The sequence below is a fragment of the Microbacterium sp. ABR10 genome, from assembly GCF_057812175.1.
On the sequence record NZ_CM173821.1, the window covers coordinates 2213774 to 2442587 of the forward strand.

A 228814-nucleotide genomic window follows, 5' to 3' on the forward strand; every position below is an offset into this window, starting at 1 on the left:
TCGTCACTGCGGGTCATCAGCAGCGCGCGGCCCGTCGCCGACAGCGCAGCGGGCAGACGGGACCCCAGGGGCGTTCCGAGGCGCACCGAACGCGATCCCTCGTAGCGCGCGAGGTAGAGGGCGTCGGTGTCGTCGAGCACGGCGACCTGTACGAGCTCTGTGGCGAGCACCGGCGAAGTCTCGCACACGGCGTAGAACTCGCGCACCTGGTTGAACTGCGCGGCGAAGGCGCCGCCGAGCTCCGCGGTACGGATGCCGAGGCGGTACCCCAGCGGGACGCGCTCGATCATGCGCCCCGCCTCCAGCGACAGGCACAGATTGGCCGTCGAGGACTTCGCCAGGCCCAGGCCCGCGGCGAGCTCCGTGAGTGTCAGCGCACGTCCCGCCTCGGCGAGCAGACCGAGGAGTCGGATGCCGCGCCCCACCGCCGGGGCAGGATCCCGGACGACGCCGCCCTCTTCGTCATCGCTCACCGCGACCTCCCCGTCGTGCGGGCGCCACCGCAGCGGCGCGTCAGTAGAACTCGACCGTATCGACAACGGCGCGCATCGGTTGCCCGTCGAGAAGGCGCGTGGCGTTCTCGGCGAAGCGGCGGGCGATGCGCTCCTCCTCTTTGCTGCTCAAGGCCGCCGTATGCGGGCTGACGAGCACGCGCGGATGCCGCCACAGCGGGGAGTCCTCGGGCAACGGCTCCACCTCGAAGACGTCGAGGGCGGCGAACGACACCCGCCCGTCATCGAGGGCCGCGAGGAGCGCAGCCTCGTCGATCACCGTTCCGCGACCGACACTGGCGAGGATGACCCCCGGCTTGACCGCCGCGAGCACGCGGTCGTCGATGAGATGGTGCGTCTGGTCGGTGCCGGGGAGGGTGACCACGATGGCATCCACATCTCCGACGGCACTGACCAGCTCCTCGAGCGGGACCAGGCGGTCGACCCCGTCGACGGGCGCGCCGGAGCGGGTGGTCCCCCACACCTGGGCGCCGAGGGCGTGGAAACGGCGGGCGCACTCGGCACCGATACCGCCGAGCCCGACGACGAGCACGGTCATCTCGTCGACCTGGCGCATCTCCCACCGGTCGGTCCACGCGCGTTCGGCCTGCTGTCGGGCGAGACGGGGCAGGTCTTTCGCACCGGCCATCACGCCGAATACGGCGAACTCCGCGAGAGGTCCGCCGTGCACGCCCGCACTGGTGGTGAACACGACACGCTCGAGCGCGTCGCGGTCGAGGCCGGCGGCCTTCACCTGGCCACCTCCGCCGGCGGCCGTGGTCATGACCCAGCGCAGGTGCGGATTCGCGGCGACCGTGCGGGCGAGGACCGTCGGATCGACGTCGGGGATGCCGAAGAGCACATCGGCCGAGTCGACCATGGCGTCGAACTCGTCCTGCTCCTTCGCCGAGCGCTCGTGGGCGGGGTCACCGGACCAGTCGGCGGGGCCGCGCATCGGATGCGTCAGCCGCGCGTCGCGCACGAGGTCCAGCCGCGGCTCCAGCCGCTCGATGAGACGGCAGTGCTCCTCTTTCAGGGGCACGGCCACCACGGCCCGTAGTCTGTCGTTGGTCGACATCGTCGTCTCTCCCTCCGCCGCGTCGGTGGGTGACCGCCACGGCTCGCGTGAATCCTCGTTCACCATACTGAACCCTGTTCAACCTGTTGTCCAGCCGATAGGATGCCGTCATGACGCAGCTCGACGAAGAGACGGCCACCCCCGCAGCGACCGACGTGCGACTGGGCGTGTGGGGCCTCGGCGCGATGGGCGAGCCTATGGCGCAACACCTCCTGGCCGCGCGCGGGGCACTCACGGTGCACGCCCGCCGTGAACGTCCCGCCCTGACCGACGCCGGCGCGCACTGGGCTCCCACTGCCCGCGAGCTCGGGGCCGCGACCGACGCCGTGCTGGTGATGCTGCCCGATCTGCCGCAGCTCGGGGAACATCTCCACGGGCCCGACGGCCTGCTGGCCGGCATCGGAGAGCGCGAGTTCCTGCTCCTGATCGGATCGACGTCGTCACCGGTCGGCGTGCGCGACCTGGCTGAGCGCTTGGCCCCCGGCATCCGAATCGTGGACTGCCCCGTCTCGGGCGGCGAGGATGGCGCGAAAGCCGGGACGCTGTCGATCATGCTCGGTGGCTCACCCGCCGACACCGACCTCGCCGCAGCCCTCCTGGCACCCTGCGGCACCCCGGTGCGCCTCGGCCCACTCGGCGCGGGAGAGGTCGCGAAGGCGTGCAATCAGATGGTCGTGGCGGCGACCATCCTGGCCCTCGGCGAAGCGACCGAGCTCGCGGCCCGCTCCGACGTCGACCCCGCCGCCCTCTGGGCGCTGCTCGGGGGCGGATACGCCGGCTCGAACCTGCTCCAGAGTCGCCGACAGAAGCTCGTCGACGGCGACGACTCCCCCAGCGGCATCGCCGGATACATGGTGAAGGACCTGGGCTTCGCGGCCGATGTCGCCGCGGCCACCGGTACCCGACCGGCGCTGCTCCCGGCCCTGCGCGACGCCTTCGACGAGATCGTCGAGCGCGGCCTCGGCGAGCGCGACATCGCCGTCACCCGCCGTTTCACAGCCGAGCGCAGCGAGACCGACGCGTCCGGCTGACGTCGGCGGATCCGCTCAGTCGTCGGAGGTTGCGGATGCCATGGCGTCGCCGGCCTCGCGCACGATCAGACTCATCGCCTGGGCGGCCTCGTCCGCACGGCCCGCGGTGACGGCGAACGCGACGTCCTGGTGCCAGCGGACGGCGTGCGGGTTGGCGTCGTGCGGCATGAGGTCGTGCAGGGTGCGCCCCACGAGCACCGACTCCACGACCGAGCCGAGAGCGGCGAACATCGCGTTGCCGGATGCCGCGAGCAGCGTCCGGTGGAACCGCACGTCGGCCGCGAGATACTCGGCGCCGTCCGCGTCGCGCTCGGTACGGGCCATCTCCATCACGGCGGAAACGAGGTCGCGGCGCTGCGCATCGGTGGCGGAAGCGGCGGCCGCCCGAGCGGCGAGCGGTTCGATCGCGCCTCGCAACGCGCTGAGCTCTCGCAGTTGGGCGCCGCGGCCGGGGCCCGCGAGCCGCCACGCGATGATCTCGGGCGCGTAGACGTTCCATTCCGTCGCCGGGAGCACCTCGACGCCGGTCTTGCGACGTACGCGCACGAGACCGAGCGACTGCAGCACGCGAACGGCCTCGCGGCCGGCGCCGCGAGATGACCCCGACGACAGCTCCGCCGTGATCAGGCGGGATCCGGCCGCCAGTTCGCCGTCGACGATGGCCGACCCGAGGCGATCGACGAGCGCGTCGTGCAGCGACACCGCCTCGTTGCGCTCCGTCGTCATTCCTCGATGATGCCAGACGTGACGTAAGACATTTTCAGTTTCATCGTGCGTGATTCGTCGTCATGTGGTTTTATGTACGACAAATAACAAGCGGCATTGCTGCCGCCCGCCGGAACAAGGACGCTCATGGCCCTCACCTCCCTCCCTGCACCCCTGGTGCTCGCCGCCGCCGACACCGCGACCGCCGCCCCGGCCGGACAGCTGATCACCGCCGCCCTGGTCGGCGTCGCCCTCATCGTGGTGCTGATCACGTGGGGCAAGCTCCACCCGTTCCTCGCCCTGACCATCGGCGCACTCACCACCGGCGTGGTCGCCGGCATGGCGATCCCCACCACCGTCACCAGCTTCACCGGCGGTTTCGGCTCGACGATGGGCGGGGTCGGCATCCTCGTCGCCCTCGGCGCGATCTACGGAAAGCTCCTGGCCGACTCTGGAGGCGCCGACCGCATCGTCGACACCCTCGTCGCGCGCGCGACACCCCGGAGCCTGCCGTGGGTGATGGGCCTCATCGGCGCGATCATCGGCCTGCCGATGTTCTTCGAGGTCGGTCTCGTCCTGCTGGTGCCGGTCATCATCCTCGTCGCCCGCCGGTCCGGCGTCGCGCTGATGAAGATCGCCATCCCCACCCTGGCCGGTCTGTCGGCGATGCACGGTCTCGTGCCCCCGCACCCCGGCCCCCTCGCCGCCATCGACGCGCTGGGCGCCAACCTGGGCCTGACCCTCTTCTTCGGCGTGATCGTTGCCATCCCCGCCGTCATCATCGCGGGCCCGCTCTTCGCGCCCATCGCCGCCCGGTGGGCACCGGTCCCCGTTCCCGAGCTGTTCCTCTCGGCGGAGGAGAAGGGCGACGCGCCCGCGCGCCGGCCCTCGTTCGCCGCGACCCTGGCCAGCATCCTGCTCCCCGTCTTCCTCATGTTGCTCAAGGCCGTCGCCGACATCGTCGCGCCCGGGTCGAACGACGCGTGGAAGGTCGTCATCGACTTCCTGGGCCTGCCGATCATCGCGCTGCTGCTCGCCGTGCTCGTCGGCTTCGTCGTGCTGGGCCGCGGGGCGGGCTTCGACCGCGCGAAGCTGACGAGCGTCGTCGGCTCCTCTCTCGGACCGATCGCCGGCATCCTGCTGATCGTGGGCGCCGGCGGCGGTTTCAAGCAGGTGCTCGTCGACACCGGGATCGGCAAGGTCATCGCCGACCTCGTCGCCGGGTCCAGCGTGTCGGTGCTGCTGCTCGCCTGGCTCGTGGCCGTCGTGATCCGCGTGGCGACGGGATCGGCCACCGTCGCCACCATCACCGCCGCCGGAATCCTGCAGCCTCTCACCGAAACCCTGGACGCCCCCATGACGGCCCTGCTCGTGCTGGCCATCGGTGCGGGATCGGTGTTCCTCAGCCACGTCAACGACGCCGGCTTCTGGCTCATCAAGGAGTACTTCGGTCTCGACATCCCCATGACCCTGAAAACATGGACGGTGCTGGAGTGCGTGATCTCGATCACGGGCCTGGCCGGCGTCCTCGTCATCAGCGCGTTCGTCTGACCGGAACGGAAAGAGAGCATCATGGCATCCCACCCCGTCCTCGTGTTCATGGGACCCGCCGGCACCGGCAAGTCCACCGTCGCGGGCATGCTCGCCGGCCGCCTCGGCTGGGACTTCCAGGAGGGCGACGACCTGCACCCCGAGGCCAACGTCGCCAAGATGGCGTCGGGGCACGCGCTGAACGACGACGACCGCTGGCCCTGGCTCGACCGGGTCGCCGCCTGGATCGACGGCCGGATCGCCGCGGACCGTCCGGGCATCATCACGTGCTCCGCGCTCAAGCGCAGCTACCGCGACGTCCTGCGTCGCGACGACCTGACCTTCGTGCTGCTGATGGGCGACCCCGCCCTCGTGCTCGAGCGACTCTTGCGCCGTCAGGGCCACTACATGCCCCCGTCGCTGCTCACCTCGCAGTTCGACACCCTCGAGATGCCGGATGCCGACGAGCAGGCGATCCGCGTCGACCTCGACCTCACCCCGCAGGAGCAGGTGCAGGAGGTCGTCGACCGTCTGCGCCTCTCCCCCGCCTGAAACACGGGGGACCCGAGCCGATAAAGTGGCATCGGCAACCCCACGTGCGCCCGATACCCCTTCTCGCAGCCGATTTACGGAGCAACGAATGACGTCGACCCCCTCCCCGACCGGACCCTCGATCGATCAGGATCAGGCCCCTCACCGGGCCGCACAGGTGCACGAGGGTGCGCCCGGCATCGAAGAGGTGGAACGCCCCACCGCCGAGGCCGACTCCCGCCCCGAGGGCACGGGCGACGGTCGCGCGAACATCGGCGTCGTGGGCCTGGCCGTCATGGGCTCGAACCTCGCGCGCAACCTCGCCAGCCGCGAGGGGAACACCGTCGCGGTATTCAACCGCAGCGCCGACAAGACCGAGCACGTGCTCGAGGCGCACCCCGAGGCGAACTTCGTCGCGTCGTACTCCTACGAAGACTTCGCCGCCTCGCTGTCGAAGCCGCGCACCGCGATCATCATGGTCAAGGCCGGCCGCCCCACCGACTTCGTCATCGACGAGCTGGTGAAGGTGTTCGAGCCGGGCGACATCATCGTCGACGGCGGCAACGCCCTGTTCACCGACACCATCCGCCGCGAGAAGGCCGTGCGCGACACGGGCATCAACTTCGTCGGCATGGGCGTCTCGGGCGGTGAGGAGGGCGCGCTCCTCGGCCCCTCGATCATGCCCGGCGGCTCCGACGAGGCCTGGGCCACGCTCGGCCCGATCCTGAAGTCGATCGCCGCGGTCGCCGAGGGCGAGCCCTGCGTCACGCACGTCGGCCACGACGGCGCCGGACACTTCGTCAAGATGGTTCACAACGGCATCGAGTACGCCGACATGCAGCTCATCGCCGAGGCCTACGACCTCATCCGCCAGGCCACGGGCAAGACCCCCGCCGAGATCGCCGACGTGTTCGCCGAGTGGAACCGCGGCGAGCTGGAGTCCTACCTCATCGAGATCACCGCCGAGGTGCTGCGTCAGGTGGATGCCGACACGAGCAAGCCCCTCGTCGACGTCATCCTCGACCAGGCCGGCGCCAAGGGCACCGGAGCCTGGACGGTGCAGACCGCCCTCGACCTGGGCGTGCCCGTCTCGGGAATCGCCGAGGCCACCTTCGCGCGGTCGCTGTCGAGCCACCCCGAGCAGCGCGAGGTCTCGCGCGAGCTCCCCGGGACCTCCGTCACCGAGCTGCTCTCGGGTGACGACGCCGACACCTTCATCGAGCAGGTGCGCCTGGCGCTGTACGCCTCGAAGATCGTCGCGTACAGCCAGGGCTTCGACGAGATCCGCGCCGGGGCCGCCCAGTACGACTGGAAAATCGACCTGGGCGCGGTGTCGAAGATCTTCCGCGGCGGCTGCATCATCCGCGCGCAGTTCCTCAACCGCATCGCCGAGGCGTACGACGCCGACCCGACGCTCCCGGTCCTGCTGACCGCGCCCTACTTCGTCGAGGCCCTCGGGCGTGCGCAGGACTCGTGGCGCAGCATCGTCGGGCAGGCCGCGGCCGCCGGCATCCCCGCTCCCGCGTTCAGCTCGTCGCTGGCCTACTACGACGGTCTGCGCGCCGAGCGTCTGCCCGCCGCCCTCATCCAGGGCCAGCGCGACTTCTTCGGCGCCCACACCTACCGCCGCATCGACAAGGAGGGCACCTTCCACACCCTCTGGTCGGGCGACCGCACCGAGATCGAGGCCGAGGACACCCACTGACCCGGCTGGTCACGAAGCGGCGACGGGCACTGCTCGTCGCCGCTTCGGCGTTGTACGCGTGGGGCCTGTGGTGGATGACGTTGCGCCCCACGCTCGTCGACCCGCAGGTGGAGAGCGTGATCTGGCGTGTGGTCCGGGTGCTGCAGTCGGCGCCGGGGCTGGGATGGGTCGCCTACGACGGAGTGGAGTTCGCGGCGAACGTCGCGATGTTCGTTCCCCTGGGGGCGCTCATCCTGGTCTGGCGCGGCCGCTGGTGGCACGGCATCCTGGGCGGACTCGTCCTCAGCGCCGGCATCGAGACGTGGCAGCTGCTTTTCCTGCCGACCCGCGTCGCCGACGTCCGCGACCTCGTCGCGAACACGCTCGGCGCCGCGATCGGGGTGGGGACGGTGGTGCTGTTCAGCCGGAGGCGTACTCGCTCACAGCAATCACATAACCCGCTCCATAGAAAGGTCATAGATTCCCCCGCAGAATGAGTGCATGACCGCGACCGCCGCCGCCCCCGCCTTCACCCGCCCCGACGGGAGCGCCCTGCGCGTGCTCGTCGTCGACGACGAGCAGATGCTCACCGACCTGCTGTCGATGGCGCTCCGCATGGAGGGCTGGGAGGTCAAGACCGCCGGCTCCGGATTCGATGCCCTGCAGTCCGCCCGCGAGTTCGAACCGGATGCCATGGTGCTCGACATCATGATGCCCGACCTCGACGGCATGGCCGTGCTGCAGCGCCTGCGTCACTCGGGCAACGACGTTCCCGTGCTCTTCCTCACCGCGAAGGATGCCGTGGCCGACCGCGTCGCGGGCCTCACCGCCGGCGGCGACGACTACGTCACCAAGCCCTTCAGCCTCGAGGAGGTGGTGGCGCGCCTGCGCGGTCTCATGCGCCGAGCCGGCACCGCGCTGACGCGCGACTCCGAACCGATCCTGCGCGTGGGCGATCTGTCGCTGAACGAGGACAGCCACGAGGTGGTCCGCGGCGGCAAGGAGATCGAGCTGACGGCGACGGAGTTCGAACTGCTGCGTTTCCTCATGCGCAATCAGCGGCGCGTGGTGTCGAAGGCGCAGATCCTCGATCGCGTCTGGAACTACGACTTCGGCGGTCGCTCGAGCGTCGTCGAGCTGTACATCTCGTACCTGCGGAAGAAGATCGATGCGGGGCACGAGCCGCTCATCCACACCGTGCGCGGCGTCGGCTATATGATCAAAGCCCCTCAGTGAGCCTCCCGCCCCGGCCCTCTCCCCCGCTCCCCGAAGAGCCCCCGCGCGAGAGTGTGATCACGCGGCTCCGCCACCCGTGGACGCTGCAAGCGCGGCTGATGACCGCGGTGATCGGCATGGTCGCGTTCATCCTCGTGATGATCGGCATCTCCACCAGCGCCATCCTCAGCCAGGTGCTGTACGTCAACCTCGGTGCGCAGGTCGACGAGGCGGCCTCGTCGGTGCAGTCGCGTACGGCCTTCTCGTCGAGCGCCGAGAGCGTGCTGGAGTCCGCACGGTCCCCCGACGGCACCCTGCTCGTCACGATCTCCGGGACCCGTCTCACGGGGGCCGTGGTCGACGACGAAGGTCCCCGTGAGCTGAGCGCCGACGACCTCAGTCAGATCGCAGACAGCCTGCAGTCCAGCGACACCCTGCAGTCGAGCGACCCCTACGCCCAGACGGTCGACCTCGCCAACCTCGGCGAGTACCTCGTGCGCATCTACCCCGCTCCCGGCGGTGGGGCGTTCCTCGTCGGGCTCCCCCTCTCGAGCGTCACGGGCACGATCGGTGCGATCCTCACAACCGTCGCCCTCGTGACCGCGGGCGGGCTGCTCCTGCTCGCGGTCATCATCGCCATCGTCATCCGCCTCGGTCTGCGCCCCCTGCGCGCCGTCGCCGACACCGCGACACGTGTCGCTTCCATGCGGATGGAAGAGGGCGACGTGTCCATCACCGAGCGCGTGCCCGCCGACCAGGTCGATCCGCACACCGAGATCGGGCAGGTGGGTACGGCGCTCAACACCCTCCTCGACCGCGTCGACGCCTCCCTCGGCGCGCGACAGCGCAACGAGGAGCTGATGCGCCGATTCGTGGCGGATGCCAGTCACGAACTGCGCACGCCCCTGGCATCCATCCGCGGGTTCAGTGAACTGTCGCTGCGGGCCATGCGACAGGCGCAGGACGACGAGAGCCGGCAGCGCGTCGCGCTGGCAGTGGAGACCACGGAACAGTCGCTCGAGCGCATCCAGGCGCAGTCGGTGCGCATGACCCGTCTGGTCGAGGACCTGCTGCTGCTGGCCCGCCTCGACGAGGGACAGGAGCTGGTGTACGGCTCGGTCGACCTGACCCGCCTCGCGGTGGAGGCCGTGGGCGACGCCCGTCCCGCCGGGCCCGACCACGCGTGGACGATCGACGTGCCCGACCGGCCCGTCGAGCTCGCCGGCGACGCCTCGCGCCTGCACCAGGTCGTCGCCAACCTCCTCGCCAACGCCCGGACGCACACTCCGGCCGGCAGCGAGATCGCCGTCTCCGTCACGCACGAAGGCGACGCGGCGGTACTGCGCGTGCACGACAACGGCCCCGGTATCGACCCCTCGGTCGCCGCGCACCTGTTCGAACGGTTCGCCCGGGCCGACAGCTCGCGCGACCGCAAGACCGGCGGCACGGGACTCGGCCTCTCGATCGCCCGCGCCATCGTCGAGGCGCACCACGGGACCATCTCGGTCCAGAGCACCCCCGGTGACACGACGTTCGAGGTGCGACTCCCCGCGAAGCCGGCCGACCCGGCGTGAGCCGCGGGCCGGTCCATCGGGCTGCGGGCGCAGGGCGTCGACATGGGTGCCGTCCGCGACCTGAGCGGTGTCATTTTCGCGTCGTTCAGCGACCCGAACGGCAACACGTGGGAGCTGCAGTCGCTCCGGGGGCTGGGCGGCCCTGACCGGCTCGGCGGGCGGGGGGCTCAGCCCCAGAGCGGCTTCACCGACGCGGCCAGTGCCCGCAGCTGCCCGCCGTCGACGATGACCCGTGACTCCCCGATGCCGAACGCAGGCCACTGCAGGACGAGCTCGAGGGGACCCTCGGGCGGGAGCGGCCAGAGCCACAGGCTCTCACGCATCAAGTACGTCGAACTCCCACCGCCTCCCCCACCGCGGATGACACGCAAGGTGTGTCCGTCGCTCGGATCCGCCGCCGGAGCGCCGAAGCTTCGGTCCTCGAAGATCCGCTCCCCGTCGTCCAGCGCCATCCCCCATCGCAGACGGTCGTCGCCGCTGGCACCTCCTGCGCCGTGACCGGAGAACTCCGTCTGCGCGGCCCGCCATTGCCGATGATCCCGAGAGCCCCGGCGCAGGTGCCGTTCGATCAGCAGTTCGACTCCGTCCGAGAACACGCGTGCGCCCGCGAGCGCGACGACCACATCGTCGCCCCGGCCGATGACTTCCGACACCGCGAAGGGCGCGGGGAGCTCGTCGCCCGGCGGCTCGGACCAGGGCCTGCGCTCGGGCTCCGGGGCGAACACGAGCTCGTCGTCGGGCGGAGGATCAGCCGGGAAGAAGTTCACTCCCCCACTCTTCCGACTGACTCCCCCCGCCGCCACCCCTGATTCAGTACCCCGCGAACGCGTCGGTCGTCAGCGACTTCGCCTTCCCCAGCGCGGGCGCGAGAGCCGCGATCAATCGCGGCGGCCCCGAGACGTACGCCGCGCGCTGCGCGATGTCGGGGACCGCGCGCACCAGCCCCTCGGCATCCACACGATCGGGTCCCGCCCACGTCCAGCCGGCGGGCAGGTCGGTCGGCTCATCGCGCGAGTACACCACGACGGGGATGCCGCTGGCGGCGATGTCGTCGCGGAACGCGAGCTCCGCCGCCTCCGACACCACGTACACCAGCACGGCGTCACGGTCCCGGCCGGTGGCGACGAGGTGACGCAATTGCGAGACGAAGGGTGTCACACCGATACCCGCGGCCACGAGCAGCACGGGCGCTGTCGGGCGGGACGGCAGCACGAAATCGCCCCACACACCGGTGACGGCGAGCGTGGAGCCCGACTCCACGGCTGCCAGAGCTTTCTTGTACGAGGACTGCGACCCGTCCTTGAACGCGATCCGCACCTCGGGAAGGTCTTCCGGCGCCGACGCGATCGAGAACTCCCGACGGGTGCCGCGGGCATCGGGACGTCGATGCGGCACGTCGAGCTCGAGGTACTGCCCCGGGTGGAACGAGAACGGCCGGGCGGCGTGGAACGTCAGCTCGCGCACTGTCGGCGTGAGCTCGCGCCGCCGCTCGACCCGCAGGCGCACGGCCGCCCGCAGACACAGCAGGAATGCGAGCAGGTTGCCGATCAGCAGGGCGCGCTCCTGACCGAGCGTGATGTCGCCGACAGGCACCGGCCAGCCGGCCAGAACGCCGACGACGATCGCGACGACATACTGCTGCGTGCGACGCGGGGGCAGGGTGAGGGGCTCGGACAGCATGAAGGCGCCGAGGAAGAGGAAGGGCGACGAGAACGCCACCTGCATCAGCACGGCGGGTACGTCGACGGGAAAACCCGCGGCCTGGAACTGCACCGTCGTGCGCGCGAACGCCACGATCATCGCCACGGCCCAGAACACCGCAACGATCGGCAGCTTGTCGGTGCGGAGCAGCAGCAGGACGCCGAGCACGAGCACGGGGGCGGCGAGCCAGGGCGAGCCCACCCACCAGGCCGAGGAGCCCAGGTCGGGCGCCCAGATGCTCACGATGGTCAGCACGCTCGCACCGGTCGCGGCGGGGTTGAAGATGTGGCGCCCGCGCCAGACGAGCAGGTACTTCGACGCGGATGCCACGACTCCCGCGAGGGCGAGACCCGCGAGCCCCAGCGGCTCGATCGACGGGCGCAGCACGAACAGCAGGATCAGGGCCGTGATCAGCGATGACTCCAGCCGTCGCGGCATCCGGAGCACGCTCTGGGCGACGAGGTCGGTGGCGGCGCAGGCGAGGGCGAGCACCACCGCGCTGACGACGAGCTCGAGCGGGGCGGGAACGACGAGGCCGACGAAAGACAGCACGAGGGCAAGCAACGCGAGCAGCCCGAGCGACGACAGCACGAGGCGGTACATCGAGACCCGGCCGATCAGGCCGAGCATGCGGGTCGAGCCCGCGGTGAGCGTGACGCTCATGAGAAGACCTCTCCAGTGAATCCGGGCGACCACTCCACGCGGCCGTCGGTGCGCATGCGCACCCAGTGCGCGTTCCAGGATGCCGCGAGCTCGGGGCCGCCGTCGAAGAACAGCGCCGTGGCGAGCGCGTCGGCCCGCATCGCCGTCTCGGCCAGCGCCCAGGTGGCGGCGAACGCCCGCACGGGCGCACCGGTGCGGGCATCGAGCACGTGATGCAGTCCGTCGCCCCACGCGCGGCGGTTGATGGCAGAGGCGCACAGCGCGCCGTCGGTCACGGTGACGACGCCGATGGCGAGGGTGGGGTCGTACGGGTGCTCGAGCGCGACGCGCACCGGAGCACCCCGCGCGGCGAGGTCGCCCGACGCGTCGACGACGACATCGCCGTCGACGTGCGCGCGCACCACGTCGAGCACGAGGTCGACGAGACGGCCCTTGCCCAGCGCGCCCACATCGATGATCGACGTCGTGGACACGCTCAGTCGACCGTGGCGCCACGATACGGCGTCGCGCCAGGTCGGCGCCGGCTCGGTCTCGGCCGAGGGAACGAGGGTCAGGCGCGCGTCGTAGCCCAGGCGGGCCAGCGCTTCGCCGACCAACGGGTTCACCGCTCCGGCGGTTGCGGCATCCAGTTCGTCGTAGAGCGAGAGCATGGCATCCGCGTCGAACGGTGCGGGGACGGATGCCGCCCGGCCCTGCGCGAGCGTCGACACCGTGGAGTCGTCACGGAAACGCGACCACTCCCGGTCGAAGCGCTCGACGAGGGCGGCGACCTCGTCGCGGGCAATCGACGACAGCGGGTCGGCCGTGTCGATCGCCCACGTCGTGCCGATCGCGTCGAAGACCCAGGTCGAGCCCGTCGCGGTCGGAGGGATCATGATGGTCAGGCCTGGGCCTCGGTCTTGATGGTCTCGACGGCGTTGTTGAAGCCGCCGCTGGTCAGCGACGAACCGGCCACCTTGCTCACCGAGATCTCGTCGAGCTTCTTGCCGACGACCTCTGCGGCGATGCCGCCGATGAACTCGCTCTGGTAGCGCCGGGATTCCGCGGCCTGCGGGTCGCCCGTCACGTTCACCTCGGTGATGGTGTCGCCGGCCAGGGTGAGGGTGACGTCGACGGTCTCGACGCTCTCGGGGGTGGCGTACTGACCGGTCGCCTCGTAGGTGCCGTCGGCGTAGGTGCCCGACGTCGTGGCGCTGCCCGTGGCGGCGCTCTCGCTGGGCGCCGAGGTGGCCGCCGGGGCGGCGGTCGTCGCGGCCGGTGCGGGGGCGGCGGCATCGCTGGTCGCTCCGCCGGCGCAGCCGGCGAGGGTGACGATGCCGGCGACTCCCAGCAGTGCGGTGCCGATGCGGACGGGACGGGGTACGGCTGTGGTGCGGATCATGAGGGTCCTCCTTCGGTCGTGCCGAGCTCGTGCGTTCGTGCTCACGGTAGGGACACGACCTTGACGGCAGCCCGGTTCATTCTTTTGCGCCGGCTGTGAGCGACTCCCTCGTCGGAGCGGGCTATCGCGGACGATCCGGGTGACACGCCGCACCCGCGGCATCCGGGACCCGGCCTGTCAGGGTCCGACGCCGCTCGACGGCGCAGCCGCGGCCGACCCTGACGAACTCAGCCACCTCCCCCGAAGGGCAGATGGCTGAGCGTCGAGGGTGCGGAACGCCTACGCGTCGCCGCCGAACATGCTCGTGACCGAGCCGTCCTCGAAGACCTCGTGGATCGCGCGGGCCAGCAGCGGGGCGATCGGCAGCACCGTCAGTCGGTCGAAGCGGCGCTCAGCGGGCAGCGGGACGGTGTCGGTGACGACGACCTCGTCGATCGCGGCATCCTGAAGCCGTTCGGTGGCCGGGTCGCTGAAGATCGCATGGGTCGCTGCGACGATGACCTTGCGCGCACCGCTGGCCTTCAGCGCCTGGGCGGCCTTCTGGATCGTGCCGCCGGTGTCGATCATGTCGTCGACGAGGAGGCAGGTGCGCCCCTTCACGTCACCGACGATCTCGTGCACCGAGACCTGGTTCGCGACCTTCGGATCGCGGCGCTTGTGGATGATCGCCAGCGGGGCACCCAGGCTGTCGGACCATGTGTCTGCGACGCGCACGCGGCCCATGTCGGGCGAGACCACCGTCAGGGTCTCGCGGTCTTCACCGGTGAGCTTCTGCTCGAAGTGCTCGAGCAGCACGGGCTTGGCGAAGAGGTGGTCGACGGGGCCGTCGAAGAAGCCCTGGATCTGCGCCGCGTGCAGGTCGACGCTCATGATGCGGTCGGCACCAGCGGTCTTGAGCAGGTCGGCCACGAGACGGGCGCTGATCGGTTCGCGACCGCGGCCCTTCTTGTCCTGCCGCGAATACGGGTAGTACGGGGCGACGACGGTGATGCGCTTGGCGGACGCGCGCTTGAGCGCATCGAGCATGATGAGCAGCTCCATGAGCCACTCGTTGACCGGCGGACCGAACGACTGGATGACGAACACGTCGCATCCACGGATCGATACCTCGAAACGGGTGTAGATCTCGCCGGAGGCGAAGGTGCGGTGCTCGGTCGGGGCGAGTTCGGTGCCGAGGTGGTGTGCGACCTGGGCAGCCACTTCGGGATGCGACCGACCCGAGGCGACGACCAGTCGCTTCTTCGTCTTGGCGACGAGCCCGGGGGCGATGCCGTTGTCGCGGTCGAGATCTACACGATTCTTCTTACGAGCCATCGGCCGCTTCCTGTTCAGCCCGAGCCCGAGCGGCCACGTCGGCTGCTGCGGTGCCCGGTCGGTTCTTCTCGACCCACCCCTCGATGTTGCGCTGGGGTGCCACGCTCAGTGCCAGAGCACCGGCCGGGACGTCCTTGCGGATGACCGCGCCGGCTCCCGTCTTGGCGCCATCCCCAATCGTAACCGGCGCGACGAAGACGTTGTGCGAACCGCTGTGCACCTCGTCGCCGATGACCGTGCGGTGCTTGGCGATGTCGTCGTAGTTGGCGGTGATGGCTCCGGCGCCCAGGTTGACGCCGCGTCCGATGTCGGTGTCGCCGATGTACGACAGGTGCGGGACCTTGCTGCCTTCGCCGATCGAAGAGTTCTTCACCTCGACGAAAGTACCGACCTTGCCCCGGACGCCCACGCGGGCATTGGCGCGGAGGTAGGCGAAGGGCCCGACGCTCGCCCCCGCCTCGACCACGGCGAGGGTGCCGTCGGTACGGGTGACGGTGGCGCCCTCGCCGACCTCGCAGTCGACCAGGCTCGTGTCGGGTCCGATCGTGGCGCCCGAGGCGATGACCGTCGCTCCGCGCACGTGCGTGTTGGGCAGGATCGTCACGTCGGGCGCGAGCGTCGCGGTCGTGTCGATCCAGGTGGTGGCGGGATCGACCACGGTGACGCCCTCGAGCTGCCACCGACGCACCGTCCGTGCGTTGAGCGTGCGGCCGGCCTCGGACAGCTGGACGCGGTCGTTCACACCCAGTGCGGCGGAGGCGTCGGAGGTGACGGATGCCGCGACCCCGAGCTGCGCCTCGCGCAGCAGGCCGATCACGTCGGTGAGGTACTTCTCGCCCTGCGCGTTGTCGGTGCCCACGAGCGCGAGCTGCGTGCGCAGCGGAGAGGACCGGAAGACGTAGACGCCGACGTTGATCTCGTTCACGGCGGCCTCGTCGGCCGTCGCGTCCTTCTGCTCCACGATGCGGCGGACGCCGTCGGCGTCGTCGCGCAGGATGCGGCCGTACCCGAACGGCTGGTCGACCCGCGCGCTCAGCAGCGTCACGGCCGTGCCGCCCGTGCGATGCGTCGCCAGCAGTTCGGTGAGCGTGCCGGTCTCGAGCAGCGGCACGTCGGCGCTGAGCACGAGCACGTCGCCCTCGAACCCCTCGAGCGCACCCAGGGCGGCCTCGACCGCGCGGCCCGTTCCGGGCACCTCGTCTTGATCGACGACGATCACCCCGGGGGCGAGCTCGGCCACGGTCTCGGCGACGAGCTCGCGCTCGTGCCGCACGACCACGACGATGCGGGCGGGGTCGAGGGATGCCGCGGTGTCGAGCACGTGGCCGACCAACGGCCTTCCGCCCACCGGATGCAGCACCTTGGGGGTGCGTGAGCGCATGCGGGTGCCTTGACCCGCGGCGAGGACGACGACGGCGAGCTCGGTCGTGGAAGTCATGCTCCGCCGCCAGGATTCGAACCTGGACCTAACAGCTCCAAAGGCTGTCGTGCTGCCGTTACACCACGGCGGACCGTGCCCGCGGGCACCGGTCAAGTCTGCCAGACGGCGCGCCTCCGCATCCGCGCCGCGACACCCGGGCCGCCATAATGAGACCGTGAGCCGGGACAGCGACGAGGTCGACCGCATCGTCGATGCGTGGGTCCGCCAGCGCCCCGACCTCGATTTCTCCCCGCTCGAGGTGCTCTCGCGCGTCGCGCGGCTGTCGCGGCACCTCGACATCGCCCGCAAAGAAGCGTTCCGCCGCAGCGACATCGAGTCGTGGGAGTGGGACGTCCTGTCGGCGCTCCGGCGGGCCGGCGAGCCCTACCAGCTCAGCCCCAAGCAGCTGCTGCAGCAGACCCTCGTCTCCAGCGGCACCATGACCAACCGCATCGACCGTCTCGTCGCCCGACGGTTCGTGCGGCGCGAGGCCGACCCGGGTGACGGACGGAGCATTCTGGTGACCATGACCGAAGACGGCCGCGTTCGCGTGGATGCCGCCATCACCCGCCTCGTCGACGCCGAGGCCCTGCTGCTCGAGGGCCTGTCGCGCGGCGACCGCGACCGGCTGGCGACACTGCTGCGCAAGCTCAGCATGGGATTCGACGCGTGAGCGCCGAGGTCGGCTCGCCGTCGCGGTGGGACGGTGTTCGCGCCTGGTTCGACGTGCGCTTCCGCTCCCCCGCCGCGATCTACGGCCTGATCGTGTTCGCGGCGTTCGTCACGATCGCCGACGACCATGCCGAGACGGTGGGCGAGGTGCTGCTGAGCGCCTCGAGCTCGCTCGTGGTGTTCTTCATCGCCCACGTGTTCGCGCACACCCTCACCCAGCACGCGGAGCATGGGCTGCGCCACGCCACCGCCGACGGCATCCGTCATGGCGCCGGCATGCTCTACGCGTCGGTGCCCTCCGTGCTCGTGCTGGTGTTCGCCGACGCCGCTGGCCTGTCGGTCGAGGATGCGTCCGAACTGTGCGGGTGGTCGACGTTCGTGGTGCTCGGGATCCTCGGTTACTTCGCGTACGCGCGGCGCAAGGCGAACCTGGTGATGCGTCTCCTCGGCGCTTTCGCCACCGCGTGCCTCGGGCTGTTCATCGTCATCCTGGAGTACGCCGTCCACTGAGGGGCTCGCACTCCCCCGTCTGGGGAGACCGCGCCGGGAGGAGAATCCGGGAGCGGAGGACGGATGCCGGGCCACTGGCCCTGCGCTCCCGGAATCCCCTCCGCTCCGCTTCGGCACCCTGCAACGGTGCGAGAACGCGCCGGGAGGAACTTCCGGCAAGGGAGGACGGATGCCGTGCGCCCGATCCTCCGCTCCCGGAATCTCCTCCGCCCCGTGCGGCGCGCCTGGGCCGGCGCGACGGGAGAGCCGCGTCCCGTCCGGGTCAGCCGATCGTCTCGGTGAGCTCGAACCACTGCATCTCGAGCTCGTCGCGCTCGGCCTCGAGCGTCGAGATCCGCTGCATCTCCTTGCCGAGACCGACGTAATCCGCCTGATCGTGCTCGGCGAGCGATGCCTTGGCCCGATCGATCTGCTGCTGCAGCTTCTCGATGCGCCGCTCGGTGGCTGATGCTTCCTTCTGAGCGGCCCGGAGTTCCGCGCCCTGCAGGCCGGACGCCGCGGGGACGCCGCCGGATGCCGCGGAGCGTGAGGGCTCGGCATCCTGGATCGCCCGCAGGCGCAGGTACTCGTCGACGCCTCCGGGGAGATGGCGGAGCCGGCCATCGAGGATCGCGTACTGCTGGTCGGTGACCCGCTCGAGGAAGTACCGGTCGTGCGAGACGACGATCAGCGTGCCCGACCACGAGTCGAGCAGATCTTCCATTGCGGCGAGCATGTCGGTGTCGAGGTCGTTGGTCGGCTCGTCGAGGATGAGCACGTTCGGCTGGTCGAGGATGACGAGCAGGAGCTGCAGGCGCCGCTTCTGACCACCCGAGAGGTCTTTCACGGGCGTCGAGAGCTGGGCGCTCGAGAAGCCGAGCCGCTCCAGCAGCTGACCGGGGGTGAGCTCCTGCGACTTCGATCCGGCGCCGAAGGCGTAGGTGGTGCGAAGGCTCGCGATCACCACGCGCACGGGGTCGTCCATGTGCTGCTCGAGCTCGTCGAGACGCTGAGTGAGGGTGGCGACCTTGACGGTCTTGCCGCGCTTCACGCGTCCGCTCGTGGGTTCGAGCGAGCCGGTCACCAGGTTCAGCAGCGTCGATTTACCCGCGCCGTTGACGCCCAGGATGCCGGTGCGCTCACCCGGCGCGATGCGCCATTCGATGTCCTTCAGCACGGTGTGATCGCCGTACGTCACGCCGGCGTCGAGCAGATCGACCACGTCTTTGCCCAGGCGCGCGACGGCGAGGGACTGCAGGGCGACCTTGTCGCGGATCTCGGGCACGTCGGCGATGAGCTCGTTCGCCGCATCGATGCGGAACTTCGGCTTCGCCGTGCGCGCCGGAGCGCCCCGGCGCAGCCACGCCAGCTCTTTCCGAGCGAGGTTCTGACGCCGCTGTTCGATGGTCGCCGCCTGACGGTCGCGCTCGACGCGCTGCAGGATGTACGCGGCGTAACCCCCCTCGAAGGGTTCGACGAGACGGTCATGCACCTCCCACGTGGCGGTGCAGATCTCGTCGAGGAACCACCGGTCGTGGGTCACGACGAGCAGGCCGCCCGCGCTGGGCGCCCATCGCTTCTTCAGGTGCATGGCGAGCCAGGTGATGGCTTCGACGTCGAGATGGTTGGTGGGCTCGTCGAGGAAGAGCACGTCCCAGTCGCCCGAGAGCAGTGTCGCCAGCGCGACGCGTCGACGCTGACCGCCGGACAGGTCGCCGAGGCGCGCGTCCCACGGCAGGTCGCCGAGAAGGCCCGCGATCACGTCGCGCGTACGGGCGTCGCCGGCCCACTCGTGCTCGGCGCGATCGCCGACGACCGCGTGGCCGATCGTCTCGTCGTCGTCGAGGGTGTCCTGCTGGTCGAGCACACCGACGGTCACGCCGCCGCGCACCGTCACGCGGCCGCCGTCGGGCTCGCGGATGCCGGCGAGCATGCCGAGCAGGCTCGACTTGCCGTCGCCGTTACGACCGACGATGCCGATGCGGTCGCCCTCGTTGACGCCGAGCGAGACGGAATCGAAGACGACCTTGGTCGGGTATTCCAGGTGCAGGGCTTCGCCCCCGAGCAGATGTGCCATATCCGTCCCAGGCTACGCGGTGCCCGGCGCGGTGCTGCGCGGTATCCGCGGCATCCCGGCGTGGCATCCGCGATTCCTCCGTCGAACGACACCACGCCGAGGAGAAGCGGTCTCACGGATGCCGCGGACCCGGCGCCCCGCAACCGAGAGAGCGGAGCCGTTCGGAGCCGCGAAATGCCCGCCCACGGAAACGACGCGGGGGCCGTCCGGCGAACCGGACGACCCCCGCGCAGGAAACGGACTGGTCAGACCAGGCCCGCCTCCTTGAGCCAGTCGGCGGCGGCGGTGGATGCCGATGCCTGCTCGCTCCCCTCGACGCGGTCGCGCAGGGCGATCAGGTCGTCGGTGGTCAGCTTGGCCGAGACGGCGTCGAGCGCCTCCTTCAGCTCCGGCGTGTCGATGGACGCGCTGAGCAGCGGGAGCACGTTCTGCGCCGCGATCAGGTTCTCAGGGTCTTCGAGCACGAGGAGGTTCTCGGCCACGAGCGCGGGCGAGGTCGTGTAGATGTCGGCCACCTGCACGGTGTTGTCGACGAGCGCACGCACGGTGTCGGGACCGCCGAAGTCCTCGTAGGGCACGAAGGTCACGTTGCTGACGCCGTACACCGAGGCCAGACCCGGGATGCCGTATCCCAGCTCCGCGAACTGCGGGTTGGCACCGAGGCTGAACGGCTGCACCTTCGCCAGGTCGGCGATGGAGGTCAGGCCGTTCGCCTCCGCGTACGCCTGAGTGACGACGTAGGCGTCCTTGTCTTCGGCCTCGGCCGACGAGTACACGACGAGGTCGTCCGCCGCCACGGCGTCGGTGAGCGCCGCGTCGACGTCTTCGGTCGTGCGCTGGGTGAACTCGGTGTCGTAGTACGCCAGCAGGTTGCCGTTGTACTCGGGGATCAGGTTGATCGAGCCGTCCTGCAGGGCCGGAATCGTCTGCTGACGTGGGCCGATGTTGAACTTGGTCTGGACGTCGAAGCCCTTCGCCTCGAGGGCCTGGGCGTAGATCTCGCCGAGGATCTCGCTCTCGGGGAACGCGAACGACCCGACGGTGATCTGGCTCGAGTCGCCGCTACCGGCATTACCGGTGTCGGGAGCGGTGGGATCCGCCTGCGAACACCCTGCCAGGGCCACGACGGCCCCGACCGCGATGACGCCCGCGGCGACCCGGCCTTTACTGAAAATGCTCATGCTGTGACATTCCTCTCGTGGGTTGGTGTTTCCACCACCGACTCGGGACGGGACGCCCCTCGACGGACTTTGTTTCCTCGGCCGCCGGCGCCGACTCCGGGGCCGCGGGTGAAGCGTTGGACGAGCGCGAACAGCGCGTCGACGACGAGGGCGAACACCGTCACGAGGATGGCGCCGCCCAGGATGCGGTCGTAGTCGTTGAGACCGATTCCGCTGCTGATGATGCGGCCCAGCCCGCCGAGGCCCGCGTAGGACGCGATGACCGCGGTGGCGATGACCTGCAGGGTGCCCGCGCGGAGTCCGCCGATGATCAGCGGCAGGGCCAGAGGGATCTCGACGCGCGTCAGGATCTGCATCTCGGTCATGCCGACCGCGCGGGCGGCGTCGATGACGGGCCGCGAGACCGACTCGAGACCCGCGTACGCCCCCGCCAGGATGGAGGGGATCGCGAGGATGACGAGGGCGACGATCGTGCCCCAGAAGATGCCGGACGCGCCCCTCACGACCGAACCGAGCACCATCGTCAGGAAGAACAGCACGCCCAGGGTGGGCAGGGCGCGCATGGCACCGGTGAATCCGATGACGAACTGGCGGCCCTTCCCGGTGTGACCGATGTAGAACCCCAACGGCAGGGCGATGAGCGCCGCGATCACGACGGCGAGGGCCGTATAGAGCAGGTGCTCGAGAAGGCGGTCCTGGATGGGCAAGGGGGATTGTCCCCCCGGCTGCCAGTTCTGGGGCGCGAAGATCCACGCGATCGCGTCGAGGAAGAGGTTCACTCGCGGCCCCCCGGGAGAACAGCGTTACCCGCGGCGATGGGCGCGGTGCCCCCCGATGCGAGGTGGGTGAGGGCGACGTCGCGCTTGGCGCGTCGGCGCGTGCCCCGGTCGACGCGGACCCACGGCATGAGGATGCGTCCCAGTGTCACCAGGATGAGATCGAACAGGAGGGCGATGAGGAGCGTGGCGATGATGCCCACGGCCACCTCTTCGAGGTTGTTGCGCTGCTTGCCGTTGGTGAACAGGTATCCGAGGTTCTCGGAACCGATGAGCACGCCGACCGAGACCAGGGCGATCGTCGACACCGACACCACGCGGAGTCCCGCGAGCATGACGGGTCCCGCGAGCGGGAACTCGACGCGCCAGAATCGACGCCAGGCCGAGAAGCCCATGGCGGTGGCCGCCTGCTTGGTGTCGGCCGACACCGAGAAGAAGGCGTCGGAGGTCGCGCGCACCATGATGGCGACGGCGTAGATCGTGAGGGCGACGATGAGGTTCGTGTCGCTCAGGACGCGCGTGCCGATAATGGCGGGCAGGATCACGAACAGCGGCAACGACGGGATCGTGTACAGCAGGCTCATCGCCGTGATCATCGTGGCGCGAGCGTACCGGCTGGTAAGAGTCAGGCGTCCCAGCGGCACGGCGATCACGAACCCGAGCACGATGGGGATGATGCTCAACCGGATGTGGTTGAGCGTGAGATCCAGCACGAGGGGGAAGTTTCCCCACAGCCAGGTCACGACAGCGGCTCGTCTCTCAGGGCGCCCTGCGTGCGTCCCTCGGCATCCACCACGACCGTTCCGGTCGGCGTCTGCTTGAGGTGGAGCGCGCGCTTACCCTTCACGGCGCCGATGAAGCTCGCCACGAAATCGGATGCCGGGTTCTCGACGATCTCGCTGGGGGTGCCGACCTGGGCGATCTTGGCCCCCTTTTCGAGGATGACGACCTGGTCGCCCAGAAGGAAGGCCTCGTCGATGTCGTGAGTGACGAAGACGATCGTCTTGCCGATGTCGCTCTGCAGGCGGATGAGCTCCTGCTGCAACTCATCGCGGACGATCGGGTCGACGGCGCCGAACGGCTCGTCCATCAGCAGGATGTTGGGATCGGCGGCGAGTCCGCGCGCGACGCCCACGCGCTGCTGCTGCCCGCCCGAGAGCTGGCTGGGGTAGCGGTCCGCCATCGCGGCATCGAGCCCGACGGTCTTCATCAGCTCGAGGGCTCGCGTGCGCGCGGCCTTGCGGTTCTGGCCCTGCAGCACCGGCACGGTGGCGATGTTGTCGGCGACGGTGAAGTGGGGAAGGAGTCCCGAATTCTGCATCACGTAGCCGACGCTGCGCCGCAGCTGCACGGCCGGCTTACCGCCGATGTCGTCGCCGTCGATCTCGATCGAGCCGGAAGACGGTTCGACCATGCGGTTGATCATCCGCAGCAGCGTGGTCTTGCCGCACCCGGACGATCCGACGAACACCGTCGTCTTACGTGAGGGGATCACCAGGTGAAAATCGTCGACGGCGCGGGTGCCGTCGGGGAAGACCTTTGAGACGGCCGAGAACTCGATCATGGGTGCGACCGACCTCAGTCGGAGACCACGACCTTGCGGTCGAAGGCGACGTAGCCGGCGAAGTCCTTGCCGACGCGGTCGACCGCGCCCGGGCGCAGGTCGGGGTAGGACCACGCGCCATCGGTGAGCTCGGCACCGTCGAGCGAGATGCTCCAGTACTGTGCTGCACCCTTCCAGGGGCACGTGTAGGGGGTGGGGCTCTGCTGCAGAGCACCGTCGCGGACGGCCTGCGGCGGGAAGTACCAGTTGCCCTCGATCGATGCCAGGTCGTCGCGGTCCGCTTCGGCGATAACGACGCCGTCGAGCACTGCCTTCATGGGATACCCCCTTCGTGGCGCCCCGCGGGCACGGCACCCAGCGGTGACGAACCACCTCGGACGAGGGTAGCGAGGTACGGATCGCACGATCTGAAGATTGCCCCGTATGTCCACCTGGGTTATGGTGCCGCGCCATCCGCCGCACGACCCCCTCTGCGACGCCCGCGTCCGCGAGGTCGCGGAGGGTCCCGGTGGCATCGATCGCCTCCGGCGACCTGCACCGGGAGGGATGTCCCTGACCCCGTCGAAGGGACCGGACCGCCGGCGTCAGACCACGCGGGCGCCGGGGACCGGGCCGTGCACGTGCAGCGCGACGAGGCCGGCGGCGCTCAGCGTCACCTGCAGGTCGATCGCGGATGCCTCGTCGGCCGCGAGGAAGGCGAGGGTGGGACCCGAGCCCGAGACGAGACCGGCGAGGGCCCCCGAACTCTCACCGCGTTCGAGCACGCGTGCCAGATCCGGACGCAGGTGCAACGCGGGGGCCTGCAGGTCGTTGCGCAGTGTCGCTGCGAGCATCTTCGCGTCTCCCTGCCGGAGCGCGTGCAGCACATCGGGGTCGACGGCGGGCACGCGCGGGGCGGGGCCGATGTCGACCGCGTGGCGCTCACGATGGGCGTCGAGCTCGCCGTAGACGACCGGCGTCGATATGCCGACGTCGTTGGGTACGAGTACCCAGTCGAACCGGCCGCGTGCCAGCGCCGGACTCAGTTCATCGCCGCGACCTGTGCCCACCGCCGTACCGCCCATCAACGCGAACGGCACGTCGGCACCGAGGCGCGCGGCCAGTCGCGAGAGCTCGCTCATCGGCATCCCCAGCCCCCACAATGCGTCGCACGCGACCAGCGCGGCGGCCGCGTCCGCCGACCCACCGCCCATTCCACCGGCCACCGGCACGGCCTTTCGGATCGACAGGTGAGCGCCGCGGTCCACTCCTGCGGTCTGCGCCAGCAATCGGGCGGCGCGGATGGCGAGGTTGCGATCGTCGGTGGGGACGCCGTCGATGTCGACGGGTCCGCGCGACGACACCTCGAGCGACATCTCGTCGGCGGGCGTCGCGGTCATCTCCTCGTAGAGCGACACCGCCTGGAAAGCAGTCGCGAGCTCGTGGTAACCGTCGTCTTGCACGTCGCCGACCTCGAGGAAGACGTTGATCTTGCCGGGCGCGCGTACGCGCACGGATGAGGGGGTGTGCGTGGTCATCGCCGTTCTCCCGCCCCCGCTCGTCCACCGCTGCCCGCGTGTGCGAGACTGAGGCTTCGGTCCGAGGCCCCCCGCCGCTCCCCAGTCGGTACGGGGAGGTCCGGTCCGGAGCGAGCGATCTGAGTCACTCTTCGACAGTAGCGCTCCGCTCCCCGACGTTCGCCGCCGCTGCCGAAACGTCTTCGAAACCCCGGAACCGTACGGTGACCGGATACCGTCCCCTACCCCCGAGGAGGCAGCATGCGCCCAATGGTCCCCCTGTCGATCGACGCCGATCCCTGGCGCGCGCTGCTATCCCGCTCCGACATCCGGATGCATGACGGCATCCTGCACATGGTCGACGACACCGCGACCCCGGCCGTCGCCGAACGGGAAGACCTGTTGACCGCCGCCGCCGCGATCGAGGCCGCGGGGATCCGCGTTCTGCTGGTGCGCGACGCGAACCGCCGCCCCAAGCTCGTCGTCGACACCGCCCACGCCGAAGCCGCAATCGAGGCGCTGCGCGACCCCGAACTCGGCCCGGTCTACATGAAGGCCCGCGGCGAGGACCCCGTGCCCGCGCACAGCGTGCACCCCACCGCCGGATCCGTACAGGCGTACGCGGTCTTCCGCCCGCGCACCTCGACGGAGGGCTCGTATCGCTACGGCGCATCGCTCGCCCCCCGCCTCGAGCTCTGGCGCTTCGGCGAGAAGACGATCGAAGCGCCCCGTCCGAACGCCCTCAGCCGCCGCCGGTTCGCCGCGACCGACCTCGACCTCGTCGAGGTGGAGCGCTACGGGCGCCGGTGGGAGACCATCTCGGGCATGTTCGACCCCCACCCGAACGAATTCACCGCCGATGTCGACATGGTCTTCTCGTGGGTCGACGGGTCGTCCAGCGAGTTCCAGCGGCAGCGCGCCGCGCGCATGAAGGGGTACGTCGTCGGCGACGGTGACGACAACGCCGCCCGCTACCGCCAGGTCGACGAGTTGCGTTACGCGCTCCGGAGCGTGCACATGTACGCCCCCTGGGTACGCCGCATCTTCATCGCCACCGACTCCCCCACGCCGGAATGGCTCGCCGATCACCCCAAGGTCACGATCGTGCGCAGCGAGGAGTTCTTCGCCGACCCCTCGGTGCTCCCCACGCACAACTCCCACGCGGTCGAGGCCCAGCTGCACCGCATCCCGGGTCTGGCGGAACACTTCCTCTACAGCAACGACGACATGTTCTTCGGGCGCCCCGTGACACCCGAGCTGTTCTTCAGCGGCGGCGGCGTGAGCCGCTTCGTCGAGAGTGGCGTGCGTATCGGCAGCGGTCCCTCGCACATCGACCGATCGGGCCACGACAACGGACTGCGTGTGAACCGCGCCCTGCTCAAAAAGCGCTTCGGCCGGGTCATCACGCTCGACCTCGAACACTGCGCCACCCCACTGCGTCGCTCGGTCGCGGCCGAATTGGAGCAGGAGTTCGCCGACGACTACGCCCGCACCGCCGCGAGCCGCTTCCGTTCGGCGACCGACATCTCGGTCACGAACAGCCTGTACCACTACTACGCGCTGGCGACCGGTCGCGCGATCGTGACGACCGAGCCCCGAACCCGCTACGTGCAGACCACCCAGCTCGACTCCCTGCGCACCATGGAGCGACTCGTCACACGTCGGGACACCGACATGTTCTGCCTCAACGACGGCAGCGTGCCCGAAATCCCCGAAGAAGTGCGCGTGCCGGCGCTCCGAGCATGCCTCGAACGGTACTTCCCGGTCGCAGCCCCCTGGGAGAAGCCCGCGGTCAGCGCAGGATCGGCAGCGGCGTCGTCGGCGGCGACACCGGTCCACTGAGCTCACGCGTGGCCGGGACGACGAGCCCGGCCTCGCGCAGGCGCCGCTGCGACTCGGCGGCATCGACGTACTGCAGCGCCTCGGCTGCCCCGAGCGGGACGACCGAGTGCACGACGGTCTCGTCGTATACGTGGACGATGTTGAAACCCTGGGCCGCGTCTTGCGGGCGCGTTCCCCCCACCGGAACCATGAGGTCCTGCGTGTAGCAGGTGGCGGATGCCACCGACACGGGGATACCGGCGAACGTGGCGAACGTCGAATAATGCAGGTGACCGGCGAGGATCGCGCGGACGTCACTCCCGCGCAGGACGGCGGCGAGGCTGCGCTGGTCGCGGAGTTCTACCGAGGCGGCCAGATCGAGGACGCTCGGCACGGGCGGGTGATGCATCGCGAGGATGGTTCCGAGAGGGGCGGGGGTGGCTAGCACATCGGCGAGCCACGTCAGCTGGTCGGCGCCGACCTCACCGTGGTGGGCGCCCGGCACCGAGGTGTCGAGGGTGATGATGCGGAGGCCGTCGAACTCGTCGACGCGGTCGACCGGCGCGGTCGGGTCGGCGCCGTCGCCGGGAAGCAGGCTCGCACGGAACGCGGTGCGGTCGTCGTGGTTGCCCATGACCCAGACCACGCGCGTGCCCAGGCGCTCGGCGAGCGGCTCCACCAGCGCGCGTACGCGCTCGTACGCATCGGCCTCGCCGAAATCGGCCAGGTCGCCCGTGAACACCAGGGCGTTCGGTCGCACGCCCGACGCGTCGATGGCCGCCACCGCGCGGGCGAGGTAGGCCTCGGAGTCGACGCTGTCGTACAACCGAGTGCCGCCGGCACGTAGGTGGGTGTCGCTGAGGTGCAGCAGCACACGTTCGGCACGGGGGTATTCGGAGTAGCGCATCTCGAGTTCCTCTCGGGCCGTCGGGTGCGGCCTCGTCACCGGCGTGATGCTCCCGGTGCCTCAAAATGTTACAGACATGTTTCGCGAACGCGTGATGAACACGTCGGTAATTCACCCTGACGCGGCTGTGCGCGTCGGCGACACCGCCGTCCAGCTCCTGGCATCCGGAACACGACGGCGGGCGCCGCACCCGACACGCCGCTAAAGACCCGGCGCCCTACGGCGTGTCGCCGAACGCCCCGCCGTTGTGCACCTACGCGCCGCACGCCGCGACCCCGACGGCGCCGCCGGAGCCGGCGCTCGCAGTGGCGGCGCGTCAGAGGGCGGCGACGCGGGCGTAGTCGTCGACCGTCAGCTGCTCGCCGCGCAGCGTCGGGTCGACGCCCGCCTGCTCGAGCATCGCCGACGCCTGGGCCGCCGTGCCACCCAGCACGCCCGCGAGCGCCTGCCGCAGCATCTTGCGGCGCTGCTGGAACGCGGCATCCACGATCTGGAAGGTGCGGCGCCGGTGCTCTTCGGTGCCGCGGGGCTCGGCATCCCGATCAAAACCGACGAGCACGCTGTCGACGTTCGGGACGGGCCAGAACACCTGCCGCGACACCGTCCCTGCCAGACGCCACGAGCCGTACCACGCAGCCTTGACGCTCGGGGCCCCGTAGATCTTCGAGCCCGGCGGGGCGGCGAGTCGCTCCCCCACCTCGGCCTGCACCATGACGACACCGCGCTGGAGATAGGGGAAGGTCTCGAGGAAGTGCAGCAGCACGGGAACGGAGACGTTGTACGGCAGGTTGGCCACGAGCACGCTCGGCTCGCCCGGCAGATCGTCGACGCGCAGGGCATCGGCGTCGATCACCGTGAGGCGGTCGGCCGGCACGTCGTGCGCCGACGCGGTCGCGGGCAGGCGCTCCGCGAGGCGGTGGTCGATCTCGACGGCGACGACCGAAGCGCCGGTCTCGAGGATCGCCAGGGTGAGGGAGCCCAGGCCCGGCCCGATCTCCACGACGCGATCGGATGCCGTGACCCGCGCGGCGTGCACGATCTTGCGCACCGTGTTGGCGTCGACGACGAAATTCTGCCCGAGCTTCTTGGTCGGGGTGACGTCGAGGTCGGCAGCGAGCCGACGGATCTCGGCGGCACCGAGCAGGGAAACGGGCATTGTTCCACTGTAGTCAGGGCGCCGCCAGAACCCCTCCGGCGCGAGAGCCGGGAGTAGCGTGGGCGGGTGAGTCAGACGCAGTCGATCCCCTCCAACGCCTTCACGCTCCGGAGCCCGTACGGGCGACGAGCGATCGGGCTGTCCCTCGCCGCCGCCGTGGGCGGGTTCCTTTTCGGGTTCGACTCCTCGGTCATCAACGGTGCGGTGGACGCCGTCGAGAGCAACTTCGAGCTCAGCCAGGTGCTCACCGGCTTCGTCGTGGCCGTCGCGCTTCTCGGCTGCGCCGTCGGCGCCGTGGTCGCCGGAGCACTGTCGGACCGCTGGGGCCGGCTGAAGGTCATGCTGCTGGGTGCCGTGCTGTTCTTCGTCTCGTCGATCGGCGCAGCCCTCACCTTCAGCGTCCCCGACCTCATCCTGTGGCGCGTCATGAGCGGTCTCGGCATCGGCATCGCCTCGGTCGTCGCCCCCGCCTACATCGCCGAGGTCGCACCCCGCCAGATCCGCGGTTCGCTGGCGTCGCTGCAGCAGCTCGCGATCACGCTCGGCATCTTCGGAGCGCTCCTCTCCGACGCAGTGCTCGCCAACAGCGCGGGCGGCGCCGCCAATGAGCTGTGGCTCGGGATGGAGGCCTGGCGGTGGATGTTCCTCGTCGGCGTCGTGCCGGCGGCGGTGTACGGCATCCTGTCGTTCACCGTTCCCGAATCCCCGCGGTTCCTGCTGGCCAAGGGCCGGGTCGACGAGGCCCGCTCGATCTTCGCCCGGCTCGTGCCGCCCGCGGACCTCGAGAAGACGATGAAAGACCTCACGCAGGCGATCGACACCGACCGCAAGAACGCGAATGTATCGCTGCGCGGACCGGTGCTCGGCCTTCAGCGCATCGTCTGGATCGGCATCATCCTGTCGGCATTCCAGCAGTTCGTCGGCATCAACGTGATCTTCTACTACTCCACGACCCTCTGGAAGGCGGTCGGATTCCAGGAGAGCGACTCGCTGCTCATCTCGGTGATCACCTCGGTCACCAACGTGCTGGTGACCCTGGTGGCGATCTTCCTCGTCGACCGCGTGGGGCGGAAGCCCATCCTCCTGACCGGTTCGGTGCTGATGACGGTATCGCTGGGCGCGATGGCCCTGGCGTTCACCTTCGCCCAGGGCAGGGGCGAGGACGTTTCGCTCCCGGCCCCGTGGGGCACGGTGGCGCTCGTCGCCGCCAACCTGTTCGTCGTCGGCTTCGGCGCCTCGTGGGGACCCCTGGTGTGGGTGCTGCTCGGCGAGATCTTCCCGAGCCGCATTCGCGGTCGAGCCCTCGGCGTGGCTGCCGGTGCGCAGTGGATCGCCAACTTCGCCATCACGGTGTCGTTCCCCGCGATGTCGAGCTGGTCGCTCCCGCTCACCTACGGCATGTACGCACTGTTCGCGGCGCTGTCGTTCTTCTACGTCGCCTTCCGCATCCCCGAGACCAAGGGCATGGAGCTCGAACAGGCTGAGACGTTGTTCGTCGACAAGCCGAAGACCAGAGCGAAGGCATAGCGGATGTCGGAGGGACGGCGCCCCGCGGGGTGCCGCCTCTCGTGCGCGTGGGGTCTGCCGCGGGCGTTACCTCAGCGATTCGCACAGACTCAGCGGCATCCGGGATGAAGCGGGTGAGGTCACGCACATCACTGAGGTTGTGCACATCGCTGCTCTGCGCTCGCCGCGCACAACCTCCACGATTCGCACAGAGTCAGCGGCATCCGGGAAGAAGCGGGTGAGGTCACGCACATCACTGAGGTTGTGCACATCGCTGCTCTGCGCGCGCCGCGCACAACCTCCGCGATTCGCACGAACTCAGCGGCATCCGCGACGAAGCGTGTGAGGTTACGCACATCACTGAGGTTGTGCGCCGCGCCGCGCGCCCTCCGGATCCGTCGGCCGGCGCGGTCGCGTGGATCGCGGTGCGCGCAACCTCCGCGATCTGCACGACCTCCATCGCATTCGGAGGCGCATAGCTGAGCGAGGGCTAACCGAGCGGGTTCGCGCAACCCCGACTACACCCCGAGTCGTAAGCGGGAGGGTGCGCGCACCGCGGGCGCTGGGCGCGGGTCAGTCCTCGAACGCGCCGTACACCTCGACGGTGTTCGCCGCGACCTGGGCGCCCAGTTCGTCGGCGTCGATGCCCAGCTCCGCCGCGAGGAAGCGCAGCGTGACCGGGATCAGGTACGGCGCGTTCGGGCGGCCCCGGTACGGTGCCGGCGTCAGGAAGGGCGCGTCGGTCTCGACGAGGATGCGATCGAGCGGCGTCACGGCGAGGGCGTCGCGCAGGTTCTGCGCGTTCTTGAACGTGACGTTGCCGGCGAACGACAGGTAATAGCCACGGTCGGCGGCGATGCGCGCCATGTCGGCGTCGCCCGAGAAGCAGTGGAACACGGTCTTGTCGGGCGCGACGACGCGCTCGAGGGTCTCGAGCACCGCGTCGTGCGCGTCGCGGTCGTGGATCTGCATGGCGATCCCGTGCTTCTTCGCCAGCGCGATATGCGCCTCGAATGAGCGCATCTGCGCCGGGATGCCATCGGCCCCGGTGCGGAAGAAGTCCAGGCCCGTCTCGCCGATCGCCCGCACGCGCGGCTCGGCGGCGAGCTCGTCGATCACGGCGATCGCGGCATCCAACTCGCCCGCCCGCTCGTACTCGGGAGCTTCGTTGGGGTGGATCGCGACGGCGGCGAGCACGCGCGGGTGCGAGCGCGCGGCCCACGCCGACCAGCGCGAGGAGTCGACGTCGCCGCCGGCCTGGACGACGCCGTGCACGCCGACGGTCAGCGCGCGCTCGAGTTGCTCGTCAAGGGACAGCCCGGTGTCGCCGTCCTCGATCTCGAGGTGGGTGTGGTTGTCGTAGACCGGGATGCCGAGCGGCTCGGGCGCGGGCGGATAGCTGACGTCGCGGCGGCCGTCGGCACTGCGCTCGCGCACGTACTGGCTGGGGTCACCCGCCTGGATCGTGCCGCGGGGGCGCTCGACGGAAGTCGATCCGGCGGCCGAACCCTTGGTCGGGCCGGGCCCCGCCGCACGGGAGCCCTGCTGCTCACCGTCAGCCGCGCCGGACGCCGGGGCCGGCTCCGGTGTCACGGGCGTCACGCCTGCTCGACGCGCGGGAACAACGGCGTGAGAACGGTGACCTTCGCCCCGGCACCCAGCGCGCCCCACTCCCCCGCCCGGCGGAGAGGCTGCTCGACGAGAAGCCCGAGGCCTTCGTCGGCGCCGAGGGCACTCCACAGCTTCTCGGTCGAGCTCGGCATGACCGGCGACAGCAGCACCGCGAGGGCGCGCAGACCCTCGGCCGCGGTGTAGAGCACCGTGCCGAGGCGCTCGCGCTGCGCCTCGTCTTTGGCGAGGGCCCACGGCTCGTTCTCGGTGATGTAGCCATTGAGAGCGTCGACGATGGTCCAGACGGCGGCGATGGCCTCGTCGATGCGGAAGCGCTCCACGGCGGAGTCGGCGGCTGCCGCGGCATCCGCCACGATCTTCTGGATCGCCAGGTCGCCCTCGGCATAGGCGCCGGCCGACGGCACGACCCCCTCGAAGTACTTCTCGATCATCGCGACGGTTCGCGACGCCAGGTTGCCGAAACCGTTGGCGAGCTCGGCCTGGTAGCGGGCCGACAGGTCTTCCCACGAGAAGGACCCGTCTTGCCCGAAGGCGATGGCGGAGAGGAAGTAGAAGCGGTACGCGTCGGAGCCGAACACGTCGGTGATCTCGGTGGGCGCGATGCCGGTGAGCTTCGACTTCGACATCTTCTCGCCGCCGACGAGCAGCCACCCGTGGGCGAAGACGCCGCGGGGCACGTCGAGACCGGCGGCCATGAGCATGGCCGGCCAGATGACGGCGTGGAAGCGCAGGATGTCTTTGCCGACCACGTGGAACGCCGGCCACCGGCGGGCGAACTGCTCGGGGTCGTTGCCGTAGCCGACGGCGGTGGCGTAGTTGAGCAGCGCGTCGACCCACACGTAGATGACATGCGAGGGGTCCCAGGGCACCGTGATGCCCCAGTCGAACGCCGAGCGCGAGATCGAGAGGTCTTTCAGACCGCTGCGGACGAACGAGACGACCTCGTTGCGCGCCGATTCGGGCCGCACGAAGTCGGGCTCGGTCTTGTACAGCTCGAGCAGCCTGTCTTGGAACTCGCTGAGCTTGAAGAAGTAGTTCTTCTCCTGCAGCAGTTCGAGGGGCTTGGAGTGGATCGCGCACACCTTGAGGCCCTCGAAGGGACCGGTGCCGTCGACGATCTCGGCCTCGGGCTTGAACTCCTCGCAGCCGACGCAGTACAGCGCCTCGTATTCGCCCGCGTAGATGTAGCCGCGGTCGAACAGCGCCTGCACGAACTGCTGCACGCGCTCCTCGTGTCGTGGCTGCGTCGTGCGGATGAAGTCGTCGTTGGCGACGTCGAGCGTCTCGAGGAGCGGGAACCACGACTCGGTGACGAGCTTGTCGACCCATTCCTGCGGCGTGACGTTGTTGGCGGCCGCGGCGCGCAGCATCTTCTGGCCGTGCTCGTCGGTGCCCGTCAGCATCCAGGTGTCATCGCCCGCCTGGCGGTGCCAGCGCGCGAGAGTGTCGACGGCGACGGTCGTGTACCCGTGCCCGATGTGGGGCAGATCGCTGGGGTAGTAGATCGGCGTCGTGATGTAGAAGGATCGGCCGGAAGTCACGTGAGGATTCTACGCAGGAGGCACCCACGCAGCCGACCGTGTGACGCCCCGACCGCGCCGCCGTCCGGTCGCGCAAGCAGGCGCGTGAGGGGTCGTCTTTGTCGCCGCGGGCGATACTCGGCGACACGTTCCGACCCCTCGCGCGCGGTGCGGGCCGAGGACGGGCGTCAGCGCTTGACGGCGAGTCCCGCCTGGTACAGCTCGCGCGAGGAGTGACCGGTCTGCGACGCGACCTCGGCGGCCGCCTCTTTGAGCCGCGTCCCACCGCGCACGAGCTCGAGCACCTGGGTGACGGCATCCGGGAACGCCACCTCGCGGGCTTCGGCTCCGCCCACGACGATCGCGATCTCCCCGCGCACGCCCTCCGCGGCCCACGCGGCGAGTTCGGCGAGGGTGCCCCGCTTGACCTCTTCGTAGAGCTTGGTCAGCTCGCGGCAGACGGCGGCGGGGCGATCGGCGCCGAACGCCGTGGCGAGGTCGTCGAGGGTGGATGCCAGTCGCGACGGCGACTCGAAGAACACGAGGGTCCGCTCCTCGGAGGCCAGCTGCGCGAAGGCTCTGCGGCGCTCCCCGGGCTTGCGGCGCGGAAACCCCTCGAACGCGAAGCGGTCGGTGGGGAGCCCCGCGACGGCGAGCGCGGTGACGACGGCGCTCGGGCCCGGGAGGGCGGTGACGGTGACACCGGCCGCGGCCGCCGCAGCGACGAGACCGTACCCGGGGTCGCTCACCGTCGGCATACCGGCGTCGCTGAGAACGAGCAGATCGTCTTCGCGGGCGAGCTCGACGAGCTCCGCCGCCCGCTCCTTCTCGTTGTGATCGTGCAGGGCGATCAGCCGCGGGCGGTTCTCGACGCCGAGGCCCGCCAGCAGGCGCTGGGTGGTGCGGGTGTCTTCGGCGGCGACCACACGAGCGTTCTCGAGCGCCTCGACGAGGCGCTTCGAGGCGTCACCGAGGTTGCCGATCGGCGTCGCCGCAAGGATGATCACCGCCCCACCTTATGCTGGGGCGCGTGAGCACCGCTGTCCCCTCTCTGCGTCCCGAGGTGGAGCGCACGCGCCTCGATCGATGGCGCGACGTGCTGCTGGGCGACCCCCGGGGGCTCCGACTGTGGCGTTGGCTGGCGCCGGCGCTCGTCACGATCGTCGCCGGGGTGCTGCGCCTGTTCGACGTCGGCACACCGCACGCGCTCGTGTTCGACGAGACGTACTACGTGAAGGACTCGTGGAGCCAGTGGGTGCTCGGCTACCCGTCGGCATGGCCCGAGAACGCCGATCCGAGCTTCGTCGCCGGCGACACCGACATCTTCACCGGCGTGGGCAGCTACGTGGTGCATCCGCCTCTCGGCCGCATCCTGATCGGCGCCGGAATGGCGCTGCTCGGTCCCGACTCGGCCACGGGATGGCGACTGTCGGCCGTGATCTTCGGCACAGCCACCGTGCTGCTGGTCTACCTGCTCGCGCACAACCTCACCCGCTCGATCACGTTCGCCACCGTGGCATCCGGTCTCATCGCGATCGACGGTCTGAGCATCGTGCTCAGCCGCACCTCGCTGCTCGACGTGTTCCTGACCTTCTTCGTCGTGCTGGCGTTCTGGTTCGTCGCGCTCGATCACAAACGCACCGGCGACCGTCTCGACGCCGCCATGGACAAACTCCCCGGCACCACCCACAACTGGGGACCGTTGCTGTGGGACCGCCCGTGGCTGCTGGCGGCGGGCGCCGCCGCCGGTGCCGCCACGGCGGTGAAGTGGTCGGGGCTGTACCTGATCGCCGCGATCGGCATCTACGTCGTCGTGACCGATGCGCTGGCGCGCCGCCGCGTCGGGATCGTGCAGTGGCCGATGGATGCCGTTCGCCAGGGCCTGATCTCGTTCGTGCTCATCGTGCCGGTGTCTCTCGTGGTGTACCTGACGAGCTGGTCGGGCTGGTTGTTCACGACCGGCGGCTACATGCGCAGCAGCGAAGCTCTGGGCACCGGTCTGCTGTCATTCCTTCCCGTGCCGCTGCAGAACCTCTGGGCCTACCACGAGTCGATGTACGGCTTCCACGTCGGACTCGTGACCCCGCACAGCTACGCAAGCCCCGCGTGGCAGTGGCCGCTGCTGATCCGTCCCACCTCGATGTATTGGCACCAGGACGACTTCGGCGTCAACGGCTGCGCGCTTCCGAACGGCTGCACCGAGGCGATCTCGAGCAACGCGAACCCGCTCATCTGGTGGGCGGGCATCGCGGCATCCGTGTATCTGCTCGTGCGCTTCGTCCTGGTGCGCGACTGGCGCCATGCGCTGGTGCTGACGGGCCTGGGCGCCACCTACCTCCCGTGGCTGCTGTACCCCGAGCGCACGATCTTCCAGTTCTACACGGTGGCGATGGTGCCCTTCCTCGTGCTCGCGGTGGCTTTCGCCCTGCAAGACGCCGTGCGGGGCGTCTGGCGGCTCTCCCGCGCCCACGCACAGGTGATCGCGGTGGTGTTCCTCGTCGTCTGCATCGGGATCTCGGCGTTCTGGTATCCGGTGTGGGCGGGCCTTCCCGTCTCGTACGAGTTCTGGCGCCTGCACAACTGGCTGCCCAGCTGGATCTGACGTGTCACGGGGCGACGACTGGCTGCACGACCCGCGGCCGATCCAGCGCGTCAAGGTGTTCCGCGACGCGCCCGTCGATGCGCGGGCGTGGCCGGCCGACATCCCCGCCGTCGCTCACTTCCTCGACGTCGCGAGGACCGACGGGTGGGAGTTCGGCGCGGGCGTGACCTTCCTCGTCGGCGAGAACGGCTCGGGCAAATCGACGCTGATCGAGGGCATCGCCGAGGCGTACGGCCTGCCCGCGGAGGGCGGGTCGACCAACGGCGGCGGTGAGACCCGCCGTACCGAGAGCCCGCTCGGCGAGTGGCTGCGCGTCGAACGCAGCCCGCGCGCCGCGCGGTGGGGCTTCTTCCTGCGCGCCGAGACGATGCACGGCTACTACTCGTGGCGCGACGACCTGCCCGACGCGCCGCCGAGCCTGCATCCGATGAGCCACGGCGAGTCGTTCAACGCCCTGCTCGACGAAGCGCTCGACCACCCCCGCTACGTCGCGGGGCTCGCGTGCCTCGACGAGCCCGAGGCAGCGCTGTCGTTCTCGTCGACGCTGCGGTGGTTGGCATCCCTCGATCGCATGCGCTCGCGCGGCACGCAGGTGATCTGCGCGACCCACTCCCCCGTACTGGCGGCGCTGCCGGGCGCGACGATCCTCGAGCTCGGCGAATGGGGCATCCGCGAAAGTGCGTGGGAAGACCTCGAGGTGGTGCGGTTGCAGCGCGGGTTCCTGGAAGCGCCGGGGCGGTTCTTGCGGCATCTGCTGGATTGAGGGCGGATCGGCGGGCGGCGACAACGGCGGAACGACCGCGGGCGCCACGATGCTCGCAGAATCACGCGCAACTCGCAGATGTGCGGGCGAATACCGCGAGAAAAGAGCTCGTCTGCGAGATTCGACAATGCGCTGACCGGCGCGAAGTATGCGTCGGCTCACTGGACCACCGTCATCTGCCGCGCCGGCCCCCATGCCGTCGTTGCCGAACCGAGGCGCCCGGCCGGACAAGCCTGCGGCCGCACACCCGATGACCCCGAACCACCCCCGGTGATCAACCATCCCCGCAATCTCGTCGTTCGAGGAGACTGAGCCGGTACGGCTGTGGGATAGCGACCTTGGGGTCCTACGGACGATCGAAGAGCAGTGAGTCGCGGGGAATATGGTGCAGAGCTGTGGCCTGACGCGTATCTGCCGCTCGATCCTGGTCATGACAGGGCATGAGGACGCTGGATAGGGTGGAACATGGCTGGTTCGCGCTTTCGGGGTATCGCACAGGTCAACGTCTGGGCTGAGGATGTGGCACGCGCCCGCGATTGGTATGCCGCGGTGTTCGGCATCGAGCCGTACTTCCAGCGGCCGGACGCGGACGCTCCGCTCTACGTGGAGTTCAGGCTCGGAGCGGACGAGGACGAGTTCGGGATCGTCTCCACAGATTTCGCGCCCGGCGCGCCCGTCCCTGCCGCCGGGTCGAGAGACGTCTGCCCGCGCGGTGTCATTGCGCGGTGGCACGTGGACGACCTCCGCTCCGTTGTCGCGGATCTGCTCGAGCGCGGCGCGAAAGAGTGGGAACCCGTCGTAGAACGGGAAGCCGACTTCATCACGGCATCGGTGGTCGACCCGTTCGGTAACGTTCTCGGACTGATCCAGAGCCCGCACTTCGTCTCTCGCGGTTCGTGAGGCCCACCGTCGACCGCGGACTGGGGCGAGCGAGTGGTCCGGGGTATCGGATCCGTCCAGCCCGCCGAGCCGGACCCGCGCTCGCGTCAGACGCACCCGGCCCCACGCGTCAGACCAGCGCCGCCGGATTCGTCGTCGGCAACGCGCACGTGAACGCGCGGCAGTCGTACGCCGTCGCCTCGCCGCGCAACGCGACCTTGGCCTCGAACAGCTCGAAGCCCGCCGCGGCGAACGCGACGGCCTGAGCGGGCGACACCACGGCGACCACGTCGGCGGCGACCCGACGCGCGGCGTCGGCGATCTCGGCATCGGGCTCCCCCACCACGACGACCTGACGCGGCGCGGATGCCAAACCCACCGCGACCTCGAGGATCGCTCCGTGCGCGAGGGGCGTCGACAGCGCGGCCTCGGCGGCGGCGCGCACGAGGGTCTCGGCGGCGGTGCGGTATCGCTCCCCCGCCCCCAGGCGCCAGAGGTCGAGCGCTGCCGCGGCGAACACCGACGGCCCCGAGGGCGACGCGCCGTCGCTGGGCACTCCGTGCGGCTGCATGCCCTGCGCGACGAGCACGGGATCGCCACCGCCGGGAGGATGGATGCCGTCGGCGCCGAGGCACTGGTCGACGAGGCCCCGCGCGCGCTCGGCGTACGCGACCTCGCCGGTCGCCCGCGCGAGGGCGAGAAGGCCCCGCGCGAGGCCGCCGTAATCCTCGAGTGTCGCGGGAGCGGCGGAACGGATCTCGTCGAGCGACGCGCGCCGGAGCGTGCCGTCGTCGGCGACGTTGCTCTCGAGTACCGCGTCGGCCGCCCAACGCGCGGCCTCGAGGAAGCGCGGGTCGGTGCGGGTTCCGGCGGCGGCGAGTGCGGCGATCGCGTGGCCGTTCCACCCCGTGACGACCTTGGCATCCAGAGCCGGGGGCTGCAGCGCCGACCGGTCGGTCACGCGGTAGTAGCCGCCCTCGTTGCGGACGCCGTCGATGATCGACTCCGAGTCTTGGGCTGCGGCGATCCCGCCCGACGGCAGCTGCAGCACGTCGACGAGGAAGCGCGCCGCATCGGTCGCGACGGACTCGTCGGACGCTGCGAGCGCGACCTCGATCAAACCCGCATTGTCGGTGAGCATGCGCTCGTAGTGCGGCACGCTCCAATCGCGGCGGGTGGCGTAGCGGAAGAAGCCGCCCTCGACGGTGTCGTGCAGGTCGGAGCCGGCCATGGCCGACAGGGCGCGGGATGCCACGTCCGCCGCCTCGGGGGCGTCCGAGGCGAGCGCGGGGTGCTGCAGGAAGCGGAGCACGGGCGTGTTCGGGAACTTCGGCGTCTCGAAGGCCGGTCCCGCGGCGAAACCGGCGTACTCGCGATCCTCGCGCGCGGCGACGGTGCGCGCGGCGGCGGCGAGCTGCAGGAGGGACGGGGGCGCATCGGCGGGGGCGGTCGCGGCGGCCGAGAGCGCGTCGCGCAACGAGGAGCCCGTGGCATCCACCTCGCTCCGGCGCTCGGTCCACGCCTCGCGGACCGCGGCGAGCACTTGGCGGAACGACGGCTGGGGCGGGCGCGGTGCGGGCGGGAAGTACGTGCCGGCGTAGAACACGCGGCCCTCGGGGGACGCGAAGACCGTCAGCGGCCACCCGAGGTGCGGGGTGAACGCGGACGCGGCGTCGAGGTAGGCGGCATCCACATCGGGATGCTCCTCGCGGTCGACCTTGACCGCGACGAAGCCGTCGTCGAGGATCGCGGCGATCTCGGGGTCTTGGAACGACTCGCGTGCCATCACGTGGCACCAGTGGCAGGTGCTGTAGCCGATCGAAATCATCACGGGGACGTCTCTCTCGGCCGCGAGCGCGAACGCCTCGGCCCCCCACGGGAACCACGCGACGGGATTGTCGGCGTGGGCCCGGAGGTAGGGGCTCGAGGCGTTCGCGAGGCGGTTCATGCGCGCCTTGTCAGATCACTCGACGTCGTCGGGGTGCGAGCCGACCCGGCCCGAACCGTCACCGGGGTCGACGGCGTCGATCGCGGCCATCTCGTCGGAGGTGAGCTCGAAGTCGAACAGGTCGAAGTTCTCTTCGAGGCGCTCGCGGCGCACCGACTTGGGGAACACGATGAAGCCGTGCTGGATGTGCCAGCGCAGAACGGCCTGCGCCGGGGACTTGCCGTGGGCCTCGGCGGCATCCTTCACCGCGGGAAGTTCGAACAGGTCGTACTTGCCCTGGCCGAGCGGGCCCCACGACTCGATGTGCATGTCGTGCTCCTGGCCCCAGGCGGCGATCTCGCGCTGGCTGAGGGCGGGGTGCAGCTCGATCTGATTGACCACGGGGGTGACCCCGGTCTCGGCCACGATGCGGTCGAGGTGCGGCACGAGGAAGTTCGAGACGCCGATGGAACGGGTCTTGCCCGCCTCGCGGATCTCGATGAGCTTCTGCCAGGCGTTGAGGTAGTTGTCGGCCTTGGGGGTCGGCCAGTGCACGAGGTACAGGTCGACGGCGTCGAGGCCGAGCTTCTCGAGGCTCTCGTCGATCGCGGCGTGCGGGTCGTCGCCATCGTGGCGCGCGTTCCACAGCTTCGTGGTGACGAAGAGGTCGTCGCGGGAGATGCCGCTGGAGGCGATAGCGCGGCCGACACCCTCTTCGTTCTTGTAGATCGCGGCGGTGTCGATGTGGCGGTAGCCGACCTCGAGGGCCTCGGACACGGCGCGCTCGGCGTCGTCGGCGGGCACGAGGAACACGCCGTAGCCGAGCTGGGGGATGGAGTTTCCGTCATTGAGCTGAACAGAAGGAACGGTCATGGCATCCACCCTAGGAGCCGCCTCCGACATCGGATCCGGGGGTTGACGGCCCCTACGACAGCGGAGGTGCGGATGCCGCTCGGGCGAGCGCGTCGGCCACCAGCCGCACATTCTCGGTGACCGATCCCGCCGTGACCCGCACCCGCTGCTGCGCGGAGGCGTCGGCCATGAACGGCCCGCCCGCGGCCACCGCGATGCCCTCCGCGGCGAGGTGGACGACGGCGGCGCGCTCGTCGCGGACGGGCAACCACAGGTTGATGCCGTCGGGTGCGCCCACGTCGATGCCCAGGCGGCGAAGGGCCGCCGCCATGCGGTCGAGCCGGTCGCGGTAGATGAGCCGGGCCGTGCGGACCGGCGCGACCGAGCGCGAGTCGGTGAGCAGTTCGAGGAGCACGCTCTGCAGCAGGCGCGACGTCCACCCCGGTCCCAGCATTCGGCGCCGCACGATGCGCTCGACGATACGGGCGGGTCCGCCGAGGGCGGCGATGCGCAGGTCGGGGCCGTGCGATTTCGAGAACCCCCGCACGTGCACGACCTGGCCGGGGAGCCACCGCGCGAGGGTGACCGCCGGAGCGGTGGCGATGAGGGCCGAGTGGTCGTCCTCGATCACCGTCACCTCTCGCCCGCCCGGAACGGTGAGCAGCACGTCGGCCAGACGTCTCGCCCGCTCGACCGACATCGACACTCCGGTGGGGTTCTGCGCCCGGGTCTGCAGCACCAGCGTCGACGGCCGCTGCGCGAGCGCACGCGCCAGGGAGGCGGGCAGGATGCCGTCGGCGTCGCTCTCGAGCGGCAGGACGACGCCCCCGGCGGCATCCACCAGATCGAAGATGTAGGGGAACCCCGGGGACTCCACCGCGACCCGGTCGCCGAAGCGCACGACCTGCTCGACCGCGCGGGAGATGCCGTCGAGCGCTCCGTCGACGACGGTGAGTGCCTCGACCGTCCGCACCGGCCAGTCGTCCACGAGGGCGTCGTGCAGCTCGGGGAGGACGGGAAGGTCGTGGTAACGGCCGGTGTCGGCGCGCGGACGGGCCCGGGAGAGCGCCCGCTCGAGCGAGGGCAGCATGGCAGGGTCGGGCGTGCCGAGCGAGAGATCGAGACGGATGCCGTGCGCGCCCCGCCCTCCGAGTCCGCTGGGAGCCGCGGCGGGTGGACCCTCGCCCGTGGACATCCCGCGCACCCGCGGACTCAGCCACTCACGCCGCTCCGAGCGGACGAAGGTGCCGGAGCGACCGCGGGAGGTGACGACACCCGCGTGGGCGAGGGCGCGCCACGCCGCCGCGATCGTTCCGGTGGACAGGCCGAGGTCGGCCGCCATCTGCCGCACGGTCGGAAGGCGCTCCCCCGGCACGAGCGTGCCGTCGGTGACCAGGCGGGCGATCTCCGCCGCCAGCCCCGCGGCGGAGCGGGATCCGAGGGCGCGGGGAGAGAGCATGCGGCTCCAATTAACGGCGAAGTCACCCGACGAAATCGTCGGGAAATGTTCAGGCGCGACAGTAACAGAACACCCCGTCAGAATGCGACCACCCGCATTCCCCCGCGGGGCAGAGATCGAGGAGGACCCATGACGACGGTGCGAGCGGCCATCACGCAGACCACGTGGACCGGTGACAAGGAATCGATGCTCGACAAGCACGAGCAGTTCGCCCGTGACGCGGCGGCGCGGGGAGCGGAGATCGTCTGCTTCCAGGAGCTGTTCTACGGCCCCTACTTCGGCATCACCCAGGACCAGAAGTACTACCGCTTCGCGGAGCCCGTCGACGGGCCGATCGTCCAGCGCTTCGCCGCCCTGGCGAAGGAGCTGGGCCTGGTCAGCGTGCTGCCCATCTACGAGGAGGCGCAGACCGGGGTGTACTACAACACCTCGGTGCTCGTCGACGCCGACGGCACCGTGCTCGGCAGCTACCGGAAGAACCACATCCCGCACCTCGACAAGTTCTGGGAGAAGTTCTACTTCCGCCCCGGCAACCTCGGCTACCCCGTCTTCGACACCGCGGTCGGCAAGGTGGGCATGTACATCTGCTACGACCGGCACTTCCCCGAGGGCTGGCGCGAGCTGGGCCTGAACGGCGCCCACATGGTGTTCAACCCGAACGCGACCAAGCCCGGCCTCTCGAACCGCCTGTGGGAGGTCGAGGGCCCGTGCGCCGCCGTCGCGAACGGCTACTTCGTGCTGCAGCCGAACCGCGTCGGCCGCGAGGACAACGAATACGGCGAGGACGCCGTCACCTTCTACGGAACGAGCCAGGTCATCGATCCGCGGGGCAACCATGTCGGCGCGGTGGGCTCGTCGGAGCACGAGGAGATCCTCATCCGCGACCTCGACATGGACCTCGTGCAGCAGATGCGCGACGACTGGCAGTTCTACCGCGACCGCCGCCCCGACACCTACGGCGAGATCGTGGAGGCCTGACATGGCCACCACCCTGCTCACGCGCGGCACCGTCGTGTCGGCGACGGGTCGCACCGCCGCCGATGTGCTCCTGGACGGCGAGAGCATCGCCGCCGTGCTCGCGCCCGGGTCGACCCTGCTCGGCCACGACCTCGCGGCATCCGTCGACACCGTCATCGACGCCACCGGCAAATACGTCATCCCGGGCGGGATCGACGCGCACACGCACATGCAGCTGCCCTTCGGCGGCACGAGTGCCTCGGACACGTTCGAGACCGGCACGCGCGCCGCCGCGTGGGGCGGCACGACCACGATCGTCGACTTCGCCGTGCAGCGCACCGGCGAGCGCGTGCAGGACGGCCTCGCCCACTGGCACGAGCTCGCCGCGGGCAACTGCGCGATCGACTACGGCTTCCACCAGATCGTCGGAGGGGTGGATGCCGACTCCCTCGCGGCTCTGCCGGGGCTCATCGACGAGGGCATCTCGAGCTTCAAGATGTTCATGGCCTACCCGGGCGTCTTCTACGCCGACGACGCGCAGATCCTGCGGGCGATGCAGGTGGCCGCCGACACGGGCCTGTTGACGATGATGCACGCCGAGAACGGTCCCGTCATCGACGTGCTCGCCGAGCAGCTGATCGAGAAGGGGAAGACCTCGCCGTACTTCCACGGCGTCGCCCGCGCGTGGCAGATGGAGGAGGAGGCCACCCACCGCGCGATCATGCTGTCGCACCTCACCGGCGCCCCGCTGTACGTCGTGCACGTCAGCGCGAAGCAGGCCGTCGAGCAGCTCGCCTGGGCGCGCGACAACGGCCAGAACGTGTTCGGCGAGACGTGCCCGCAGTACCTCTACCTCTCGCTGGAGGATCAGCTCGGCGCCACGAGCGAGGAGTGGGGCGACTTCGAGGGTGCGAAATGGGTGTGCTCCACGCCGCTCCGCTCGAAGCAGGAGGGCCACCAGCACCACATGTGGCAGGCCCTGCGCACCAACGACATCCAGATGGTGTCGACCGACCACTGCCCCTTCTGCATGAAGGACCAGAAGACCCTCGGCCAGGGCGACTTCCGCGCGATCCCCAACGGCATCGGCTCGGTCGAGCACCGCATGGACCTGATGTACCAGGGCGTCGTCACGGGGCAGATCACGCTCGAGCGGTGGGTGGAGCTGACCAGCACGACGCCGGCACGCATGTTCGGGATGTACGGCAAGAAGGGCGTGATCGCCCCCGGCGCCGACGCCGACCTCGTCGTCTACGACCCGGCCGGTCACACGTCCATCGGTGTGGGCAAGACCCACCACATGAACATGGACCACTCCGCGTGGGAGGGCTACGAGATCGACGGGCACGTCGACACCGTCATCTCGCGCGGCAAGGTCGTCGTCGACGACGGCGCCTACCTGGGCGCGCCGGGCGACGGCCGGTTCGTCAAGCGCGGCCTGAGCCAGTACCTGATCTGAGAGGAGACCCCATGGACTTCGGTGTCGTCCTGCAGACGAACCCCCCGGCCGCCCGCACGGTGCAGCTGTCGCAGCTGGCCGAGGCGCACGGCTTCAGCCACGTGTGGACCTTCGACTCGCACCTGCTGTGGCAGGAGCCGTACGTCATCCACTCCGCCATCCTCGCGGCCACCCGCCGGGTGACCGTCGGCCCGTTCGTGACCAACCCCGCGACCCGCGACTGGACCGTCACGGCATCCACGTTCGCCACGCTCAACGAGATGTACGGCAACCGCACGATCTGCGGCATCGGCCGCGGCGACTCCGCGGTGCGCGTCACCAACGGGCGCCCGACGACGCTGAAAGCGCTGCGCGAGTCGATCCACGTCATCCGCGAGCTCGGCAACTCCCGCGCCGTGGAGTACAACGGCGCGACGCTGCAGTTCCCGTGGAGTCGCGGGTCGGAACTCGACGTGTGGGTGGCCGCCTACGGTCCGCTCGCGCTGAAGCTCACCGGCGAGGTGGGCGACGGCTTCATCCTGCAGCTCGCCGACCTCGACATCGCCGAGTGGATGATCGCGACCGTCCGCAAGGCCGCGGAAGACGTGGGCCGAAACCCCGACGAGATCGCCTTCTGCGTCGCCGCCCCGATGTACATCGGCGAGGACACCCCCGAGGCGCGCGCCCACATGATCGAGCAGTGCCGCTGGTTCGGCGGGATGGTCGGCAACCACGTCGCCGACATCGTGACCAAATACGGCCCTTCGACAGGCTCAGGGACCGCCGAGAAGGTACCCGCGGCCCTCACCGACTACATCGCGGGGCGCACCGGATACGACTACAACTCGCACGGCAAGAGCAACAACGACCACGTCGACTTCGTGCCCGACGAGATCGTGGAGCGCTTCTGCGTGCTCGGCACCGCCGAGGAGCACATCGCCAAGCTCGAGAAGCTCCGTGCCCTGGGCGTCACCCAGTTCGCGGGCTACCTGCAGCACGACAACAAAGAGGAGACGATGCGGGTCTACGGCGAAACCGTCATCCCCGCGCTCACTCCCCCGGTGACGGCGAAGCGGTGACACGCTTGTGACCGACCAGGTGATCGCCCCCGGTACGGCGGCGCCCGTCGAGACGGCGGAAGAGGGACGGATGCCGCGGGACTCCGGCATCCGTTCCTCCCGCGCCCGCACCGCCGCGGTTCGAGCGGGATGGGGAATCGCCGGTATCGCGGTCGTCGTCACCGCGTGGGAGCTGTACAAGACGTTCGGCCCCGCCGACGGCCTCACGGTCGGCAGCGACGGATCGGCCGGTTCCGGCGTGATCCTGCTCCCGCGCACGAACGACCGCGCCATGCCGCACGTGTGGGACATGGTCACGCGCATGTTCGCACCGACGAGCGGCGGGGACACCCCGCCGCTGATCGTGTCCGTCGCGGGAGCGGCGGGGATGACGCTCGGCCTCGCCGCCCTCGGCTGGGTGATCGGCGTCGTGGTCGGCTCGCTCCTGGGCATCGCGATGCAACGGTGGCGTCTCGTCGAGGCGGGACTCCTGCCGTGGATCGTGGTGAGCCAGATCGTGCCGCTCATCGCCTTCGCACCGGTGGTCAACGCCATCGGCACCCAGGTGGACCGCTCGGGCTTCCCCTGGCCGCCGTGGTTGTCGGTGGCGCTCATCGCGTCGTACCTGGCCTTCTTCCCCGTCGCCGTCGGCATGCTGCGCGGCCTCTCGGCGCCCGACGCCCTGCACCTCGACCTTATGCGCGCGAACTCGGCCGGCTGGGGGCAGACGCTCGTGCGACTGCGCCTCCCGGCGGCCGTACCGTACCTGTTGCCCGCGCTTCGCCTCGCCGCCGCGTCCGCGGTCGTCGGCGCCGTCGTCGCCGAAGTCTCGATCGGCCTCCGTGGCGGCATCGGACGCATGCTCATCCAGCTCGCCGGCCAGGCCTCATCCGACCCGGCCGCCCCCTGGGCCCCCACCTTCGGCACCGTCGTGATGGGACTCGTCGCAGCCGGCGGCGTCGCGCTCGTCGGGGTCGCACTGCACCGTTTCCGTCGCGGGGAGGACACCGCATGACCACCCAGACCGTCACCGACCTCGCCGTCCGCGCCGCGGGCGTCGGCAAGGTGTTCCCCAGCGCCGGCGGCGAGGTGACCGCCCTCACCGGGGTCGACCTCACCGTCGCCGCGGGCGAGTTCGTCTCACTGATCGGGCCCTCCGGCTGCGGCAAGTCGACACTGCTCCGGCTCATCGCCGACCTCGACAGCCCCACCGGCGGCGAACTGACGCTGTACGGCAAGTCGGCGCGCCAGGCGCGCCTCGACCAGGACTACGGCATCGCCTTCCAGCAGGCGGCGCTGCTGCCGTGGCTGACGGTGGCCGCGAACATCGCTCTCCCTCTCGACCTGCACAAGTGGTCCCGCGCCCGCCGCGACGCCCGCGTGGCGGAGCTCGCCGAACTCGTCGGGCTGACCGACTTCATCGGCCGCTACCCCGACCAGCTCTCCGGCGGTATGCAGCAGCGCGTCGCCATCGCCCGCTCCCTCGCCGCACAGCCCCGGCTGCTGCTGATGGACGAGCCGTTCGGCGCGCTCGATGAGATGACCCGCGAGCGGCTCCAGTCCGAACTCGCGCGCATCGCCGCCGAGACCGGTGCCGCGGTGGTGTTCGTGACCCACTCCATCCCCGAGGCGGTGTTCCTCTCCGACCGCGTCGTCGTCATGAGCCCTCGGCCGGGGCGCATCACCGACGTGATCGACACCCGCCCCGGCCGCGAGCGCGACGACCACCTCCGCGAGTCGCCGGAGTTCTTCGCCCGCGTCACCGCCGTGCGCGAAGCGCTGCACGGAGCCCCCGTCCAGCGGGCGAACGAACGATGAACGGGGTCCGACGCGCGGCGCGCCAGCCGGTGGCATTCGGGATCCCCCGACGGACCACGGATGCCGTGACCCGGCGTGCCGTGGCATCCGTCACCGCCGGAGGTCGGCGATGAACGCCACGCCCCTGCCCGGCTGGGCGCGACTGGCCGCCCCCGTCGTCGTGGGGCTCGCGGGACTGCTCGCCTGGTACGCGTTCGTCGCCTCGGGCAGCGCGCCGCGGATGTTGCCCGATCCGATCACGGTCGCGACCGAGCTCGTCGAGCGCTTCCCCCTGGTGTGGGAGGCGGCCGGCATCACCGGCACGAACGCCCTCGTGGGGCTGCTCGCCGGAACCGTCGTCGCGGTGCTGCTCGCCGCCCTCGCCGCGACCTGGCGGCCGGTCGACGGCATGACCGCGCCGCTGGTCGCAGCCCTAGCGGTGGTGCCGATCGTCGCACTCACCCCGATCCTGAACACCATGTTCGGGGCGTCCAGTCAATTCGGACGCCAGGCCGTTGCCGGGATCGCGGCCTTCGTGCCCGTTTTCGTCAACACCCTCCGCGGACTCCGTCAGACGCGCCCGGTGCAACGCGACCTGTTCCGGGCCACCGCCGCCACCGGCGGACAGACGTTCCTGCGGCTGACCCTTCCCACCGCGCTGCCCTACCTGCTCACGGGCGTGCGGGTCGCGGCATCCCTCGCCGTCATCTCCGCCCTCGTCGCGGAGTACTTCGGGGGTCCGGCCGACGGCATCGGAACCGCCATCGCCACGTATGCCAAGTCGGGCCGCGCGGCCCTGGCCTGGGCGTTCGTGGGCGGGGGCATCGCGATCGGTCTCGTCTTCTTCGTCGTCACCGCCCTGCTCGAACGCGTCGTCGCGAAACGGCTCGGCGCCCTGCGCCCGTGACGCCGGCGACACCTGAAACCTGTACCACCCGACATCCGCTCCACCCGAACCGGAAGGACCTTCCATGAGACACAGCACCCGTCGCGCCCTCGGCGCGATCGCGGGGGTCGCGGCCGCGACCCTCGCCCTCTCGGCCTGCTCGGGAGGCGGCTCCGAGCCGTCGGCGGCCGATGGCGAATTCACCCCGCTGACCTCGGTGAAGCTGCAGCTGCAGTGGCTGCCGCAGGCCCAGTTCGCCGGCTACTACGTCGCCCTCGATCAGGGGTACTTCCAGGAGGAGGGCTTCGACGACGTCGAGGTGCTCCCCTCGGGCGGCGACATCGTGCCGCAGGACGCCCTCGTCGCGGGCGACGTCGACTTCGCCGTCGCGTGGGTTCCCAAGGTTCTCGGAACGCTGGAGAACCAGGGGGTCGAGCTCACCGACATCGCCCAGGTGTTCCAGAAGTCGGGCACCACCCAGGTGTCGTGGAAGGACTCCGGCATCACCGGCGTCGAGGACTTCGAGGGCAAGCGCATCGGCTCGTGGGGCTTCGGCAACGAGTGGGAGATCTTCGCCGCGATGGCCGACCAGGGCCTCGACGCCTCGACCGTGCAGATCACGACGCAGGACTTCTCGATGAACGCGCTGCTGGACCGCGACGTGGATGCCGCCCAGGCGATGACCTACAACGAGCTCGCGCAGCTGTTCGAAACGGTGAACCCCGCCACCGGGAATCTGTACACGATGGACGACGTCGACGTGATCTCGTACGAGGACACCGCCGGAGCCATGCTGCAGGATGCCATCTGGGCCGACACGCAGCGACTGGCCGACGATCCCGCCTACGCCGATGCCGCGAAGCGCTTCCTCAAGGCCGTCGTGAAGGGCTGGGTGTATGCCCGCGACAACCCCACCGAGGCAGCGGAGATCACCTACGCCGCGGCGACCGCGCCGGGTGTCGACGCCTTCCCCGTGGGTCCCACACACCAGCTGTGGCAGATGAACGAGGTCAACAAGCTCATCTGGACCGGCGGAGAGTTCGGCATGATCGACTCGGCCGCGTGGGACCAGACGGTCGAAGGCGCCCTGAAGGCCGTCAACCAGGACGGCCTCAATCTCATCACCGAGGAGCCGGGCGACTCGGCGTACTCGAACGACTACATCGAGGACGCGCTCTCCGAGCTGAAGGACGAGGGGATCACCGTCGACGGTGAGTACACGCCGATCGAGGTGACGCTGACCGAGGGCGGCAAGTAGTCCGGGTACACGGTGGGGCGGCTCTTCCCGGGGCCGTCCCACCGTCGTGTCCGCGCGCCGAGCCGCCCCCGGCCGACCGTGGTTGACTACCCCCATGTCCGTCACCCCTCCGGCCCATCACGCGCAGCGCAGCCCCGACTCGGGCGTGCGGCGCGGTCTGAAGCTGGCCGCGATCGCTCTGGCCGTCCTCGTGGTGGCATCCGTGGCTGTCGGCGGGTTCTACGCGTGGTCGCTCACGCAGCGCCTGCAGGAGGCCGCGGTGCCGCTTCCGGACGCGCCCTCCGAGCCCCCCGCCCTGAGCGCCTACACGGGTCCCTTCGCGGTGCTGGTGGTCGGAACCGACGAGTGCGACGACGTCGTCTCGGCGGCCTTCGGGCCACGGTGCTCGGACCCCGAGAACGACGGTGCGCGAAACGACGTCAACATGCTCGTGCATGTGTCGGCCAACCCCCGCCGTGTCACGGTGGTCTCGTTCCCGCGTGACCTCCAGGTCGAGATCCCCGAGTGCACGGCCGCCGACGGCAGCACCTTCGCCGGCGCCTTCAAAGCGTCGATCAACACGGCCTACGAAGCCGGTGGACTCACCTGCGTCGCCGAGACCGTGTCGGAGTTGAGCGGCCAGAGCATCCCCTTCGCCGGGAAGGTGAGCTTCGGGAACGTCGTCAACATCACCGACGCCATCGGCGGCGTCGAGGTCTGCATCGCGGGCGACGGCATCGACGACCCCGACGCCGGTATCGACTGGCCTGCGGGGCCACGGGTCGTGAAGGGCTTCGACGCCCTGGCGTTCCTCCGCACCCGGTACGGCGTCGGCGACGGCAGCGACCTGGCCCGCATCGGCAACCAGCAGCAGTACCTCTCGCGGCTGATCAACAAGCTCCGCAGCGACGAGGTGCTGTCGAACCCCGGCACGCTGCTGGGCCTGGCCAACACGGCCGTGAACAACATCACGCCGAGCGAGAGCCTCGCCGACCCGGTGCGCATCGCGCAGCTCGCCTACACGCTCAAGGACGTCCCCTTCAGCGACATCACCTTCGTGCAGTACCCGGTCGTCGACGACCCCGACGACAGCAACCGCGTCGTGCCCGACCTCGAGGCCGCCGACACGCTGTGGCAGGCCCTGGCCGACAACGCCCCCCTGGCGCTGACGGGCGGTCTCAGCGGCAACGACGGTGTCATCGCCGACCCGTCCGCCCCGACGGCGGAACCCACGGAACAGGCACCGGATGCCGCGACCTCGGCGCCCGACGCCGGCGCCACGCCCGGCGCGAGTGCGGCGCCCGATGTCGTCGAACTTCCGAGCAACATCAACGGGTCGAAGGCGAATCAGCCGACGTGCTCCGACGGAAACGGCTGATCCGGCGCGATCCGCCGGAGCCGTGGCATCCGGATCCTCCGCGATCCGCTTAACCTCAGCGCGTTCCACCGAATCCCAGCTGAGGTTGTGCGGATCGCTGAGGTTGCGCACGCCTCCGCGGGTCGCGGCGGCCAGCCACGCCGTCTGACGCCGTCAGCGCAGGTGCGTGTCGGCGTAGACGGTCATGGCGTCCCGGATCACGGCGGCGTTGCGCTCCCCGCCGTACACGGCGGCGAAGCGGGCGTCCGATACGTAGAGCTCGCCGAGACCGATGTAGGACTCGGCATCGGGGGTCCGGCCCCACTGGTCCGTGATCCAGCGATGATGCGTCTGGACGAGCGCCTGCAGTGCGGGGTCGTCGGGGGTTCGTCCCGTCGCGGCCGCGTCGCGCAGGGCGGCGTTGAGGTCACGACCGCGGTCGTCGTCGGCGCGACGCTGCTCGGGGCTGAGGGCGCGTCGGCGGGCGGCGCTGCGCTCCCACGCGTCGTCGCCCCACCGCTCGCGGACCTCGTTCTCGTAGCGGGAGTCGTCCACTCCCGCCAGGGCGTCGTCGATGCTCACGTCTCTTCCTTCCTCCAGGGCCGTCAGGGTGTCGCGCACCGCGGTGATGCGCTGCTCGAGGCCCGACCGCGTGCGTTCCAGCGCCGCGAGGTGCGCACGCACCGTGTCGGCGAAGGACTGCTCGTCGCCCAGCGCCCGCGCGATATCGGGCAGCGAGAGGTCGAGCGCGCGAAGCGACAGGATGCGGTAGAGGCGGGCGATCTCCGCGTCGCCGTAGAACCGGTATCCGTTCTCGGCGACCCGCGCCGGACGCAGCAGCCCCACGCTGTCGTAGTGCCGCAGCGTACGGCTGGTGACTCCGGCCGCACGGGCGACGTCGGCGATGGGCCATTCGTTCATGGCATCCACCCTGCCGATTGACGCCGCGGCAGAGTCAAGTGCCGGGATCGTTCAGGCCCATGAGCGACCATCGAGGGGTGAAGAGTCCCGCGCGTCCGACCGCCCTGCTGATGCTCGCGGCGCTGACCCTCACCGCGTGCGCCCCCGCCACGGCACCCACGGTGTCACCGACCACGACGATCGCGCCTACGCCGACGCGCACGCCCACCCCGACCCCCACGCCGACGCCCGACCCGCTCGCGGGCATGAGCGTCGCCGACAAGGTGGGGCAGATGTTCATGGTCGGAACCTCGGTCGACGGCGCTGACCCGACCACGCTCGCGGCCGTGGCCGACGACCACATCGGCGGCGTCTTCCTGCACGGACGATCGGATGCCGGTACGCAGCCGATCGCCGGCCTGGTGTCGCAGTTCACCGCCGCCGTCAGCGTCGACGACCCCGGACTGTGGGTCGCGACCGACCAGGAGGGCGGCACGGTGCAGGTGCTCTCGGGGCCGGGCTTCGACGGCATCCCGTCGGCCGTCGAGCAGGCGCAGCAGCCCGACGCGCAACTGCGGACGAACGCGTCGACGTGGGGCGCGCAGCTCGCCGCGGCGGGCGTGAACATGAACCTCGCGCCCGTCGCCGACATCGTCACCAGTCCGGAGTTCGCGGCATCCAATCCGCCGATCGGCGAGCTGGCACGCGAGTACGGCTACGACGGCGCGACGGTCGCCGCGAAGGCCGGTGCCTTCGCGGCGGGAATGCGCGACGGCGGCGTGCTGCCGACCTTCAAGCACTTCCCGGGGCTCGGTCACGTCGACGACAACACCGATTACTCCACCGGGGTCACCGACGAGGTGGTCACCGCCGACGGACCCGATGTCGGCGTCTACCGCACCGTCCTGTCGCAGGGCCCGGCGGTGGTCATGCTCTCGACGGCCGACTACGCCTTGATCGACCCGGGCGTCCCCGCGGCATTCTCCTCCCGCGTCGTCGGGGTGCTCCGTGACGGCGCGGGATTCGAGGGCGTCGTGACCTGCGACGACCTCTCCGCCGCCGATCAGGTGGGAGGCTACTCGCCGGCCGATCGCGCCACCCTCGCCGTCGAGGCGGGGGTCGACCTCCTGCTGGTGTCGGCCGACCCGTCGGTCTACCCCGAGATGCACCAGGCGGTACTCGCCCGCGCGCAGAGCGACCCCGCATTCGCGGCGAGAGTGGATGCCGCCGTCACCCGCATCCTGGCCCAGAAGGCGTCGATGCCCTGAGACCCGGCGCGGCGCGGGTCGAGGAGGCGCGGGTCGAGGAGGCGCGGGTCGAGGGGGCGCGGGTCGAGGAGGCGCGGGTCGAGGAGGCGCGGGTCGAGGAGGCGCGGGTCGAGGGGGCGCGGGTCGCTGCGGCGCAGGGCAGTGACAAACGCTCTCTGACGCGAGGCAAGGCGCGACGCGGCGTTTCTCGCACGCAGAAGCGTTTCTCGGGCGGCCGCGCGGCGCAGCAAGCGCGATCAGCGGCGGCGTGACGGCGCGGTGACGCGGCGACGTGACGGCGCGATACGCCCCCGGGCGCGACGCCGCGATAGGCTGGAAGGCTGTGTCTGTCGAACCCGTCATCGTCTACCCGCCCGAGCTGCCCGTCAGCGCCGCGCGGGAGGAGATCGCGCGCGCCATCCGCGACCACCAGGTCGTGATCGTCGCGGGCGCGACCGGCTCGGGCAAGACCACGCAGCTGCCGAAGATCTGCCTCGAGCTCGGCCGCACCTCCATCGCCCACACGCAGCCCCGCCGCATCGCCGCGCGCACGATCGCCGAGCGCATCGCCGACGAGATGAAGGTGCCGCTGGGCTCCACCGTCGGCTACAAGGTGCGCTTCACCGACAAGGTGTCGGCCGACACCCGTGTGGCGCTGGTGACCGACGGCATCCTGCTCAACGAGATCCACCGCGACCGGCTGCTGCGCCGCTACGACACGATAATCGTCGACGAGGCGCACGAGCGCTCGCTGAACATCGACTTCCTGCTCGGATACCTTCGCCGCATCCTGCCGAAGCGCCCCGATCTCAAGGTCATCGTCACCTCGGCCACGATCGACCCCGAGAGCTTCGCGCGGCATTTCGCTGCGCCGCCGACCGAACCCGGCGGTGAACCGGTTCCCGCGCCGGTGATCGAGGTGTCGGGGCGTACGTACCCGGTCGAGATCCGGTATCGGCCTCTCGACGGCGCGGACCAGACGCCGAACGACTCCGACGACGAGGCTCCGGATGCCGGCACCCCGGCGTCGGTGCCCCAGAAGCCCCGGAGTTCGGCACGGCCCGCCCCGAAGGCCGGCCGCCCCGACGACGACGTCGACGAAGTCGGGGCGGTCGTCGCCGCCCTCCGCGAGCTCGACCGGGAGTCCGCGGGCGACGTGCTCGTCTTCTTCCCCGGCGAGGCCGAGATCCGGGATGCCGCAGATGCCATCCGCGGGGCGTACCAGAAGGACGCCGCCCCCACCGAGGTGCTCCCCCTCTACGGCCGGCTCTCCGCCGCGGAGCAGCATCGCGTCTTCGAGCGCTCGAGCGTGGCGGGCGTCCGCCGTCGCGTCATCCTCGCCACCAACGTCGCTGAGACGAGCCTCACCGTCCCCGGGATCCGCTACGTCGTCGACACCGGCACCGCGCGCATCTCCCGCTACAGCAACCGCTCGAAGATCCAGCGGCTGCCGATCGAGGCCGTCTCGCAGGCGTCGGCGCAGCAGCGCTCCGGGCGCGCCGGCCGCACGTCGCCGGGTATCGCGATCCGGCTCTACTCCGAAGACGACTTCACGCGCCGCCCGGAGTACACCGAACCCGAGATCCTGCGTACGTCGCTGGCATCCGTCATCCTGCAGATGCTGTCCCTGGGCTTCGGCGACATCCAGGCGTTCCCGTTCCTGACCCCGCCCGACTCGCGGGGTGTGAAGGCGGCGTTCGACCTGCTCGTGGAGCTCGGCGCGGTGAAGCTTCCGGCGCCGGGGACGCGGGGCGGCGGCGAGTCAGCGCGGGAGCGCGACGTGCGCGGCGACGGCGACCCCTCGCGCCAGCGCTCGAGCCGCCGTGACGAGAGCGGCCCGCGCCTCACCGAGATCGGCCGCGAGATCGCGCGTCTGCCCATCGACCCGCGATTCGCCCGCATGCTCATCGAGGCGCGACGGAACGACGTGCAACCCGAGGTGCTCGCGATCGTCTCGGGCATGTCGATCCAGGACGTGCGCGAGCGCCCCGAGGAGCGCCGCGAGGAGGCCGACCGGTTCCACGCGCGTTTCACCGATCCCACCAGCGACTTCCTCTCGCTGCTGAACCTCTGGGACTACCTGCAGGAGAAGCAGGCCGAGCTCGGATCCAGCGCCTTCCGACGCCTCTGCCGCAGCGAGCACCTCAATTACGTGCGCGTGCGCGAGTGGGTCGATGTGCACCGGCAGCTCCGGTCTCTGGGCGGCGAGGGCGGGCGCAGCGAGGGTCGTTCGCAGAACCATGTCCCACAAACGGTGGGTTCGGGCCGCTCTCACCCGCACGATTCGGGACATGCACCGTCACAAGTGGGACGAGGTCCTTCCACCACCGGCCGGACGGGACGTCCTCCGGCGGAGGCGCGAGGAGGACGCGGCGACACCGCCCCCGAGGGACACGCCGCCGGCGACGCCATCCACCGCTCGATCCTCTCCGGACTGCTGTCGCACCTCGGCATCCTCGACGCGCGCACGATGGCCCAGACCAAGGACCGCAAGACCCCGGGCGACGCACGACCGGTCAAGGGCGAGTACATCGGGGCGCGCGGGGCGCGCTTCGCGATCTTCCCCGGCTCGGGGCTGAAGAAGAAGCGCCCGGCCGCCGTCATGGCCGCCGAACTCGTCGAGACCTCCCGCCTGTTCGCCCGCACGGTCGCCGCCGTCGACCCCGCCTGGGCGGAAGACCTCGCTCCCGACCTGGTGAAGCGCTCGCTCAGCGAGCCGCACTGGTCGAAGGATGCCGGCTCCGCCGCCGCCTACGAGAAGGTCACCCTCTTCGGGGTCGAGCTCGTCGGACGCCGCCGCGTGCAACTCGCGCGCTTCGACCGGCCGCTCGCGCGCGAGATGTTCGTGCGCCACGCGCTCGTCGAGGGCGAATGGGACCCCTCGGTGCTCGACAAGCGGCTCACGGCGTTCCTTCGCCGCAACGTCGAACAGCGCCGACTGCTCGAGAAGATCGAGGAGCGCGAGCGTCGCCGCGACATCCTCGTCGGCGACGAAGCGGTGTTCGCGTTCTACAACGCGCGCATTCCGGCCGACGTCACCGACGTGCGCTCGTTCGAGACGTGGTGGAAGGATGCCATCACCCGCACGCCCAACCTGCTCGACCTCCGCGAGTCCGACCTCACCGGTGATCGCGCGCAGGGTGACGACCGGGCGTTCCCCGCGCGCTGGCGTCAAGGCGACCAGACGCTGAACCTCGCCTACCGCTTCGAGCCCGGAGCTCCCGACGACGGTGTCACGGTGGTGGTGCCGCTCCCCCTCCTCGCCCAACTGCGCCCCGACGGCTTCGACTGGCAGGTGCCGGGCATGCGCGACGAACTGGTCACGGCACTGCTCCGGGCGTTGCCGAAGACCATCCGCCGCAACGTGGTGCCCGCCGCGGACTGGGCCGAGAAATTCAGCGCCGAACTCGCCGAGAAGGGGCCCGAGCACGCGAACGGTCTGCCGAGGACGACCCTCGTCGACGCGCTCGCCGCCCTCGTGCAGCGCGTGGCGAACCAGCGCGTGAGCGCCGCCGACTTCGAGCTCGAGCGGGTCCCTGGTCACCTGAGCCCGTCGTTCCGCGCAGTCGACGCGCGGGGGCGCGCGATCGGCAGCGACCGTGACCTGGGGGCGCTGCAGCGCCGCCTCGCCGACAGGGCCCGCTCCAGCGTCGAGTCGGCCATCACCCGCGAGCGCCCCGCCGCGCGTTCCGCCGCGGCGAAGGTCGCCGAGGCCTCCCCCGCGTTCGCCTCGCGAACGACGCTCACCGCGTGGGACTTCGACGAACTCACCGAAGTCGTCGACACTCCCGTCGCCGGCGGCGTCGTGCGCGGGTATCCGGCTCTCGTCGACGAGGGCGACAGCGTGGCTCTGCGCGTCGAGGCGACCCCCGAGGATGCGGCGCGGCTCACGCGCGCCGGCGTCCTGCGTCTGATGCTGCTCGCCGTCCCCTCCCCCGCCAGCTACGTGCTCGACCACCTCACCGCGAACGAGAAGCTCGCCCTGGCGGCATCCCCGTACCAGAACGCGAAGGCCCTGATCGAGGATGCGCGCGTCGCCCTGGCCGACGACCTGTTGGGGCGCGAGAACCCGAGCGGCGTCGTGCGGACGAAGGCGGATTTCGTGCGGGTGCGCGACGCGTTCTCGGCGGCATCCGTCGAACGCACGTTCCAGACCGTCTCGCTCGCGGCGAAGATCCTGCTCGCGCAGCGCGAGGTGGAGCGGGCGATGAAGGATGCGGCATCCATTACCCTCCTCGGCGCGCTCAACGACGTGCGGGGTCAGGTGAAGGGTCTGCTGTTCCCCGGCTTCCTCTCGCGGACCGGCCTCGCGCGCCTGCAGCACTATCCCCGCTACCTCACGGGCGCGCTCGAGCGCGTGAAGACCCTCACGGACAACCCGGGCCGTGATCGCCAGCGCATGACCGAGTTCGAGCGCGCCGCCGCGGGCTTCGTCGAGGCCGGCGGGACGGTGCCCCTCCCCTCCGGCGCCCCGGCGAACCTGGTGCAGACGCGGTGGCTGCTCGAGGAGCTGCGGGTGAGCCTGTTCGCCCAGCGCCTCGGCACCGCCGAGCAGGTGTCCCCACAACGCATTGCGAAGGCACTGAAGGGCTGAGCCCGGCTTCTCGCCGAGCCTTCGCACTCCCCGCGCCGCTTCCACTCGCGCAGCAGCGCCTCGAGGCTCCGGCGCTGAGTGGGGGCGAGCAGCGTCGGACCGCCGCGTGAGTCGCTGCACGCCCGCACCGACGTCCCGGCCTCGACCGGGCGCGGCCCGCGCGGGGGCCGGGCGCGAGGGTACCGGCGCCCGAATGTGGACATGACCACAAGTGGACGTTGCGCCCGAGGCGCGATGTCCGCCACGGTGAGAGCAGCGACCCCGGCGGTCGACCCGTTTCGAGGAATCGGACGATACCGTTCCCCTCGTTCCGCTCGTCTTGGCCGCCCTGCCCGCGGCATCCCGCGGCGGGCATTCGAGCCGGCTGGCGCCCGGCTCCCGACTCCGAAAGATCTCATGAAACGCATCACACAGCTCGTCACCCTGGTCGCCCTGACGACTCTTCTGGCTGTCGGTGGCGGCACCGCGGCCTCGGCCCGTGGCACGGCCTCCGTCACCGCCAGCCCCAGTACGGTCGCGGTCGACGAGACCACGACGATCACCGCCACCGGGCTCGGTGGGCTGGAGGACGCCTTCTTCGGCCTCGCCGGTTCACCGGGGGGTCTGCTCTCGACGCAGTCGGGTGGGGCCGGCTCCACCGACGTCAGCAGCCCGGCGAACGACGGCCAGGCCACGGCGTACTTCCGCGCGACGCAGGCGGGCACCTTCACCGTCGCCGTCGGAGACGGCGAGACCGTGCTGGGCACCGTGTCGGTGACGGTCAGCGGGTCGGCACCTCAGCCCACCGCGACGTCGCAGACCCCCATCATCGAGGTCGATTCCTCGCTGGTCGTCGGGCAGAAGACGCAGGTGGAGGCGAAGGTCAGCGGCCTCGAGACCGTCGGCTTCGGCCTGGACTCCACGGACGGCGGGTCCTTCAGCGACGGAAGCAGCAGCGGGCCGTCGATCACGACCGCCGTCACCGACGGCACGGCCACGGTCGAGTTCACGCCCGCGCGCGCCGGCTCCGTGACCATCGCCTTGTCGGACGGCGAGACGGTGCTCGCCTCCGCCGTCGTCCAGGTCGCGGCCGCACCGGTCACCCCGTCAGCGACGCCCACGCCCAGCGCGACGCCCTCCGCGAGCCCGACGCCCGCCCCGGTCGCGGACTCTGCTCCGGTGCTGCCCTGGATCCTGCTCGTCGTCGCGATCCTCGTCATCGCCGGACTGATCGTCTGGCTGGTGGTCTCCCGCCGTCGGGGCTCCGGCGCGCGTCGGAGCGGTCCGACCGCGGACTGACGGAGAACGCGTGAGGGGTCGCTTCCTGTCGCCGAACCGGAATCCGGGCGACAGAAGACGACCCCTCACGTGCGCCGTCAGGAGCGAAGCCTCACCGACCCCATCGTCGCGGTCACGTCGACCGTGGCCGTGGCCGACGGGCTCGTGCGCAGACCGTTGTCGACGGAACCGGCGCCGTCATCGACGCGGACGCGGTATTCGTCGTCGGGCAGCATGACGTCGGCGGAGCCGGCAGTCACCTCGACGTCGGTGCGGGTCGGGGTGACCCCGCTGAGTGTCGCCGTCAGCTCGCCCCCGGCCACCTCGAAGGCGGCTGTGTCAGCGTCGATGATCGCGGCCGTGGCCGATCCGCCCGTCACCGTCACGTCGATGTCGCGTGCTGCACCGTCGAGAGTGGCAACGCCTCCGGCGACCTCCACCGTCACGTCGCCGAAGCCGCCGGTCAGTTCCAGCGCACCGCCGGTGACCCGGATGTCGGCGGCGATCCCGGATCCGTCGAGATCCCAGGGCAGGGTGAGCGTGGCCCGCGCCGCGCGCCCCGCGTCGACGAACGAGCCGGAGGGCGAAGCGACGCGCAGGGAATCCCCGTCCTGGTCGAACGTCCACCCCTGTCGGCCGCGGCTGTCCGCATCGAGCTGGGGCGACTCGACATCGCCGTACTCGACCGTGAGTTCACCCCCGGCCAGGTCGATCTGCAGGTCGGTGAGCGACAGCGCCGAGCTTTCGGACGACACGTCGTACGACGACGTCTCGCCCCGCCAATCGGCCATGCCCGCCACGGCCGACACTCCGGTACCGGCGAGGGTGCCGACGGCGACGACCGCACCGACGACGATGGTGGCCACCGACACGGCGAAGGCGGCACCGCGACGACGGGGCGGCTCGGGGGCGGCGGGGGTGGGGAGGGGCGTCTGCGCGGTCATGAGGTGGCTCCGGTGTGATCGTGGCCGAGGTGGACGAGGGCGGCGATCACGCGGCGGTTGCCGGTCTCGTCCTGCTCCAGGCCCAGCTTGGTGAAGATGGCGGTGATGTACTTCTCGACGCTGGCCTCGCTCACGAAGAGCGCGCCGGCGATGGCCTGATTCGAGCGGCCCTCGGCGATCAGCGCGAGAACGCTCCGCTCGCGCTCGGTGAGACTCTGCAGACGCTCGTCGCGGCGTCGCCGCGTGAGCAGCTGCGCGACGACCTCGGGGTCGAGCACCGTCGCGCCGCCGGCGATGGATGCGACCGCGGCGAGGAAGTCGGCGACGTCGGCCACCCGGTCTTTCAACAGGTACCCCAACGCGCCCTGCCCGTCGGCGATGAGATCGCTCGCGTACCGTTCCTCGACGTACTGCGACAGCACGAGGACGGCGAGACCCGGATGCCGGGACCTCAGCGCGATCGCCGCACGGATGCCCTCGTCGGTCCAGGTCGGCGGGAGCCGTACGTCGAGGATGCACAGCTCCGGCGCCGTCTCGGCGACCGCGGCCTCGAGCCCCGCGGCATCCGGGAGGGCGGCGACGACCTCGTGGCCGTCGTCGGCGAGCAGGCGCACGAGTCCCTCTCGCAGCAGCACCGAGTCCTCGCAGATCAGGATGCGCACGGGACGTTCACCTCCACCGTGGTCGGGCCGCCCTGCGGGCTGTCGATGCGCGCCGTGCCGCCCGCGGCGGCGACGCGGTTGACGATGCCGTCCAGGCCGCCGCCGGGGACGATCCGCGCGCCCCCGAGCCCGTCGTCTTCGATGCGCGCCCAGAGCGAGCCGTCCTCACGCGCCCGCACGTCGACGCGACAGGCGGCGGCGCGGGAGTGCTTCGCGGCGTTGGTGAGCGTCTCAGCGATGGCGAAGTAGACGGCCTCCTCCGCCGCGCGACCGCATCGCCGCGGCAGACGCACGTCGAGCGTCACCGGGATGTGTGAGCGGGATGCCAGGGCCGACAGCGCGGCATCCAGTCCCCTGTCTTCGAGCACCGAGGCGTGGATGCCACGGGCGAGCTGACGCAGTTCGGTGATGGCCGACTTCGTCGAGGCGTGCGCCTCGGCGATCAACGCCTTCGCGGCCTCGGGGTCGTCGTCGATCTTCGTCTGAGCGAGGCCCAGCGTCATACCGATCGACACGAGGCGCGGCTGGACGCCGTCGTGCAGGTCGCGCTCGATGCGCGTGCGCTCCACCTCGGCGGCCCGGACGGCGCCGGCCCGACGGGTGTCGGAGGTGCGGGCCTGCTCGACCAACTGCGCCTCGCGGGAGGGGACGAAGATCGCCCGCACGATCACGCCGTGCAGGATCGCGAGGCCGACGATGACGCCGAGGGCGACGATGATCGCCGCGACTCCCGTCAGGGGCGCCGCGATCCCGGGGAGCGGCAGGATGCCGAGCAGGCGCGTGTCGGACCACCCGAAGATCGGGCTCGCCGTGAGACCGATCCCCCACGACACCACGCCGATCGCGGCGATCGTGGCGAGACCCAGAACAGTCGCGATGGCGAAGGATGCCACGGCGCGCCACTGCAGCGGGTCGATGGCCTGCAGCCAGATGGTGTGCAGCACCCCGAGGAAACCGGGCTTCGGACTGCGGCGCGGGCGGATCGGCGCGAGTCCGAGGCCGTAGAGGCCGTCGACGCGGGCACGCTCGAACCAGGCCACCGCGAAGAGCGCGTAGACGAAGACGACGAGCACCACGACGCCGATGAGCAGGGCGGGGAGCAGCCCGAATCCCGAGCCGAAGAGGCCGAACAGGGCGGTGAAGACGGCGGGGCCCACGACGCCGAGGGCGGCGAGGTGCGCGGCTGCGCCGGCGACGCGACCCGGCGAGGAGATACGCACCTTCGGCGGGACGGCGACGGCGGTCGACGCGGGCGGCGCGGTCGGAGCGGTGGCGTCGTGCGCGGAGGACGCGCCGGGGATCGGCGGCGGGGGCGGGAGAACGGATGCCGTGGTCATGGCATCCACGCTATGACTCCCTCCCTCGCGACACCTCCCGGTCAGCCCCCGGCTCGATTCGGGTTATCCCGAAGCCGGAGACGACGAACGCCCCGCCGCACGAGGCGACGGGGCGTTCCAGGAGGGCGTGGATCAACCGCGCGTGCGGTTCTTGTTCCACACGTCGAAGGCCACGGCCAACAGCAGCACGAGACCCTTGATGAACTGCTGCACGTCGGTCGAGATGCCCATGAGCGACATGCCGTTGTTCAGCACACCCATGACCAGACCACCGGCGATCGCGCCGACCACGCGGCCGACACCACCCTGGACGGCGGCTCCACCGATGAAGGATGCCGCGATGGCGTCCAGTTCGAAGAGGTTTCCGGCGCCGGGTCCGGCGGAGTTCAGTCGGCCCGTGAACACGATGCCGGCGAGGGCCGCGAGCACACCCATGTTCACGAACAGCATGAAGTCGACGCGGCGGGTGTTGATACCCGACAGCTTCGCGGCGGTGCGGTTTCCACCGATCGCGTAGATGTGGCGGCCGAAGACGCTGCGGCTCATCACGGTCGAGTACCCGATGATCAGCACCGCGAGCACGACGAGCACGATCGGCGTGCCGCGCGAACCGGGGGCCACACCGAGCAGGTAGGTGAGGTACACGATGAGTGCGCCGCCGCCGACGACCTTCACGAGGAAGGCGACCTGGGGCTCGTTCTGCAGCTCCAGCGCCGCACGCTTCGCCCGCTGGCGCACCTGCGACACCACGAAGAGCACCAGGGTCAGAACGCCCAGGGCGACGGTGATCCACTCCGCCGGCGACGAGGTGGCCGGGAACAGGTCGGGGAAGAGGTAGCCGCCGCCGAGCTGGCGGTACTCGGTCGGGAAGGGCGTGATCTGCGTGTTGCCCAGGGTCATCTGCGTCAGACCGCGGAACAGGAGCATGCCCGCCAGCGTCACGATGAAGGCCGGGATGCCGATGTAGGCCACCCAGAAGCCCTGCCACATGCCGACGACCGCGCCGATCAGGAGCGACAGCACGATGCCGAGCCACCAGGGCATGCCCCACTCGACGATGAACACACCCGAGACCGCACCGACGAAGGCGGCGACGGAGCCGACCGACAGGTCGATGTGGCCGGCGATGATGATCATCACCATGCCGATCGCGAGGATCAGGATGTAGCTGTTCTGGACGATGATGTTCGACACGTTGCCCGCGGTGAGCAGTCGCCCGCCGGTCAGCGCCTGGAACAGCAGCACGATGACGATGAGGGCAATGAAGATGCCGATCTCGCGCAGGCGCGAGGTGAAGAACTGCACGAGGCCACCGGCACCGCTGCCGGCGCCGCCGCCGACGGGTCCCTTCGGCGTGGCGGGACCCTTCGGGGTCACGGTGTTGTCAAGCGCTGACATGGTCGGCTTCCTTTTCCTTCGTCATGAGCACCATGAGTGCCTCGGGAGTTGCCTCTTCGATGGGCAGCTGGCCGGTGATGTGGCCTTCGCTGAGGGTGTAGATGCGGTCGCAGATGCCGAGGAGTTCGGGCAGCTCGGACGAGATGACCAGCACCCCCTTCCCCTGGGCCGCGAGGGCGTTGATGATCGTGTAGATCTCGTACTTCGCGCCCACGTCGATGCCGCGGGTCGGCTCGTCGAGGATCAGCACCTCCGGGTCGGAGAACAGCCACTGCGACAGCACGACCTTCTGCTGGTTGCCGCCCGAGAGCTTGCCGACGACCACGTCGACGCTGGGGGCCTTGATGTTCATCGACTTGCGGTAGCGGTTGGCGACCAGGTACTCCTCGTCGCCGTCGACGAAGCCGCCCTTGACGAGCTTGCGCATGCCCGCGAGCGAGATGTTGCGCTTGATCGTGTCGATCAGGTTGAGCCCTGCGCCCTTGCGGTCCTCGGTGACGTACGCGAGACCGCTGCGGATGGCGTTGGGCACTGTGGAGGTGTCGGCCTTCTTGCCGTTGATGTAGACGGTGCCCGAGATGCGCGAGCCGAAGCTCTTGCCGAACACGCTCATCGCCAGCTCTGTGCGGCCGGCGCCCATGAGACCGGCGATACCGACGACCTCACCGGCGCGGACGTTGAGGTTCGCCTGGTGGATGACGGTGCGCGCGGCATCCGTGGGGTGACTGACGTTCCAGTCCTCGATGCGCAGGACCTCGTCGCCGATCTCGACGTCGCGGTCGGGGTAGCGGTTCTCGAGCTCGCGGCCGACCATGCCGCGGATGATGCGGTCTTCGCTCGTGCCGCCGGTGGCCACGTCGAGCGTCTCGATCGTGCGACCGTCACGGATGATCGTGACCTCGTCGGCGATCGCGCGGATCTCGTTCAACTTGTGGCTGATGATGATGCAGGTGATGTTCTGACCGCGCAGGTGGCGGATCAGGTCGAGCAGGTGCTCGGAGTCGTCGTCGTTGAGGGCGGCGGTCGGCTCGTCGAGGATGAGGAGCTTGACGTCCTTCGACAGCGCCTTGGCGATCTCGACGAGCTGCTGCTTGCCGACGCCGATCTCGTTGACGGGCACGTCGGGGCTGTCGCCCAGGCCCACGCGGGCGAGGAGCTTTGCCGCCTCGCGGTTCGTGGCATCCCAGTCGATCAGGCCCCGGTGGGTGATCTCGTTGCCGAGGAAGATGTTCTCGGCGATCGACAGGTAGGGGCTGAGGGCCAGCTCCTGGTGGATGATGACGATGCCGGCCGCTTCGCTGTCGCGGATGTCCTTGAACTCGACGGTGTTGCCGTCGAAGACGATCTCACCGCGGTAGTCGCCCGCGGGGTACACACCGCTGAGCACCTTCATGAGGGTCGACTTGCCGGCGCCATTCTCGCCGCAGATGGCGTGAACCGTTCCGCGCTCGACGGTCAACGACACGTCGGCGAGCGCGATGACGCCGGGGAACTCCTTGGTGATCGAGCGCATCTCGAGGATGGTGCTCACGAGGTCCTCCTTGCAGAACCGGCTCGTCGCCGGTCGGGATGATGGGGGGGCGGGTGCGCGTCACGCGAACCCGCGGGAGCCCCCGCCGCGACCCGATGGGGCCGCGGCGGAGGCGGGTCGGGAGGGCCGGAGCCTTCCCGGAGGGATCAACCCAGGTCGGCCTCGGTGTAGTAACCGCTGTCGACGAGGATCTCCTTGTAGTTGTCCTTCGTGACGATGGTCGACTCGAGCAGGTACGACGGGACGACCTTCTCGCCGTTGTCGTAGGTCTCTTCGTCGTTGACCTCGGGGGTCTCGCCCTTGCGGATGTCGTCGACCATGGTCACGGCCTGCTTGGCGAGCTCGCGCGTGTCCTTGAAGATCGTCGAGTACTGCTCACCGGCGATGATCGACTTGATCGAGCCGACCTCGGCGTCCTGACCCGTGACGACGGGCAGGTCGCTGGCCGAGTAGCCACCCGAGGTGAGGGCCGAGATGATGCCGATCGACAGACCGTCGTAGGGCGAGAGCACGCCCTGCAGCTTGGTGGAGCCGATGACGGTGAGGATGTTCTCCATGCGCTCCTGCGCCGTCTCGGGCAGCCAGCGGAGGATCGCGGCCTGGCCGAACTCGGTCTGACCCGAGGGGACGACGAGCGTGCCCTTGTCGAGGTACGGCTGCAGCGTGTCGATGGCGCCCTGCCAGAAGAACGTGGCGTTGTTGTCGTCGGGGCTACCGGCGAACAGCTCCACGTTGAAGGGACCCGCGGCACCCGTGTCGGCGCCCGATGCGTCGAGCACACCGAGGCCCGTGAGGAGCGACGTGGCCTGCTGCACGCCGACCTTGTAGTTGTCGAACGTCGTGTAGTAGTCGACGTTGGGCGTGCCGTTGATGAGGCGGTCGTACGCGATGACGGGGATGTCGGCGTCGGCTGCCTGCTGGAGCACGTCGGTGAGCGTGGTGCCGTCGATCGAGGCGATGATCAGGGCCTTGGCGCCCGTGGTGATCATGTTCTCGATCTGCGAGACCTGGGTGGGGATGTCGTCGTTGGCGTACTGCAGGTCGACCTCGTAGCCGAGCTCCTCGAGCTGCGACTTGACGTTGTTGCCGTCGGCGATCCAGCGCTCCGACTGCTGCGTCGGCATTGCGACACCGATGATGCCGCCCGCCTCTTCTTCGCCGCCACCCGCGTTGCCGCCGGTACGGTCGCCCGCGCAACCCGCGAGTCCGATGCCGAGCGCCAGGACGCCGGCTCCGGCGACCGCCTTGAGCATGCTGTGCTTCTTCACTCTGGTTCCCTCCATTGGGTGTTAGTCGCGATGTCTCCCCCTGGAGTCCATCGCAGGCACTGCTGACGGAGCATTCCGAGCACGCACGGCCTCAGGGGCGAAACGAAGGGCCGGTCGGTGGCGTGGGAGAACCCGCGTCGTTCGAAACGTCTTCGTCTCGACGGATCCGCTCCGCAGCGAGTCCCGTCGGCCGTGTGACCCGGTCATGTGACCGTTCACATTGTGTGTGTGATGCTACCGCGCCCGGCGGTCAACCTGTCAAGTCTCGGGGCGAATGACATCGAGCCGTTGCCGAAACGTGACGAAATCAGCGCGAGGGTGGGGCGGTCGACGACCGCACGATCAGACGCAGGTGGTCGGGCTCGGCCGCGGGTACATCGCCCTCGAACTCGCCGAGCGTGGTGAGCAGATCGGCGACGGCGCGCGTACCGATCCCCCCGAAGTCCTGCCGCACGGTGGTCAGCGGTGGCCAGAGGTGGGCTGATTCGGGTACGTCGTCGAAGCCGATCACCGAGATGTCTTCGGGGACCGAGCGACCTATGGCCCGAACGGCATGCATGAACCCCAGCGCCATATGGTCATTCCCCGCGAACACCGCCGTGACGTCTTCCGTGCGCAGCAGCTCTCGTCCGGCTTCATAACCGAACTGCGCGGTCCAGTCGCCCAGCACCGGCGGCCTCGGCGGGAGGTCGTTCGCATCCATCTCCGCCAGGTAGCCCCGCATGCGATGGTCGGCCTCGATCCAGTCGCGCGGGCCGGCGATGTGCAGGATGCGGGTGTGTCCCAGCTCGATCAGATGACGCACGGCGGCACGCGCCCCCGCGGCCTGATCGTTGTGCGAGGTCGAGACCCCCGTGGATGCCACGGTCTGCACCGGCACCGGGAGCTTCAACTCCTCGAGGATCGGGATCACGCGGGTCTGCGGCGCCACCGCGATGAGCCCCTCGACCGACTGCTGCATGAGGTGGTCGATCGACGCGCGCACATCGTCGGGGTCGCTCGTGGCGAGATTCGTGACGGTCAGCCGATAACCCGCGGCGCGTGCGGCGGACTCGATCGCCTGCACCATGGATGCCACGCCGTGGGTCGTCACGCGCGGGCCCAGCACGCCGATGAGACGCGATCGACTGGTAGCCAGGGCTCGGGCGGCCTGGTTCGGCACGAACTTCAGCTCGGCGATCGCCGAACGCACCTTGGCCGCCGTCTCGGGGCGCAGCTGCGAGCTGTTGTTGATCACCCGCGACACCGTCTGGTAAGACACCCCCGCCACCCGGGCGACATCGCGGATGCTCGGGGCGCGCCCTGTCGCCCCCGGGATATCGGTGTCGCTCATCGTCCGCCTCATTGCGGGTCGCGCGCTGCTGCGTGACCGGTCACACGAGGATAGCCGACGACGCGAGAGGGGTGCACCCGGCGATCCACGAACAGGTTCGTGCGGGTGAACCCCATGACCCGGGGTGCCGTCGCGCGCCGATACGGTGGATGCCATGACCGGACTGCATTGGGGCATCCTCGCGACGGGCGGCATCGCCCACGCCTTCACCTCCGACCTTCGCACGGCGGGCTTGCACGTCGCCGCCGTGGGTTCCCGCCGCATCGACAGCGCCCGCGAGTTCGCGGCGCAGTACGACATCGCGAACGCCCACGGCTCGTACGAAGAACTCGTGGCCGACCCCGACGTCGACATCATTTACATCGCGACCCCGCACCCCGGCCACATCGACAACGCCCTGCTCGCGCTGAATCACGGCAAGCACGTGCTCGTCGAGAAGCCCTTCGCCCTCAACGCGACCGAGGCGACGATCATCCGCGATCGCGCCGCCGAGAAGGGCCTGCTCGCCATGGAGGCGATGTGGACGCGCTACCTGCCGCACATGGTGCGCATCCGCGAGATCCTCGCCGCCGGCACCCTCGGCGAGGTGCGAGTCGTCTCGGCCGACCACACCCAGAAGCTCCCCACCGACCCCGCGCACCGCCTGAACGACCTCGCGCTCGGCGGCGGCGCCCTTCTCGACCTGGGCATCTACCCCATCTCGTTCGCCGTCGACGTGCTCGGGCTGCCCGAGCGCATCACCGCCCTCGCCCGCCTCTCGGATGCCGGCAGCGACGCCGAGATCGCGACGACGTTCGTGCACGCGGGCGGCGCGGTCTCCACCACGGTCTCGTCGTCGCGGGGCGCCGGCACGAACGCCGCGCAGATCGTCGGAACCGAGGCGCGCATCGAGATCGACCGCGTCTGGTACACGCCCACCTCGTTCCGCGTCGTGTCGCCCGACGGCGATGTGCTCGAGGATTTCTCCTCCGAGGTCGAGGGGCGCGGCATGCAATATCAAGCGCTCGCCGCCGAACGCTTCGCGGCCGATGGCACCGCCGCGAACGACATCCTCCCGATCGACGAGACCGTCGCGATCATGGGCGTGCTCGACGAGGTGCGCCGCCAGATCGGCGTCGTCTACCCCGGCGAGCGCTGAGCACCGACGCGCGCGGTCCTCGCGCGGGAGGTGTTTCCGCCTTCCCGGGCGCGGGGTTTCTGCGCACCCGGCGGACGGGTCAAACTGGAGTCATGCCCGACACCCAGACCGCCCGCGTCGCCGTCTACCTCGACTTCGACAACATCGTGATGTCGTGGTACGACCGCGTTCACGGGCGCAACGCTTATTCGCGTGACCGGCAGAAGATCGCCGACAGCCCGGTCGACCCCGAGATCACCGAGCGGCTGACGAAGGCGACGATCGACGTGGGAGCGATCATCGACTACGCGGCATCGTTCGGCACCCTCGTGCTGACCCGGGCGTACGCCGATTGGTCCGCTCCGGTCAACGCCGAGTACCGCTCGCAGTTGGTGGCCCGCGCGGTCGACCTCGTGCAGCTCTTCCCCGCGGCGGCCTACGCGAAGAACGGCGCCGACATCCGCCTGGCGGTGGATGCCGTGGAAGACATGTTCCGCCTCCCCGACCTGACGCACGTGGTCATCGTCGCCGGCGACAGCGACTACGTTCCCCTTGCGCAGCGGTGCAAGAGGCTCGGGCGGTACGTCGTGGGCGTCGGCGTGGCGGGCTCCACCGCGAAATCGCTCGCGGCGGCCTGCGACCGCTTCGATGCGTACGACTCCCTGCCCGGCATCCCGAACCTGGCCGAGACCAAGAAGGATTCCCCGCCCTCGCGGCCCCGGGCGCGCAAGCGCTCCAAGGACCCGGCTGTCGACCTGCTCGAGCGGGCGATGCAGCTGGAGGGAGAGCGCGCCGACGGGGAGTGGCTGCACGCGTCGGCGGTGAAAGACCTCATGAAGCGTCTCGACCCATCCTTCAGCGAGAAGGCGCTGGGATTCCGCAGCTTCTCGGACTTCCTGAAGGCGCAGACCGAGCACGTCGAGGTAGACGAAGAGTCCAACGTCGTGCAGGTGAAGGCGGTCGTCCGCGGCTGACGGAGAGGGCCTCGGCGTTCAGCGGCGCTCGGCACCGGGGGCGACGTGTGCGAGCACGCGCTCCCAGACCGAGGTGAGCGTGACGTGTCCGTTGACCGAGGTGATCTCGGCGTCGGGCACGACCTCGGCCTCGGCCGATCGCATCCGCTCGACGTACCACCCGGCGTCGCCGGAATCTGCCGGACCGTCGCCCCCGACGACGACGAGAACCTCGGCGTCGAGGTGGTCGAGGAGGGGTGTGCGCAGATCGCGGCTGAGCGGGTCGGACGGACTCTGCACGCCGACGATGGCCAGGCGGTCCACGACCGGGCCCAGGGCTGCGGCGAGATAGATCGCGATCGGGCCGGCGGAGCGCTCCCCCACCAGTCCGACGATGGCGCCGGGCGCCTCGCGACCGACCAGCTCTCGTAATGCCTCCACGGTGAGACCGGCGGGGGTCTGCCCGCCGAAGACCGGGGGGTCTTCCAGCTCGGGGGCATCGAGCCCCACGGCGACCACGCGCACGTCGTAGCCGGAGGTGACGCGCGCGTCGGGGTCGGTGGTGGCCGCATCTCCGGTGCGCAGAACGAATACGGCGCGCGGCGCCCCGGGTGTTCCGAAACTGCGGTAGCCGAGCTCGCCGTCGAGCCAGGGTGCGAGACTCATCGCGTCGTCCTCTCGGTCCCGTGGCGTGTCACGAGACGATCTCTTCGCCCACCCGGCGACTGCCGGCTGCGTGCTGCCCACGGCATCACACCTCACCCGACTCGTCGGAGTCGGCCGACCCGCCGCCCCCGGGGAGGAGCGAGCGCAGCGTATCGATCGTGTCGGCCTCGGCCGCAGGCTTGTCGGAACGGTAGGCCTTCACGCGCGCGAAGCGCAGCGCCACGCCGCCGGGATACCGCACTGATCGCTGGACGCCGTCGATCGCGATCTCGACGACCGTGTCGGGCACGACCCGGATGCCGCCGGGGATCTCCCCGGCCTCGCGCTCGGAGAAATGCGCGGTCTGCCAGTTCAGCAGCTCGTCGGTGAGGCCCTTGAACGTCTTGCCCACCATGACGAAACCGTCGGGCTGCCCGAAACGGCCCGCGGGGTCTCGCGCCCCGAGGTGCAGGTTCGAGAGCCAGCCCGAGCGCCGCCCCGAGCCGCGTTCGACGCCGAGCACGACGAGGTCGAAGGTGTGCACGGGCTTGACCTTGAGCCAGCTCTTGCCGCGCCGACCAGCCGTGTACGGGGCGTCGAGGCCTTTGACCATCACGCCTTCGTGACCGGCCGCGAGGGCATCGCGCGCGAACGCATCGGCGGTCTCGACGTCGTCCGTGGTCACCGCCGGGATGCGCCAGGGCGAGGCGATCCTCTCCAGTTCTTCGAGTCGGGCCGACAAGGGCTCGTCGACGAGGTCGCGCCCGTCGATGTGCAGGAGATCGAAGAACCACGGGCGCAGGGCGATCTCGCGCGCCGTCTCGGCACCGAAGCGCGCCATCGTGTCTTGGAAGGGGCGCGGACCCCCGTCGTCGTCGAGCGACAGCGTCTCACCGTCGAGGATGACGTCGTCCACCGGCAGACCGCGGACCACCTCGACGATCTCGGGCACCCGGTGGGTGACGTCGGCCAACGTGCGGGTGAACACGTGCACCTCGTCACCATGCCGGTGCACCTGCACGCGGGCCCCGTCGAGCTTGTACTCCACCGACGCCCGGCCGGCGACACCCAGCGCGTCGGCGACCGATGTGGCGGTGGAGGCGAGCATCGGCTGCACCCCGCGACCGACGATGAGGCCCACGGCGGCGAGATCGTCGACCGTGCCGGTCAGGGCCACACGCGCCGTCTGGCCGAGGTCGCCCGAGAGCATCGCGGCGCGCCGCACCGCGGCACCGTCGCGGTCGGAGGCACGAGCGACGGCATCGACGAGCACCCCCTCCAGCGCACCCGTTCGCAGTTCGCCGGTCATGACGCGGATGAGCAGCTGCCACTCCGCCGCCGTCGCCCGCTCGGCCAGCGTGTCGAGGAGCGCCGTGCGGACCGCCGCCGACCCCGCACCGCCGATCCCGGTCAGCCGCGAGAAGGCCTCGTCGACGTCGTCGACCGTCAGCGAGGGCTCGCCGGCGTGCGATCCGCCGCGGCTCGACAACGTGCGCCAGCCGACACCGAGACGACCCTGACGCGGCGACGCCGTCAGCAGGCCCACCGCCGGCACGATCTCGTCGGGCGCGAGAAACCGCAGCACCGCGGCGAGAGCGTCGACCTTCGCCAGCCGCGAGCGTGTGTTCGTCACCGTCGCGAGGGCGGTCTCGATGTCGCTGAAGAGCATGTCGGCATCCTGGCACTCCCCTCCGACATCGGCCCGGCGCTTGCGTCGTCGCGGCGCCCGTGGCATCCGGGGTCCGACCCGCACCGCGGTGTCCCGCGCGGGCCGCCGCAGGACACGACCCCGCATCGGGCCGGCACACGGTGGCCGAGGCCGCAGGCGTTCGCCGGGCGAGCCTACCTTCGCCGGGTCCGGGTGCGCGCCGAACCCGTGCGGTCACGAGTCCGATTCGGGCGCGGACTCGACCGTTCGATGCGAGCTCGGCGTCGGCGCCCCGCGCCGCTCGTCACGGTCGCCGTCCATCACACGTCGCCGACGGCCGCAACCCCCGGCGCGATGTCGGAGGTCTGAGGTGTCCTGGGGGCTCCCCCAGGAATGAGGCATCCGTGAACGCTCCCGCCACCCTCGAACAGTCCGCCCGCACCGCCCGAGAGGTCTTCGGGTGGGACGACCTGCTGCCGGGGCAGGCCGAAGCGATCGACGCGGTCGTCGGCGGGCGCGACACCCTCGTCGTGTTCCCCACGGGCGCGGGGAAGTCGGCGGTGTACCAGATCTCCGGATGCGAGCTCGGCGGCGTGACCGTCGTCATCTCGCCGCTGCTGGCGCTGCAGCGCGACCAGATCGACTCCATCGACGCCGCTCCCGATGCTCCCGCCGCCGTCGCCCTGAACTCCCGCACGAGCGCGTCGGCCAAGAAGGCCGCATGGGCGGCGATCGAGAGCGGCGACGCCGTATACGCGTTCCTCGCGCCCGAGCAGCTGGCGAACAGCGAGGTGTTCGACCGCCTCGCGAAGGCCGATGTGCGTCTCGTCGTCGTCGATGAAGCGCACTGCGTCTCGGCCTGGGGCCACGACTTCCGACCGGACTACGCGCGGATCGGCGACGCCGTCGAGGCGCTCGGGCATCCGCCGGTGTTGGCGCTGACGGCCACGGCATCCGCCCCCGTCCGTGACGACATCGTGGCGAGTCTGGGCATGCGTGAGCCGCACCTCGAGGTGCGCGGCATGGATCGTCCCGAGATCCACATGGCGGTCCGCCGCCACGAGCACGATGACGACAAGCGTCGTGCCGTCATCGCGGATGTCCAGGATGCCGGCGGCCCGGCGCTGGTGTATGTGGCGACCCGCAAAGAGACCGACGCGTACGCCGACGAGCTCACGGCTCTCGGCCTCCGGGCGGCCGCGTATCACGGCGCGATGGCTCAGAAGCGGCGCGACGAGGTGCACTCGGCGTGGAGCGCGGGTGAACTCGATGTCGTGGTCGCGACCTCGGCGTTCGGCATGGGCGTCGACAAGAGCGACGTGCGCCTGGTCGTGCACGCCGACGTCACCGAGTCGCTGGACTCCTATGCGCAGGAGATCGGCCGCGCGGCGCGCGACGGGAAACCCGCCCGGGCGATCCTTCACTACCGCGCCGAAGACTTCTCGCTGCGGTCGTTCTTCGCCGGTGGGCACGCAAAGCGCGCCGACATCGCCGGCGTCTGGGACGCCCTGCGGCGCGCGAAATCGCCCCTGCGCACGAAGGACATCGCCGAAGAGGCCGGCCGCTCGACCCGTGTCATCGGTCGCGTGCTGAACCAGCTCGTCGCGTGCGGTCTGGCCGTGTCGAGCCCCGAGGGCGTCTCGATGCGCGAGCGGGTGTCGGCGGGCGATGCGGTGAGCGCCGTTCGCGAGCGTGACGAGGCCGAGCAGCGTATTCGCGCGTCGCGTATCGAGATCATGCGCGGTTACGCCGAGACGACCCACTGCCGCCGACGCGCGCTGCTCGAGTACTTCGGGGTCGAGGCGTCCGAACGGTGCGGGGCGTGCGACCGCTGCGACAGCGGCGCCGTGGGTCCGGTCGACGTCGACGGCCCTGCGGACGCGGACGAAGACGGCATCCGCATCGACTCCGTCGTCGAGCACGGCGAATTCGGCACCGGCACGGTCATGGGGATCGAAGACGACCGGCTCACCGTGTTCTTCCCCGAGCACGGCTATAAAGTTCTCGCCCGCGCGGCTTTCGAGAACGGGATCCTTGAGCTCGGCGAGGCGGCGTAAGCGTCCGGACGTCGCGGGGTAGCGGGAGGCCTCGTCGGGTTCAGCGGCTGCGCGAGGAGCTGACTCGTCGAGTCGAGTCGCATCAGTCGCTCCTGGGGCGTGTTTCGCCCGCCCTTAGGGGCAGCAGGCGCTCCGAACACGCTGCTGTCACGCTGCCCGCGGGCCGCTCTGGCACTCGGGGTGTTCCGCCGGTCCGGAGGTGTGACCCGCTACGGCGGTCCTGGTCGGGGGGGCGCGTTACAGGCAACGGGGCGGCCACCGACCGCCCCGACGCCCAATGGGTGCCCCACGCCGAACCAGCCGCACCGCGCGAAGGAGCTCGTCACGTATCGGGGCGTGTTTCGTCCTTCGGGGCGCACGAAACACGCCCCGATGCGCGAATCCCGCCGAAAACAGGACCCGCTCAGCGAGGGTCAGCGCTCGCGCGTCGCCCACCACGCCCATGCGACGAGCGGCACCTGAAGGAACAGACGGACGAACCGCGCACGGTCGGTGTTGAGGCCCGGCGCAGAGCGACCCGTGCGCCACTGGTGCACGTTGCCCGGGAACACGGCGACGAAGAACGCGGCGATGACCGCGCCGATGCGGCGGCGTTCGCGCGGCAACGACATCAGCGCCGTCCCGAGGAGCATCTCGACGGCTCCGGATGCCACGACGATGGCGTCCTTGTCCGTGTGAAGTATCCGCGTGGCCCAGCCCGGTACGACGATGCGATACCCCCGCCGTCCCCACGTGAGGTGGCTGACGCCCGCCCCGACCAGCAGCAGGGCCAGCACCCCGCGCGCGATCGAGCGGATGGTGAGACCTCGACGACGTGGCATCCGGTCAGTCTCGCACCAGAGAGAGGGAGGCGGGCCACGGTCTCGCGGTCCGGGCGTCTATGCGGTCTACGCTCAGCCGGGAGACGGGGCCGCCCGGCGGACGAAGTCGAGGTACGCCTCGACGGTGTCGTCGGGAACGACGGCTCGGAGCACGACCTCGTCGGCCGCGGCGGTGTGTGCCTCGAGCGCGTCACTCAGCTCGGTGACGTCGCGGATGGTCGTGTCGGCGGCCCCCACTCCCATTCGTTCGAAGTTGGCGGCGTAGTTCGGGAACGAGGCGTAGCGCGCAGTCTCGGCGTCGAGGCGTTCTCGCGCGGCGGGGACGATCGCCGCACGCACGTAGACGGCGACGTGCGCGGCGGGTGAGATCGCGTGCAGCGCGTCGGCCTGGGTTCGCACCTCGGTGGGCGGCACCCAATTGAGCAGCACTCCCTCAGCACGCTCCGCCCCCGTGCGCCGCATCTTCGGCCCCAGCGCCCCGACGACCACGCGCGGCACCCCGGCGTCGTGCAGCACCTCGACGGCCTGGCGGACGCGCGCGAGCGCCCCCGCTTTGGACACGCCCGAACCGATCCCGAGCGTCAGCCGCTCGATCGGAAGGTCGAGGGACGCCACCTCGGCGGCGATCGTGTCGGCGGGCCGACGGTCGACGGGCACGACGCCGGTGGCGAGGTGCAGGCGTTCTGTGACGCGCGCGGCAGCGGCCAGCGCGGCGAGAGCGTCGCCGTCGGGGGTGTCGTTGACCCACAGCGTGTGGAAACCCGCGTTCTCCACCGCCGGGGCGATGCGGGCGATCACGTCGGGGCCGAGGGATCCGGCGACACCGAGCGAGACCGCGCCTCGCGTCATGAGACGCCGCCGGCGTTCGGGACGGCCACGGCGACCTGGCCGACGGCGGCGTAGAAGGCCGCCAGGTCGACCTCATCGGTCGGGAGCAGTACCACGTCGTCGACACCCACCGCCTGGAACCGCGCCACGCCCTCGGCGACGTCGTCCACCGAACCCGCCAGCACACGGTCTGCCGCGTCGGGGCGGTCGCGCATCGACGCAGTCGCGCGTTCGAGCGCGTCGGGACCGAAGGCGGTGAGGACGTAGGCCACGACATCCGCGCGGCCCTCGTGCGCCGCGGCGGTGCGCGCCGACTGCAGCGTCTCGACCGCGACGGCGATCTCGGCGACGGTGTGCCGACTGTCGAGCACGACTCCGTCGGCGACGGCGCCCGCGAGGGCGAGCGTCTTCGGGCCTTCGGCCGCGGCGTACACCCGCGGCGGGGAGGCGGGCGGCCAGTCGAGCGCGACGCCGCGGAGCTTCACGTAACGGCCCTCGGTGCTGACCGTCTCGCCCGCCAGGAGCGCTCGGAGGGCGGGCAGCTGCTCCTGCATCAGCGTGAGCGGCGACGCCGCTTTTGCGCCGATCTGTCGCATCCAGTCCTGCACGCCGTGGCCGAACCCGGGCAGCAGGCGACCGGGGAAGATGCGCTCGATGGTGGCGACCTCCATCGCCGAAGCGGCGACATTGCGCAACGGGAAGGGCGCGATGCCGACCCCGATGCGCAGATGGTCGGTGACCGCGAGTGCGGCGGCGGCCGCCGCCCACGCCGAAGAGCGGAAGCAGTCTTCCCACAGCCACAGTTCTTCGACCCCGGCATCTTCGGCCGCGCGCGCGGCGTCGCGCAACTGCTCGGGCGGGTGCGGGTAGGGGCTGAAGATCGTGCCGATACGACTCATGCGTCTACTCTGCCCCCAACCTCCGACATCGGGCCAGGGGCTTCCGTCCGTGCAGGATTCCGCGGAACCGTGGTCGCCGGCCCCTTCCCGCGCCCGCGACGACACGACGCGAGAGTTCGGCGCGAGACCGGGCCCGACGCGCCACCGAACCGCGGGCTACGGCAGGAATCCCCTGCGTTGTGTCCGGTGACCCGGCGCGACGCCCGTCGAGGGATGCCGAACCTCCGGCACCCCGCCGGACGACCCCGCGCAGCGCCCGTCCAGGGATGCCGATCCCGCACGCGCCGTCGCCCCCGAGACGCGAGATGCCCCCGGTGCCGAAGCACCGGGGGCGTCGTGCCGTGGACGCGCGCTCAGGCCGCGAGCGCCGTGACCACAGCCCGCACGACGAAGCCCGCGTCGGTGGCATCCACCGTGACCGCTCCCCCGTCTGCCAGCTCTCCCGACACGAACAGGTCGGCGATGCGGTCGTCGACCTCTCGCTGGATGACCCTGCGCAGCGGCCGCGCACCGTACTCGGGTTCGTAGCCGACCTCGGCCAGGCGATCGATCGCGGCATCCGTCGCGTGGAAGGTCACCTCGCGAGCGGCGAGCCGTCGAGACGTGGCTCCGAGAAGCAGCCCCACGATCTCTCGAAGCTGCGCCCTCTCGAGCTTGCGGAACAGCACGATGTCGTCGATGCGGTTGAGGAACTCCGGCCGCATCGCCTCACGGAGCTTCCCCATCACGCGGTCGCGCAGGTCGTCGTCGGCGAACTCGCGGCCCGTGGTGGTGAAGCCGATCGCACCGGAGCGGGATGCCAAGAACTCGGCGCCCAGGTTCGAGGTCATCACGATGACCGTGTTGCGGAAGTCGACCGTGCGCCCCTGGCCGTCGGTGAGGCGTCCGTCGTCGAGCACCTGCAGCAGCAGCGTGAACACGTCGGGGTGTGCCTTCTCGATCTCGTCGAACAGCACCACCGCGTAGGGGTTGCGGCGCACGCGCTCGGTGAGCTGGCCGGCCTCGTCGTAGCCGACGTATCCCGGAGGGGCACCGATCAGGCGCGAGACCGTGTGGCGCTCGCCGAACTCGCTCATGTCGAAGCGGATCACCGCGCCGTCGTCGTCGAAGAGCGACCCGGCGAGCGCCTTCGCCAGCTCGGTCTTGCCGACGCCGGTGGGTCCGAGGAAGAGGAAGGATCCGACCGGACGGTTCTCGTCGCCCATGCCCGTGCGATTACGGCGCACGGCCTTGGCGACGGCCGCGACGGCGTCGTCCTGCCCGATGACCCGGGCGTGCAACTCGGTCTCGAGGTCCGCGAGACGCCCACGCTCGGTCGCCGTGAGGCGCGCAACCGGGATTCCGGTGGCGCGGCTGATCACCGCGGCGATCTCGGGCTCGTCCACGACGGCCGAGAGGCGGGGGCCACCGGCCACGTCATCGAGGCGCGTCTGCACTGCGGCGATCTCGTCACGCAGGCGCGATGCCTCCTCGTAGTGCTCGGCCGAGACCGCGGCGTTCTTGTCGGCCTCCAGGGTCGCCAGACGCTCGAACAGGGAGGAGGTGTCGGTGCTCACCCCGAGGCGCAGGCGCAGGCGCGCCCCCGCTTGGTCGATCAGGTCGATGGCCTTGTCGGGCAGCACCCGATCGCTGAGGTAACGGTCGCTCAGCTCCACCGCGGCGCGCAGAGCATCGTCGGTGTAGGTGACGGCGTGGTGCTCCTCGTAGGCCGGACGCAGCCCCCGCAGGATCTCCACGGCATCCGGGATCGACGGCTGCCCCACGCGCACGGGCTGCAGGCGCCGCTCGAGCGCGGGGTCCTTCTCGATCGTGCGGTACTCGCGCAGCGTGGTCGCGCCGATCAGGTGCACGTCGCCGCGCGCGAGGCGGGGCTTGAGGATGTTTCCGGCATCCATCGATCCGTCTCCGCTACCGCCTGCCCCCACCAGCGTGTGCACCTCGTCGATGAAGACGACGAGCTTCTCGGATGCCGAGACCTCGTCCATCGTCTGGGTGAGACGTTCCTCGAAGTCACCGCGGTAGCGGGCGCCGGCGAGCATGGCGGCGAGGTCGAGCGACACCACGCGGGTCTCGCGCAGCTGCTCGGGCACCTCGCCCGCGACGATGGCACGCGCGAGTCCCTCGACGACGGCGGTCTTGCCGACACCGGCCTCGCCGATGAGCACGGGGTTGTTCTTCGTGCGACGACTGAGGATCTCGATCGTCTGCTCGATCTCGTCGGTGCGCCCGATCACGGGGTCGAGGTCGCCGGCGGCGGCGCGTGCGGTGAGGTCGGTGCCGAAGCGGTCGAGGTTCGGGGTGACGGATGCCGTCTCTGCCGACGCCTCGTCCTGCCCGCCGCCGAGGACGGTCTCGCGCACGCCCTCGGTCAGGGCCTCGGCGGTGACGCCGGCCTGCGCGAGGATCTGACCCGCCGGGGCATCCTGCGCGAGCACGAGCGCGAAGAAGAGGTGGTCGGGGTCGACGTACGTCGATCCCGCCGCGCGCGCCACCTGGAACGCGTGGAACAGGGCCCGCTGCACGGAGCCCGCCACCACGGCGCCGTCGACCTCGGCGGCGGGCGAGGCGGCGGGGAGCCTGCTCTCGGCGGCCCGGGCGATGGCGACGGGGTCGGCGCCGAGGCGGCTCACGGCCTCCCTCGCGGGCGAGCGGCCGACGAGCACGTGGAGCACGTGCAGCGCGTCGAGTTCGCGCTGACCGCGGCTGAGGGCGAAGCGACCGGCTTCCTGCAGGGCGTCCTGGGTGCGGGCGCTCAGGAACCGGCTGAGGTCGATGGAGCGCTCGGCACGGGCCTGCTCGCCCGCCAGGTAGCGAGCGAGGAATTCGTCGAACGACTGCGCGCCGTCGCCGGCGCCGGGGGTGACATCTTCGGGCAATTCCGTCTCCTGTGATACGTGGGGGCTGGCAACTTGAGTGCCGCCGTATCAACTTCAACGTGAGGTCGTCGCCGCTATTCCCGCAGGCCCGGATCGAGGTCGTTCCAGAGCTCGACGGTCTGCACCACCCAGAACACCCCGAACAGCGCGAGGGCGATCGACTCCCCCACGAACACCACGGGGAACCCCGTGCGCTCGACGTCCGCCACGACGCCGACCACGAGCAGGATCAGCGTGACGAGGATCCCCATCGCGACGGCCCCGTACGCACGACGCAGTCGCGCACGGCGACGGCCCACCGACTGCGGCCGCCACGCGGCGAGGGCTGCGACCGCCGCGATCAGGACGAAGAACGCCACAGCCGCGACCTCGTGCGCCATCTCGAGGAAGCCCTCCGGCGCGATCGCCGCCCACGCCACGGCCGCGACCGTGAGCGACACGATCACCCCGATGGTCGCCGCCACCCCGCGGCTCGCCGTGCCCTGGACCCGCGCGAGGATCCCGCCGGCGACCGCTCCGAGAAGGACCACGGATGCCACGGCCACACCGTTGTTCACCACGGTCGCGCGCACATCGGGTGGCACGCACCGCCGCACCGGCTCGCAGACACCCGCCGCGACGGTGGTGGGAACATAGGCCACGGCGAGCGCGAGGACCGCGGCGATGTCGAGCAGACCCTGCTCCAGGCTCCGGCCCGACAGGGCCAGCAGCGCCAGGGCGATCGCGCTGAGCGCGCCGACGAACACCGGCCCCGCCGGGCCGTAATAGGCGGCGCTGACGGACGGGAGCGCCGCACCGCCCGCGACCTGGAGTGCGACGCCGATGGCGAGGAAGACGGTGGCGCCGATGATCGCCAGTCGCACGTACCGGTAGGTGCGCTGGGTCGAGGTGGTGCGGATGCGCATACCGGCATCCTTCCAGTGCCCTCCGACACGACGTGCGGGCGCTTCCCCTCGCGCGATGTCGGAGGTCGGGTCCATACTGGCCGCACATCGAGAGGAGCCGCTCATGGAGTGGAAGATCGAGCTCATCTTCGTCCCGGTGACGGACGTCGACCGGGCGAAGCAGTTCTACGAGCGCATCGGATTCCATCCCGACCACGACCATCAGGTCACCGACGAGCTGCGCTTCGTGCAGATGACCCCGCCGGGGTCGGCGTGCTCGATCGCCTTCGGCACGGGTCTCGAGCTGACGCTCGAACCCGGACGCCAAGACACGATCCAGGTGGTCGTGCCCGATGCCGACGGCGCGCTCGCACACCTGCGGGAGGCGGGAGTGGAGGCCGACGGCGTCGACGAACAGCAGTGGGGGCGCTTCGTCACGTTCGCCGATCCCGACGGCAACCGGTGGACGCTGCAGCAGCTTCCGACGTACTGACGCTCGACGCGACGCGGCCAGCTCCGCGAGAGAGGGTCTGGAAGACTCTCCCCATGCGCGAATTCCTCACCGGTGCGGGACTCCTGTTGCGTGGCCTCGGCCAGTGGCGTCGCACCCCGGGGGCGATGGCCCTCGGTCTGATCCCCGGAGCCGTGGTCGGGCTCGTCTTCGCCGTCGCGCTGGTGGCGTGGGGCATCGTGCTGCCCGGCCTGGTCGACGACTGGACGCCCTTCGCCGACACGTGGCCGTCGTTCTGGGCCGATGTCGTGCGCACGGCGATCGGCGTCGCGTCATTCGGTGCTGCCCTCCTGGTAGTGGTGGTGTCGTTCACGGCGGTGACCCTCGCGGTCGGCGAGCCGTTCTACGACCGCATCTGGCGAGCGACCGAGCGCAGCGCCACGGGCAGGGTGCCCGACGCCGACTACGGCTTCTGGCGGGCGGTCGCCGACAGCGTGCGCCTCATCCTCCGGGGCATCCTGGCTGCCGCGCTGGCCTGGCTCATCGGACTCATCCCGTTCGTCGGCGGCGCGCTGGGTTTCGCCACCGGTGTCGCGCTGACCGGTTGGCTGCTCGCCGACGAGCTCACCTCGCGCTCCCTCTCGGCGCGGGGGTTCGACCGCCGCGCGCGGCGCGCGATCATCCGCGCGCACCGCGCGCGAGCCCTGGGCTTCGGCGTCGCGACCCAGCTGTGCTTCCTCGTTCCCCTCGGCGCCGTCGCCGTCATGCCCGCCGCGGTGGCCGGAAGCACCCTCTGGACGCTCTCGGCCCTCGACGGCAAGCGACCGCTCGGTGGCCCCGCCGACGCCATCCGACCGCTCGGCGCGCCCGCCGACGCCGACCCGGTCATCGCGGCACCCGCCGATGCCAGCCGGCCCACCGTGGCACCCGACGTACCGGCGGCGCCCCTCGCCGCCACGCCGACCCCTCCCGCGAACCGCCCGGTCGACCCGGCACGATAGCCTGGACCGACCGAAGGGATCCTCATGTTCATCGTCTCGCTCATCCTGTTCGTCGGCGGCATGCTGCTGACGGGACTGTCGTTCTCGCTCGCCGCTCCGGCGCTGTTCTTCGCGCTCGGCATCATCCTCGTTTCGGCCTCGCTAGCACTCCCCTTCCACTTCGGCACCCGGTAAGCGGCACGGCGGCCATGACGACGTACACGGTCGCCGATTACCTCCTCGACCGTCTCGCCGAAGCGGGTGTACGACACCTCTTCGGGGTGCCGGGAGACTTCACTCTCGCCTTCCTCGACCACGTCGAGCGCCACCCCATCGTCGAATGGGTCGGGTGCGCCAACGAGCTCGGCGCCGGCTACGCCGCCGACGGCTACGGACGCCTGCACGGTCTCGGCGCGCTGAGCACGACCTTCGGCGTCGGCGAGCTCTCGGCGATCAGCGCCGTCGCCGGCAGCTACGCCGAGCACGTGCCCGTCGTCCATGTCGTGGGCGCGCCGACCACCGCCGTGCAAGCCGCCGGTCGGGCGAGTCACCACTCCCTCGGCGACGGCGATTTCGGACACTTCGCCCGCATGACGGCCGAGGTCACCGCCGCGCAAGAGGTGCTGTCGGCCGCCGACGCCCCCGCGCAGATCGACCGCCTCCTCGCCGAGGTGCGGCACCGGCGTCTGCCCGGCTACCTCCTCATCCCGGCCGACATCGGCGAAGTCCCGGCCGATCCGCCGTCCTCGCCGCTCCCCGACCCCGACGTCGTCACCGACCCCGTCGTGCTCGCGCGTTTCCGTGACGCCGTCGCCGCCCGTCTCGAGGCGTCCGACACCGTCGCCGTGCTCGCCGATATCCTCGTCGCTCGTCTCGGCGCCGAGGACGCGCTCCACGCACTGCTCTCGCACGGGCTCGCCCACGCCTCACTGCTCTGGGGCCGCCGCGTCGTCGACGAGTCGGCATCCGGATACCTCGGCCCCTATCTCGGCGCCGCCAGCGCTTCCGCGGTGCGCGATGGTATCGAGGGGGCCGACCTGCTCGTGCTGGCCGGCGTGCAGTTCACCGACCTCACCACGGGCTTCTTCTCGCAGCGCATCGATGCGGCCCGCACGGTCGAGATCCGCGGCGAGCGCGCGCGGGTCGGTGACGACGACTTCCGCCCCCTCGCGATGCGCGACGCGCTCGACGCCGTGGCCGCCGAGGTGGCGGTGCGGGGCGACCACTTCCGGGCAGACGACTCCGCGTCGACGCCGGCTCCCCCGCACCCGCCTGTCGCCGGTAATGCCCTCTCGCAGCGGGCCCTCTGGCACGAGGTGGCGGCGTTCCTCCGCGACGGAGACACGGTGCTCGCCGACCAGGGCACCTCGTTCTACGGCATGGCCGGAGAACGGCTCCCCCACGGCGTCGTCTTCGGCGGCCAGCCCCTGTGGGCCGCGATCGGCTTCACGCTCCCCGCGATCCTCGGGGCCGCCCTCGCCCGACCCGAGCGGCGCCCGGTGCTGCTCATCGGCGACGGTGCGGCGCAGCTCACCGCGGCCGAGCTCGGAACTCTCGTGCGTCACGGCATCCCTGCGGTCATCGTGGTCGTCGACAATGCGGGGTACACCGTCGAGCGCGTGATCCACGGGCTGCACGAGGAATACAACGACATAGCCACCTGGGACTGGACGACGCTGCTCGCGGCGATGGATCCCGCCGGCACGAGCACGGGCGTACGGGTCGACACTGTCGAAGACCTCCGACGGGCTCTCGCCGACGCGCGGTCGTCGTCGTCGTTGACGCTGATCCAGGCGGTGGTGCCGCAAGACGACGTGCCGCCCGTACTGGCCGACCTCGCCGCCGCGGCCGCCGCCGCGAACCGTCGCGCCTGAGTCGCGCCCGGCGTCACCGCCGCGAACGCCGCGGAGCCGCCCGCCCGACACGGGTACCGTTGCACGGTGCCCTTCTCGTTCGATGCCCTCCGTCGCCGCCCCGACCTCGAAGGCCCCGACCTCGCCGCCGTCGACGCCGCCGACCGCCTGATCCTCGACGAGTCGGCCGCCGCGCGCGCGGGTCTCTCCGACGGCGCCCTCGTCGTCGTCGGCGACACGCACGGCGCGCTGACCCTGGCCGCGGCGGACGCGGGGGCGCGCGGCATCCGGGTGCATCAAGACGAGCTGCTCGGGGAGCGGGCCCTCGCCGCCAACGCCGCCGAGGCGGGGCTCGACACCGCCTTCGTCTCTCACCCGCTCGACAAAGCGCTCCTCGCGGGGGCGCGCGTGGTGCTTCTGCGCCTGCCGCGCTCGCTGCGGGCGCTCGCCGACATCGCGGGACTCATCGCCTTGCACGCCGACCCCGACGTGGTGGTGTTCGCCGGCGGACGACTCAAGCACATGACCGTCACCATGAACGACGTGCTGCGCGCCCGCTTCGATCGCGTCGACGTCTCGCACGCCCGACAGAAGTCCCGCGTCCTCATCGCCCGCGGCCCCCACGACGGGGGCGAACCCGTCCCGGAGGCTGCCGAGGTCGACGGCATCCGGGTGCGCGCGTTCGGCGGCGCGTTCGCGGGGGCGTCGATCGACATCGGGACCCGTCTGCTCCTCGCGCACCTTCCCGAACCGCAGGCGTCCGAGGCCATCGACCTCGCGTGCGGCACCGGCGTGGTGGCGGCGGCGCTGGCCACGCGGCATCCCTCCCTTCGAGTGCTCGCGTGCGATCAGTCGGCGATCGCCATCGCGTCGGCGCGGGCGACGGCGGCCGCCAACGGTGTCGACGATCGCGTGCGGGTGGAGCGCGACGACATGCTCCAGGCGCACCCGGATGCCACGGCCTCATTCATCGCGCTCAACCCGCCGTTCCACGCGGGGGCCGCCGTGGCCGACGGTCTCGCGCCGCGAATGTTCGCCGACGCGGCGCGGGTACTTCGTGCGGGAGGAGAGCTGTGGACCGTGTGGAACTCCGCCCTGCAGTACCGCCCGGTCCTCGAGCGCGTCGTCGGACCCACCCGGCAGGTCGCGCGTGATCGCAAGTTCACCGTGACCGTGTCGACGAAGCGCTGACGGCGGTCGCCTGCCGCGCGTCCTCCCTCGGATTCACCGCCTCCGCCTCACCCCGCCGTCACCTCGGCGCGGCCGCCCCGTGGCGCGTCCGGTGGCGCCGCACCGCGGCCGAGCGTAGATTCGCAATCGTCCACAAGGAGGTGCGGATGCGTGTGCGCACGATCGCTGCGACGCTCTGCGCCCTGGGTGTGGTCGTGGGTCTGCTCGCGACGGGCCCGACCGCCCCGGCGGGCGCCTCCCCCATTCCTCTGTCGGAGAGCGTGTCGTCCCCGCTGCTCGCCGACTGCTCGAGCATCACCGGCAACGGCCGCGGGTACGCCCGACTGCACGACATCGCGTTGTGCGGCGCCGACACCATCCCGCCCGACGAGCCGTTGCGCGTAGAGGCCGTCGGCGGTGAGGAGTGCGGGTCGGCCACCCTCACCCTCACCAGTCGCGGCGGAGGGCTTGCGACGGTCTCGTGGCGGGTGGCATCCACCTCGGGTCCCATCCTCGACGTCGAGCTGGACGCGTCGTCCTCCGGCCGGACGGGCGGGACGACGCGCCGGTTCTCGGTCCGCGAGCCCTCGCTGCACGCCACGGGTTCCTCGATCGCGTTCCTCGGTTCCGGCCAGGCGATGGCGACGTTGTCGGGCACCGTCGAGACCTTCACGGCGACCTGCCGCATCGCCCCGGCGAGCGTGCGGGTGCACCTGCGCTGACGCGCGGCACCCGCTTTCGGAACACAACGCAGGAGTCCGACGGCACGAACGCTCGGATCCGCCGCGCGACCACAACAGATCCGCGAAGCTCCTGCGTCGTGTCCGTCGTGCGCGCAACCCCGCGCGGAGACCGCGCCGTCTGCGGATCCCGTCGGACCGGGCTCAGCCCTTCCCGCCCGGTGGACCCACCACGAGCAGCACCACGAACACCACGGCGACGACGGCGACCAGCGCGACCGCGAGCGCCCACGGACGCCTTAAGAAGAAGCGCAGCATCCGGTCGATGGGCCGCCGGTCACGCGGGTCGGCGGTCTCGTCGAGCCGCCACGCCCCGCGGAGTCGTCCGGTGCGCTGCAGCCAGACCTCGGTCGGAATGGTCGCATACGGGATGACCGCGCTGACGACGGCCAGCGCCGTCGCTCCGATCCCCCACCGCTGGTTCAACGCGACGAGCACGGCGGTGGCGCCGTAGGCGAGGAACACGAACCCGTGGATGCCACCCCCGATCGTCACCGCGAGAGGCAGGTCGGCTACGGCACGAAGGATCAACCCGCCGATCAGCAGGGTCCACGAGACCGCCTCGGCGATCGCGAGCGTACGGAACAGGTTCAGGGGCGTGCGGAACACGTCTCTCCTCGGGCGGGTCGGGGCTTCCCACCCTACGCAGGGGCGTCATGCGCGCGCGGCCGCTCGCCTCGACATCGAGGAGTCACTCGATGGGCTCGTCGTCCGCCTCCAACGAGGGATCGGACGTCGACCCCTCCGCCGCGGTCGTCGTGTCGGGTTCGGGCCCGGGTTCGATCGGGGGCTTCTCGCCTTCGGCATCCATGGATCCACCTCACCAGAGATCGTCGACCGGATGCCAGTACCTGGACGCCGCGGACGCCTATCGGCCGACCGCGGGGGAAGCCGAGGTGGAGCGTAGGGTGGTCGGGTGGCGGAATCCCGGGGACGCGTGTGGACCGGGGTCATCCGGGTCGGACCCCGCGCGGGCGATCATCGCGTGGCCGTCCGTGCCGTCCTCAGCGTGGGCGTCCCCCTCGTCGTCCTGCTGCTGATCGGCCGACTCGATCTGAGCGTCTACGCCAGCTTCGGCGCCTTCGCAGCGCTGTACGGCCGCTCCGACAAGCCACGGCCCCGCGTGATCATGCAGGCGACCGCGGGCTCGATCCTCGTCTGCTCGATGCTCATCGGCACGGTCGTCTCGGCGCTCGGGAGCCCGGCGGTCGTAGGCGTCGTCGTCGTTGCCGCCCTCGCCTCGGCCGTCACCCTCTTCGCGTACCGCGCTCAGTGGCATCCACCCGGAGCGCTCTTCGCGGTCTTCGCCGGTGGCGCGACGGCGAGCCTTCCGGCCACGTGGTCGTCGCTGTCGCTCGTCCTCCTCGTCGGTGGCGCGAGCGTGGCGTGGAGCCTCATCGTCACCGTCGCTTTCGTGCTCGCCCGCCGCGGATCGTGGACGCGGCCGACACGCTCGCGCCCGGCGATCGGTCCCGTCGCATGGGAGATGGCGGCGACCGTCGGCGCCGCCGCCCTGCTCGCGGGCATCGCCGGAGCGCTCCTGGTGGGCACCCACTGGTACTGGGCGATGGTCGGAGCGGTCGCGGCCGTCGGCGGCGCGCACGTGACGGCCCGTCTCATCCGCGGTGTGCAGCGCCTGGTCGGGACGCTCCTCGGCGTGCTGATCGCGGCGGGGCTTCTCGCCCTCCATCTCCCGCCCTGGCTCGTCATCCTCGTCGCCGTCGCACTGCAGGCCGCCTCCGAGCTGTTCGTCGGCCGCAACTACGGCATCGCGATGATCTTCATCACCCCTCTCGCGCTGCTGATGATCTCGCTCGCCTCCCCCGCTACGCCCGAGCTGCTGCTGCGAGACCGCGTGATCGAGACGATCATCGGTGTCGCGGTGGGTACCGTCGTCGCCATCGTCTCCGCCGTTCTGCGCCGTCGATCCTCGAGGAGCTGATTCCATGACCGCCGCGACCGCGAAACCCCTCGGCCACATCGCCGCCGAACGCATCAGCGCGGGGTGCTACGGCGCGCTGGTGTCGGCATCCACTCTCATCGGTCTCGGCGGCTCCGACCTCGGAGTGGTCGTCGCCGTCGTCGCGTTGACGAACGTCGTGTACTTCGCCACCCACGTCTTCGCCTACACGGTCGGCGACACCTCGACGGAGCGCCCCTCGAGGATCGTCGCCCACCACCTGCGCGTCAGCGCGCCAATGGTGTCGGTGACGTTCCTGCCGCTCCTCGTCGTGGTGGTGCTCGCCGGGTTCGGCGTCGACCTGTCGACGGCGCTGCTCTGGGGCGTGGGCGTTGCGATGGCGTACCTCGTCGTGGTCGCCACCGCCGGAGCACGGTTGCGGGGCTACTCCGGCCTCGGCGTCGTGTTGACGGCGATCGGTGCGGCTCTGATGTCGGCTCTGCTGATCGTGGCGAAGCTGCTGCTGCACTGAAGCCATCGGACGCACGGCGCAGCCCCCGGGCGGCGGCCGGGCGACCGCGCCCCTCCCTCACACGGCGGTCGTGGTGTGGTCGCCGTGACGGTGGACGATGCGCCAGACGCCGTTCTCCCGACGCCAGACGTGCGTCACCCGCACCACGAACGGGCGCGGCTCCGCCCCGTCGACCGACAGGGTCCCGCGCTCCCGCCCGGCCGTCATCGCCCAATCGTCTCCGACGAGCACGCGGTCGTACTCCGGCACGAGGGCTCCGCCGCGGAACCGTCGGGCCACCGCCCGCAGGGTCGAATCCACCTCCGCAGCGGTCGTCGCGTGCGTGCCGAATCCGCCCATCAGAGTGGCATCGTCGGTCCGGGTCCACAGCGCCGCGAACGGATGCGGATCGCCGTGCCCCATGGCATCCAGAGCCGCCGCCACCGCGCGGAGCGCATCATCGAAGGGCTGCAGCGACTGCGCTGCCGACGTGTCGCCGAGGGGTCCGCTCGTCATGGACACATCATCCCGTGTCGCGGAGCGGAGCACCGTGGCGCGTGACAGGGTGGATTCTCGTGACCCCTCCTCCCCCGACGCCCGAACTCACCGTGGTCGGTGCGATCAACGTCGACCTCACCGCCCGCGTCGAACGAGCCCCCGCCGCGGGTGAGACCGTCGCCGACGGCGTGCTGCACCGCGGACCCGGCGGCAAGGGCGCGAATCAGGCTGTCGCCGCCGCCCGGCTCGGAGCCGCCGTGCGGTTGATCGGAGCCGTGGGCGACGACGCCGAGGGGCGTGGCATCCGGGATCGGCTCGTCTCGGTCGGCGTGGACGCCACCGGGGTCCAGACCTCGGATGCCGCCACCGGCACGGCCCTCATCGTCGTCGACGCGACGGGTGAGAACTCGATCGTCGTGTGCGCGGGTGCGAACGCGGCGATCGACGCGGACGCGCTCGACATCGAGCCGGGAGCTGCGGTGCTCATGCAGCTGGAGGTGTCGGATGCCGTGGTCTCGGCCGCCGCTGATGCCGCCGGTTTCCTCGCCCTCAATGCCGCCCCCGCACGTCCGCTCCCCGCGGGGGTGCTCGAGCGGTGCGACCTCGTCATCGTGAACGAGACGGAGTACGCGCAGCTGCCCGAGGTGCACGACGCGCCTCTGCTGTGTGTGACGCTCGGCGCGGATGGCGCGCGCCTGTACCGTCACGGCGACCTGGCAGCATCCGCTCCCGGCATCGCGACGACCGTGGTCAATACCGTCGGCGCGGGCGATGCGTTCTGCGCGGCGCTCGTCGTCGGCCTGCTGCGCGGCGATTCCGCCGACGACGCGCTCGCGCGGGCGTGTGCCGTGGGAGCCGCGGCCGTCGGCGACGACGCCTCGCAACCCGCGCTCCAGAACCTCGACGCGTACGAGGTGGCCCCGTGACCCGCCGCCCGATCATCGTCGACTGCGACACGGGCATCGACGACGCCCTCGCCCTGGCGTACCTGCTGGCCGAGCCTGCGGTCGAGATCGTCGGCGTCACGACGGTGTCCGGGAACACGGATGCCGCCCGCGCCGCCGCCAACACCCTCTCGCTCCTCGAGTTGGCCGGCGCGGACGACATCCCCGTCGCCGTGGGCGCCCACGACTTCCGCGGCCGCGCGTACGCGGGCGGTGCTCCCCACGTGCACGGTGACGACGGGGTCGGCGGTATCGCCCTGACCGCGTCGGCACGTGCCCATGACGCCCGCGCCGCCGTCGAGCTGATCGACCATCTGGCATCCCGGCATCCGGATCTCACCGTGCTCGCCCTCGGGCCCCTGACGAACCTCGCGGCCTACGCCGAAGCGCCGGGCGTCGCTCGGTTCGACCGCCTCGTCGTCATGGGCGGCGCGTTCGCGCACTCGGGCAACGTCACGGCGTGGGCCGAAGCGAACATCCACAACGATCCCGAGGCCGCCGCCGTGGTGTTCGCCCAGGATTGGGACACCACGCTCGTCCCCCTCGACGTGACGATGACGCAGACCCTGGATGCCACCGACCTCGTGCGCCTCGAAGCGATCCCGGGTGCGCTGCCGCAAGCCCTGGCCGCCATGCTGCCGCTGTACCTCGACTTCTATGCCGGCCGCGTCTTCCCCGACCGACGCTGCGCCCTGCATGATCCGCTCGCCGCAATGGTGGCGGCGGGGGTGCTGCGGGGCGTCAGCGTCTCGTCGGGCCAGGTAGAGGTGCGGCTCGAGCGCGGTGAGCGCGGGCGCACGGTGTCGTCGCGCGGATCTTCGACGCAGCGGTGGGTGCGCGGCATGGAGGGGTCGGCCGTCGAGGTGCTGCTGGGGCGGTTGGAAGGGCGGGAGTGGCCGGGCTGATACGGCTCTGCCTTCCCGTCTCCCGTCAGTCGGCGGCGAAACGCGGATCGCGGGCGTAGTCCTGCTGACGGAGGGCGAGGGCGGCGCGGACCTGCGCCGGGGCGTCGTCGCCGACCAGCACGCGCAGCCGTTCGTCGTCGTCGTCGCACACGCGGCGGAAGATCGCGTCGGCTGCCTCGTCGGGGTGCGTGCCCCCGGTCGTTTCGCCGGTCGCGGGCCAGGGAACCTCGGCGGTGCCGAACAGCTGTGCACGCAGAGCGTCGTAGTCGGGCTGGGGTTCACCGAAGCGCATGCTCCCGCCAGCCCAATCGGTGTCGAGGGCGCCGGGTTCGATGAGCGACACGCGGATGCCGAACGGCCGCACCTCGGCCGCCATCGCCTCGCTGAAGGCTTCCAGCCCCCATTTGGACGCGTTGTACAGCCCGAGCAGGGGGACCGTGCCGACGGCGCCCACGGTGGAGATCTGGACGATGTGCCCGGCTCCCTGCGCGCGCATGATGGGGATCGCCGCCTGGCTGAGCCAGAGGGGGCCGAGAGTGTTCGTCTCGATGATCGCCCGCGCATCGTCTTCCGACACTTCTTCGGCGGCGCCGATCAGTCCGTACCCGGCGTTGTTCACGAGCACGTCGAGGGACCCCATCTGAGACGCCGCCGTGCCGACCACGTCGAACGCCGCCGTCCTGTCTCGCACGTCGAGGGCGAGCACGGTCAGGCGGTCGTGAGCGGGAAGGCTGTGGTCGCCGCGAACCGTCGCCACCACGGAGTGGCCCGCCGAGAGGGCGCGCAGAGTCAGGGCGAGACCCAGCCCACGATTGCCTCCGGTGATCATCCATGTCTTCGGTGAGGTCATGCTGACACCCTATTCAAATATGGACGTTGCGTCTCGTTTCAGCCGTAAGCTCTCATCATGGCCCGCCCGACCACCCGCAAGAAGGTGCACGAGGCCGTCCTCGCGCTCGCCCGCGAGAGTCGCGTCGACTCCCTCACCATGGAGGGCGTCGCCGCCCGCGCGGCAATCAGCAAGCAGACCCTGTACCGTTCGTGGCCCACCACGGGCGCGATCCTGTTCGACGCCCTGCTCGCGCGCAGCGAGGGCACGGACGGTGAGATCGTCGTCCCCGACACGGGCGATCTCGGCGCCGACCTCGACACTCTGGCCACGGCGATGGTCGCGGAGCTCACCGATCGCACGGTCGAGCCGCTCCTGCGTGCGGTGACCGCTGAAATCCAGACGGATGCCGCACTGGCGACGCAGTACCGCGAGACGCTCCTGTCGGTGCAGATGTCGGCGATCGGACATCGCCTACGCTGTGCCGGCGTCGCGGACCCCGACGAGGTCGCGGAGTTGTTCGTCGGGCCGATCCTGCATCGCTGGCTCCTGCGTTCTCGCCCGTTCACCGGGGACTGGGTCGCGCGGCACGTCGCGCGGACGGTGCGGGCGGCCGGCTAGGCCGGCCTCGTCGCTGCGCTGGCTCCACCCGTCTGGCGGCGAACGACGGCGCGGCACCGGCGCCCCGACCGACCCGATATCCCCGCGTCGACACACGAAAGACCCGCCGTCGCGAGCGCGAAGACGGGTCTTTCGATGGTGTGGCGGACGGTCAGAAGTCCCAGTCGTCATCCTCAGTCGCCTCGGCCTTGCCGATGACGTACGACGAACCCGAGCCGCTGAAGAAGTCGTGGTTCTCGTCGGCGTTCGGCGAGAGAGCCGACAGGATCGCCGGGTTCACGTTCGTCACCGACGACGGGAACATCGCCTCGTAGCCGAGGTTCATCAGCGCCTTGTTGGCGTTGTAGTGCAGGAACTTCTTGACGTCTTCGCTCAGGCCGACCGAGTCGTAGAGGCTCTGCGTGTACTGCACCTCGTTGTCGTAGAGCTCGTACATCAGCGAGAACGTGTAGTCCTTGAGGTCCTGACGACGCGCCTCGTCGACGGTCTCGAGACCACGCTGGAACTTGTAGCCGATGTAGTAACCGTGCACGGCCTCGTCGCGGATGATGAGGCGGACCAGGTCAGCCGTGTTCGTCAACTTCGCGCGGCTCGACCAGTGCATGGGCAGGTAGAAGCCCGAGTAGAACAGGAACGACTCCAGCAGCGTCGAGGCAACCTTGCGCTTGAGCGGGTCGTCGCCACGGTAGTAGTCCATGACGATGCGCGCCTTCTTCTGAAGGAACTCGTTCTCGCTCGACCAGCGGAACGCCTCGTCGATCTCCTTCGTCGAGCACAGCGTCGAGAAGATCGACGAATAGCTCTTGGCGTGCACCGACTCCATGAACGCGATGTTCGTGTAGACGGCCTCCTCGTGCGGAGTGAGCGCGTCGGGGATGAGCGAGACGGCGCCGACCGTGCCCTGGATCGTGTCGAGGAGCGTGAGCCCCGTGAACACGCGCATAGTGAGCGTCTGCTCCTCGGGGGTCAGCGTGTTCCACGACTGGATGTCGTTCGACAGCGGCACCTTCTCGGGGAGCCAGAAGTTGTTCACGAGACGGTTCCAGACCTCGAGGTCTTTGTCGTCTTGGATGCGGTTCCAGTTGATGGCCTGCACGTGGTTCAGCAGCTGCAGCTTCTCAGCCATGGCGTTCCTGCGTCCTCTATCGGTGTGTCAGTCGGGGGGTGTCAGCGGCTCAGAGCATGCACGAGACGCACTCGGTCATGTCGGTGCCCTCGAGCGCCAGCTGACGGAGACGGATGTAGTAGATGGTCTTGATGCCCTTGCGCCACGCGTAGATCTGCGCCTTGTTGATGTCGCGCGTGGTGACAGTGTCCTTGAAGAACAGCGTCAGCGACAGGCCCTGGTCGACGTGCTGCGTCGCGGCGGCGTACGTGTCGATGACCTTCTCGTAGCCGATCTCGTATGCGTCCTGGTAGTACTCCAGGTTCTCGTTCGTCATGAACGGCGCCGGGTAGTAGACGCGACCGAGCTTTCCTTCTTTGCGGATCTCGATCTTCGACGCGATCGGGTGGATCGAGCTCGTGGAGTTGTTGATGTACGAGATCGAGCCGGTGGGGGGCACCGCCTGCAGGTTCTGGTTGTAGATACCGTGCGCCTGCACCGACGCCTTCAGCTCGCGCCAGTCGTCCTGCGTGGGGATCTGAACGCCGGCGAAGAGCCCCTTCGCCTTGGTCGTCTGCGGTGCCCACACCTGGTCGGTGTACTTGTCGAAGAACTCCCCCGACGCGTACGTGGAGTTCTCGAAGCCGTCGAAGGCTGCGCCGCGCTCGATCGCCAGGCGGTTCGAGGCGCGCAGCGCGTGGAACAGAACCGTGTAGAAGTAGATGTTCGTGAAGTCAATGCCCTCTTCGGAGCCGTAATAGACGTGCTCCCGTGCGAGGTAACCGTGCAGGTTCATCTGGCCGAGGCCGATGGCGTGCGAGCGGTCGTTGCCGTCTTCGATCGAGCGCACCGAGGCGATGTGGCTCTGCACGCTGACGGCGGTGAGGGCACGGATCGCCGTCTCGACCGTGAGGCCGAGGTCACCGCCGTCCATCGCCAGGGCGATGTTCATCGACCCAAGGTTGCACGAGATGTCTTTGCCGATCTCGGCGTAGGACAGGTCTTCGTTGTACGTCGTGGGCGTGTTGACCTGGAGGATCTCCGAGCACAGGTTCGACATGTTGATGCGGCCGGCGATGGGGTTCGCCTTGTTCACCGTGTCTTCGAACATGATGTACGGGTAGCCCGACTCGAACTGGATCTCTGCGAGCGTCTGGAAGAACTCGCGCGCGTTGATCTTCGTCTTCTTGATGCGGGGGTCGTCGACCATCTCGCGGTACTTGTCGGTGACCGAGATGTCGCCGAACGGCTTCTTGTAGACCTTCTCGACGTCGTACGGCGAGAAGAGGTACATGTCTTCGCCGTTCTTGGCGAGTTCGAACGTGATGTCGGGGATGACGACACCCAGCGACAGCGTCTTGATGCGGATCTTCTCGTCGGCGTTCTCACGCTTGGTGTCGAGGAAGCGCAGGATGTCGGGGTGGTGCGCGTTGAGGTACACCGCGCCGGCACCCTGACGGGCACCCAGCTGGTTGGCGTAGCTGAAGCTGTCTTCGAGCAGCTTCATGACGGGGATGATGCCCGACGACTGGTTCTCGATCTGCTTGATCGGGGCCCCCGCCTCGCGGATGTTCGACAGCAGCAGGGCGACGCCGCCACCGCGCTTCGACAGCTGCAGCGCGGAGTTGATGCCGCGGGCGATCGACTCCATGTTGTCTTCGATGCGCAGGAGGAAGCACGACACGAGCTCGCCGCGCTGGGCCTTGCCGGCGTTGAGGAAGGTGGGGGTAGCCGGCTGGAAACGGCCCGAGATGATCTCGTCGACCAGCTGCACCGCCAGACGCGGGTCGCCGTCTGCGAGAGCGAGGGCGGTCATGACGACGCGGTCCTCGAAGCGCTCGAGGTAGCGCTTGCCGTCGAAGGTCTTCAGCGTGTAGCTCGTGTAGTACTTGAACGCGCCGAGGAACGTCTCGAAGCGGAACTTGGCGCCGTAGGCGCGGTCGTTGAGCTCCTGGATGAACTCCATCGAGTACTTCGCGAGCACGGTCGGCTCGTAGTACTCCTTCTCGACGAGGTAGTCGAGACGCTCCTTGAGGGAGTGGAAGAACACCGTGTTCTGGTTGACGTGCTGCAGGAAGTACTCCCGCGCGGCGCGCTTGTCGGCGTCGAACTGGATCTTGCCGTCGGCGTCGTACAGGTTCAACATCGCGTTGAGGGCGTGGTAATCCAGTCCCTCGAAGCGGGCCTCGGTCTTGAAGTCCACGTCGGTCAGCTCAACTTCCACCATCGTTCCAATCCCTCGGTGACCCGCTCGACATCGTCGGGGGTGCCGAAAACTTCTAGCCGGTAAAGGTGCGGCACCGCGCACTTGCGCGCGACGATGTCACCGGCGAGGCAGAATGCGTCGCCGAAATTCGTGTTTCCCGCGGAGATGACCCCGCGGATGTTGCGTCGGTTCCGCTCCTCGTTGAGGAACCGGATGACCTGCTTGGGGACCGCGCCCTTCTCGACACCCCGGCCGGCACCCCCACCGTAGGTGGGAGTGACCAGCACGAAGGGTTCGTCGATGTCGAGGGCCGGGTCGGTCGGCAGCAGCGGAATGCGCACGGCCCGCTTTCCGAGCTTCTCGATGAAACGTGCGGTGTTGCCCGACACGCTCGAGAAGTAAACCAGCAGCGGAGCCTCGGTCGCCGACATGACAGCGCTCATGACAGGGGTCTGAGAGCGTGTCGCGGGGTCAGGCGAGACGTGACGCCAGCTCGTCGATCTTGTCGGGACGGAAGCCCGACCAGTGGTCCTCGTCGGTGATGACGACGGGTGCCTGCAGGTACCCGAGCGACTTGACCTGCTCGAGTGCCGACGGGTCTTCGGACAGGTCGAGCACGTTGTACTCGATGCCCTTCGAGTCGAGTGCGCGGTAGGTCGCGGTGCACTGGACGCAGGACGGCTTGGTGTAGACCGTGATCGCCATGTCGTTCTCTCTTTCCCCTGGAAAATCATCGTCCGGACGGGCAGGGCTCGCCGGGACCTCAATACTACATATGGGGACAGACATCGGAAGGCACCACAAGGGGTAGTAGTTACATCCGTGTGATTTTCCACCGTCTCTCCCCAGATACAACACAGGTTGTCCACGTTTTCATCCACAGATCGACCCCCATTCGGCGTCCTGTTAACACGCGCGATTCCGCGGTTGTCGCGGTGCGCGCCCGCTGTTGTCCACAGTTCGCACGCTAGTCGGGGGTTCCGACATCGCACAGGCCGACGATTTCGGTGACCGGCGTGTCGCGGCGTGTCGCGGCATCCGGTGTCCGACGGGTCCGAAGCGCGTGTCGGAGGTCGGTTGTAGCGTGGTGCGGTGGCCGGCTACCGCGTACTCCTTCGAACCCCTGGCGTGGGGCGCATCATCGCCGCGCAGTTGACGGCACGCTTCCCCAACGGCATGACGAGCCTCGCGGTGCTGCTGCACATCGAGCACGTCACCGGTTCGTACGGGGCGGCCGGTCTCGTGCTCGCCGCCACGAGCATCGGCCAGGCCGTCGCCGGCCCCGTCACCAGTCGATGGATGGGCATCTGGGGCATGCGGCGCGTGCTCTCGGTGACGCTGCTGGTGTGCGCGGCCGCCATCGCGACCCTCGCCCTCATCGAGATGCCGCTGCCCCTCTACATGGTTCTGGGGCTCGTCGCCGGACTCTCGACCCCTCCGGTCCAGTCGGCGGTGCGCACCATCTATCCCAAGATGGTGCCGTCGAAGCAGCTCACGCCGCTGTACTCGCTCGACGCCTCGTTGCAAGAGATCATCTGGGTGCTCGCGCCCGTGGTGATCACCCTCGTCGCCACGCAGGTCGGCACCGTTCCGGGCCTGCTGCTGGTGGTCGTCATCCTGCTCGGCGGCGGCGCGTGGTTCATCTTCAGCCCCGAGGTGGGCCGCGTCCGCATCCCCCGCAGCCGTCGCGCCCTCGGTCGGGTGCTCGCCAAGCCGCCCGTCATCCTGGCCACCGCCACGGGGTTCCTGCTCATCGGCGCGTGCGCGGCCGTCGAGGCCGGCGTCGTGGCGACGTTCGACCACGGCGGACTGGAGGCGGGGCTGATCCTCGCGGTCTTCGCCGTCGGCAGCCTCGCGGGTGGCCTCTCGTTCGGGCATATCCCCATCGGCCCGTGGGCCATGGCCCGTCGCTTCGCGATCGTCGCCCTCGGCCTATCGCTGACCATCGTGTCGCTGAACGCGTGGTGGCTCGGGGCCACCCTGATCGTCGCCGGCGCCGGCATCGCACCCGCCCTCGCGGTCATGTTCGCCATGACCTCGGCGAGCGTGCGCTTCAGCGAGACCGCCGAGGCCTACGGCTGGATCGGCACCGGTCAGCTCATCGGTGCGGCCGCAGGATCCGCCGTCGCGGGCTTCCTCGTCGACGGCGTCGGCCCCACCGGCGCGTACGTCGCCGCGGCCGGCTTCGCCATCGCCGGGTTCATCGTCTCGGCCGTGTTCGTGCGCGGCTTCCCCGACCTGCGGAACCGCGACTCGAGCCCGATCCCCGACACCGAACCCGTCGAGACGATCACCTGATCCCGGATGCCGCTCCGCCCGGCATCCACTTCTCCCCCGGCGCGGACCGTGTCTCGCCGGAGCCGCTCGCGTTGGCCCCCTCTTGGTGTGGGGCGGAATCGGTTGGTTCGGGGCGGAATCGGCGCCTTGGGGCGCGAACCCCCCGCCCCGAACGCACAGATCCGCCCCAGACCGCGGGCCCCCGGCACACCACAGCGCCCCACACCCGCGCGCGCGTCAGTGCGTGCGACGCAGCAGCTCGAGGACGGCGAGCGCGTAGGCGTCGGCCGGCGCCGGGTGGTCGAACACCAGCGTCGCCCCGCCGATCGAGATCTCGACCTCGTACGTGTCGGATAGTCGGCGCAACGACCGGAACGTCGCGCGCAGCAGTTCGCGCAGCTGCGACTCCGACGGCAACCACAGGGCGTCTTCGGTGGCGACGGAATCCAGCGCCCACTCCGTCGTGCCGTTGAAGGCGAGGATGCGTCCGGTCGGGTAGTCGCGGGGCTCGACCGTCATGTCGCTCACCGTGAAGACGTCGGCCTCGAACTCCGGCTCGTCCAACTGGAAGCGGTCGCCGGAGCGCGGGTGCCACACGAGTCCCGCCGCGCGGAGCGCCTGAGCCATCTCGGTCGAGATCATGGCATCCATTCTGGGGGCGATCCGGCGGCACGGGCCCGCGCGCCCCCTCTCGGCGAAGAGAGAATGGATGCCATGCCCGCACCCGTGACCCTCCCCCGCCTGTCGTGGGGCTCGCCCGGCGGCCCTCGCGCCCTGCTCGCTCACGGTCTCGGTTCGGACGGCGCCCTCATGTGGCGGTACGGCACGGCCCTCGCCGATGCGGGATGGCACGCGGTGGCGGTCGACCTGCGGGGGCACGGCGTCGCGCCGCGCGCGCTGGACTACTCCCTCGCCGCGTACGCCGCCGACCTCGCCGCGACGGTACCGGGTGCGGACGCCCCGTGGGACGCCGTGGTCGGGCACTCGCTCGGCGGCGCCGCGGCGACGGTCGCGGCGGCGGGCGAGCCCGGATGGACGCGGCGGCTCATTCTGATCGACCCCGCCATCGCCCTGTCGGACGACGACCGCGAGATCGTGCGGGTGAGCCAGGAGCAGGCGTTCGCCGACCCGAGCGTCGAGGCGGTGCGGGCGGCGCACCCCGCGTGGCATCCGATCGATGTGGAGCTGAAGGCCCGGGCCACGCAACGTGCGAGCCGCTGGGCGGTCGAGCAGACGAGTCTGCAGAACGCCGAGTGGGATGTGCGGGCCGCGGCGGCCGCGCTCACGGTACCCACCCGCGTGATCGGAGCGGATCCGGCGGTGCACTCGATCTTCACGGGCGATCTCGCCGCGCAGGTGCGGCGCAACCCGGTCGTCACGATGAGTGTCATCGCGGGTGCCGGGCACTCCCCGCATCGCGATCGACCCGAAGCGGCGGTCGCCGCGCTGCTCGACGCGCTGAGCTGACCGCGACGCTCGCTCCGCACCCCGAGCGGCTCCGGGGCGGGTCCGCGTCGCGGGACGGGCGGCGGGTCCGCGTGTGTCGGATATCGCAGAAGGGTCCGGATCTCGCAGGATGACGTCCCGACCCTGCGAAGGAGACGACCCTCTGCGGAGCCGCTGTCACCCCCGGGCGCGATGTCGGTGGTCCCGAGCAGAATGGATGCCATGACCTCGTTCGATCCGGCTCGCTATCTGCCCGACGATCTCCTCGCGCGCATCCACGACCGAGCGGCGGTGCACGACCGCGAGAACACCTTCCCCCACGACGACCTCGACGAGTTGCGCGCGGCGGGGTATCTCGGCGTCCTCGTTCCGGAGGCCGCCGGGGGCGCGGGCCTGAGCCTCGCCGAGGTGTCGTTGCTGCAGCAGCGTCTCGCGGGCGCGGCCCCGGCGACGGCGCTCGCAGTCAACATGCATCTCGTGTGGACGGGCGTCGCCAAGGTGCTGCGCGACCGCGGTATCGACGACCTCGCCTTCGTCGAGGACGCAGCGGCGGCCGGCGAGGTGTTCGCCTTCGGTATCAGCGAGGCGGGCAACGACCTCGTGCTGTTCGGCAGCGACACCGTCGCCGAGCCCGACGGAGAGGGCGGTTATGCCTTCACGGGCACCAAGATCTTCACCTCGCTGTCTCCCGTGTGGCAGCACCTGGGCGTGCACGGGCTCGACTCCACCTCGTCCGACGGTCCGAAGATGGTCTTCGCCTTCCTCGACCGCAGCGACGCGGTCGTCACACGCGACGACTGGGACACCCTCGGCATGCGGGGCACGCAGAGCCGCACGACCGAGCTCCGTGGCGCGCACGCCCCGGCCGAGCGCGTCGTGAGGCGGATCGATCCGGGCCCGCAGCCCGATCCTCTGGTGTTCGGCATCTTCTCCGTCTTCGAGATCCTGCTGGCCTCGGTCTACACCGGTGTCGCGCGGCGCGCGCTCGACCTCGCCGTCGAGGCGGCGACCTCGCGGCGGTCGAAGAAGACGGGCACGACGTACGCGAACGATCCCGACATCCGCTGGAGGGTGGCCGACATGGCCCTTGCCTACGAGGCCCTCCCGCCGCAACTCGCCTCGCTCGCGCGAGACGTCGACGACCTCGCCGACCACGGCCCGCGGTGGTTCTCGCTGCTCTCGGGTGTGAAGCACCGAGCCGTCACCACGGCGAAAGACGTCGTCGATGACGCGATCCTCGTCGGGGGCGGGGCCGCGTACTTCACACGCAACGAGCTCAGCCGTCTCTACCGCGACGTCCTGGCGGGCATGTTCCACCCGTCCGACCCCGAGTCCGCCCACTCGACCGCCGCATCCGCGTGGCTCGGACCGGTGACGGCCTGATGGCCCGCACCTCGACGGCGGCGCTGAGCCCCGCCGACCAGGAGCGCCGCCGCGCCCTGCGTGTGATGAAGGGCGTCGCGCTGGGCGCCCTCCTCGGCATGGCGATCGTCTTCGCGATCTCGTTCTCGCTGCAGCGTGAGGTCGAGTGGCTGCAGTACGTTCGCGCGGCAGCCGAGGGAGGCATGGTCGGCGCCCTCGCCGACTGGTTCGCGGTGACGGCGCTGTTCCGGCATCCTCTCGGATTGCCGATCCCGCACACGGCGATCATCCCGCGGCGAAAAGACGAGATCGGCCGCCAGCTGGGCGAGTTCGTCGAGACGAACTTCCTCGAGGGCGACGTGGTGCGGGCGAAGCTCGAGTCGACGCCCCTCTCGGCGCGCGCGGGCGCCTGGCTGGCCGAGCCCGCCCACGCAGACCGTGTCGCCGCCGAGGCGGCCACGCTGGCCTCGAGCATCCTCACCGCGCTCGACGACGACGACGTGCAGGGCCTCATCGAAGACCTCGCGCGGGAGCACCTGCTGTCGCCTGACTGGGGCCCGTCGATCGGCGGATGGCTCCAGCGGGTCGTGGCCTCCGGCGCGCACCACGGTGCTGTCGATCTCGCCCTCGACAACATCGCGGTGTGGCTCGGCAACAATCGCGACACGTTCCAGGGCCTGGTGTCACGGCGCCTGCCGGCGTGGGTGCCGGGAGTCGCCACCCGCCTCGTCGACGACACCGTGTACCGCGAGGCCGTGCAGTTCGTCGACGCCGTGCGCGCCGATCCGCGGCACCAGGCGCGCGGCGCGATCGACGGCTACCTCACGCGGCTCGCCGACAACCTCCAGAACGACCCGGCCACCATGGTGCGCCTCGAAGAGGCGAAGGCGGCGGTCTTCGACAGCCCGCGTGTTCGTCAGCTCGCCGCCGACGCCTGGAACACGGCGAAGACGGGCCTGCTGCGCTCGCTCGCCGACCCCGAGAGCGGGCTGCGGCGACGCGCCTCGGCCGCCCTCGCCGAGGTCGGTGCGCGCCTGCAGCGCGACGAGACGCTGCAGAAACGCGTCGACGGGTGGGTGACCGATGCGGCCGTCTTCGTGGTGGGGCGCTATCGCCACGACATCGCGTCGATCATCACCGACACGGTCGAGCGGTGGGATGCCGAAGAGACGACCGAGAAGATCGAGCTCATGGTCGGCCGCGACCTGCAGTACATCCGCCTGAACGGCACGATCGTCGGCGCCCTCGCCGGCCTGGTGATCTTCACCGTCGCCCACCTCGTCTGGGGCTCTTGACCGCTCCCGTGGCCGGTAAACGAACGGCCTCGCGTCGAAGCAGCGTACGCCGCAGGCAGGTGAGTAACGTGAGCCTCGTGAGCGACGGTTCGGGGACCGTAGAGCCCCTCTTCACCTACGGCGTGCTTCAGACGCCCGACGTGCAACTCGACACCTTCGGTCGCCTCCTCCACGGCGATCACGACACCCTGCCCGCGTTCCGCCTCGACGACGGCGAGAGCGGTGATGAGCGGGGCGCCCCCGCCGCGAACAGCCACCGCCGCCGGGTGCTGCGGCACAGCGGTGATCCGCGCGATCGTATCTTCGGGACGGTCGTGCGTCTGAGCCCCGACGAGCTCGACGCGGCCGACGAGTACCTGATGACGGGGTCGCGCCGTATCTCGGTCGTGTTGGCGAGCGGGCTGAGTGCCTGGGTCTACGTGGGCGCATGACGGCGCTGTCCATCGACCCGCTCTGGCCGCGCGCCGGGGACTGGCCCGCGCCGACACGCGAAGAGACACCCGACGCCGTGCTGCTCGGCGTACCCGCGTGGCGCACGTCACTCTCGCCGACGGGCGCGGGCGAGACGCCCGCCGCCGTGCGGGAGGCCCTGCGCCGCTACTCCCCCACGCTCATGGGCCCACCGCCCGTCGACCTGGACGCCGTGCTGCGCATCGCCGACGCCGGCGACGTCGACGAGCCCGACGGGCGGGAGGGCGAAGCGCGCGTGCGGGCCGCTGTGGCCGAGCTCGCCTCGGCACGACTGCTGATCGCCCTCGGCGGCGACAACTCCGCGACCTACGCCGTCGCGCAGGGTCGACGGGCGCGCGGGCTGATCACGCTCGACGCGCACTTCGACCTGCGCGACGGAGAATCCAACGGCTCGCCCGTGCGTCGGCTGCTCGCCGAAGGACTCGATCCCGGACGGGTGGTGCAGATCGGCATCGCCGACTTCGCCAATTCCGCGGCGTACGCCCGACGCGCCCTCGACGCGGGTGTGACGGTCATCACGCTCGACGAGGTCCGCCGCCGCGGCATCGGCGAGGTCGTCGCCGACGCCCTGCGCATCGCGGGAAGCGGCGGTGTCGTCGCCGCCGCCGAAGCTCGCGCGCCCGCGCCGGGACCTCCGGCCGAGCCCGGCGACATCCACCTCGACATCGATGTCGACGTGTGCGATCGGTCCGTCGCGCCCGGCTGCCCGGCCAGCGTTCCGGGCGGGCTCGCCGCGTGGGAGCTGCGGGCACTGGTGCGTGGGATCGCCCGCGACCCCAGCGTCACGAGCGCCGACATCGTCGAGGTGGATGCCACGGCCGACACCACCGACGCCCGCACCGTACGACTCGCCGCGCTCTGCGTTCTCGAACTCCTCGCTGGATTGGCGGAAAGACCATGATCCAACTCATCCTCGCGCGGCACGCGAAATCCGACTGGGCCGACGAAGGCCTCGACGATCACGACCGCCCCCTCAACGACCGTGGGCGGCGCGACGCGCCCGCGGTCGCCCGCACCGTCCAGCGCGCGGGGGTGCGACCCGCCGTGATCCTGACGAGCACAGCTCTCCGAGCGCGGCAGACGGCCGAGGCGTTCGGGAAGGCCTTCGAGGTCGAGGTCGTCGAGCGGCCCGAGCTCTACCTCGCCGCACCCGATGGTCTGCTCGACGCCGCCCGCGCCAGCGGTGTCGACGAGGTGATGGTCGTCGCACACGATCCCGGCATGAGCTCGCTGGTGTCTCGCCTGGCCGACCGCAACGAACGGATGGTGACGTGCGCGGTCGCCGTCTTCACCTGGCATGAGGGCACGTGGGACGACGTCGACGCGATGCCGCCCGATGAGTTCGACCTGTATACGCCGTAGGCCCGCCGCAACGGCCCGCACCCGGTCGGAGCCCTTTGTCGCGCACCGTCGGCAAAGCGCGACAACGCTCCCCGGTCCCCGATCGCGGCGATGGACATGCTTCGCGAATCAGCGTTTCGTCATCCGGCCGACATGTGACTCGCTCTTGCAGCGAACATCCGTCTGATAGAACTGTTGACAACCGACGCGGCCGTCTGTGTCGCGCGGGGACCCGGCGGGCGCAGACGGCGGAACCTGAGGAACGGTCATGACTCCCGACAGCACTCTCGCGCCCGCGCAGAGGATCGCGTGGATCGACGTCGCACGCGGCATCGCCATCACCCTCGTCGTCTTCCACCACTCCATCCAGTTCCTGGACGCCACCGGGTGGCAGGTGGACGCGCTCGTGCAGGTGACCGCCGCGCTGTCCACGTTCCGGATGCCGCTGTTCTTCCTCGTGTCGGGGCTTCTCGCTTCCTCCGCGATCGCGCGTCTGAGCTTCGCCTCGCTCTTCTGGAAGCGCCTGGCGCTCCTCGTCTACCTCTATGCGCTGTGGTGCATCATCTGGTGGGCCTGGTTCCTCTTCGTCCCCCGCCCCTTCGACCCGCTGACCTCCCCCGTGGGAGATCTGGCGACGGCGCTGTACCTCCCGTGGTCGGGCCTGTGGTTCCTCTACGCGCTCATCCTCTACACGGTCGCCGCCTGGGTGCTCCGCCGCCTCCCGCGGGTCGTCCAGCTCGGCATCGCTTTCGGCGTCGCCTGCCTCTTCGCCACCGGCATCGTCACCGTCAGTTCTTCGTACACCTGGCGGTCGGTCGGCACGTACTTCGCGCTGTTCATGACAGGGGTGGTCTGCCGGCAGATCGTCGAGGCGTTCGCTCGACGCGTCAACGTGTGGTGGCTGTTGGGAACGGGTGCGGCCCTCGCTGCGGGGACCGCCGTGTTGCCCTTCCTGCCGCTGCAGGGTGTGTTCCGCGTGGCACTGTGCGTCGTCGGCGCGGCGTTCGGCGTCTCGATCGCGGTGATGCTGGCGCGTTCGCCGATCGCTCGGAGGGCTGTCGGTGCGCTCGGGTCGCGCACCCTGCCGATCTACGTGCTCAACTCGCTGCTGCTCGCGCTCGCGGTCGCGATCCTGCCCGTCGAGCTGGTGCCGGGGTCTCTCGCCGCCGTCCTGCTCACGGCCCTCGTCATCACGACGGCCCTGATCATCCGCCGCGCGGTCGGCTCGTTCTCGGGGATCTTCACCCTCCCGACCCCGATCGACCGCTTCGCGAAACGGCGCCTGCAGGTCGACCGCCTCGGAGCCGGGCGTGGCCACTGATTCGCTGACCCTGCCCCGCACCCGCCGCCGTCGCGGCTGGGTGATCGCCCTCGCCCTCCTCGCGGCGATGGCCGTCGCCGGAGTGGCGATCATGGTTCAGGCGTACGTCTTCCCCGCCGTCGCCGCACCGCCCGCGCGCGCCGACGTCATCTATGTGATCGGTCCTCCTACCGAGGGGAGGACCGCCCTCGCCGAGCGACTTCGCAGCGATGGGGTGGCCGACGACATCCTCATCTCGGTCCCCTTGGAGGGCGAGCAGTCGGCGGCGAAGCTGAGCGTCTGCCAGGAGCAGAACGTGACCTGCGAGCACCCCGACCCGTTCACGACCGCGGGAGAGATGGCGCTCCTGAACGCGCGGTACGGCCCCGAGGCGAGCGCCGTCGTCATCACCTTCACCCCCCACGTGAGCCGGACGCGCTTCATCGCGGCGCAGTGCGCCGACGCGAAGGTGACCGTGATCGACGTGCCGACTTCTCTCGACCTCGGAGAGTGGATGTACCAGTTCGCCTACCAGACGGGCGGGTTCGCCAAGGCGGTCGCCGCCCCCTGCTCCTAGGGCGCCCCCGCGGCGCGCATCTCTTCGCCGTCCTTCCACACCCGACGGACGAGTGGCACACCGGGTCGGTAGGCGAGATGCACGCGCGACGGGGCGTCGAGCAGCACGAGATCGGCCCGCATCCCAGGTGCGATCAGTCCGACGTCCGTGCGGCGCAGCGCCCGCGCGCCGCCCGCCGTCGCCGCCCAGACCGCCTCGGCCGGGGTCATCCCCATCTCGCGCACGGCGAGCGCGATCATCAACGGCAGGGAGCTGGTGAAGCTCGAGCCCGGATTGCAGTCGCTGGCGAGCGCGACGGTGACGCCGGCGTCCAGCAACCGGCGCGCGTCGGGGTAGGGCTGGCGAGTCGAGAACTCCACGCCCGGGAGCAGAGTGGCCACCGTGTCCGATCCGGCGAGCGCGGCCACGTCGTCGTCGGAGAGGAAAGTGCAGTGATCGACCGCGGCGGCTCCGAGGTCGACCGCGAGCCGCACCCCCTCGCCGTAGCCGAGCTGGTTGCCGTGCACCCGGATGCCGAGACCCGCCGCGCGGCCCGCCTCGAGGACCCTCCGGCACTGATCGGCGGTGAAGGCGCCCTCTTCGCAGAACGCGTCGATCCACCGCACGTGCGACGCGACCGCGCGGAGCATGTCGCCGACCACGAGGTCGACGTACTCCTCCGCGCTGCCGGTGTGGTCGGGGGCGACCACGTGCGCCCCGAGGAAGGTCACCTCGTCGGTCACCTCCGCGGCGAGTCGCGCCAGACGCGCTTCTGTCTCGACGTCGAGACCGTAGCCGGTCTTGACCTCCACCGTCGTGGTGCCCTGCGCCCGGCCTTCCGCGACGAGCGCGGCCAGGCGAGTCCGCAGGTCGTCGTCGGTCGCCGCCCGCGTCGCCGCGACCGTCGTACGGATCCCTCCCGCCGCGTACCGCTCCCCCGCCATCCGCGCGGCGAACTCCTCCGCGCGATCACCGGCGAAGACGAGGTGGGTGTGGCTGTCGACGAAACCGGGGATCACGGCGCGGCCGCCGGCATCCACGACACGGACACGGGAATCGGAACCGGATGCCACGGCATCCCGGGCATCCGTCGCCCGGCCCGCCCACGCGATGCGGCCATTGCGTACGAGCACCGCGGCGTCGTGGATCGTGCCGCACGGGTCACGGTCGACGACGACGTTGGTCGTCAACTCGCCGATGCCGGTCAGCAGGAACGTGTTCGCGGCGTCGGCATCCGTCGCCTCGGAGGGGCCCACCACCTCGGCACCGGTCGGCACGGGGATGCTCACCACATCGGCACCGTGAGGCCCCGTTCGGCGGCGACCTCCCGGGCGCGTTCGTAGCCGGCATCCACGTGCCGCATCACCCCGGTGCCGGGGTCGTTGACGAGCACGCGCGCGAGCTTCTCGGCGGCGAGCTCCGTGCCGTCGGCGACGCAGACCTGACCGGCGTGGATGCTGCGGCCGATGCCGACGCCCCCACCGTGATGGATCGACACCCACGACGCTCCGCTGGCGGTGTTGAGCAGGGCGTTCAGCAGCGGCCAGTCGGCGATGGCATCCGATCCGTCGGCCATCGCCTCGGTCTCACGGTAGGGCGAGGCGACGGAACCTGCGTCAAGATGGTCGCGACCGATGACGATCGGGCCCGCCAGCTCGCCGGAGGCGACCATCTCGTTGAACTTCAGGCCCGCCAGGTGGCGTTCTTTGTAGCCGAGCCAGCAGATGCGCGCGGGCAGCCCCTCGAACTGCACCGTCGACCCGGCCTTCTCGAGCCAGCGGTGGAGCGCCGCGTCGCCCGGGAACAGCTCTGCGACAGCGCGGTCGGTCTTGGCGATGTCCTCCGCGTCGCCCGACAACGCCACCCAGCGGAACGGACCCTTGCCCTCGGCGAAGAGCGGACGGATGTACGCCGGCACGAACCCCGGAAAGGCGAAGGCGCGGTCGTACCCGCCGAGCTCGGCCTCACGGCGGATCGAGTTGCCGTAGTCGAACACCAAGGCCCCGGCATCCTGGAACTCGACCATCGCCCTCACGTGCGCGGCCATGCTCTCTCGCGAACGCCGGGTGAAATCCTCGGGGTCGCGCGCGGCTTCGGCACGCCAGTCGTCCACCGACGTCCCCACGGGCAGGTACGACAGGGGGTCGTGGGCGCTCGTCTGGTCGGTGACGATGTCGATCCGGATGCCGCGCGCGAGCAGTTCCGGGAACACCTCGGCCGCGTTGCCCTCGACGCCCACCGACAGCGCCTCGCCCGCGTCGCGCGCGGTGCTCACCCGCTCGATCGCCGCACCGAGGTCGTCGGCCACCTCGTCGAGATAGCCGTGGGCGACGCGTCGGTCCAGGCGGGTGCGGTCGACGTCGACGATCAGCACGGCACCACCGTTCATGGTTACCGCGAGCGGTTGCGCCCCGCCCATCCCGCCGCAGCCGGCGGTGAGGGTCAGAGTGCCGACGAGCGACTCGCGACCGAGCGACGCCGCGACCGCGGCGAACGTTTCGTACGTCCCCTGCAGAATGCCCTGCGTGCCGATGTAGATCCACGATCCCGCGGTCATCTGGCCGTACATCGTCAGGCCGAGCTCCTCGAGACGGCGGAACTCGGGCCACGTCGCCCAATCGCCCACGAGGTTCGAGTTGGCGATGAGCACGCGCGGTGCCCACTCGTGCGTGCGGAACACGCCCACGGGCTTGCCCGACTGCACGAGCAGCGTCTCGTCGGGCGCCAGTTCGTCGAGGGTGCGAACGATGGCGTCGTACGCGGCCCACGAGCGGGCGGCCTTACCCGTGCCGCCGTACACCACGAGGTCGGCGGGACGCTCGGCGACGTCGGGGTCGAGATTGTTCATCAACATGCGCTTGGCCGCCTCGGCGCCCCAGCTCTTCGCGGTTCGGACGTTGCCGCGCGCGGCGCGGACGGGCCCACGGGATGCCGGGACCTCGGCCCCTGCGCCGTCGGCGGCGGCGATGTGCGAGGGGTTCATCGTGTCGGTCATGCGTGATCTCCTTCGATCCGGTCAGGGGCGGTCTGGGCGGGCGGTCTCGGCGGGCGGTCTCGGCGAGGCGGTCTAGGTGGTGAGTGCGGTCTCGGCGAGCGCGGTCTGAGCGAGGGGCGTCTGGGCGACGGCGGCCCGTGCGACGGCTCCCGAGAAGACGAGGTCGGTGACGGCCTCGATCTCGGGCGAGACGAAGCGATCGGGGCCGGGGCCGGCGACACGCGTGCGGACGAGGGCGCGCACGGCGCGGGTGGCCGCCGCCGGCACGAGCGGGGCACGCAGGTCGAGGGCGCGGCATCCGGTCATGACTTCGATCGCGAGGACGCGCCCCAGCCCGTCGATCGCGCGGCGGAGCTTGCGCGCACCCGCCCACCCCATCGACACGTGGTCCTCCTGCATGGCGCTCGAGGGGACGGAGTCGACCGACGCGGGCACGGCCAGACGCTTGAGCTCCGACACGATCCCCGCCGCGGCGTACTGGGCGATCATCAGGCCCGAGTCGACGCCCACCTCGTGCGCGAGGAACGGCGGTAGACCGTTACTGCGCGCCGCATCCAGCGCACGGTCGGTGCGGCGCTCCGACATGGATGCCACGTCGGCCACCGCGATCGCGAGGAAGTCGAGCACGTACGCCACCGGTGCGCCATGGAAGTTCCCGTTCGATTCGACGCGGCCGTCGACGGTGACGACGGGGTTGTCGACGGCGGATGCCAGCTCGCGCTCGGCGACGACGGTCGCGTACTCCAGCGTGTCGCGCGCCGCGCCGTGCACCTGCGGGGCGCAGCGCAGCGAGTACGCGTCCTGCACGCGCGTGCACTCGGGTCCGCGGTGGCTGGCCACGATGGGCGACCCGGCGAGGAACGCGCGCAGGTTCGCGGCGGATTCGGCCTGACCGAGCTGCGGGCGGAGCGCCATGAGATCGGCGGCGAACACGGCATCCGTCCCGAGCTGCGACTCGATCGACAGGGCCGCCGAGACGTCGGCGGTGACCAGCAACGTCTCGAGGTCGTGCAGGGCGAGCAGCAGCATGCCGAGCATGCCGTCGGTGCCGTTGATGAGGGCGAGCCCCTCCTTCTCGCGCAGGGCGACGGGGGTGATGCCCGCGGCGGCGAGGGCGTCGGCCGCCGGGACCGATCGTCCCTCGGCGTCGCGTACATCCCCTTCGCCCATGACGGCGAGGGCCACGTGCGACAGCGGCGCGAGATCGCCCGAACAGCCCAGCGAGCCGTACTCGTGGACGACCGGGGTGATCGCGGCGTTCAGCAGCGCCGCGTATGTCTCGACCACGACGGGGCGCACGCCCGTGCGACCGGTGGCGAGCGTCTGCAGGCGCAGCAGCATGAGCGCGCGCACCACCTCGCGCTCGACCTCGCCGCCCGTACCGGCGGCGTGGGAGCGGATCAGGCTCGCCTGCAGCTGCGCGCGGCGGTCCTCGGCGATGAAGGTCGTGGCGAGAGCTCCGAAGCCGGTCGAGATGCCGTAGTGCGGCTGCGGGTCGTCGGCGAGGCCCTCGATGAGGGTGCGGGTGTCCGCCACCCGGCCGAGCGCGTCACCGTCGACGACGACCCGCGCGCCGTGGCGCGCGACGTCGACCACCTCGCGGGGGGTGAGGGGGGCTGCTCCGACGGTGATGCTGACGTCCATACGCCGATTCCATCGCGAGGGATGGTCCGAGACGAGAGGGTTCTGGCATCCTGTGTCTGTCATGTCAGACAATCCGCGCCCGCAGGTTCCCGCCGCCGATCAGACGCTGCGGATCCTCTCGCTGCTCGCGCGCCAGCCCGGGCCGATGGCGGCGCAGTCGATCGCGTCGAGCCTCGGCATTCCGCGGTCGAGCACCTACCACCTGCTCGCCACGCTGGAGGAGCACGGATACGTCGTGCACCTGCCCGGCGACCGACGCTGGGGCCTGGGCACGGCCGCGTTCGAACTGGGCGGCGGATACGCGCGGCAGCAGCCGCTCGCGCGTCTCGGACGACCGCTGCTGGCGGCGTTGTCCGACCGGGTCGGCGAGTCGGCCCACCTCGCCGTGCTGGCGGGACGCGACGTGCTGTACATCGTCGAGGAACGCGCCCCCCGGCGCCCCGCACTCGTCACCGACGTCGGTGTGCGCCTTCCCGCGCACCTCACCGCGACGGGTCGGGCGATGCTGGCCGCCCTCCCCCGCGAGCAGGTGCGGGCGTCGTTCCCGGATGCCACGGCCCTGACCCAGCGGCACGGCTCGGGCCCCGCCACCCCGCGCGCACTGCGGGAGGTGCTGCGCGAGGTGCGCGCGGCGGGCTTCGCCCGGGAAGACGGCGAGGTCACGCCCGGTTTCCGATCCGTCGCTGCCGCCGTGCTCGACCACGCCGGCTGGCCGGCGGCCGCGGTGGCGATCACGTGGCCCTCGGACGGCCCGGAGCGGGATGCCGCCTCCCTCGCGGCCGCAGCGACCACCACCGCCGCCGAGCTCGCGCGCCGCATCGGCCGCCACGCCTGACGCGCTCTTCCCGCTCCGCCCCGCCCGGTTCGGGGCACGGAATGTGCACCGGGGCGGACGCCGACCGCCCCGGTGCACAAAACCCGCCCCGAACCCCAGACCCCGACCACGCCCGGCGGAGCCGCCCCTCACCGCACGACGAGTCGCGGCTCCACCAGCACGTGGGCCGTACCCGCCGTCGCGGCCCGGGGCGCGACGACCGTGCCGTCGCCCATCAGCAGGTCGAGAGCTCCGGATGCCACCCGCTCGGGCAACTGCTCGACGCTCGACAGTCCGAGGGCCTCGGCGGCGGGGGTGTTGTCGAAGCCGACGACGGTGATGTCGGCGCGCCCGGCGAGCGACGTCGCGAGGTGCGCGCCGATGGCGAGGGAGTCGCTCGCGCAGACGATGCCGGTGACCCCCGGGTCGGCGGCGAGACCGGCCGCCACGACGTCGCGCGCAGCCGACACGTTCTCTTCGACGACCCAACGCGGACCCGTGCTCGCGGTCTCACGCCAGCCGCGCTCGCGCTCGTCCCCCGTGCCCGACCCCGCGGGCCAGCCGAGGAAGGCCACGTGGCCGCTGCCGTGCACGAGCGCGTGCGCGGTCGCGGCCCGCGTCCCCGCCGCACCGTCGACGTCGACCCACAGGTGTGCCGGCGCTTCGACGTCGTCTTCGCCCCACGGTCGGCCGAAAGACACGAACGGGAGGTTCCGCGCCGTCAGCCACCCGGTGCGGGGATCACCGTGGAAGGTTCCGGTGACGACGACGGCATCCACTTCTCCCCCTTCCAGCAGGTCGCCGAGTCGGGCGATCTCCTCCTCCGGCGTGCGGGCGGCGTACAGCAGCACGCGCATGTCGCGCTCTCCGGCGCGTTCGGTGAGGGCGTGCACGAACCGGTCGAGCACGACGCCCGAGATGCCGCCGGCGTACGGATCGAGGTGGATGCCGATGGTGGAGCTGCGGCGCATCCGGAGCCGACGCGCGGCGGCATGGGGGCGGTACCCGAGCTCGGCGATCGCGGCCTCCACCCGGTGCCGTGTGGTCTCGCGCACGATGTCGGGGGTGTTCACCACGTTCGACACGGTCTGCCGCGAGACGCCGGCGACGCGGGCGACGTCGTCGACGGTGGGCGCCTTCGCCATGTCGTCCCCTCCCGTATCGATGAGCACGAGCCGATGTCGAGCAGCGGTTCCACGGGCCGGCCCGGCGGGGGTCCGGCACGCGCGTCCAGACCGTCAGCCTAGGCGGGCGGCAACCTCTTGACATCTGCCGCGACGTGTTCGTACCTTGGTGAGACCGTTATTTGAACGTTCAAACTGACGGCCCTCCGACCACATGCGGAGGGGTCGCATGCCTCATCGAAGGAGAGAGACACATGACACGGCACACGCCCGCACCCCGCACACGCACGGTGCTCGCCGCCGGCGCCCTGCTGGCCACCGGAGCCCTGACGCTCACCGCCTGCGGCTCGGGCTTCAATGACACCCCCGGCGAGGGCCAGGCTTCCGGCACCGGCAGCCTCAGCATCCTCATCGGCTCCTCGGGTGACGCCGAGACGAAGGCCGTCACCGACGCCGTCGCCGCATGGAGCGAGCAGTCGGGCGTCGCGGCCGAGGTGCAGACCGCCAACGACCTGCCCCAGCAGCTCTCGCAGGGCTTCGCCGCCGGCTCCCCGCCCGACCTGTTCTACCTCGCCCCCGAGGCCCTCGCGGGCTACGCGGCGAACGGCTCGATCGCAGCCTACGGCGACGACCTCGCCAACAAGGACGACTTCTACCCCTCCCTCGTCGACAATTTCACCGTCGACGGGTCCTTCTACTGCGCCCCTAAGGACTTCTCCACCCTGGCGCTGATCATCAACGCCGACCTGTGGACGGCCGCCGGACTCACGGATGCCGACATCCCCACGACGTGGGACCAGTTGGCATCCGTCGCCCAGCGCCTGACCGCCGACGGGCGCGTCGGACTCGCGTTCGGCGCCGAGTACCAGCGTGTCGGTGCTTTCATGGCGCAAGCGGGCGGCGGCCTCGTCACCGACGGGCAGGCCACGGCCGACAGCCCCGAGAACGTCGAGGCGTTGACCTATGTCAAGACGCACCTGAACGACGGCTCGTTCGCCTTCGCGTCCGACGTCGGCGCGGGCTGGGGCGGAGAAGCGCTCGGCACGCAGAAGGCCGCGATGGTCATCGAGGGCAACTGGATCACCGGAGCGATGTCGGCCGACTACCCCGACGTGAACTACACAGTCGCCGAGCTCCCCGCCGGCCCCGGCGGCAAGGGCACGCTGCAGTTCACCAACTGCTGGGGCCTCGCCGCCGACAGCGGCAACCAGGAGCAGGCACGCTCGCTCGTGGAGTACCTCACCGGCACCGACCAGCAGCTGGCGTTCTCGGAGGCCTTCGGCCCGATGCCGTCGATCCAGTCCGCGGCCGACGCATGGACCAGCGCCAACCCCGATCTGGGCGCCTTCCTCGCCGGAGCCGAATACGCACAGTTCCCGCCGAACATGGCCGGCGCCGCCGACGTCATCACCGACTTCAACGCGCAGCTCGAGTCGCTGAAGACCGGCGACCCGCAGGCGCTGCTGCAGACGGCACAGTCCAACCTCGAGGCGATCGTCGAGTAATCGTGAGCGCCCTCACCACCGCGTCGCGTCGCGCCGGGTCCCCGTCCTCGGGGATCCGGCGCGGCGAGGCCGCCGCCGGCTGGCTCTTCACCGCGCCCGTGCTCGTCATCCTGGGTGTGTTCCTGCTCGTCCCCGTGCTCATGGCGCTGTGGGTGAGCTTCTCTGACTGGACCGGTCGCGGCAGCCCCTTCTCGTCGAACGTGAACTTCGTCGGCGTCGACAACTACGCCGCTGTCACGACCGGCGGCGGACTCGCCGAACGCGACTTCGGAACGGCCCTCCGCAACAACGGGTGGTACGTGCTGCTGGTGGTGCCGCTGCAGACGGCGCTCTCGCTCTTCCTCGCGGTACTCGTCAACCGGGCGGTCCTCCGCGGTCGCGGGTTCTTCCGCACCGCCTTCTATTTCCCGTCGGTCACCAGCTCCGTCGCGATCACCGTGCTGTGGTTGTTCCTCTTCTCGGCATCCGGTGCCGTCAACGAGGCGCTGTCGTGGCTGGGCATCAACGGGCCGAACTGGTTCAGCGACCCCTCCGGCGTCGTGCACAATCTGCTCGCCACCGTCGGCGTGACCAGTGGCCCCGCTTTCCTCACCGGCAACACCCTGCTCGGCGTCTCGTGGTGGGACTGGCTGGCGGGCCCCTCGGTCGCCATGTCGGCGTTCATCCTGATGGCCGTGTTCACCACCTCGGGGACGTTCATGCTGCTCTTCATCGCGGGCCTGCAGAACATCGGCGGCGACGTGCAGGAGGCCGCCATGATGGACGGCGCCACCGGCTGGCAACGCTTCTGGCGGGTCACCCTGCCGCAGCTCAAGCCCGTGCTGTTCACCGTGCTGACCCTCGGCCTGATCGGCACCTGGCAAGTGTTCGACCAGATCTACACGGGCACACAGGGCGGCCCCGGCAAGACCACCCTCACCCCCGCGTACCTCAGCTACTCCTCGGCGTTCCTGTCGCAGCAGTGGGGTCAGGGCGCCGCCATCGCCTTCGTGCTCTTCCTCATCATCGTCGCACTGACGATCCTGCAGCGCTTCGTGCTGCGCGACCGCCCGGTCTCTCGTCGGCGCATCCGCCAGTACGAAGTGCGCGGAACGGGCACGAGCCCCGTTCCCGCCGACGACAAGGGCCCCGGAGCGGGCTCGAGAGGAGGCACACGATGACCGCCACGGCCTCCCCGCAGACCACCGTCCTCGCTGAGCAGCGTCTGGACGGACCGTCCCGCCGCCCCGCGAAGCATCGCCTGTCGCGCAAGGCGCTCGGATGGCAGATCGGCCTCTACACCCTGCTGATCGTGCTCGCGCTCATCTACATCTATCCGTTCCTCGTGCAGGTGGCGACATCGTTCAAAACGGATGCCGCGGCGGCGGCCGATCCCATCTCGCTCCTGCCGCAGACCTTCACGTGGGCGGCGTACGAGCGGCTCTTCCTGAACTCCGATTTCCCGGTGTGGTTCGCCAACTCCGCGGTGGTGACGGTGTTCGTGACGGCGGGCCGGGTGTTCTTCAACTCTCTCGCCGGCTACGCCCTCGCCCGCCTGCAGTTCCGCGGACGCGGTCTCGTCTTCGCGGGGCTCATCGCGGTGATGGCCGTACCGACCGTGGTGCTGCTGATCCCCAAGTTCCTCGTGATCAACCAGCTCGGCATCTACGACTCCTACGCGGGCATGATCCTGCCGCTCCTCGTGGATGCCGCGGGCGTGTTCATCATGAAGAACTTCTTCGAGTCCATCCCGCCGTCGGTCGAGGAGCAGGCGCGCATCGACGGCGCCGGCACCTTCCGCATCTTCTGGTCGGTCGTGCTGCCGATGGCGCGACCGGCTCTCATCACGATCGTCATCCTGTCGTTCCAGGGATCGTGGAACGAGCTGAGCCACTTCGTCATCTCGACCCAGTCCCCCGAACTCACCACCCTGACCAAGGGCGTCGCAGCCCTCGCGAGCGGACAGCTCAGCCAGGGCAGCCAATTCCCCCTCAAACTCGCGGCCGCGGCCATCATGACGATTCCGGTCGCCGTGGTGTTCTTCGTCTTCCAGCGCCGCATCATGAACGCCAGTGAAGGAGCCGTCAAAGAATGACCACCGCCCCCACCGCCTCCCCGGCGGCCGTGACGGATGCCGTGACAGCCCCGCTCCAGCCCCTGTTGAACGACGCGGTCATCGTGCTGCGCGCCCCCACGCAGGTGTGGTCCGACGCCACGGGCGACATGGGCGCGGCAGCCGTCCACGGTGTGTACCACGGCGACGTCCGACACGTGCGCTCCCTCGCGCTCGTCTGCGACGGCTCGCCCGTCGAGTGGGTCTCGAGTGCACCCGACGGGGCCTCGCGTCTCGTGCTCGGGGGTCTGCTGCGTGGACTCGACGACACCACGCCCGACCCGAAGGTGCGTGTGCTCCGCGACCGGCGCGTCGCCGATGGGGTGGTCAGCGAGACCTGGACGCTGCACTCGCGCATCGACCGGCCCATCTCGACGACCCTGCGGCTGGCGTTGTCGCCCGAGTTCGCGCAGCTGCACGAGGTGAAATCCGGCCACGCGCACCCCCGCGAGATGACGACCGACCTCGACGGTGACCGCGCGATCGTGGATGCCGGGGCGCAGGGTCTCGAACTCGTCGCACCCGGCGCCCGCGTGGCATCCGGAGCCGACGGGCTCGAGGCGAGCTGGGGCGTCGAGGTCCCCGCCTTCGGGAGCGTCGAAGTGGCGTGGACGCTGACGCTGCGCGACGACACCCTCGTCGTCGGGTCGGCCTCAGCGGCACCGCGGTGGGATGCCGCGGCCGTCGCCGCCGAGGCGCCCGACCCCCGCCTCGCGCGCTGGTTGCGTACCGCCCTCGACGATCTCGCCGCCCTCCGCCTCGTGCTGCCCGAGCACCCCGACGACGAGTTCTTCGCCGCCGGCGCGCCCTGGTTCTTCACGCTGTTCGGGCGCGACTCGATCTGGGCCGCACGTCTCGCCCTTCCGCTGGACCGCGAGATCGCGGCATCCACCCTCCGCGTGCTCGCGCGGCTGCAGGGTGCCGACGACGACGCGCAGACGGCGCAGGAGCCGGGCAAGATCCTGCACGAGCTGCGGGCCTCGGCCCTCGAGATGCCGGGCGAGGGCATCGTGCTGCCGCCGAAGTACTACGGCAGCGTCGACTCGACCCCGCTGTGGATCTGCCTGCTCGCCGACGCCTGGCGCGCCGGCATGCCCGAGGCCGAGGTGCGGGAGCTCCTCCCGACGCTCCGCGGCGCCCTCGGCTGGATCCGCGACAGCGGCGACAGCGACGGCGACGGCTTCCTCGACTACATCGACCGCCTCGGCACGGGGCTGTCGAACCAGGGCTGGAAGGATTCCGGCGACTCGATCCAGTGGCGCGACGGCCGGCTCGCCGAGGGCCCCATCGCGCTGTGCGAAGTGCAGGCCTACGCCTACGAGGCCGCCCTCGCCGGCGCCGATCTGCTCGACGCTTTCGGGGAGGGGACGGATGCCGACGACGCCACGTTCTGGCGCAGCTGGGCGGCCGATCTGAAGAGGCGCTTCGCCGAGACGTACTGGGTCGAGACGCCGGAGGGCCGCTACCCCGCGGTCGCCCTCGACAACGCCAAGCGTCCGGTCGACTCTCTGACGAGCAACATCGGGCACCTGCTCGGTACCGGCCTGCTGACCGGCGACGAGGAGGCGCACGTCGCGTCGCTGCTGCTCGGCGAGAGCATGTCGAGCGGATACGGCATCCGCACGATGTCGACCGGGGCCGCGGGGTACTGGCCGCTGTCGTACCACGGCGGAAGCGTCTGGGTGCACGACACCGCGATCGCGGTGCACGGCATGCTGCGCGCGGGCCTGGACGAGAAGGCGCGCGCTGTCGTCGCCGGACTCCTGGATGCCGCCGAGGGCTTCGCCTATCGCGTGCCGGAGCTGCACGCCGGCGATCCGCGCACCCACTCGTCGGTGCCGACGCCCTACCCCGCCGCCTGCCGGCCCCAGGCCTGGTCGGCCGCCGCCGCGGTGGTCTGCCTGACCGCACTCGCACCCGACCCCGGGGCCTGAGCGACAGGACGGTGGCGGCACCCGCGCGTCACCGCGCTGTCCCTGCCCGCGCCGCGTAGCGGGCTCGTCACGGACACATCCGCACCGGGTGCGGGGCGCCGAATGTGCACCGGGGCGCGCACCGATCGCCCCCGTGCACATTTCCCGCCCCGCACCCCTGTACCGGCGCGGCCGCGCTCGCTGAAGCGCGGTACCCGTCGCCTCGGACCACCGTGCGGGGCGCCGAATGTGCACCGGGGCGTACATCGACCGCCCCGGTGCACATTTCCCGCCCCGCAACCCCGCGCCCGGCCCCGCTGAACATCCCGTGACCCGGCGCGCGGCTTCGCGACCGCGCGCGATTCACGCCACGCGCACGACCGCACCGCCGGTCAGGCGCACCAGCTCCTCGAACGTCAGCGGAAAAACCGTGTGCGGCGTACCACCCGCGGCCCAGATCTCGTCGAATGCCGCGAGATCCTCATCCACGACCGTGGTCAACGGCGCCGGGTGCCCGGTCGGCGCCACTCCCCCGATGGGCTGTCCTGTCGCCGCCAGCACCTGATCCGATGTCGCCCGACGGATGCCGCTGCGCCCGAGCCGCTCCGCCAGAGCCGCCGTGTCCACGCGGTGCGCGCCGCTGGTCATCACCAGCAGCGGCTCGTCGTCGCTCCAGAAGACGAGGCTGTTCGCGATGGCCCCGACCTCGACACCGAGGGCCGCCGCCGCGAGCGCGGCCGTCGACGCGGCATCCGGAAGCATCACGATCTCGCCCTCGACACCGGCCTCTCGGAGGGCTGCGGCGACGAGACGACTACGGGCGGGCAGGGCGTCGGTCATGACCGCCAGCCTAGAACGACGCCGTGCCACGCCGACCAGCCGTGCGCGCAGCCTCAGCGAAACGCGCCACCGCGACCGACCCCGCGCGCGTCGCCGGGGTGACGCGACCCTGCCCCGGGCGCCGCCATCGGCTCCGCGACCCGAGCGACACCGGCCCGACCGGCCACCCCGCACGGCTCGCCGAGACCCTGCCGCGCGCCCCTCGCGTCCGTCGACGACGCGCGCCACAATGGAGACGGATGCCGCGACGCTGCGGCATCCGAGAAGAGCCGCCCACAAGGCGGCCGACGACAAGGAACGCGATGACCAACGCCCTGCCCCTGCCCGATTTCACGCACGAACGCGTGGAGGTGATCACGGGGCGGCGCAGCGGTCTGCTCGTCGCCGTGGCGCTTCACTCCTCGGTGCTCGGCTCCGCCCTCGGCGGCGCCCGCCTGTGGACCTACCCGTCGTGGACCGAGGCCCTCGGCGACGCCCTGCGCCTGTCCGCGGCGATGACGCTGAAGAACGCCGCAGCCGGACTCGACGCGGGCGGTGGCAAGAGCGTGATCGGCCTGCCCGAGGGGACGGTCCTCGACGCCGACCGTCGCCGCGCGGCTTTCCTTGACCTCGGCGACGCCGTCGAGAGCCTCGGCGGGCTGTACCGCACCGCGGAAGACGTGGGCTCGACGACCGACGACATGCTGGTCGTGAGCGAACGTACCGCGCACGTGGTCGGACTCCCCGATTCCGTCGGCGGCTCCGGCGAACCCGCGGGCCCCACGAGCCTCGGCGTGTACGCCTCGCTCGTCGCGACCCTCGAGCGCGCCGTCGGGACCGGCGATGTCGCCGGTCGCCGCATCACCGTCGCGGGTCTGGGCCAGGTCGGCGGTCGTCTCGCCGAGCGTCTGGCATCCGAGCACGCCGTCCTCACCGTCACCGACGTCAACCCGGCGAAGCGGGCGCTGGCCGAAGACCTCGGCGCCGCCTGGGTCGAGCCGAGCGAAGCGCACCTGATTCCCGCCGACGTGTTCGTTCCCGCCGGCATCGGCGGTGTCCTCACCGACGAGGTCATCGACGCCCTCGACGCGCGCGCGGTGTGCGGGCCTGCCAACAATCCGCTCGCCGAGCGGAGCGGCGCTGAACGGCTGGCGCAGCGCGGCATCCTGTACGCCCCCGACTTCGTCGTCAACGCCGGCGGCGTGATCTACCTCGACCTGGTCGCCAAGCAGCGCGGGACGATGGACCAGATCATGGGCCGTGTCGCCGGGATCGGCGACACGATCCGGCGCGTCTTCGACGAAGCGGCCGCGCGGGGGGTCACCCCTCTCGCCGCGGCCGAGGGCTTGGCCGCCGAGCGTCTGGCGGTCGGCGCGCGCAGTACCGCCCTCGTCTGACCCGTTCGATCGCGAACGCCGGACGACCCTGAGTCGACGGGTCGCACCCGCCGCGCGGCGCAACAAGAACCGGATGCCACGAGTTCGTGGCATCCGGTTCTGTCGGCAGGTGTCAGTGAGCGGCGTCGTACGCGTCGAGGACCGATGAGGAGATGCGTCCACGCGTGTTGACCGGGTGGCCGTTCTTCGCGGCCCAGGAGCGCACGTCGGCGAGGTCTCTCGTGGGGATGGCCCGACCGCGGGGAGTTCGTCGCGGCGCGGAGTGGAGGGAATTCGCCGCGCGACCCGCGGAAATGTAGGGCCGTAGCGCATCGCGCATCTTCTCGGCATTGTGTACCGACAGATCGATCTCGTATGCGCGTCCCTCGAAAGAGAACTGCACGGTCGTACCGTCGTCGATCACGGAGCCGTCGAGATCATCGATCACCTGGGTGATGTGCTTTTTCGCCATGCGCCGACCCTAAACCGCCGAGCTGCGCCGTTTCGGCGAATGCAATGCGAATTCACCCGCATGTTCGCCCCAATTGCGACCAATGGTCGCGTCTTTCACGAAGTGGAAGACGAGACCCCGCGACTCTCGACGGCGACGATTCGATGATCGTCGTCATGGGTGAGCTCGGTCGAGAGGAATTGTCCGTCGCGGGGAAGCCGCAGGCTGAAGTCGGCGTACGCCGACATACGCAGTCGCCCCTCACGCACGCGCGCGTCCAGCACATGCCCCCCGACCGACCGATCCTCGCTGAGGAAATGCAGGTGCAGGCCCGCCACCGTGATGCCCTGATAGATACGCGGCATCCAGAAACCCACGAGAGTGCCCGTGCATTCACGCGTGGTGGTCTCGATCTGTTCCGCCGCGACCTCGGCGAGGGGGCGGAACGGCGGCTCCTGTCGGCGCGTGACGCGGGTGAGGACGTGCGCGAAGACACCGTCGACCCGCACCGCATGGAAGAGGTTCCTGCTCAGCAGCCGATCCGCCACCGCCGACTCCAGGCCCGTGAGATCGAGGTCGACGAAGGCGGACCCGGTGGACTCACCCAGGGAGCAGACGTCGACGAACGGCAGGAATTCGTCGTCCGTCATCACCCGCGGGGGCGCGTCGGAGGTGCACTCGTAGAGCTCGCCGTCGAGGATGACGACCTCGCCACCCAGCCCCTCGCAGCACCCCACTCCGGTATCGCCCGCCGCTCGCACGACATCGACCGACGCGCCCTGCGAGTACACGCCGGCGAGGAGTGCGTCGAGGACGGCGAATTGCGTCACCGCACCAGGTGCCAACTGCGCAGTCATGCCTGCGCTCCGCCGCCTCGACGAACGATCAGGACGTCGCTTCGGTGTAGGCGTCGAGGATCGTCGCGGGCACGCGGCCGCGGTCGCTCACGGTGTGCCCGTTGGCGCGCGCCCACTCGCGCACGGCGCCGAGGTCCACGTCGTTCGACCGGCGGGCCGGACGCCCGCGACGCGCCGCGGTGTTGCCACGCGAGACCGAGCGTGCGGCATCCACGAAGGGGGCGATCGCCGAATAGAATTTGTCGGCATTGCGGTCGGAAAGGTCGATCTCATACGCTCGACCCTCAACCGAAAAAGTGAGCTGCTTTCCCTGTCCGTCTTCGAGGACGGTACCGTCGAGGTCATCGACGAGGTGCGTGATGTGCTTCATAGCCATAATGCGTAAAGATTACACCCGCGAGAATTGATTTACCTCACATCGCAATTCCGTGTCATCATGCACGTCGCCCGTCCGCGCACGGATAGTCAGCGGGCACGGATGGGACTATCCTCCGTGGGTGGTGTCCGCTCCCTGGACATCGCCTGAGACAGAGGAAGCACAGCGTGAGCCTTTTCCGCACCAAGTCGGTGGAGCAGTCCATCGCAGACACCGACGAACCGGAGTTCCGACTCAAGAAGTCCCTGACCGCGATCGACCTGACCGTCTTCGGCGTCGGCGTCGTCATCGGCGCCGGGATCTTCACGTTGACCGGCCGCGCCGCCCACGACGTCGCCGGACCCGCCGTCGTCATCAGCTTCATCATCGCGGCCATCGCGTGCGGTCTCGCCGCCATGTGCTACGCCGAATTCGCCTCGACCGTGCCCGTTTCCGGCTCGGCGTACACGTTCTCGTACGCCTCGCTCGGCGAGCTGTTCGCGTGGATCATCGGATGGGACCTCATCCTCGAGATGTTCCTGGGCGCCAGCGTCGTCGCACAGGGGTGGAGCGCCTACCTGGGTACCTTCCTGCAGCAGATCGGCATCGTGCTGCCGGAGGCGATCTCGTACGGCGGCGTGGTCGACCTCCCCGCGATCCTGCTCGTGCTCGTGCTCGGCGGTCTGATGACCCTCGGCATCAAGGAATCGTTGCGCGTCAACCTCGTGCTCGTGGCCGTGAAGCTGTTCATCGTCCTGTTCGTCATCATCGCCGGCATCCTGTTCATCAACCCGGCCAATTACTCCCCGTTCGTGCCCGAATCGGTCCCCACCGAGTCGGCATCCGGTCTCACCCAGCCGCTGCTGCAGTTCCTGTCGGGCCTCGAACCCGCCACGTTCGGCGTGGGCGGCATCCTCGCGGGCGCGGCGCTGGTGTTCTTCGCCTACATCGGCTTCGACGTCGTCGCGACCACTGCGGAAGAGACCAAGAACCCCCAGCGCGACCTGCCGATCGGCATCATCGCCTCGCTCGTCATCTGCACGATCCTCTACTGCGCCGTCGCGATCGTCGTCACCGGCATGGTGCCGTACGGCGAGCTGAACCCCTCGGCGGCTCTGGCGAACGCCTTCGCCTTCCACGGCCAGACCTGGATGGCCACGGTCATCGCCGCCGGCGCCGTCGCCGGTCTGACGACGGTGGTTCTGACCCTCATGATCGGCGCGACCCGCATCATCTTCGCGATGTCGCGCGACCGGCTGCTGCCCGGGGCGCTCGCCAAGGTGCACCCGCGGCTTCGCACCCCGTGGGTCATCTCGATCCTCGTCACCGCGATCGTCGCGGTCGTGGCCGGTTTCACCCCCATCGGCGTGCTCGAGGAGATGGTCAACATCGGTACCCTCTCGGCATTCGTGCTGGTCTCGGTGGGCGTGCTCGTGCTGCGGCGCAAGCGCCCCGACCTCAAGCGCGGCTTCCGCGTGCCGTGGAGCCCGGCGCTGCCGATCCTCTCCGCCCTCATCTGCACCTACCTCATGCTCAACCTCTCGGTCGAGACGTGGCTGCGCTTCCTCATCTGGCTGGCCATCGGCTTCGCCATCTACTTCGCGTACTCGCGCCGCCACTCACGTGTCGGTACGGGCGAATTCATCGCCCCGCGCGTGGTCGGTCCCCCGAAGCAGTAGCGACGGACACCGGATGCCACGACCCCACCGCCTCTTCCGGCCGGGGCCGTGGCATCCGTCGTTCCGCACCATCACCGGCTCCTCCCCGCCGCGGCGCGCCGGTCGCCGGAACGGATGACATACCCCCGTCCCCGCGGGCGAAAAACGCCGCGGAACAGACGATGCGGGACCACCCCGTTCTGGGACGTCGCGCCCTCCCCCCTAGGGTGGAAGGCGTTCGATGACGACGATTTCCGTTCCGGGGGGTTTCATGGGGATCGCACGCACGTGGGTCTTTCCGATTCTGCGTATTCTTCTGGTCGCCCTCGTGGCGGCCGCACTCGTCAAGCTGGCGTTCTTCCCCGACCGCCCGGTCGACGCCTCGCCGGCCGTGCCCACGGGCGCGATCGTCGAGCCGCGCACGGTTGCGTCGCTGGGCACCATCACGAACGACGTCGTCCTCAAGGCCACCGTCTCGGCCGACGCCGCCGTCGCGATGAAGTCGACGGCCGCGGGCACGGTGAACAAGATCTTCGTGGCCCAGGGCGCCACCGTCGCGCAGGGCGACGTGGTCTTCGACGTGAAGGTGCCGATCGAGCGGGACCCCGCCGACAGCGTGGATGCCGAGGGCAGACCCAAGCCGGCGATCTTCCGCTACGTGGAGGTCACCGCCCCCGCTGCGGGCACGCTCAGCTCGCTCTCGGTGATCGCGAACCAGGACGTCACGATCGGCGCGACCACCGGCACCGTGGCACCGCCCACCTTCTCGGTGACGGGCACGCTCGAGCCGTCGCAGCAGTACCGTCTGCTCGATCGCCCCACCGAGGCGACCGTGACGATCACCGGCGGGCCCGCGGCCTTCACGTGCGGCAACCTGCGCATCACGACACCGCTGGCCGGCAGCACCGGCGGCGACACCGCCGGCACCGGCGCCGTCGACGGGAGCGAAGGCGGGGGCGGCACGGCCACCGGGGCCGCCGGGTCCGGCACGACCGCCACGTGCTCGGTCCCGGGCGATGTCACCGTCTTCGCCGGCCTCGCCGCCGAGATGACGATCGCCGGCGGGCGAGCCGAGAACGTGCTGATCGTCCCGACGACCGCCGTGCGTGGGGCGGCGCAGAGCGGCACCGTGTGGGTCACGGCCGCAGACGGCTCCACCGAGGAGCGCGCCGTCGCCCTCGGCCTCACCGACGGCACGCAGGTGCAGGTCACCGAGGGCCTCGCAGAGGGCGACGAGATCCTGGAGTTCGCCCCGGGCGCGATGTCGGTGCCCGACGACGGATGCACCGTCTACCCCGACGGCGGAATGTACTGCGAACAGGCCCCCGCGTCGTGAGTCTGCTCACCCTGAGCGAGGTCACCCGCACGGTGATCCCGCCGGACCAGCCCGCGCTGACGATCCTCTCGGGGGTCGACCTGACCATCGAGCCCGGCGACCACGTGTCGATCGTGGGCCGCTCGGGCTCCGGCAAGTCGACGCTGCTGAACATGCTCGGCCTGCTCGATCTGCCCACGAGCGGCGAGGTCACCTTCGACGATCGCCCGGTGAAGGCGTACTCCGCGGCCAGGCGCGACCGTCTGCGCGGTGCCGCCATCGGCTTCGTCTTCCAGCAGTTCAACCTTCTCCCCGGACGCACAGCCCTTGAGAACGTCACCATGCCGCTGCTGTACTCGACGGGGCGCACGTTCTGGCGCCGCAAGAGGATCGCGGCCGAAATGCTCGAGCTCGTAGGCCTCGGGCACCGTCTCAGCAGCATGCCCGACCGCCTGTCCGGAGGCGAGCAGCAGCGGGTCGCCATCGCCCGGTCGCTCGTCCGCGGCCCGCGGCTGATCCTCGCCGACGAACCCACCGGTGCCCTCGACCTCGACACCGGTCAGAGCGTCATGGAGCTGATCGACGAGGTGGCCGTCCGCACCGGGGCTGCCCAGGTGACGATCACGCACGACCCCACGATCGCCCGGCGCGCGCGCCGCCACTTCCGGCTCGACCGCGGCGTGCTCACGCCCGTCGACGATCCGAGCCTCGAACCGCCCATGCGCCGCGACAGGCGCCAGGTGACCCCGGATGCCGAGGGGAGCGGGGCCGCCGATTCCCCCGACGCCGACGCCGACTCCACCCTCGAGCGCCTCGGTCTGCGCGAACAGTCGACCTCGTCTTCCGACGCGCCACCCGTGAGCACCGAGCGGACAGACTCCTGATGCGCGCCCTGACAGCCCTCGTCGGCGCCCTGTTGGAGGCCTGGCAGGAGGTGCGGGTTCATCGCACCCGTGTTCTCCTCTCGCTCGTGGGCGTCGCCGTCGCCGTGTGCTCACTCACCACCGTCGTCGCCCTCGGGGCGATCGTGCAGCAGGCGAACCAGGAGCTCAGCGAGCGCAGCTCCGGCCGCCCCGCCACGCTTGTCGTCTCCGTGTTCCCGAGCGGCGGCGAACCGCTGGATCCCGAGCGGATGGATGCCGCCTGGGCCGCGGTCGTAGAGCGCTACGACGTGACCTACGCGAGCCGTCTGCAGAACACGACGAACCTCGTGCCCTTCGCCGACGGGACCGTGGAAGTCGGCACACAGGCGGTGGACCAGCCGTACGGCGAGATGCATCGCGTGCAGATGCGCGAGGGCGAGTGGTTCACCGCCCTCGACACGCAGCAGCTCGCGCCGCAGGTCATCGTCAACGAGATCTTCTGGGACCGGATGGGCCGACCGCCGCTGTCGAGCCACCCGGTCGTCGCACTGGGCGGACAGGGAGTGCCGGACTCGGCATCCGGAATCCCGTCCGGCGGCGTGCGCGCTGTCGTGGTCGGTGTCACCCCGTCATCGACGTGGGACACAGCCCCGTCGATGTTCATGCTCATCGATCACATGACCGCGATGCAGGACGCCGCCGCCGGCGAGCGCGGAGCGAGCGCGGCAGCCCCCGTCGATCCGTACGGCGGCGGCGCCCCCCAGACGCAGTACGAGATGTGGGTGCCGACCGAGCTGTCCGACCAGCTGACCACGCTCGTCACGCGCGACCTCGCCGGAGCCCTCGGCGACGGCGTCGAGGTCAACATCAACCGGCAGGACTGGGCGACGTACGGCGACGACCCGTTCGCGGTCACCCGCACCGTCGTCACCGGCATCGCGGTTCTGGTACTGCTGCTGGGCGCCCTGGGTTTGGTGAATATCGCCCTCGTCACGGTGAAGCAGCGCGTGCGCGAGATCGGGATCCGCCGGAGCTTCGGTGCGACGGCGAGCCGGGTGTTCTTCGCGGTGATGATGGAGAGCGTCGTCGCCACGGTGGTCGCGGGCGGGGTGGGCGTGATCGTCTCGATCCTGGTCGTGCAGTCCCCCGCGGTACGCGACCTCATCGGTCAGGGAATGATCAGCGACTTCCCGCCCTTCCCCGCGGATGCCGCCATCACCGGCCTCGTCGCCGCGACCGCCGTCGGCGCTCTGGCGGGTCTTCTTCCCGCGCTCGTCGCGGTGCGTGTGAAGGTCATCGACGCGATCCGCTATTGACGCGAGGGGCCCGGGTCTAGGGTGAGGGCGATTCGTCCCCGTTGGAAGGATGCCGCCGTGTCGACTTCTCTCGTCGTGTACCTCTCGTTCTCCGGCGCCGCGCGCGAAGCGATGACGTTGTACCAGTCCGTGTTCGGAGGGGAACTCACCATCAGCACCTTCGCCGACTTCGGTATGACGGACGCCCCCGCCGACGGCGTCATGCATTCCGAACTCCGTGCCGACGGGTTCACCGTCATGGGCGCGGACGCGTTCCAGGAGCCCGCCGGAGGCTGGGGAACCAGTCGCGCGCAGGCCGCCTTCATGAGCGACGAGCTCGATCGCGTACAGGGGTTCTACGATCGGTTCGTCGAGCAGGGCGCGAAGGTCGTCCAGCCCCTGGAGAAGCAGGTGTGGGGAGACCTCTACGGTGAACTGACCGACCCGTGGGGTGTCGCGTGGATGTTCAACATCGCCGCTCCCGGCGGGTGGGCCGAAGGGATCTGAGCAGCGCTCGCACCTCCGCGGCCCGGCCCACCCCGGGGGCGCCGCGGGCCGTCAGACGCTGCTGCGACACGACGTAGTTCGGGATCGCGTCGAGACGGGTTCCGATCTCACCGTCGACGCCGGTCGTGTGGTGCGGCCGATACCCCGCGAGGACGTCGTACGTCCGGCGGCCGAGCAGGAGAGCGCCCATCCGGGCGATGCCGCGGACGACCTCGTACGGAGCGGTCGAGGTAAACCTCATACGTATGAGCTATATTTGACACCGGTCACCCGACCTCGTCGAAGAAGACAGGAGTTCAGCAATGCCGCAGCACTTCCCCGGCGCCCGTCGCCGTCTCACCCTGGCCGGTGGCCTCGCCGTCGTGTCGGCTCTCGCGCTCAGCGCGTGCAGCCCCGGAGCGACCGGCGGAGGCGACGCGGACAGCGCATACGGCTTCACCGCCGCCGATCAAGATACCTCCGGCGCCATCACCGTGTGGGTGGACTCCTCGCGTGAGCCTCTCGCGCAGGCATTCGAGACGGCCAACCCCGACGTCCCGCTGAACATCGAAACCTACGACGGTGGCGCCGGCGGCTCGGGCTCGTTCCAGCAGAAGGTGGCGCTGTTCGATCAGTCGGGCGAGGGCTGGCCCGACGTGGTCTTCTCCACGCAGCAGAACGACACCTCGTGGGCATCCAAGGAGAACAACGGCGTCCAGGCGTTCGCCGCTCCCCTCAACAAGGGCTTCTTCGATCAGAGCTTCCTCGACGGCTTCACCGACGGCGCACTCACCCCCATGACCGTGGACGACACCGTCTACGGCCTCCGCAACGACCTCGCCCCCGTCGTGTTCTGGTACAACCAGGCGCTGTTCGACCAGTTCGGATACGACGTGCCCACGACCTGGGAGCAGTACAAGGAACTCAGCGACAAGGTCGCTGCCGAGCACCCGGGCTACATTCTCGGCTCGGTGGGCGACTCGTTCCAGGCTCCCTACGTCTACTACTGGGGTGGCGAAGCGCCCATCTTCCAGGTCGACGGCGACACCTTCAGCTCGAACTTCTCCGACCCGAACTCCGAGAAGGTCACCGAACTGATCGACCACATGCTCGGTAATGGCACGCTCGTCACGGACAGCGTCTTCGGCACCGACTTCGTCGCGAAGTACAAGGACAAGATGCTCGGCATCCCGGGTCCGGCCTGGTACTCCGGAGCGCTGTTCGAAAATCCCGAGAGCCTCGGCTACTCCGCGGGCACGATCGGTGTGGGGGCTCCCTTGACCTGGTCGGATGGAGACAAGGTCACCGGCAACGTCGGCGGCGGCGTCTGGTACGCCTCGAGCCACTCGAAGAACCTCGACGCGGTCAAGACGTTCCTCGAGTTCGTCACCAGCTCCGACGACGCCGTGACACTGGCGTCGGGTCTGCCCGCGTACCAGTCGGCAGCGGACTCCTGGCTGGCCGAGCAGGCGGCATCCAACTTCTACACCGGCGATTTCACCGGCAACATCTCCGCCGCCGCGAGTTCGGTGTGGCAGGACTGGGGCTACCCCGGCTTCAGCGTCGAGGCCGCCTACTCCAAGGTCGTGCTGCCTGCCATCACCGCAGGCGACACCGTCGCCAGCGTGAGCGACGCCTGGAAGACCGAGATGGACAATCAGGCGCAGGTGCAGGGCTACACGGTCGCCGAATAGCCGCTCCGCCCCCTCCCCTGAGCTGGCCGCAGCTTTCTTCACCGCTGCGGCCAGCTCTTCCCCCCGAACGGAAGTGACCATGCTCTCCCTCCGAAAAGCGCAGTCGACGTTCGCCTACCTCATGGTCGGTGGCTACGTCGTGCTGCTGCTGGCGTTCGGCGTCATCCCGACGCTGTACGCCGCCTTTCTCGCCTTCACCCGCGACGGTGCCTTCGTCTGGTTCGAGAACTTCCAGCGCGTCGTCACCGATTTCCGCTTTCTGCCCGCTGTGGGACACGTCGGGGCCTTCGTGGCGATTTGGCTGACCACCTTGGTGGTCATCGTCGTCATCCTCGCCGTCATCGTCCATGCGATCCGTGTGCGGTGGCTCTCGTCCACGGCACGTTTCATCTTCTACATCCCCGGCGCACTCGCCGGCGCCTCCAGCGTGCTGCTCTGGCTGTTCATGCTCGACCCGACAGTGAGCCCTGTGAGCGGTCTCCTGAGGGCGCTCGGCTTCAACACCTTCGTCGACGTCGTCGGCAACGAGGGAAATCTGCCCGTCGTTTTCACCGTCATCGCCTTCTGGGCGGGAGCCGGTGGCTGGATCGTCATCATGTACGGCGCGCTGAACAACATCAGCGTCGAGGTCATGGAGGCCGCCCGCATCGACGGTGCGGGCCCGATCGCCACAGCCTGGTACATCCAGATCCCGCTGCTGCGCAAGTGGATCTCGTACATGGCCGTCATGTCGCTCGCCGCCGGTACGCAGCTTTTCGTCGAACCGCGGGTGCTCTCGCAGGCGAGCAAGGGCGTCGTCGGTCTGGACTACTCGCTCAACCAGGTGGCCTACCTCCACGCCTTCCGGCAGAACGACTTCAACGGCTCCGCGGCGATCTCGCTGCTTCTGCTGGTCGTCGCCGCGGGCCTTGCCGCCTTCTTCGTCTTCCGAGGGGGACTCTTTGAACGCGACTAAGCGCGTGTTGACCCCGGCCGCCTTCCTCGGCCGGTCATTGGTCACCGTGATCATCCTGTTCTTCGTCCTCGTCTTCGGCCTTCCGGTCGTGTGGTTGCTGCTGGCGCCGTCCAAGTCGTCGACCGAGCTGACCGGCCAACCGCCCTTCAGCTTCGGGTCGTTCGCGACGATCGCCGAAAACTGGGCGCGGCTCTCCGAGTTCCAGAACGGCATCATCTGGCAGTGGACCGGCAACGCGGTGTTGTATACCGGCGTCGCCCTGGTTCTCACTCTGCTCGTGACCATCCCCGCGGGCTACGCCCTGGCCATGACGAAGTTCCGGGGCCGCGGCCTCCTGCTCGTCGTGACGCTCGTCGTCATGCTCATCCCGAACACCGCACTCGTCCTGCCGGTCTTCCTCGAGATGAGCGCGCTGAAGCTGGTGGGCACACCATGGGCCGTCATCTTGCCCTTCTCCTTCTTCCCGTTCGGGGTGTATCTGACGTACATCTACTTCACGACGAGCGTCTCGGAAGACCTGCTCAACGCCGCTCGCATCGACGGCGCGAGCGAGCTGCGGGTGTTCCGCTCGGTGGCGCTGCCCCTGGCCACCCCCGTGATCGCGCTGGTGGGCTTCTTCAACCTCGTCGGCAACTGGAACAACTACTTCCTGCCGTTCGTGATGGAGCCCGGCCGTAAGGCGCCCATCCAGGTGGGTCTGGCCGAACTGCTGTCGAACGTTCCCCTCTTCAACCCGACCTCGGCCGCATCGGTGACGCTCGATCTGCCCGTGATGGCGCTGGCCACTCTCGTCTCGGTCGCGCCCATCCTGATCGTCTTCCTCTTCTCGCAGAGATTCCTCGTCGAGGGAATGACCGCGGGCGGAACGAAGGAATGACCCCGGCACCCGGGGTAGGAAAGGTCCAGCTATGAAGATCACCGGCTACCGGCTGATCAACACCACCGTCGATTGGGGCCGCCCCGTCGGCGACGTGAACGGCTTCATCGCCTCGGGCATCACTGCCCTCCCCATCGTGATCGTCGAGACCGACGAGGGGATCGAGGGGGTGGGGATGGGGATGCACGACGGCATCCCCCAGCTGTTCGAGGCGGTCGAGGGAGAGGATCCTCGAGCCACCTCGGCGCTGTATGACCGGATGATCTCTCGAATGTTCAAGAACGGCCACGGGGGTGCGACCTTCGGTGGGATCGGCGCCCTCGACACCGCCTTCTGGGACATCAAGGCGAAGTCGGCGGGGCAGCCTCTGTGGCGTCTCCTGGGCGGGCGCGATCGGTTCGTCCCCGGTTATGCATCGGGGCTCGACATCGCCCTCGATTCGGACGCGCTCGGCGCCTACTACCGCACCATGAGCGATCGGGGATTCACCGCCGCCAAGCTCAAGGGCGGTCGGGACGTGCAGCACGATTCCGAGCGACTTGCGCTGGTACGCGACGTCCTCGGCCGCGCGACCGACGAACCGTTGGTCATGCTGGATGCCAATGAGTCCTGGAATCTGACTCAAGCCGTTCGCTACATCCGCCACCTCGAAGAGACGGTGGAGCTGGCCTGGATCGAGGAACCACTGCGACGGTGGGATGCGCAAGGACTCCGCCGGCTCCGCGACAGCGTCGCGCCTGCCGTCGCCACCGGAGAGAACCTGACAGGACTGGAGCAGTATCAACAGCTCTTCGACGCCCAGGCGGTCGACATCGTGCAGTCGTCCGCGGTCTGGGGTGTGACGCACGGTCTTCGCGTCGCCATCGCCGCTCATGCGCGCGACCTCGTCGTCAGCCCGATCGGCATGGGATCCAACCCGGCGGTCTCGAGTGTGGCCACCGCCATCCCCAACCACCTCATGACCGAGGTCACGACGCCGCGCATGCCCGCTGGCATCCGCCTCGACTACGAGGTCGCCGACGGTGGACTCGTCCTCGGCGATCTCCCCGGCGCCGGCGTCGTGGTCGATGCCGGAGTCGGACACGGTGCCGCCGATTACGTGTGGGGCGGCGCCACCGGACCGCACGTGCGCAGCAGCCGAGCGGGCCTCGAGTTGAGTGTGCGCCTCCCGTCCCGGACCGTTTCCCCGGAGTAGCATGCACCCTATGCCTTCCGCCTCGTTCGATGAGCATGTGTTGCGCCCGAAGAGGGGACATATCGATCGCATCGGCGTTCGCGTTCTCGAAGAGCTCGTCGAGATGATCGTCACCGGAACCGTCGCTATCGGCGAGTTCCTCCCTCCGGAACAAGCATTGTGCGACGAGTTCGGCGTGAGTCGGACGGTCATCCGAGAGTGCATCAAGCGGATCCAGGAGAAGGGACTCATCCTGGTCACGCAAGGGCGCGGAACGCAGGTGCGCCACTTCAGCGACTGGAATGTGTTGGACCCGGACGTCTTCGATGCTCTCGTGCGACATGATGCCTCGCTCGGCGTGCTCGACGAAGTGAGCGTGGTGCGTGCGGCGCTGGAGGGTGTGATGGCGAGCGAGGTGGCCGCGAACGGAAGCGCTGAGGCGCTCCTCACGATCGAAGAGCACCTGAAGGACATGCGACGTCTGCAAGGCGATAGCGTCGCCTTCCTGGAAGCCGACAAGCAGTTCCACTTCGCCACCATGGTCGCCAGCAAGAACCGGATCGCAGGGATAATCGCGCGCTCGTTCTTCGTCCGACCACTGCAATCAGCCCGGTGGGAGGGAAACATCCCCGCGGATGGATTGAAGCGCACACTGGACGAACACGAACGCGTCTTCGCAGCCATCCACGCTCGCGACGCCCGTGCAGCCCGCGTCGCGATGGAGGAGCACATCCTGGGTTCGTGGCGCCGCCGCCGCCCCCTCGACGGAGACCACCACCTCAGTCCCTGAGGCCATCGAGGTGGAACACCTCGGGTAGCGGGAGCCACCGGGCCTGCTCGGCGCCATCGACGGGTGCCTGGAGCGTCGCCATCAGGGCGTTCCATTCGATGCAGGCGGGTATCAGGTCGAGTGCGGCGAGGTCGCCCTCGTAGTCCGTGCCCTCGTACTCCCAATACGAGAACAGCAGCGTCCCGTACCGATAGATCGAATAGGTGCGGATGCCGGCGGCGGATATCGCCGCGAGCACGTCGGGCCACACCTCGCGGTGGTACCGCTCGTACTCGGCGATTGCGGACCCGCGGAGACCGATGACAGCACCCGCTCGACGCACCGTGGACATCTCGGACATCGTCTTTCCTCCTCCTGTGAAGCACGTACGATTCTCGGTCGTTCTCCCGCCGTGGTCGTCGAAACCGGCGGGGCCTCCTCGCCGCGGATCGACGTCCGACGCTCCCGTCCGGGACGGAGTGTCCAGACGGGAGCGTCGTCGACCCGGAGCATGCGCGGGCGGTGAATCGGCCACGTTCCCGCGGCCGATCCTCACGCCACGATTGCGAACCTCATCGGCACTGCACTGCGGCGTACGGGGCCGTCCGCGTCCACGAACTGCCGCCCGCCTCCACTGTGGCGGTGATCTGCCCCGACGGCAGGACCGCCGTTCGGCTGTTCACCGTCGCGGTGACCGTCTTGTTCGTGGTGACCTGCGCGAACGACTTCTCGCCGTAGGGCGAGGCCAACGTCGCATCGAGCGGAGCCTGCCCGTTGTTGCGGAGGGACATCAGGACGTACGCCTTCCCTCCCACGCACCGCGACTCCGCCTTGACGGTGAAGGCCGGGGTGGTGACGAATGCGCTCGCTGTCGATCGAGCACCCTCGCCGACAACATTGACGGCCGACACGACGTAGGCGGCCCTCGTTCCCGGCGCGATCCCCGTCACACGCACCTGCGCAGCCCCGGCTGCCGCGACGGCGACGGGCGCGGCACCGCCCGTGGCGTACACGCGGTACTCGAGCACGGCACTTCCCCCGTTCGACGAGGGGGCAGTCCACGAGACGAGAACGTCATCTCCGTCGGACACCGCGCTGACGGCCGTCGGTGCTGCGGGGGCGGTGGTGACGGGCGGGCTGATGATTCGCCACACCTGGTTGACGGCGTCGGTGCAGGTCCACAAGCCGATCCTCGTTCCCACGCTGTTGCCGCCGCCCAGGCCGTCGGCGCACAGGCCCGACCCGACTCCGACGAGATTGCCGTTGCTGATGATCTCCCATTTCTGGTCGGGCGATCCCGTGCAGTCCTGCGCCGCAAGCGGGGTCTCGAGCGCGCGGTTGCCGCCCTCCGCTGCGAGGCATTTGTCGAGCACGCGCAGCTCACGCTCCGCCGTGTAGGTGAATGACTGGTCGGCTCCGCCGTCGCAATTCGCAAGCGCGCCGCGCGAACCCGAACCGCCGACGTCGATGCACCGGCCCGCTCGGGTTTCGGTGATCTTCGCGTTGGTCGGTGCGGCATCGGTACGCCAGATGACGCCCGTCGAGGGGGACGACGCCGCGCCTGCCGAGTCGAGGGTGAACAGACGGTACTTGCCCGGGGTCGCAGGAACGGCGATGGACTCCGCCGAACCGGACGCCGTCGTGATCGTCGCTCCAGGCACGAACGACGTCGTCCCCTCCGGTGCGATCCAGACCGAGCGGGTCGGGTCAGCCGAGCGCCTGATCGGGATCGATGCGCTGCCGCTCTCCACGCGCACGCTCGTCGGCAACACCTGATCGGCCGACGACAGCACCGGTGGTGCCAGGAGGTCCCAGTACTCCGGCTGCAGACCGGAACCGAGGGCGACGTCGTACGCCTCACGCGGCCAGATCTTGTCGGGGAACACCAGCAGGTTGTCGATACGACTCTGGGGAACGACGGCCTCGTAGATCTTGTTGTTGGGCGACCAGGTGTTGGTGATCGTCAGGTTGTTCTGCCGACCCCACACCCCCGAGTTCAAGGCCCACAGCACACCCTCGGAGATGTTCAGGACGTTCTTGTCCCATCGGAGTGAGGCGGATCCCTCGTCAGGGTGCAGGCCGTAGGTGTGACCCGCGCGTACGCCCTGGATGTAGTTGCTCGACAGCTCGGTGCCCGGCTGCGACCCGAGCGTGTAGATGGGAGCGGAGTCAGCGAGTGCGCCCATGGTGTCGTAGAACGCGTTGTATCGAACGGAGTTGTCGCGCGCGACGGTGGTCGGTACTCCGGGGCGGACCGAGTTCGCGTCGCCGTCGAAGTCCTTCCAGCCCCAGCCCAACGAGATTCCGTTCCAGGTCGTCTTCTCTACACGGTTGTGTTCGAAGACGAGCCCGTCCAAGAAATAGGCCGCGACGACGGGCGATCCCGCGAAAAGGGTGCCGGTGTCGTAGAGGTAGTTGTTGGTGACCCGGATGTCGGTGGGCGCACCCTCAACGCCAGGCATGTACTTCTCCCCGTTCGTGGGCGTGCCGTCGCCGATGTAGACATGCTGGGGGTGGCCGATGCTGATCGCCGTTCCGCCGATGTCGCTCGTCGAGTTCCCCGTGACGTCGCTGTCGACGACGTCGTTCATCAGGCTGAGGCCGTCGGCACCGGCGTGGTTCACGCTGTTGCGCGTGAACGAGAGCCCGCTTGCACTGGACACCTCGATGGCTGCCGGAGCAAGATCGACATTTCGGTACTCGTACTGGTGCCAATTGCTCTTGGCATAGGCCACGTTCGACAGGTTGGACTGCGTCGCCTGCTTGACCATCGAACCGTCGACCGTCGCGAGGTTCCAGTCGGTGTGTTCGACCGTCAGACCCTCGAAGCTGAGGTTCTGGATGCGATCTGAAGTCGAGTTTCCGGCGATATCGAGAACGGTCTCGAGCTTGTTGGGCGCCACCACCGGAGTCTTCGCCATGTCCACACCGGACGCGGCCTTGTAGAAGACGGTCTGAGCGGCACGGTCGAAGTAGAACTCGCCCGCGGCGTCGAGGAACTCGTAGGCATTGCTGATCGTGTGCGTGCCCCCCGTGGCGAAGGGCCCGTACATCGCCCCCATCGCGATCGCCGCACCCGGTTGTTGCAGTCGCAGCAGACGTTGGTTTCCTCCCGAGATGGTGTCGACCGCGCGCACACCGACCAGGGCCGTCGTCCAGGTCGTCGCGCTGGTGATCTCCACGTCATTCACGTTGCGAGTGATGGCGGGAACGGACCCCGCGTCATACGCGATGCCATCGCATTCGGTACCCGACTCCCATGCCCAGGGAGCCTGACCGGCTGTGATGGAGTATGTCCCGACGCATCCCCGCGACGACACCGTGGTGCTCGCCATCGTGGCACGCCGCCCATCGACGTAGAGCGACCGGAGCTTGCTGTCCCGGGCGAGAGGCGCCTTCCACACGTCGCCATCGTGCCGCGTCCACCCCGACACCGCGGTTCCCGCTTCCAGCACGGGGCGCTCCCCCTCGGCGGCGGCGTAGATCACGCGATGCCCGTTGGTGCCGGAATCCTCCACCGTGAAGTCGATGGTCTGCGTGATGGGGTAGGTACCACCTCGGAGGAGGACGCGGATGTCGCCCGTCATGTCGTCGTTGACGGCGCGCACGGCATCCCGTGCCCTTTCCAGGGTCTTGAAGGGTGACGCCGACGAGCCGTCGGCGGAGTCATCGCCTTGAGGATCCACCGTGAACGTGATCGCCGCTGCGGCGTTGGCAGGGGCGGGCTGAGCCCACACCACCCCGGCGAGCGACACAGTGATCGCCGCGAGCCCCGCAATCAGCGCCCGCCACCGAAAAGTACTCATGAACGTCTCATCGTTGAGCATCGTTGATCTCCTCAGACCACTACACCCGCCATTGCAGCAGGCATACCTATGACATCCTACCAATACGGTTTCATTCCGTTCAAGACCGCGTCTCCGGGGCCGCGAACGCCATCTCGCATACCGAGAGGTCGGATATCGCGGGTGCCTATCGAGTCGGTCGCGGCGTGAGTCCGCCGAACGAACCCGACGCGGATCAGGCCGGATCGACGCACACGACCCTGGATCGCCCTGAGGCTCCCCGCCCCGCCATCACGAGCCTCTCGACGACTCGAGGCTTGCACGGTGCCGAGAACGGCGTCGCAGGACGACCCCTCCCGCGAGGGCGACACCGCCTGCCGCGAGAAGGAGGCTCGCCACTGCCCCGCCCGTCCGCGGTAGTGCCTCGATGCCGCAGATGATCGTGCAGTCGTCCTGCGGCAGTGGACTCGACGCGGGTCGAGGTGAGATGCGCACCGTGACGCTCGCGGCCGAATCCGGGCAATCCTCGGCACCGGTCGACGCGGACCCGCAGAGCAGAGCGGGAACCAGCAGGATGACACCGACCATCGCTGTCGTCCGCGAGGTGGCTCGCACCGTTCGCGTCCTCACGATGCGGATCGGTCGCCGGTCACCGACGCGGCTGCCTCGCGGACGCCCTCCTCACGCGCCTGGGCGATCAACGCGCGCACGCGTCGGCGGTTGCGGATCGTGCTCCAGGTGAGGCCGCCGACGATGAGACCCGCACCGGCCATCAGGAGGAGCTGAGGAAGCGGCGGCGCCCACACGGTCGTCCCGCCACGGGCGACGATCGAGGGCACCTGCTCGCCGTCGAGAGCGATTCCGGTGAGATCGGCAGACGCGTCCACCGGCACCAGGAACAGGGGCACGACGTCGGCGATTCGAACCGCGAAGCGTCGACTCTCGCCTGGAAGAAGTTCCTGGGCCTCGGCGCCCGAATCGGGGAAGGCGACCGACGTTCCGCCGATGTCGATACGCCCCGCGATGACGAGGCGAGTGTTGCCGGTGTTGGTGAGGACGACCTCTGCGTCCACCGTTCCACCGGAGAAGGGGTTCCATGCCGTCGTGTACGCCGCGGTGACGGACGTCACCTCCGCGCTCGGCGCGAGCGCCCCCGTCACCCGCGTCATCACCCGAAAACCGACGCGACCGTTCACGCCCACCGCGGCACCCCCCGCATCAGCGGCCGTGGTCGTTACCGACGCGGCAACCCCGGCGGCGTGGTCGCCGGGTTCGGCATTGTCGGGAACGGTCGTGGTGAAGGGGACGATCTCGGTCTCATCGGGCCCCACGGTGATCGAGGGGGCGATCGAGATCCAAGTGCCCGCCGCGACGGATTCCTCGCTCGCGGGGAGCATCGTGAACCGCCCCGTGTCGGTGAAGTAGCCGTCTGCCGCGGTGAGGGCGAAGGTGACCGGCTCGGTGCTCAAGTTACGCAGGACGAGGTGTTCTTCGCTGCGCGCTCCGGGGGCGAGCTCCTGCTCGATCCACGAGCGTCCGTCGGGGCCGGACTCGGTGCCCGGTCGTACCGACCAGGTCACCGGTGATGACGCGGAAGCGTCCGCCGTCTCCGCGTCGGCTGCACCGACCGGCATGACAGACGCGAGAGCGGAGAGGATGACGGCGCTCAGGGCCGTGAATGTGGCGCGACGGATGGCAGAGCTGTACGGCATGGAGGCGGCGGGTCCGGTTCGTTCGGGAGGTGGCGGCGCCGGATGGCGCCGCCACCGGAGTCACTCGAAGAGCGACAGCGTGAGGGTGGAGGAGTACGTTCCGGAGTCCGTGGTGACCGGCACCTTCAGGAACAGATCGGCATCCGCCTTCCACGTTCCGACCGCCTCGGCAGAGTCGTTCGCGAGGGCGAGCAGCTCCTGGTCGACGAGGCCGACGTTGTTCGGTGCCGGGTCGAGAACCGTGCCCACCTCGGGACCGGCCGCGACCAGTCCGGTGCCGTCGGGGTCGGCGACCTCGGGGGTCCAGCCGAAGTGGCCGGCGCTGATCGGGTCCTGGCCGGAGTCACCGACGAAGTCCGTCGAGGTACCGACGACGTACCAGAACGCGCCGGCCGGGATCTCGTCAGGGGTGCGCGTGTCGGTCACGGTGACCGTGGGCAGCGCCCCCCTGAACTGACGGACGGTTCCCGTCGATCCCGACTCGGTCAGCGTCGCGGAAGATCCGTCGACCGTCATGGCCAGGACGCCGGGGGTGGTGATGTCGGCGATGTCGACCGAGACGTCGACGTCGCTGTCAGGCCCCACGGGATCGGCGGCGAATGCGGCGCTGGCGACGCCGCCCATCATGACGCATCCGACGACGACGGCCGACGCTCGGATAACGAGGCTACGCGTGCTCATTGGTGTTCTCCATCTCTCGACCGGCGAGACGTCGGTCGGTCCTGGTGCGCGATCGGCGGGTCCGATCGCAGGTTGTGGGGGGTCAACCGAGATCGTCGATCGCGGAAGACAGGTCGGCGGTGGCGGTGCTCAGTTGCGTCGCCGTCGCGGAGGGATCGTTCATCACCGACGCAGCGGCCCGGAGGTCGACGGTGAACGCCTCCCAGGCCGCGGCCGAGTATGCCTGCTTGTCGAGAGCGTCGGCACGCTGCAGCTGTGCTTGCAGACCGGCCCGCTCGGCGGACGCGGCGAGAGGAGCGCTGACGGACAGGTAGTCCAGCTCGATCTTCGACCCCCCTTGGGCAGTTGCCGCGTTGCGGATCTGCACCGTGTGGGAGCCGTTGCTCAGGCCGGTGACCGAGGCGAGCAGCACCTGATGGGCGTCCGAGGCGTCGTTCGTGGGAACGGCCGCCTTCTCGACCCCGTCGACCGACACGATGACCGTGCCCCAGGTTCGACGGCTGTTCGCGTCGTTCTTGGTTCCGTAGACGTCGACCCCGGTGCCCGTGAAGGTGTAGGTCGCCGTAGCACCCGGCCCACTCTCGACGTAGTGCAGTGTTCCGTTGCGGTTGCGGCTGTCCTGGTTCCAGACGCCCCACCCGGAGGAGTACGTGATCCCGGGATCCGCGTCGTCGACGACGGTTCTCGTCGTGGAGTCACCGTAGACCCTGATCTGCGTAGTCGCGCTGATCCCGCTTCCGTCCGTGGCGGTGGCCGTCACCGTGACCGTTCCGTTCTTGCTCCCGGCGGTCACGGTTCCTGCGGCGTTCACGGTGGCGAGCGACGAGTCGTTCACGCTCCACACGACCCCGCGGTTGCTCGCGTTCGACGGCGAGGCCTCGGCGACCAGCCGCAGCGTTCCCCCCGCGGCGCCGATGCTGCGGGAGCCGGAGAGAGAGTCGATCCGGATGGACTGCACCGGAACAGCGCTGTCATCCCGCACGCGGAACGCGTCGAACTCGATCTTGCTTCCGCCCGCCGGGCTGGACGCCCCGGTGGCGACGACCTTCAGCCGGTGGACTCCCTTCGGGAGGTTGTCGATGATCAGATGCTCCTGCTGAACCTTCGAGGTGGCGGAGTACAGGCTGTACGGCTGCGCCCCGACCTTCTCTCCGTCGACGTAGAAATCGACCGACGTGAACGACGTGTTCATGGGCGAGATGAACGAGACACCCGTGCCGACGAAGTCGAGCGAGATGGATTCTCCCCCGGTCGTCTGCTCGATGAACTTGATCGTTCCGTTCAGATGCTTGGACTCGTTCCAGTTCCCCCACGCGCCGGTGTAGGTCAGCCGCGAACTCCGATCATCGATGACGCCGATCGCCCGGATGTCCACGACCTGTACCGGCAGGGACGGCCGCGACGTACCGGATCCGACTCGGGTGGAGACCCGGTAGCGGTACTCCCCCGCGCCTGACGCGGCGGACTCGTCGACGAAGGACGTTCCGGATGCCGCATCCGTGATCACCTGGAAGTCGCCGTCGCCGACCTTGCGCTCGACCACGAAGCTCGCCGATCCGGGAGCCCCGGCCGCCCAACGGACGTCGACAGCGGTGTCCGAGGTGCGCAGCGCAGCCACGTCGGTCGGCGTCGAGGCGAAGGTGCCGACCGCCGGCAGGGAGGTGACGGTGTAGCTCTGGCCTGCCACGGTCGGGAAGGAGATGCGGTCCTGGGAGATGACCGTCGGAGCGATCCGCTTTCCTGACCCGTCGGTCACCGTGCCGAGAGAGATGCCCGGGTAGTCGCCGACGAAGTCGCCTCCGGACCGCGACGTCACGCTCACCGTTGTGGCACGACCCTGCGCCCAGTCGATGCCCAGCTCGAAGTCGCCCCGAGCCACGATCCCGTCGACCGATCCGGAATCCCAGTCAGTCGGCAACGCGGGGAGGAGAGAGACGTACCCCATGTTGCTCTGCATGAGCATCTCGTTCACTCCGGCGGTGTAGCCGAAGTTGCCGTCGATCTGGAAGGGCGGGTGCGTGTCGAAGAGGTTGGCGTAGATACCCGTGCGCAGGAGCTGCTCGATGATCTTCAGCGAGCGGTCACCGTCACCGATTCGAGCCCAGGCGTTCAAGCGCTGCGCGATTCCCCAGCCGGTCGCGGCATCGCCGCGATCGTTCAGGGAGACCTCGGCCGCCTGCAGGTACTCGGGGGTTTCGACCGAGATCAAGTCGCCAGGGTACAACCCGAGCAACTGCGAGATGTGGCGGTGATTGGACTGTGCCCCGGACACGCTGCCGAGAGTTGTCTCCTCGTACCACTCCTTGATCTGACCGCTGGCGCCGACCTCCACGGGCACGAGACGCGCCTTGGTCGCCTCCCAGGTCTGGACGAGGTCCGCGTCGAGGCCGAGCTTCTCGGCCGCGGTGATGACGTCGGAATAGAGCTGCCAGATGAGCTGCTCTTCGTAGAAGTTGCCGTTCGTGATGGGACCGTGCTCCGGTGAGTACGTCGGCGACGACACGAGCATGCCGGTCGCGGCATCTTCCACCAGGGTCTGGTCGTAGTACCGGGTCGCTTCTTTCATCATCGGGTAAATGACGTCGCGGAGGTAGGTCTCGTCACCGGTGTACTCGTAGTACTCGTACACGTTCTGCAGGATCCACGGCACGGCCGCTGGTGACCAGCCCCAGGTGAACTGCCACCCCGGGGTCGTCCATCCGAAGGGCGTGTTCTGGGTGTGGGCGGTGAAGCCGTTCTCCGGGTTGTCCGGCGTGCTCGCCACGCCGCCGTAGATCTCCGCGGTCACTCGACCGGGCTCACGCAGGCCCTCCACGTAATCGACGAGAGGCGTGGCGGTCTCGGCGAGGTTGCCCGAGTAGGCCGGCCAGTAATTCATCTGGAGGTTGACGTTCATGTGGTAGTCCGACCCCCAGGGAACGGGACTGCCCGAGTTCCCCGTGTTGCGGTCGGCCCAGATGCCCTGCAGGTTGGAGGGAAGAGTGCCCTCACGCGAGGACTCGATGCCGAGGTAGCGCCCGTACTGGTACAGCACCACCTCGAGGGTGCGCTTCTCGACGTCGGTGGCGGTGGAGTTGCGGTACTTCGCGAGCAGGTCGTCGGTGGCATCCGTCGACAGCTGTCCACCCAGGGTCAGATCTACGCGCGAGTACAGCTCGCGGTAGTCGGCCAGATGCCGATCGCGCACCGTCGAGTAACCGTCGGCGGCAGCCAGGTCGACGCGGGTGCGCACCTCCGATGCGACATCGGCGTCACTCTGCCCGGTGCGATAGTTCGGGTAGACGTCTTCGTAGTCGGTCGACGCCGTGACGTAGAGCAGCACCTCGTCAGCATCGCGGATACGCATCTGCGTGCCGTTCGCGCTGACGGTTCCCCCCGAGGGGACCGCCTTCACGATCGCATTGTGCTTGAGCTGGTTGTCGGCCAGCGCACCCGAAACCGTCAGGGTGTCGCCGCTGACGACCGTGGACGCTCCTCCGAGTGCGAAGTCGAAGGCCACGTCGATGTCGAGAGCGCCCGCCTGAGAGGCCGTCAGACGCACCACCATCACGTTGTCGGGGTAGCTCGTGAAGAAATCGCGCGTGTACCGCACCCCGCCGCGGTCGAACGCCACGGAGGCGGTCGCCGTCTCGAGGTCGAGAGAGCGCTGGTAGTTCGAGACCCCGGATCCGTCGAATCCGTAATCGAGCCAGAGATCGCCGTACGACTCGTACGCGCCGTACCCGTTCTCGCCACCGACCAGTGCGCTCTGCGCCAGGTTCTGGGCCTCAGCCGTCTGTCCATTGGCGAACAGTCGCTGGACCTCGCGCAGAGCCTCGCCATTGCGGCCCTTGTCTTCGAGGTTCCCGCCCACGTAGTCGGGGCGCGAGCTGCTCGGGCCTCCGGTCCACAACGTCTTCTCGTTGAAGACGAGGTGCTCCTTGCCGATCTCTCCGTAGACGGTGGCACCGATGTTGCCGTTTCCGATCGGCAGCGTGCGCTGCTGCCAGATCTGGTTCTCCGTCGTGCTGGGGAAGGACTCCCCGGGGAAGTTCTCCCGCGCGCCGGCCGAGGCGGGCTCGTCGTACCAGAGACGGGGACCGTACTCGGCGGCCGGCACCGTCTCGGCGTGCGCCTGGTCGCCCGCGCTGACGAACCCGAGCGGTGCCACGAGCGCGGCCGCTACGGCGGCGGTGAGCAAGAGGCGCCGACGAGAGCGGGCTTCAGTGGAATTCGTCATGGTTCCGTTCCTGGAAGTACTCGGGATACGACGTGAGAGGGGGGCGCGCATCAGACCGCTCCGCAGGAGAGAGCGGGATAGGGCGCGCTCATCGTGGAGCTCTGACCGTCCGTGGTCCGAGCAGCGACCGTGACAGCACCGGCGGGCATGTTCGTCAGACGCGAGGTCCACGAGACCGAGGTGGACTTCGACGGCGCGAGGGCCGCCACGGATTTCGAGCCATAGCCCGAAGTCAGTTGCAGCGAAACCGACGCCGTCCCGGTGTTCTTGACCGTGACGTAGACGTAGGCCTTGCCTGCCACGCACTTGGAGGTGGCGACGGCTTCGACGCCGGTCGCCGAAGTGGCCTCCACCGTCATGTCGTTCTTCCCCATGGGAATGGTCACCGTCGGCGAGGCGAGCTGCTCCGGGGTCAGCTGGGCGCCTGTCACCCGCCACCCGCGGAAAGACGCAGGATTGCTGGCGGTGATCGTCACCATGTCCGGGGCGGATCCGGTCGAGCCGTCGGCTTTCACGCCCGGCCCGGCGAAGAGTCCGGTCCCGCCGCGGAAGGGGTTCTGCGCTGCGCCCGCGCTCGGCGCCGCGGTGCCCCCCACGACACGAACGGACGACAGCGGAACGAGTTGCTCGGGCCGCGCACCGTAAACGGCGAGGCCGGTGAATGTGCGTGCCGTGGTGTCCCACCCCGCGGAGCCGGAGCGGAAGTACACGGGCATGCCACGGGTGAGCCCGAGCCGCTGGGCCTGTGCGAGCGGGGCGGCGACGTAGACGCTTCGAAGATTCGCCGCCGAGGTGAAGGGAATCGAGGGGGCCTTCGAGAGGCTGACCGGCAGGGCCCCGTCCAGCAGTGATCGCGTGCTGGCGAACGCACCCGTGCCGATTGCGGAGACGGCGTCGTTGGCCTCGAGACCGGTAGAGGTCAAGGCGGTCGCGCTGGCGAAGGCGAAGTCGCCGATCGACGTCACCGATCGGTTCTGAGCAAGCCCGGTCGAGGTGATCGCCGACGCCCCGCGGAAGGCGTTACGGGCGATCCCCGTGATGCGGTACTGCGCGCCGTCGTGCTGGATGACGGTCGGGATGCCCACATCCCCCGCGGCGGAGGTCCGGATCGCGGGGGAAGAGCCATCTCCGACGCTCACCTCCCCGGGCGCCGAATCCGGCGCCCGGGTGATCGAGAAGGTCGTCGGCAGGGTGGAACCGCCCACGGTGATGCCCGGGGCCGAGAAAGTGTCGCCCTTCTCGGCGGCCGAGACCGCGGTCTGACCCACGAGCGCGGGCACCAGTGCGGCGACCAGGGCAACGGATGCCAGGATCGCCCACCGGCTGCGCGCCGCGAGCAGGGAAGGAGCCGTTGCCGGCGGATAAAGAGCCATTGTTTCGCTTCGCCTCGTTCTCACGTCTTCGTTGGATCAGTTAGCGCAGGTGGTGGCGGGGAAGGAGACCGGCGCGTCGAGGGGGGTACGCCCCTCGGCGGTGGCAGTGACCCTTACGGTGCCCGCGGGGACGGAGCCCTTTCGGGTGCTGAACGACGTGGAAGTCGATTTCGTGGGCTGGATGTTCATCCCGCTCTTCGAGCCGTAGACGGAGCTCAACCCGACGGTCGCCGCCGCAGAGTCGACGTTCTTCGCCACCACGTAGAGCGTGACCTTCCCGGCGACACAGCGCGGGGTGACGGTGGTCTGGATGTTCACCGTCGGCGGCGTCGGGTCGAGGCCGTCGAGCGCTGCCCGAAGTGCCGTTGCACGGGTGGAGTACGCGGCGGTCGTCGCCGCGTTGTCGCGGTAGACCGCGTAGGAGGCATCGAGCTCATCCGCCAGAGTGGCTCGCGGCTGCGGTTCCGCGTCGTTGATCTCCCCGGTTTCGATGACCTCGACCACGTCGGCGACGACCTGGAGCAGGTCACCGTAAGCGCGGGCCGGAGCCGTCGGCACGGGCGCGGTGCCCGTCTCGATGTAGTCGATCCCGATCTTCCCGGCAGAAGTCAGCTCCACCGTGTGCGAGCCCGACGAAAGCCGTTCCGAGGTCCACGCCACGCGGTAGGAGTTGCTGCCGTCCGTGACGCGGGTGGACACCGAGCCCACATCGACTCCGTCGATCTTGACGCCGAAGCCGGTCTGGCTGCCGTCGAACTTGGCGCCGATGCGGACGAACTCGCCCGTGAACTGCAGCGCCATCGTCGATCCGCTTGCTTCGGTGAACGTCTCGGTACCCGCGAAGGCGGAGCTGGTGGGATAGTTCGCCCAGCTGCCGGTCTTGCGCAGCGACCCGCTCTCGCCGTCGACCTTCTGTCCCCACGTGATCGAACTCGCCGGAGTGGCGATGAGCCGGTCCGGATCCGCACTCACGCGCACGAACGACGACAGGGGCTGAAGGTTCTCGGAGTCCCAGACTCCGACCGTGGCGTAGTGCCCCGCGATGGCGGCATCCACGGGGATGACCAGATCGGCATCCGCCGACTTACCCGGGTCGATCGTGAGCTTCTGCGTGCGGATCTCCCGCAGTCGCCCGGAGCCGTCATAGACCTCGATGCCCGCGGTGACGCCGCGGGCGGTGTCGCCCGTGTTGGCCACGCTGACGGCGGCGCGGTAATCCACGCCGGCCTGGAGCTGGTCGGTCATCCCCACGAAAGAGCTGCGCAGTCCGCTCTGCGGCGCGGTGATGTCACGGATCGCTCCGAGCAGACGCAGATCGGCCCAGTCGGTGTGATCCATGCGGTCGGATCCGTTGGTCTCGGTCACCAACCGCAGCTGCGTGACGTCGCTGACGGAGAGGTCGAATCGCTCGGTCGCGGTCCCCGACAACTCGCGCGAGAAGATCAGCTGGCCGTCGGCGTAGATCTCGAACAGCGCGTCGCCCTGGTCTGCTTCGTCGTCGATGCCGGCGATGCCCACGAGACGCGAGTACTTCGCGTCGAGGTCGACGACCGCCACACTCTCGGCGTGCAGGCCGACGCCCTTCGCGTACGTCGTCCCGCCCACCCGGATGGGGTTCCCATCGGCGGAGCGGTCCTTCTGCTTCGACCCGTAACCGGTGGTCACGTCGTTGGCGTAGTCGAGGATGTCCGAAACGTACACGCCGTCGGCGGAGTACTGCGGGCTCTGAGCGGCGTCGTTACCGAAGACCTGAAGCTCGGCGAGACCCGCGCGCTGGGTCGAGGTGAGCGCGGGGAACGAGACCCGGATCGACTTCGCGTAGAGCCCGTCGAGCGACTCTTCGCGGGGGCGGCTTCCGACGGTGCTCGCCGTGTACGTTGCGACCGTGGTCCAGGCATCGTCCGCCCCCTGCACCTCGAGGGTGTAAGGCAGAGCCGCTCCCTGGAAGTCCAGTCGCACCTTGTAGACGTACTGGGCGACCTCCAAGAACGAGGCGATGCTCTGCCCCGATCCGGTCGACGCTGCCAACCAGCTCGTAGCAGGGTTGCCGTCGGCGGCGAGCGCTCGTCCGTTTCCGGACTGCTCCGAGGTCGCGGTGAGCGGACGCGAGAGGGCCTTGTTCACGTCGCCGTACTGCGTCGGCGCAGCGATAGAGGTCTGCTGGCCGCCCCAGAGGCTGGCGTTCCCGAAGTTCTCCGGCTCCGTGTCATCCGCCGATCCGGCGACCGCTTCGGTGGTCACCTGGAACGTGGCGTCCGCCAGTCCCTCGGATGACGCTGTGATGGTCGACGTCCCCGCGAAGGCTGAGCGGAACGCCACGGCGCCCTTCCCGTCGAACAGGTTCAGTCCGGGGGTGAAGGAGTAGCTCTTGCCCCCGGGCAGGATGCCCGGACCATCGGTCACCGTCAAGGTGACGGGACGCGCGTCGTTCACCCAGGCTCCCGCGCTGTTACGCAGGGTCACGACCAGTTGCGTGTCGGAGCGTCCGTCATCCGTGATGGTGTCGCTGGAGTACTTCGACGGAGCGAGCGTCATCGCGGTTGCCGCGCCCTGGACGGACGACTCGCGGGCCACGGAAACGGGGTCGGCGACGATCGCCTCGTCGGTCCACCGCTGCTTGTTGGCACGGAACCAGTACCACTGGTCCTTCGGAAGCCTGCTGAAATCGATCATGCCCATACGGGCGAGACCCGCACCGCCGATGGTGCCGTGATCGAAACCGGCCCAGATGGTGAGTCCGGCGCTGCCGGTGGTGAGGTCGAACTCCTGCCGATCACCGGAACTGGCCACGTAGTCGTAGTGCGGGTCGTACGAGCCCGGACGATCCGAGGTGTACGAACCGTACTCGGCCACGAGGTTCGGCATCCGCGTGTTCTCGATGTCGCCGCCGTCGCCGTTGTATCCGGCGATGTCGCTGACGCTCAGTTCGTCGTACCCGCTTCGCTGCACACCACCCATGCCGGCCTTCCGCGTGGGATCCAGCTTGTGCGAGAGGTCGCGGAGTCGGCTGACGAGGGCCTTCGCCTTGGCCTGGGTGGAATCGGAGGTGAAGAAGACCTCGTTGCCCATCGACCAGTTGATGATGGAGGGGTGGTTGCGGTTCACCCGGATCATGGCCACGAGGGCGTCTTCGACGCTCTTCTCGAACGCGGCCTCATCGGCGGGGTTCTGCGGGTAGGCGTCGCGCAGCCAGTCGCTGGGACGATCGATCGGGTCGGCATCCTTGCCGGCTTGTCCGCCCATGCCCCAGAACACGCCTTCCGACCAGTACATGACGCCGAGTTCGTCGGTCGCCTGCACGTAGTCAGGGTCGTGAGGATAGTGGGATCCTCGGATGAGGTTCATGCCGGCCTCGCGGATCATCTCCACGTCGCGATGGAAAGCGCTGTTCGGAACGGCGTTCCCCCACCCGGCTTGATCCTGGTGGGCGTTCGCGCCGAACAGCAGGGTCTTCGACCCGTTCAGGTAGAAGCCGTCGGTACGGAACTGCGCGCTGCGGAAGCCGAAGGAGCTGTCGAAGGTGTCGACCACGCGGTCGCCGACGACCACCGAGGTGGTCACGCCGTAGAGCGCCGGGTCGGTGGGCGACCACAGGCGAAGGTCGTCGAGCATGGCGCCCGTGTCGGCGAGTGAACCGCTCGAGGCGTCGATGCTCGCGGTGGCGTCGGCGGCCACCGTGACGCGCTCGGACTCGAAGGTGGCGAGCACCGTGCCGTCCTCATCCGTGACCTCGTGGACGACCGCGACGTCGGCCGGGGTCGAGCCCTCGTTCGTCACCTCGGTCTGCACGCGCACGTTCGAACGACGGGCGTCGATGTTCGCCTGCAGGTCGGTCTGCGACGGGTACTGGCTCAGATCGATGTTGCGGTAGTACGCGGGGTCGCTGGTGTTCCAATCCGGGTTGGTCAGCGCGGGGGTCGTCACCGCGGTGCCGTACCAGTCGACGTGCACCGGGTCGGTGACGTTCAGCGTGACGTCGCGGTAGATGCCGCCGGTGAACTGGTGGTCGCCTGCGCGCGGAGCCAGATCGTGGCGCCACCGGTTGTCGACACTGATGGCGATCTCGTTGGCACCGGACACGACGTAGTCGGAGATGTCGACTTCGAAGCCCGAGAAGCCGCCTTCGTGGGTGGTGACGTTGCGTCCGTTCACCCAGATGTCGGTGACCTGGAACGAACCCTCGAAGTCGAGCTTCAGGACCTTGCCCGCCCACTCCTCGCCGACCTGGAAGGTCTTGCGGTACCAGCCGACGCCGATGAAGAACTTCTCCCCACCGTTGTCACCGCCCACGTTGTAGGGAGCGTCGAAACTGTGGGGCAGTGCGACATCGACCCACGCGGAATCGTCGTAGTCGACGTTCTTCGCGTCGGGGACGTCCTGGCGGATGAACTTCCACTCACGGTTGAAGTTCACCTCGTCGCGAGGGGAATCCGCGCCCGCGGCGGCCGCGACGACGGGAGCCGCCGGCGGGGTCGCGGCGGTCGCCGACGTGGCACTGAGTCCGGAGAGCAGCAGTGCGCTGCTCACGGCGACAGCAACGATGCTGAGCCTCTTCATCGGGGTAACTCCTGGATTGGTCGAACGGCGACGGGACGAGCGGGTGAGGCTCATTGACAGGTGGTTGCGGGATACGCCGCAGCGATGGTGCGAGTCACGGGAGACCCCGCGACGGAGGCGTCGGCACGGACGCTCACCACTCCCGCCGCGACGTTCGCGGAGCGGGTCGTGAACGCTTGAGCGACGGACTTTCCGGGTGCGACGGAGGCGAAGGACTTCTTCCCGAAAGGAGAATCCATGGTGATAGACATCGGAACCGCGTCGGTGTTGGTCGTCTGCACGGTCACCACCACCTTCTTCGCCACACACTTCGTGGTGGCGACGGCGGTGACGGCGAGCGAGGGGGCGGCAGGCTGATCCAAGACCACCATGAGCCAGCTCAGCTGGACGTCGGGTGCGCGGGTCTTGCTGAGGGTGAACGTCACCTGCCGATCGGCACCCACCGTGATGTCGCGGTAGCTCCCCGTGGCATCCGCCGCGCCATAGACATGCTCGGCCTCGACGACAGCACCGTTGACTGTCGCCCGGGCTGCCCGATCCGCCCACTGATCCCACGGGTCGGAGTAACCCGCATAGACGCTGTACGTGCCGGGAGCCAGATCACCGAAGCGGTACGTGAGGTCACGGCCGCTCACCGCGTAGCGCAGTGTCGAGAACATCGTTCCGTCGGCGGAGCCGTAGGGCTGGCTCCCTGCGCTCTCGTATCCCCACGACGCTCCGGATGCCGCGTCGACTCCGTACGGCTGCTCGGGGCGGCTGTTCAGGAGGGGTGCCTGCTGCGCGGCAGCCGACGTGAGAGCGGTCCAGTCAGACGTGGTCTGACCGCCGGCGTTCACCGCGTAACGCACCCCGTCGGGAACCACGGCGACCGTGCGCGTGAAGGTCCTCCCGCCGAAACCGGGCAGTGTCCCGGTCAGGGTGACGACGCCCGGAACGTCGAACGAGCCCGACGTCGCCCACTGCACCGCCTCCGTGCGGGTGGAGCCGTTCTGCGTCACCGTGACGGTGGAGACGTCGAACCGCTGTCCGAGTTTGAGCGTGGCGGGAACTCCAGACACCGTCCAGACCGCCAGCGGGTCGAGGTCCGACCGGGTCCATTCCTGTCTCACATCCACGGAAAGACTGTCCCCCCCTTCGCCCATCGCGATGGGCAACCAGACCATCTGCGCGTTCCGAAGGTCCGTGCCGCCGTTCCAGCGGTCGCCCATGTAGATGTACTTGCCGTTCTCGCGATCGACGGGGATGACGGACGACGGCTGGGAGTTCCACGAGTTGCTCTGGGCCGAGGCCGGGAACGGATCGCCCATCGTGGCCCACTCGCCCATGATGTTCGTGGCCGTTCCCCACCGCGACGGGTTGGGGTTCCACCCGGTCGTTCCCGAGGTGATGAGGAAGTACCGATCGTCGTGCCGGAAGATCGCCGGAGACTCCCGCGATTCGTTGACGAAGATGCGGTTGTAGTCGACGCCCTGGACGGCGCGGTCTGCCGGTGTCGCCAGGTCGGTGTAGTCGGCGTTGAGCTTGGAGATGAACATGGTGGCGTTCTCTTCGCTCGAGTAAATGATGTAGCCGGTTCCGTCGTCATCGACGAAGAGGTTCATGTCGCGCGCCATGCCCTTGTTGTCGGGCGCACGGTTCGGCGGCACCGCGTCTGCCGGCGCGTAGTTCAGCCGGTAGCTGTCGATGTAGCGGAACGGACCCTCAGGGGAATCCGCGATCGCGACGCCGGCGTTCGCCTTGGCGTACTGGGCGGTCGACGTGGCGGACGGGCCGTCCATGTGGGCCCACATGACCCATTTGCCCGTTGCCGCGTTGTAGATCACCTTGGGACGTTCGATGATCGGAGGAGTCGTGCCCGCAACCGGGACGGTTCCGAGATCCCGGTACACCGCGTCGCGCTGCGCCGGGGTGTAGGTGCCGTAGAGCGCCGAGAAGTAGGGCTTCTGGAAATCAGCGGTCGAGCTCAACGAGCGCAGCGCGACCCCGCGGTCCTCCCAGTTGTAGAGATCGGTAGAGCGGTAGACGTGGACACCGGGAGATGAGAACGTGCCGTTCGCGCGGTCCTCGCCGTACAGGTAGTAAACCGTCCGCCCCTGCTCGTCCGTGGAGGGGACCACCTGGCCGCCGTGCGCCTGAATGACCTTGCCCTCGGTGTCGAGCCACTCCTGACCCGGGCGGAACGAGTCGTACACGGGGGTGGTGTCTGCCGAGGCGAGGGTCCACGACTGGTTCGCGCCCCCGTTCGATCCCCACAGGCCGACCGACGACCCCGTCGCGGTCTTGGCGTCCGCGACGTCGAGCACGTCTTCGCGGCCGGCGTTGAGAAGGGTGAAGGTCGTACCGTCCGTCGTGCTCAACAGCCACTGGAAGGTCGCATCTGCGGCGGCTTGCTCATCGCTGACCGTTCCGAACGCCGTACTCCCGCCGTTCGACTTCAAGGCCCGGCCGTCGGCCAGGCGAAGGGCGAAACGGTCACGTGAGGTGCCGGGGGCGTCGACCACCCGCGTCGCGGTCCAGCTCTGGGTAGCAGCCGCTTCGCTTCCGGGGGTGCCCAGGACGGCGCCCGACGAGGAAGCGGCGAGCGGCTTGGCGCTCTGAACGCCCGTGATGGTGTACGTACCGCCATCGCGCATCCCGGATGCGGAGTCTGAGACACCCGAGACGCCGGAGACGACGAGCGTCGAGACGGACTTGGCCGGCACGGTGACGACGGCCGTCCGTGAGGCGGCGTCGACGGGCACGGCGGCTCCGGCCACCAGTGCGTTCGCGGTGCGGTCATCGGACGGCGACTGCGTGGTCACGATCGGCGTCACCGTCGCTCCCGCACCGATCTGACCGAACCGCGACAGGTCGACCCGCACAGTGCGGGCGCTGTCGCCGTTGTTCGTGTAGACGAGGGTCGCTCCCGACCCATCACCGTCGATTGCGGCCGTGGTGTCGCCGTCGTCGACGGCAACGAGCTGGTCTCCGGGCTCGATGTAGTGGGTGAAGTTGCGCAGCGTGTTGAACTTCGAGTTGACCTCGATGCCGCAAGAGGGGTCGGCCTCACCGTCGGCGATGCGACGGGTCGAGTTTCCGTTGGCGTCGCAGTCGAAGTCGATGAAGACGGATCCCCAGTTCTTCTTTTCGACCTTCTCCATGTTGTAGAGGTCCTCGACCGGCTGCCACAGCACCCACGCCTCGGACTCGAGCTCGCGAAGATCGCCGGTGATCCGCGACGCGACACCGAGACCGTTCTCGATGGAGTCGGGGTTCCAGGAGTCGCCGCCCCAGTTCCCTTCGACCTCGCTCATCCACAGCGGCTTGCCGCTGGCCTTGGAGATGTCGCGGGCACGGTTGCGGTCTCCCGTGGAGTACGTGTGGACGTTCAGCTGGTCGACGGCGTCCTTCGTCTGCTGATCCCAGCCGTACCAGTCCTGGACGAAGCGGCTCGGGTTCGTCTCGTCGGGACCGGAGAGCTTGGCGGCGGTCGTCGCACCGGGCTCGGCGAGCTCCGCGGACATCGCCTTCAGAACCTGTGACTGCAGACCCGGACCGGCGTGGGCGCCCTCTTGTCCGCCGCGGTAGGGCCACCCGTTGTTCCCGAGTGTGGTGCTCCAGTAGTCGGTGTTGGGCTCGTTCAGAGGATCGATGCTGTCGAACCGGATGCCATGGGTGTCCTCGACGTGCTCGGTCACCGTTCGCAGGTAGGTGGCGAACTCGTCGACCGAGTCGGTGCGGATCTGGTCGGAGTTACCGTCGAAGCCACCGCTGACGAAACCACTGTTCGTCATGAAGTAGGGCGGTGAGTTGCTGAATGCTTCCCAGGTGTCGACGTCGTCTTTGATCGCATCCACCCACGCCAGCTGCGCAGAATCGGCGGAGAAATCGTAGTCGCTGGCATTCTCGCCGGTCCACGCGGCTCGGAACCGGTCGCGGTCCGCGAAGTTCGAGGAGATCGGGCCCTGAGCGTCGCTCAGGGGGGCCGAGGGGTTCCACCACCCCGGCACGGCTCCACCGGGGCGGAGGTAGCCCGGAACGTCGGATGCGTTCCCGCCGCCGATGTTATATCGGGCGATGTTGAGGTTCAGGCCGTCGTCGCCGAACACGGCGTCGATGAGCTCGTTGCGCAGCTCCGTGGGATATCCGCCGGTGGCGTTCGCCATCCACACCAGGCTGGTCCCCCAGCCCTTGAACGGAGCGCCCGCGTAGGCGGGGTTCGGGGTGATGGTGCGATCCGGGGTCACGGCGAAAGCGCTGGGAGCGGTGGCGACAATGGTCCCCGCAACGAGTGTGGCGGTGGCCACTGCGCTTGTGGCGCGCAGGGCGTTGAGCCTCGACATTCTGGGCATCTTCATTGATTCCGTTCGTCCGCATGCTGCTTGCGTCATCAGAAGCTAGCAGATACATCCTACCTTATTGAGGGATTCACAGCGTCATTGCATGAAAACCCTTAACTTCATGCGGCCCCATCGAAACCGTCGACAAGATCAGTCCTATGTCTGTGAACACCGCTGCACCCGTACGCCAGTTCTCGTGCTCACTCGCTCAACGACGAGTCGCCCCGGAGGGGTCGCGTGATCGTGCACGGAGACGACCGGCTCTGACGGGCGTCAGCATCGGGCTCCCGCGCCGCCTGCGCGCACGCGGTGAGCCGCCGGCAGCAATGGGGGGAGGCGGCGGAGGACCGCCGCCTCCCCCTCACCGCATTACTTGTAGAGAACGGCCTGGATCTTCGGGTCGTCGATGTTGGTCGCGTCGTACCAGTAGAAGCCCGTGTCGATGGACTTCGGGAGGGACTCACCGCGGATGGCCTCGACGGCCGCCTTGACGGTCTCGTAGCCGATACCCACGGGGTTCTGCGTGATCGCGCCGAGCATCAGCCCATCGGTGATGGCATCCATCTGCGCCTCGCCCGAGTCGAAGCCGACGACGGCGAGGTCACTCGGGCTGAGGCTGAGTTCCTTGACCGCCTGGACGACGCCGATCGCCGAGCCCTCGTTGGTGCCGTAGATCCCCTTGAGGTCGGGGTTGGCGGCGATGATCGCCTTGGCAAGGTCAGCGGACTTGGCCTGGTCGCCCCCGCCGTACTGGATGTCGACGATCTGCACGCCGGGTGCATTCTCTTCGATGTAATCGACGAAACCGTCGCGCCGCTGCTGGCCGGTCAGAGAGGTCTGGTCGTGAGCGACGACCGCGACCTTTCCGGACCCGCCGATGGCTTCGACCAGGTGCTTCGCGGCCTCGGCCGCGGCGGCCGTGTTGTCCGTCGCGGCCGTCGTCAGCGGGATGTCACTGTCGACACCCGAGTCGAACGCGATCACCGGGATGCCGCTGTTCTGCGCCTGAGTCAGCAGAGGCCCGACGGCCTGGCTGTCCAGAGCGGCGATTCCGACCGCGGCGGGATTCTTGTCCAAGGCCGTCTGAAGCTGCTGAATCTGCTGGTCCACGTCGGCTTCGGTGTCGGGCCCCTCGAAAGTCACCTCGACGTCGAACTCCTCCGCCGCCTGCTCCGCGCCCGACTTGACGGCCTGCCAGAACTGGTGCTGGAAACCCTTCGAGACGAGGGCGACGTAGGGCTTATCCCCGTCGCTACCGCCCGATGCCCCGGGTGCGCCGGACCCGGCGCAGCCCGACAGCGCGATTCCTAGAGCGGCCAGTGCCGCTACTGCGCCGATCGTTCGTTTGGTCCACATGTGATGTCACTCCTTTGTGCTTGGTGTCACGTTCGAAGACGAAAACCGTGTTCGAGGACGTTTCTCTGGATTGCGGGTTTTTGGGTACACGAAACGGACCTGACTCACGCCGGGGTGGTCAGAACGGGTCCTTCGCGACGGTCAGGCTCGTCGACGACGAAGCATGTCGAGATAGACAGCCACGAGAATGACGATGCCGACGGCAACGGACTGCCATTCCTGAGGCACGGAGATGATCCGTAGGCCGTTGGTCAGCACGGCCATGATGAGCGCACCGATGACAGTGCCGACGATGGATCCCTTGCCGCCGTGCAGCGACGTGCCGCCGATCACGACGGCGGCGATCGCCTCGAGTTCCAGCCCCATGCCGCCGGTCGGTTGGGCTGACGACAGTCGCGACGCCGAAAGAACTCCGGCGAGACCGACGAAGAGCCCGGCCATGGTGTAGATCAGAGTCTTCCATCGCCGCACATTCACTCCGGAGAGTGCGGTGGCCGCCTCATTGGAGCCGATCGAGAAGGTGTAGCGACCGACGATCGTCTTCGAGAGGAGGAACGCGGCGATCAGAATCATGACCACGAAGATCACCACGCCGAGCGGGAAGCGCACGCCCGGAATGATCGACAGGTTCATGATCGACTGGAAGTCGGGGTGATTGGGGAAGTAGATGGGCTTCGTCCCCGAGATCACGAGCGACAGTCCCGCGGCGACCAGCATCATGCCCAGCGTCGCGATGAAAGGGGGAATGCCGAGGAATGCGATGTTGGTGCCGTTGATGAGGCCGATGAGTCCACCGAAGGCGATGGTCGCTGCAACGCCCAACCACAGTGGCCAGCCCCAGTACGTGAGAAAGACACCGCACATGACACCGCACAGGATCATTCCGGTGCCGATGGAGAGATCGATGCCGCCGGTGATGATGACGAACGTCGTTCCGAGCGCGAGAATGCCCGTCACCGTGGCGGCGGTGAAGATCGAGATCAGGTTGTTGGCCGTGAAGAAGTGCGGGCTGGCGACCGAGAAGAAGATGACGATCACCACGAGGCTCGCAGCCGCTAGGAGCTGCTGAAGCGACCCGCGGATCCGAGCGAATCGCGGCCCACGGGCCTGTACGGCCCGCACCGTGGTCGTGGACCTCGCTTCTTCGCGGGGGGGCGAGGATGGCACGGTCATCATGCGATGATCCCTTCGGCAGTGAATCGGGTGGCGTAGTCCATGAGGTTCTCTTGTGTGGCGTCGGCGTTGTCGAGGATCTTCACGAGGCGCCCCTGGGCCATGACCGCCACGCGGTCGGAAAGGCGGAGCACCTCCGGCAGTTCGGACGAGATCATGATGATCGCCTTGCCCTGATCGGCCAGCTGTCGCAGCAGGAGATAGATCTCCTCCTTCGCGCCCACGTCGATACCTCGCGTCGGCTCATCGAAGATGAGGACGTCGCAGTCCTTCACGAGCCACTTCGCAATCACCACTTTCTGCTGATTGCCGCCGGACAGGTTGCCCACGAGTTGCGCCGTCGACGGGGTCTTGATGCGGAGAGTGGAGACGTACTCTCGACCGGTCTTTTCGATCTTGCGCCCGTTGACCACTCCGAGCCCGCCGACGAAAGCAGGCAGCGATGCGAGGACGATGTTTTCTCGGACACTGCGCTCCAAGAGCACGCCGAGCTTCTTCCGATCTTCCGAGAGGTAGCCGATACCCCATCGCGCGGCGTCCGCAGGATTGCTGATCGACGCAACGCGGCCGTTCACCGTGATCGTGCCGCTCGTGGTTCGATCCGCACCGACGATCGCTCGCGCGACCTCCGTCCGACCGGCTCCCATGAGTCCCGCGAAACCGAGGATCTCGCCCTGGCGAACCTCGAAGCTCACATCTCGCAGAAGGTGCTTCGTCGACAGGCTCTCCACTGCGAGCGCGACAGGCGACTCATTCACGGTCGCCGACGGTCGCGCCTCGACCTGGATGGTTCGACCGACCATCATGGAGATGATCTCGCGCTGGTCGGTGGCCGTGGTGTCACGGGTGCCGATGTACTGACCGTCGCGGAGAACGGTGATCCGGTCGGAGATCCGGCTGAGTTCCGGCATCCGGTGGGAGATGTAGATCACACCCGTCTCGGGGGATCGGAATCGCTCGATCAACTCGAAGAGCACATCGACCTCGGCATCGTTCAGCGCCGCCGTGGGCTCATCCATGATGAGAACCTTCGCGTCGAAAGACAACGCCTTGGCGATCTCCACCATCTGCTGCCGAGCGACGGTCAACTGTTCGACGGGCTCGTCGGGATCCAGGTCGATGCCGAGTCGATCGAAGAGCGTCGACGCCCGCCGCGCGAGTGCACGGTTGTCGAGAAGCCAGCCCGCCCGGCGCGGTTCTCGGCCGATGAAGATGTTCTGGGCGACGGTCAGGTCAGGCATCAGGTTGAACTCCTGATGGATGATGCTGATGCCCATCTCCTGCGCGTGGCGCGGGTTCTGTGCGCGGAAGTCCCGACCATCGAGACGGAACGACCCGGAATCCGGGACGTAGATCCCGGCGAGCAGCTTCATCAGGGTCGACTTCCCTGCGCCGTTCTCACCGACGAGTGCGAGAACCTCTCCGTGGCGGAGGTCGAAACCCACGCCGTCGAGAGCCTTCACACCGGGGAAACTCTTGGAGATCCCTTCGGCTTCGAGAAGCAGTGTGGAGTTCATCGCGTTGCCTCCCTATATGCCTCGATGTCGACCCACAGCTGGTCGGGCACGGGCGCCTCGAGGCGAGCCGCGTTCTCGGCGATCGCCTCGGCACGCGCCGATCCCACGACCACGGATGCCACGAGCGGGTGCCGCAGCGGAAACTGGAGTGCCGCCACGGGCAGCTCCACACCATGGGCCGCACAGATCTCGGCGATGTCACTCACGCGCTCGCGGATGCTGTCCGGTACCGCTCCGTAGTCGTAGGTGGCACCCGCTTGGGGCGTGGCCGTCGCGAGAAGGCCGGAGTTGTAAGGCGCCGCAGCCACGACGCGGGTTCCCTGTGAGGTGCAGGCCGGAAACAACTCCCGCTCCGCCTCCTGATCGAGCAACGTGTAACGCCCGGCGATCATCACGAGATCGAGGCTCGCCTCACGGACGGCGCGCGTGGCGGTCGCGGCGTCGTTGACACCGACACCGATCTGACGAACGAGCCCTTCGTCGCGAAGCGTATCGAGGGCGGGGAGCCCGGACGACAGGCCCGCCTCCAGGTCGTAGACGTCGGGGTCGTGGAGGAACAGGATGTCGAAGCTGTCGAGACCCGTGCGCTCCAGGGACGCCTCCAGACTCTGGCGCACCCCGGAGATCGTCGGGTCGAAGCGTCGGACGAGATCGTCCGGCACATCGAATCCGTTGTCGAGGTCTGTGCCGCCCGCGAAAGAAGGATTGGGTTCGAGAAGGCGTCCGACCTTGGTGGAGATCACGAACTCATGCCGAGGCTTTTCCTTCAGGAATGCGCCGAGGCGTCGTTCCGAGAGACCGAGTCCGTAGTGCGGGGCCGTGTCGAAGTAACGGATGCCCGCCGCCCAGGCCTGCTCCAACGCATCGTGAGCCTGCTGGTCGGTGACCGCCCGGTAGAGGTTCCCGACCGGCGCTCCCCCGAAGCCGAGACGACTCATGGGCGCGGTCATACGCGCACCTGCTCCGGCGTCCAGGTGTATTCGGCGATCGAGGCGCGCAACATCTCCGTGCCGGCTCCCGCCGCGATCGGTGCCATGTAGCGTCCCCGGCGGATCACGGTCGGAGTGACGAAATGCTCGTGCAGGTGATCGACGAACTCGATCATTCGCCCGTCCAGAGAACCGGAGACAGCGACGAAGTCGAACATCGAGAGGTGCTGGACCGCTTCGCACAGCCCGACGCCGCCCGCGTGCGGGCACACGGGTACCCCGAACTTGGCCGCGAGCAGAAGGTTGGCGATGTTCTCGGCCACCCCGCCGACCCGAGTCGCATCGATCTGCATCACGGAGATCGCACCCGCCTGCAGCATCTGCTTGAAGACCACACGGTTGGGCACGTGCTCGCCGGTCGCCACACGGATGGGCGCCACCGCGCGGGCGATCGCCGCATGTCCGAGGATGTCGTCGGGGCTGGTGGGCTCTTCGATCCACGCCGGGTCGAACTCGGCAAGCGCCGTCACCCAGTCGATCGCCTCCGCGACATCCCACCGTTGGTTCGCATCGATGGCGACGGGGAAGTCAGGACCGACGCACTCCCGGGCTATGCGCATCCGCCGCTTGTCGTCGTCCAGGTCGGCGCCCACCTTGAGCTTGATCTGGGGGAACCCGTCGGCGACCGCTTCCTTGCACAGCCGAGCGAGCTTCTCGTCCGAGTAGCCCAGCCATCCGGGCGTCGTCGTGTACGCCGGGTACCCGTGCTCGAAGAGCTGATCGATGCGCTCGGCCCTGCCGCTCTCTGCCGCGCGGAGGATGCTGAGCGCTTCCTCGGGTGTCAGCGCGTCGGACAAGTAGCGGAAGTCGACCAGCGAGACGATCTCCTCGCTCGTCAGCCGCGACAGATGCAGCCACAGCGGCTCACCCGCGCGCTTCGCGCGCAGATCCCAGAGCGCGTTGAGGACCGCGCCGACCGCCATGTGCATGACGCCCTTGTCGGGCCCGAGCCACCTCAGCTGCGAGTCGTCCATCAGCAGCCGAGCAGTGGCTGCCATGTCTTTCAGCAGCACGTCGAGGTCTTGCCCGATGAGGTGTCCGCGCGTCGCATCGATCGCGGCGACCTCCACATCGTTGCCTCGACCGATCGTAAAGACGAACGCGTGCCCCTCGAGGTGGTCAGCGGCATCCGTGTGAATGATCACGTACGCCGCCGAGTAATCGGGGTCGAGATTCATCGCGTCGGAGCCGTCAAGACTCAGGGACGTGGGGAATCGGATGTCGATCGTCTCGACATCGGTGATGACAGCCATGTCTTCCTCTCCGCCACCGACTATAAACATGGGATGTATGAAGGTCAAGTCGTCCCAGTTGTGGGACGATTGGCCCATCGGAGCACATCCGTACTCCGCAGAGTTCCGACCTTAAGGAAGACTCGATTATGCGTTTCGCACGTCTGGGAAGCTTCGGCGATGAAGTTCCCGTTGTCATCGAAGACGATCGCGTCCTCGACCTCCGCCCGCTGACGCCCGACCTCGACGGGGCGTTCTTCGCCTCGGGCGGCATCGCCCGCGCGGCCGACGCCGTCGAACGCGGGATTCTTCCGGAATTGCCCAGCGGTGGTCGAATCGGCGCTCCCATCGGACGCCCCTCGGCCGTGTACTGCGTCGGTATGAACTATGCGGCCCACGCCGCCGAGTCGGGATCGACGCCACCGGAGAACCTCGTCCTCTTTCTGAAAGCGCCCAACACGGTGGTCGGCCCCGACGACGACGTCGCGATCCCTCCGGGGAGCGTCAAGCTGGACTGGGAGGTCGAGCTGGGAATCGTCATCGGCTCGCGCGCGAGCTATCTCGACTCGCCGGAGAACTCGCGGGAACACATCGCCGGGTTCGTCCTGGCCAACGACCTCTCCGAGCGCGACTGGCAACTGTCTGTCTCGGGGGGCCAGTGGTCCAAAGGGAAGTGCGGACCGGGCTTCCTTCCCATCGGGCCGTGGTTGGTGACACCCGATGAGATCGACGCGGACGACGTGCGGCTGCGGTCGTGGGTCAATGGGGAACCTCGCCAGGATTCTCGTACCAGCGACCTCATCTTCGCGATCGACACCGTGGTGTGGGAGCTCAGCCAGTTCCTCGTCCTCGAGCCCGGTGACCTTATCCTCACCGGGACCCCAGAGGGTGTCGGCTTGTCGGGGAGGTTCCCGTACATCTCGCACGGCGACGTCGTCGAGGTGGAGATCGACGGGTTGGGCCGTCAGCGACAGACGTACGTCGGCTCGGACCGCCGCGGGACGAACCATGGCTGAGCCGCTCGAAGGGCTGGTCGCGATCGTCACCGGAGGCGCTTCCGGAATCGGCAGCGCCATCGCGCGCCGACTCATCGCCGATGGGGCGCGAGTGGCGGTGCTGGATCTGAACCCCGCGGGTGCTCCGTGGGCAGATCTCGCCGTGCACGCCGACGTCTCGAGCGACGGCAGCGTCACCGCTGCCATCGAGGATGTCGTTCGCGGCCTCGGGGGTATCGACATCGTGGTCAACAACGCCGGGATCGGGGCGCAGGGCGACATCGCGGCCAACTCGGACGACGAGTGGCATCGGGTCTTCGACATCAACGTCATCGGCATCGCGCGCGTGACCCGGGCGGCCTTGCCGTACCTACGTGCGTCATCCGCAGCGGCGATCTGCAACACCTCGTCGATCGCGGCTACCGCCGGCCTGCCCCAGCGGGCGCTGTACAGCGCTACGAAGGGCGCCGTGCTGTCGCTGACCAAGGCGATGGCCGCCGACCACCTCCGAGAGGGAATCCGCGTCAACGCCGTGAACCCCGGCACGGCCGACACCCCATGGGTCCAACGACTCCTGGAGTCCGCCGCCGACCCGGAGGGCGAACGCGTTGCCCTCGCCGCCCGCCAGCCCCACGGCAGACTCGTCTCCGCCGAGGAGGTCGCCGATGCGGTCGCGTACCTGGTCAGCCCCCGTGCGGGCTCGACGAGCGGGGTGGCGCTGGCTGTGGACGGTGGCATGCAGGCGCTGCGGATGCGACCCATCCCGTCACCGCAGCACTGACGAGATCGCCGCGATCACAGGTCGAGGAGCCGGCTCCGTCCCCCCGGGAGTGGCTTCCTTCGCGTGATCCTTCCGCGCGAGCGCCGGCCCGACGGAGCCATCAGAGCCGTCGGGCCGAAGCGCTTCTCATCGCGCCGGCGCAAGGCCGTAGAAGCGCTCGCCGACACCACCCGCGAGGAGATCCCACTCCTCGGGGGTGGGAGAGACCGCACGCCGGACTCTCTCGACCCACCCCGACGTCGTGGATCTTCCGCCGAGCACGGCGCTGACGGGCCAATCGCTTCCGATCATCGACCGCTCGACACCGAACGCCTCGACTGCCGCAGCGATGAACGCATCCGCGTTCGCGTCGAAGGACGCTTCGTCCGTCGACTCGGCCGCCAGACCCGAGATCTTGACCGTGACGTTGGGGAGCTCCGCGAGTCGCTGGATGGAGTCCTTCCACGCCAGTCCCTCGGCGCTCGCGATCCCCGCATCGACGGGGGGCTTGCCCAGATGATCGATGACGATCTTGGACCCTGGGCTCGACCGGGCGATCTCGAGGAAGGCGGGAAGCTGCCGATGCCGAACGCACGCATCGAACGTCCACCCTCGACGTGCAAGTTCTGCCAAGCCGGCGGAGATCGCGTCCACCCGCCAAGACTCCGCTGGTTCGGGCTGCAGCTGATGGCGTACTCCGACGACCAGGTCGATCTGCGACAGCGCGTCGAGCTGACGCGGAACGTCGCCGCCGAGATCCACGCCTGCCACGATTGCCGCAAGCTCGGGCCACTCATTCTGCAGGCCGGCGATCCACTGCGCCTCACTCAGGCGGTCGGTAGGCGCCGCGTCTGCCTCGACCGCCACCATGCGTGTCGTCAGAGCATCAGCTCGGTCGATCTGGTGCGGCGCGCACACACGACCGAGGTCAGGGACCTCGGCAAGCCAGGGTTAGGCGATGGTCGACCCACCCCAGACGTGCACGTGGGTGTCAAGAAGTGTCGTCATGGCAGTCCGATCTCTCGCGAGCTGTGCAGGAGGCGACGCGCGATGATCGCGGTCCGAACCGACTCGGCTCCGTCGATCCTCATGCACCACTCGAGGACGCGTCGCGGATCCACTGCTCGATTCCCGCGATATGGGTCAGGCACAGCGCCGCCGACAGTTGTGCATCGCGGCGTCGCAGGGATTCCAAGATCGCTCGATGCTCGGCGATCGTCCGATCGACGGCGCCTTGCTGAGTAATCCCCCGCCAGATGCGCGCTCGCAGGGTGCTGCTCTGCATCGATTCCACCAGCCGGCTCAGATACTCGTTCCCTGCTGCTTCGACGATCCCTTGATGAAAGGCCAGGTCATGCTGCACCAAGTCTTCGATGGTCACGGTCTCGTCGATTTCGTTGAGGAGAGCGTCAAGTCGCGCGAGGTGCTCGTCGGTGAGACGGACCGCCGCGATGCTCGCGGCCGCGGGTTCGAGCATGCGCCGAACTTCGAACGCCTCCAGGATCGAGCGATCCGTGTGGAGGTCGACGACGAAGCTCAGAGCCTCGAGAAGCAGGCGCGGCTCCAGACTGGTCACGTACGTGCCGTCGCCACGCCTGACGTCCAAGACGCGGATGACTTCGAGCGCCTTGACCGCCTCTCGCAGAGAGTTGCGCGACACGCCGAGCTTCTCCCCGAGTTCCTTCTCGGGGGGAAGTCGATCACCGGGACCGAGCTCACCGGAGGTGATCATTCCCTTGATGCGGATGATCGCATCGTCCGTGACAGCCATCTACGAAGTCTAGACATGCGACGCGATCGAACCCACGCGGGGCGGTTGTCGGGCCACGAGGCGAATTGGCGGACCGCCCTATCATCGGGGGGTGACCGCCGACCCCACGTTCCGCACGCCGCTGGAAGCAGCCAACGATCCGCGCATCCTCATCTTCGGCCGGCTGATGGGCGCGGCGAATCGACTCGAATACATTCTCGGTCGCGACCTCGAATCCGAGACGGGCCTCAGCCACACCCTCTTCGAACTCCTGCTCATGGTGGGGCGCAGCGGAGACGGCGGGCTTCCTGTGCGCGACATCGCCCAGGGCAGGGTCCTCACCTCCGGCGGCGCAACCCGTCTCGTCCAGCGCGGGGTGGACCAGGGACTCGTCGCGCGCACCCCGTCGGAGACCGACGCACGCGTGCAGTTGATCACGCTGACACCCGCGGGACGCACCCTCTTACTGCGAGCGAGCGCGCTGCACGCTCGCAACATCGAGCGGCACATCGTCGACGTTCTCGGTGCCGACCAGGCGGCAGACTTCGCGCGTTCCGTTCGCGCCCTCAGCATCAGCGCCGCACGGTCCCTTCCCCCCATGCCATGACCCCGGGACCCCGGGGAACGTGCGGATCGATCCTGCGGGAATAGCTGACTAGTCAGCTATTGTTGAGAGGGTCACACCGCTCAACGGAGCGGATGACCCGGTGCGGTTTCCGGGTGCCCCTCAGGAAGGATCACTCACTGCCATGTCACTCACTTTCGAGGTCTTCGATCTGGACTTCCCGGTCGGATCGAAGAACAAGTCTGCTGTCCTCGTCACCGGCGAGACCGAGGCTGTCCTGATCGACGCCGGTTTCACGCTGGCTGACGGGCACCGCCTGGCTGCCGCCGTACTCGACTCCGGTAAGAAGCTCACGACGGTGTTCGTCAGCCACGCCGACCCCGACTATTACTTCGGCCTCGAGGTCCTCGCGGACGCCTTCCCGGATGCCGAACTGGTCGCCACCCCGATCGTGATCGAGCACATCGCGGCATCCTTCGAGGGCAAGCTGCGGGCGTGGGCGGCGCTCGGCGCGAACCTGCCGACCCGTCTCACCCCCCTGACCCCGTTCGAGGACGACGCCATCCACATCGATGGTGAGCGGCTCGAGCTCCGCGGCGGGTCGGCCCCGCTCTCAGACCGGCATTACCTGTGGCACGCGGAAAGCCGCACCGTCCTGGGTGGCGTTCTGGTCTTCCAGCAGGAGCACGTCTGGACCGCGGATACCGCCACCCCGGAACTCCGCACCGCCTGGATCACCGCCCTCGACGAGATGAAGAACCTCGACCCGGCGGTCGTGATCGCCGGCCATCGACTCCCCGGAACGCCGAACGACGTCGGCGCGATCGACTACACGCGTGAATACCTCGCGAACTTCGAGAGTCTCGTCGTACCGTCTCCGGATGGCGCAGCCATCACCGCAGCGCTCGTCGATCGATACCCTGAGTCAGGCATGCTGATCGCGGCCCAGATCGGGCCGAAGGTTGCGAAGGGTGAGATGACATGGGGCTGAACACCGAATCCGATTTCGACACGTCGCCGGCGCCTCGCGACGTGGTGCGCCGTCAGTACCTCGCGTCGGCGGCGGGCGACCTCGAGGCGCTCCGCGCCACGATGGCCCCCGACGTCGAGTGGACCGAGATGGCGGGGTTCCCGCTCGCGGGCACGTATCGCACCCCTCACGGCGTCACCTCGAACGTGATGGAGATCCTGGGCAGGGATTGGGACGGATGGGCCGCCCACGACGACACCTACGTCGTCGACGGTGAGAACGTCGTCGTGCTGGCTCGTTACACTGCCACGAACAAGGCCACGAACAAGGACCTCGACGTGCGCGTTGCTCACCACTTCGTGGTGCGGGGCGGACTCATCGTGCGATTCGAGCAGTTCGTCGACACCGCGAAGGTCGCCGAGGCGGCCACGGCCGCCCTCCCCGCCTGAGCGCGCGGCCCGCGCCGGGGCGGCCAGGTCGAAACAACTGGTCACCCCGGCGTGCGGGGCGGTCCCGCCCTCGTCGCCCGTCGACCCGCAGGGCGACGAGGGCGCTGCCGCTTCGGGATCGTCGTCTCACGGATCGCGGGGGCGCGTCCCTGTTACCTCGGCGAGCAACGGATGCCGACCCGTCTTCCGGGAGCGAAGACGAGCAGTCTCGACGTCAATGGTCGAATCGGTAACGGCTGCCTTCGATATCGGCCTGGTGTTCCAACGTCCAGGAAACGAATGCTTCCAGAGGGTGGCGGAACGAAGCTCCCCGTGCGGTCAACTCGTACTCCACACGCGGCGGCGATTCCGGATAGCTGGTGCGCGTCACCAGGCCATCGCGCTCCAGCCGTCGCAGGGTCTGAGTCAGCATCCGGTGCGAGACACCGGACACGTTCGCCATCAGTCCGGTGAATCGGACCGGACCGTCGGACAGCGCGCCGATGACACGCATCGACCAGCGGTCGCTCGTCATGGCCAGCATCTCGCGCACGAGGCCGTGCGCGTCGGTCTCATCGCAACGGGCCTGGATGTCGGCATCCCCGGCGAACGCCGATGGAGGGTTCGGCACGGGGATCACGTCGATCGCGCCTTCCCTCTCGCCACGCGGACACAGACGGTCGAGGTGTCCGACAGACGCACCGGGCGCTCCCGCATGGTCGCCGCACCCCCGAGGGAGACACGCGCGAGGCGGTCTTCGAGCTGATCGTCACGGGTGCGCTCGGACCTCGGCCGCCGCGGCAGACGACGACTCACGAGGCGTTGACCGAGTCGGCGCGCGCGGCGCGAACGACGGCTTCGATCTCGCGGGCGCCGATGTCGGCTCCGAACAACGGACGGCCGGGCTGGAGGATCGCACCCTCCGCGAGAGTTCCGATGTCGACGGGATCGAAGCCGAGTGCGTCGACGACGGCGGCGACGGCGCGACGGTCGGCGGGATCGTCGCCCGCGACCGCGATGCCTTTGCGGCCGGCCGCCCCCGCCGGACGGGGCTCCTCATCGAGATCGTGGTAGCCCATGTGGTTGAAGGCCTTCACGACCCGCGATCCGGTGAGATGGTCGCGGATGATCTCGCTCGTGGTGGTGCGCGGATCGTTCAGATCGTCGCGTTCACCATCGACCTCCCACCAGTAGTTCATCGCATCGATGACGAGCTTCCCGCGGAGCGCCTCGACCGGCAGAGTGCGGTACTTGCCGAGCGGCAGAGCGAGGATCACGATGTCGCCTTGGGAAGCCGCGTCAAGGGAGCTGGTGGCCCCGGCACCGGGGGCGAGGACGTCGATGGTGAGAGCGATTGCGGAGGGGTCTCGCGATCCGCTGATCAGCACCCGGTAACCGGCGCTGAGGGCGAGTCGGGCGAGGACGGTGCCGACCTTTCCGGCACCGAGGATGCTGATCGTCTCGGGGTGGACGACGGGGGTGGTGGTCATCGGATTCTTCTCTCAGCTGGCCAGGATGTCGCGGATCTGCGGGATGACGCGGGTACCGTAGAGCTCGACGGCACGCATGCGGTCGCTCATCGGGATGGGCCCCGCGGAGTAGATGAGATCGAAACGACCGACACCGAGGGTCGTGATCGCCGATGCGATCCGCCGAGCGACGGTGTCGGGTGAGCCGACGTACATCGAGCCGTGCTCGACCTCCTGGTCGAACTCCTCCCGGCGTACCGGCGGCCAGCCCCGGAGGGCCCCGATCCGGTCGCGGACGATCTTGTAGCGCGGGAAGAAGATCTCGCGGGCTTCCTCGTCGGTGTCCGCGATGAAGCCGGGCGAGTGCATCCCGATCGGATGCGCGGTGGTGCCGAATTGCTCGGCCGCCCGCCTATAGAGGTCGGTGTACGGAGCGAATCGCTCGGGGCTGCCGCCGATGATCGCGAGCATGAGGGGAAAGCCGTACTTCGCGGTACGGATGACCGACTGCGGTGATCCACCCACCCCGACCCAGGTCGACAATCCGGACGCCGTCTTGGGGAAGACATCGGCGTTCGTCAACGCGGGACGCGTGGTGCCGCTCCAGGTGACGGGCGTCTCGGACAGCAGCTGCGAGAAGAGTTCGATCTTCTCCTCGAAGAGGGTGTCGTAGTCGCTGAGGTCGTAACCGAAGAGGGGGAACGACTCGGTGAAGGATCCGCGTCCGAGGATGACCTCGGCGCGGCCGTTCGAGAGCGCATCGACCGTGGCGAAGCGCTGGAAGACGCGCACGGGGTCATCGGAGCTGAGCACCGTGACACCCGAGGCCAGACGGATGCGACTGGTCTGGGTGGCGATGCCGGCGAGCACCGTCTCCGGGGTCGAGATGGCGTACTCGGGCCGGTGGTGCTCTCCGACCGCGAAGACGTCGACGCCGAGCTGATCGGCGAGAACGGCTTCGGCGACGACTTGGCGGATGGCTTCGGGATGGGTGGCGAGCGCCCCGGAATCGGTTTCCGGGATGTCGCCGAACGTGTCGAGTCCGAATTCGATGTCAGGCATGGAGTGCGTCTTTCGTGAGGAGTTCATCGAGGAGAGGGGCTACTTCGCGACCGAGGAGGTCGATGGTCTGTGCGCGGGCGTCGCGGGGAAGCCCGATGAGGTCGTACTTGAGGTCGAAACGGCTGAGATGCAGATCGCGAGCCATCGTGGCGATCTTCGTGGCGACGGTTTCGGGTGAACCCACGAACAGGGCACCGCTGTCGAGCTCGCGAGCGAAGCGCTCGCGTGTCGGAGCGTAGAAGCCGCGCTCGCGCGCGATGGTCTTCACCACGGGCTGCCACCACTCCCACCAGAGGTCCTGGGCTTCCTCGTCGGTTGGCGCGACGAGCCCCAGCGAGTGCTGGCCGATCGGCTGAGGCGCGTGCCCGAACTGCGCGAGCGCCCGTTCGTAGAGCTGGACGTTCCGGCTGAAGCGTTGCGGGGTCCCGCCGATGATCGCCATCATCAGCGGCAGCCCGTGACGCGCAGCCCGGACGACGGAGTCCGGGGTCCCGCCCACACCGATCCACGTGGGGATGCCACCCTCCCGCATCCGAGGATGAAGAGTCTGACCGGTGAGCGCCGGTCGGGTCGACCCCGACCACGTGACCGGTCCCCCCTTCTGGAGCTGCATGAACAGGTCGAGCTTCTCGTCGAAGAGCGCCTCGTACTCGGCGACGTCGTAGCCGAAGAGAGGGAACGACTCGGTTGCCGACGCTCGCCCCAGCACCAGTTCGGCGCGGCCGTTCGACGCGGCATCCAGGGTCGAGAATTCGTGGAAGAGGCGCACGGGGTCGTTGGTGCTGAGCACCGTGACCGCCGTCCCCAGGCGGATGCGGCTGGTGACACCCGACATGGCGGCCAGCAGCACGGCCGTGGCCGAGTCCACCTGGTTGGTGCGGTAGTGCTCGCCGACGCTGAAGATGTCGAGGCCCACGCGCTCCGCCGCTTGCACCTCGTCGATGAGAAGGCGCACCGTCTCGGCGTCGCTGAACATCCGGCCACCGTCGCTCGCCATATCCCCGAAGGAGTTCAGCCCCAACTCGATCCGATGACCGGTCATTCTCTTTCCCCGCTCCATGTTGTTGATGTGTCAATCATGCGATGATGTAGTTGACATGTCAACGAAGGGTCGGTCATGAGTATTCCCCCGTCCGCGCCGCGGCGTCGGCAGTCGCCCACGGCCGCAGAGCTGCGGGCCTGGAGGCTCTTCATCGAGACGTCCGAACAGGTGAAGAACGTCGTGGCCGCACGCCTGCAGAACGATGCCGGGCTGTCCACCGGCGACTACGGGGTTCTGCTCGCGCTCTCGGAGCATCCGGAGAAGCGGATGCGTTCGTCCCTGCTCGCGGAACACATCGGCTGGGAGCGCAGTAGGCTCTCGCACCATCTGGGTCGGATGGAGCGCCGGGGGCTCATTCACCGCGACCCCGTCGCCGGCGATAGCCGGGGAGCGGAGATCGCGCTCACCGCTGTCGGTGCACAACTCTTCCGCGCTGGTTCGGCGCCACACCTTCACGCGATTCGCGATGTCTTCTCACGGGCACTCTCTCCGGAGCAGCTCGCCTCGCTCGAGGACGTGATGCGGACGCTCCGAGAACACGTGGACGACCTGCCTCACTGAGGCTGCCCCGCCGGCACCGGTCGACCCGCATCTCCGCGATGTCGCTCCGGGCCGAGGCGGGACCGCGTGACGCACGGTACCCGGGACCGTAAAACCACGGGTTCGGTGGAGTACCGCCATCCGGCCGCGGCGCGTCGGGTGTACGCGCGGCCGGATGGCGACTCGAGGGCTACGCGGCAGCGACGCCAGCCCGAACGGTCTGCAGCGCCTTCGACCACGACACGAGCTGGTCGAGCATCGTGTCGACCTGCGGCAGCAGGTAGTCGTTCGGCTTGAACACCGAGAAGTTCTCGAACTCCGTCATCAGCGAGATGGCGACCTGGCCGCGCACCGTGGCGAGCTGCAGCTCGGAGGCGATGAGGCGGAGGTGTTCCACCGCGCGCGCCCCTCCGACGCCGCCGTAGCTGACGAACGCGGCAGCCTTGTTGTTCCACTCGTTGTACAGGTAGTCGAGGGCGTTCTTCAGCACACCCGACGTGGAGTGGTTGTACTCCGGCGTGACGAAGACGTAGCCGTCGAAAGCGGCGATCCTCGCCGACCAGGCCTTGGTGTGCTCGTTCTGGTAGGCGCCGTACGCGGCGGGGCCGGGCTCGTCGAGGTGGGGAAGCGGGTAGTCGGCAAGGTCGACGAGCTCGAACTCGGCGTCCGTGCGACGCGAGGCGATCTCCTCCACCCACCTGGCGACAGCCTCACCGTTACGGCCCGGGCGGGTGCTGCCGAGGATGATGGCGATCTTCGTCATTGTGTCTCTCCTTCTGAACGCGGACGGGGCGTTGTCCCGACCGTCCCCCTCCCAGAACGCGCTCTCGCAGGGTTTACTCCCGCCCCCCGCCTCGCACTTTGAGGTGCGTCACGCACTTCCGAGGAAGTCTTGCCGTATGGCGCAGCCCACCCGCACGGGCCACCGGGGAGCTACGACGCGCGGTAGCCGATCACCGTCGCCATGCCGGATTCCGCGTGGTAGAGGTTATGGCAATGCGCGAGCCAGACGCCGGGATTGTCGGCGTCGAATTCCACCGTGAGGGTCTGCCGGGGCAGCACGATCGACGTGTCCTTTCGGGGGCCGCCCTTTGCGTGCTGATACGTATGGCCGTGCAGGTGAAAGGGATGCCACATGTCGGTGCTGTTGGGGACCTGGAGCTGAACGCGCTCGCCGGCCCGAACCTCGTGCGCCGCGGTGAGTGGTCGGTCCATATCGAAACGCTTGCCGTCGATGCCCCAGTCGTATTTCTCCATCCCTCCCGTCAATGTCAGAGCGATGGTGCGATCCGGCGCTCGCGCAGGAAGGCCCGCGCCCGACGCAGCCGTCAGGAAGTCCGCGACTCCCACGCGACCCCCACTCAGTTCGGACATGCTTTCCGGGGCGGCGGGAGCCTCCCCTCCGCCCGTTCGGACCAGGGCGAATGCGCGGTCGCGTTTGCCCTCCGCGAAAGCGACCAGGGGGAACACCCCATCGCCGAGAGTGATGATCGCGTCATACCGTTCACCCATTCCCAGCAGGATGCTGTCGACCACGGTCGGATCCACCGGAAACCCGTCAGTGTGGGTGACGGTGAGCGAGTGACCACCAACAGCGAAGCGGAAAGCGGTGTCGCCGCCCGCGTTGATGATCCGCAGTCGGATCCGGCTCCCCGGCCTCGCGACGAACTGGGCGGGGTCAGTGGGGGGTTTCCCGTTCACGAGATAATTCGGGTAGAAGACGTCGCCGGCGTCACCGGCAAGCAGGTCGGACGTGGCACCCATCAGGGTGTTTCCCATCCGCATGAACATGTCGCCCATCCCTCCCCCGCTGCCCATTCCCGCGGAAAGGTCCGCGAGGACGCCGTCCGGTGTCGCAGTGACACCGTCGAGCCAGTCATCGAGAACGATGACCCATTCATCGTCATATGCACCCGGCTCGGACGGATCCTCGATGATCAGCGCGCCGTACAACCCGCGATCGAGTTGCGTGCCGACGTGAGAGTGGAACCAGTACGTTCCTGGATCGGGTGCGCGGAACCGATACTCGAAGTCCCCACCGGCACCGATGGGCTGCTGAGTGAGCGGTGAGACACCGTCCATGTCGTTGCGGAGCGCGAGGCCGTGCCAGTGAACAGACAAGTCGGCCTCGAGTCGATTGCGGACGGTCGCCGCCACCGTGTCACCGGCGCGCAGCCGTACCACCGACGCCGGGCCGGAATCGAAAGCCCAGGTCGCCGCAGGGCTTCCCGCCAGGTCCCAGACCGTCTGAGCTGCCGTCAACGTAACGCTGGTCGCTCGGCCGCTGTTCTTCCGGCGCCGTTCTCGGTCCTCCACCTCGGGCCCGTCAGGGCGAACCCAGTTCGCCCTCGGCGTGCACGACGCCAATCCGACAGCTGCAACGGCGCCCACGCCCACTCCGAGGAAGCCGCGCCGGCTCAGTTTCACGCTGTCGCCCCTCACAATCGAGAGCTTGCGTCGTCAGCCCGCGCGTCGTTCACGGGGATACCTACGTCTGAGACCGGGTGAGGAGTGGGGGTCGATCGAGGAGAGATACCGCGTAGAAGTGTCATGAGCTCTTTCTTCGCTGATGAGAGGAGAGGGGCACCGTGAGCACCCCCGGTGATGACCGCCGAACGACTCGTGGACGCGTGACCGGAGACCTTCCGTCGTCGCACGGGGGCGGTGCTCCCGGACAGGGGCTGTAGATGGGCACCTCGGCCCCCGTCCGGGCGGCCACGTCAGACTGTGACCCTTCAGAGGGTGGCGCGGATCTCCCTCATGACGGCGATCTCCGCTGTCTGACCGTCGATGATGTTCTGCGCGAGGGCGGCGACGTCGGGATCCTTCCCCTCGGCGAGGATCGATTCGGCCATCGTCACCGCGCCCTCGTGGTGCGCGATCATGCCGTCCAGGAACAGGCGGGCAGCGTCGTTTCCGGTCGCTGTGTCCAGAGCAATCATGTCGTCGGCCGACATCATGCCGTCGGCCATACCTTCCATTCCCGACGACGACTCGGCGGCGGCGACGCCCCATGTCTCCAGCCAGCCGCGCATGGTGCGGATCTCCGGCCCCTGGGCGGCCGTGATCCCCTCTGCCATGGTGACCACTCGTCCGTCGACGCCGGTTTTCGAGAGGATCTGATCGGCCATTTCGATGGCCTGCTCGTGGTGCGGGATCATCATCGTCACGAACATCTCGTCCGCCGCGTTCCACGTTGCCGCGCTCTGCGACGGAGCGGTGCTCGTCATGGCGCCGGAGCCGTGGTCCATGCCGGGCATTGTTGCATCTGCGGGCGCGCAGCCGGAAAGCGCCAGAAGGGTCGCCGCGGTGCCGGCGGCTACGGTGAGGGTACGAAAACGCATCAGGTGTGTCCTATTCTGCTCAGTCGGTGGGGTTCTGATTCATCGCCCAGGAGGGCGGAGCGAGCGTGCCGACGACGGTCGTCGGGATGCCGTGGAATCAGGTCCGGCTGATGCAGAGGACGAGCAGCGAGGGCGGGCGGGGCCGCCGCAGAGCGGCGAGCAGAACCCGTAGCGGAGGGCGCAGAGTGCACAGGGGGCGCGTGCCGGATGTCCGAAGACCCGCGGCGAACACCATGACCAGGGCGGTGAGCAGCGCCAGCACGCACGTCATCATCAACATCGAATGATCTGGCATGCCCGAAGGGTCGTCGCACTCGCCCGGAGAGCAGGCCGCACCGCCCCCTTCGGCCGCTACCGGTCTCGTCGGGCTCGCGCCAACGAGCGGGGAGTCGAGGTTCGTTCCCGCCGCGCTCATCGCCGTGATCGCCGTGCCGTGCGCGGGGTCGTGGGGCGCGGGGTCGTGAGGAGCCGTCAGCACGTGCATGGACAGCAGCCCGGCGATGATGGCGAGAGCCACGGGAACGGCCAGGACGAGCCGCGCCGCACCGAAGCCCCGACGTACGAGCTCGCTCATCACTTTCATGACGACCTCCTCCCGCCGATGGACGTGGGCCTGAGTCAAGATGACAAGGCCTGCTCGCGTCGGTGAACGCTCTTCCCGTAACCGTATACCCACGGGGGGTATGCCATGAACCTTACGCGGTGAGGCGGACCAGGGTGCCGAAGCACCCCCGCGTTGCACCTGTTCGGCGCGGACCGAAGGACGTCCCCGGTCTGCAGGGGGTAGCTGGAGAGATCGACCCGATTCCGTGTGACACCTTCGGTCACGGAGGTCACTTTCCCGTCAGGCGAGCATCAGCTCTGGTGGCGCTGCGGCTTCCGGGTCGAGCGCGCCCGAGAAGGCGGAGCCTTCTCCGGTAAGGACTGCGACGTGGCGGGGACGCCGGTCGACGGTGAAGCCGAAAACGTCGGGGCGGCTGTAGTGCCCCACGGGATCAGCGAAGGTCTTCGCCATCGCGATGGCACCGAGATCGATGTCCGCCACGATGAAACCCTCTTGGTCCGTCGGAAGGGGATCGCCGAGAGGTCCACCGTCGGGACCGAAGATGCGTGCATAGCCGCCACCGCCGTCGATGATCGGCGACGGCGATCCGTTGACCAGGAACTGTTGCGCGCCTTCTTCCGAGATCATCTGGCACGACGCGAGCACGAATGCGCTGCCCTCGATGGCATACGTTCGGGTCACGGCCAGGCACGCTTCCGCGCCCAGGCTGGGATGTTCCTGGAAGATCCCGAAGCACGGCCAGCCGGCGACGTGCACCTGCTCGTGCTGGGCATACAAGGCGAACTTCACCAAGGGTTGGATGTGCTCCCAGCAGTTGAGGGCGCCCATCCGACCGAAAGGTGTGTCGACGACCTGCAGCCCAGACCCGTCCGACTCGCCGAACAGGGTCCGCTCGGCATGGGTCGGCTTCAGCTTGCGTCGGTGGAGCAGGATCGTCCCGTCGGCACTGATGATGGCCTGTGACATGTAGAGCGATCCTTGGTCACGTTCGCTGAAGCCCAGCACCACGCTCACTTTTCTGCGTGCAGCGGCTTCCCGGATGCGGGCGAGCTCCGGCCCGTCGATCCGGGGCGAGTTGCGGTGGTAGCGGTCGATGAATGCCAGTTGTTCCGGCACCGGGTGCGACCAGAGAAAGATCGGGTACCCGGGCAACCATGTCTCCGGGAACGCGAGCAACTCCACGCCCGCCGCCGCCGCTTCCTCGATCATCGAAACTGTCTTCTCCGTCGTAGCTGCGAGGTCGAACCACACTGGTTCGGCTTGCACAGCAGCTACTCGCATCGTTTCACTCATCCGTGTCTCCTCCGGTCTGCTTCGATCGTAGGAGCGGTCGCACGCAGCAAGAGAGGCAAAAACCGCAGCCCATCGCGCAGATCCCGCACAAGAACGCCTGCGGCAACAGTGTCGTCGCCGCGCGGAGATGCGCTCGAAACGCGGGTAGCCGACGATGAGACATGCCCGAAATCCTCGTGCGCGACAAAGACAGCTGGGCTGACCTCGCCAGTCGGTCTTTCGTGCCGGTCGAGGTCACCCGCATTGCACCCGACTTCATCGGCACCATGCGCACGCGCCTGGGCACGCACACCTCCCTCACCAATGTGGCCTCGTCTGCCTGCACGATCGAGCGTGCGCGTACGGACGCGCCAGCGATGGTGTTCGTCGCACTCCAAACCCGAGGGGCAACCACCCTCACCCAGGGCCGCACGAGCACCTACGCGGTCGCCGGCCGGTGCATCGCATATCGTTCGGATCGCCCTTACCGGCTCGAGCACGCCGGGCCCTACGCATCGACGATCCAGCGAATACCTCGGGATCTGCTTCCACTTACCGAGGCACAGCTCGACAGTGCGCTCAGCGCCAGAATCCCTATCGACGACGTCATCGGGAGGACGTGGAGCCGCCTGGTGTTCAGCAGGAACACCGCCGGAGCGCGCGAGCTCGCTGGCGAGGAACGCGTCGAGATCGAGCTACTGGGTGCGCTCCTCGGAGCTGCGGCAGGGCGAGCTGGACGTGTCCAGACTTCGCGTGCTCAACATGCTGCGATGCTCACCACGATCGAGGATAACCTCGACAACCCCCGGCTGAACGTGGCATTCCTCGCGCGCCAGCACCACCTCTCGGAGCGAGGCGTGCACGCGATCTTCGCTCGTGAGCGGACGACGCCGGCGTATACGATCCGCCAACGTCGAGCCCAGAGAGCATTGGGCCTGCTGCAAAACTCGAGCAGCTCCATTCTTGAAATCGCCGCCTTGTGCGGATTCACCGGCGCAAGCAGCCTCCGCCGCGCCATCAACGAGCACTTTGACACCACCCCAACCGGACTAAGGCAGAAAGACTGAGCGATCCTGCGTGACCTCTGACAGATTTCACTTGAGCTCGACGTAGGCGCTATCGAACTGCCATCGAACGATTGCAAGATGCCGCGATCGAGCAATCAAACCTAAGAACGATCGCTCCGCGGAAACCAGCTACTCCGACGCGCTTGCCGACCGACTTATGGGCGGCGGACGCGTGCCGGTGAAAATGACGCCCGCTGGCCGCCGAACCCGTTCCGGAGGCCCACCTCAGATCTCGGGTAACTGGGCGAAGAATGGTTCCAGAACCGACCGGGCCCGTGGGGGCACTCAGCGGGTGGGCAGCGCCTGGAGCAGGAAGCGGGCGGCGTCGTCGAGGGCCCGTCGAGCTTCGGGCAGCTGGTCGTGGTGCATCTGCCAGACGTGAAACATTCCGGGCCACACATCAAGGCTCACTCGCACACGATTCTCCGCGAGGTGAACGGCCAGGCGCATAGCGTCGCTGAGCATCAATTCGCTTTCGCCAATGGTGACGAGGATCGGAGGTAGGCCGCGAACGTCAGCAAAGACCGGCGACGCATCAGGGTTGTTGGGCAGTTCCCCATCGAGGAATGAGCGCGCCAGAAGGTCGAGGACTTCCTTGCTGTTCAGCGGGTCGAGGCCTTCCCTGTTCGTCATCGACGCACCTGTATGTTCCAGATTCGCCCAGGGCGAGAACGCCACCCCCGCTGCAGGCAGGCTCAAGCCGAGGTCGCGGGCCTTCGTCATGACGGTGACCGTCATTGCGCCGCCGGCAGAGTCTCCGGCGACCATCAGATGCTCGGGGTCCTGGCCCTGGTCCAACAGCCACCGGTAAGCGCTCACTGTGTCATTGAGAGGCGTCGGGAACGGGAACTCAGGAGCGAGCCGGTAGTGCGGGAGGAACACGCGTGCTTTGAGGCGAAGCGCGAGGTTCCCGGCAAGTCCGTGATAGCCCGCCGGGCTCCCGACGATGTAAGCGCCGCCATGGATGTAAAACAGCGTGCGCCCCGTCTCGACGGTCTCCGGGGTCACCACGATCCCCGGCACTCCTCCCATATCGATCTCTTGGATGCTGATTCCTCCGGGGGCGGGATGAGCCCCAAGGATCGCGTCGTAGGCGCTCCGGACCGCCTCCAGCGTCGTCTCAGACGGTTCTCCGCGCAGCAAGGGCGGAAGGGCGGCCAGGCTGGAGCTCCAACGCTGAACTGCGGCTGCAGCTTCTGGGGTGACGGGCATGATCGTTCCTTTCCTCGGGGACGACCCCAACCGTAGCATCAAATCGGTAAATTGCGATTTGCCGATACGGGAGTAGTATTTCGAGAGTGAGCATCCATGAGGACACCAAGGCCGAGCTGCCGCAAGATGACATGCTCGTCGCGTTGCGTGCGCTGTCAAACCCCCACCGGCTTGCGATCTTGCAGTGGCTGCGCGACCCCGTCTCGAACTTCGAGGAGCAAAAGGTCGATGCAACCCACTTCGGTGTGTGCGTGTCGAGTATCAGGAAGCGCTGCGAGATATCTCAGTCAACAGCCTCCCAGTTCATGGCTACCCTCGCCGATGCCGGACTCGTACAGACCACTCGCGTCGGGCAGTGGACATACTTCGCCCGCAACGAGGACGCAATCGAGCGTCTGAAAGCCACGCTGGGCTCGGCACTCTGAATACGCCCGCACGACCAGGAAACCAGTTCTGTTTGCCCGGCAAGGCAAATTCCTACCCGACAGGAGCCGCATGACTAATCTGTCCGACCCGCTGGGACTGCGCAACGGGCGTACTCTGCCCAATCGTTTGGTCCTCGCGCCCATGACAAACCAACAGAGCAACCCAGACGGGACGCTGTCAGAAGACGAGCTCGCCTGGCTGGGCGCCCGCGCTGAAGGAGGATTCGGCCTCCTGCAGACGGCGGCCGCGTACGTGCACCCGGCCGGACAGGTCTGGCCAGGCCAGCTCGGTGTCTCCTCTGACAAGCACCTGCCCGGGTTGGAGCGCCTTGCCGCCGCTCTGTCCGCCGCGGGTGCTCGTTCCTCGCTGCAGCTCCATCACGGAGGCGTCCGAGCGGAGAGAACACTCTCCGGACAGGAAGTCGTGGGTCCCTGGGACGATGCGCAGACCGGGGCGAGAAGCATGACGACCGGTGAGGTGCACCGAGCGGTTGAAGACTTCGCCACGGCCGCCGCCCGGGCTGAGAAAGCCGGAATGGACGGTATCGAAGTTCACGGAGGCCACGGCTACCTGGTCGGCCAGTTCCTCGATGCCTCGAGCAACCTCCGCACGGACGGGTACGGGAGCGACTCTGCGGGTCGTGCCCGCTTCGCGAAGGAGGTCGTCCGCGCGATCCGGGAAATCACCGGCCCGGACTTTCACGTAGGACTCAGGCTGTCCGTCGAACGTCACGGAGTGGTCTTGGCGGACATGGTCGAGCTCGTCCGCGAGCTCCTGGCCGGCGGAGACATCGACATCCTCGACCTGTCGTTGTGGGATGTCGCCAAGCTCCCCGCGAACGCTCCCGAGGGGAGCCGCACACTCCTCGAGCACTTCCTCGACCTGCCACGCCACGGAACAGCCGTCGGTGTAGCCGGACAACTGGCGAGCGCCGCAGCAGTGCAGCGGGCACTCGACCAGGGGGTCGACCTGGCCTACATCGGCAAAGGCGCCATCGCCGACCAGTCCTTCGCTCATCGGGCAATTGCCGACGCCGGCTATCGCGCACCGTCGTTCCCTGTGACACGAGAGCACCTCCGCGCGGAAAAACTCGCGGAGCCGTTCGTGACCTACTTCGCGACCACCTGGCCCCACCTCGTCGAAGACTGAGACCTCCCGACTCCTCCGTTGCAAAAGGGAAAGTTGCGGCTCGGCTTCACCCCACACGTCATCCCGCCCTTTCCCCCGACGCCCCCTCCCCCGAGGGTGACAACGGTGCCTGATCGTTCAGGCCGCGCACGTGCGGCGCACACTGCGCGCGCGATCAGACGGTCATTAGATGATCTCTCCGAAGCCGGTGGCCGCGAGCGAGCGCCGGATGAGTGGCGAGAACACGATGAAAAGAACGCCGGCAGCGATTCCGACGATCGCGAGCACCGAGAAGAATGCGTCGTGCGTCTCAGCTCGTCCGGAAGCGCACCGAGACGACGAAGGCCCCGTGAGCAGCAAACCGGAGGACTGGACGCCGAAGCCACAGGCGGGTCGCAGCGATGTGGTGGCCGGCGTGGGAGAAGCGTGAATGAACGACGGCGCCCCGCCATGAGGCGGGGCGCCGTGTTCGACAGATGCGGAGCAGCCGCTCGTCTCAGAGACGAATTGGTGGACCTGAGGGGATTCGAACCCCTGACCTCCTCGATGCGAACGAGGCGCGCTACCAACTGCGCCACAGGCCCGGAAACCTCGTAAACACTATCACGGCGCCCGCGCGCCACCCGACGCGCCTGCACGTCGGGCGCGTCGCACCGCGTTCCCGAGGGAGCGTTCCGGCGAGCCCCTTCCCCCGCGCCGAGACGCCACGGTGAGCCGGGTGACCGGCAGTCGCCTGGGGCCAGTGGTCGGAGGCCTGAAGCCGCGACGCTGCCACCAAGGCCAGCCCCAAGGGGTGTGTTACTGGCCCGACGCGCGACGCTCGAGGAGGTGGCGCACGTGGTCCTCGATCTCGCTGTCGTCGACGTAGCCCATGGCCGCGTACGGCGAGGGAGCGGCGGCGGCCGGACGCACCGTCTCGATCGGGGTCGGCGCCTGCTCGGCGGCGATCTCCCGAGCGGCTTCCTCACGGGCGGCTGCACGCAGCGCCTCGCGGGCCATCTGCTCGTCGACGACGGCGGCCGCACGCGAGCCGGCCGACGCGACGAGGGGCCGGGGAAGTTCCCGGGGCGTCCACGTGGGGCGCGGCGTCGGCACGAGCGGCACGTCCTGCAGCTCAGGGACGACGGAACGGGTGACGGACACTTCGGCAGGGCGCACCGCGCGGCGCGCGGCGATGACCGTGACCCGCCGGAGGACGACGAGGGATGCCACGATGACGGCGGCGCCCGTCACCAGGAGCAGCGGAGCCGCTCCCCCGACGACCTGCACGATGCCGATCACGGCCGCGACGACTCCGGCGAGAGCGACAAGAGCGACGGCGCGGCGGAAGCGGCGGCGAGCCTGCGCGCGGCGGGCCTCCGGCCGGACCTCGACCGCCTGACGTTCGGCGTGAGCGCGTTCGAGCGCGGCGGCCTTCTGCGCCCGCGTCTTCTCGAGGGCCGCGGCCTGCTCGGCGCGGGCGACTTCGAGGGCCGCGGCACGCTCGGCGCGAGCGACCTCGAGCGCGGCAGCACGCTCGGCACGAGCCACCTCGACCGCTGCCGCACGCTGCTCTCTGACGAGGTCACGCTCGCGAGCGCCCTCGAGCCGGGCGACCTCGAGACGCGCTTTCGCCGCCGCGAGTTCGGTGCGCGCCTTGTCGGCTTGCACCTGTCGCGCGAGCTTCTGCTGCTGATGGGCCGTGCGGGCGGTCAGCTCGAGCTGCACCTCACGCGGGGCCTCGGCGGTCTCGGCGAGCACCCGGAGGGCCTGGTTGAGGCGGACGGCGTTGCGCTCGGCGGACGTGAAACGGTGCCGGCTCTGCCACGACGGCAACAGGTAGACCAACCACAACGCGACCGCGACGAAGACGATCACGCCACCGCTCAGAACCTGCCCACCCATGGGACAAAGCTAGGTCACCGAGCGATCACAGAGCGGCATCCCTCCGCGTGTCGTCGGGACCATCCGGCCATCCGCGCGCAAGAACGCTCAGATGCGGTCGGACGGAGGCACGCGCGCCGCGTCGGGGGGCACCTGGCCGCGGTTCCAGCGATCGAGCACGCCGTAGGGCACTTCTTCGCGCACGAGCGCGAAGGAGTAGTGGTCGCGCCAGTCCCCGTCGATGTGGATGTACCGCCGACGCAGTCCCTCGTACCGGAAGCCGAGCTTCTCGACCACGCGCAGACTCGCGTGGTTCTCAGGGCGGATGCAGATTTCGACCCGGTGCAGATTCAGGGCGGTGAAGCAGACGTCGGTCGCCATCGCGACGGAGACGGTCGTGATGCTGCGACCGGCGTACGCCTCGGCCACCCAGTACCCGATCGTGGCCGAGGCGAGGGACCCTCGCGAGACACCCCAGACGTTCAGCTGACCGGCGACCTCGTCGTTCCACTCCATGACGAAGGGGACGCCGAGGCCGTCTCGGTACTGCTGTAGAAGCCGCCGTATCCCGAGGCGCATGTCGAACGACACCGGGCCGTCGGGGCTCGTCGCCTCCCAGCGGCGCAACCACGAGCGGTTGTCGGTCAGCTGCTGCTGAAGGACGCGCGCGTCACGATTGCGGATGAGGCGTATCGACACCTCGCCGTGCCGCCGTGGGACGGAGAGATCCATGGAAGCGGGCGGGGTCACAGACCCTGCGCGAACTCCTTGAACCACGGACGCAGGGCCGGACCCAGGTCGTCACGGTCGGCCGCGAGCTGCACGATGGCCTTGATGTAGTCGACCCGGTCACCCGTGTCGTAACGACGGCCGCGGAACACCACGCCGTACACGCCGCCGCCGTCTCCGCCGCCGGTCGCGAGTTCTTCGAGCGCGTCGGTCAGCTGGATCTCGCCGCCCTTGCCGGGCTCCGTGTGCTCCAGGACGCCGAACACGTCGGGGCCGAGCACGTAGCGGCCGATGATCGCGAGGTTGGAGGGGGCGTCTTCGGCCTTGGGCTTCTCGACGAGCTTGGTGACCTTGACGACACCGTCTTCATCGGTGGGCTCGACGGCAGCGACACCGTAGAGGTGGATGTGCTCGGGGTCGACCTCCATGAGCGCGATCACGGTGGCGCCGCGCTTGTCGTACTCCTCCATCATCTTGGTGAGGAGGGGGTCACGCTCGTCGATGAGGTCGTCGCCGAGAAGCACGGCGAACGGGTGGTCGCCCACGTGCGCGCGCGCACGCAGCACGGCGTGTCCGAGGCCGCGCGGCTCCCCCTGACGGACCAGGTGGATGTCGGCCAGGTCGGACGAGTGCTCGACCTTGGCGAGCTTGTCGTCGTCGCCCTTCTCGCGCAGCTTCGCCTCGAGCTCGGGCATGGAGTCGAAGTGGTTGGCGATGTTGTTCTTGTTGCGGCCGATGATGATCAGGACGTCATCGATGCCCGCGTGGGTGGCCTCTTCGACGACGTACTGGATCGCCGGCTTGTCGACGACGGGGAGCATCTCTTTGGGCATCGCCTTCGTGGCGGGGAGGAAGCGAGTACCGAGACCGGCGGCCGGGATGACGGCCTTGAAGGGCTTATGAGGCATGGGCATACCTTAGCGGTGACCGATGACGCTGCTGTAACACGTGCGCACGTAGACTGAGCGGCATGGCGGACCGCATCGAGCAGGCCAAACGCGCGCTTCGCGCCGACCTGCGCGAACGTCGGCAGACGGTGTCCGCACACGCCCGTGAGGTGGCTGAGGCAGGGGTGAAAGCCCAGCTCGACGCCCTCGTCGAACGCCTCGGCGCCCGGAGCATCTCGTGCTTCCTGTCGACACCGACCGAGCCGGGCACGCACGCCTTCGTCGCCGACGCGGTCGCCCGCGGCATCCGGGTGCTGCTTCCCATCACGCGGGAGGACGGCCTGCTCGACTGGAGCGTCGCCACGCCCGACGCCGAGATCGCCGAGGGCCTGTTCGGGTTGCCCGAGCCCGTCGGCGACGTGCTCGGACCGATCGCGGTCAACGACGTCGATCTGCTCGTCATCCCCGCCGCCGCCGTCGACCAGCGCGGGATGCGCCTGGGCTGGGGCCGTGGCTACTTCGACAAGACCCTCGGCTCGATGGAGAAGTGCCCGCCGGTGTACGCGGTCATCTTCGACTCCGAGTTCGTCGACGACGTGCCGCGCGACGTGCACGACCAGCCGGTCACCGGCGTGGTCACCCCCACGCGCACGGTGTCGATCGTGGACCCCGCCGCCTGAACACCCGAAGGAACACCATGCCCACCTATTCCTACGCCTGCAAGCAGTGCGGCCACCGCTTCGACACCGTGCAGTCCTTCACGGACGCCGCCCTCACCGAGTGCCCCGAGTGCGGCGGCGAGGTGCGCAAGCAGTACGGGTCGATCGGCGTGACGTTCAACGGCTCGGGCTTCTACCGCACCGACTCGCGCGCATCGTCGTCGTCGAGCTCTTCGGGCGCAAGCAGTGGCGACTCGTCGTCATCCACGACATCATCGAAGTCGGAAACGAAGGCGTCCGCCCCGTCCTCGGCCTCCTGAGCCCCGGTCGGCGCGGCAGAAGGGGAGCCAGCGCATGATCAAAGGATTCAAGGAGTTCATTCTCCGCGGAAACGTCATCGACCTCGCGGTCGCGGTCGTCATCGGAGCGGCGTTCACCGCGGTGGTCAACGCGATCGTCACGGCGCTCATCAACCCGTTGATCGAGATCTTCTACGTGCCGAACGAGAACGGCGAGTTCGGACCGAGCTTCACCGGCATCTACGGCCAGGAGGTGGTTTTCCCACTCGGCGGTCTGCTCACCGCCGTCATAAGCTTCCTCGCCGTTGCCGTGGTGGTCTACTTCGTCTTCGTCTACCCGATGAACCACTGGAAGGCCCGCGCCGCCGCACGCGCCGGCGTGGCCGCCGCGGCATCCGATGAGCCCAAGCTGCCGACCGAGCAGGAACTGCTGGTGCAGATCCGCGACCTGCTGGAGCGCCAGAACAAGCTGTGATGTTCGACGGCGTCCGCGACCGGAGTCGTCTCCGGCGCGGGCGCCGTCGGTCATGAGACCTCAGTAATGGGGCGGGACGTCGCCGAGCATGCGGTCGTCGTTCGGACCGGATGCCACCGGCTTGGACCCCCGACCCCGTTCGCGGTCGTCGGCGGGAGCCGGCTCGGCCGTCGTGCCCGGTGCGGGAAGCAGCCGGGCGCGCCGCGAGCCGCGCACGCGGACGACGGGCTGACGCGCGGGCGGCGCCGTGCGGGTACCGAAGGCTTCGACGGGCGCAGTCACCTCGGGCGTACCGGGGACACCGCGAGCGTCGACACGCTCACCCTCCGCCGAGGCGGGGACGGCGGATCCCCCTGACCCTGTCGAACGGAGTGGGACGACAGGCTCGACGTCGCCCCCGGCGGCATCCGGAGAATCGGTCATCGGACGATCAACCGGGCAGGTCGAGGGGCTCGGTCGTCGACTCGGGCGCGCCTGCGTCGGGCGCCGCTCCCAGCAGTTCGGCGATCCGCGACGCAACCCCCGCGGGGTCGCTGTAGAGGTCGAACGCGTGCACGCGGACGTAGTGCCAGCCCAAGCGTCGGAGGATCTGCGGGCGCAACCGGAGCGTCTCGCGCAGCGACTCCCCGATCGTCTCGGGATCGCTCTCGGCGACGACGGCCTTGCCCTTGTAACGCGCGACGAGCGGTAGCAGGCCTCGATAGTCGACGTCGACCTCGACGCCGAGGCGGCGGAGCTCGCGCGCCAAGGCGCGGGTGAGCGGGTCGGCGAGGTCTTCGAGACGGCTCTCGCGGCCGCGCGAGGCGAGGTTGCCGAGGATGCCCATGAGAGTCGCCGCACCATGCTCGAGGCGGCCGTCGTCGAACGCCGACGGACGGATCGACGACACGATCACCATCGAGCGGCGCGCGCGGGTCATGCCGACCGTCAGCAGGCGCTCCCCGTCAGGGGTCGACAGGTCGCCGAAGTCGCTGAGCACGCGTCCATGGCGGGTGAGGCCGAAGCCGAGCGAGAACACCACGCGGTCGCGGCTCTCGGCCACCGACTCCTCGAGGGTCAGCACGGCGAAGGGCTCCGCGGCATCCCGCGAGACGAACTCCGCCACATCGGACCGGCCCGCCAGAGCGGCCACGACCGAGGCCCGCACACGCTCGGCGTGCCGACGGCTGGCGGTGACGACCATGAGCGACTCGGACGCGCGGTTGACCGCGTGCTCCACGACGAGCGTCACGACGCGGGCGACTTCGGCATCGGGACTCTCAACCGCACCGCTCACGGGGTCAGGGGCACCGACGCCGCCCTCGACGTAGTCGACGCTCAGGCTGCCGCGTCCGAGGTAGGACCCCGCCCACGGCAACGACACGATCTCGCCGCCGTAGAACGCGTCGTTCACCAACTGAGAGAGGTCTTCGCCACCGGCGCGGTAGCTGCGGGTGAGCGTCTCGACCGGCAGCAGCTCGGCGATGCGCTCAAAGACGGAGGTCTCGTCGAACGGCACCTCGTCGGTGTCGTCGGGTGCGGGGATGATCGACGCGCTCACATGGAAGGGCGTGGGCTTCTGCACGACCGGGTCGCCGAACAGCACGACCTGGCGGGCCCGGCGAAGCGCCGGCGCGGCCTCGGCGAGGCAGAGGGCCGCGGCATCCGCGATGATCACGACGTCGAAGGCCAGATCCTGCGGCACGTCGGGGACTTCATAGGGCGAGGCGAGCCACACGGGCGCGAGTGTGCGCAGCAGGATGGGCGCGGCATCCGAGATCTCCTGCGCGGTGTGCAGGCCGTCTTTGAGGGCGCGCTTGAGGGCGGCCGCCTCATCGGCGTGATCGACGATGCCGATGCGCCACTGCGTCGCCAGGTGCGCCGCCAGCAACGGACCCGCCGCCGCGGCATGCGCCTCGTCGACGAGACGGAAGTCGCGCTCGAGCCTGTCGACGACGCTCGTGTTCGCGCCCAGCAGCGCCCGGTCGGTGCGGAGCACGTGCTCGAGTGCCGACTGCCACCACGCGAACTCCAGCTCGGCGCCGACCCGTTCCTCGGGCACATGGCGCACCGAGAGTTCGACGAGCAGCTGTTCGAGCCCGAGGCGGGCGAGTTCCGAGCGCAACTGCGCGCGCTCGACGAGGTTGTCGAAGAACGTCGACTCGGCGGCGAGCCCTGCCAGCGTCCGCACGAGGCGTTGAACCGGCAGCGTCGTCAGGCGCTCGGAGCCCTGACGGCCGAGGATCTGATCGAGTTCTCCGAGCAGGGCGTCGGTGCGCTGCCAGGCGACGTGGACGTCGGCCAGTCCCAGGGGCACCTCGGGCGCAACGCCGGCTTCGACCACGCGCTGCCACTCGGTGCGCTGCTGCTGGATGCGCACCAGCGCCTCGTACATGTCGGGCACGTGGACGCCCGGACGCACGTACTCCTTCGACAGGCGCTTGAGGCGACGGCGGTTGGGCCCGCTCATCGGCGACGCGTCACGGCGCGGCGAGTGCGCGTCGATCAACTCGCCGAGCGGGCGCTCGAAGACCGTGGGACTGAAGCGATCGAGCGACTCGCGGATGCCCTGCAGCAGTTTGAGGTAAGCGCCCAGCTCCGACACGGTCTGGAAAGGACGCATCCGCGTCTTGGCGATCAGCTCGTATCCGCGCTCGAGCAGACGCGGCACCTCGTGGGCGTGGAGCTTTCCTGCGAGGTCGTGCGCGGCACGAGCGTCTTCGGTGCGTGTGAAGCTGACGCCGTACCAGGGCGAATCGTCGGGTCCGAACCGGAACTCCCCCAGGCGAGCGGCCATCGCGAGGGCCCGGGCGGCGGCATCCCGTCGCCCGGCGAGCTTCTCGAGCGTGGCGAGGTCGAACCGCGCCTCGGTCGAGGGGGCAGGGGAAACGGATGCCAGCGAGGTGAGCGCGCGCAGTACGTCGAGGGCCGAGACACCCAGTGCCAGGTGCGGCTCGGTCACCGCTGAGCGGTAGTCGCGAAGGACCGTGCGCAACCGCACCAGCGCGTCGTCGATCTCGGCGACCTTCGGCTGCTCGGCCTTCTCGTTGCGGCTGATCGCGCGGATGAGGTCGCGGCGCACGTGGCCCGGCGAGACGGCGAGACCGGTGAGGCCGACGCCGGCGAGACGGTGGCGGATGCCATCGAGCGTCGACCGGCGCGCGCTCACGACCAGCACGCGCTTGTTGTCGCGGACGAGCTGACCGACCGCATTGATCACGGTCTGGGTGCCGCCCGTGCCGGGCAGGGTGTGCACGGCGAGCGAGTGGCCGGCGCCGATGCGGGCGAGCACGCGCTCCTGCTCGGCGTCGGCGTCGAGCAGCAGCGTGTCGGCCGCGGGGGTCCGCTCGTCGGGGCTCACGATCACGGGGTCGTCGCGGCGCACCGTGACCCGTGCGCGGTCGTCGTGGTGCCCGGCGAGGGCGTTCAGCAGCGGGTCGTCGAGATGGTGGGTGTCACGGGCCATGCCCGAGGCGACATCGGCGAACGACGAGATCACCAGACGCGGGTGCACGACGAAGGTCGGCACGTGCGTGGTCAGACGGCGGATGTGGTCGATGACCGGCTGCGGCTTGAACACACCTTGGTCGTAGGCGAGGCCGGCCAGGGCCGCACTGTCGATCTGGATGCCGAGGTGCGTACGGAATGCGCGGGCGAGTTCGGGGTTCATCACGAACGCGCCGTGCAGCTTCAGCTCGAAGTCGCCGTGATGACGGCGGATGGCCAGCGGGCGCAGCAGCACGGGGGCCGACCACTCCACTCCCCCGATCTTCCACGCCGAGAGGCCCACGGCGAGGTGCACCGGCTCGAGACCGCGCGCGGTGCGCAGCTCCACGTTCTTCGCGGTGATGCGCTCGGCGGCCAGGCGTGCCGTGCGCAGCGCCACCTCGTCGCGGAAGAGGTTGGACAGCATGGTCGCGCGACCCGTGATGAACTGCGGGAGCGAGCCCGGGTGCGCCTTGGTGATGTCGATCCCGGCGTCGCGCGCGTCGTCGAAACGCAGCAGGGTCGATCGTCCGCCCAGGGCGGCCGCCTCCGCGCGAATGCGGTCGCGCTCGGGGTCGGCGACGTGGCGGACCACGATGCCGGGCTCCGACAATCGCAGCTCGCCCGGATCGACGGACGAACCCGTCTCGTCTCCGTCGATACCGCTCACGGCACCGTCCTCAGCTCGCCACACACCTGCCAGACTAAGCCGGGCACCTGTGGATCCCTTGCAGTGGGCGCGAGTTTCGCGGTAATCGGCGACACGCCGCCCCATCGGGCGGTTCCTCCCCAGCGGGCAGGTCACCGGCATCCTCCACCGATCGCCCGAACGCCCCGGGCGTCGGAGTTCGCGCCTCGTGAAGATGGGCCCATGAACAGAGTCACCAGCACCGAGTACGACAGCCCCGTCGGGCCGGTCCTCCTCACCTTCGTCGACGACGCCCTCGTGTGCCTGCAGGTCGCCCACGACGGCATCGACATCGCCCGTGCACAGATCGCCCAGCGACTGGGGGTGCTGCCCGACCCCGACCCCTCCCCCGGCGACGACCTCGCCCGTCAACTCGACGAGTACTTCGACGGCGCGCGCCGGTCATTCGAGGTGCCGCTCGATTGGCGTCTGGTGCGCGGGTTCACGCGCGACGCGCTCGAGGCGTCGCAACAGATCCCGTACGGGGAGGTCGCCTCGTACGGCGAGGTCGCCGCGATGGCCGGGGCGCCTCGCGCGGCGCGAGCCGTGGGCACCGCGTGCGCGTCGAGTCCGTTCTCGATCGTCGTGCCGGTGCACCGGGTCGTGCGCGCCGACGGGTCGATCGGCGAGTACGGGGGCCACCCCGAGGTGAAGGAGTTCCTGCTCTCGCTCGAGGACGAGACGGTGCTCGGGGACGGGCTACGCACCGGAGGGTGACGGCCGACCCACTCGGATTCCACGTACGCCGACGTCAGCGATGAGTCGCGCGACGCTCGCGCGCCGGCCCCCACGCGCGATGGTGCCCGGCCCCGCGAATGCGGAGCCGGGCACCGGGTGTCGTCAGTGGTTCGACGCCTTCTCTGCGCCGAAGCCGGTGAGCGAGCGGACGTCCATCTCGGCGGCCTTGCGCGGGTCCTCTGCGGTGCGAGAGGTGACCGAGCCGAGCCAGCCGAGGAAGAACCCGAGCGGGATCGACACGATGCCGGGGTTGTTCAGCGGCCAGATCGCCACCCCGGTATCGGCGAACACGCTGGTGGGCGTGCCCCAGAACACGGGCGAGAGGAAGATCAGCACGAGGGCCGACCCGAGACCGCCGTACATGCTCCAGACCGCGCCGCGCGTGGTGAACCTGCGCCAGAACAGCGAGAACAAGATGGTCGGCAGGTTGGCCGAAGCCGCCACGGCGAAGGCGAGGGCCACGAGGAACGCCACGTTCTGCCCCTGCACGCCGATGCCGCCGAGGATCGCCAGCACGCCGATGACGATCACGGTGCGGCGGGCGACCTTGACCTCGCCGTCGGGAGGGACGTCGCCCTTCTTCATCACGTTGGCGTAGATGTCGTGCGCGAACGAGGCTGCGGCGGTGATCGTCAGACCCGCCACCACCGCGAGGATGGTCGCGAACGCCACCGCCGAGATGAAACCGAGCAGCAGCGGACCGCCGAGGGCGAGGGCGAGCAGGGGTGCCGCCGCGTTGACGCCGCCGGGAGCGGCGAGGATCGCCTCCGACCCCACGAGAGCACCGGCGCCGTAGCCCAGCACAAGGGTGAGGATGTAGAAGAGCCCGATGAGCCAGATCGCCCACACGACCGAGCGCCGCGCCTCCTTGGCGGTCGGCACGGTGTAGAAGCGCATCAGCACGTGCGGAAGACCCGCGGTGCCGAGCACGAGCGCGAGAGCGAGCGAGATGAAGTCCCACGGATTCTTGCCGTACTGCAGGCCCGGCGCCAGAATCGCCTCCCCCTTCGGCGACGCCGCGACAGCGCTCTCGAGGAGTGTGTTGAGGTTGAAGCCGTTGATCGCCAGCACCCACACCGTCATGACCAGCGCCCCGCCGATGAGCAGGAACGCCTTGACGATCTGCACCCAGGTCGTTCCCTTCATGCCGCCGATGAGCACGTACACGATCATCAGGATGCCGACCACCCCGACGACGATCGACTGGCCCACGCGTTCGGTGATCCCGAGGAGCAGCGACACCAGGCCACCGGCACCGGCCATCTGCGCGAGGAGGTAGAAGAAGCACACCGCGAGCGTCGTGATGGCGGCGGCCATCCGCACCGGCCGCTCCTTGAGGCGGAACGACAGCACGTCGGCCATCGTGAACTTGCCGGTGTTGCGCATGAGCTCCGCCACCAGCAGCAGCGCGACCAGCCACGCCACGAGGAACCCGATGGAGTAGAGGAAGCCGTCGTAGCCGTTGATCGCGATCGCTCCGACGATGCCGAGGAACGACGCCGCCGAGAGGTAGTCGCCGGCGATCGCGAAGCCGTTCTGCGGACCGGTGAAAGACCGACCGGCGGCGTAGTAGTCGGCGGCGGTCTTGCTGTTGCGGCTGGCCCGGATGACGATGAACAACGTCACGGCGACGAACGCGCCGAAGATCGAGATGTTCAGCACGGGGTTGTTCTCGACCGTCTGTGCGGCCGCGTCGAGCTGGGTGAGCACGTCGTTCACGACCGACCCCCCTCAGTCCGCTCGAGCTCCTCGCGCAACTGCTGCGCTCCGGGGTCGAGTCGACGGTTGGCGTACGCGACGTAGCCCATGGTGATGGCGAACGTGGTGACGAACTGACCGAGCCCGAACAGCAGCCCTACGGTGATCGCGCCCGATACCGGCTGGGCCATGAAGTCCGGCGCGAACGACGACAGCAGAACGTAGACGAAGTACCAGACGAGGAACGCCACCGCCAACGGGAAGACGAAGCTGCGCTGGCGCCGCTTCAATTCCTGGAACGGTGCGGACTCCTCGACCGCGATGTAGTCGACGCCGCCCGTGGGGGCACCGTCGATGCGACGATCCGTCATGTGGCCTCCTTGCCTCATGAGTCCGGCGCTGCACTGCGCCGAAAGGGGGGTATGACCGGGCTGTGAAAACGCTCCCGGTGGTAGGGTCGACGCTACGAAACGCGGCGATGAGGCCGTCACCCCCGGAAGTAGGTAGTGCGTGGGAGCACCATCCACTCTTCGAGACGACACGAGCCTGATCTCGCACGCCGTGGCCGAGCTCGCCCGGCGTACGCATTTCCCCGTCGCCTTCGGTGGCCTCGAGCACGACGGGGCCGTTCACGTCACGACCGTCGTGGGCGCGCGTACGCGGAGCATCGAGGGCCTCGTGGTGCACGAGTCCCGCGGCCTCGGCGGACGCGCGCTCATCGAGCGTCGTCCGCGGATGACGCTGGACTACCGCACCTCCCGCACGATCACCCACGACTACGACCGCGCCATCCTCGGTGAGGGCATCGCGACGCTGTTCGCCGTACCCGTGCTCGTCGCAGGCGCGGCCCGCGGCGTGCTGTACTGCGGCTCGTGGACGCAGACGCCGATCAGCGACGCGCAGGCGCGACCGGCGTTCGACGTCGCCGGCGAGCTCGGCGCCGAGCTGCGCGTGCGCGCGGAGGTGGAGCGACGACTCTCGGCGGCTCCGACCGTCGAGGGCGGCCTCGGCGCCGGAGCGCGCGAAGAGATCCGGGAGAGCTACGCGCAGCTGCGCAGCATCGCCGCGACCGTCGGCGACGCGGACGTGCGCCGCCGCCTCGAAGACATCGAGGCGCGCCTCGCCGCGCTCACCGGCGACGCACCGGCCGCCGCCGTCGATTCGGACCTGCACCTCTCACGGCGCGAGACCGATGTGTTGGCGTGCGCGGCCGTGGGGTCGACGAACGGCGAGATCGCGGCATCCCTCGGTCTTCGCGAGACCACGGTGAAGTCGTACCTGGCCTCGGCGATGGCGAAACTCGACGCCTCCACCCGGCACGCCGCCGTGACCCGCGCGCGGCGGGCGGGGCTGCTTCCCTGACGCCTGAGCGGACGGTGGGAAACCCCTGGCAATGGCCGCGAGGAGTTGAGAGCCGCTGCCATTCTCGGCATCGTGGCTGGCTCCTGTCGTCGATCAGAAAAGGAGAGTCACCCATGCTGACGCTCACCGAAGAGGCCACGACCGCCGTCAAGACCATCACCGCCCAGTTCCCGGATGCCGCCCAGGGCGGCGTACGCATCGCCGGAGCCGGATCGCCCGAGTCGCAGTTCGCGCTCTCGGTCGTCGACTCCCCCGAACCGGCCGACACCGTCGTGGAGAACGCCGGCGCGCGGGTCTTCCTCGACACCGACGCCGCGGCCGTCCTCGACGACCGCGTGCTCGACGCGCAGATCGACCCCCAGGGTTCGGTGCAGTTCGCGGTGACGAACACCGCCTGACCCCCTCGCTGCGCGAACGATGCCCCGGCCCGGTGCCGGGGCATCGTCGTGTCTCCGGGGTCTCTGCACAGCGAGAAGGCATCTCGCGGACGAATCGGCTGCGCGCGGCGATCCGGGTATCAGCAGGACGCCGCCGCGAGGGCACCGAGCAGGCGGATGCGGGGCGGGCAAGCGGCGGGCGAGCACCGGCGGGACGAGCAAACGGCCGCGGGGCGGGCGAGCGGTGGGGTCAGCCTCGGAAGACGACGACCTCGTCGTTCTCCTCGTCGTACACGAACTGCAGGGCGGTGCCCGCGGGGAAATTCGTCTGCTCGCGCTCGGGTGTCTCGTCCCGAAGCAGCATCGTCGAGGCCGGCGGAAAGACACCGGCGCCACAGACGCTCATCACGAAGTAATCCCCGTTGTAGGAGAAGCCGGACCCGCCGCTCGTGTCGAGCAACGCGGGCTGCCAGAGCGTCATGCAGCGCGCCGTTCCCCCCGGATCCTGATACGAGGGCAGGGTCACCGCCCGGAAACCCTCGAACTCCTCGTAGGCGGTGACCTCGCCGGTGACGCCCCGTGCCAGCGTGGAGGGGACGTCGAAAGTCGGATCGGCCGGCAGCCGTGCGATCTGCGTCGCACCGGTCTGCAGAGGGTCGGTCTGCACGCGCTGGACGAGGGTCAGGGCCGTGACCAGGGTTGCGACGACGAGGGCCGCCGCTCCCAGGAGCACGACCGTCGATCGACGCGGGCGCGGCAGGGAGAAGCGCGGCGGGGCGGGAGCGACATCCGGTGCCGGCTCACGAGCGGGGATGAGGGGTTCCCCCTCGACCGGAGCGGGTTCCGTTTCCGCCGCGACCGGCCGCGCCTCGAGCTCGATCAGTCGTTGCAGGGCGAGCGGGTCGGAGGCGATGTCAGCCGTCGGAGAGTAGGCCCGGCGACGCAACCGGGCGAGTTCGTCTTGTTCATCGATCGACATGAGGCGATCTCACCATCAACGGCGGCCGGGGGTCGCGCGGCGAACCGGGCCTCGCCCAGATCGGCGGGCCGGCCGGCTCATGCCCCACTCCGTGCAGCCCCGATACCGCTCTGTCGCACGACTCGGGACATGGACTGTGGGGTCGGTGCGACGACATGTCCCACTCCGGGCCGTCTCGACCCCCGGAATGCGCACGCAGGGGGACATGTCCCGCGCCGTCGACCTCACCGCCCCGTGAACTCCGGCGCGCGCTTCGCCTGGAACGCCGCGAAGCCCTCGCGGTAGTCGTCGGTGCGGGCGAGGGCCGTCTGCGCGCGGTTCTCGAGCGCCATCGCCTCCCAGAGGCCCAGCCGCTCGTCACGGACGGCCGTCACGATGCGCTTGCTGGCGCGGAACGCCTCGGTGGGCCCGGCCGCCGCGCGACGGGCGGCGAGCCCGGTGGCATCCTGGATCTCGGATGCCGGGACCACCCGTGAGAAGAGCCCGGCGCGTACCGCCTCCTCACCGGTCAGCATGCGGCCGGTGTAGATGAGATCGAGGGTGGCGTGCGTGCCGAGGCGTTCGACGAAGAGCACGTGGCCGCCGGAGTCGAGGGTCGCGCCGAGGGCGGCGAACGGGGAGCCGATCTTGGCGTCGTCCGCGACGTAGACCACGTCGGTGGCGATGAGCAGACCGAGACCCACGCCGAGGCACGCCCCATGGGCGGCGGCGAAAGTCGGCGCGGGGAACGCCGACATGCGACGGAGCAGGGGCGCGAGTGTGCCCTCGAGGTACCCCGCGACGTCGTCGGTGGCCGGGTCGACGCCCGAGATGTCGCGTCCGGCGCAGAACGAGGGTCCCTCGCCGCACAGCAGCACGGCGCGCGCCCCATCGGCCTCGGCGCGGTCGTAGGCCTCGGCGAGCGCGCGCAGATCGTCGACACGGAGGGCGTTCCGGCGCGACGGCGCGTTCAGGGTGATCTCGGCGAGACCCTCGGCGAAGGCGTAGTCGATCACGGCATCCCTCTCATCCGTCGTAGTCGACGCGCACGACGTCGGTGCGCGGGTGCGACTGGCAGGTGAGGACGTAGCCGCGCTCGATCTCGTCGGGTTCGAGCGCATAGTTCTCGGTCATCGACACCGCCCCCTCGATCACGCGGGCGCGGCAGGTGCCGCACACACCACCGGCGCAGGCGAAGGGCACGTCGGGGCGCACGCGGAGAGCGGCGGCGAGGATCGTCTCGTTCGCGGCGACCGGGCTCTCGACCGCGGCGGACTGCCCATCGAGGGTGAACGCGATGCGGCGCACCGCCTCGTCGGCGCGGACGCGCACGGGGCGCACTCCGCCGGCCTGCGCGGGCGCATCACCGTCGCCCGCGGTGAAGAGCTCGAATCGCACGCGGTCGCGCGGCACGCCCACCTCGCCCAGCACCCCGCGGCACAGCTCGACCAGCGCGTACGGCCCGCACAGGAACCACTCGTCGACGGATGCCGTATCGATGAGCCGCGACAGGATCACGTGTAGGCGCTCCTCGTCGAGGCGACCGGAGAACAGCGGTGCGGTGCGCTGCTCGCGTGAGAGCACGTGGTGAAGGGTCAGTCGGGCCGGGTAGCGGTCCTTCAGGTCGGCGAGCTCGTCGACGAACATGACATCGGTCGACGAGCGGTTGGCGTACACGATCGTCACGCGCGTCTCGGAGGATCGTTCGAGCACGCCCTCGGCGAGCGCCATGACCGGGGTGATCCCCGATCCCGCGGCGATCGCGACGACGTGGCCGGTGGCCGTCGAGTCCCTCGAAACGAAGGTGCCCTGCGGACTCATGACGTCGATCCGGTCGCCGGGATGCAGTCCCTCGTGAGCCCAGGACGAGAACCGGCCCTCGGGGTCGCGTTTGATGCCGACGCTGAGAGAGCCACGCGCGGGCGGGCGGCACAGCGAGTAGGAGCGACGCAGCTCCTCTCCGTCGACATGGGCACGCAGCGCGACGTATTGACCGGGCGCGTAGTCGAAGGCGTCGGCGAGATCGTCGGGGACGGTGAGGGTCACCTCGATCGCCGTCGGCGTGAGCGGGCGCACCTCGGCGACCCGCAGGGTGTGAAATCGCGCGCGGGCGTGCGGGATGTCGGCACGCGCGACGCCGGTGACCGACGCGGGGACTCGCGCGGGGCTCGGGGGCACGGCATCCCTCCTCGTCATCGGAGCGCCTTGAAGTGGTCGAAGGGCTCGAGGCAGGCGCGGCATTCCCAGTGCGACGTGCACGAGGTGGAGCCGAAGCGGGAGACCTCGCGCGTGTCGAGGGAGCCGCAGCGCGGGCAGGCGACGCTGAGACTCAGGCGGATGGGTCCGGCGGGCGCGCGTCCGGTGGGCGGGGCGATGCCGTAGGCGGTGAGTTTGCGCCTGCCGGCCTCGCTCATCCAGTCGGTCGTCCACGCGGGGGCGAGGGTGGTCCGCACGACGACACGCTCGAAGCCGGCCGAGGTCAGCGCGAGCAGGATGTCGTCGCGGATCGCGTCGACGGCGGGGCACCCCGAATACGTGGGCGTGATCGTGACCGTGACGGTGTCGCCGTCGAGGCGCACATCGCGGAGCACCCCGAGGTCGTCGATCGTGAGCACCGGGACCTCGGGATCGACGACCTCCGCGACGACCTCGCGTGCACGTTCGAGCAGCGCCATCACCAGGTCGCCCCCGGGTGGCGGCGGGCCAGCACCTGCATCTCGGCGAGGAGCGGCCCGAAAGCGGGGTGATGGATGCCGCGGCGTCCGCCGGCCGAGGACCCGGGGATCGCGGGAACCGGCACGTCCTCCTCCGCGAGCACCGCCGCCAGCACGTCATCGACGCGCCCGCGCAGCGTCGAGGGACGCACCGCGACGTCTCCGAGACGGTCGTGCAGGGGCTCGTCGCGGAAGAGCTCGTCGAGGAACGGCCAGGTGTCGTCGAGCGCGACGAGGAAGCGTCGGCGGGACTCGTCGGTCCCCCCGGCCAGGCGCAGCGTCCACTGCACGGCGTGGTCGCGGTGGTAGTCCACCTCTTTCTCCGCTTTGGCCGCGACGGCGGCGAGGACGGGATCGGTGGATGCCGTGAGCTCGCGGTACAGCTCGAGAAGGAATGCCGAGGCGAGGAGTTGGCGCGCGACCGTGTGCGCGAAGTCGCCGCGCGGGAGCTCGAAGAGCCACGCGCAGCGGAACTCGCGCTCGTCACGCCAGTAGGCGAGGTCGTCCTCACGCCGGCCGTCGTGACTACCGGCGTAGCGCAGGAGCGAACGGGCGTGGCCCAGCAGATCGAGGGCGATATTGCCGAGGGCCACGTCCTCTTCGAGCTCGGGCGCACGCGCGATCCACCCGCTGAGGTTCTGCGCGAGGATGAGCGCGTCGTCGCCGAGGCGCATCGCGTAGGCGGCGACGTCGGGATCGACGGCGCGTTCCTCTTCCCCGGCGAACTCGGAGGAGAGCGGGCGCGCGTCGAGCGAGACGTCGCCGTGCGGGTCGTCCCCGTGCGGCGCGGCGGCGTGCGGGTCGGTGCGGTCGGTCACGGTGCTCACAGGTGCGGCACCCCCTCGGACGCGGTGTAGTACACGGCGTGGCGATAGTTCTTCCCCGACGGCGACTCGAAGAATGCGCCTTTCGCTCCCGGGTCGCTGGTGGTCACGGCATCCGAGGGCACGACCCACACCGACACCCCCTCTCCACGGCGGGTGTAAAGGTCGCGGGCGTTGCGCACGGCGAATTCGGCATCGGGGGCGTGGAGCGATCCGACGTGAACGTGGCTGAGGCCGCGGCTCGCGCGTACGAACACCTCCCACAGGGGCCAGGTCTCGGCGGGGCTGCCGCCGGGCGTGGCCATCAGGCGGCCTCTTGCGCGATGCGGCGCTGCTTCTTCGCGGCGTACGCCGCGGCGGCTTCGCGCACCCATGCGCCCTCTTCGTGGGCGTCGCGGCGGTGCCGGCGGCGGGTGGTGTTGAGCGGTCCGCGCCCGGCGAGCACCTCGTGGAACTCGGTCCAGTCGATCTCGCCCATCTCGTACCGCCCGGTCTCGTCATCGAAACGGAGCTCGGGGTCGGGAAGCGTGACGCCGAGCACGGCTGCCTGCGGAACCAGCATCGACACGAACCGTTGGCGCAGGTCGTCGTTGCTGAAGCGCTTGATGTTCCATGCCATCGACTGGACGGAGTTGGGCGAGTCGTCGTCGGGGGGCCCGAACATCATGAGGCTCGGCCAGTACCAGCGGTCGACGGCATCCTGAGCCATCTCGCGCTGCGCCTCGGTGCCCTGCATCAGGGTGAGCAGGATCTCGAAACCCTGCCGCTGGTGGAACGACTCCTCTTTGCAGATGCGCACCATCGCGCGGCCGTAGGGTCCGTACGATGCCCGGCACAGCGGCACCTGATTGCAGATCGCGGCGCCGTCGACGAGCCACCCGATCGCGCCCATGTCGGCCCAGGTCGGGGCGGGGTAGTTGAAGATCGACGAGTAGCGCGCCTTCCCGTCGACGAGCTGCTGCGTCATCTCATCGCGCGTGATGCCCAGGGTCTGCGCGGCGGAATAGAGGTACAGGCCGTGACCGGCTTCGTCCTGCACCTTGGCGAGCAGGATCGCCTTGCGCTTCAGGCTCGGCGCCCGGGTGATCCACGCCCCCTCGGGCTGCATACCGATGATCTCGGAATGCGCGTGCTGCGAGATCTGCCGGATGAGCGTGCGGCGGTACCCCTCCGGCATCCAGTCGCGCGGTTCGATACGGCCGTCGGCCTCGATGAGGGCGTCGAACACGACCTCGCCGTCGTCGACGACGGGGGCGGACTCGGGTGCGGTCATCGTCATCATCGACTCCTTTACAGACCGATCGTTCAGTAAACTGTATCCACGGGGTTGTCGAACCGCAACGGCCGCACGCTCACGCCGGCACCGGCGCCGGCTGCCACGTCTTCGCCACCAGCGTCAGCACGTCGTACTGGGCGACGATCTCGTCATCCTGGTTCCGGATGACGGCGTCCCACCGCACCTCGCCGTACTCGTCGGTCTCGCGCGGGGTGATCTGCTTGGCCGTGAGGGCGACGCGGATGCGGTCGCCGGGTGAGACGGGGGTGACGAAGCGGAGGTTCTCCAGGCCCGAGTTCGCCAGCACCGGACCCGGTGCGGGATCGACGAACAACCCGGCCGCCCACGACACGAGCAGGTATCCGTGCGCGACGCGCCCCGGAAAGAAAGGGTTCGCCGCGGCCGACTCCTCGTCCATGTGGGCGTAGAACGTGTCGCCGGTGAAGGTCGCGAACACCTCGATGTCGTCGAGGGTGACCTCGCGTTCGGCCGAGTCAACGGCATCCCCGATCCTCAGCTCGGAGAGGGCCTTGCGGAAGGGATGGATGCCGCCGGTGTCGGTGTCGGCACCCGGATGCCACACCCCGGTGAGCGCGGTGAGCATGCGGGGAGATCCCTGGATGGCCGTCCGCTGCATGTAGTGGAGCACTGAGCGGATGCCGCCGAGCTCCTCGCCACCGCCGGCACGGCCGGGGCCACCGTGCACGAGATGCGGCACGGGGGCACCGTGGCCGGTCGAGGTGCGGGCGTCGTCGCGGTCGAGGAAGAGCACACGGCCGTTCATCGCGCCCATGCGCGTGAGCAGTTCGGTCGCGACGTCGAGGTCGTGGGTGGCGACGCTCGTGACGAGCGACCCGCCGCCCCGACCCACGATCTCGGCCGCCTCGGCGACGTCGGAGTACTCCACGATGCTGGCGACGGGGCCGAAAGCCTCGATGTCGTTGACGGCGGGGGTCGCGGCATCCGCGAAGGCCAGGAGCATCGGCTGGAGGAAGGCACCGTCGGTCGGGGAACCGTCGACCGTCCGGGCATCGGGAGCCTCGGCCGATCCGACGACGAAGCGCCCACCGGCGTCGGTGAGCGCCGCCACCTGACGCCGCACCTCCTCGCGCTGCGCGAGGGAGACGACCGGGCCCATCGTCACACCCTCGGCACGCGGGTCGCCGACGACGACGCGCTCAGCGATCTTCTGCCGCAGCGCCTCGGCCACGGCATCCGTCATCCCCGCCGGAACGATCGCCCGACGGATCGCGGTGCACTTCTGTCCCGCCTTTGTGGTGAGCTCGACGAGCAGCTGCTTCACGTACGCGTCGAACTCGGGGGTGCCACGCACCGCGTCGGGGCCGAGGATCGAGGCGTTGATCGAATCGGTCTCGCTGGTGAAGCGGACGCCCGATCTCGACTGTGCGCGCAGGCGTTCGGCCGTGGAGGCGCTGCCGGTGAAGCCGACGGTGTCGCCCACGTCGAGCAGGTCGAACAGGCCCGGGACACCGCCGCTCACCAGCTGCAGCGAGCCCTCGGGCAGCAGCCCCGACTCGACGGCGATGCGCACCCACGCCTCGGCGACGTACGAGGTGGGGGTCGCGGGCTTGACGATGGTGGGGAGGCCCGCGAGGAAGGCCGGGGCGAACTTCTCGAGCGCGCCCCACATGGGGAAGTTGAAGGCGTTGATCTGCACCGCGACGCCCGGGAGGCGCGTGTAGACGTGCCGGCCGAGGAAGGAGCCGTCCTTCGACAGCGGCTCGATCGGCCCGTCGAGCACGACATTGCCGGCGGGCAGCTCGCGGCGCGCTTTCGAGGAGAAGGTGAAGAGCACGCCGATGCCGCCGTCGACGTCGCTGAGCGAATCGCGGCGGGTCGAGCCGGAGCGCTCCGACAGCGCGTAGAGCTCTTCGCGGCGGTCGTTCAGGGCGATCGCGAGGTTCTTCAGCACCATCGCGCGCTGGGGGAAGGTGAGTGAGCCGATGCTTTTCCGGCCGGCCTTGCGCGCGTACTCCACCGCGCGGGCGAGGTCCAACCCGCGAGTGCTGACGCGCACGATCTCGTCGCCCGTCGATGCGTCGCGAACGATCGCGGCATCCGGATCCCCCTCGGGCGTCCACCACGCGCCGTTCACGTAGCTGGGGAGAAACGTCATCATTCGCTCCATTCGTAGAAACCGCGGCCGGACTTCCGGCCCAGATGCCCCTCGGCGACGAGTCTCCTCAGCAGCGCGGGCGGGGTGAAGCGGGCGCCGAACGCGCGCTCGAGTTCTTCGGCGATGCCCAGGCGCACGTCGAGTCCAACGAGGTCGGTCGTTCGAAGCGGTCCTATCGGATGCCGATACCCCCGCTCCATCGCCGTGTCGATGTCGTGCGCCGAGGCGACCCCCTCCTCGAGCATGCGGATGGCCTCGAGCCCCAGCGCCACCCCGAGCCGACTCGACGCGAAACCCGGCGCATCGCGCACGACGACGGCGGTCTTGCCGATGGCGTCCACCCAATCCCGGGCTGCCTGCACGACCTCCGCAACGGTGGCGGCACCGGTCACGACCTCGACCAGCGCCGATGCCGGCACGGGGTTGAAGAAGTGCAGGCCGAGGAAGCGCTCGGGCCGCGCGAGCGATGCGGCAAGCGCGTCGATCGAGATCGAGGAGGTGTTGGATGCCACCACCGCGGCGTCGTCGACGACCTCCTCGATCCGCCGGAGGGCGTCGAGCTTGAGGGCCCGATCCTCCGGGACGGCCTCGACGACGAGCCCCGCACCGGCGACGGCGGCGAGGTCGATGCCGGTGGCGAGGGTGTCGGCATCCGGGACCGTCCTCCCCCGCGCGGCGGAGCGCTCCAGGTCGGCGTCGACCCGGGCCCGGGCGTGACCCGCGGCGGCAGCGTCACGCTCGACGATGTGCACGCGGCAGCCGGCGAGCAGGAAAGCATGCGCGATGCCGGCTCCCATACGGCCCCCGCCGAGCACGCCGACGGTGGCGGGGAGGGATGCCGGGGGTCCGGAACGGGCCGACGTGCCGGCGCTCGGGTCGGCGGGGAGGGCGATCACTTCTTCCTCTCCAGGAACGCGGTCATGCGCCGGTGCTTGTCGACGCTGTCGAAGAGTTCGGCCTGCATCTCGCCGTCGATGGAGGGGTGCGCGGCGCGCGGCGCCAGCAGAACGCGTTTCGTGAGCACCGTGGCGCGGGCGGAGTTCGCTGCTATCCGGTCGGCCATCGCGTGCGCGGCGGCGAGCAGGTCCTCGGGCTCGTGCACGCTCGACACCAGCCCCCAGGCGAGGGCCTCGTCGGCATCGATCACGCGCCCGGTGAGCAGCAGTTCGCTCGCGCGCGCGTGACCGACGATCTCCGGCAGGCGCCACGACGCTCCCGCCGCGGCGATGATGCCGAGGCCGGGCTCCGGGTTGCCGAAGCGCGCGCGAGGAGTGCCGATGCGAATGTCGGCCGCGTACGCGAGCTCGGCGCCGCCGCCCAGTGCGAAGCCGTCGATCGCGGCGATCACAGGCATCGGGAGGTGGCGGATGCGATCGAAGACGGTGGCGTTGATGCCGCGGCGCGCGTCGTCGCCCGTGCGTTCGCGCAGCTGGGCGATGTCAGCGCCCGACGCGAAGACACCCCCCGCGCCGGTGAGGATCATCGTGCGCGGATGCCGCTCGAGCTCTGCGCAGAGGTCGTGCAGCTCGTCGACCATGGTCTGGTCGATCGCGTTGCGGCGGTCGGGGCGGTCGAGGGTGGCGACGACGCGGTCGTCACGGACGTCGATGCGGACGCGGGGGGCGTCGCCCGCGCGGCGTGTCGCACCGAGGCCGAGGGCGGAGTCGTTCGGCGCCTCCGCCGCACGGACCGTGGGAGGACGGGGCTCGTCAGCGGACCGACGGCCGTGCGACGCCTCAGGCATCGACGCGCTCCGCAACCGGGGAGCGTGCACCGCCGAGGGGATGCGTGAGCGACATCGTCATCCTCTCCCCCGCCGGGTGCGGCAGGGTCACCCCCCTCATCCGCGAGGTTTGTTGACCGATCGTTCAGTAATCATGTCAGACCGCGGCGCGCGCGGCAACGGTGCGTCGCCATTCGCGAGAGCCCGGCTCACCGTGATCGACGCCGCCGCCCACGCCTTCCTCGCTGCGCGTCAGTTAGAGCGATCAGCTCGCAGTGCACCCACGGGGTTCGAGTGGGGTTGCACGCCCTCGTCCTGCTTCCGGTACGCCGTGGGGTTGAGCCCCGTTTCCTTGAGGAACTGCCGGTTGAAGTTGGCCAGATTTCCATAGCCCACGGCGAGGCTGATCTCCGCCACCGAGGTGTCCGTCTGCTGCAGGAGACGGCAGGCATTCGCGATCCGCAGGCGGCGGACGAGGGTGGAGAACGTCATTCCACTGGCCTTCTTGAAGTATTTCGAGAAGGTCGGCTCCGACATGAAGGCCAATCTGGCGGCTTCCGACATCCGGATGTTGCCGCTGAGATTTTCCACGACGTAGGCGAGCCCGGCATCCACGGCTGCTTGTCCTTCTGCTCCCGCCGAAGACGAGTAGAGGTCGTGCGCCACGAAGTGACGCTCCTCGCGCGGGGCGTTCACGAAGAGGCTCAACAGCGCGAGGAAGTGGGCCATCCGCTGGACACCCGTTGCGGTGCCGACGAGTTCGATCTGGTCGGCAGCGGCGCTCGCGGTGTGTCCCGAGTAGATGATGCCGCGGCGCGCGTCTTGGACGAGGTCCTGAGCGTGGTGGAGCTCGGGAACCGCGCGGACGGCGGCGTCCAGCCACGTCGGCGTGAACTGGATCACAGCGTCACGATTGCGGATGACTTCTCCGGGTTCAAGATCGCTCACCCAGTCGTGCGGGACGTCGGATCCGACGATGGCGACGTGACCGGCGGTGAACGCGCCGACCTCATTGCCGATGATGTAGCTTCCGGCGCTCTCGCGGATGAGGTGGATCTCCACCTCCGGGTGGTAGTTCCATCGTGCGATGGGGGCGGGGTAGTCGTGCTCCATCCACCGGAAGCTCTCTCCCGCTGTGAGGGGCACGAGTTCGCGGACCGCGGGCCGGTCGACGACGCTGCGAGCTGCAGTCTCGGGTGATGTCTTCATGCTCACAACGTCCTCGTTGTCGGCGATCCTCGGGCCTTCTTGGAAAAAAAGTATCAGAAGTAGATGAGTTCGGCGGAGACGCCGGCGTGCCTCCGGAGCGATTCTTAGGGGGCCGCAGAGGGGAACAGCGACGTCGGAGAGTGCCACTCTCCACCCGGCGGCAGCGAGATCCAGCAACCACGACAAAGGAGTTCGAATGCTTCGCACACGACGCGTATTGGCTGTCGGTGGGGCCTTGGCCGTTACGGCTCTGGCGCTGACCAGCTGTGCCGGCGCCGGGGGGAACAAGAGCGGAGACGTCACCCTCACGCTCGCCACCGTCAGCAACCCCCAGATGAAGGACATGGAGGAGCTGAAGAGCCACTTCGAGGACGACAACCCCGGTATCAAGATCAACTTCGTCCAGATGGAGGAGGGCGACCTCCGCGCCGCCGTCACCGCCGACGTCGCCTCCAAGGCCGGTCAGTACGACATCGTCACCGCCGGCGCGTACGAGGTTCCGCAGTGGGGCGCCCTCGGCTGGCTCAAGGACCTCACCGCAGACCTCGCCGCCGACGAGGACTACGACGTCGACGACATCCTCGAGCCCGTCCGCACCGCGCTCTCCGTCGACGGCAAGCAGTACGCCGTTCCGTTCTACGGCGAGTCGTCGATCCTCATGTACAACAAGGAGATCTTCGACGCCGCCGGCCTGACGATGCCGAACAACCCCACCTGGCAGCAGGTCGCGGAGTTCGCCACGCAGCTCAAGACCGACGACCAGGCCGGCATCTGCCTTCGCGGCAAGCCCGGCTGGGGCGACCTGTTCGCCCCGCTGACCACGGTCGTGCAGACCTTCGGAGGCGCCTGGTACGACGAGAACTGGGACGCCCAGGTCGACTCGCCCGAATTCACCGAGGCCGTCAACTTCTACGTCGACCTCCTCAAGAACGCGGGCGAAGCCGACCCCGTCTCCAACAGCTTCACCGAATGCCTCAACCTGGTCCAGAGCGGCAAGGCGGCGATGTGGTACGACGCGTCCGTGGCGGCCTCCATCCTCGAGGACACCAAGACCTCCGCCGTCGCGGGCAAGATGGGCTACGCCCACGCCCCCGTCGTCAAGACGAAGGAATCCGGCTGGCTGTGGTCCTGGAACCTCGCCATCCCCGAGACGACCAAGAACTACGACGCCGCACTGACCTTCATCAAGTGGGCCACGAGCAAGGACTACCAGCAGCTCGTCGGTGAGGAACTGGGCTGGACGCGCGTGCCCCCGGGAGCGCGCAACTCGACCTACGAGATCCCCGAGTACAAGGAAGCCGCCGCGGCGTTCGCTCCCATCACCCTCGAGGTGATGAACTCCGTCAACCCGAAGCAGCCGGGCGTGAACCCGCAGCCCTGGGTCGGCATCCAGTACGTCACGATCCCGGAGTTCCAAGACGTCGGAAACCAGGTCGCTCAGTACGTGGCTGACGCCATCGCCGGACGCGGGACGGTCGAAGAGGCCCTCGCCAAGGGACAAGAGATCGCTCAAGCCGCCGGGGACAAGCAGAAATAGTCCCCCCGACCCCCGCGTGAACCGGGGTGGCGACGACGACAGCCGCCGCCACCCCGGACCACCAGGCAAGGAGATCGAAGATGACCACTTCAGCCATCGTCACCGACGCGGGCATCAACAAGCCCAAGCTGCCCCCCAAGATCGACCCCAGCACGCGCAGGAAGGCCCGCACGGCACGCGGACTCGTTCTCCCCGCCCTGCTGATCTCGATCGCCCTCACGCAGATCCCGTTCATCGTCACGATCGTCGTGTCGTTCATGAACTGGAACCAGCTCCGACCCGACGAGACGGGATTCGCCGGACTCGACAACTACCTCAGCATCTTCTCCAACGCCGACTTCCTCTCGTCACTGTGGGCCACCGTCTCCATCACCGGATCCTCGGTCGTCCTCGCCCTGCTGCTGGGACTCGGATTCGCGCTTCTTCTCGACCGCAACTTCGCCGGCCAGGGAATCGCGCGGACCCTGCTCATCACGCCGTTCCTCGTAATGCCGGCCGCTGCGTCGTTGCTGTGGAAGTTCCTGATGCTGGACGTCAACAACGGCATCGTCAACGTCGCTCTGCAAGCGGTCGGGCTGCCGTCCATCTCGTGGAACACGGACATGCCACCGGTCACGATCATCATCGTGATGACCTGGCAGTTCACCCCGTTCATGATGCTGATCCTCCTGGCGGGGCTGCAGAGCCAGGACAAGGGTGTCCTCGAGGCGGCATCCGTCGACGGCGCAGGGCGCTTCCGCACCTTCCACTACATGACCCTCCCGCATCTGCGGCAGTACATCGAGATCGCCGTTCTGCTGGGCGGGATCATGCTGCTGCAGATGTTCGACCCCATCGCGATCATGACCAAGGGCACCGGCGGGACCAAGACCCTGCCCTACCTGCTGTACGAACGCGCATTCATCGGTCTGGATATCGGCCAGGCCGCCGCATTCGGCGTCGTCACCGTCGCCATCACCCTGGCTGTCGCCAGCATCGCGCTGCGCAGCTTGTTCAAGGTCTTCGTCGAAGGAAAGGTGCGCGACTGATGCGTAAGCTCCGCGCGAGTCTGCTGACGACCGTCACGTGGATCGTCGTCCTGATGTTCTTCTTCCCGATCGGCTGGATGGTCTTCACCAGCTTCAAGTCGGAATCCGCGGCGGCATCCATCCCGCCGACCGTGTTCACCCCGCTGAGCTTCGACAACTACATCGCCGTGTTCGACCGGGGAATGGGGGATTACCTCACCAACTCGTTCATCTCCAGCATCTCGTCCACGGTGATCGTGCTGCTGCTGGCGATCCCCTGCGCGTACGGACTCAGCGTCCGACCGATCAAGAAGGTCACCGATGTGCTCTTCTTCTTCATCTCCACCCGGTTCCTGCCGGTGGCGGCATCCATCATCCCGGTGTACTTCATCCTGTTGTCCCTCGGTCTGCTCGACAACATCACCGCGCTGACCTGGCTCTACGTGGCGATCAACCTGCCCATCGCCATCTGGATGATGCGCTCGTTCTTCACCGAGGTCCCCGTGGAGATCATCGAGGCCTCCCAGATCGACGGCGCGAACCTTCGCACCGAGCTCATCCGGGTGGTTCTGCCCATCGTGCTCCCGGGCATCGCCGCCGTGGCGCTGATCTGCTTCATCTTCTCGTGGAACGAGTACTTCCTCGCGAGCATCCTCACCAGCGACACCGCGCGCACCGTTCCGCCGTTCCTCGCCAGCTTCGTCGACGGCCGCGGACAGTTCCTGGCGGTGCTCTCCGCCGCCTCCACCGTGGCAGTGCTCCCCGTCGTCGCCGCCGGGTGGCTGGCGCAGAAGCAGCTCGTCCGAGGTCTCGCGATGGGTGCGGTGAAATGACCACGACCGACACGACCGGGCGGCCCTTCACCGCGCTGCCCGGTCTGGCCGAAGCCACCCTCGGCCGGCTCGACGCGTCCGTCGCAGCCCCCACGTACGACCGCTCCCACCTGAAAGCCGGAATCGTGCACGTCGGGGTGGGGGGCTTCCACCGCGCCCACATGGCGATGACCATCGACGATCTTCTGTCGCAGGGGCTCGCCACCGATTGGGCCATCTGCGGGGTGGGTCTGCTCGAGGGCGATCGCCGGATGAAGACGATCATGGATGAACAGGACTCCCTGTACACCCTCACCGTCCGCCACCCCGATGGCCGCGAAGAAACCCGCGTGATCGGCAGCATCATCGACTACCTGTTCGCCCCCGACGATGTCGACGCCGTCATCGAACGCATGGCACACCCCGACACCCGGATCGTGTCGCTCACCATCACCGAGGGCGGGTACAACCTCGACCGGGTAAGCGGCGCCTTCGACCTCTCCACCCCGACCGTCGCCGCCGACCTCGCCGATGACACCCCCTCCACCGTATTCGGTGTCGTGGTGGAAGCGCTGCGGCGTCGGCGCGAGCGAGGAATCGACCCGTTCACCGTCCTGAGCTGCGACAACATCGAGAACAACGGCGAGGTCGCCGAGGCCGCGTTCCAGGCGTTTGCGAAGGCGAAGGATGCCGAGCTGGCGGCGTGGATGGACACCCACGTGAGCTTCCCGAACTCCATGGTCGACCGCATCACCCCCGTCACCACACCCGCTGATGTGAAGGCCATCTCCGAGCGCACCGGCGTGGTCGACCAATGGCCCGTGGTGTGCGAGCCGTTCTTCCAGTGGGTGATCGAAGACGAGTTCAGCCTCGGTCGCCCGCCGTGGGACAGCGTGGGCGTCCAGATGGTGTCCGATGTTCGACCGTACGAGCTCATGAAGTTGCGGCTGCTCAACGCCAGCCACCAGGCGTTGTGCTATTTCGGCTACCTCATGGACTATCGCCTCGTCCACGAGGCCACGACCGACCCGCTCATCTCCACCTTCCTCGCCCGCTACATGAACGAGGAGGCCACCCCCACCCTCGCACCCGTACCGGGAGTGGACCTGGATGCCTACACACGCACGCTCATCGAGCGGTTCTCGAACGCCCACGTGCGAGACACCATCGCCCGCCTCTGCGCCGAGTCGTCGGACCGCATCCCGAAGTGGCTCGTTCCGGTGGTTCGAGAGCAGCTGCGCACGGGAGGATCCGTCGCCTACGGTGCCGCGATCATCGCCTCGTGGGCACGGTACGCCGAAGGCGTCGACGAACACGGCGCTCCCATCGAAGTCGTGGATCCGCTCCGCGAACAGCTGGTCCCCCTCGCCCGACAGCAGCGAATCGACCCCTCCGCCTTCGTCACGAACCGGAGCCTGTTCGGTGACCTCGCCGACGACCCACGGTTCCTCGGGGCCTACCTCGACACTCTTCGCAGTCTGCACGATCACGGTGCGCGGAGCACCCTGCAGGCGATCGTGAGCGGCGATCGCGGACCCCGCCCGGTCATGACCGCCCCCGAGGAGACGGCGACGTGAGTCTCCTGGAAGTAGCGCTGTCCCTGATCTGCGGTCTCATCATCGTCCTCCAGTGCGCCGCGCTCGCGAGCGTCCTGCGGGCGGACGCGCTCCCCGTCGAGGTGCGACTGGTGTGGATCGCCGCGATCATCGTGATCCCGGTCTTCTCGGCCATCGCCTGGGGACGTCTGACGCCCGCGCTCCCGAGGCCCCTCGCCTCGCCCCAAGAACCCCGCCGCTGACTCTGAACCAGAAGTAGGACGAACATCATGCCTGACACGCTCACCGACATCGACTCCCCCGGCGGACGGCCCACAACCTTTCGCAGGGCAGTCTCCGTTCCGACCGCCGGCGTGCACCTCGAGGACGCAGTCGCCCTCGTTCCCCAGCCGAACGAGGTACTCGTGCACTCCCGCATCGTCGGCATCTGCGGGTCGGATACTCACGCGCTGGCCGGTTCGCACCCGTTCCTGACCAGCACCTACGTCCCGGGTCACGAGGCGGTCGGTGTCGTCGCCGGATGGGGTGAGGACGTCAGCGGTTTCACCATCGGCCAGCGAGTGATCCTCAAGCCCAACGTCAGCTGCGGGACGTGCGTGAACTGCCTCGCGGACCGCTCCAACGCCTGCGAGAAGCTGACCTGGATCGGTTGCGACCCGTCCCAGCAGTGGTCCGGTGCGATGGCCACCGAGTTCGTCGCCCCGGCGCAGAACCTCTTCGCCGTCCCCGAGGGGATGGACGACCGCACCGCTGTTCTCGTGGAGTGTCTGGCGACCCCCGTCCACGCCGCACGCATCGCCGGCGACCTCACCGGCGCCTACGTGGTCGTCCTCGGAGCAGGCACGATCGGGGTCCTCTGCATCATCGCAGCGCTGGCCGCAGGGGCGAAGTCCGTGGTCGTCACGGATATGGACGAGGGCAAGCTGCAACGCGCGCTCCGCATCGGTGCGCACGGGGCCGTCCTCGCCTCCGCAGCTGACGTGAACGAGCACGTCATCCACGCACTCGGAAACCCGACCGCAGACGTCGTGCTCGACTGCGTGGCCAACGAGCGCTCACTCGCCCAGTCGGTGACGCTTCTGCGTCGCGCGGGAACGCTCGTCGTTGTCGGTGTGCCCGCACGCGACGCCTCGTTGCCGATGCCGCTCATCCAGGACTGGGAGATCCGCGTGCAAGGAAGCGCGGCTTACACGGAAGCGGACGTGCTCACCTCCATCGACATCGCCGCCCGTGGAGGCCTTCCCGCTGACGAGATCGTCTCCCAGGAGTTCGACCTCGAGCACGTCGCGGATGCCTTCGCGGCGGCCACGAACGACAGCTCCGGCAAGGTCCTCATCCTCCCGTGAGCATCGTCGTCATCGGCGAGGCCCTCGTCGACATCGTCCGACAGTCGGGGGGATCGCCGTCCACGAACCCCGGCGGTTCCCCCATGAACGTCGCCGTCGGGCTCGGGCGCCTCGGCCACACCGTGGACCTCCACGCGACCGTCGCGAGTGACGAGAACGGCGCCGCCATCCTCCGTCATCTGGTGGACTCGGGCGTTGCCCTCCGCAACGACAACCCGCCAGCTCGCACATCGTCCGCGATCGCGACCATCCAGGAAGACGGTTCCGCCCGGTACGAGTTCGACATCACGTGGGACCTTCCCGCCGTGCAGATCCCGCCCTCCACTCGATTCGTTCACGCGGGCTCGCTCGGTGCCGCGCTCCCCCCGGGAGACGCCGGCGCACTGACGGCGCTGCGGGCGGCGCGGGAGTACGCCATCACCACGTTCGACCCGAACGTGCGGCCCGCTCTCATGCGTGCCCACGCCCCGCAGCTCGAGCTCACCGAGGAGTTCTTCGGTGCGGCAGATGTCGTCAAGCTCAGCGACGAGGACGCCGCCTGGCTGTACCCGAACGGGACGCTCGACCAGGTCGTGGACCGACTCCTCGATCTCGGAGCAGCAGTCGTCGCCGTGACCCGCGGGGCGGACGGCGCCATCCTCGCGACCGGTGACCACCGCGTCTCGCTCGCGACACAGGCGTCCGATGTCGTCGACACCATCGGAGCCGGCGACTCCTTCATGGCCGGAATGATCCACGCGCTCGACGACACGATCGAAGGCACGGACCTGGCCTGCGTCGACCGCACTCGTCTCCTCGATCGGTCCGAACTCGCCCGAGTGGGCACGTTCGCACAGTCCTGCGCTGCGATCACCGTCTCGCGCCGCGGGGCGGACCTTCCACGGATGAACGAACTCGCTCTCGGCCACTGAGCTCGAGACCCCGCCCAGGGCGTATGCATGGAGCCCGCGAGCATGGCGCGGGCGCTCGACGCCCGGAATCGCCACACCTCGGCACCTGTGGCGCTGCCGCTCCGGACATGTGGCGCGCGTCCGGGCCTCTCGCCAGCGCGGACACCGCCCGGCCCCGGCGAAAGAGTGTGCCCCCGACAGGATTCGAACCTGCGACGCCCGCGTTAGGAGTGCGGCGCTCTATCCCCTGAGCTACGAAGGCGGGATGCCACCAGCCTACTGCGCGGGAGTCGACCCCTCGGATGCCGGATCGGCGGCGTCCCGGTCCCCCGCATCGCCCAGACCGGGGATGCCACGACGCAGCCCCGCGATGAGCCCGTCGTCCCAGCGGCCGGGCTCGGCAGGGGTGGCCTGACGTGCGTCGACTCCCTCCGGTCCGATGCTCGCCACGCACACCAGCAGCGACTCCAGAAGGTGATCGTCGTGGGCGTCTCGCCGCAGCACCGACGCCGACGGATCGCTGGTGGCGTGCGCGACGACGTCGAGCCACGGCATCCACCAGTCGTCGCCCGGTCCGATGCCGGCACGACGGAAGTCCTCGAGCCACCGCCCGATGCGCGGGGTCACCGGGTCGTCGACCTCGTGGTGGGCGACCATGTGGGTGCCCGGTGCGATCCGCGAGCGCCGCGCGACGAGGCCGTCCCACTCCACGAGGTGGGCGCCATCGGCATCCACTTCGACGAGGTTGAACCCCCGTGTGCTCGGACGCTCCGGGATGCCGGCTCCCACCGCATCGAGCGGAATGCTGCCGCGGCTGACGACCTCGTCGTCCGAGCGATCGGACAGGTCCTGCCGGTTCAGGAGCACGGCCAGTCGTCCCGCGTCGGGGTCGACGGCCAGCCACGCACCGCCCGCGCGGTCGTCGCGAACGCCCAGGATGCCGCCACGCTCGGGCCACCAGGGCCCCAGCCCGCGCCACGGTCGGTCGCGCTCCTCGTCACGGACGGCGAGCAGGCGCACGGGCTCACCCGCGGCCTCGGGGACGTCGATCACGACCGTGCACATTGCATCCACGCTACCGGCGCCCGGTGCGATGGGGGCTCTCCCCGACCGCCGCGCCCGCCACGTTCTCGCCGCGACGAGACTCGCCGCCCCGCCGCGGCAGCCGACCTGGAAGACTGGGGCGATGTTCGTCGTCGTGGGAGTGACCGGGGGCATCGCGGCCTACAAAACAGTCGGCCTCGTGCGACTGCTGGTGAAGGCGGGGCACGATGTCCACGTCGTGCCCACAGACGACGCGTTGCGGTTCGTCGGTCTGCCGACCTGGGAATCGCTCAGCCGCAACCCGGTCACGACGTCGGTGCACGACGACGTCGCGAGCGTGCGCCACGTCGCCCTGGGCCAATCCGCCGACCTCGTCATCGTCGCTCCGGCCACCGCCAACACCCTCGCCGCCATGGCCGCGGGCCTCGCCTCCGATCTGCTCGGCACGACGCTGCTCGCCACGACCGCGCCGGTGGTCGTCGCCCCGGCGATGCACAGCGAGATGTGGCGGCATCCGGCGACGACGCACAACATGGAGGTGCTCCGCGCCCGTGGGGTTCACGTGGTCGGTCCCGCCGACGGCGTGCTGACGGGCGGAGACTCCGGACCCGGGCGGATGTCGGAGCCCGAAGAGATTGTCGCCGCGGCCCTCGCCATCGTCGAGCGCCCGCAAGACCTCCGGGGCCTGTCGATCGTCGTGAGCGCCGGCGGCACCCGCGAGCCGATCGATCCGGTGCGCTATCTCGGCAACCGTTCCAGCGGACGGCAGGGCGTCGCCATCGCTCGAGCCGCCGCCGATCGCGGCGCCGACGTCGCCCTGGTCGCCGCACACCTCGACGCCGACGTGCGGCCGGATCCGCGGGTCGAGGTCATCGCCGTCGGTACGGCCGCAGAGCTCGGAAGGACGATGGATGCCGTCTCCGGCGGTGCGGACGTCATCGTCATGGCCGCGGCGGTCGCCGACTACTCCGTCGCGTCGATCGCCGAGGGAAAGCTCCGCAAGCAGGACTTCCCCGGTGCGCTGACCCTGGAGCTCGTCGAGAACCGTGACATCGTCGCGGGCCTCGTGGGGCGTCGCCGCCCGGGGCAGACCATCGTCGCCTTCGCCGCCGAGACGGTGACCGACGAGGAGGAACTGCGCGAGCGTGCCCGCGCGAAGGCGATCCGCAAGGGCGTCGACCTCCTCGCCGCGAACGCGGTCGGGTGGGCGCAGGGCTTCGAGGTCGTCGACAACGCGCTCACGATCGTCGGCCGCGACGGGGAGGTCGTGGCCACGGCATCCGGCTCGAAGGACGACACCGCGCACGCGCTGCTCGACGCGATCATCGCGGCGCGGCGGACCACCGCGAAGTGAACGTCCGACGAGGCGCCGCGCGACGCCGACGCGACGATGGACACCGGGCCTGAGCTACCGACCGCTGAGTCGGTCGAGGATCTGTTCCGTCTCGGTGCGCCCGCGGGCGGCGCGGCCGACCCCGTCGTTCAGTGAGACACGAAGTCACCGGACGTCACTTCACGCGAAACCCTGGCGCCGCGCGCCGACCCACCTCGCGAAGCGATGAGGAGACCACACCGCCGCCGCAGGCCGCGGCGCGCGGCGCGGCGCTCAGTAGCCGTAGGTGTACTGCAGCTCCTGCACGAGCGAGAAGAGCTGCGTCAGCAGCATGACCACCCACACGCTCGCGATGATCCACGTCACCACGGTCACACCGATCGCCGTCCAGAGCGGGGCGAGGCCCTTGCCGGTGTGACGGCGCACGATCACGCTGCGCCCGATGATGTAGACGAGGCCGCTGCCGATCGCGAGAACGAAGAAGCTCCACGCCCAGTGGAACGGCCGCTCGATTCCGCGAGCGCGCAGCTGACGCCAGTCCAAGAACGCGAACAAGACGGTGGCGGCCGCCAGCACGAGGCTGAGGACCGACGACACCACCGTGAGGAGCGTGCCGGCCATCGACGGGCTCGCCAGAGACTCGGAGTACAGGTCGTTGTACACCGACTCGCGCATGAACGAGCCCCAGTCGAATGCGAACAGGCTCAGAACGCCCACCAGCGGCAGCGCCACCAGAAGCCAGATCCACACGGTGTTCGTGTTGAGGTCACGACGTGGCGCGGCGCCGTACCCGACCGGCGGCGCGGAGGCGTATCCCGGGGCGGCCGCGGTGGGTGCTCCGGGGTACGACGGGGCGCTCGCGGAGGCGGTCCCCGGGTACGCCGGCGTACCCGCCGAGGCGGGAGCACCGGGATACGCCGACGCCGAGGGGAACGCGGGGGCCGGAGCGACGGGAGGGGTGACCGACGATGCCGCAGGAGCAGCCGCGGCGGCCGCGGCGGCGACGGCGCCGGCGCCTGCAGCGGCGGGAGCGTCATGCGGGTCGTGGGCAGCGGCGGGAGCGGCATGCGGGTCGTGGGCGGCCAGCGGCTCACGGCCGGCGGGCTGATCCTGAGCGGCGAGCGGCTCCTGAACGGCGGACGCCTCCTGAGCCGCGATCGACTCCCACCCGGCGGACGAACCCCGCGTCGCGGCCGACTCACCCGGCGTCGACGAGGCGACCGCGGGGGTGTCCTCGTGCCAGGTGGGATCGTCTTCGGTCGAGCCGTGACCCACGTGCGCGGCGACCGAGTCAGAGGCGACCGAGTCGGAGGCGAGCGGCGAGGATCCGCCCTCTACACCGAAGGACTCGGTCGACGTCTCGTCGGCGGCGCGGTGGTCGTCGGGGGTCGTGGTCGCCGAGGTGACCGCGTCGCGGTCGGAGGCGGCGACATGCGAAGCGTCGTCATCCGTCGGCACCGTGGCATCCTCCCCCTCTCCGGAGGAGATCGGTGTGCTCCCGTCGACCGCCCGCACCTCGTCGGTCCACGACGTGCCGTTCCAGCGGCGGAGGCCGCCACCTCCGGCGGGATCGGGGTACCAGCCGTCGGGCGGAGTGGGTGTGTCGGTCATGGCGCTCCCTGTTTGATGCGGAACCGGCGGGATGGCCCGAGTCTAGTGAGGGCACGAGGATGCCGTGCGCGTCCGTCCCCAGGCCGCGGGCGTCGCGGGCGGGGCGTCGTCGTACGTCCGGCAGGCCCCTCGCCTGTGGTCTGAGACCCTGCCGGGGATCGGCAGCGGGCAGGCAGCCGGCGATACCACGGCCGGACACCCGTTCGTCGGGGCGGGGCGGAATCCCCGCGTGCGGCGGGATCACCTCCGACACTGTCAGGGCACGACGGGGCGCTCGTTCTCGTATAGGGCCCGAACCTGTTCGGCGGTCAGAGCACGGTCCCAGACACGGACGCGGGCGAAGGTGCCCTCGGCGTAGTTGCCGACGGTCGAAGCCATCTGCACCGCGCCGACGGTGAACTCCGCGGGCGTCGGATTCAAGCCGTCCGGGTAGGGGTACGGGTTCTTCATGGAGGTGTTGCCGAACTTGTCCTTCACCGGCCCCAAGGGGACGGAGAGGCCATCGAGGTAGGAGACGGCTTCTCGACCGTCGTACGTGCCGACGTGCAGTTGCCAGACGCGGCGGGTGAAGGTCTGTCCGGATGCGGAGTAGTCGATCGAATACGGGTGACCGGCCGTGGGTCCTCCCGTCCGCGACACATGGAAGTTGCCGCGTTCGTCTCCGCCGTACATGGAGAGGTCGTAGAAGAGTCCGTACGACCTGCGCGGATCCCCACTCGACTCTGACCACATGCCGGCGACGAACCCGGCGTTGTCGTCGGTCATCAGGACCCAGGCCGCAACGGTGACCGTTCCCCCGCCCGCTCCGACGTTCAGGCGGCCGACGGAGTCGCGATGCAGTCGCAGGAAGCTCTTGCCGGGCAGGTTCACTCCCCGCCCGAACGGCGTCGCGACGGTTGTCGCGCGTACGTTGCCCGCCTGTTGGAGCGGAAGGTCGCCGACGGTCGTACGGAAAGGAGGGGCGGCTTCGTCGAACCGCCACTCGGCGATCGGGGTAGGCACGCCGACAGGACCGGACGGAGTCGGCGCGGGGGTCGCCGTCGGGGTCGGTGAGGGTGCAACGGTCGGGGTCGCCGTCGGGGTCGGTGCGCGCGTGGGTGTCGGCGCCGCGGTCGGGGTAGGGGTCGGCGTCGGGGTCGCCGTCGCGGCCGGCGTCGGGGTCGGCACGACGGGAGGACTCGGCGTCGGGCTCGCGCCGGCGCTGGCGGAGGTCACGGTGAGGGCATCCACCGTCACGTTGGAGTTCTGTGCGGCGGCGGACTTCTGGCCCGTTGCGGTCACGGTGAGCGTGTGCGCACCGGGAGCGAGGTCTGCTCGCTCGTAGAGAACCGTGTTGAACACGTTCGACGACGCGTACGCGTCGATGCGGGCGGAGAGGACCCCGTCGATGCGAATCTCACTGATGCCGCTCAGCGGCGTCTTACGTCCGTGGATGCGGATGCCGGTGCCCTCGAAGCGGTACGAATAGAACGCCCGGGCGGCGTTCGCGTATTGCACGGAGCCGTTGTGATCGGCCTTGTTCGAGGTCGTGCGCCACGAACCGCTGTAGGTGATCGACGCGTCGAGCCCGTCGATGGTGCGCACGGTCGGCGCGGAGGTCGCCGCGAACGACGGCGCACTGGCGACCGAGGCCGAAGCGATGATCGCGAGCGCGGTGAGCACGGCGATCGCTCGTGAACGCCACTTCATCGTCGGTGACATCTTGCGGCTCCTTCAGCGCGAGACCTGTGCGGCCGCGGCAGATGGAAGGCGCCCCCACGACCTCACCCCATCATGCCGCTCGCCCCGCCCGGATCGATGGGCGAGCCCCTGAAGTTGCGCGGACCGGCCGGACGCTGCGCCACCCCTCTGCCTTCTCACCGGAAGTCCCGCGACGCGTGGGCGACCCCCACGCGCAGATCGGTGAATCCGTCGGCGACCACGTTCGTTACGCCCTCCATGGAACGTTCGAGCATGCCACGCACGATCAGCGCGGGCGATTCGCGGGCGACCCGGCGATACCTGTTCCACACCCCGACGGAGCAGATGATGTTCATGAGCCCGTGTTCGTCTTCGAGATTGAGGAACGTGATGCCGGATGCCGTGGCCGGTCGCTGGCGGTGGGTGACGAGCCCCGCGACCTCGATGCGCCGGTCGGTCTCGAACGTGCGGAGCTCGCGCGAGGTCAGCACCCCGCGCGCGTCGAGCGCCGACCGGAAATGGGTGAGCGGGTGGTCGTCGGCCGAGAGACCCGTCGCCCAGAGGTCGGAGGCGAGGATCTCGTAGCTCGACGGGTCGGTGAACAACGGCGGCTGCACGGCGACGAGGGAGTCGGGGAGGAATTCGGCGCGGTCCAGTGCGGCCGAACCCGACAACCAGATCGCCTCGCGCCGCGTGTGCCCGAAGCACTCGAATGCCCCCGCCGTCGCGAGCGCCTCGAGCTGCGCCGTGACCAGCCCGGTGCGACGCACGAGGTCGCGGAGGTCGCGGTACGCACCGCCGCGCTCTCGTTCGGAGACGATGCGCGCAGCCACTTTCGTGCCGATACCGGTGACCCCGGCGAGGCCGAGGCGCACGGCGAACCCGCCGTCACGACGGTGCGCCAGGGTCTCGTCGGGCTCCGACGGGTCGAAGTCGCCGGTCGGAGTCTGCCGCGCGTGCGCGCACGCGTCGAGCCCGGTCGGCGACCCCTTTCCTCGTCGCTGCTCCGCTGCGGGCGTGGCTCCGCCGGCATCCGCCCGTCCATCTTCCGGCGCCGTCGTATCGACCGCCTCGAGGGTCGCTTCAACCCCCGACCGCGACAGGTCGGGCCGGCGCACCACCACGCCGTGCCGCCGTGCGTCGGCGGTCAGGGTCGCGGGCGAGTAGAACCCCATGGGCTGTGCGCGCAGCAGTCCCGCGAGGAACGCCGCCGGATAGTGCAGCTTGATCCACGAGCTCGCATAGACCAGCAGCGCGAACGACAGCGAGTGCGACTCGGCGAAGCCGAAGTTCGCGAACGCCTGGATCTTGGCGTACAGCTCGTCGGCGACCTGACCGACGAGGCCGTTCTCGGCCATGCCGGCGTACAGCGTCTCGCGAAGTGAGTCGATGCGCTCCAGGCCCCGTTTGGACCCCATGGCCCGGCGCAGCAGGTCGGCGTCTTCGGCCGAGCAGTTGCCGACCGCCACGGCCATCTGCATCAGCTGCTCCTGGAAGACCGGCACCCCCATCGTCCGCGCCAGGACCGGCTCGAGCTTGGGGTGCACGTAGGTCACCTTCTCTTGCCCGAGCTTGCGGCGGACGAACGGATGCACCGCCCCGCCCTGGATCGGTCCCGGACGGATGAGTGCGATCTGCACCACGAGGTCGTAGAACTTCCGCGGCTGCAGGCGGGGCAGCAGCCCCATCTGCGCGCGGGACTCCACCTGGAACACCCCGATCGAGTCGGCCCGGCACAGCATGTCGTACACGGCCTTCTCTTCTTTCGGCAGGGTCGACAGCTCCCACTCCTCACCGGTGGCATCCCGGATCAGGTCGAAGCAGTACTGCAGGGCCGCGAGCATGCCGAGCCCCAGCAGGTCGAACTTCACCAGTCCCATCCACGCGGCGTCGTCTTTGTCCCACTGGATGACCGTGCGGTCTTCCATGCGCGCGTGCTCGATGGGCACGACCTCGCCCACCGGCCGATCGGTGAGGACCATGCCCCCGGAATGGATGCCGAGGTGTCGCGGCGCCTTCAGCAGCTCCGACGCGAACTCGATGACCTGATCGGGGATGTCGTGGTCGCCTCCGGTCTCGAGCGTCGCCCCCCAGCGCTCGACCTGCTTCGACCAGGCATCCTGCTGACCGGGCGAGTGTCCGAGGGCCCGGGCCATGTCGCGCACGGCGTTCTTGGGGCGGTACTGGATGACGTTGGCCACCTGCGCCGCCCGCTCGCGCCCGTACTCCCGGTAGACCCACTGGATGATCTCTTCTCGGCGGTCGGAGTCGAAATCGACGTCGATGTCGGGTTCCTCGTCGCGCAGGCTCGACAGGAACCGCTCGAACGGCAGCTTGTAGAAGATGGAGTCGACCGCGGTGATGTCGAGCAGGTAGCAGACAGCGCTGTTGGCGGCCGATCCGCGCCCCTGGCACAGGATGCCGCGACGGCGGGCCTCGGCCACGATGCCATAGACGATGAGGAAGTACCCCGGGAAGTCCTTCATCTCGATGACGCCGAGCTCGCGTTCGATGCGGCGGCGGTCGTCGTCGGAGAGATCCGGGTACTTGCGGGGCACGGCCTCCCACACCAGGTGTCGCAACCACGACATGGGCGTGTGCCCCTCGGGAACCTTCTGCTTCGGAAGCGCGGGCTTGGCGCGGCGCAGCGGAAAGGCGATCTCGTCGGCCAGCGTCACGGTGCGCGCGACCGCGCCCGGGTAGCGCGCGAACCGGGCCGACATCTCGACGCCCGAACGCAGGTGCGCGCCGGCATGGGCGGGCAGCCACCCGTCGAGCTCGTCGAGACCCCGGTTCGCCCGCACCGCGGCCACTGCGGCGGCGAGCAGCTCTTTCTGCGGGGCGGCGTAGTGCACGTTGTTGGTGGCGAGGGTCGCCAGCCCCCGCTCGGCGGCGAGCGCCGCCAGCACGTCGTTTCGACGGGAATCGAGCGGGTCGCCCTGATCCATCAGCTCGACGTAGACGGCCTGCGCACCGAACAGGTCGACGAGGGTGTCGAGTTCACGCGCGGCCCCCGCCGGTCCCTCGGATGCCAGCGCCTGCCGGACCGCTCCCTTGCGGCATCCGGTGAGCACGGCCCAGTGCGGGTCACGGGGACCGCCCGCCCGCTCGGCGAGGTCGGTGAGGTCGTAGACGGGCCGCCCCTTCTCGGCGCCGGTGAGCTGCGCGTGGGTGATCGCGGCGGCGAGACGGTGGTACCCCTCTTCTCGCCGCGCGAGGACGAGCAGGTGCGAACCCTCGGGGTCGGCCGCGCCGTTCTGCGGGCCGCTGAGTCCCAACGACAATTCCGCCCCGAACACGGTCTTCACCGTGCGGGCCTCGGCCGCCTCGGCGAAGCGCACGATGCCGTAGAAACCGTCGTGGTCGGTGAGGGCGAGGGCGTGCAGACCCAGGCGCTCGGCCTCTTCGACGAGCTCCTCGGGCGAGGAGGCGCCGTCGAGGAACGAGTACGACGAGTGCACGTGCAGTTCGGCGTACGGGATCGTGTCGTCGGGGCGCTCGATCGACGGCGGCACATAAGCCCCGCGCTTGTGCGACCATGCCGGGCTGTCGCCGCCGTCGCCGTTGGGCGGCGTGCCGGTCGGCCGACGCGCGTCGCTGAGCAGACGCTCCAGCTCCGACCACTTCACCGGGGGGTTGGTCCATCCCATCAGCTCACCCCCGCCTCAGTCATATCGACCCTCCGCCCGCCACTCGCCCTCTTCGACCACCAGCAGCCACGCGCCGCCATCGGCATCGATCACCTGGAATCGGTGCGCCCGGCGTGCCCGCAACGGGTCCCACCCGCGCTCGCTGATCGGCCAGGGCCCCGCCCACTCGTGGATACGACGACGCTGCCCCGCCGTCTCGAGCACCGCGGGCGGGGCGCTCAGCACGTCGCGCTCCCCCACCGTCACGGGGGCGCCCGCGATGTCCGTCACGCCGACCAGGCGTGGTTCGGGGTACACCGTGGCCGGTAGGGGGTCGGGAAGGCTGCCGGGCCAGGGCCGCGCACGATCTTTCGCCGTGACGGCTCGATCGCCCCACGGCACGTTCACCTGGCGTTCGGCGAGCCATCGCCCGCCGCCGACGACCGGCGTCACCACGGCACGATGACCGAGCATGGCCTGCACGCGCGACAGCGCGTGGTGCACGCGTTCGTCGGGGCCGGCGCCGAAGAGCCCTTTGGCGTGATGGGCTGCGGCATCCACCGCTTCGGGTTCGATGTGCACACCGGCCACACCGCTGCCGAAGATGCCCTGCGCGTCTTCGGCGAGTTGCCACCGCACCCGGTCGACCACGGCGGCGGCGTCGAACGACCCCGGATGCAACCAGACGCGTTCACTGCGCTCGGCTCGTTCGCCGGTGAGGACGACACGCAGTTCGGTGCACACGAGGTCGTGCGCGCCTAACCCGGCGATGAACTCCTCGGCCGCCACGCGCATGCCGAAGGCGATCTGATCGGCGAGTTCGAGCGGGGGTTCGAAGGCGATGTCGCGGTGCAGTTCGGGCGGAGGCGTCCGCGGCTGCACCGGCTGGGAGTCGAGCCCTCCCGATAGGGCATGCAGCCGCACCCCGCGGCCGCCGAAGCGCTCCCGCACCCGCTCGACCGGGAGCGCGGCCAGATCGCCGAGCGTGTGTACGCCCAGGCGCGCGAGCAGGCTCCCGAACTCGTCGTCGTCGAGCGTCGCGACGGACAGGGGTGCCAGGAACGCGCCGGCTTCCCCCGGTGGGACGATCCGCACCGGGTCGTCGCTGCGCGCTGATCGCGCCGCCTGCTCGGCGGTGAAGACGCCGTCGGCGACACTCGCCCGCACGTCGCTGAAACCGACGTCGTCGAGCAGACGGATCAGCGTACGAACCGCCTCGCGTTCGCCGCCGTAGTATCGGGCCGGTCCTCGCGCTTTCAGCGCGCACAGCCCGGGTCGCACGACCTGCACTCCGGGGGCGTACTCCTCGACGCGCGCGACGACGGGGGCGAAGGCGCGCGCGTCGCGCACGGGGTCGGCGGGCACGACCTGCAGCGCCGGGCACAGGGCCTGTGCGTCGCGGCGCTTCTGACCCCGACGCACCCCCTGCGCCCGGGCCGCCCACGAGCACGCCACGACGATGTTGTTCGCGAACACCGCGACGGCGGCATCCGGCTTCGGGGGCGAGACGGTCTCGTGAGCGAACGCCGTGATCGGCCAGTCGGGAAACCACAGCACGAGGCTGCGTGTGGGCGCCTGCATCAGCCCACCGCCCGTACGGGGTAAGCCGCCCCTGAGTAGGCGTCATGATCACGCGGCATGAGGCGTTCGGCGGGTGCACCCAGCAGCTCGATCGACCCGTCGGCGGCGGGCAGCAACATGCGCGCGCGACGGGCGTTCGGCGAACGCCGGCTGCTGACCGAGACCGTCAGTTCACGACCGGCGAGATACCCGTTGCCCTGACCGAGCCCCGACCACTGCGGGTCGGCCACGTCGATCACCGCTTCGGCCTGCGGCCAAGCGCCCTGCACGAGCAGCACCGACCCGCGGTCGCGCAGGCGTGCGGCCAGGCGCGTGGTCTCGGCACCCCCGCGAGCCGCCGTGGAACCCGCGGGCGGGCGCACGGCCACCACCGGCAGCACCTCGGTGATCGTCGCGGTCACCGCGAGCCACCGTGGCCCTGGATCGGGGATGAAGACGAGCCGGTCGAGATCGAGACCGTACTTCTCTGCGGCTTCGGCCCCCAGCTCGGGCATGCCGATCACTCCACACCACGCCCCGTCTTGCGAGGGTCGGGCCATGAGCGCCAGCAGCAGCGAGGACGAGCGGGCGAGGGCGTAGGCCGAGCCCGGGCGTAACCCGCCTCCGGGCAGCAGCGGCGAGAACGCGGGATGCGTCGGAAGCACCGGGGCGTCCATACGACGCCCTTGCATGCGCTCGAGGCGATCGCGCAGCGCATGGATGTCGGGTACGGCCTGTACCTGGTCTCGCATGATCGCCCTCACTCCCACAGGTTAGAACATGTGTTCTATTCCCTCAATCCCTGTGGGTCGAAGATACGATCGACCTCCGACATTGGCGGAGGAGGTCGATTGCGGCGCCCCCGAGACACGACGTCCATCCCTCGACACACCCTCGGGCGGCATGACGATGAGCCCAGCGAGCCGGGGCGGGCGGGCGGGCGGGCGGGCGGGCGGGCGGAGCAGCGTCAGGCCGCGAGCGCCAGGTACGGCTCCCACCGCGGGTCGCTCTTGTCGACGCCGCGGACCGTCCACGACGAGCCATGCGGCGGGGCGGGCACGAGCCGCAGCTCCCACCGCATCTCCTGCGGCGTGCGATCGCCCTTGATGTTGTTGCATGCGAGACAGCACGCCACCAGGTTCTCCCACGTGTCCTTGCCGCCACGCGAGCGCGGCATCACGTGGTCGATCGTCGAGGCCGCCTTGCCGCAGTACCCGCAGCGGTGCCCGTCGCGGCGGAGGACGCCGCGACGCGTCACCGGCACACGCCGTGCGCCCGGCACGCGCACGTAACGGGTCAGGATGATCACCGCCGGGCGATCGTACGTGCCGGCGGAGGCCCAAACGGGATCCTCCTCGACGCGTTCGACGACCACGGCCTTCTCGTTCATCACGAGCACGAGCGCTCGCTTGAACGACACGACGGCGAGGGGCTCGTAGCCCGCGTTGAGCACCAGTGTGCGCATGTACGTCTCCTCTCGAATGGCCGAGACGGCTTCTCGGATGTTCGACTCGCGACGACGGCAGGCGCGGAAAGGGTATGAAAAAAGGCGCTGTCAGGCAGACAGCGCCTTCGGACGCGCGGCCAGGCCACGGCATCCGAACTCACGATGCCGAAGAACGAGCAGCCCGAGCGCATCCATGGTGCGGATGCGCGGACTGGCGTTCATCGGCGTTCCCTCCGGTTCTTCCGACGTCGAGGAAAGGCTAACCCACCACGACACGCCCGGGGTCGGGCGGGAGGGGAAACGGAAGACGGCGTGTCGGAGAACGATGGTCTCCGGCACGCCGTCTCACGTAGGGAAGGTCAGCCTGCGTTCTGCTGCAGCCAGGCGTAGGGGTCGACCACCGAGTTGTTGATGTGCACCTCGAAGTGCAGGTGGTTGGCGGTCGAACTGCCTGTCGAACCGACGAGACCGATGAGCTGACCCGCGGCGACGGTCTGCCCCGCCTGCACCACTCGGCTGCCGTAGGTCATGTGACCGTAGGTGGTCGACACCTTCTGGCCGTTGATGACGTGCTCGAGCACGATCGCGACGCCGTACCCGCCGTAGCTCTCCTGAGAGATGCTCACGACACCCGCGGCGGCGGCGAAGATCGGCTGGCCACCGGGCGCGAGAAGATCCACGCCCTGGTGGTAACCGGAATCCCACAGACCACGGCCGAGGATGTAGCTCGTCAGAGGCCAGCGAACCTCGCCCGAGCCGGGCGCGGTCATGGTGAGGTCGACGGACGAAACGGAGGTGCTGGCCGTGGATGCCGCCTGGCGTGCGCGCTCGGCGGCGGCAGCGGCAGCGGCCGCGGCCGCGGCGGCCTCTTCGTCCTTCTTCTTCTTGATCTCGTCCGCGGTGGTGGCGGAGTAGCTGCTGCGGTCGAGCGTCTCGGCCGTGGCGTCGGATGCGACGACCAGCGACTGGTTGTCGGCGGCCGACATCTGCTGCAGCGTCATGGTTTCGGCGGCGGGCATGGTGGCCGCGTAAGCCGGGATGGCCACCGTCGCCACGAGCCCCGCCACCATCGACAGGATGACGGCGCTGCGCAATGGCTTGCCGATGCCGCGCGTCGATGAGGGACGGGGAGCAGGGATGGCACGCACGGCCGGTGCAGCCGCGGTGCGGGCGACCGGTACGGCCGCGATGCGAGCGGAACGGTTCGTCGTTCGGGCGACGGCCGCGCGTGTGCTCTTTCGGGTGGGGCCCGTTACGGGGACCTCGGGTAGGTCCGCAGCGGGATCGTTGTGTTCAGCCAAAGTTCCTCCGGCGCCTCTGCGTCTTCGGGGACGCTGGCTCGTCAGCACTCGATCATTGGGGGCACGATGTGCGGGCTTAGCCCTCTGCAGACGACGAGCCGATGAGGCAAACCGCGAGGGGTCCGACGGCGGGCTTCCAGCCTGTGGACCCTCTGAGGCTACCCGAAGATAACGAACAAGTCACGTTGCCGGGTCAGCCCCAGTATCTCGCGGCTCGGGACCCAGTGCCCATCTTCGTGCCAACACCGTGCCAACGACGGTGTCCCGCGAAGGCCCCTCATCCGTATCACGGTCATGAGGAACACATCATGGTGAAGCCCCGCCAACTCGCCAATGGGAAGTACCAAGCGCGCGCCTATCTGGGCGCCGGAAAGTACGAGTCCCTGGGCACGTGCAACACGTACGAAGAGGCCTTGAAGGCTCAGCTCCGACACGAGCTGGGGATGGAGAAGAAGGCCGCGCCGGTCAAGAGGGAGGTGGTCCGCGGCCACGTGAAGTTCGGCAAGTTCGCGGAGGATCTCCTCGCAGCACGAAAGTCTCAGCTCGCCACGGGGACCTGGCATCTCCACACTTGGGTGCTCCAGCGCCATCGGATTCCGACCTTCGGGCATCGGAAGCTGATCGACATCACGCCGCGCATGGTCCGCGCATGGTGGGCGTCGATGCCTGAGGGATCAGGGCGCCGGAACGCATACGTGGTGCTCCTCGCCACGATGCGCACGGCTGTGGACGACGGTGAGATCCAGACTTCCCCCGTCAAGATCAAGGGCGCCGCCGCTGACGTCTCCAAGCCCCGGCCGACCTTCACGCCGGGTGATGCGCACATGCTCATGGACATGGCCGGAGAGGGCCAGCTCCGGGTTCAAATCCACCTCCTGCTGTCGTCCGGCATGCGCGTCGGTGAGGCCCTAGGCGCCGATACCCGACAATCCTCGACGCGAACTCTTCCCGTGAGGTGGAGGCCATTCTCCTGGGAACAGCCGAGCCCATCCAGGTCGGTATGCGCCGGGTCGGCGACGACAGCGACGACGACGTCGCACCCTGGCCTGATCGCAGCGACGACGACAACTAGGCCGCTAGATCGGCGCCCGTCGTCTGCCGAGCCTTCAGTCTCTCCTGACGGTTGCCCTCCTCGGCGATGGCGATCGCGTAGGCCGGGTCGATGCGGATCGCGGCGATAGCTCGATCGACCTCTCCGCTCGCGATGAGCGCTTCGGCTCGCGCGTTCGTCTCGATCATGCGGCGAGCGTAACCCGTCTGAACACCCTCGACGGGGCCATGGCCGAGAGTGTCACCGCGGGTTAGCGCGTACCGGCATATAGGCTCCGGCGCAGGGGGCACGGATGACTCGATCGGACGACTTTTTCAAGCGGTCTAAGGCCGCGCAGGCCACGCTGAAGCATTCGATCTTGCGGTCGTATCTCGCGACCTTCGCTACGGCCACCGGAACGCGGTCTCCGGACCACCGGGTCGGGTACATCGACGGGTACGCGGGCCCAGGCGAGTACGTCAACGACCTCACCGGCAGCCGCGACGAGGGTTCGCCCATCATCGCTATGAACGTGGCGCGGCACCAGTCCACGCTCAGGGAGCCGCGGACCCTGGAGTGCATCTTCATCGAAAAGGACCGGGAGCACTACGACTCGCTATCGGCCCTTGTCGCGCAAGCGCAGACGGAGGGGCTCCGGGTCGAGGCTCAGAAGGGTGACGTAACACGTCTCCTGGCGCCCGCGATTCAGCGTTTCCAGGCGTTGCCGCTTCTCGTGTTCCTTGATCCGTTTGGCGCCTCCCTGCCGCACTCCGCGAGCATCCCCGCCGTGCTGGGTCGCAGCAGCGACCAGCCCACCGAGGTCCTGCTCAACTTCAGCGTGGAAACCCTGCGCAGGGCAGGTGCGCGCATTCACGAGGAGTCCGACGCCGCGGGTCGCGAGGCCACGCTCTCGACTATGGACAACTGGCTGGGCGGCGGTTGGTGGCGCGAGCATTTCAGCGATCCTGCGACCGTTCAGGACACCGAAACGGCATACGAACCCGCCGAGCGCATCACGGACGAGTACGCGCGCATGGTGTGTCGGGAGTCGAGGACCAACGTTTTCCCGGTGGATATCCGCCGAGCCGCGTCACACAAGCCGCTCTTCAGGCTCATGCTGTTCCACCCCAAGCCGCTTGCCGCGTTCAAGTTCAATAACGCCGTCAGCTCTGGCAACGAGAAGTGGCGGTCGCTCATGTGGGACATGGATGTTGAAGTCGCTCAACGCGAAGACGCGCGTAACCCGCAGCCCGGTATGAGTCGGGAAGAGGAAACGCGCATGGCGATGGCCGCAGATCCCGCCCAGGTGATGGACGACAATGTTGAGATCCTCAAAGACAACATTCGAGCGGCTCTGAGGACACGGCCCCTCCTGACCATGGAGCACGACTTCGGTCTGATCTTCGGTTCGGCTATCGGGTCTGCGCGCGGAACGCACCTGACCAAGGCGTGGGACGCGCTAACCGCTGAGGGCGTCACGCAGCCTCGCAAAGGATCGACCTACGACTGGGCGAAAATCTGGAGCGCTAACGCTGGCGTGAGCTTCAACTAGAGGACGTGCGCTTCAACTAGAGGAGGGAAGCATCAGCATGGCGAAAACAACGATCGAGTGGACCGAGGTCACTTGGAACCCCGTCACGGGGTGCGACCGGACCTCCGCGGGCTGTGACAACTGTTACGCGCTCACCCTCTCCAAGCGCCTGAAGGCCATGGGCGCCGAGAAGTACCAAAACGACGGGGACCCACGCACCTCCGGCCCTGGGTTCGGCGTGACGATCCATCCCAAATCGCTGGAACAGCCGTTGAAGTGGCGCAAGCCGCTGACGGTCTTCGTCAACTCGATGAGCGACCTCTTCCACGCGAAGGTGCCGACCTCCTTCGTCCAGGACGTTTTCGACGTCATGGCCGCGACGCCGCAGCACACCTATCAGGTGCTCACCAAGCGCTCCTTACGGCTCCGCCGCATGGCTGACAAGCTCACCTGGCCCTCCAACGTCTGGATGGGCGTCTCCGTCGAGGAGCCCAAGGTCCTGAACCGCATCGACGACCTGCGCGAAGTGCCCGCCGCGGTCCGGTTCCTCTCGTGTGAGCCGCTCATCGCCGCTCTGCCGGGGCTCAACCTCGACGGCATCGACTGGGTGATCGCTGGCGGCGAGTCTGGCGCTCACCACCGCCCGATGGAGTCGGCGTGGGTGGAGGACATCCGCGACCAGTGCCTCCACGCTGACGTGCCGTTCTTCTTCAAGCAGTGGGGCGGGCGCACACCCAAGCAGCACGGCCGCGACCTCGAAGGCCGCACCTGGGACGAGATGCCCCGGCCACGGGTTCGCGCCGTCGCATAGCCGTTACTGTCGCCGTGTGGACGTCTAGACGGTGCTACTTTGCCGCACCATTTTTCCATTTCGCCAACGACGGAAGCTAACGCCAGCACCGACGGCCAGCCTCGCTTTTCGGTGCGAGGACGGGATCCCCTCACCACTCAGCAGGTGATGGCTGAAGAAGCTCTGAGCGTAAAGAGAAGCGGCCGCCGAGTGTACGGATTGCAGAGGCGCCATGTAATCCGAGCAGACGGGCGCGGAGCTGAATGGGCTGGCGAAATCTGCACGGCCAGTCAGACAGCTCAGGGAGATGAAGGTCTTTGGGTTGGTGGTCGGCGCTGCGCTTTCCAATAACGCGGCCAGGTCCTTCCCGAGCACAGGGTTTGGACGGTCAATGAACCGTATGGAATCCGCAGCACCGTGTCCGATCAACAAGACGTGACTGGTGACCGGCTCGATCTCCGACCAGACGCGTGACACTTCGGACGTTGTACGCAGTTTGTACTTTCTCAGGAGCCCGTCGTCGAACAAGAGTCTGAGGTACTGCAGGACCGACTTCGTCAGCGGGTCGAGCGTGGACGTCTCCGTAAGCAAGTCTCCGATCTCCAGAATGGCGATGCCGAGGTGGTCTGCGTGGACGAGACGTGACGCGACCTCGATGTCTTTTCCGGACGTATCCTGGCGATCAATCCGGATCGTGCGATTCCGTTGGCCCGTCACTTTTGCTTCTGCCAGCGCATGCGGCTGCTGGTCCGGATGCGGCAACTTCCGGGATGGCACAAACACCCGATCTCCCACAGCAAACTTCGTCGTCATGATGACGATCTTGGCACCAGCGAGTCGGTTAGCAGTGCGACGCCCAGGGCCTACGACCGCCGGTGCGTCGGCGCACCTCCTGAGGCTTTGCCTCGCCGCTTGGCCGTGCAGGGTCGATCCACTCTCGTGTCATCCCTGACGAGCACTCACAGACGGCCCGCCGTGCCAACGACGTGCTAACAAGGCTCGTCCGCCACTACCGTGGATCGCGAGGGAACCCGCGATATTTCTGGAAACGAGTTGCCCCCGGCATCGAGGTAACAAAAAAGTCACGCTTCGGTCAGGTGCCCTGACGAACACCGGGGTGAATCCGCGCCGACGTTCAGTCGCCGGCGACCAGGAAGATGTGCGAAGCCACCTCGACGGGCAGCTCCAACCCCTCGTCGATGCCCTCCATCTGCAGGAGGACGTAGCCCTCGTTGAAGCGGTAGTCGCCGCGCTTTCCGGGCAGAACGCCGGCGGCCTTGAGCTGCTGCAGGAGTTCGGGGTCGACCTGCGCGGGTTCGGCGAGGCGCCGGATCGTGCCGGAGACGGGGCCACCGGCATCCGTCAGCTTTCGCACGAGACCGACCACGCCATCGTCGAAGGTGGCGCTGGAGGCGTCGCCGAGCTGGTCGAGTCCGGGGATCGGGTTGCCGTACGGGGACTCGGTCGGGTGCCCGAGCAGTTCGACGAGACGTCGCTCGACCTGCTCGCTCATGACGTGCTCCCACCGGCACGCCTCGTCGTGCACGTAGGCCCAATCGAGCCCGATGACGTCGCTCAGGAGGCGCTCGGCGAGACGGTGCTTGCGCATGACGTCGACGGCCTTCTGGCGTCCGTCGTCGGTCAGCTCGAGTCGGCGGTCCTCGGAGACGACGACGAGACCGTCGCGCTCCATGCGGCCCACGGTCTGCGAGACCGTCGGACCCGAGTGGCCGAGACGCTCGGAGATGCGCGCGCGCAGCGGCACGATCTTCTCTTCCTCGAGCTCGAGGATCGTGCGCAGGTACATCTCGGTGGTGTCGATCAGGTCGGTCATTTAGGTGTCCTCGATGTCGCGCGGCAAGTCCTCCCAGCCTACCGACCCCCTCCGACATGAGCGCGGGAGAGGCGGGACGGGGACTCTAGAATCGGTCCATGCCGCACGTGGAACTCCCCAGCGAACTCCTGCCCGCCGACGGCCGCTTCGGGTGCGGCCCCTCCAAGGTGCGCGGTGCGCAGCTCGAGGCCCTCGTCACCCGCGGAGCGTCGATCCTCGGTACCTCTCACCGCCAGGCCCCCGTCAAGAACCTCGTCGCCAGCACGCGCGAGCGCCTGTCGCAGCTGCTCCGCCTGCCCGAGGGCTACGAGATCATCCTGGGCAACGGCGGGTCGACCGCCTTCTGGGATGCCGCGGCGTTCGGCCTCATCGACACCCGCAGCCAGAACCTGGTGTTCGGCGAGTTCGGCGGCAAGTTCGCCTCCGCGGCCGCCGCTCCCTGGCTGCAGGCGCCCGACGTGCGCAAGGCCGCACCGGGCACGCGCACCGTGGCCGAGGCCGTCGAGGGTGTCGACGTGTACGCCTGGCCGCACAACGAGACCTCCACCGGCGTATCCGCTCCGATCGAGCGCGTCCAGGCGGATGCCGGTGCGCTCACCGTCATCGACGCGACCAGCGCCGCCGGCGGGATCGACTTCGACGTGACGCAGGCCGACGTGTACTACTTCGCGCCGCAGAAGAACCTCGGCTCCGACGGGGGACTCTGGTACGCCGCCGTGTCGCCGGCCGCCATCGAGCGCATCGAGCGCATCGCGGCATCCGATCGGTACATCCCCGAGTTCTTGAGCCTGAAGAACGCCCTCGACAACTCCCGCCTCCAGCAGACGCTCAACACCCCCGCGTTGGCGACCCTGCTGCTGCTCGACGAGCAGCTCGGCTGGATCCTCGACAACGGCGGTCTGTCGTGGGCCGCCGCCCGCACGGCCGAGTCGTCGGCGGCGCTGTACGAGTGGGCCGATGCGAGCGCCGTGGCGACCCCCTTCGTCGCCGATCCTTCAGACCGCTCCCCCGTCGTCGTCACCATCGACTTCGACGACAGCATCGATGCGGCCGCGATCGCCAAGAGCCTCCGCGCGAACGGCATCGTCGACACCGAGCCCTACCGCAAGCTCGGGCGCAACCAGTTGCGCGTCGCGACGTTCGTCTCGATCGAGCCGGCTGACGTCCGCCGTCTCATCGGCGCGATCGACTACACGATCGAGCACCTTCCCGGCGCCTGACGCCTGAACGACGAAGGCCGTCCCGCATCGTGCGGGACGGCCTTCGTCGTGAACTCAGTAGCTGCGGTCGCCCTCGTCGCCGTCCTCGTCGGAGTCGCCCTCGTCGGAGTCGTCCTCGTCGGAGTCGTCGTCGTCGGAATCGTCGTCGTCCGCCTCGTCGAGGTCGTCGTCCGCCTCGTCGAGGTCGTCGTCCGCCTCGTCGGGGTGATCGGCGTCCAGCTCATCGATGTCGACGCCGTCGAGATCGCCGGCGTGGAAGCGCGCCTTCGGCTCGTCTTCGTCGTCATCCGCCTCGTCGTCGTCGACGTCATCCGTGTCGTCGTCGTCATCGTCGAGATCGTCGTCTTCGTCATCGACCGTGGCCGCGGCCACCTGCGCCGCCTGATAGTCGGCCAGGCGCGTCGCCCACGGCACCCAGTCGGGCGCGAGGAGGGCTCCGTCACCCGGCAACAGCTCGACCTCGAGCACGGTGGGATCGGACCCGTCGACCACGGCGACGCTCACCGTCCAGAACCAACCCGGGTACCCGGAGAGCCGGGTGTGAAAACGCAGCGATACGGCTCCGTCGTCTTCGGCCGTGTACCCGGCCGCGGGACCGACGGTGTCGGCGGGCGTGATCTCGTGCAGGGCGGCGAGCGCCAGGTCGTGGGCGCCGGTCAGACGCTCGTCGACGAACTGCTCAGGCTTCGAAGTCATCGGCGACCTTGCGCAGGACGGCCGCGATCTTCTGCGCGTGGGGGCCGTTGGGG

205 protein-coding genes and 3 tRNA genes (2 of these 208 cut by a window edge) are annotated in these 228814 nt (G+C 69.3%); 92 read left to right on the forward strand and 116 right to left on the reverse strand.

Annotated elements, in window-relative coordinates:
- Nucleotides 1-473, reverse strand: partial view of an IclR family transcriptional regulator gene (locus ACXKZF_RS10280; RefSeq protein ID WP_055957079.1) — the 5' portion only. The gene continues 322 nt to the left of window position 1, outside the view; only the first 473 of its 795 coding nucleotides appear in the window; it begins with the start codon at nt 471-473; its stop codon lies beyond the left edge, outside the window.
- A gap of 40 nt (nt 474-513) precedes the next feature.
- On the reverse strand, nt 514-1569 hold the full coding sequence (locus tag ACXKZF_RS10285; RefSeq protein ID WP_488984135.1) for a D-2-hydroxyacid dehydrogenase: 1056 nt from the start codon (nt 1567-1569) through the stop codon (nt 514-516).
- A gap of 110 nt (nt 1570-1679) precedes the next feature.
- Here ACXKZF_RS10285 and ACXKZF_RS10290 point away from each other — a divergent pair, with 110 nt between their 5' ends.
- Nucleotides 1680-2600 (forward strand): NAD(P)-dependent oxidoreductase, encoded by a 921-nt coding sequence (locus tag ACXKZF_RS10290; RefSeq protein ID WP_488984136.1) that lies wholly within the window; start codon nt 1680-1682, stop codon nt 2598-2600.
- A gap of 15 nt (nt 2601-2615) precedes the next feature.
- Here the strand turns inward: ACXKZF_RS10290 and ACXKZF_RS10295 are convergent, their stop codons facing one another.
- On the reverse strand, nt 2616-3326 hold the full coding sequence (locus tag ACXKZF_RS10295) for a FadR/GntR family transcriptional regulator (protein WP_055957075.1): 711 nt from the start codon (nt 3324-3326) through the stop codon (nt 2616-2618).
- Between the two features lie 126 nt (nt 3327-3452).
- On the opposite strand from ACXKZF_RS10295, the gene ACXKZF_RS10300 reads away from it, so the two are divergent.
- From ACXKZF_RS10300 to ACXKZF_RS10325, 6 genes are all read left to right on the forward strand, one after another.
- The gene (locus ACXKZF_RS10300; RefSeq protein ID WP_488984137.1) at nt 3453-4856 is read left to right on the forward strand and encodes a GntP family permease; all 1404 of its coding nucleotides are present in this window, start codon (nt 3453-3455) and stop codon (nt 4854-4856) included.
- 21 nt (nt 4857-4877) lie between these two features.
- On the forward strand, nt 4878-5387 hold the full coding sequence (locus ACXKZF_RS10305) for a gluconokinase (protein WP_488984138.1): 510 nt from the start codon (nt 4878-4880) through the stop codon (nt 5385-5387).
- A gap of 88 nt (nt 5388-5475) precedes the next feature.
- Nucleotides 5476-7071: an NADP-dependent phosphogluconate dehydrogenase gene (gene gndA / locus ACXKZF_RS10310; protein WP_488984139.1), complete on the forward strand. Its 1596-nt coding sequence runs from the start codon at nt 5476-5478 to the stop codon at nt 7069-7071.
- A gap of 74 nt (nt 7072-7145) precedes the next feature.
- Entirely contained in the window at nt 7146-7547 is a 402-nt protein-coding gene (locus ACXKZF_RS10315; RefSeq protein ID WP_488984140.1) for a VanZ family protein, read from the forward strand.
- Nucleotides 7548-7551: 4 nt separating this feature from the next.
- Nucleotides 7552-8286: a response regulator transcription factor gene (locus ACXKZF_RS10320; protein ID WP_243222357.1), complete on the forward strand. Its 735-nt coding sequence runs from the start codon at nt 7552-7554 to the stop codon at nt 8284-8286.
- Nucleotides 8287-8384: 98 nt separating this feature from the next.
- On the forward strand, nt 8385-9839 hold the full coding sequence (locus tag ACXKZF_RS10325) for a sensor histidine kinase (RefSeq protein WP_488984141.1): 1455 nt from the start codon (nt 8385-8387) through the stop codon (nt 9837-9839).
- Nucleotides 9840-10006: 167 nt separating this feature from the next.
- Here the strand turns inward: ACXKZF_RS10325 and ACXKZF_RS10330 are convergent, their stop codons facing one another.
- The 7 genes from ACXKZF_RS10330 to ACXKZF_RS10360 all read right to left on the reverse strand — a co-directional run bounded on the left by ACXKZF_RS10330 (nt 10007) and on the right by ACXKZF_RS10360 (nt 16409).
- A complete protein-coding gene (locus ACXKZF_RS10330) occupies nt 10007-10606 on the reverse strand; it encodes a hypothetical protein (RefSeq protein ID WP_488984142.1) in 600 nt (199 codons plus the stop codon).
- A 43-nt stretch (nt 10607-10649) separates the two neighbouring features.
- The gene (locus ACXKZF_RS10335) at nt 10650-12203 is read right to left on the reverse strand and encodes an FAD-dependent oxidoreductase (RefSeq protein WP_488984143.1); all 1554 of its coding nucleotides are present in this window, start codon (nt 12201-12203) and stop codon (nt 10650-10652) included.
- Complete coding sequence (locus ACXKZF_RS10340) at nt 12200-13078, reverse strand: FAD:protein FMN transferase (protein ID WP_488984144.1); 879 nt, start codon at nt 13076-13078, stop codon at nt 12200-12202. The genes ACXKZF_RS10335 and ACXKZF_RS10340 overlap by 4 nt, the downstream gene beginning before the upstream one ends.
- Before the next feature lie 5 nt (nt 13079-13083).
- On the reverse strand, nt 13084-13584 hold the full coding sequence (locus tag ACXKZF_RS10345; RefSeq protein ID WP_488984145.1) for an FMN-binding protein: 501 nt from the start codon (nt 13582-13584) through the stop codon (nt 13084-13086).
- A gap of 279 nt (nt 13585-13863) precedes the next feature.
- Entirely contained in the window at nt 13864-14898 is a 1035-nt protein-coding gene (locus ACXKZF_RS10350; RefSeq protein ID WP_055957043.1) for a ribose-phosphate diphosphokinase, read from the reverse strand.
- On the reverse strand, nt 14888-16336 hold the full coding sequence (gene glmU, locus ACXKZF_RS10355; protein WP_055957039.1) for a bifunctional UDP-N-acetylglucosamine diphosphorylase/glucosamine-1-phosphate N-acetyltransferase GlmU: 1449 nt from the start codon (nt 16334-16336) through the stop codon (nt 14888-14890). The genes ACXKZF_RS10350 and glmU overlap by 11 nt, the downstream gene beginning before the upstream one ends.
- A 1-nt stretch (nt 16337) precedes the next feature.
- Nucleotides 16338-16409 (reverse strand) — tRNA-Gln (locus ACXKZF_RS10360).
- Between the two features lie 84 nt (nt 16410-16493).
- On the opposite strand from ACXKZF_RS10360, the gene ACXKZF_RS10365 reads away from it, so the two are divergent.
- A complete protein-coding gene (locus tag ACXKZF_RS10365; RefSeq protein WP_055957038.1) occupies nt 16494-16991 on the forward strand; it encodes a MarR family winged helix-turn-helix transcriptional regulator in 498 nt (165 codons plus the stop codon).
- Nucleotides 16988-17500: a hypothetical protein gene (locus ACXKZF_RS10370; RefSeq protein ID WP_488984146.1), complete on the forward strand. Its 513-nt coding sequence runs from the start codon at nt 16988-16990 to the stop codon at nt 17498-17500. The genes ACXKZF_RS10365 and ACXKZF_RS10370 overlap by 4 nt, the downstream gene beginning before the upstream one ends.
- A 262-nt stretch (nt 17501-17762) precedes the next feature.
- Here the strand turns inward: ACXKZF_RS10370 and ACXKZF_RS10375 are convergent, their stop codons facing one another.
- From ACXKZF_RS10375 to ACXKZF_RS10405, 7 genes are all read right to left on the reverse strand, one after another.
- On the reverse strand, nt 17763-19556 hold the full coding sequence (locus ACXKZF_RS10375) for an ABC-F family ATP-binding cassette domain-containing protein (protein ID WP_055957033.1): 1794 nt from the start codon (nt 19554-19556) through the stop codon (nt 17763-17765).
- Between the two features lie 245 nt (nt 19557-19801).
- Nucleotides 19802-20737: an ABC transporter substrate-binding protein gene (locus ACXKZF_RS10380; protein ID WP_055957029.1), complete on the reverse strand. Its 936-nt coding sequence runs from the start codon at nt 20735-20737 to the stop codon at nt 19802-19804.
- A complete protein-coding gene (locus tag ACXKZF_RS10385) occupies nt 20734-21516 on the reverse strand; it encodes an ABC transporter permease (RefSeq protein ID WP_488984147.1) in 783 nt (260 codons plus the stop codon). Before ACXKZF_RS10385 ends, ACXKZF_RS10380 begins: the two co-directional genes overlap by 4 nt.
- Nucleotides 21513-22256, reverse strand: coding sequence for an ABC transporter permease (locus ACXKZF_RS10390; RefSeq protein WP_055957025.1), 744 nt, complete (start codon nt 22254-22256; stop codon nt 21513-21515). Before ACXKZF_RS10390 ends, ACXKZF_RS10385 begins: the two co-directional genes overlap by 4 nt.
- On the reverse strand, nt 22253-23077 hold the full coding sequence (locus ACXKZF_RS10395; protein ID WP_488984148.1) for an ABC transporter ATP-binding protein: 825 nt from the start codon (nt 23075-23077) through the stop codon (nt 22253-22255). Before ACXKZF_RS10395 ends, ACXKZF_RS10390 begins: the two co-directional genes overlap by 4 nt.
- A 14-nt stretch (nt 23078-23091) precedes the next feature.
- Nucleotides 23092-23394 (reverse strand): DUF427 domain-containing protein, encoded by a 303-nt coding sequence (locus ACXKZF_RS10400; RefSeq protein WP_055957021.1) that lies wholly within the window; start codon nt 23392-23394, stop codon nt 23092-23094.
- A gap of 267 nt (nt 23395-23661) precedes the next feature.
- Nucleotides 23662-24594, reverse strand: a complete 933-nt coding sequence (locus tag ACXKZF_RS10405) for a 4-(cytidine 5'-diphospho)-2-C-methyl-D-erythritol kinase (protein ID WP_055957019.1) — start codon at nt 24592-24594, stop codon at nt 23662-23664.
- A 240-nt stretch (nt 24595-24834) separates the two neighbouring features.
- On the opposite strand from ACXKZF_RS10405, the gene ACXKZF_RS10410 reads away from it, so the two are divergent.
- Nucleotides 24835-26415: a stealth family protein gene (locus tag ACXKZF_RS10410; RefSeq protein WP_488984149.1), complete on the forward strand. Its 1581-nt coding sequence runs from the start codon at nt 24835-24837 to the stop codon at nt 26413-26415.
- Here ACXKZF_RS10410 and ACXKZF_RS10415 read toward each other — a convergent pair.
- On the reverse strand, nt 26366-27301 hold the full coding sequence (locus tag ACXKZF_RS10415) for a phosphodiesterase (RefSeq protein WP_055957015.1): 936 nt from the start codon (nt 27299-27301) through the stop codon (nt 26366-26368). The genes ACXKZF_RS10410 and ACXKZF_RS10415 overlap by 50 nt on opposite strands.
- A 316-nt stretch (nt 27302-27617) precedes the next feature.
- A complete protein-coding gene (gene rsmA, locus ACXKZF_RS10420; RefSeq protein WP_314455986.1) occupies nt 27618-28457 on the reverse strand; it encodes a 16S rRNA (adenine(1518)-N(6)/adenine(1519)-N(6))-dimethyltransferase RsmA in 840 nt (279 codons plus the stop codon).
- A 66-nt stretch (nt 28458-28523) separates the two neighbouring features.
- Here rsmA and ACXKZF_RS10425 point away from each other — a divergent pair, with 66 nt between their 5' ends.
- Nucleotides 28524-29984: a sugar porter family MFS transporter gene (locus ACXKZF_RS10425; protein ID WP_488984150.1), complete on the forward strand. Its 1461-nt coding sequence runs from the start codon at nt 28524-28526 to the stop codon at nt 29982-29984.
- Between the two features lie 552 nt (nt 29985-30536).
- On the opposite strand, the gene ACXKZF_RS10430 is transcribed toward ACXKZF_RS10425, so the two are convergent.
- The 3 genes from ACXKZF_RS10430 to rsmI all read right to left on the reverse strand — a co-directional run bounded on the left by ACXKZF_RS10430 (nt 30537) and on the right by rsmI (nt 34122).
- On the reverse strand, nt 30537-31427 hold the full coding sequence (locus ACXKZF_RS10430) for a TatD family hydrolase (RefSeq protein ID WP_488985991.1): 891 nt from the start codon (nt 31425-31427) through the stop codon (nt 30537-30539).
- A 134-nt stretch (nt 31428-31561) separates the two neighbouring features.
- A complete protein-coding gene (gene metG, locus ACXKZF_RS10435) occupies nt 31562-33136 on the reverse strand; it encodes a methionine--tRNA ligase (RefSeq protein ID WP_055957008.1) in 1575 nt (524 codons plus the stop codon).
- Nucleotides 33137-33303: 167 nt separating this feature from the next.
- A complete protein-coding gene (gene rsmI, locus ACXKZF_RS10440) occupies nt 33304-34122 on the reverse strand; it encodes a 16S rRNA (cytidine(1402)-2'-O)-methyltransferase (RefSeq protein WP_055957007.1) in 819 nt (272 codons plus the stop codon).
- Nucleotides 34123-34145: 23 nt separating this feature from the next.
- Here rsmI and ACXKZF_RS10445 point away from each other — a divergent pair, with 23 nt between their 5' ends.
- The 3 genes from ACXKZF_RS10445 to ACXKZF_RS10455 all read left to right on the forward strand — a co-directional run bounded on the left by ACXKZF_RS10445 (nt 34146) and on the right by ACXKZF_RS10455 (nt 37380).
- Complete coding sequence (locus ACXKZF_RS10445) at nt 34146-35717, forward strand: dolichyl-phosphate-mannose--protein mannosyltransferase (RefSeq protein ID WP_488984151.1); 1572 nt, start codon at nt 34146-34148, stop codon at nt 35715-35717.
- 1 nt (nt 35718) lies between these two features.
- Nucleotides 35719-36480: an AAA family ATPase gene (locus ACXKZF_RS10450; protein WP_488984152.1), complete on the forward strand. Its 762-nt coding sequence runs from the start codon at nt 35719-35721 to the stop codon at nt 36478-36480.
- 465 nt (nt 36481-36945) lie between these two features.
- Nucleotides 36946-37380, forward strand: a complete 435-nt coding sequence (locus tag ACXKZF_RS10455; protein ID WP_488984153.1) for a VOC family protein — start codon at nt 36946-36948, stop codon at nt 37378-37380.
- Between the two features lie 109 nt (nt 37381-37489).
- Here the strand turns inward: ACXKZF_RS10455 and ACXKZF_RS10460 are convergent, their stop codons facing one another.
- Genes ACXKZF_RS10460 through ACXKZF_RS10470 form a run of 3 tightly spaced genes read right to left on the reverse strand, consistent with a single transcriptional unit; the run spans nt 37490 to nt 41597 of the window.
- Entirely contained in the window at nt 37490-39307 is a 1818-nt protein-coding gene (locus ACXKZF_RS10460) for a thioredoxin domain-containing protein (RefSeq protein WP_055957001.1), read from the reverse strand.
- A gap of 15 nt (nt 39308-39322) precedes the next feature.
- Complete coding sequence (locus tag ACXKZF_RS10465; RefSeq protein ID WP_055957000.1) at nt 39323-40159, reverse strand: aldo/keto reductase; 837 nt, start codon at nt 40157-40159, stop codon at nt 39323-39325.
- Between the two features lie 52 nt (nt 40160-40211).
- Complete coding sequence (locus ACXKZF_RS10470; RefSeq protein ID WP_488984154.1) at nt 40212-41597, reverse strand: aminotransferase-like domain-containing protein; 1386 nt, start codon at nt 41595-41597, stop codon at nt 40212-40214.
- Between the two features lie 129 nt (nt 41598-41726).
- On the opposite strand from ACXKZF_RS10470, the gene ACXKZF_RS10475 reads away from it, so the two are divergent.
- From ACXKZF_RS10475 to ACXKZF_RS10510, 8 genes are all read left to right on the forward strand, one after another.
- Entirely contained in the window at nt 41727-42575 is an 849-nt protein-coding gene (locus ACXKZF_RS10475; RefSeq protein ID WP_055956996.1) for a nitrilase-related carbon-nitrogen hydrolase, read from the forward strand.
- Between the two features lies 1 nt (nt 42576).
- Entirely contained in the window at nt 42577-44013 is a 1437-nt protein-coding gene (hydA, locus tag ACXKZF_RS10480; protein ID WP_488984155.1) for a dihydropyrimidinase, read from the forward strand.
- 11 nt (nt 44014-44024) lie between these two features.
- Entirely contained in the window at nt 44025-45071 is a 1047-nt protein-coding gene (locus ACXKZF_RS10485) for a TIGR03842 family LLM class F420-dependent oxidoreductase (RefSeq protein WP_488984156.1), read from the forward strand.
- A 7-nt stretch (nt 45072-45078) separates the two neighbouring features.
- Nucleotides 45079-46065 carry an ABC transporter permease gene (locus tag ACXKZF_RS10490; protein ID WP_082484989.1) on the forward strand — a complete coding sequence of 329 codons (987 nt, stop codon included), beginning with the start codon at nt 45079-45081 and terminating at the stop codon, nt 46063-46065.
- A complete protein-coding gene (locus ACXKZF_RS10495) occupies nt 46062-46868 on the forward strand; it encodes an ABC transporter ATP-binding protein (protein ID WP_243222380.1) in 807 nt (268 codons plus the stop codon). The genes ACXKZF_RS10490 and ACXKZF_RS10495 overlap by 4 nt, the downstream gene beginning before the upstream one ends.
- 109 nt (nt 46869-46977) lie before the next feature.
- A complete protein-coding gene (locus ACXKZF_RS10500) occupies nt 46978-47754 on the forward strand; it encodes an ABC transporter permease (RefSeq protein WP_488984157.1) in 777 nt (258 codons plus the stop codon).
- Nucleotides 47755-47818: 64 nt separating this feature from the next.
- A complete protein-coding gene (locus ACXKZF_RS10505; protein WP_488984158.1) occupies nt 47819-48991 on the forward strand; it encodes an ABC transporter substrate-binding protein in 1173 nt (390 codons plus the stop codon).
- Between the two features lie 94 nt (nt 48992-49085).
- Nucleotides 49086-50348 (forward strand): LCP family protein, encoded by a 1263-nt coding sequence (locus tag ACXKZF_RS10510; protein ID WP_488984159.1) that lies wholly within the window; start codon nt 49086-49088, stop codon nt 50346-50348.
- A 153-nt stretch (nt 50349-50501) separates the two neighbouring features.
- Here the strand turns inward: ACXKZF_RS10510 and ACXKZF_RS10515 are convergent, their stop codons facing one another.
- On the reverse strand, nt 50502-51248 hold the full coding sequence (locus ACXKZF_RS10515) for a MerR family transcriptional regulator (protein WP_488984160.1): 747 nt from the start codon (nt 51246-51248) through the stop codon (nt 50502-50504).
- Between the two features lie 59 nt (nt 51249-51307).
- Between ACXKZF_RS10515 and ACXKZF_RS10520 the strand changes: the two genes are divergently transcribed.
- From ACXKZF_RS10520 to ACXKZF_RS10530, 3 genes are all read left to right on the forward strand, one after another.
- Nucleotides 51308-52495, forward strand: a complete 1188-nt coding sequence (locus ACXKZF_RS10520) for a glycoside hydrolase family 3 N-terminal domain-containing protein (RefSeq protein WP_488984161.1) — start codon at nt 51308-51310, stop codon at nt 52493-52495.
- Between the two features lie 322 nt (nt 52496-52817).
- Entirely contained in the window at nt 52818-57068 is a 4251-nt protein-coding gene (locus tag ACXKZF_RS10525; RefSeq protein ID WP_488984162.1) for a DUF3418 domain-containing protein, read from the forward strand.
- Nucleotides 57069-57464: 396 nt separating this feature from the next.
- A complete protein-coding gene (locus ACXKZF_RS10530; RefSeq protein WP_055956980.1) occupies nt 57465-58346 on the forward strand; it encodes a hypothetical protein in 882 nt (293 codons plus the stop codon).
- Nucleotides 58347-58423: 77 nt separating this feature from the next.
- On the opposite strand, the gene ACXKZF_RS10535 is transcribed toward ACXKZF_RS10530, so the two are convergent.
- From ACXKZF_RS10535 to ACXKZF_RS10565, 7 genes are all read right to left on the reverse strand, one after another.
- Nucleotides 58424-59269, reverse strand: a complete 846-nt coding sequence (locus tag ACXKZF_RS10535; protein WP_055956978.1) for a hypothetical protein — start codon at nt 59267-59269, stop codon at nt 58424-58426.
- Nucleotides 59266-59931 carry a LuxR C-terminal-related transcriptional regulator gene (locus ACXKZF_RS10540; protein WP_243222400.1) on the reverse strand — a complete coding sequence of 222 codons (666 nt, stop codon included), beginning with the start codon at nt 59929-59931 and terminating at the stop codon, nt 59266-59268. Before ACXKZF_RS10540 ends, ACXKZF_RS10535 begins: the two co-directional genes overlap by 4 nt.
- Nucleotides 59919-61268, reverse strand: coding sequence for a sensor histidine kinase (locus tag ACXKZF_RS10545; RefSeq protein ID WP_488984163.1), 1350 nt, complete (start codon nt 61266-61268; stop codon nt 59919-59921). Before ACXKZF_RS10545 ends, ACXKZF_RS10540 begins: the two co-directional genes overlap by 13 nt.
- A 132-nt stretch (nt 61269-61400) precedes the next feature.
- A complete protein-coding gene (gene mmsB, locus ACXKZF_RS10550; RefSeq protein WP_235561284.1) occupies nt 61401-62666 on the reverse strand; it encodes a multiple monosaccharide ABC transporter permease in 1266 nt (421 codons plus the stop codon).
- A complete protein-coding gene (mmsA, locus tag ACXKZF_RS10555; protein ID WP_488985992.1) occupies nt 62653-64179 on the reverse strand; it encodes a multiple monosaccharide ABC transporter ATP-binding protein in 1527 nt (508 codons plus the stop codon). The genes mmsB and mmsA overlap by 14 nt, the downstream gene beginning before the upstream one ends.
- 164 nt (nt 64180-64343) lie before the next feature.
- Nucleotides 64344-65450: a multiple monosaccharide ABC transporter substrate-binding protein gene (chvE, locus tag ACXKZF_RS10560; protein ID WP_488985993.1), complete on the reverse strand. Its 1107-nt coding sequence runs from the start codon at nt 65448-65450 to the stop codon at nt 64344-64346.
- A 322-nt stretch (nt 65451-65772) separates the two neighbouring features.
- The gene (locus ACXKZF_RS10565) at nt 65773-66798 is read right to left on the reverse strand and encodes a LacI family DNA-binding transcriptional regulator (RefSeq protein WP_488984164.1); all 1026 of its coding nucleotides are present in this window, start codon (nt 66796-66798) and stop codon (nt 65773-65775) included.
- 154 nt (nt 66799-66952) lie between these two features.
- Between ACXKZF_RS10565 and ACXKZF_RS10570 the strand changes: the two genes are divergently transcribed.
- Nucleotides 66953-67936, forward strand: coding sequence for a Gfo/Idh/MocA family protein (locus ACXKZF_RS10570; RefSeq protein ID WP_488984165.1), 984 nt, complete (start codon nt 66953-66955; stop codon nt 67934-67936).
- Nucleotides 67937-68028: 92 nt separating this feature from the next.
- Nucleotides 68029-68889, forward strand: a complete 861-nt coding sequence (locus tag ACXKZF_RS10575) for an NYN domain-containing protein (RefSeq protein WP_055956966.1) — start codon at nt 68029-68031, stop codon at nt 68887-68889.
- An 18-nt stretch (nt 68890-68907) separates the two neighbouring features.
- Here ACXKZF_RS10575 and ACXKZF_RS10580 read toward each other — a convergent pair whose 3' ends face one another.
- Both ACXKZF_RS10580 and ACXKZF_RS10585 read right to left on the reverse strand, forming a co-directional pair.
- Nucleotides 68908-69534 carry a hypothetical protein gene (locus ACXKZF_RS10580; RefSeq protein WP_488984166.1) on the reverse strand — a complete coding sequence of 209 codons (627 nt, stop codon included), beginning with the start codon at nt 69532-69534 and terminating at the stop codon, nt 68908-68910.
- A gap of 85 nt (nt 69535-69619) precedes the next feature.
- On the reverse strand, nt 69620-71182 hold the full coding sequence (locus ACXKZF_RS10585; RefSeq protein WP_488984167.1) for an ATP-dependent DNA ligase: 1563 nt from the start codon (nt 71180-71182) through the stop codon (nt 69620-69622).
- A gap of 383 nt (nt 71183-71565) precedes the next feature.
- Here ACXKZF_RS10585 and ACXKZF_RS10590 point away from each other — a divergent pair, with 383 nt between their 5' ends.
- Complete coding sequence (locus ACXKZF_RS10590) at nt 71566-73218, forward strand: RecQ family ATP-dependent DNA helicase (RefSeq protein ID WP_488984168.1); 1653 nt, start codon at nt 71566-71568, stop codon at nt 73216-73218.
- Nucleotides 73219-73631: 413 nt separating this feature from the next.
- On the opposite strand, the gene ACXKZF_RS10595 is transcribed toward ACXKZF_RS10590, so the two are convergent.
- The 5 genes from ACXKZF_RS10595 to ACXKZF_RS10615 form a co-directional block, all read right to left on the reverse strand.
- Nucleotides 73632-74039: a DoxX family protein gene (locus tag ACXKZF_RS10595; RefSeq protein ID WP_488984169.1), complete on the reverse strand. Its 408-nt coding sequence runs from the start codon at nt 74037-74039 to the stop codon at nt 73632-73634.
- A gap of 72 nt (nt 74040-74111) precedes the next feature.
- Nucleotides 74112-74888 (reverse strand): LLM class flavin-dependent oxidoreductase, encoded by a 777-nt coding sequence (locus tag ACXKZF_RS10600; RefSeq protein WP_488984170.1) that lies wholly within the window; start codon nt 74886-74888, stop codon nt 74112-74114.
- A complete protein-coding gene (locus ACXKZF_RS10605; protein WP_488984171.1) occupies nt 74885-75766 on the reverse strand; it encodes an LLM class flavin-dependent oxidoreductase in 882 nt (293 codons plus the stop codon). The genes ACXKZF_RS10600 and ACXKZF_RS10605 overlap by 4 nt, the downstream gene beginning before the upstream one ends.
- Before the next feature lie 353 nt (nt 75767-76119).
- Complete coding sequence (locus ACXKZF_RS10610) at nt 76120-78642, reverse strand: ATP-dependent Clp protease ATP-binding subunit (protein ID WP_488984172.1); 2523 nt, start codon at nt 78640-78642, stop codon at nt 76120-76122.
- A 74-nt stretch (nt 78643-78716) separates the two neighbouring features.
- Nucleotides 78717-79547 carry a hypothetical protein gene (locus ACXKZF_RS10615; protein WP_488984173.1) on the reverse strand — a complete coding sequence of 277 codons (831 nt, stop codon included), beginning with the start codon at nt 79545-79547 and terminating at the stop codon, nt 78717-78719.
- 103 nt (nt 79548-79650) lie between these two features.
- Here ACXKZF_RS10615 and ACXKZF_RS10620 point away from each other — a divergent pair, with 103 nt between their 5' ends.
- From ACXKZF_RS10620 to ACXKZF_RS10645, 6 genes are all read left to right on the forward strand, one after another.
- On the forward strand, nt 79651-80019 hold the full coding sequence (locus ACXKZF_RS10620; RefSeq protein WP_055956950.1) for a VOC family protein: 369 nt from the start codon (nt 79651-79653) through the stop codon (nt 80017-80019).
- A gap of 53 nt (nt 80020-80072) precedes the next feature.
- Nucleotides 80073-80978, forward strand: coding sequence for an EI24 domain-containing protein (locus tag ACXKZF_RS10625; RefSeq protein ID WP_488984174.1), 906 nt, complete (start codon nt 80073-80075; stop codon nt 80976-80978).
- Nucleotides 80979-81002: 24 nt separating this feature from the next.
- Entirely contained in the window at nt 81003-81152 is a 150-nt protein-coding gene (locus ACXKZF_RS10630; RefSeq protein ID WP_013585971.1) for a hypothetical protein, read from the forward strand.
- A gap of 14 nt (nt 81153-81166) precedes the next feature.
- A complete protein-coding gene (locus tag ACXKZF_RS10635; RefSeq protein ID WP_488984175.1) occupies nt 81167-82831 on the forward strand; it encodes an alpha-keto acid decarboxylase family protein in 1665 nt (554 codons plus the stop codon).
- Between the two features lie 66 nt (nt 82832-82897).
- Entirely contained in the window at nt 82898-84001 is a 1104-nt protein-coding gene (locus tag ACXKZF_RS10640) for a class I SAM-dependent methyltransferase (protein WP_488984176.1), read from the forward strand.
- A 146-nt stretch (nt 84002-84147) separates the two neighbouring features.
- Nucleotides 84148-84702 carry a hypothetical protein gene (locus tag ACXKZF_RS10645; protein WP_055956944.1) on the forward strand — a complete coding sequence of 185 codons (555 nt, stop codon included), beginning with the start codon at nt 84148-84150 and terminating at the stop codon, nt 84700-84702.
- Between the two features lie 162 nt (nt 84703-84864).
- Here ACXKZF_RS10645 and ACXKZF_RS10650 read toward each other — a convergent pair whose 3' ends face one another.
- Nucleotides 84865-85329, reverse strand: a complete 465-nt coding sequence (locus ACXKZF_RS10650; protein WP_488984177.1) for a DUF3817 domain-containing protein — start codon at nt 85327-85329, stop codon at nt 84865-84867.
- A 307-nt stretch (nt 85330-85636) separates the two neighbouring features.
- On the opposite strand from ACXKZF_RS10650, the gene ACXKZF_RS10655 reads away from it, so the two are divergent.
- Nucleotides 85637-86662, forward strand: coding sequence for an FUSC family protein (locus ACXKZF_RS10655; RefSeq protein WP_488984178.1), 1026 nt, complete (start codon nt 85637-85639; stop codon nt 86660-86662).
- 4 nt (nt 86663-86666) lie between these two features.
- Complete coding sequence (locus ACXKZF_RS10660; RefSeq protein WP_243222415.1) at nt 86667-87152, forward strand: hypothetical protein; 486 nt, start codon at nt 86667-86669, stop codon at nt 87150-87152.
- Between the two features lie 57 nt (nt 87153-87209).
- Here the strand turns inward: ACXKZF_RS10660 and ACXKZF_RS10665 are convergent, their stop codons facing one another.
- A complete protein-coding gene (locus tag ACXKZF_RS10665) occupies nt 87210-87647 on the reverse strand; it encodes a YybH family protein (protein ID WP_243222416.1) in 438 nt (145 codons plus the stop codon).
- A 59-nt stretch (nt 87648-87706) separates the two neighbouring features.
- Here ACXKZF_RS10665 and ACXKZF_RS10670 point away from each other — a divergent pair, with 59 nt between their 5' ends.
- Nucleotides 87707-88555, forward strand: a complete 849-nt coding sequence (locus tag ACXKZF_RS10670) for a PfkB family carbohydrate kinase (RefSeq protein ID WP_488984179.1) — start codon at nt 87707-87709, stop codon at nt 88553-88555.
- Nucleotides 88552-89478 (forward strand): nucleoside hydrolase, encoded by a 927-nt coding sequence (locus ACXKZF_RS10675; RefSeq protein ID WP_488984180.1) that lies wholly within the window; start codon nt 88552-88554, stop codon nt 89476-89478. Before ACXKZF_RS10670 ends, ACXKZF_RS10675 begins: the two co-directional genes overlap by 4 nt.
- 25 nt (nt 89479-89503) lie before the next feature.
- Here ACXKZF_RS10675 and ACXKZF_RS10680 read toward each other — a convergent pair whose 3' ends face one another.
- Nucleotides 89504-90328, reverse strand: a complete 825-nt coding sequence (locus ACXKZF_RS10680) for an SDR family NAD(P)-dependent oxidoreductase (protein ID WP_488984181.1) — start codon at nt 90326-90328, stop codon at nt 89504-89506.
- Between the two features lie 57 nt (nt 90329-90385).
- Between ACXKZF_RS10680 and ACXKZF_RS10685 the strand changes: the two genes are divergently transcribed.
- Nucleotides 90386-90928, forward strand: coding sequence for a TetR-like C-terminal domain-containing protein (locus ACXKZF_RS10685; RefSeq protein ID WP_488984182.1), 543 nt, complete (start codon nt 90386-90388; stop codon nt 90926-90928).
- A gap of 151 nt (nt 90929-91079) precedes the next feature.
- Here the strand turns inward: ACXKZF_RS10685 and nrdF are convergent, their stop codons facing one another.
- From nrdF to nrdH, 4 genes are read right to left on the reverse strand one after another with little or no spacing between them, the layout of a single operon-like run.
- Entirely contained in the window at nt 91080-92054 is a 975-nt protein-coding gene (nrdF, locus tag ACXKZF_RS10690; RefSeq protein WP_055956927.1) for a class 1b ribonucleoside-diphosphate reductase subunit beta, read from the reverse strand.
- 49 nt (nt 92055-92103) lie between these two features.
- Nucleotides 92104-94260, reverse strand: a complete 2157-nt coding sequence (gene nrdE / locus ACXKZF_RS10695; protein ID WP_488984183.1) for a class 1b ribonucleoside-diphosphate reductase subunit alpha — start codon at nt 94258-94260, stop codon at nt 92104-92106.
- Nucleotides 94242-94682, reverse strand: coding sequence for a class Ib ribonucleoside-diphosphate reductase assembly flavoprotein NrdI (gene nrdI, locus ACXKZF_RS10700; RefSeq protein WP_055956923.1), 441 nt, complete (start codon nt 94680-94682; stop codon nt 94242-94244). The genes nrdE and nrdI overlap by 19 nt, the downstream gene beginning before the upstream one ends.
- A 28-nt stretch (nt 94683-94710) precedes the next feature.
- The gene (nrdH, locus tag ACXKZF_RS10705; protein WP_055838040.1) at nt 94711-94944 is read right to left on the reverse strand and encodes a glutaredoxin-like protein NrdH; all 234 of its coding nucleotides are present in this window, start codon (nt 94942-94944) and stop codon (nt 94711-94713) included.
- A 387-nt stretch (nt 94945-95331) separates the two neighbouring features.
- Here nrdH and ACXKZF_RS10710 point away from each other — a divergent pair, with 387 nt between their 5' ends.
- Nucleotides 95332-96537: an MFS transporter gene (locus ACXKZF_RS10710; protein WP_055956921.1), complete on the forward strand. Its 1206-nt coding sequence runs from the start codon at nt 95332-95334 to the stop codon at nt 96535-96537.
- 216 nt (nt 96538-96753) lie between these two features.
- Here ACXKZF_RS10710 and ACXKZF_RS10715 read toward each other — a convergent pair whose 3' ends face one another.
- Complete coding sequence (locus ACXKZF_RS10715) at nt 96754-97158, reverse strand: hypothetical protein (protein ID WP_055956919.1); 405 nt, start codon at nt 97156-97158, stop codon at nt 96754-96756.
- 72 nt (nt 97159-97230) lie between these two features.
- Here ACXKZF_RS10715 and ACXKZF_RS10720 point away from each other — a divergent pair, with 72 nt between their 5' ends.
- The 8 genes from ACXKZF_RS10720 (at nt 97231) to ACXKZF_RS10755 (ending at nt 104308) form a co-directional block, all read left to right on the forward strand.
- Nucleotides 97231-97983 (forward strand): alpha/beta fold hydrolase, encoded by a 753-nt coding sequence (locus tag ACXKZF_RS10720; protein WP_488984184.1) that lies wholly within the window; start codon nt 97231-97233, stop codon nt 97981-97983.
- A 201-nt stretch (nt 97984-98184) separates the two neighbouring features.
- On the forward strand, nt 98185-99345 hold the full coding sequence (locus tag ACXKZF_RS10725; protein WP_488984185.1) for an acyl-CoA dehydrogenase family protein: 1161 nt from the start codon (nt 98185-98187) through the stop codon (nt 99343-99345).
- On the forward strand, nt 99345-100619 hold the full coding sequence (locus tag ACXKZF_RS10730) for a DUF445 domain-containing protein (protein WP_488984186.1): 1275 nt from the start codon (nt 99345-99347) through the stop codon (nt 100617-100619). The genes ACXKZF_RS10725 and ACXKZF_RS10730 overlap by 1 nt, the downstream gene beginning before the upstream one ends.
- Before the next feature lie 77 nt (nt 100620-100696).
- Nucleotides 100697-101050, forward strand: coding sequence for a gamma-glutamylcyclotransferase (locus ACXKZF_RS10735; protein WP_488984187.1), 354 nt, complete (start codon nt 100697-100699; stop codon nt 101048-101050).
- Complete coding sequence (locus ACXKZF_RS10740; protein WP_488984188.1) at nt 101047-101991, forward strand: agmatinase family protein; 945 nt, start codon at nt 101047-101049, stop codon at nt 101989-101991. Before ACXKZF_RS10735 ends, ACXKZF_RS10740 begins: the two co-directional genes overlap by 4 nt.
- On the forward strand, nt 101988-102452 hold the full coding sequence (locus ACXKZF_RS10745) for a SixA phosphatase family protein (protein ID WP_488984189.1): 465 nt from the start codon (nt 101988-101990) through the stop codon (nt 102450-102452). Before ACXKZF_RS10740 ends, ACXKZF_RS10745 begins: the two co-directional genes overlap by 4 nt.
- A gap of 247 nt (nt 102453-102699) precedes the next feature.
- Nucleotides 102700-103752, forward strand: a complete 1053-nt coding sequence (locus ACXKZF_RS10750; protein ID WP_488984190.1) for an acyltransferase family protein — start codon at nt 102700-102702, stop codon at nt 103750-103752.
- Nucleotides 103742-104308, forward strand: coding sequence for a DEAD/DEAH box helicase family protein (locus ACXKZF_RS10755; RefSeq protein WP_055956905.1), 567 nt, complete (start codon nt 103742-103744; stop codon nt 104306-104308). The genes ACXKZF_RS10750 and ACXKZF_RS10755 overlap by 11 nt, the downstream gene beginning before the upstream one ends.
- Here the strand turns inward: ACXKZF_RS10755 and hutI are convergent.
- From hutI to hutH, 3 genes are all read right to left on the reverse strand, one after another.
- Entirely contained in the window at nt 104305-105498 is a 1194-nt protein-coding gene (gene hutI, locus ACXKZF_RS10760) for an imidazolonepropionase (RefSeq protein ID WP_488985994.1), read from the reverse strand. The two genes, ACXKZF_RS10755 and hutI, sit on opposite strands and share 4 nt — an antisense overlap.
- Before the next feature lie 74 nt (nt 105499-105572).
- Nucleotides 105573-107270 (reverse strand): urocanate hydratase, encoded by a 1698-nt coding sequence (hutU, locus tag ACXKZF_RS10765; protein WP_488985995.1) that lies wholly within the window; start codon nt 107268-107270, stop codon nt 105573-105575.
- 84 nt (nt 107271-107354) lie between these two features.
- The gene (hutH, locus tag ACXKZF_RS10770; RefSeq protein WP_488984191.1) at nt 107355-108926 is read right to left on the reverse strand and encodes a histidine ammonia-lyase; all 1572 of its coding nucleotides are present in this window, start codon (nt 108924-108926) and stop codon (nt 107355-107357) included.
- A 61-nt stretch (nt 108927-108987) separates the two neighbouring features.
- Between hutH and ACXKZF_RS10775 the strand changes: the two genes are divergently transcribed.
- On the forward strand, nt 108988-109761 hold the full coding sequence (locus ACXKZF_RS10775) for an IclR family transcriptional regulator (RefSeq protein WP_488984192.1): 774 nt from the start codon (nt 108988-108990) through the stop codon (nt 109759-109761).
- Between the two features lie 128 nt (nt 109762-109889).
- Here ACXKZF_RS10775 and ACXKZF_RS10780 read toward each other — a convergent pair whose 3' ends face one another.
- Entirely contained in the window at nt 109890-110885 is a 996-nt protein-coding gene (locus tag ACXKZF_RS10780) for a LacI family DNA-binding transcriptional regulator (protein ID WP_243222433.1), read from the reverse strand.
- Between the two features lie 233 nt (nt 110886-111118).
- Between ACXKZF_RS10780 and ACXKZF_RS10785 the strand changes: the two genes are divergently transcribed.
- From ACXKZF_RS10785 to ACXKZF_RS10800, 4 genes are read left to right on the forward strand one after another with little or no spacing between them, the layout of a single operon-like run.
- The gene (locus ACXKZF_RS10785) at nt 111119-112369 is read left to right on the forward strand and encodes a sugar ABC transporter substrate-binding protein (protein WP_055956895.1); all 1251 of its coding nucleotides are present in this window, start codon (nt 111119-111121) and stop codon (nt 112367-112369) included.
- Between the two features lie 2 nt (nt 112370-112371).
- A complete protein-coding gene (locus tag ACXKZF_RS10790) occupies nt 112372-113529 on the forward strand; it encodes a carbohydrate ABC transporter permease (protein WP_488984193.1) in 1158 nt (385 codons plus the stop codon).
- The gene (locus tag ACXKZF_RS10795; protein ID WP_488984194.1) at nt 113526-114443 is read left to right on the forward strand and encodes a carbohydrate ABC transporter permease; all 918 of its coding nucleotides are present in this window, start codon (nt 113526-113528) and stop codon (nt 114441-114443) included. Before ACXKZF_RS10790 ends, ACXKZF_RS10795 begins: the two co-directional genes overlap by 4 nt.
- Nucleotides 114440-116395, forward strand: coding sequence for a glycogen debranching N-terminal domain-containing protein (locus ACXKZF_RS10800; RefSeq protein ID WP_488984195.1), 1956 nt, complete (start codon nt 114440-114442; stop codon nt 116393-116395). The genes ACXKZF_RS10795 and ACXKZF_RS10800 overlap by 4 nt, the downstream gene beginning before the upstream one ends.
- Nucleotides 116396-116737: 342 nt before the next feature.
- Here the strand turns inward: ACXKZF_RS10800 and ACXKZF_RS10805 are convergent, their stop codons facing one another.
- Nucleotides 116738-117214, reverse strand: coding sequence for a YbaK/EbsC family protein (locus ACXKZF_RS10805; RefSeq protein WP_488984196.1), 477 nt, complete (start codon nt 117212-117214; stop codon nt 116738-116740).
- A gap of 302 nt (nt 117215-117516) precedes the next feature.
- On the opposite strand from ACXKZF_RS10805, the gene ACXKZF_RS10810 reads away from it, so the two are divergent.
- A complete protein-coding gene (locus ACXKZF_RS10810; RefSeq protein ID WP_488984197.1) occupies nt 117517-118590 on the forward strand; it encodes a Glu/Leu/Phe/Val dehydrogenase family protein in 1074 nt (357 codons plus the stop codon).
- Nucleotides 118591-118702: 112 nt separating this feature from the next.
- Here the strand turns inward: ACXKZF_RS10810 and ACXKZF_RS10815 are convergent, their stop codons facing one another.
- The 3 genes from ACXKZF_RS10815 to ACXKZF_RS10825 all read right to left on the reverse strand — a co-directional run bounded on the left by ACXKZF_RS10815 (nt 118703) and on the right by ACXKZF_RS10825 (nt 120253).
- Complete coding sequence (locus ACXKZF_RS10815; protein ID WP_055956878.1) at nt 118703-119041, reverse strand: histone-like nucleoid-structuring protein Lsr2; 339 nt, start codon at nt 119039-119041, stop codon at nt 118703-118705.
- 95 nt (nt 119042-119136) lie between these two features.
- Entirely contained in the window at nt 119137-119877 is a 741-nt protein-coding gene (locus ACXKZF_RS10820) for an acetolactate decarboxylase (RefSeq protein ID WP_055956873.1), read from the reverse strand.
- Between the two features lie 28 nt (nt 119878-119905).
- Nucleotides 119906-120253 carry a histone-like nucleoid-structuring protein Lsr2 gene (locus tag ACXKZF_RS10825; protein WP_055956868.1) on the reverse strand — a complete coding sequence of 116 codons (348 nt, stop codon included), beginning with the start codon at nt 120251-120253 and terminating at the stop codon, nt 119906-119908.
- Between the two features lie 167 nt (nt 120254-120420).
- Here ACXKZF_RS10825 and ACXKZF_RS10830 point away from each other — a divergent pair, with 167 nt between their 5' ends.
- The 5 genes from ACXKZF_RS10830 (at nt 120421) to ACXKZF_RS10850 (ending at nt 125870) form a co-directional block, all read left to right on the forward strand.
- Nucleotides 120421-121911 (forward strand): amino acid permease, encoded by a 1491-nt coding sequence (locus ACXKZF_RS10830; RefSeq protein ID WP_488984198.1) that lies wholly within the window; start codon nt 120421-120423, stop codon nt 121909-121911.
- Between the two features lie 220 nt (nt 121912-122131).
- Nucleotides 122132-123226 (forward strand): permuted SH3 domain-containing protein, encoded by a 1095-nt coding sequence (locus tag ACXKZF_RS10835; RefSeq protein WP_488984199.1) that lies wholly within the window; start codon nt 122132-122134, stop codon nt 123224-123226.
- Nucleotides 123223-124089 (forward strand): ABC transporter ATP-binding protein, encoded by an 867-nt coding sequence (locus tag ACXKZF_RS10840; protein WP_488984200.1) that lies wholly within the window; start codon nt 123223-123225, stop codon nt 124087-124089. The genes ACXKZF_RS10835 and ACXKZF_RS10840 overlap by 4 nt, the downstream gene beginning before the upstream one ends.
- Nucleotides 124089-125384: an ABC transporter permease gene (locus ACXKZF_RS10845; protein ID WP_055956857.1), complete on the forward strand. Its 1296-nt coding sequence runs from the start codon at nt 124089-124091 to the stop codon at nt 125382-125384. The genes ACXKZF_RS10840 and ACXKZF_RS10845 overlap by 1 nt, the downstream gene beginning before the upstream one ends.
- A 57-nt stretch (nt 125385-125441) precedes the next feature.
- Nucleotides 125442-125870 (forward strand): VOC family protein, encoded by a 429-nt coding sequence (locus ACXKZF_RS10850; protein WP_055956854.1) that lies wholly within the window; start codon nt 125442-125444, stop codon nt 125868-125870.
- On the opposite strand, the gene ACXKZF_RS10855 is transcribed toward ACXKZF_RS10850, so the two are convergent.
- A complete protein-coding gene (locus tag ACXKZF_RS10855) occupies nt 125830-126111 on the reverse strand; it encodes a dihydrofolate reductase family protein (protein WP_055956850.1) in 282 nt (93 codons plus the stop codon). The genes ACXKZF_RS10850 and ACXKZF_RS10855 overlap by 41 nt on opposite strands.
- A 61-nt stretch (nt 126112-126172) precedes the next feature.
- Here ACXKZF_RS10855 and ACXKZF_RS10860 point away from each other — a divergent pair, with 61 nt between their 5' ends.
- The 5 genes from ACXKZF_RS10860 (at nt 126173) to ACXKZF_RS10880 (ending at nt 131339) form a co-directional block, all read left to right on the forward strand.
- Nucleotides 126173-127543, forward strand: coding sequence for an ABC transporter substrate-binding protein (locus ACXKZF_RS10860; protein ID WP_055956847.1), 1371 nt, complete (start codon nt 126173-126175; stop codon nt 127541-127543).
- A 79-nt stretch (nt 127544-127622) separates the two neighbouring features.
- On the forward strand, nt 127623-128498 hold the full coding sequence (locus tag ACXKZF_RS10865; protein WP_488984201.1) for a carbohydrate ABC transporter permease: 876 nt from the start codon (nt 127623-127625) through the stop codon (nt 128496-128498).
- Nucleotides 128485-129375 (forward strand): carbohydrate ABC transporter permease, encoded by an 891-nt coding sequence (locus ACXKZF_RS10870; protein ID WP_488984202.1) that lies wholly within the window; start codon nt 128485-128487, stop codon nt 129373-129375. Before ACXKZF_RS10865 ends, ACXKZF_RS10870 begins: the two co-directional genes overlap by 14 nt.
- A gap of 31 nt (nt 129376-129406) precedes the next feature.
- Nucleotides 129407-130570 (forward strand): mandelate racemase/muconate lactonizing enzyme family protein, encoded by a 1164-nt coding sequence (locus ACXKZF_RS10875; RefSeq protein ID WP_055956840.1) that lies wholly within the window; start codon nt 129407-129409, stop codon nt 130568-130570.
- A gap of 10 nt (nt 130571-130580) precedes the next feature.
- The gene (locus tag ACXKZF_RS10880) at nt 130581-131339 is read left to right on the forward strand and encodes a FadR/GntR family transcriptional regulator (protein ID WP_055956837.1); all 759 of its coding nucleotides are present in this window, start codon (nt 130581-130583) and stop codon (nt 131337-131339) included.
- Here the strand turns inward: ACXKZF_RS10880 and ACXKZF_RS10885 are convergent.
- From ACXKZF_RS10885 to ACXKZF_RS10950, 14 genes are all read right to left on the reverse strand, one after another.
- On the reverse strand, nt 131329-131679 hold the full coding sequence (locus ACXKZF_RS10885; protein ID WP_235561282.1) for an L-rhamnose mutarotase: 351 nt from the start codon (nt 131677-131679) through the stop codon (nt 131329-131331). The genes ACXKZF_RS10880 and ACXKZF_RS10885 overlap by 11 nt on opposite strands.
- A 211-nt stretch (nt 131680-131890) precedes the next feature.
- Complete coding sequence (locus tag ACXKZF_RS10890; RefSeq protein WP_488984203.1) at nt 131891-135124, reverse strand: ricin-type beta-trefoil lectin domain protein; 3234 nt, start codon at nt 135122-135124, stop codon at nt 131891-131893.
- A 270-nt stretch (nt 135125-135394) separates the two neighbouring features.
- Nucleotides 135395-135691, reverse strand: a complete 297-nt coding sequence (locus ACXKZF_RS10895; protein WP_488985996.1) for an LPXTG cell wall anchor domain-containing protein — start codon at nt 135689-135691, stop codon at nt 135395-135397.
- A 38-nt stretch (nt 135692-135729) separates the two neighbouring features.
- On the reverse strand, nt 135730-136815 hold the full coding sequence (locus ACXKZF_RS10900) for a hypothetical protein (protein ID WP_488984204.1): 1086 nt from the start codon (nt 136813-136815) through the stop codon (nt 135730-135732).
- Nucleotides 136816-136875: 60 nt separating this feature from the next.
- On the reverse strand, nt 136876-137496 hold the full coding sequence (locus ACXKZF_RS10905) for a hypothetical protein (RefSeq protein ID WP_488984205.1): 621 nt from the start codon (nt 137494-137496) through the stop codon (nt 136876-136878).
- A gap of 82 nt (nt 137497-137578) precedes the next feature.
- A complete protein-coding gene (locus ACXKZF_RS10910) occupies nt 137579-141715 on the reverse strand; it encodes a glycosyl hydrolase family 95 catalytic domain-containing protein (protein ID WP_488984206.1) in 4137 nt (1378 codons plus the stop codon).
- A gap of 50 nt (nt 141716-141765) precedes the next feature.
- Nucleotides 141766-143088 (reverse strand): leucine-rich repeat protein, encoded by a 1323-nt coding sequence (locus ACXKZF_RS10915; RefSeq protein ID WP_488984207.1) that lies wholly within the window; start codon nt 143086-143088, stop codon nt 141766-141768.
- 36 nt (nt 143089-143124) lie between these two features.
- Nucleotides 143125-147645: an NPCBM/NEW2 domain-containing protein gene (locus ACXKZF_RS10920; protein ID WP_488984208.1), complete on the reverse strand. Its 4521-nt coding sequence runs from the start codon at nt 147643-147645 to the stop codon at nt 143125-143127.
- Between the two features lie 50 nt (nt 147646-147695).
- Nucleotides 147696-151967 (reverse strand): family 43 glycosylhydrolase, encoded by a 4272-nt coding sequence (locus tag ACXKZF_RS10925; RefSeq protein ID WP_488984209.1) that lies wholly within the window; start codon nt 151965-151967, stop codon nt 147696-147698.
- Nucleotides 151968-152333: 366 nt separating this feature from the next.
- Entirely contained in the window at nt 152334-153320 is a 987-nt protein-coding gene (locus tag ACXKZF_RS10930) for an ABC transporter substrate-binding protein (protein ID WP_055956810.1), read from the reverse strand.
- 141 nt (nt 153321-153461) lie between these two features.
- Nucleotides 153462-154361, reverse strand: a complete 900-nt coding sequence (locus tag ACXKZF_RS10935) for an ABC transporter permease (protein ID WP_488984210.1) — start codon at nt 154359-154361, stop codon at nt 153462-153464.
- Nucleotides 154362-154492: 131 nt separating this feature from the next.
- Nucleotides 154493-156010, reverse strand: coding sequence for a sugar ABC transporter ATP-binding protein (locus ACXKZF_RS10940; RefSeq protein ID WP_488984211.1), 1518 nt, complete (start codon nt 156008-156010; stop codon nt 154493-154495).
- On the reverse strand, nt 156007-156960 hold the full coding sequence (locus tag ACXKZF_RS10945; protein ID WP_055956804.1) for an aldo/keto reductase: 954 nt from the start codon (nt 156958-156960) through the stop codon (nt 156007-156009). Before ACXKZF_RS10945 ends, ACXKZF_RS10940 begins: the two co-directional genes overlap by 4 nt.
- Entirely contained in the window at nt 156957-158252 is a 1296-nt protein-coding gene (locus tag ACXKZF_RS10950) for an enolase C-terminal domain-like protein (protein WP_488985997.1), read from the reverse strand. The genes ACXKZF_RS10945 and ACXKZF_RS10950 overlap by 4 nt, the downstream gene beginning before the upstream one ends.
- A 128-nt stretch (nt 158253-158380) precedes the next feature.
- Here ACXKZF_RS10950 and ACXKZF_RS10955 point away from each other — a divergent pair, with 128 nt between their 5' ends.
- Nucleotides 158381-159247, forward strand: a complete 867-nt coding sequence (locus tag ACXKZF_RS10955) for a fumarylacetoacetate hydrolase family protein (RefSeq protein WP_055956798.1) — start codon at nt 158381-158383, stop codon at nt 159245-159247.
- Nucleotides 159240-160007, forward strand: coding sequence for an SDR family NAD(P)-dependent oxidoreductase (locus ACXKZF_RS10960; protein WP_055956795.1), 768 nt, complete (start codon nt 159240-159242; stop codon nt 160005-160007). The genes ACXKZF_RS10955 and ACXKZF_RS10960 overlap by 8 nt, the downstream gene beginning before the upstream one ends.
- 126 nt (nt 160008-160133) lie before the next feature.
- On the opposite strand, the gene ACXKZF_RS10965 is transcribed toward ACXKZF_RS10960, so the two are convergent.
- Together ACXKZF_RS10965 and ACXKZF_RS10970 are read right to left on the reverse strand one after the other, a co-directional pair.
- Nucleotides 160134-160856 (reverse strand): amidohydrolase family protein, encoded by a 723-nt coding sequence (locus ACXKZF_RS10965; RefSeq protein WP_488984212.1) that lies wholly within the window; start codon nt 160854-160856, stop codon nt 160134-160136.
- A 217-nt stretch (nt 160857-161073) separates the two neighbouring features.
- Nucleotides 161074-161757, reverse strand: coding sequence for a FadR/GntR family transcriptional regulator (locus tag ACXKZF_RS10970; protein WP_055956788.1), 684 nt, complete (start codon nt 161755-161757; stop codon nt 161074-161076).
- A gap of 91 nt (nt 161758-161848) precedes the next feature.
- Between ACXKZF_RS10970 and ACXKZF_RS10975 the strand changes: the two genes are divergently transcribed.
- The 3 genes from ACXKZF_RS10975 (at nt 161849) to ACXKZF_RS10985 (ending at nt 163720) form a co-directional block, all read left to right on the forward strand.
- Nucleotides 161849-162343, forward strand: coding sequence for a MarR family winged helix-turn-helix transcriptional regulator (locus ACXKZF_RS10975; RefSeq protein ID WP_055956784.1), 495 nt, complete (start codon nt 161849-161851; stop codon nt 162341-162343).
- 142 nt (nt 162344-162485) lie between these two features.
- Nucleotides 162486-163292, forward strand: coding sequence for an MBL fold metallo-hydrolase (locus ACXKZF_RS10980; protein WP_488984213.1), 807 nt, complete (start codon nt 162486-162488; stop codon nt 163290-163292).
- The gene (locus tag ACXKZF_RS10985; protein WP_055956778.1) at nt 163283-163720 is read left to right on the forward strand and encodes a nuclear transport factor 2 family protein; all 438 of its coding nucleotides are present in this window, start codon (nt 163283-163285) and stop codon (nt 163718-163720) included. The genes ACXKZF_RS10980 and ACXKZF_RS10985 overlap by 10 nt, the downstream gene beginning before the upstream one ends.
- Nucleotides 163721-163934: 214 nt before the next feature.
- Here the strand turns inward: ACXKZF_RS10985 and ACXKZF_RS10990 are convergent, their stop codons facing one another.
- The 4 genes from ACXKZF_RS10990 to ACXKZF_RS11005 all read right to left on the reverse strand — a co-directional run bounded on the left by ACXKZF_RS10990 (nt 163935) and on the right by ACXKZF_RS11005 (nt 167272).
- A complete protein-coding gene (locus ACXKZF_RS10990) occupies nt 163935-164339 on the reverse strand; it encodes a winged helix-turn-helix transcriptional regulator (RefSeq protein ID WP_488984214.1) in 405 nt (134 codons plus the stop codon).
- A 172-nt stretch (nt 164340-164511) separates the two neighbouring features.
- On the reverse strand, nt 164512-165189 hold the full coding sequence (locus ACXKZF_RS10995) for an NADPH-dependent F420 reductase (protein ID WP_488984215.1): 678 nt from the start codon (nt 165187-165189) through the stop codon (nt 164512-164514).
- A gap of 12 nt (nt 165190-165201) precedes the next feature.
- Entirely contained in the window at nt 165202-166230 is a 1029-nt protein-coding gene (locus tag ACXKZF_RS11000) for an LLM class flavin-dependent oxidoreductase (RefSeq protein ID WP_243222459.1), read from the reverse strand.
- Complete coding sequence (locus tag ACXKZF_RS11005) at nt 166223-167272, reverse strand: LLM class flavin-dependent oxidoreductase (RefSeq protein ID WP_488984216.1); 1050 nt, start codon at nt 167270-167272, stop codon at nt 166223-166225. The genes ACXKZF_RS11000 and ACXKZF_RS11005 overlap by 8 nt, the downstream gene beginning before the upstream one ends.
- A gap of 75 nt (nt 167273-167347) precedes the next feature.
- Between ACXKZF_RS11005 and ACXKZF_RS11010 the strand changes: the two genes are divergently transcribed.
- The gene (locus ACXKZF_RS11010) at nt 167348-167833 is read left to right on the forward strand and encodes a MarR family winged helix-turn-helix transcriptional regulator (protein ID WP_488984217.1); all 486 of its coding nucleotides are present in this window, start codon (nt 167348-167350) and stop codon (nt 167831-167833) included.
- A 169-nt stretch (nt 167834-168002) separates the two neighbouring features.
- Here ACXKZF_RS11010 and ACXKZF_RS11015 read toward each other — a convergent pair whose 3' ends face one another.
- From ACXKZF_RS11015 to ACXKZF_RS11035, 5 genes are all read right to left on the reverse strand, one after another.
- Complete coding sequence (locus ACXKZF_RS11015) at nt 168003-168575, reverse strand: NADPH-dependent FMN reductase (protein WP_055956762.1); 573 nt, start codon at nt 168573-168575, stop codon at nt 168003-168005.
- Between the two features lie 170 nt (nt 168576-168745).
- Nucleotides 168746-170239, reverse strand: coding sequence for a multicopper oxidase family protein (locus ACXKZF_RS11020; RefSeq protein WP_488984218.1), 1494 nt, complete (start codon nt 170237-170239; stop codon nt 168746-168748).
- A gap of 308 nt (nt 170240-170547) precedes the next feature.
- Nucleotides 170548-171156, reverse strand: coding sequence for a DUF305 domain-containing protein (locus ACXKZF_RS11025; RefSeq protein WP_488984219.1), 609 nt, complete (start codon nt 171154-171156; stop codon nt 170548-170550).
- A 97-nt stretch (nt 171157-171253) separates the two neighbouring features.
- Nucleotides 171254-171739, reverse strand: coding sequence for a DUF6153 family protein (locus ACXKZF_RS11030; RefSeq protein ID WP_488984220.1), 486 nt, complete (start codon nt 171737-171739; stop codon nt 171254-171256).
- A gap of 261 nt (nt 171740-172000) precedes the next feature.
- A complete protein-coding gene (locus ACXKZF_RS11035; RefSeq protein ID WP_488984221.1) occupies nt 172001-173014 on the reverse strand; it encodes a carbon-nitrogen hydrolase family protein in 1014 nt (337 codons plus the stop codon).
- A 161-nt stretch (nt 173015-173175) separates the two neighbouring features.
- Here ACXKZF_RS11035 and ACXKZF_RS11040 point away from each other — a divergent pair, with 161 nt between their 5' ends.
- Nucleotides 173176-174060: an AraC family transcriptional regulator gene (locus ACXKZF_RS11040; protein WP_488984222.1), complete on the forward strand. Its 885-nt coding sequence runs from the start codon at nt 173176-173178 to the stop codon at nt 174058-174060.
- A 285-nt stretch (nt 174061-174345) separates the two neighbouring features.
- On the opposite strand, the gene ACXKZF_RS11045 is transcribed toward ACXKZF_RS11040, so the two are convergent.
- The gene (locus ACXKZF_RS11045; protein ID WP_488984223.1) at nt 174346-175272 is read right to left on the reverse strand and encodes an alpha/beta hydrolase; all 927 of its coding nucleotides are present in this window, start codon (nt 175270-175272) and stop codon (nt 174346-174348) included.
- Between the two features lie 86 nt (nt 175273-175358).
- Here ACXKZF_RS11045 and ACXKZF_RS11050 point away from each other — a divergent pair, with 86 nt between their 5' ends.
- The 3 genes from ACXKZF_RS11050 to ACXKZF_RS11060 all read left to right on the forward strand — a co-directional run bounded on the left by ACXKZF_RS11050 (nt 175359) and on the right by ACXKZF_RS11060 (nt 177256).
- Nucleotides 175359-175697, forward strand: coding sequence for an ArsR/SmtB family transcription factor (locus ACXKZF_RS11050; protein ID WP_488984224.1), 339 nt, complete (start codon nt 175359-175361; stop codon nt 175695-175697).
- Between the two features lie 142 nt (nt 175698-175839).
- On the forward strand, nt 175840-176847 hold the full coding sequence (locus tag ACXKZF_RS11055) for an oxidoreductase (RefSeq protein ID WP_488985998.1): 1008 nt from the start codon (nt 175840-175842) through the stop codon (nt 176845-176847).
- Nucleotides 176848-177016: 169 nt separating this feature from the next.
- Nucleotides 177017-177256, forward strand: a complete 240-nt coding sequence (locus ACXKZF_RS11060; protein ID WP_156459212.1) for a hypothetical protein — start codon at nt 177017-177019, stop codon at nt 177254-177256.
- Nucleotides 177257-177334: 78 nt separating this feature from the next.
- Here ACXKZF_RS11060 and ACXKZF_RS11065 read toward each other — a convergent pair.
- The 4 genes from ACXKZF_RS11065 to galU form a co-directional block, all read right to left on the reverse strand.
- Nucleotides 177335-177410 (reverse strand) — tRNA-Ala (locus tag ACXKZF_RS11065).
- A 214-nt stretch (nt 177411-177624) separates the two neighbouring features.
- Nucleotides 177625-178710, reverse strand: a complete 1086-nt coding sequence (locus tag ACXKZF_RS11070; protein ID WP_488984225.1) for a large exoprotein — start codon at nt 178708-178710, stop codon at nt 177625-177627.
- Between the two features lie 87 nt (nt 178711-178797).
- The gene (locus ACXKZF_RS11075) at nt 178798-179421 is read right to left on the reverse strand and encodes a GNAT family N-acetyltransferase (RefSeq protein ID WP_488984226.1); all 624 of its coding nucleotides are present in this window, start codon (nt 179419-179421) and stop codon (nt 178798-178800) included.
- A 14-nt stretch (nt 179422-179435) separates the two neighbouring features.
- Nucleotides 179436-180326, reverse strand: a complete 891-nt coding sequence (gene galU, locus ACXKZF_RS11080; protein ID WP_055956736.1) for a UTP--glucose-1-phosphate uridylyltransferase GalU — start codon at nt 180324-180326, stop codon at nt 179436-179438.
- A gap of 62 nt (nt 180327-180388) precedes the next feature.
- Here galU and ACXKZF_RS11085 point away from each other — a divergent pair, with 62 nt between their 5' ends.
- The 3 genes from ACXKZF_RS11085 to mscL are packed head-to-tail and all read left to right on the forward strand — an operon-like array spanning nt 180389 to nt 181738.
- Nucleotides 180389-180985, forward strand: a complete 597-nt coding sequence (locus ACXKZF_RS11085) for a 5-formyltetrahydrofolate cyclo-ligase (protein WP_055956733.1) — start codon at nt 180389-180391, stop codon at nt 180983-180985.
- Nucleotides 180986-181002: 17 nt separating this feature from the next.
- Nucleotides 181003-181284 (forward strand): FmdB family zinc ribbon protein, encoded by a 282-nt coding sequence (locus ACXKZF_RS11090; RefSeq protein ID WP_055956730.1) that lies wholly within the window; start codon nt 181003-181005, stop codon nt 181282-181284.
- A gap of 34 nt (nt 181285-181318) precedes the next feature.
- Nucleotides 181319-181738 carry a large conductance mechanosensitive channel protein MscL gene (gene mscL / locus ACXKZF_RS11095; protein ID WP_243498925.1) on the forward strand — a complete coding sequence of 140 codons (420 nt, stop codon included), beginning with the start codon at nt 181319-181321 and terminating at the stop codon, nt 181736-181738.
- 60 nt (nt 181739-181798) lie between these two features.
- Here the strand turns inward: mscL and ACXKZF_RS11100 are convergent, their stop codons facing one another.
- Both ACXKZF_RS11100 and ACXKZF_RS11105 read right to left on the reverse strand, forming a co-directional pair.
- Nucleotides 181799-182161, reverse strand: coding sequence for a hypothetical protein (locus ACXKZF_RS11100; protein ID WP_488984227.1), 363 nt, complete (start codon nt 182159-182161; stop codon nt 181799-181801).
- A gap of 7 nt (nt 182162-182168) precedes the next feature.
- A complete protein-coding gene (locus ACXKZF_RS11105; protein WP_488984228.1) occupies nt 182169-185873 on the reverse strand; it encodes an AAA family ATPase in 3705 nt (1234 codons plus the stop codon).
- Nucleotides 185874-186074: 201 nt separating this feature from the next.
- Here ACXKZF_RS11105 and ACXKZF_RS11110 point away from each other — a divergent pair, with 201 nt between their 5' ends.
- Nucleotides 186075-186608, forward strand: a complete 534-nt coding sequence (locus ACXKZF_RS11110; protein ID WP_055956725.1) for a methylated-DNA--[protein]-cysteine S-methyltransferase — start codon at nt 186075-186077, stop codon at nt 186606-186608.
- A gap of 123 nt (nt 186609-186731) precedes the next feature.
- Here ACXKZF_RS11110 and ACXKZF_RS11115 read toward each other — a convergent pair whose 3' ends face one another.
- Together ACXKZF_RS11115 and ACXKZF_RS11120 are read right to left on the reverse strand one after the other, a co-directional pair.
- Nucleotides 186732-188348 (reverse strand): solute symporter family protein, encoded by a 1617-nt coding sequence (locus ACXKZF_RS11115; RefSeq protein WP_488984229.1) that lies wholly within the window; start codon nt 188346-188348, stop codon nt 186732-186734.
- Nucleotides 188345-188698: a DUF485 domain-containing protein gene (locus tag ACXKZF_RS11120; RefSeq protein ID WP_200936109.1), complete on the reverse strand. Its 354-nt coding sequence runs from the start codon at nt 188696-188698 to the stop codon at nt 188345-188347. The genes ACXKZF_RS11115 and ACXKZF_RS11120 overlap by 4 nt, the downstream gene beginning before the upstream one ends.
- 139 nt (nt 188699-188837) lie before the next feature.
- Here ACXKZF_RS11120 and ACXKZF_RS11125 point away from each other — a divergent pair, with 139 nt between their 5' ends.
- Complete coding sequence (locus ACXKZF_RS11125) at nt 188838-189689, forward strand: helix-turn-helix transcriptional regulator (protein ID WP_488984230.1); 852 nt, start codon at nt 188838-188840, stop codon at nt 189687-189689.
- 113 nt (nt 189690-189802) lie between these two features.
- On the forward strand, nt 189803-190087 hold the full coding sequence (locus ACXKZF_RS11130) for a Fe-S cluster assembly protein HesB (RefSeq protein WP_055956720.1): 285 nt from the start codon (nt 189803-189805) through the stop codon (nt 190085-190087).
- Nucleotides 190088-190316: 229 nt separating this feature from the next.
- Here ACXKZF_RS11130 and ACXKZF_RS11135 read toward each other — a convergent pair whose 3' ends face one another.
- From ACXKZF_RS11135 to ACXKZF_RS11185, 11 genes are all read right to left on the reverse strand, one after another.
- A complete protein-coding gene (locus tag ACXKZF_RS11135; RefSeq protein WP_488984231.1) occupies nt 190317-191045 on the reverse strand; it encodes a hypothetical protein in 729 nt (242 codons plus the stop codon).
- A gap of 224 nt (nt 191046-191269) precedes the next feature.
- A complete protein-coding gene (locus ACXKZF_RS11140) occupies nt 191270-192040 on the reverse strand; it encodes an enoyl-CoA hydratase/isomerase family protein (RefSeq protein WP_488984232.1) in 771 nt (256 codons plus the stop codon).
- A 10-nt stretch (nt 192041-192050) separates the two neighbouring features.
- On the reverse strand, nt 192051-193220 hold the full coding sequence (gene paaE / locus ACXKZF_RS11145) for a 1,2-phenylacetyl-CoA epoxidase subunit PaaE (protein ID WP_488984233.1): 1170 nt from the start codon (nt 193218-193220) through the stop codon (nt 192051-192053).
- The gene (paaD, locus tag ACXKZF_RS11150; RefSeq protein ID WP_488984234.1) at nt 193217-193699 is read right to left on the reverse strand and encodes a 1,2-phenylacetyl-CoA epoxidase subunit PaaD; all 483 of its coding nucleotides are present in this window, start codon (nt 193697-193699) and stop codon (nt 193217-193219) included. The genes paaE and paaD overlap by 4 nt, the downstream gene beginning before the upstream one ends.
- Nucleotides 193699-194565 (reverse strand): 1,2-phenylacetyl-CoA epoxidase subunit PaaC, encoded by an 867-nt coding sequence (gene paaC / locus ACXKZF_RS11155; protein WP_488984235.1) that lies wholly within the window; start codon nt 194563-194565, stop codon nt 193699-193701. Before paaC ends, paaD begins: the two co-directional genes overlap by 1 nt.
- Nucleotides 194562-194867 (reverse strand): 1,2-phenylacetyl-CoA epoxidase subunit PaaB, encoded by a 306-nt coding sequence (gene paaB / locus ACXKZF_RS11160; protein ID WP_488984236.1) that lies wholly within the window; start codon nt 194865-194867, stop codon nt 194562-194564. The genes paaC and paaB overlap by 4 nt, the downstream gene beginning before the upstream one ends.
- Nucleotides 194867-195835 carry a 1,2-phenylacetyl-CoA epoxidase subunit PaaA gene (gene paaA / locus ACXKZF_RS11165; protein ID WP_488984237.1) on the reverse strand — a complete coding sequence of 323 codons (969 nt, stop codon included), beginning with the start codon at nt 195833-195835 and terminating at the stop codon, nt 194867-194869. The genes paaB and paaA overlap by 1 nt, the downstream gene beginning before the upstream one ends.
- 79 nt (nt 195836-195914) lie before the next feature.
- A complete protein-coding gene (paaZ, locus tag ACXKZF_RS11170; RefSeq protein ID WP_488984238.1) occupies nt 195915-197978 on the reverse strand; it encodes a phenylacetic acid degradation bifunctional protein PaaZ in 2064 nt (687 codons plus the stop codon).
- Nucleotides 197975-198868 carry a 3-hydroxyacyl-CoA dehydrogenase family protein gene (locus tag ACXKZF_RS11175; protein WP_488985999.1) on the reverse strand — a complete coding sequence of 298 codons (894 nt, stop codon included), beginning with the start codon at nt 198866-198868 and terminating at the stop codon, nt 197975-197977. The genes paaZ and ACXKZF_RS11175 overlap by 4 nt, the downstream gene beginning before the upstream one ends.
- Nucleotides 198868-199719: an enoyl-CoA hydratase/isomerase family protein gene (locus ACXKZF_RS11180; RefSeq protein WP_488984239.1), complete on the reverse strand. Its 852-nt coding sequence runs from the start codon at nt 199717-199719 to the stop codon at nt 198868-198870. The genes ACXKZF_RS11175 and ACXKZF_RS11180 overlap by 1 nt, the downstream gene beginning before the upstream one ends.
- A 231-nt stretch (nt 199720-199950) precedes the next feature.
- Nucleotides 199951-200907, reverse strand: a complete 957-nt coding sequence (locus tag ACXKZF_RS11185; protein ID WP_488984240.1) for an AraC family transcriptional regulator — start codon at nt 200905-200907, stop codon at nt 199951-199953.
- A gap of 196 nt (nt 200908-201103) precedes the next feature.
- Here ACXKZF_RS11185 and ACXKZF_RS11190 point away from each other — a divergent pair, with 196 nt between their 5' ends.
- The 7 genes from ACXKZF_RS11190 (at nt 201104) to ACXKZF_RS11220 (ending at nt 208076) form a co-directional block, all read left to right on the forward strand.
- Nucleotides 201104-202444 carry an ABC transporter substrate-binding protein gene (locus ACXKZF_RS11190; RefSeq protein ID WP_488984241.1) on the forward strand — a complete coding sequence of 447 codons (1341 nt, stop codon included), beginning with the start codon at nt 201104-201106 and terminating at the stop codon, nt 202442-202444.
- An 80-nt stretch (nt 202445-202524) separates the two neighbouring features.
- The gene (locus ACXKZF_RS11195) at nt 202525-203472 is read left to right on the forward strand and encodes a carbohydrate ABC transporter permease (RefSeq protein WP_488984242.1); all 948 of its coding nucleotides are present in this window, start codon (nt 202525-202527) and stop codon (nt 203470-203472) included.
- A complete protein-coding gene (locus ACXKZF_RS11200; protein WP_488984243.1) occupies nt 203472-204284 on the forward strand; it encodes a carbohydrate ABC transporter permease in 813 nt (270 codons plus the stop codon). The genes ACXKZF_RS11195 and ACXKZF_RS11200 overlap by 1 nt, the downstream gene beginning before the upstream one ends.
- Nucleotides 204281-205840, forward strand: a complete 1560-nt coding sequence (locus ACXKZF_RS11205) for a mannitol dehydrogenase family protein (protein ID WP_488984244.1) — start codon at nt 204281-204283, stop codon at nt 205838-205840. The genes ACXKZF_RS11200 and ACXKZF_RS11205 overlap by 4 nt, the downstream gene beginning before the upstream one ends.
- Nucleotides 205837-206061 (forward strand): PLDc N-terminal domain-containing protein, encoded by a 225-nt coding sequence (locus tag ACXKZF_RS11210; protein WP_488984245.1) that lies wholly within the window; start codon nt 205837-205839, stop codon nt 206059-206061. The genes ACXKZF_RS11205 and ACXKZF_RS11210 overlap by 4 nt, the downstream gene beginning before the upstream one ends.
- 27 nt (nt 206062-206088) lie before the next feature.
- Nucleotides 206089-207165 carry a zinc-dependent alcohol dehydrogenase gene (locus ACXKZF_RS11215; protein WP_488984246.1) on the forward strand — a complete coding sequence of 359 codons (1077 nt, stop codon included), beginning with the start codon at nt 206089-206091 and terminating at the stop codon, nt 207163-207165.
- Nucleotides 207162-208076, forward strand: a complete 915-nt coding sequence (locus tag ACXKZF_RS11220; RefSeq protein WP_488984247.1) for a carbohydrate kinase family protein — start codon at nt 207162-207164, stop codon at nt 208074-208076. The genes ACXKZF_RS11215 and ACXKZF_RS11220 overlap by 4 nt, the downstream gene beginning before the upstream one ends.
- 168 nt (nt 208077-208244) lie before the next feature.
- Here ACXKZF_RS11220 and ACXKZF_RS11225 read toward each other — a convergent pair.
- Nucleotides 208245-208317: transfer RNA gene (locus tag ACXKZF_RS11225), tRNA-Arg, on the reverse strand.
- 14 nt (nt 208318-208331) lie between these two features.
- The gene (locus ACXKZF_RS11230) at nt 208332-209120 is read right to left on the reverse strand and encodes an NRDE family protein (RefSeq protein WP_488984248.1); all 789 of its coding nucleotides are present in this window, start codon (nt 209118-209120) and stop codon (nt 208332-208334) included.
- Nucleotides 209121-209241: 121 nt separating this feature from the next.
- Between ACXKZF_RS11230 and coaBC the strand changes: the two genes are divergently transcribed.
- Entirely contained in the window at nt 209242-210453 is a 1212-nt protein-coding gene (gene coaBC, locus ACXKZF_RS11235) for a bifunctional phosphopantothenoylcysteine decarboxylase/phosphopantothenate--cysteine ligase CoaBC (RefSeq protein ID WP_488984249.1), read from the forward strand.
- A 252-nt stretch (nt 210454-210705) separates the two neighbouring features.
- Here coaBC and ACXKZF_RS11240 read toward each other — a convergent pair whose 3' ends face one another.
- From ACXKZF_RS11240 to ACXKZF_RS11265, 6 genes are all read right to left on the reverse strand, one after another.
- A complete protein-coding gene (locus tag ACXKZF_RS11240) occupies nt 210706-212043 on the reverse strand; it encodes a DUF2510 domain-containing protein (RefSeq protein ID WP_488984250.1) in 1338 nt (445 codons plus the stop codon).
- A gap of 255 nt (nt 212044-212298) precedes the next feature.
- A complete protein-coding gene (locus ACXKZF_RS11245) occupies nt 212299-213744 on the reverse strand; it encodes a LamG-like jellyroll fold domain-containing protein (RefSeq protein ID WP_488984251.1) in 1446 nt (481 codons plus the stop codon).
- A gap of 155 nt (nt 213745-213899) precedes the next feature.
- Nucleotides 213900-217373, reverse strand: coding sequence for an error-prone DNA polymerase (locus ACXKZF_RS11250; protein ID WP_488984252.1), 3474 nt, complete (start codon nt 217371-217373; stop codon nt 213900-213902).
- Between the two features lie 15 nt (nt 217374-217388).
- Nucleotides 217389-218933 (reverse strand): DNA polymerase Y family protein, encoded by a 1545-nt coding sequence (locus tag ACXKZF_RS11255; protein WP_488984253.1) that lies wholly within the window; start codon nt 218931-218933, stop codon nt 217389-217391.
- A complete protein-coding gene (locus ACXKZF_RS11260; RefSeq protein ID WP_055956672.1) occupies nt 218933-219664 on the reverse strand; it encodes a hypothetical protein in 732 nt (243 codons plus the stop codon). Before ACXKZF_RS11260 ends, ACXKZF_RS11255 begins: the two co-directional genes overlap by 1 nt.
- 215 nt (nt 219665-219879) lie before the next feature.
- Nucleotides 219880-220377, reverse strand: coding sequence for an HNH endonuclease (locus ACXKZF_RS11265; RefSeq protein ID WP_055956669.1), 498 nt, complete (start codon nt 220375-220377; stop codon nt 219880-219882).
- 171 nt (nt 220378-220548) lie between these two features.
- Here ACXKZF_RS11265 and ACXKZF_RS11270 point away from each other — a divergent pair, with 171 nt between their 5' ends.
- Nucleotides 220549-220749: a MerR family transcriptional regulator gene (locus ACXKZF_RS11270; RefSeq protein WP_374108639.1), complete on the forward strand. Its 201-nt coding sequence runs from the start codon at nt 220549-220551 to the stop codon at nt 220747-220749.
- Here ACXKZF_RS11270 and ACXKZF_RS11275 read toward each other — a convergent pair.
- Together ACXKZF_RS11275 and ACXKZF_RS11280 are read right to left on the reverse strand one after the other, a co-directional pair.
- Nucleotides 220719-221507, reverse strand: coding sequence for a M23 family metallopeptidase (locus ACXKZF_RS11275; RefSeq protein WP_488984254.1), 789 nt, complete (start codon nt 221505-221507; stop codon nt 220719-220721). The two genes, ACXKZF_RS11270 and ACXKZF_RS11275, sit on opposite strands and share 31 nt — an antisense overlap.
- A 1221-nt stretch (nt 221508-222728) precedes the next feature.
- Nucleotides 222729-222899: a hypothetical protein gene (locus tag ACXKZF_RS11280; protein ID WP_488984255.1), complete on the reverse strand. Its 171-nt coding sequence runs from the start codon at nt 222897-222899 to the stop codon at nt 222729-222731.
- A 104-nt stretch (nt 222900-223003) separates the two neighbouring features.
- Here ACXKZF_RS11280 and tcmP point away from each other — a divergent pair, with 104 nt between their 5' ends.
- Together tcmP and ACXKZF_RS11290 are read left to right on the forward strand one after the other, a co-directional pair.
- Nucleotides 223004-224242 carry a three-Cys-motif partner protein TcmP gene (gene tcmP, locus ACXKZF_RS11285; protein WP_488984256.1) on the forward strand — a complete coding sequence of 413 codons (1239 nt, stop codon included), beginning with the start codon at nt 223004-223006 and terminating at the stop codon, nt 224240-224242.
- Between the two features lie 37 nt (nt 224243-224279).
- A complete protein-coding gene (locus tag ACXKZF_RS11290) occupies nt 224280-225032 on the forward strand; it encodes a DUF5131 family protein (protein WP_488984257.1) in 753 nt (250 codons plus the stop codon).
- A gap of 24 nt (nt 225033-225056) precedes the next feature.
- Here the strand turns inward: ACXKZF_RS11290 and ACXKZF_RS11295 are convergent, their stop codons facing one another.
- Nucleotides 225057-225824: a hypothetical protein gene (locus tag ACXKZF_RS11295; protein WP_488984258.1), complete on the reverse strand. Its 768-nt coding sequence runs from the start codon at nt 225822-225824 to the stop codon at nt 225057-225059.
- 322 nt (nt 225825-226146) lie between these two features.
- On the reverse strand, nt 226147-226845 hold the full coding sequence (locus ACXKZF_RS11300) for an iron-dependent transcriptional repressor DtxR (protein WP_055956666.1): 699 nt from the start codon (nt 226843-226845) through the stop codon (nt 226147-226149).
- Nucleotides 226846-226943: 98 nt separating this feature from the next.
- Here ACXKZF_RS11300 and serC point away from each other — a divergent pair, with 98 nt between their 5' ends.
- Complete coding sequence (gene serC / locus ACXKZF_RS11305) at nt 226944-228065, forward strand: phosphoserine transaminase (RefSeq protein ID WP_055956663.1); 1122 nt, start codon at nt 226944-226946, stop codon at nt 228063-228065.
- Nucleotides 228066-228119: 54 nt separating this feature from the next.
- Here the strand turns inward: serC and ACXKZF_RS11310 are convergent, their stop codons facing one another.
- Together ACXKZF_RS11310 and ACXKZF_RS11315 are read right to left on the reverse strand one after the other, a co-directional pair.
- The gene (locus tag ACXKZF_RS11310; protein ID WP_488984259.1) at nt 228120-228761 is read right to left on the reverse strand and encodes a DUF3027 domain-containing protein; all 642 of its coding nucleotides are present in this window, start codon (nt 228759-228761) and stop codon (nt 228120-228122) included.
- A protein-coding gene (locus tag ACXKZF_RS11315; RefSeq protein WP_055957202.1) for a cold-shock protein crosses the window boundary here: on the reverse strand, nt 228745-228814 show its end. 314 nt of this gene lie beyond the right edge of the window; the window shows 70 of its 384 coding nt (coding positions 315-384); its start codon lies off the right edge, out of view — the gene reads right to left on this strand; the stop codon is at nt 228745-228747. The genes ACXKZF_RS11310 and ACXKZF_RS11315 overlap by 17 nt, the downstream gene beginning before the upstream one ends.

Coding starts and splice junctions, on each gene's coding strand:
- ACXKZF_RS11135 (WP_488984231.1), bottom strand. CDS start 191,045: ATGTCGATCGATGAACAAGACGAACTCGCCCGGTTGCGTCGCCGGGCC.
- ACXKZF_RS10965 (WP_488984212.1), bottom strand. CDS start 160,856: ATGGTGGCGGTCGAGGCAGACGCGGCGCCTACCGACCGCCTGAGTGAG.
- ACXKZF_RS10325 (WP_488984141.1), top strand. CDS start 8,385: ATGACCGCGGTGATCGGCATGGTCGCGTTCATCCTCGTGATGATCGGC.
- ACXKZF_RS10660 (WP_243222415.1), top strand. CDS start 86,667: ATGACCGCCGCGACCGCGAAACCCCTCGGCCACATCGCCGCCGAACGC.
- ACXKZF_RS10395 (WP_488984148.1), bottom strand. CDS start 23,077: ATGATCGAGTTCTCGGCCGTCTCAAAGGTCTTCCCCGACGGCACCCGC.
- ACXKZF_RS10885 (WP_235561282.1), bottom strand. CDS start 131,679: ATGTCCGAGATGTCCACGGTGCGTCGAGCGGGTGCTGTCATCGGTCTC.
- galU (WP_055956736.1), bottom strand. CDS start 180,326: ATGCCTCATAAGCCCTTCAAGGCCGTCATCCCGGCCGCCGGTCTCGGT.
- ACXKZF_RS10305 (WP_488984138.1), top strand. CDS start 4,878: ATGGCATCCCACCCCGTCCTCGTGTTCATGGGACCCGCCGGCACCGGC.
- ACXKZF_RS11260 (WP_055956672.1), bottom strand. CDS start 219,664: ATGCGAGACCAGGTACAGGCCGTACCCGACATCCATGCGCTGCGCGAT.
- tcmP (WP_488984256.1), top strand. CDS start 223,004: ATGACTCGATCGGACGACTTTTTCAAGCGGTCTAAGGCCGCGCAGGCC.
- mmsA (WP_488985992.1), bottom strand. CDS start 64,179: ATGCGCTCGATCACCAAGGAGTTCCCCGGCGTCATCGCGCTCGCCGAC.
- ACXKZF_RS10970 (WP_055956788.1), bottom strand. CDS start 161,757: ATGGCTGTCACGGACGATGCGATCATCCGCATCAAGGGAATGATCACC.
- ACXKZF_RS11280 (WP_488984255.1), bottom strand. CDS start 222,899: ATGATCGAGACGAACGCGCGAGCCGAAGCGCTCATCGCGAGCGGAGAG.
- ACXKZF_RS11030 (WP_488984220.1), bottom strand. CDS start 171,739: ATGAAAGTGATGAGCGAGCTCGTACGTCGGGGCTTCGGTGCGGCGCGG.
- ACXKZF_RS10625 (WP_488984174.1), top strand. CDS start 80,073: ATGCGCGAATTCCTCACCGGTGCGGGACTCCTGTTGCGTGGCCTCGGC.
- ACXKZF_RS10940 (WP_488984211.1), bottom strand. CDS start 156,010: ATGAACTCCACACTGCTTCTCGAAGCCGAAGGGATCTCCAAGAGTTTC.
- ACXKZF_RS10400 (WP_055957021.1), bottom strand. CDS start 23,394: ATGAAGGCAGTGCTCGACGGCGTCGTTATCGCCGAAGCGGACCGCGAC.
- ACXKZF_RS11185 (WP_488984240.1), bottom strand. CDS start 200,907: ATGAAGACATCACCCGAGACTGCAGCTCGCAGCGTCGTCGACCGGCCC.
- ACXKZF_RS10615 (WP_488984173.1), bottom strand. CDS start 79,547: ATGCGCATCCGCACCACCTCGACCCAGCGCACCTACCGGTACGTGCGA.
- ACXKZF_RS10620 (WP_055956950.1), top strand. CDS start 79,651: ATGGAGTGGAAGATCGAGCTCATCTTCGTCCCGGTGACGGACGTCGAC.
- ACXKZF_RS10855 (WP_055956850.1), bottom strand. CDS start 126,111: ATGAGGTTTACCTCGACCGCTCCGTACGAGGTCGTCCGCGGCATCGCC.
- ACXKZF_RS10380 (WP_055957029.1), bottom strand. CDS start 20,737: ATGAGCATTTTCAGTAAAGGCCGGGTCGCCGCGGGCGTCATCGCGGTC.
- ACXKZF_RS10820 (WP_055956873.1), bottom strand. CDS start 119,877: ATGACTGCGCAGTTGGCACCTGGTGCGGTGACGCAATTCGCCGTCCTC.
- ACXKZF_RS11245 (WP_488984251.1), bottom strand. CDS start 213,744: ATGTCACCGACGATGAAGTGGCGTTCACGAGCGATCGCCGTGCTCACC.
- ACXKZF_RS11070 (WP_488984225.1), bottom strand. CDS start 178,710: ATGGGTGGGCAGGTTCTGAGCGGTGGCGTGATCGTCTTCGTCGCGGTC.
- nrdF (WP_055956927.1), bottom strand. CDS start 92,054: ATGGCTGAGAAGCTGCAGCTGCTGAACCACGTGCAGGCCATCAACTGG.
- ACXKZF_RS11310 (WP_488984259.1), bottom strand. CDS start 228,761: ATGACTTCGAAGCCTGAGCAGTTCGTCGACGAGCGTCTGACCGGCGCC.
- ACXKZF_RS11230 (WP_488984248.1), bottom strand. CDS start 209,120: ATGTGCACGGTCGTGATCGACGTCCCCGAGGCCGCGGGTGAGCCCGTG.
- ACXKZF_RS11035 (WP_488984221.1), bottom strand. CDS start 173,014: ATGAGTGAAACGATGCGAGTAGCTGCTGTGCAAGCCGAACCAGTGTGG.
- ACXKZF_RS10470 (WP_488984154.1), bottom strand. CDS start 41,597: ATGCTCTCTCCCCGCGCCCTCGGATCCCGCTCCGCCGCGGGGCTGGCG.
- ACXKZF_RS10925 (WP_488984209.1), bottom strand. CDS start 151,967: ATGTCGAGGCTCAACGCCCTGCGCGCCACAAGCGCAGTGGCCACCGCC.
- ACXKZF_RS11240 (WP_488984250.1), bottom strand. CDS start 212,043: ATGACCGACACACCCACTCCGCCCGACGGCTGGTACCCCGATCCCGCC.
- paaB (WP_488984236.1), bottom strand. CDS start 194,867: ATGGCCACGCCCGGCGGCAGCCCCGCCGAGACCTGGCCCCTGTGGGAG.
- ACXKZF_RS10750 (WP_488984190.1), top strand. CDS start 102,700: ATGACTCCCGACAGCACTCTCGCGCCCGCGCAGAGGATCGCGTGGATC.
- ACXKZF_RS10795 (WP_488984194.1), top strand. CDS start 113,526: ATGACCGCCACGGCCTCCCCGCAGACCACCGTCCTCGCTGAGCAGCGT.
- ACXKZF_RS10570 (WP_488984165.1), top strand. CDS start 66,953: ATGACCGGACTGCATTGGGGCATCCTCGCGACGGGCGGCATCGCCCAC.
- ACXKZF_RS11295 (WP_488984258.1), bottom strand. CDS start 225,824: ATGACGACGAAGTTTGCTGTGGGAGATCGGGTGTTTGTGCCATCCCGG.
- ACXKZF_RS10520 (WP_488984161.1), top strand. CDS start 51,308: ATGAGCGACCATCGAGGGGTGAAGAGTCCCGCGCGTCCGACCGCCCTG.
- ACXKZF_RS10285 (WP_488984135.1), bottom strand. CDS start 1,569: ATGTCGACCAACGACAGACTACGGGCCGTGGTGGCCGTGCCCCTGAAA.
- ACXKZF_RS10545 (WP_488984163.1), bottom strand. CDS start 61,268: ATGACCACGGCATCCGTTCTCCCGCCCCCGCCGCCGATCCCCGGCGCG.
- ACXKZF_RS11195 (WP_488984242.1), top strand. CDS start 202,525: ATGACCACTTCAGCCATCGTCACCGACGCGGGCATCAACAAGCCCAAG.
- ACXKZF_RS10350 (WP_055957043.1), bottom strand. CDS start 14,898: ATGGCTCGTAAGAAGAATCGTGTAGATCTCGACCGCGACAACGGCATC.
- ACXKZF_RS11215 (WP_488984246.1), top strand. CDS start 206,089: ATGCCTGACACGCTCACCGACATCGACTCCCCCGGCGGACGGCCCACA.
- ACXKZF_RS10725 (WP_488984185.1), top strand. CDS start 98,185: ATGACCTCGTTCGATCCGGCTCGCTATCTGCCCGACGATCTCCTCGCG.
- ACXKZF_RS11000 (WP_243222459.1), bottom strand. CDS start 166,230: ATGCCTGACATCGAATTCGGACTCGACACGTTCGGCGACATCCCGGAA.
- ACXKZF_RS11090 (WP_055956730.1), top strand. CDS start 181,003: ATGCCCACCTATTCCTACGCCTGCAAGCAGTGCGGCCACCGCTTCGAC.
- ACXKZF_RS10575 (WP_055956966.1), top strand. CDS start 68,029: ATGCCCGACACCCAGACCGCCCGCGTCGCCGTCTACCTCGACTTCGAC.
- ACXKZF_RS10290 (WP_488984136.1), top strand. CDS start 1,680: ATGACGCAGCTCGACGAAGAGACGGCCACCCCCGCAGCGACCGACGTG.
- ACXKZF_RS10485 (WP_488984156.1), top strand. CDS start 44,025: ATGGACTTCGGTGTCGTCCTGCAGACGAACCCCCCGGCCGCCCGCACG.
- ACXKZF_RS11200 (WP_488984243.1), top strand. CDS start 203,472: ATGCGTAAGCTCCGCGCGAGTCTGCTGACGACCGTCACGTGGATCGTC.
- ACXKZF_RS10515 (WP_488984160.1), bottom strand. CDS start 51,248: ATGAACGAATGGCCCATCGCCGACGTCGCCCGTGCGGCCGGAGTCACC.
- paaD (WP_488984234.1), bottom strand. CDS start 193,699: ATGGCGCTGCTCGAACGTGCACGCGAGGTCGTCGCGGAGGTCGTCGAT.
- ACXKZF_RS10880 (WP_055956837.1), top strand. CDS start 130,581: ATGCCTTCCGCCTCGTTCGATGAGCATGTGTTGCGCCCGAAGAGGGGA.
- ACXKZF_RS11100 (WP_488984227.1), bottom strand. CDS start 182,161: ATGACCGATTCTCCGGATGCCGCCGGGGGCGACGTCGAGCCTGTCGTC.
- ACXKZF_RS11005 (WP_488984216.1), bottom strand. CDS start 167,272: ATGACCGGTCATCGGATCGAGTTGGGGCTGAACTCCTTCGGGGATATG.
- ACXKZF_RS10775 (WP_488984192.1), top strand. CDS start 108,988: ATGTCAGACAATCCGCGCCCGCAGGTTCCCGCCGCCGATCAGACGCTG.
- ACXKZF_RS10865 (WP_488984201.1), top strand. CDS start 127,623: ATGCTCTCCCTCCGAAAAGCGCAGTCGACGTTCGCCTACCTCATGGTC.
- ACXKZF_RS10345 (WP_488984145.1), bottom strand. CDS start 13,584: ATGATCCGCACCACAGCCGTACCCCGTCCCGTCCGCATCGGCACCGCA.
- nrdH (WP_055838040.1), bottom strand. CDS start 94,944: ATGGCGATCACGGTCTACACCAAGCCGTCCTGCGTCCAGTGCACCGCG.
- ACXKZF_RS10495 (WP_243222380.1), top strand. CDS start 46,062: ATGACCACCCAGACCGTCACCGACCTCGCCGTCCGCGCCGCGGGCGTC.
- ACXKZF_RS10680 (WP_488984181.1), bottom strand. CDS start 90,328: ATGACCTCACCGAAGACATGGATGATCACCGGAGGCAATCGTGGGCTG.
- coaBC (WP_488984249.1), top strand. CDS start 209,242: ATGTTCGTCGTCGTGGGAGTGACCGGGGGCATCGCGGCCTACAAAACA.
- ACXKZF_RS11180 (WP_488984239.1), bottom strand. CDS start 199,719: ATGCCTGAGGCGTCGCACGGCCGTCGGTCCGCTGACGAGCCCCGTCCT.
- ACXKZF_RS11255 (WP_488984253.1), bottom strand. CDS start 218,933: ATGCAGGCGCCCACACGCAGCCTCGTGCTGTGGTTTCCCGACTGGCCG.
- ACXKZF_RS10995 (WP_488984215.1), bottom strand. CDS start 165,189: ATGACCACCACCCCCGTCGTCCACCCCGAGACGATCAGCATCCTCGGT.
- ACXKZF_RS10645 (WP_055956944.1), top strand. CDS start 84,148: ATGCGTGTGCGCACGATCGCTGCGACGCTCTGCGCCCTGGGTGTGGTC.
- hutH (WP_488984191.1), bottom strand. CDS start 108,926: ATGGACGTCAGCATCACCGTCGGAGCAGCCCCCCTCACCCCCCGCGAG.
- serC (WP_055956663.1), top strand. CDS start 226,944: ATGCCGCACGTGGAACTCCCCAGCGAACTCCTGCCCGCCGACGGCCGC.
- paaZ (WP_488984238.1), bottom strand. CDS start 197,978: ATGATGACGTTTCTCCCCAGCTACGTGAACGGCGCGTGGTGGACGCCC.
- nrdI (WP_055956923.1), bottom strand. CDS start 94,682: ATGAGCGCTGTCATGTCGGCGACCGAGGCTCCGCTGCTGGTTTACTTC.
- ACXKZF_RS10535 (WP_055956978.1), bottom strand. CDS start 59,269: ATGACCGCGCAGACGCCCCTCCCCACCCCCGCCGCCCCCGAGCCGCCC.
- ACXKZF_RS11110 (WP_055956725.1), top strand. CDS start 186,075: ATGAACAGAGTCACCAGCACCGAGTACGACAGCCCCGTCGGGCCGGTC.
- ACXKZF_RS10895 (WP_488985996.1), bottom strand. CDS start 135,691: ATGGTCGGTGTCATCCTGCTGGTTCCCGCTCTGCTCTGCGGGTCCGCG.
- ACXKZF_RS10315 (WP_488984140.1), top strand. CDS start 7,146: ATGACGTTGCGCCCCACGCTCGTCGACCCGCAGGTGGAGAGCGTGATC.
- ACXKZF_RS11015 (WP_055956762.1), bottom strand. CDS start 168,575: ATGACGAAGATCGCCATCATCCTCGGCAGCACCCGCCCGGGCCGTAAC.
- paaA (WP_488984237.1), bottom strand. CDS start 195,835: ATGACCGCACCCGAGTCCGCCCCCGTCGTCGACGACGGCGAGGTCGTG.
- mmsB (WP_235561284.1), bottom strand. CDS start 62,666: ATGTCAGCGCTTGACAACACCGTGACCCCGAAGGGTCCCGCCACGCCG.
- ACXKZF_RS10295 (WP_055957075.1), bottom strand. CDS start 3,326: ATGACGACGGAGCGCAACGAGGCGGTGTCGCTGCACGACGCGCTCGTC.
- ACXKZF_RS10600 (WP_488984170.1), bottom strand. CDS start 74,888: ATGACGCGAGGCGCGGTCTCGCTCGGTGTCGCCGGATCCCTCGGCCCC.
- ACXKZF_RS10950 (WP_488985997.1), bottom strand. CDS start 158,252: ATGGCTGTCATCACCGATGTCGAGACGATCGACATCCGATTCCCCACG.
- mscL (WP_243498925.1), top strand. CDS start 181,319: ATGATCAAAGGATTCAAGGAGTTCATTCTCCGCGGAAACGTCATCGAC.
- ACXKZF_RS10800 (WP_488984195.1), top strand. CDS start 114,440: ATGACCACCGCCCCCACCGCCTCCCCGGCGGCCGTGACGGATGCCGTG.
- ACXKZF_RS10320 (WP_243222357.1), top strand. CDS start 7,552: ATGACCGCGACCGCCGCCGCCCCCGCCTTCACCCGCCCCGACGGGAGC.
- ACXKZF_RS11250 (WP_488984252.1), bottom strand. CDS start 217,373: ATGGGATGGACCAACCCCCCGGTGAAGTGGTCGGAGCTGGAGCGTCTG.
- ACXKZF_RS11130 (WP_055956720.1), top strand. CDS start 189,803: ATGCTGACGCTCACCGAAGAGGCCACGACCGCCGTCAAGACCATCACC.
- ACXKZF_RS10905 (WP_488984205.1), bottom strand. CDS start 137,496: ATGAGCACGCGTAGCCTCGTTATCCGAGCGTCGGCCGTCGTCGTCGGA.
- ACXKZF_RS10715 (WP_055956919.1), bottom strand. CDS start 97,158: ATGATCTCGACCGAGATGGCTCAGGCGCTCCGCGCGGCGGGACTCGTG.
- ACXKZF_RS10530 (WP_055956980.1), top strand. CDS start 57,465: ATGAAACGCATCACACAGCTCGTCACCCTGGTCGCCCTGACGACTCTT.
- ACXKZF_RS11045 (WP_488984223.1), bottom strand. CDS start 175,272: ATGCCCGTCACCCCAGAAGCTGCAGCCGCAGTTCAGCGTTGGAGCTCC.
- ACXKZF_RS10340 (WP_488984144.1), bottom strand. CDS start 13,078: ATGATCCCTCCGACCGCGACGGGCTCGACCTGGGTCTTCGACGCGATC.
- ACXKZF_RS10720 (WP_488984184.1), top strand. CDS start 97,231: ATGCCCGCACCCGTGACCCTCCCCCGCCTGTCGTGGGGCTCGCCCGGC.
- ACXKZF_RS11085 (WP_055956733.1), top strand. CDS start 180,389: ATGGCGGACCGCATCGAGCAGGCCAAACGCGCGCTTCGCGCCGACCTG.
- ACXKZF_RS10455 (WP_488984153.1), top strand. CDS start 36,946: ATGGCTGGTTCGCGCTTTCGGGGTATCGCACAGGTCAACGTCTGGGCT.
- ACXKZF_RS10415 (WP_055957015.1), bottom strand. CDS start 27,301: ATGCGCTACTCCGAATACCCCCGTGCCGAACGTGTGCTGCTGCACCTC.
- ACXKZF_RS10475 (WP_055956996.1), top strand. CDS start 41,727: ATGACGACGGTGCGAGCGGCCATCACGCAGACCACGTGGACCGGTGAC.
- hydA (WP_488984155.1), top strand. CDS start 42,577: ATGGCCACCACCCTGCTCACGCGCGGCACCGTCGTGTCGGCGACGGGT.
- ACXKZF_RS10810 (WP_488984197.1), top strand. CDS start 117,517: ATGACCAACGCCCTGCCCCTGCCCGATTTCACGCACGAACGCGTGGAG.
- ACXKZF_RS10505 (WP_488984158.1), top strand. CDS start 47,819: ATGAGACACAGCACCCGTCGCGCCCTCGGCGCGATCGCGGGGGTCGCG.
- ACXKZF_RS11300 (WP_055956666.1), bottom strand. CDS start 226,845: ATGACCGACCTGATCGACACCACCGAGATGTACCTGCGCACGATCCTC.
- ACXKZF_RS10805 (WP_488984196.1), bottom strand. CDS start 117,214: ATGACCGACGCCCTGCCCGCCCGTAGTCGTCTCGTCGCCGCAGCCCTC.
- ACXKZF_RS10900 (WP_488984204.1), bottom strand. CDS start 136,815: ATGCCGTACAGCTCTGCCATCCGTCGCGCCACATTCACGGCCCTGAGC.
- ACXKZF_RS10915 (WP_488984207.1), bottom strand. CDS start 143,088: ATGGCTCTTTATCCGCCGGCAACGGCTCCTTCCCTGCTCGCGGCGCGC.
- ACXKZF_RS10510 (WP_488984159.1), top strand. CDS start 49,086: ATGTCCGTCACCCCTCCGGCCCATCACGCGCAGCGCAGCCCCGACTCG.
- ACXKZF_RS10665 (WP_243222416.1), bottom strand. CDS start 87,647: ATGACGAGCGGACCCCTCGGCGACACGTCGGCAGCGCAGTCGCTGCAG.
- ACXKZF_RS11010 (WP_488984217.1), top strand. CDS start 167,348: ATGAGTATTCCCCCGTCCGCGCCGCGGCGTCGGCAGTCGCCCACGGCC.
- ACXKZF_RS10500 (WP_488984157.1), top strand. CDS start 46,978: ATGAACGCCACGCCCCTGCCCGGCTGGGCGCGACTGGCCGCCCCCGTC.
- ACXKZF_RS10860 (WP_055956847.1), top strand. CDS start 126,173: ATGCCGCAGCACTTCCCCGGCGCCCGTCGCCGTCTCACCCTGGCCGGT.
- nrdE (WP_488984183.1), bottom strand. CDS start 94,260: ATGGTGGAAGTTGAGCTGACCGACGTGGACTTCAAGACCGAGGCCCGC.
- ACXKZF_RS10580 (WP_488984166.1), bottom strand. CDS start 69,534: ATGAGTCTCGCACCCTGGCTCGACGGCGAGCTCGGCTACCGCAGTTTC.
- ACXKZF_RS10910 (WP_488984206.1), bottom strand. CDS start 141,715: ATGACGAATTCCACTGAAGCCCGCTCTCGTCGGCGCCTCTTGCTCACC.
- ACXKZF_RS10785 (WP_055956895.1), top strand. CDS start 111,119: ATGACACGGCACACGCCCGCACCCCGCACACGCACGGTGCTCGCCGCC.
- ACXKZF_RS10595 (WP_488984169.1), bottom strand. CDS start 74,039: ATGCCACGTCGTCGAGGTCTCACCATCCGCTCGATCGCGCGCGGGGTG.
- ACXKZF_RS10780 (WP_243222433.1), bottom strand. CDS start 110,885: ATGGCGAAGGCGCCCACCGTCGACGACGTCGCCCGCGTCGCCGGCGTC.
- ACXKZF_RS10730 (WP_488984186.1), top strand. CDS start 99,345: ATGGCCCGCACCTCGACGGCGGCGCTGAGCCCCGCCGACCAGGAGCGC.
- ACXKZF_RS10605 (WP_488984171.1), bottom strand. CDS start 75,766: ATGAGTCGTATCGGCACGATCTTCAGCCCCTACCCGCACCCGCCCGAG.
- ACXKZF_RS10740 (WP_488984188.1), top strand. CDS start 101,047: ATGACGGCGCTGTCCATCGACCCGCTCTGGCCGCGCGCCGGGGACTGG.
- ACXKZF_RS11060 (WP_156459212.1), top strand. CDS start 177,017: ATGATCTCTCCGAAGCCGGTGGCCGCGAGCGAGCGCCGGATGAGTGGC.
- hutU (WP_488985995.1), bottom strand. CDS start 107,270: ATGAACCCCTCGCACATCGCCGCCGCCGACGGCGCAGGGGCCGAGGTC.
- ACXKZF_RS10300 (WP_488984137.1), top strand. CDS start 3,453: ATGGCCCTCACCTCCCTCCCTGCACCCCTGGTGCTCGCCGCCGCCGAC.
- ACXKZF_RS10960 (WP_055956795.1), top strand. CDS start 159,240: ATGGCTGAGCCGCTCGAAGGGCTGGTCGCGATCGTCACCGGAGGCGCT.
- ACXKZF_RS10465 (WP_055957000.1), bottom strand. CDS start 40,159: ATGACCGTTCCTTCTGTTCAGCTCAATGACGGAAACTCCATCCCCCAG.
- ACXKZF_RS11075 (WP_488984226.1), bottom strand. CDS start 179,421: ATGGATCTCTCCGTCCCACGGCGGCACGGCGAGGTGTCGATACGCCTC.
- ACXKZF_RS10745 (WP_488984189.1), top strand. CDS start 101,988: ATGATCCAACTCATCCTCGCGCGGCACGCGAAATCCGACTGGGCCGAC.
- chvE (WP_488985993.1), bottom strand. CDS start 65,450: ATGCTCAAGGCGGTCGCCGGAGCCGGCGTCCTGGCGCTCGGCATCGGA.
- ACXKZF_RS10565 (WP_488984164.1), bottom strand. CDS start 66,798: ATGAGCGACACCGATATCCCGGGGGCGACAGGGCGCGCCCCGAGCATC.
- ACXKZF_RS10890 (WP_488984203.1), bottom strand. CDS start 135,124: ATGAGTACTTTTCGGTGGCGGGCGCTGATTGCGGGGCTCGCGGCGATC.
- ACXKZF_RS10635 (WP_488984175.1), top strand. CDS start 81,167: ATGACGACGTACACGGTCGCCGATTACCTCCTCGACCGTCTCGCCGAA.
- ACXKZF_RS11040 (WP_488984222.1), top strand. CDS start 173,176: ATGCCCGAAATCCTCGTGCGCGACAAAGACAGCTGGGCTGACCTCGCC.
- ACXKZF_RS11290 (WP_488984257.1), top strand. CDS start 224,280: ATGGCGAAAACAACGATCGAGTGGACCGAGGTCACTTGGAACCCCGTC.
- ACXKZF_RS10630 (WP_013585971.1), top strand. CDS start 81,003: ATGTTCATCGTCTCGCTCATCCTGTTCGTCGGCGGCATGCTGCTGACG.
- ACXKZF_RS10980 (WP_488984213.1), top strand. CDS start 162,486: ATGTCACTCACTTTCGAGGTCTTCGATCTGGACTTCCCGGTCGGATCG.
- ACXKZF_RS10815 (WP_055956878.1), bottom strand. CDS start 119,041: ATGGCGAAAAAGCACATCACCCAGGTGATCGATGATCTCGACGGCTCC.
- gndA (WP_488984139.1), top strand. CDS start 5,476: ATGACGTCGACCCCCTCCCCGACCGGACCCTCGATCGATCAGGATCAG.
- ACXKZF_RS10585 (WP_488984167.1), bottom strand. CDS start 71,182: ATGCTCTTCAGCGACATCGAGACCGCCCTCGCGACGGTGACGAACACA.
- ACXKZF_RS11265 (WP_055956669.1), bottom strand. CDS start 220,377: ATGCGCACACTGGTGCTCAACGCGGGCTACGAGCCCCTCGCCGTCGTG.
- ACXKZF_RS10410 (WP_488984149.1), top strand. CDS start 24,835: ATGCGCCCAATGGTCCCCCTGTCGATCGACGCCGATCCCTGGCGCGCG.
- ACXKZF_RS10945 (WP_055956804.1), bottom strand. CDS start 156,960: ATGACCGCGCCCATGAGTCGTCTCGGCTTCGGGGGAGCGCCGGTCGGG.
- ACXKZF_RS11205 (WP_488984244.1), top strand. CDS start 204,281: ATGACCACGACCGACACGACCGGGCGGCCCTTCACCGCGCTGCCCGGT.
- paaE (WP_488984233.1), bottom strand. CDS start 193,220: ATGACGAGGAGGGATGCCGTGCCCCCGAGCCCCGCGCGAGTCCCCGCG.
- ACXKZF_RS10375 (WP_055957033.1), bottom strand. CDS start 19,556: ATGGCACATCTGCTCGGGGGCGAAGCCCTGCACCTGGAATACCCGACC.
- ACXKZF_RS10405 (WP_055957019.1), bottom strand. CDS start 24,594: ATGACCACGCACACCCCCTCATCCGTGCGCGTACGCGCGCCCGGCAAG.
- ACXKZF_RS11120 (WP_200936109.1), bottom strand. CDS start 188,698: ATGACGGATCGTCGCATCGACGGTGCCCCCACGGGCGGCGTCGACTAC.
- ACXKZF_RS10920 (WP_488984208.1), bottom strand. CDS start 147,645: ATGAAGAGGCTCAGCATCGTTGCTGTCGCCGTGAGCAGCGCACTGCTG.
- ACXKZF_RS10685 (WP_488984182.1), top strand. CDS start 90,386: ATGGCCCGCCCGACCACCCGCAAGAAGGTGCACGAGGCCGTCCTCGCG.
- ACXKZF_RS11055 (WP_488985998.1), top strand. CDS start 175,840: ATGACAAACCAACAGAGCAACCCAGACGGGACGCTGTCAGAAGACGAG.
- ACXKZF_RS10875 (WP_055956840.1), top strand. CDS start 129,407: ATGAAGATCACCGGCTACCGGCTGATCAACACCACCGTCGATTGGGGC.
- ACXKZF_RS11190 (WP_488984241.1), top strand. CDS start 201,104: ATGCTTCGCACACGACGCGTATTGGCTGTCGGTGGGGCCTTGGCCGTT.
- rsmA (WP_314455986.1), bottom strand. CDS start 28,457: ATGCCCGTTTCCCTGCTCGGTGCCGCCGAGATCCGTCGGCTCGCTGCC.
- ACXKZF_RS10825 (WP_055956868.1), bottom strand. CDS start 120,253: ATGGCTATGAAGCACATCACGCACCTCGTCGATGACCTCGACGGTACC.
- ACXKZF_RS10845 (WP_055956857.1), top strand. CDS start 124,089: ATGCGCGCCCTGACAGCCCTCGTCGGCGCCCTGTTGGAGGCCTGGCAG.
- ACXKZF_RS10460 (WP_055957001.1), bottom strand. CDS start 39,307: ATGAACCGCCTCGCGAACGCCTCGAGCCCCTACCTCCGGGCCCACGCC.
- glmU (WP_055957039.1), bottom strand. CDS start 16,336: ATGACTTCCACGACCGAGCTCGCCGTCGTCGTCCTCGCCGCGGGTCAA.
- ACXKZF_RS10335 (WP_488984143.1), bottom strand. CDS start 12,203: ATGAGCGTCACGCTCACCGCGGGCTCGACCCGCATGCTCGGCCTGATC.
- ACXKZF_RS10930 (WP_055956810.1), bottom strand. CDS start 153,320: ATGTGGACCAAACGAACGATCGGCGCAGTAGCGGCACTGGCCGCTCTA.
- ACXKZF_RS10955 (WP_055956798.1), top strand. CDS start 158,381: ATGCGTTTCGCACGTCTGGGAAGCTTCGGCGATGAAGTTCCCGTTGTC.
- ACXKZF_RS10985 (WP_055956778.1), top strand. CDS start 163,283: ATGGGGCTGAACACCGAATCCGATTTCGACACGTCGCCGGCGCCTCGC.
- ACXKZF_RS11025 (WP_488984219.1), bottom strand. CDS start 171,156: ATGCGTTTTCGTACCCTCACCGTAGCCGCCGGCACCGCGGCGACCCTT.
- ACXKZF_RS10835 (WP_488984199.1), top strand. CDS start 122,132: ATGACGACGATTTCCGTTCCGGGGGGTTTCATGGGGATCGCACGCACG.